The sequence below is a fragment of the Streptomyces piniterrae genome (assembly GCF_005048155.1).
GTDB lineage: Bacteria > Actinomycetota > Actinomycetes > Streptomycetales > Streptomycetaceae > Streptomyces > Streptomyces piniterrae.
In genome coordinates, this window is record NZ_SUMB01000004.1 from 114156 (window position 1) to 344841 (window position 230686).

Annotated in this window: 188 protein-coding genes and 12 pseudogenes (2 of these 200 only partly in view); 95 read left to right on the top strand and 105 right to left on the bottom strand. The window is 68.7% G+C overall.

What is annotated here, in order from left to right; translation table 11 throughout:
* From FCH28_RS13135 to FCH28_RS13160, 6 genes and pseudogenes are all read left to right on the top strand, one after another.
* Positions 1-501 carry the 3' portion of a LysR family transcriptional regulator gene (locus FCH28_RS13135; RefSeq protein ID WP_136740062.1) on the top strand. The gene continues 474 nt to the left of window position 1, outside the view, so only the last 501 of its 975 coding nucleotides appear in the window; its start codon lies off the left edge, out of view; the stop codon is at positions 499-501.
* Positions 501-698 (top strand): hypothetical protein, encoded by a 198-nt coding sequence (locus tag FCH28_RS13140; RefSeq protein WP_222852416.1) that lies wholly within the window; start codon positions 501-503, stop codon positions 696-698. Before FCH28_RS13135 ends, FCH28_RS13140 begins: the two co-directional genes overlap by 1 nt.
* Positions 699-755: 57 nt before the next feature.
* Positions 756-893 (top strand): annotated as a pseudogene (locus FCH28_RS13145) (alpha/beta fold hydrolase); the annotation flags it as partial.
* 598 nt (positions 894-1491) lie between these two features.
* Positions 1492-2889: a sulfatase family protein gene (locus tag FCH28_RS13150; protein ID WP_136740063.1), complete on the top strand. Its 1398-nt coding sequence runs from the start codon at positions 1492-1494 to the stop codon at positions 2887-2889.
* 137 nt (positions 2890-3026) lie between these two features.
* Positions 3027-3962 carry a formylglycine-generating enzyme family protein gene (locus tag FCH28_RS13155; protein WP_425471923.1) on the top strand — a complete coding sequence of 312 codons (936 nt, stop codon included), beginning with the start codon at positions 3027-3029 and terminating at the stop codon, positions 3960-3962.
* A gap of 66 nt (positions 3963-4028) precedes the next feature.
* Positions 4029-4697, top strand: coding sequence for an HAD family hydrolase (locus tag FCH28_RS13160; protein ID WP_136740064.1), 669 nt, complete (start codon positions 4029-4031; stop codon positions 4695-4697).
* A gap of 313 nt (positions 4698-5010) precedes the next feature.
* On the opposite strand, the gene FCH28_RS13165 is transcribed toward FCH28_RS13160, so the two are convergent.
* The 4 genes and pseudogenes from FCH28_RS13165 to FCH28_RS13180 form a co-directional block, all read right to left on the bottom strand.
* Positions 5011-5337, bottom strand: coding sequence for a DUF1048 domain-containing protein (locus FCH28_RS13165; RefSeq protein WP_136740065.1), 327 nt, complete (start codon positions 5335-5337; stop codon positions 5011-5013).
* A 1-nt stretch (position 5338) separates the two neighbouring features.
* Positions 5339-5696: pseudogene (locus FCH28_RS13170) on the bottom strand (DUF1048 domain-containing protein).
* Positions 5693-6020 (bottom strand): annotated as a pseudogene (locus FCH28_RS13175) (PadR family transcriptional regulator). The pseudogenes FCH28_RS13170 and FCH28_RS13175 overlap by 4 nt, the downstream one beginning before the upstream one ends.
* Before the next feature lie 286 nt (positions 6021-6306).
* Positions 6307-7236, bottom strand: coding sequence for a hypothetical protein (locus FCH28_RS13180; RefSeq protein WP_136740066.1), 930 nt, complete (start codon positions 7234-7236; stop codon positions 6307-6309).
* 340 nt (positions 7237-7576) lie between these two features.
* On the opposite strand from FCH28_RS13180, the gene FCH28_RS13185 reads away from it, so the two are divergent.
* Entirely contained in the window at positions 7577-8152 is a 576-nt protein-coding gene (locus tag FCH28_RS13185; protein WP_136740067.1) for a hypothetical protein, read from the top strand.
* An 18-nt stretch (positions 8153-8170) separates the two neighbouring features.
* A pseudogene (locus FCH28_RS39140) lies at positions 8171-8359 on the top strand (site-specific integrase); the annotation flags it as partial.
* Here the strand turns inward: FCH28_RS39140 and FCH28_RS13195 are convergent.
* Entirely contained in the window at positions 8353-9663 is a 1311-nt protein-coding gene (locus FCH28_RS13195) for an MFS transporter (protein WP_136740068.1), read from the bottom strand. The pseudogene FCH28_RS39140 and the gene FCH28_RS13195 sit on opposite strands and share 7 nt — an antisense overlap.
* A gap of 99 nt (positions 9664-9762) precedes the next feature.
* On the opposite strand from FCH28_RS13195, the gene FCH28_RS13200 reads away from it, so the two are divergent.
* Positions 9763-10848 carry a DUF5937 family protein gene (locus FCH28_RS13200; RefSeq protein ID WP_136740069.1) on the top strand — a complete coding sequence of 362 codons (1086 nt, stop codon included), beginning with the start codon at positions 9763-9765 and terminating at the stop codon, positions 10846-10848.
* 111 nt (positions 10849-10959) lie between these two features.
* Here FCH28_RS13200 and FCH28_RS13210 read toward each other — a convergent pair whose 3' ends face one another.
* The gene (locus FCH28_RS13210; protein WP_169314142.1) at positions 10960-12060 is read right to left on the bottom strand and encodes a cytochrome P450; all 1101 of its coding nucleotides are present in this window, start codon (positions 12058-12060) and stop codon (positions 10960-10962) included.
* The gene (locus FCH28_RS38090) at positions 12057-13580 is read right to left on the bottom strand and encodes a cytochrome P450 (protein ID WP_169314143.1); all 1524 of its coding nucleotides are present in this window, start codon (positions 13578-13580) and stop codon (positions 12057-12059) included. The genes FCH28_RS13210 and FCH28_RS38090 overlap by 4 nt, the downstream gene beginning before the upstream one ends.
* A 904-nt stretch (positions 13581-14484) precedes the next feature.
* Between FCH28_RS38090 and FCH28_RS39145 the strand changes: the two genes are divergently transcribed.
* Positions 14485-14889: a hypothetical protein gene (locus tag FCH28_RS39145; protein WP_246102762.1), complete on the top strand. Its 405-nt coding sequence runs from the start codon at positions 14485-14487 to the stop codon at positions 14887-14889.
* Positions 14890-14905: 16 nt separating this feature from the next.
* On the opposite strand, the gene uppS is transcribed toward FCH28_RS39145, so the two are convergent.
* Together uppS and FCH28_RS13225 are read right to left on the bottom strand one after the other, a co-directional pair.
* Positions 14906-16537, bottom strand: coding sequence for a polyprenyl diphosphate synthase (uppS, locus tag FCH28_RS13220; protein WP_136740072.1), 1632 nt, complete (start codon positions 16535-16537; stop codon positions 14906-14908).
* A gap of 379 nt (positions 16538-16916) precedes the next feature.
* On the bottom strand, positions 16917-17879 hold the full coding sequence (locus FCH28_RS13225) for a GlxA family transcriptional regulator (RefSeq protein WP_425471924.1): 963 nt from the start codon (positions 17877-17879) through the stop codon (positions 16917-16919).
* 202 nt (positions 17880-18081) lie between these two features.
* Between FCH28_RS13225 and FCH28_RS13230 the strand changes: the two genes are divergently transcribed.
* Together FCH28_RS13230 and FCH28_RS13235 are read left to right on the top strand one after the other, a co-directional pair.
* Positions 18082-19035, top strand: a complete 954-nt coding sequence (locus FCH28_RS13230) for an NADP-dependent oxidoreductase (protein ID WP_136740074.1) — start codon at positions 18082-18084, stop codon at positions 19033-19035.
* A 252-nt stretch (positions 19036-19287) separates the two neighbouring features.
* Complete coding sequence (locus tag FCH28_RS13235; protein ID WP_136740075.1) at positions 19288-19668, top strand: VOC family protein; 381 nt, start codon at positions 19288-19290, stop codon at positions 19666-19668.
* Between the two features lie 292 nt (positions 19669-19960).
* Here the strand turns inward: FCH28_RS13235 and FCH28_RS13240 are convergent, their stop codons facing one another.
* Positions 19961-20551: a dihydrofolate reductase family protein gene (locus tag FCH28_RS13240; protein WP_136740076.1), complete on the bottom strand. Its 591-nt coding sequence runs from the start codon at positions 20549-20551 to the stop codon at positions 19961-19963.
* Between the two features lie 301 nt (positions 20552-20852).
* Between FCH28_RS13240 and FCH28_RS13245 the strand changes: the two genes are divergently transcribed.
* The 4 genes and pseudogenes from FCH28_RS13245 to FCH28_RS13260 form a co-directional block, all read left to right on the top strand.
* On the top strand, positions 20853-21593 hold the full coding sequence (locus FCH28_RS13245; RefSeq protein ID WP_136740077.1) for a VOC family protein: 741 nt from the start codon (positions 20853-20855) through the stop codon (positions 21591-21593).
* 202 nt (positions 21594-21795) lie between these two features.
* Positions 21796-22497 carry a 2-phosphosulfolactate phosphatase gene (locus FCH28_RS13250; RefSeq protein ID WP_136740078.1) on the top strand — a complete coding sequence of 234 codons (702 nt, stop codon included), beginning with the start codon at positions 21796-21798 and terminating at the stop codon, positions 22495-22497.
* 76 nt (positions 22498-22573) lie between these two features.
* Positions 22574-22810 carry a hypothetical protein gene (locus tag FCH28_RS13255; protein WP_136740079.1) on the top strand — a complete coding sequence of 79 codons (237 nt, stop codon included), beginning with the start codon at positions 22574-22576 and terminating at the stop codon, positions 22808-22810.
* A 60-nt stretch (positions 22811-22870) separates the two neighbouring features.
* Positions 22871-23275, top strand: a pseudogene (locus tag FCH28_RS13260) (IS5/IS1182 family transposase); the annotation flags it as partial.
* Here FCH28_RS13260 and FCH28_RS13265 read toward each other — a convergent pair.
* Positions 23272-23577, bottom strand: coding sequence for a putative quinol monooxygenase (locus tag FCH28_RS13265; protein WP_136740080.1), 306 nt, complete (start codon positions 23575-23577; stop codon positions 23272-23274). The pseudogene FCH28_RS13260 and the gene FCH28_RS13265 overlap by 4 nt on opposite strands.
* A gap of 706 nt (positions 23578-24283) precedes the next feature.
* On the opposite strand from FCH28_RS13265, the gene FCH28_RS38095 reads away from it, so the two are divergent.
* The 3 genes from FCH28_RS38095 (at position 24284) to FCH28_RS13280 (ending at position 25812) form a co-directional block, all read left to right on the top strand.
* The gene (locus FCH28_RS38095) at positions 24284-24493 is read left to right on the top strand and encodes a hypothetical protein (protein WP_169314144.1); all 210 of its coding nucleotides are present in this window, start codon (positions 24284-24286) and stop codon (positions 24491-24493) included.
* Positions 24494-24704: 211 nt separating this feature from the next.
* Positions 24705-25430, top strand: coding sequence for an SDR family NAD(P)-dependent oxidoreductase (locus FCH28_RS13275; RefSeq protein ID WP_136740598.1), 726 nt, complete (start codon positions 24705-24707; stop codon positions 25428-25430).
* A gap of 22 nt (positions 25431-25452) precedes the next feature.
* Positions 25453-25812 carry a MerR family transcriptional regulator gene (locus FCH28_RS13280; protein WP_136740082.1) on the top strand — a complete coding sequence of 120 codons (360 nt, stop codon included), beginning with the start codon at positions 25453-25455 and terminating at the stop codon, positions 25810-25812.
* A gap of 314 nt (positions 25813-26126) precedes the next feature.
* Here the strand turns inward: FCH28_RS13280 and FCH28_RS13285 are convergent, their stop codons facing one another.
* Both FCH28_RS13285 and FCH28_RS13290 read right to left on the bottom strand, forming a co-directional pair.
* Complete coding sequence (locus FCH28_RS13285) at positions 26127-26729, bottom strand: hypothetical protein (RefSeq protein WP_136740083.1); 603 nt, start codon at positions 26727-26729, stop codon at positions 26127-26129.
* Positions 26730-26885: 156 nt separating this feature from the next.
* On the bottom strand, positions 26886-27584 hold the full coding sequence (locus FCH28_RS13290; protein WP_136740600.1) for an alpha/beta fold hydrolase: 699 nt from the start codon (positions 27582-27584) through the stop codon (positions 26886-26888).
* A gap of 243 nt (positions 27585-27827) precedes the next feature.
* On the opposite strand from FCH28_RS13290, the gene FCH28_RS13295 reads away from it, so the two are divergent.
* Entirely contained in the window at positions 27828-29903 is a 2076-nt protein-coding gene (locus tag FCH28_RS13295; RefSeq protein WP_136740084.1) for an APC family permease, read from the top strand.
* Positions 29900-30391: a carbonic anhydrase gene (locus tag FCH28_RS40065; protein ID WP_425471925.1), complete on the top strand. Its 492-nt coding sequence runs from the start codon at positions 29900-29902 to the stop codon at positions 30389-30391. Before FCH28_RS13295 ends, FCH28_RS40065 begins: the two co-directional genes overlap by 4 nt.
* Here FCH28_RS40065 and FCH28_RS13305 read toward each other — a convergent pair.
* Both FCH28_RS13305 and FCH28_RS13310 read right to left on the bottom strand, forming a co-directional pair.
* The gene (locus FCH28_RS13305; RefSeq protein WP_136740085.1) at positions 30295-31932 is read right to left on the bottom strand and encodes a flavin-containing monooxygenase; all 1638 of its coding nucleotides are present in this window, start codon (positions 31930-31932) and stop codon (positions 30295-30297) included. The genes FCH28_RS40065 and FCH28_RS13305 overlap by 97 nt on opposite strands.
* Positions 31933-32138: 206 nt before the next feature.
* Positions 32139-32519 (bottom strand): MerR family transcriptional regulator, encoded by a 381-nt coding sequence (locus FCH28_RS13310; RefSeq protein WP_136740086.1) that lies wholly within the window; start codon positions 32517-32519, stop codon positions 32139-32141.
* A gap of 66 nt (positions 32520-32585) precedes the next feature.
* Here FCH28_RS13310 and FCH28_RS13315 point away from each other — a divergent pair, with 66 nt between their 5' ends.
* The 3 genes from FCH28_RS13315 (at position 32586) to FCH28_RS13325 (ending at position 37102) form a co-directional block, all read left to right on the top strand.
* A complete protein-coding gene (locus FCH28_RS13315) occupies positions 32586-34247 on the top strand; it encodes an MFS transporter (protein WP_136740087.1) in 1662 nt (553 codons plus the stop codon).
* 727 nt (positions 34248-34974) lie between these two features.
* Complete coding sequence (locus FCH28_RS13320) at positions 34975-35571, top strand: carbonic anhydrase (protein WP_136740088.1); 597 nt, start codon at positions 34975-34977, stop codon at positions 35569-35571.
* 73 nt (positions 35572-35644) lie between these two features.
* Positions 35645-37102 (top strand): SulP family inorganic anion transporter, encoded by a 1458-nt coding sequence (locus tag FCH28_RS13325; protein WP_136740089.1) that lies wholly within the window; start codon positions 35645-35647, stop codon positions 37100-37102.
* 483 nt (positions 37103-37585) lie between these two features.
* On the opposite strand, the gene FCH28_RS13330 is transcribed toward FCH28_RS13325, so the two are convergent.
* Positions 37586-37858, bottom strand: a complete 273-nt coding sequence (locus tag FCH28_RS13330) for a hypothetical protein (protein ID WP_136740090.1) — start codon at positions 37856-37858, stop codon at positions 37586-37588.
* 209 nt (positions 37859-38067) lie between these two features.
* Between FCH28_RS13330 and FCH28_RS13335 the strand changes: the two genes are divergently transcribed.
* From FCH28_RS13335 to FCH28_RS13350, 4 genes are all read left to right on the top strand, one after another.
* The gene (locus tag FCH28_RS13335; protein ID WP_136740091.1) at positions 38068-39054 is read left to right on the top strand and encodes a helix-turn-helix domain-containing protein; all 987 of its coding nucleotides are present in this window, start codon (positions 38068-38070) and stop codon (positions 39052-39054) included.
* Positions 39055-39232: 178 nt separating this feature from the next.
* Positions 39233-39415: a hypothetical protein gene (locus FCH28_RS13340; RefSeq protein WP_136740092.1), complete on the top strand. Its 183-nt coding sequence runs from the start codon at positions 39233-39235 to the stop codon at positions 39413-39415.
* 166 nt (positions 39416-39581) lie between these two features.
* On the top strand, positions 39582-40451 hold the full coding sequence (locus tag FCH28_RS13345) for a DMT family transporter (RefSeq protein ID WP_246102764.1): 870 nt from the start codon (positions 39582-39584) through the stop codon (positions 40449-40451).
* A gap of 43 nt (positions 40452-40494) precedes the next feature.
* Entirely contained in the window at positions 40495-41682 is a 1188-nt protein-coding gene (locus tag FCH28_RS13350; protein ID WP_136740094.1) for a M20/M25/M40 family metallo-hydrolase, read from the top strand.
* A 208-nt stretch (positions 41683-41890) separates the two neighbouring features.
* Here FCH28_RS13350 and FCH28_RS13355 read toward each other — a convergent pair whose 3' ends face one another.
* Positions 41891-42346: a Clp protease N-terminal domain-containing protein gene (locus FCH28_RS13355; RefSeq protein ID WP_136740095.1), complete on the bottom strand. Its 456-nt coding sequence runs from the start codon at positions 42344-42346 to the stop codon at positions 41891-41893.
* A gap of 6 nt (positions 42347-42352) precedes the next feature.
* Complete coding sequence (locus FCH28_RS13360) at positions 42353-42556, bottom strand: helix-turn-helix domain-containing protein (RefSeq protein ID WP_136740096.1); 204 nt, start codon at positions 42554-42556, stop codon at positions 42353-42355.
* A 178-nt stretch (positions 42557-42734) separates the two neighbouring features.
* Here FCH28_RS13360 and FCH28_RS13365 point away from each other — a divergent pair, with 178 nt between their 5' ends.
* Complete coding sequence (locus FCH28_RS13365; protein ID WP_222852417.1) at positions 42735-43454, top strand: DUF998 domain-containing protein; 720 nt, start codon at positions 42735-42737, stop codon at positions 43452-43454.
* A 398-nt stretch (positions 43455-43852) separates the two neighbouring features.
* Positions 43853-44665, top strand: a complete 813-nt coding sequence (locus FCH28_RS13370; protein WP_136740097.1) for a phytanoyl-CoA dioxygenase family protein — start codon at positions 43853-43855, stop codon at positions 44663-44665.
* 304 nt (positions 44666-44969) lie between these two features.
* Here the strand turns inward: FCH28_RS13370 and FCH28_RS13375 are convergent, their stop codons facing one another.
* Positions 44970-45461, bottom strand: coding sequence for a MarR family winged helix-turn-helix transcriptional regulator (locus tag FCH28_RS13375; RefSeq protein WP_136740098.1), 492 nt, complete (start codon positions 45459-45461; stop codon positions 44970-44972).
* A gap of 75 nt (positions 45462-45536) precedes the next feature.
* Here FCH28_RS13375 and FCH28_RS13380 point away from each other — a divergent pair, with 75 nt between their 5' ends.
* Complete coding sequence (locus FCH28_RS13380; RefSeq protein ID WP_136740099.1) at positions 45537-46484, top strand: quinone oxidoreductase family protein; 948 nt, start codon at positions 45537-45539, stop codon at positions 46482-46484.
* A gap of 338 nt (positions 46485-46822) precedes the next feature.
* Here FCH28_RS13380 and FCH28_RS13385 read toward each other — a convergent pair whose 3' ends face one another.
* Positions 46823-47389, bottom strand: a complete 567-nt coding sequence (locus FCH28_RS13385) for a DM13 domain-containing protein (protein WP_246102766.1) — start codon at positions 47387-47389, stop codon at positions 46823-46825.
* A gap of 654 nt (positions 47390-48043) precedes the next feature.
* Between FCH28_RS13385 and FCH28_RS13390 the strand changes: the two genes are divergently transcribed.
* Positions 48044-48445 carry a hypothetical protein gene (locus tag FCH28_RS13390; RefSeq protein WP_136740100.1) on the top strand — a complete coding sequence of 134 codons (402 nt, stop codon included), beginning with the start codon at positions 48044-48046 and terminating at the stop codon, positions 48443-48445.
* Positions 48446-48463: 18 nt separating this feature from the next.
* Here FCH28_RS13390 and FCH28_RS13395 read toward each other — a convergent pair whose 3' ends face one another.
* The 8 genes from FCH28_RS13395 to sbnA are packed head-to-tail and all read right to left on the bottom strand — an operon-like array spanning position 48464 to position 59204.
* Positions 48464-49672, bottom strand: a complete 1209-nt coding sequence (locus FCH28_RS13395; RefSeq protein WP_136740101.1) for a type III PLP-dependent enzyme — start codon at positions 49670-49672, stop codon at positions 48464-48466.
* A complete protein-coding gene (locus FCH28_RS13400; protein WP_136740102.1) occupies positions 49669-50463 on the bottom strand; it encodes an HpcH/HpaI aldolase family protein in 795 nt (264 codons plus the stop codon). The genes FCH28_RS13395 and FCH28_RS13400 overlap by 4 nt, the downstream gene beginning before the upstream one ends.
* A complete protein-coding gene (locus FCH28_RS13405) occupies positions 50463-52295 on the bottom strand; it encodes an IucA/IucC family protein (protein ID WP_136740103.1) in 1833 nt (610 codons plus the stop codon). Before FCH28_RS13405 ends, FCH28_RS13400 begins: the two co-directional genes overlap by 1 nt.
* Positions 52292-54001 (bottom strand): IucA/IucC family protein, encoded by a 1710-nt coding sequence (locus FCH28_RS13410; protein WP_136740104.1) that lies wholly within the window; start codon positions 53999-54001, stop codon positions 52292-52294. Before FCH28_RS13410 ends, FCH28_RS13405 begins: the two co-directional genes overlap by 4 nt.
* Positions 53998-55272 (bottom strand): MFS transporter, encoded by a 1275-nt coding sequence (locus FCH28_RS13415; RefSeq protein WP_136740105.1) that lies wholly within the window; start codon positions 55270-55272, stop codon positions 53998-54000. The genes FCH28_RS13410 and FCH28_RS13415 overlap by 4 nt, the downstream gene beginning before the upstream one ends.
* The gene (locus FCH28_RS13420; protein ID WP_136740106.1) at positions 55272-57068 is read right to left on the bottom strand and encodes an IucA/IucC family protein; all 1797 of its coding nucleotides are present in this window, start codon (positions 57066-57068) and stop codon (positions 55272-55274) included. The genes FCH28_RS13415 and FCH28_RS13420 overlap by 1 nt, the downstream gene beginning before the upstream one ends.
* Positions 57069-57080: 12 nt before the next feature.
* Positions 57081-58121, bottom strand: coding sequence for a 2,3-diaminopropionate biosynthesis protein SbnB (gene sbnB, locus FCH28_RS13425; protein ID WP_136740107.1), 1041 nt, complete (start codon positions 58119-58121; stop codon positions 57081-57083).
* Positions 58122-58175: 54 nt separating this feature from the next.
* The gene (gene sbnA, locus FCH28_RS13430; RefSeq protein WP_246102768.1) at positions 58176-59204 is read right to left on the bottom strand and encodes a 2,3-diaminopropionate biosynthesis protein SbnA; all 1029 of its coding nucleotides are present in this window, start codon (positions 59202-59204) and stop codon (positions 58176-58178) included.
* Positions 59205-59380: 176 nt separating this feature from the next.
* Here sbnA and FCH28_RS13435 point away from each other — a divergent pair, with 176 nt between their 5' ends.
* The 5 genes from FCH28_RS13435 (at position 59381) to FCH28_RS13455 (ending at position 65665) form a co-directional block, all read left to right on the top strand.
* On the top strand, positions 59381-60403 hold the full coding sequence (locus FCH28_RS13435) for a FecCD family ABC transporter permease (protein ID WP_136740108.1): 1023 nt from the start codon (positions 59381-59383) through the stop codon (positions 60401-60403).
* Positions 60400-61521 (top strand): FecCD family ABC transporter permease, encoded by a 1122-nt coding sequence (locus tag FCH28_RS13440; RefSeq protein WP_136740109.1) that lies wholly within the window; start codon positions 60400-60402, stop codon positions 61519-61521. Before FCH28_RS13435 ends, FCH28_RS13440 begins: the two co-directional genes overlap by 4 nt.
* Positions 61518-62357, top strand: coding sequence for an ABC transporter ATP-binding protein (locus FCH28_RS13445; RefSeq protein ID WP_136740110.1), 840 nt, complete (start codon positions 61518-61520; stop codon positions 62355-62357). The genes FCH28_RS13440 and FCH28_RS13445 overlap by 4 nt, the downstream gene beginning before the upstream one ends.
* Positions 62358-62441: 84 nt before the next feature.
* Positions 62442-63437 carry an ABC transporter substrate-binding protein gene (locus FCH28_RS13450; RefSeq protein WP_136740111.1) on the top strand — a complete coding sequence of 332 codons (996 nt, stop codon included), beginning with the start codon at positions 62442-62444 and terminating at the stop codon, positions 63435-63437.
* 245 nt (positions 63438-63682) lie between these two features.
* A complete protein-coding gene (locus FCH28_RS13455; RefSeq protein WP_246102770.1) occupies positions 63683-65665 on the top strand; it encodes a CASTOR/POLLUX-related putative ion channel in 1983 nt (660 codons plus the stop codon).
* 42 nt (positions 65666-65707) lie between these two features.
* On the opposite strand, the gene FCH28_RS13460 is transcribed toward FCH28_RS13455, so the two are convergent.
* The 4 genes from FCH28_RS13460 to FCH28_RS13475 all read right to left on the bottom strand — a co-directional run bounded on the left by FCH28_RS13460 (position 65708) and on the right by FCH28_RS13475 (position 68960).
* Complete coding sequence (locus FCH28_RS13460; RefSeq protein ID WP_136740113.1) at positions 65708-66838, bottom strand: FAD-dependent oxidoreductase; 1131 nt, start codon at positions 66836-66838, stop codon at positions 65708-65710.
* Between the two features lie 134 nt (positions 66839-66972).
* Positions 66973-67620 (bottom strand): zinc-binding dehydrogenase, encoded by a 648-nt coding sequence (locus FCH28_RS13465; RefSeq protein ID WP_136740114.1) that lies wholly within the window; start codon positions 67618-67620, stop codon positions 66973-66975.
* Positions 67621-67767: 147 nt separating this feature from the next.
* Entirely contained in the window at positions 67768-68217 is a 450-nt protein-coding gene (locus FCH28_RS13470) for a phage tail protein (protein ID WP_136740115.1), read from the bottom strand.
* Between the two features lie 185 nt (positions 68218-68402).
* Positions 68403-68960, bottom strand: coding sequence for a TetR/AcrR family transcriptional regulator (locus tag FCH28_RS13475; protein ID WP_136740116.1), 558 nt, complete (start codon positions 68958-68960; stop codon positions 68403-68405).
* Positions 68961-69048: 88 nt separating this feature from the next.
* On the opposite strand from FCH28_RS13475, the gene FCH28_RS13480 reads away from it, so the two are divergent.
* The gene (locus FCH28_RS13480) at positions 69049-70206 is read left to right on the top strand and encodes an FAD-dependent monooxygenase (RefSeq protein WP_136740117.1); all 1158 of its coding nucleotides are present in this window, start codon (positions 69049-69051) and stop codon (positions 70204-70206) included.
* A 75-nt stretch (positions 70207-70281) separates the two neighbouring features.
* Positions 70282-71148 (top strand): GNAT family N-acetyltransferase, encoded by an 867-nt coding sequence (locus tag FCH28_RS13485; protein ID WP_136740118.1) that lies wholly within the window; start codon positions 70282-70284, stop codon positions 71146-71148.
* Between the two features lie 67 nt (positions 71149-71215).
* On the opposite strand, the gene FCH28_RS13490 is transcribed toward FCH28_RS13485, so the two are convergent.
* Entirely contained in the window at positions 71216-71722 is a 507-nt protein-coding gene (locus FCH28_RS13490) for a DUF6624 domain-containing protein (RefSeq protein WP_136740119.1), read from the bottom strand.
* 298 nt (positions 71723-72020) lie between these two features.
* Entirely contained in the window at positions 72021-72719 is a 699-nt protein-coding gene (locus FCH28_RS13495; RefSeq protein ID WP_136740120.1) for a TetR/AcrR family transcriptional regulator, read from the bottom strand.
* A 77-nt stretch (positions 72720-72796) separates the two neighbouring features.
* On the opposite strand from FCH28_RS13495, the gene FCH28_RS13500 reads away from it, so the two are divergent.
* Both FCH28_RS13500 and FCH28_RS13505 read left to right on the top strand, forming a co-directional pair.
* Entirely contained in the window at positions 72797-74038 is a 1242-nt protein-coding gene (locus FCH28_RS13500) for a choice-of-anchor Q domain-containing protein (protein ID WP_136740121.1), read from the top strand.
* Positions 74039-74251: 213 nt separating this feature from the next.
* The gene (locus FCH28_RS13505; protein WP_136740122.1) at positions 74252-75028 is read left to right on the top strand and encodes a class I SAM-dependent methyltransferase; all 777 of its coding nucleotides are present in this window, start codon (positions 74252-74254) and stop codon (positions 75026-75028) included.
* Between the two features lie 106 nt (positions 75029-75134).
* On the opposite strand, the gene FCH28_RS13510 is transcribed toward FCH28_RS13505, so the two are convergent.
* Positions 75135-75740, bottom strand: coding sequence for a TetR/AcrR family transcriptional regulator (locus FCH28_RS13510; RefSeq protein ID WP_136740123.1), 606 nt, complete (start codon positions 75738-75740; stop codon positions 75135-75137).
* A gap of 263 nt (positions 75741-76003) precedes the next feature.
* Here FCH28_RS13510 and FCH28_RS13515 point away from each other — a divergent pair, with 263 nt between their 5' ends.
* Positions 76004-77209, top strand: coding sequence for an FAD-dependent oxidoreductase (locus tag FCH28_RS13515; protein WP_136740124.1), 1206 nt, complete (start codon positions 76004-76006; stop codon positions 77207-77209).
* 420 nt (positions 77210-77629) lie between these two features.
* Here the strand turns inward: FCH28_RS13515 and FCH28_RS13520 are convergent, their stop codons facing one another.
* The 5 genes from FCH28_RS13520 to FCH28_RS13540 all read right to left on the bottom strand — a co-directional run bounded on the left by FCH28_RS13520 (position 77630) and on the right by FCH28_RS13540 (position 84048).
* A complete protein-coding gene (locus tag FCH28_RS13520; RefSeq protein ID WP_136740125.1) occupies positions 77630-78655 on the bottom strand; it encodes an RICIN domain-containing protein in 1026 nt (341 codons plus the stop codon).
* A 700-nt stretch (positions 78656-79355) separates the two neighbouring features.
* Positions 79356-80003, bottom strand: coding sequence for a hypothetical protein (locus FCH28_RS13525; protein WP_136740126.1), 648 nt, complete (start codon positions 80001-80003; stop codon positions 79356-79358).
* 375 nt (positions 80004-80378) lie between these two features.
* Complete coding sequence (locus tag FCH28_RS13530; RefSeq protein WP_136740127.1) at positions 80379-81503, bottom strand: ferritin-like domain-containing protein; 1125 nt, start codon at positions 81501-81503, stop codon at positions 80379-80381.
* Positions 81500-83485 (bottom strand): GMC oxidoreductase, encoded by a 1986-nt coding sequence (locus FCH28_RS13535; protein ID WP_136740128.1) that lies wholly within the window; start codon positions 83483-83485, stop codon positions 81500-81502. The genes FCH28_RS13530 and FCH28_RS13535 overlap by 4 nt, the downstream gene beginning before the upstream one ends.
* Positions 83485-84048 carry a hypothetical protein gene (locus tag FCH28_RS13540; RefSeq protein WP_222852418.1) on the bottom strand — a complete coding sequence of 188 codons (564 nt, stop codon included), beginning with the start codon at positions 84046-84048 and terminating at the stop codon, positions 83485-83487. Before FCH28_RS13540 ends, FCH28_RS13535 begins: the two co-directional genes overlap by 1 nt.
* Before the next feature lie 73 nt (positions 84049-84121).
* Here FCH28_RS13540 and FCH28_RS13545 point away from each other — a divergent pair, with 73 nt between their 5' ends.
* A complete protein-coding gene (locus FCH28_RS13545; protein WP_136740129.1) occupies positions 84122-85765 on the top strand; it encodes a Dyp-type peroxidase in 1644 nt (547 codons plus the stop codon).
* 98 nt (positions 85766-85863) lie between these two features.
* Here the strand turns inward: FCH28_RS13545 and FCH28_RS13550 are convergent, their stop codons facing one another.
* On the bottom strand, positions 85864-86292 hold the full coding sequence (locus FCH28_RS13550) for a VOC family protein (RefSeq protein ID WP_136740130.1): 429 nt from the start codon (positions 86290-86292) through the stop codon (positions 85864-85866).
* Between the two features lie 173 nt (positions 86293-86465).
* On the opposite strand from FCH28_RS13550, the gene FCH28_RS13555 reads away from it, so the two are divergent.
* The gene (locus tag FCH28_RS13555; protein ID WP_136740131.1) at positions 86466-87020 is read left to right on the top strand and encodes a GNAT family N-acetyltransferase; all 555 of its coding nucleotides are present in this window, start codon (positions 86466-86468) and stop codon (positions 87018-87020) included.
* A 67-nt stretch (positions 87021-87087) separates the two neighbouring features.
* Here FCH28_RS13555 and FCH28_RS13560 read toward each other — a convergent pair whose 3' ends face one another.
* The 3 genes from FCH28_RS13560 to FCH28_RS13570 form a co-directional block, all read right to left on the bottom strand.
* Positions 87088-88104, bottom strand: a complete 1017-nt coding sequence (locus FCH28_RS13560) for an NADPH:quinone oxidoreductase family protein (RefSeq protein ID WP_136740132.1) — start codon at positions 88102-88104, stop codon at positions 87088-87090.
* A gap of 46 nt (positions 88105-88150) precedes the next feature.
* On the bottom strand, positions 88151-88516 hold the full coding sequence (locus FCH28_RS13565) for a MerR family transcriptional regulator (protein ID WP_136740133.1): 366 nt from the start codon (positions 88514-88516) through the stop codon (positions 88151-88153).
* Between the two features lie 168 nt (positions 88517-88684).
* Positions 88685-89107: a MarR family winged helix-turn-helix transcriptional regulator gene (locus FCH28_RS13570; RefSeq protein ID WP_101386258.1), complete on the bottom strand. Its 423-nt coding sequence runs from the start codon at positions 89105-89107 to the stop codon at positions 88685-88687.
* 163 nt (positions 89108-89270) lie between these two features.
* On the opposite strand from FCH28_RS13570, the gene eno reads away from it, so the two are divergent.
* Positions 89271-90578, top strand: coding sequence for a phosphopyruvate hydratase (gene eno, locus FCH28_RS13575; protein WP_136740134.1), 1308 nt, complete (start codon positions 89271-89273; stop codon positions 90576-90578).
* Between the two features lie 308 nt (positions 90579-90886).
* On the opposite strand, the gene FCH28_RS13580 is transcribed toward eno, so the two are convergent.
* Positions 90887-91603: a TetR/AcrR family transcriptional regulator gene (locus FCH28_RS13580; RefSeq protein WP_246102774.1), complete on the bottom strand. Its 717-nt coding sequence runs from the start codon at positions 91601-91603 to the stop codon at positions 90887-90889.
* Positions 91604-91735: 132 nt separating this feature from the next.
* Between FCH28_RS13580 and FCH28_RS13585 the strand changes: the two genes are divergently transcribed.
* The 3 genes from FCH28_RS13585 (at position 91736) to FCH28_RS13595 (ending at position 96788) form a co-directional block, all read left to right on the top strand.
* Complete coding sequence (locus FCH28_RS13585; RefSeq protein ID WP_136740135.1) at positions 91736-92443, top strand: NAD(P)-dependent oxidoreductase; 708 nt, start codon at positions 91736-91738, stop codon at positions 92441-92443.
* Positions 92444-92700: 257 nt separating this feature from the next.
* Positions 92701-94011, top strand: a complete 1311-nt coding sequence (locus FCH28_RS13590) for a hypothetical protein (RefSeq protein ID WP_136740136.1) — start codon at positions 92701-92703, stop codon at positions 94009-94011.
* Positions 94012-94274: 263 nt separating this feature from the next.
* Positions 94275-96788: an SCO7613 C-terminal domain-containing membrane protein gene (locus FCH28_RS13595; protein ID WP_136740137.1), complete on the top strand. Its 2514-nt coding sequence runs from the start codon at positions 94275-94277 to the stop codon at positions 96786-96788.
* An 82-nt stretch (positions 96789-96870) separates the two neighbouring features.
* Here FCH28_RS13595 and FCH28_RS13600 read toward each other — a convergent pair whose 3' ends face one another.
* The 4 genes from FCH28_RS13600 to FCH28_RS13615 all read right to left on the bottom strand — a co-directional run bounded on the left by FCH28_RS13600 (position 96871) and on the right by FCH28_RS13615 (position 99661).
* Positions 96871-97488, bottom strand: a complete 618-nt coding sequence (locus FCH28_RS13600; protein WP_136740138.1) for a TOPRIM nucleotidyl transferase/hydrolase domain-containing protein — start codon at positions 97486-97488, stop codon at positions 96871-96873.
* A 315-nt stretch (positions 97489-97803) separates the two neighbouring features.
* Positions 97804-98241 (bottom strand): ATP-binding protein, encoded by a 438-nt coding sequence (locus tag FCH28_RS38520; protein WP_187363829.1) that lies wholly within the window; start codon positions 98239-98241, stop codon positions 97804-97806.
* 317 nt (positions 98242-98558) lie between these two features.
* The gene (locus tag FCH28_RS13610) at positions 98559-98828 is read right to left on the bottom strand and encodes a hypothetical protein (protein ID WP_136740139.1); all 270 of its coding nucleotides are present in this window, start codon (positions 98826-98828) and stop codon (positions 98559-98561) included.
* Complete coding sequence (locus FCH28_RS13615; protein WP_136740140.1) at positions 98825-99661, bottom strand: WD40 repeat domain-containing protein; 837 nt, start codon at positions 99659-99661, stop codon at positions 98825-98827. The genes FCH28_RS13610 and FCH28_RS13615 overlap by 4 nt, the downstream gene beginning before the upstream one ends.
* Positions 99662-99785: 124 nt before the next feature.
* Here FCH28_RS13615 and FCH28_RS13620 point away from each other — a divergent pair, with 124 nt between their 5' ends.
* Together FCH28_RS13620 and FCH28_RS13625 are read left to right on the top strand one after the other, a co-directional pair.
* Complete coding sequence (locus FCH28_RS13620; protein ID WP_136740141.1) at positions 99786-100514, top strand: maleylpyruvate isomerase family mycothiol-dependent enzyme; 729 nt, start codon at positions 99786-99788, stop codon at positions 100512-100514.
* A gap of 109 nt (positions 100515-100623) precedes the next feature.
* Positions 100624-101229 (top strand): hypothetical protein, encoded by a 606-nt coding sequence (locus tag FCH28_RS13625; RefSeq protein ID WP_136740142.1) that lies wholly within the window; start codon positions 100624-100626, stop codon positions 101227-101229.
* A 16-nt stretch (positions 101230-101245) separates the two neighbouring features.
* On the opposite strand, the gene FCH28_RS39160 is transcribed toward FCH28_RS13625, so the two are convergent.
* Positions 101246-101872, bottom strand: coding sequence for an MSCRAMM family protein (locus FCH28_RS39160; RefSeq protein ID WP_246102901.1), 627 nt, complete (start codon positions 101870-101872; stop codon positions 101246-101248).
* Positions 101858-103354 (bottom strand): annotated as a pseudogene (locus FCH28_RS13630) (MFS transporter); the annotation flags it as partial. The pseudogene FCH28_RS13630 and the gene FCH28_RS39160, both read right to left, overlap by 15 nt.
* A gap of 145 nt (positions 103355-103499) precedes the next feature.
* Between FCH28_RS13630 and FCH28_RS13635 the strand changes: the two are divergent.
* Positions 103500-103940 (top strand): MarR family winged helix-turn-helix transcriptional regulator, encoded by a 441-nt coding sequence (locus FCH28_RS13635; protein ID WP_136740144.1) that lies wholly within the window; start codon positions 103500-103502, stop codon positions 103938-103940.
* Positions 103941-104007: 67 nt separating this feature from the next.
* Here FCH28_RS13635 and FCH28_RS13640 read toward each other — a convergent pair.
* The 3 genes and pseudogenes from FCH28_RS13640 to FCH28_RS13650 form a co-directional block, all read right to left on the bottom strand.
* A pseudogene (locus tag FCH28_RS13640) lies at positions 104008-105255 on the bottom strand (MFS transporter); the annotation flags it as partial.
* On the bottom strand, positions 105252-107285 hold the full coding sequence (locus FCH28_RS13645; RefSeq protein ID WP_136740145.1) for a PEP/pyruvate-binding domain-containing protein: 2034 nt from the start codon (positions 107283-107285) through the stop codon (positions 105252-105254). The pseudogene FCH28_RS13640 and the gene FCH28_RS13645, both read right to left, overlap by 4 nt.
* Complete coding sequence (locus FCH28_RS13650) at positions 107282-108655, bottom strand: ATP-grasp domain-containing protein (protein WP_136740146.1); 1374 nt, start codon at positions 108653-108655, stop codon at positions 107282-107284. The genes FCH28_RS13645 and FCH28_RS13650 overlap by 4 nt, the downstream gene beginning before the upstream one ends.
* 370 nt (positions 108656-109025) lie before the next feature.
* Here FCH28_RS13650 and FCH28_RS13655 point away from each other — a divergent pair, with 370 nt between their 5' ends.
* Positions 109026-110291 (top strand): helix-turn-helix transcriptional regulator, encoded by a 1266-nt coding sequence (locus tag FCH28_RS13655; protein WP_136740147.1) that lies wholly within the window; start codon positions 109026-109028, stop codon positions 110289-110291.
* Positions 110292-110517: 226 nt separating this feature from the next.
* Positions 110518-111972: a polysaccharide deacetylase family protein gene (locus FCH28_RS13660; protein WP_169314145.1), complete on the top strand. Its 1455-nt coding sequence runs from the start codon at positions 110518-110520 to the stop codon at positions 111970-111972.
* Between the two features lie 82 nt (positions 111973-112054).
* Here the strand turns inward: FCH28_RS13660 and FCH28_RS13665 are convergent, their stop codons facing one another.
* Positions 112055-112768, bottom strand: coding sequence for a hypothetical protein (locus FCH28_RS13665; RefSeq protein WP_136740149.1), 714 nt, complete (start codon positions 112766-112768; stop codon positions 112055-112057).
* Positions 112769-112972: 204 nt separating this feature from the next.
* On the opposite strand from FCH28_RS13665, the gene FCH28_RS13670 reads away from it, so the two are divergent.
* The 3 genes from FCH28_RS13670 (at position 112973) to FCH28_RS13680 (ending at position 114812) form a co-directional block, all read left to right on the top strand.
* Positions 112973-113461, top strand: a complete 489-nt coding sequence (locus tag FCH28_RS13670) for a luciferase domain-containing protein (protein ID WP_136740150.1) — start codon at positions 112973-112975, stop codon at positions 113459-113461.
* Between the two features lie 217 nt (positions 113462-113678).
* Positions 113679-114317, top strand: coding sequence for an FMN-dependent NADH-azoreductase (locus tag FCH28_RS13675; RefSeq protein ID WP_136740151.1), 639 nt, complete (start codon positions 113679-113681; stop codon positions 114315-114317).
* 81 nt (positions 114318-114398) lie between these two features.
* Positions 114399-114812 carry a DUF6640 family protein gene (locus FCH28_RS13680; RefSeq protein ID WP_136740152.1) on the top strand — a complete coding sequence of 138 codons (414 nt, stop codon included), beginning with the start codon at positions 114399-114401 and terminating at the stop codon, positions 114810-114812.
* 164 nt (positions 114813-114976) lie between these two features.
* Here FCH28_RS13680 and FCH28_RS13685 read toward each other — a convergent pair whose 3' ends face one another.
* Complete coding sequence (locus FCH28_RS13685) at positions 114977-115894, bottom strand: LysR family transcriptional regulator (protein ID WP_136740153.1); 918 nt, start codon at positions 115892-115894, stop codon at positions 114977-114979.
* A 71-nt stretch (positions 115895-115965) separates the two neighbouring features.
* On the opposite strand from FCH28_RS13685, the gene FCH28_RS13690 reads away from it, so the two are divergent.
* From FCH28_RS13690 to FCH28_RS13705, 4 genes are all read left to right on the top strand, one after another.
* A complete protein-coding gene (locus tag FCH28_RS13690) occupies positions 115966-116628 on the top strand; it encodes a maleylpyruvate isomerase family mycothiol-dependent enzyme (protein ID WP_136740154.1) in 663 nt (220 codons plus the stop codon).
* 5 nt (positions 116629-116633) lie between these two features.
* Entirely contained in the window at positions 116634-117164 is a 531-nt protein-coding gene (locus FCH28_RS13695; protein ID WP_136740155.1) for an anthrone oxygenase family protein, read from the top strand.
* Positions 117165-117387: 223 nt separating this feature from the next.
* A complete protein-coding gene (locus FCH28_RS13700; RefSeq protein ID WP_136740156.1) occupies positions 117388-118035 on the top strand; it encodes a DsbA family protein in 648 nt (215 codons plus the stop codon).
* Between the two features lie 101 nt (positions 118036-118136).
* The gene (locus tag FCH28_RS13705; protein ID WP_136740157.1) at positions 118137-118946 is read left to right on the top strand and encodes an MBL fold metallo-hydrolase; all 810 of its coding nucleotides are present in this window, start codon (positions 118137-118139) and stop codon (positions 118944-118946) included.
* Positions 118947-118965: 19 nt separating this feature from the next.
* On the opposite strand, the gene FCH28_RS13710 is transcribed toward FCH28_RS13705, so the two are convergent.
* On the bottom strand, positions 118966-120762 hold the full coding sequence (locus FCH28_RS13710) for an acyl-CoA dehydrogenase (protein WP_136740158.1): 1797 nt from the start codon (positions 120760-120762) through the stop codon (positions 118966-118968).
* Positions 120763-120825: 63 nt separating this feature from the next.
* Entirely contained in the window at positions 120826-121596 is a 771-nt protein-coding gene (locus FCH28_RS13715; RefSeq protein ID WP_136740159.1) for an SDR family oxidoreductase, read from the bottom strand.
* A 202-nt stretch (positions 121597-121798) separates the two neighbouring features.
* On the opposite strand from FCH28_RS13715, the gene FCH28_RS39700 reads away from it, so the two are divergent.
* On the top strand, positions 121799-121933 hold the full coding sequence (locus tag FCH28_RS39700; RefSeq protein WP_281289706.1) for a hypothetical protein: 135 nt from the start codon (positions 121799-121801) through the stop codon (positions 121931-121933).
* Positions 121934-121979: 46 nt separating this feature from the next.
* On the opposite strand, the gene FCH28_RS13720 is transcribed toward FCH28_RS39700, so the two are convergent.
* A complete protein-coding gene (locus FCH28_RS13720; RefSeq protein ID WP_169314146.1) occupies positions 121980-122357 on the bottom strand; it encodes a MerR family transcriptional regulator in 378 nt (125 codons plus the stop codon).
* A 118-nt stretch (positions 122358-122475) separates the two neighbouring features.
* Between FCH28_RS13720 and FCH28_RS13725 the strand changes: the two genes are divergently transcribed.
* Positions 122476-123552 carry an alkene reductase gene (locus FCH28_RS13725; protein WP_136740161.1) on the top strand — a complete coding sequence of 359 codons (1077 nt, stop codon included), beginning with the start codon at positions 122476-122478 and terminating at the stop codon, positions 123550-123552.
* Positions 123553-123616: 64 nt separating this feature from the next.
* On the opposite strand, the gene FCH28_RS13730 is transcribed toward FCH28_RS13725, so the two are convergent.
* The gene (locus FCH28_RS13730) at positions 123617-123850 is read right to left on the bottom strand and encodes a hypothetical protein (protein ID WP_187363830.1); all 234 of its coding nucleotides are present in this window, start codon (positions 123848-123850) and stop codon (positions 123617-123619) included.
* Positions 123851-124182: 332 nt separating this feature from the next.
* On the bottom strand, positions 124183-124752 hold the full coding sequence (locus FCH28_RS13735) for an EF-hand domain-containing protein (protein ID WP_136740162.1): 570 nt from the start codon (positions 124750-124752) through the stop codon (positions 124183-124185).
* A gap of 186 nt (positions 124753-124938) precedes the next feature.
* Here FCH28_RS13735 and cqsA point away from each other — a divergent pair, with 186 nt between their 5' ends.
* Complete coding sequence (cqsA, locus tag FCH28_RS13740; protein ID WP_136740163.1) at positions 124939-126180, top strand: alpha-hydroxyketone-type quorum-sensing autoinducer synthase; 1242 nt, start codon at positions 124939-124941, stop codon at positions 126178-126180.
* A gap of 296 nt (positions 126181-126476) precedes the next feature.
* Here cqsA and FCH28_RS13745 read toward each other — a convergent pair whose 3' ends face one another.
* From FCH28_RS13745 to rph, 4 genes are all read right to left on the bottom strand, one after another.
* On the bottom strand, positions 126477-127643 hold the full coding sequence (locus tag FCH28_RS13745) for a hypothetical protein (RefSeq protein ID WP_136740164.1): 1167 nt from the start codon (positions 127641-127643) through the stop codon (positions 126477-126479).
* Positions 127644-127918: 275 nt separating this feature from the next.
* Positions 127919-129646, bottom strand: a complete 1728-nt coding sequence (locus FCH28_RS13750) for a mycolysin (protein WP_136740165.1) — start codon at positions 129644-129646, stop codon at positions 127919-127921.
* 309 nt (positions 129647-129955) lie between these two features.
* Positions 129956-130177, bottom strand: a complete 222-nt coding sequence (locus FCH28_RS13755) for a hypothetical protein (RefSeq protein WP_246102777.1) — start codon at positions 130175-130177, stop codon at positions 129956-129958.
* A gap of 382 nt (positions 130178-130559) precedes the next feature.
* Positions 130560-133157, bottom strand: coding sequence for a rifamycin-inactivating phosphotransferase (rph, locus tag FCH28_RS13760; RefSeq protein ID WP_136740166.1), 2598 nt, complete (start codon positions 133155-133157; stop codon positions 130560-130562).
* A gap of 676 nt (positions 133158-133833) precedes the next feature.
* Here rph and FCH28_RS13770 point away from each other — a divergent pair.
* A pseudogene (locus tag FCH28_RS13770) lies at positions 133834-134001 on the top strand (IS5/IS1182 family transposase); the annotation flags it as partial.
* A 4-nt stretch (positions 134002-134005) separates the two neighbouring features.
* Here the strand turns inward: FCH28_RS13770 and FCH28_RS13775 are convergent.
* Positions 134006-134521: a DinB family protein gene (locus FCH28_RS13775; RefSeq protein WP_136740168.1), complete on the bottom strand. Its 516-nt coding sequence runs from the start codon at positions 134519-134521 to the stop codon at positions 134006-134008.
* Positions 134522-134753: 232 nt separating this feature from the next.
* On the opposite strand from FCH28_RS13775, the gene FCH28_RS13780 reads away from it, so the two are divergent.
* Complete coding sequence (locus FCH28_RS13780) at positions 134754-136502, top strand: VanW family protein (RefSeq protein ID WP_425471936.1); 1749 nt, start codon at positions 134754-134756, stop codon at positions 136500-136502.
* A 312-nt stretch (positions 136503-136814) separates the two neighbouring features.
* On the opposite strand, the gene FCH28_RS13785 is transcribed toward FCH28_RS13780, so the two are convergent.
* Positions 136815-137684, bottom strand: a complete 870-nt coding sequence (locus FCH28_RS13785; RefSeq protein ID WP_136740169.1) for an endonuclease/exonuclease/phosphatase family protein — start codon at positions 137682-137684, stop codon at positions 136815-136817.
* 228 nt (positions 137685-137912) lie between these two features.
* Positions 137913-140036 carry a SpoIIE family protein phosphatase gene (locus FCH28_RS13790; protein ID WP_136740170.1) on the bottom strand — a complete coding sequence of 708 codons (2124 nt, stop codon included), beginning with the start codon at positions 140034-140036 and terminating at the stop codon, positions 137913-137915.
* Between the two features lie 144 nt (positions 140037-140180).
* On the opposite strand from FCH28_RS13790, the gene FCH28_RS38100 reads away from it, so the two are divergent.
* On the top strand, positions 140181-140345 hold the full coding sequence (locus tag FCH28_RS38100; RefSeq protein ID WP_169314147.1) for a hypothetical protein: 165 nt from the start codon (positions 140181-140183) through the stop codon (positions 140343-140345).
* Positions 140346-140489: 144 nt separating this feature from the next.
* On the opposite strand, the gene FCH28_RS13800 is transcribed toward FCH28_RS38100, so the two are convergent.
* Entirely contained in the window at positions 140490-141431 is a 942-nt protein-coding gene (locus FCH28_RS13800) for a DUF1353 domain-containing protein (RefSeq protein ID WP_136740171.1), read from the bottom strand.
* 442 nt (positions 141432-141873) lie between these two features.
* Here FCH28_RS13800 and FCH28_RS38670 point away from each other — a divergent pair, with 442 nt between their 5' ends.
* On the top strand, positions 141874-142203 hold the full coding sequence (locus tag FCH28_RS38670) for a DUF6207 family protein (protein WP_222852419.1): 330 nt from the start codon (positions 141874-141876) through the stop codon (positions 142201-142203).
* Here FCH28_RS38670 and FCH28_RS40190 read toward each other — a convergent pair.
* A pseudogene (locus tag FCH28_RS40190) lies at positions 142177-142317 on the bottom strand (hypothetical protein); the annotation flags it as partial. The gene FCH28_RS38670 and the pseudogene FCH28_RS40190 overlap by 27 nt on opposite strands.
* Positions 142318-143078: 761 nt before the next feature.
* On the opposite strand from FCH28_RS40190, the gene FCH28_RS39165 reads away from it, so the two are divergent.
* The 5 genes and pseudogenes from FCH28_RS39165 to FCH28_RS40070 all read left to right on the top strand — a co-directional run.
* Entirely contained in the window at positions 143079-143549 is a 471-nt protein-coding gene (locus FCH28_RS39165; RefSeq protein WP_246102902.1) for an effector-associated constant component EACC1, read from the top strand.
* Positions 143536-145746: a caspase, EACC1-associated type gene (locus FCH28_RS13815; protein ID WP_136740173.1), complete on the top strand. Its 2211-nt coding sequence runs from the start codon at positions 143536-143538 to the stop codon at positions 145744-145746. The genes FCH28_RS39165 and FCH28_RS13815 overlap by 14 nt, the downstream gene beginning before the upstream one ends.
* A gap of 494 nt (positions 145747-146240) precedes the next feature.
* Positions 146241-147893, top strand: a complete 1653-nt coding sequence (locus FCH28_RS13820) for a glycine/sarcosine N-methyltransferase (protein ID WP_136740174.1) — start codon at positions 146241-146243, stop codon at positions 147891-147893.
* Positions 147894-148427: 534 nt separating this feature from the next.
* A complete protein-coding gene (locus FCH28_RS13825; RefSeq protein ID WP_136740175.1) occupies positions 148428-149078 on the top strand; it encodes an HAD-IA family hydrolase in 651 nt (216 codons plus the stop codon).
* Positions 149079-149378: 300 nt separating this feature from the next.
* A pseudogene (locus FCH28_RS40070) lies at positions 149379-149513 on the top strand (tryptophan 2,3-dioxygenase); the annotation flags it as partial.
* A 147-nt stretch (positions 149514-149660) separates the two neighbouring features.
* Here the strand turns inward: FCH28_RS40070 and FCH28_RS13835 are convergent.
* The 3 genes from FCH28_RS13835 to FCH28_RS39170 all read right to left on the bottom strand — a co-directional run bounded on the left by FCH28_RS13835 (position 149661) and on the right by FCH28_RS39170 (position 151436).
* A complete protein-coding gene (locus FCH28_RS13835) occupies positions 149661-150170 on the bottom strand; it encodes a hypothetical protein (RefSeq protein WP_246102779.1) in 510 nt (169 codons plus the stop codon).
* A gap of 386 nt (positions 150171-150556) precedes the next feature.
* Positions 150557-150805: a peptidoglycan-binding domain-containing protein gene (locus FCH28_RS13840; protein WP_169314148.1), complete on the bottom strand. Its 249-nt coding sequence runs from the start codon at positions 150803-150805 to the stop codon at positions 150557-150559.
* 439 nt (positions 150806-151244) lie between these two features.
* Positions 151245-151436, bottom strand: a complete 192-nt coding sequence (locus FCH28_RS39170; RefSeq protein ID WP_246102782.1) for a hypothetical protein — start codon at positions 151434-151436, stop codon at positions 151245-151247.
* Positions 151437-152460: 1024 nt separating this feature from the next.
* Between FCH28_RS39170 and FCH28_RS13850 the strand changes: the two genes are divergently transcribed.
* Positions 152461-153201 (top strand): class I SAM-dependent DNA methyltransferase, encoded by a 741-nt coding sequence (locus FCH28_RS13850; RefSeq protein WP_136740178.1) that lies wholly within the window; start codon positions 152461-152463, stop codon positions 153199-153201.
* Between the two features lie 335 nt (positions 153202-153536).
* Here the strand turns inward: FCH28_RS13850 and FCH28_RS13855 are convergent, their stop codons facing one another.
* The 6 genes from FCH28_RS13855 to FCH28_RS13880 all read right to left on the bottom strand — a co-directional run bounded on the left by FCH28_RS13855 (position 153537) and on the right by FCH28_RS13880 (position 161382).
* Positions 153537-154679 carry a pyridoxal phosphate-dependent aminotransferase gene (locus FCH28_RS13855; RefSeq protein ID WP_136740179.1) on the bottom strand — a complete coding sequence of 381 codons (1143 nt, stop codon included), beginning with the start codon at positions 154677-154679 and terminating at the stop codon, positions 153537-153539.
* Between the two features lie 156 nt (positions 154680-154835).
* Positions 154836-156380, bottom strand: a complete 1545-nt coding sequence (locus FCH28_RS13860) for an FAD-binding oxidoreductase (protein WP_136740180.1) — start codon at positions 156378-156380, stop codon at positions 154836-154838.
* A gap of 285 nt (positions 156381-156665) precedes the next feature.
* Positions 156666-158444 (bottom strand): thiamine pyrophosphate-binding protein, encoded by a 1779-nt coding sequence (locus tag FCH28_RS13865; RefSeq protein WP_136740181.1) that lies wholly within the window; start codon positions 158442-158444, stop codon positions 156666-156668.
* A 130-nt stretch (positions 158445-158574) separates the two neighbouring features.
* A complete protein-coding gene (locus FCH28_RS13870; RefSeq protein WP_136740182.1) occupies positions 158575-159231 on the bottom strand; it encodes a hypothetical protein in 657 nt (218 codons plus the stop codon).
* A 16-nt stretch (positions 159232-159247) separates the two neighbouring features.
* Positions 159248-160273, bottom strand: coding sequence for a 3-oxoacyl-ACP synthase III family protein (locus FCH28_RS13875; RefSeq protein ID WP_136740183.1), 1026 nt, complete (start codon positions 160271-160273; stop codon positions 159248-159250).
* Between the two features lie 272 nt (positions 160274-160545).
* Entirely contained in the window at positions 160546-161382 is an 837-nt protein-coding gene (locus FCH28_RS13880; RefSeq protein WP_136740184.1) for an SDR family oxidoreductase, read from the bottom strand.
* Between the two features lie 56 nt (positions 161383-161438).
* On the opposite strand from FCH28_RS13880, the gene FCH28_RS13885 reads away from it, so the two are divergent.
* The 6 genes from FCH28_RS13885 (at position 161439) to FCH28_RS39175 (ending at position 169047) form a co-directional block, all read left to right on the top strand.
* Positions 161439-162536 carry an AraC family transcriptional regulator gene (locus FCH28_RS13885; protein WP_246102785.1) on the top strand — a complete coding sequence of 366 codons (1098 nt, stop codon included), beginning with the start codon at positions 161439-161441 and terminating at the stop codon, positions 162534-162536.
* Positions 162537-162879: 343 nt separating this feature from the next.
* Positions 162880-163008: a hypothetical protein gene (locus FCH28_RS39705; protein ID WP_281289708.1), complete on the top strand. Its 129-nt coding sequence runs from the start codon at positions 162880-162882 to the stop codon at positions 163006-163008.
* A gap of 59 nt (positions 163009-163067) precedes the next feature.
* Entirely contained in the window at positions 163068-163748 is a 681-nt protein-coding gene (locus FCH28_RS13890; protein WP_136740186.1) for a vWA domain-containing protein, read from the top strand.
* A gap of 5 nt (positions 163749-163753) precedes the next feature.
* Positions 163754-164710: a protein phosphatase 2C domain-containing protein gene (locus FCH28_RS13895; RefSeq protein WP_136740187.1), complete on the top strand. Its 957-nt coding sequence runs from the start codon at positions 163754-163756 to the stop codon at positions 164708-164710.
* Positions 164707-166638, top strand: coding sequence for an LppU/SCO3897 family protein (locus tag FCH28_RS13900; RefSeq protein WP_136740188.1), 1932 nt, complete (start codon positions 164707-164709; stop codon positions 166636-166638). Before FCH28_RS13895 ends, FCH28_RS13900 begins: the two co-directional genes overlap by 4 nt.
* 612 nt (positions 166639-167250) lie before the next feature.
* On the top strand, positions 167251-169047 hold the full coding sequence (locus FCH28_RS39175; protein WP_246102788.1) for a DNA/RNA non-specific endonuclease: 1797 nt from the start codon (positions 167251-167253) through the stop codon (positions 169045-169047).
* Positions 169048-169106: 59 nt separating this feature from the next.
* Here the strand turns inward: FCH28_RS39175 and FCH28_RS13910 are convergent, their stop codons facing one another.
* Entirely contained in the window at positions 169107-172151 is a 3045-nt protein-coding gene (locus FCH28_RS13910) for an AfsR/SARP family transcriptional regulator (protein WP_246102790.1), read from the bottom strand.
* Positions 172152-172291: 140 nt separating this feature from the next.
* On the opposite strand from FCH28_RS13910, the gene FCH28_RS13915 reads away from it, so the two are divergent.
* The gene (locus tag FCH28_RS13915; RefSeq protein WP_136740189.1) at positions 172292-172825 is read left to right on the top strand and encodes a hypothetical protein; all 534 of its coding nucleotides are present in this window, start codon (positions 172292-172294) and stop codon (positions 172823-172825) included.
* Positions 172826-172974: 149 nt separating this feature from the next.
* On the opposite strand, the gene FCH28_RS13920 is transcribed toward FCH28_RS13915, so the two are convergent.
* Positions 172975-173550 carry a MepB family protein gene (locus FCH28_RS13920; protein ID WP_136740619.1) on the bottom strand — a complete coding sequence of 192 codons (576 nt, stop codon included), beginning with the start codon at positions 173548-173550 and terminating at the stop codon, positions 172975-172977.
* A 226-nt stretch (positions 173551-173776) separates the two neighbouring features.
* Between FCH28_RS13920 and FCH28_RS13925 the strand changes: the two genes are divergently transcribed.
* The gene (locus tag FCH28_RS13925; protein ID WP_342781623.1) at positions 173777-176878 is read left to right on the top strand and encodes an NACHT domain-containing protein; all 3102 of its coding nucleotides are present in this window, start codon (positions 173777-173779) and stop codon (positions 176876-176878) included.
* Positions 176879-176989: 111 nt separating this feature from the next.
* Positions 176990-177284: pseudogene (locus tag FCH28_RS40195) on the top strand (tyrosine-type recombinase/integrase); the annotation flags it as partial.
* Between the two features lie 275 nt (positions 177285-177559).
* Here the strand turns inward: FCH28_RS40195 and FCH28_RS13930 are convergent.
* The 3 genes from FCH28_RS13930 to FCH28_RS39710 form a co-directional block, all read right to left on the bottom strand.
* A complete protein-coding gene (locus FCH28_RS13930; protein ID WP_136740190.1) occupies positions 177560-178450 on the bottom strand; it encodes a leishmanolysin-related zinc metalloendopeptidase in 891 nt (296 codons plus the stop codon).
* 206 nt (positions 178451-178656) lie between these two features.
* Positions 178657-179484: a hypothetical protein gene (locus FCH28_RS13935; RefSeq protein ID WP_136740191.1), complete on the bottom strand. Its 828-nt coding sequence runs from the start codon at positions 179482-179484 to the stop codon at positions 178657-178659.
* 121 nt (positions 179485-179605) lie between these two features.
* Entirely contained in the window at positions 179606-179728 is a 123-nt protein-coding gene (locus FCH28_RS39710; RefSeq protein WP_281289709.1) for a hypothetical protein, read from the bottom strand.
* Between the two features lie 1172 nt (positions 179729-180900).
* On the opposite strand from FCH28_RS39710, the gene FCH28_RS13945 reads away from it, so the two are divergent.
* Complete coding sequence (locus FCH28_RS13945) at positions 180901-182529, top strand: class I adenylate-forming enzyme family protein (protein WP_246102792.1); 1629 nt, start codon at positions 180901-180903, stop codon at positions 182527-182529.
* 858 nt (positions 182530-183387) lie between these two features.
* On the top strand, positions 183388-185277 hold the full coding sequence (locus FCH28_RS13950) for a DUF2075 domain-containing protein (RefSeq protein ID WP_169314152.1): 1890 nt from the start codon (positions 183388-183390) through the stop codon (positions 185275-185277).
* Positions 185278-186018: 741 nt separating this feature from the next.
* Here the strand turns inward: FCH28_RS13950 and FCH28_RS13955 are convergent.
* Positions 186019-187401, bottom strand: a complete 1383-nt coding sequence (locus tag FCH28_RS13955) for an MFS transporter (protein WP_136740195.1) — start codon at positions 187399-187401, stop codon at positions 186019-186021.
* Positions 187402-187458: 57 nt separating this feature from the next.
* Here FCH28_RS13955 and FCH28_RS13960 point away from each other — a divergent pair, with 57 nt between their 5' ends.
* Positions 187459-187989 carry a CGNR zinc finger domain-containing protein gene (locus FCH28_RS13960; protein WP_136740196.1) on the top strand — a complete coding sequence of 177 codons (531 nt, stop codon included), beginning with the start codon at positions 187459-187461 and terminating at the stop codon, positions 187987-187989.
* A 43-nt stretch (positions 187990-188032) separates the two neighbouring features.
* On the opposite strand, the gene FCH28_RS13965 is transcribed toward FCH28_RS13960, so the two are convergent.
* Positions 188033-189316: a multidrug effflux MFS transporter gene (locus FCH28_RS13965; RefSeq protein ID WP_136740197.1), complete on the bottom strand. Its 1284-nt coding sequence runs from the start codon at positions 189314-189316 to the stop codon at positions 188033-188035.
* Between the two features lie 490 nt (positions 189317-189806).
* Positions 189807-190820 (bottom strand): helix-turn-helix transcriptional regulator, encoded by a 1014-nt coding sequence (locus FCH28_RS13970; protein WP_136740198.1) that lies wholly within the window; start codon positions 190818-190820, stop codon positions 189807-189809.
* 204 nt (positions 190821-191024) lie between these two features.
* Between FCH28_RS13970 and FCH28_RS13975 the strand changes: the two genes are divergently transcribed.
* On the top strand, positions 191025-191630 hold the full coding sequence (locus FCH28_RS13975) for a response regulator transcription factor (RefSeq protein ID WP_136740199.1): 606 nt from the start codon (positions 191025-191027) through the stop codon (positions 191628-191630).
* Here the strand turns inward: FCH28_RS13975 and FCH28_RS13980 are convergent.
* The 4 genes from FCH28_RS13980 to lanKC form a co-directional block, all read right to left on the bottom strand.
* Positions 191608-193458, bottom strand: coding sequence for an ATP-binding cassette domain-containing protein (locus FCH28_RS13980; protein WP_136740200.1), 1851 nt, complete (start codon positions 193456-193458; stop codon positions 191608-191610). The genes FCH28_RS13975 and FCH28_RS13980 overlap by 23 nt on opposite strands.
* Positions 193455-195230, bottom strand: coding sequence for an ABC transporter ATP-binding protein (locus FCH28_RS13985; protein WP_136740201.1), 1776 nt, complete (start codon positions 195228-195230; stop codon positions 193455-193457). Before FCH28_RS13985 ends, FCH28_RS13980 begins: the two co-directional genes overlap by 4 nt.
* Before the next feature lie 150 nt (positions 195231-195380).
* On the bottom strand, positions 195381-195500 hold the full coding sequence (locus tag FCH28_RS13990) for a SapB/AmfS family lanthipeptide (protein WP_136740202.1): 120 nt from the start codon (positions 195498-195500) through the stop codon (positions 195381-195383).
* A 20-nt stretch (positions 195501-195520) separates the two neighbouring features.
* Positions 195521-198250 carry a class III lanthionine synthetase LanKC gene (gene lanKC, locus FCH28_RS13995; protein WP_136740203.1) on the bottom strand — a complete coding sequence of 910 codons (2730 nt, stop codon included), beginning with the start codon at positions 198248-198250 and terminating at the stop codon, positions 195521-195523.
* Positions 198251-198613: 363 nt separating this feature from the next.
* Between lanKC and FCH28_RS14000 the strand changes: the two genes are divergently transcribed.
* The gene (locus FCH28_RS14000) at positions 198614-199423 is read left to right on the top strand and encodes a thioesterase II family protein (RefSeq protein ID WP_136740204.1); all 810 of its coding nucleotides are present in this window, start codon (positions 198614-198616) and stop codon (positions 199421-199423) included.
* On the opposite strand, the gene FCH28_RS14005 is transcribed toward FCH28_RS14000, so the two are convergent.
* Positions 199418-200791 (bottom strand): class II 3-deoxy-7-phosphoheptulonate synthase, encoded by a 1374-nt coding sequence (locus FCH28_RS14005; protein WP_136740623.1) that lies wholly within the window; start codon positions 200789-200791, stop codon positions 199418-199420. The genes FCH28_RS14000 and FCH28_RS14005 overlap by 6 nt on opposite strands.
* 314 nt (positions 200792-201105) lie before the next feature.
* Here FCH28_RS14005 and FCH28_RS14010 point away from each other — a divergent pair, with 314 nt between their 5' ends.
* Positions 201106-202623 carry an anthranilate synthase component I family protein gene (locus FCH28_RS14010; RefSeq protein WP_136740205.1) on the top strand — a complete coding sequence of 506 codons (1518 nt, stop codon included), beginning with the start codon at positions 201106-201108 and terminating at the stop codon, positions 202621-202623.
* An 89-nt stretch (positions 202624-202712) separates the two neighbouring features.
* Positions 202713-203309, top strand: coding sequence for an anthranilate synthase component II (locus FCH28_RS14015; protein WP_136740625.1), 597 nt, complete (start codon positions 202713-202715; stop codon positions 203307-203309).
* A 3-nt stretch (positions 203310-203312) separates the two neighbouring features.
* Here FCH28_RS14015 and pdxR read toward each other — a convergent pair whose 3' ends face one another.
* Entirely contained in the window at positions 203313-204701 is a 1389-nt protein-coding gene (gene pdxR, locus FCH28_RS14020; protein ID WP_136740206.1) for a MocR-like pyridoxine biosynthesis transcription factor PdxR, read from the bottom strand.
* Between the two features lie 119 nt (positions 204702-204820).
* On the opposite strand from pdxR, the gene trpD reads away from it, so the two are divergent.
* A complete protein-coding gene (gene trpD / locus FCH28_RS14025; protein WP_136740207.1) occupies positions 204821-205879 on the top strand; it encodes an anthranilate phosphoribosyltransferase in 1059 nt (352 codons plus the stop codon).
* Here trpD and trpC read toward each other — a convergent pair.
* On the bottom strand, positions 205851-206666 hold the full coding sequence (gene trpC / locus FCH28_RS14030) for an indole-3-glycerol phosphate synthase TrpC (RefSeq protein WP_136740208.1): 816 nt from the start codon (positions 206664-206666) through the stop codon (positions 205851-205853). The genes trpD and trpC overlap by 29 nt on opposite strands.
* A gap of 305 nt (positions 206667-206971) precedes the next feature.
* Here trpC and FCH28_RS14035 point away from each other — a divergent pair, with 305 nt between their 5' ends.
* Together FCH28_RS14035 and FCH28_RS14040 are read left to right on the top strand one after the other, a co-directional pair.
* Positions 206972-207685, top strand: coding sequence for a bleomycin resistance protein (locus tag FCH28_RS14035; RefSeq protein ID WP_136740209.1), 714 nt, complete (start codon positions 206972-206974; stop codon positions 207683-207685).
* 255 nt (positions 207686-207940) lie between these two features.
* Positions 207941-208068: pseudogene (locus FCH28_RS14040) on the top strand (IS21-like element helper ATPase IstB); the annotation flags it as partial.
* Between the two features lie 122 nt (positions 208069-208190).
* Here the strand turns inward: FCH28_RS14040 and FCH28_RS14045 are convergent.
* Positions 208191-208604, bottom strand: a complete 414-nt coding sequence (locus FCH28_RS14045) for a VOC family protein (protein WP_136740210.1) — start codon at positions 208602-208604, stop codon at positions 208191-208193.
* 279 nt (positions 208605-208883) lie between these two features.
* Here FCH28_RS14045 and FCH28_RS14050 point away from each other — a divergent pair, with 279 nt between their 5' ends.
* Together FCH28_RS14050 and FCH28_RS14055 are read left to right on the top strand one after the other, a co-directional pair.
* Entirely contained in the window at positions 208884-213305 is a 4422-nt protein-coding gene (locus FCH28_RS14050) for a hypothetical protein (RefSeq protein ID WP_136740211.1), read from the top strand.
* A gap of 130 nt (positions 213306-213435) precedes the next feature.
* Entirely contained in the window at positions 213436-213879 is a 444-nt protein-coding gene (locus FCH28_RS14055; protein ID WP_246102798.1) for a hypothetical protein, read from the top strand.
* Between the two features lie 83 nt (positions 213880-213962).
* On the opposite strand, the gene FCH28_RS14060 is transcribed toward FCH28_RS14055, so the two are convergent.
* From FCH28_RS14060 to FCH28_RS14070, 3 genes are all read right to left on the bottom strand, one after another.
* A complete protein-coding gene (locus tag FCH28_RS14060; RefSeq protein ID WP_136740212.1) occupies positions 213963-214238 on the bottom strand; it encodes a hypothetical protein in 276 nt (91 codons plus the stop codon).
* Positions 214239-214247: 9 nt separating this feature from the next.
* Positions 214248-214496, bottom strand: a complete 249-nt coding sequence (locus FCH28_RS14065; RefSeq protein ID WP_030609187.1) for a hypothetical protein — start codon at positions 214494-214496, stop codon at positions 214248-214250.
* A gap of 387 nt (positions 214497-214883) precedes the next feature.
* Positions 214884-215633 carry a GntR family transcriptional regulator gene (locus FCH28_RS14070; RefSeq protein ID WP_136740213.1) on the bottom strand — a complete coding sequence of 250 codons (750 nt, stop codon included), beginning with the start codon at positions 215631-215633 and terminating at the stop codon, positions 214884-214886.
* Positions 215634-215900: 267 nt separating this feature from the next.
* Between FCH28_RS14070 and FCH28_RS14075 the strand changes: the two genes are divergently transcribed.
* Positions 215901-217055, top strand: coding sequence for an ABC transporter substrate-binding protein (locus FCH28_RS14075; RefSeq protein ID WP_136740214.1), 1155 nt, complete (start codon positions 215901-215903; stop codon positions 217053-217055).
* Between the two features lie 82 nt (positions 217056-217137).
* Here the strand turns inward: FCH28_RS14075 and FCH28_RS14080 are convergent, their stop codons facing one another.
* The 7 genes from FCH28_RS14080 to FCH28_RS14105 all read right to left on the bottom strand — a co-directional run.
* Positions 217138-217437, bottom strand: a complete 300-nt coding sequence (locus tag FCH28_RS14080) for an acyl carrier protein (RefSeq protein WP_136740215.1) — start codon at positions 217435-217437, stop codon at positions 217138-217140.
* Positions 217438-217460: 23 nt separating this feature from the next.
* The gene (locus tag FCH28_RS14085) at positions 217461-219287 is read right to left on the bottom strand and encodes a fatty acyl-AMP ligase (RefSeq protein ID WP_169314153.1); all 1827 of its coding nucleotides are present in this window, start codon (positions 219285-219287) and stop codon (positions 217461-217463) included.
* Positions 219288-219313: 26 nt separating this feature from the next.
* Positions 219314-219859, bottom strand: a complete 546-nt coding sequence (locus tag FCH28_RS38110) for a hypothetical protein (RefSeq protein WP_169314154.1) — start codon at positions 219857-219859, stop codon at positions 219314-219316.
* Positions 219856-220533: a hypothetical protein gene (locus FCH28_RS14090; protein WP_136740217.1), complete on the bottom strand. Its 678-nt coding sequence runs from the start codon at positions 220531-220533 to the stop codon at positions 219856-219858. The genes FCH28_RS38110 and FCH28_RS14090 overlap by 4 nt, the downstream gene beginning before the upstream one ends.
* 284 nt (positions 220534-220817) lie before the next feature.
* A complete protein-coding gene (locus FCH28_RS14095; protein WP_136740218.1) occupies positions 220818-222071 on the bottom strand; it encodes a cytochrome P450 in 1254 nt (417 codons plus the stop codon).
* Between the two features lie 33 nt (positions 222072-222104).
* On the bottom strand, positions 222105-222947 hold the full coding sequence (locus FCH28_RS14100) for an ABC transporter permease (protein ID WP_246102801.1): 843 nt from the start codon (positions 222945-222947) through the stop codon (positions 222105-222107).
* A protein-coding gene (locus FCH28_RS14105; protein WP_136740219.1) for an amino acid adenylation domain-containing protein crosses the window boundary here: on the bottom strand, positions 222944-230686 show its 3' portion. Its footprint extends 3576 nt past the window's final position; the window shows 7743 of its 11319 coding nt (coding positions 3577-11319); its start codon lies beyond the right edge, outside the window — the gene reads right to left on this strand; it ends in the stop codon at positions 222944-222946. Before FCH28_RS14105 ends, FCH28_RS14100 begins: the two co-directional genes overlap by 4 nt.

A 230686-nucleotide genomic window follows, 5' to 3' on the forward strand; every position in this document is an offset into this window, starting at 1 on the left:
CACGCATTCGACTCCCCGCTGGAACTCCTCGTCGGCCCGAGGCACCCGCTCGCCTCCGCACGAACACTGACTCCATCCCAGCTGCGCCGGCACCGGATCTGGGTGCCGGGTATCGCGCCGCGAAGCGAATGGGCCGAGTTCTACGATCAGCTCGCCACCGACTTCGACCTCCGGATCGACGCCGCGGGCCCGAACTTCGGCAACGAGGTACTCCTCGACATCCTCGCGGACTCCGCAGACGTGGCGACCCTCGTAGGCTCGCGCGACCGGTACATCTGGCCGACGAACCACGACCTGCGCCGCATCCCGATCGTGAATCCGACGCTCGCCTACCCGCTCTCGCTCATCTTCCCCCGAGCGAATCCACACCCAGGGCTTCGGGCAATCATCAACCACTTCGGAAGCCTGACGCCGCTCCCCGAGACCGTCTGGCGCCCGTCCTGGGGACCGAACACCCTCGCAGCACGGAACCGGTCCACAAGCTGGGGCCCGCCGCCCTGATGTACACCGTGCTGCCGGTATGGCGTCAGCACCGGCTCGCCCGGACCGACTGGCCCCTCGGCGAGCAGGCATACGCGTTGCAGGCACTCATGGCCGGCTTCCTGCAGACGGCGAACCGTAATCTGCGGCTGCTCCGCCAACGGCGGGAGCTTGTGCTCGCCTCGACCGCCACCGACCAACAAACCCATCCGAAATAGGAACGAGGAGAACCAGCCTTGCCCTAGCACCGCCACGTGACCGTCAACGGCATCACCATGCACATCAGCGAGCAGGGCGAGGGCCCGCTGGTTCTCCTCCTCCACGGCTGGCCGGAAACCAGGTATTCCTGACGCCACCAGATGCAGCCGCTCGCCGAAGCAGGCTTCCGCGTAGTCGCGCCCGACCAGCGCGGCTCACACCTGCGAGACCCTCGTCCTCGCTGATCAGCCTGGTCGCGGCGAGGCGCCATTCCAGCGCCCCACAGCGGGTGGTGGCGACATCAAAGGCGTCCACTGACGGACGGCTCCAGATTTCATACTCCGTACATAGAAGGCTACGCTCCGCTTCCAATATCCTCACGGCATGGCAGCAGAAGAAGTGCTCGCTGCTCGCCGCCATGTCGATTTCGGCAGGCTGGCGAGCGCACTGTGTACGGTCGCCTCGGCGTGACCGCAGAGGTCAGCCCTCTGCCGTCCGACCAGCGTTTCCGGCTCTCATCCGGCCTGGTCCCGGCAGTGATCCGCTTCTGACTCGGTTCCGACCCGATTCTGATCTCGGCTCTGATCCGGTTCTGATCCGGTTCTGACCCGGCTCGTTCACGCCGCATCGCCATCGACACGGGATCCCCACCCGGCGCCCCGCCACCCCCGCGCCCGACTCCCGTCTCTTCCTTGAATCCGGCAGAAAACGCCGACCCGCGCGGGCACGCGACGTCCCCGAACTCCGCGTACGCAGAACGCGGTTCCGCATGCCCGCGCCGCCACTTTGATGGACCACAGGAGGAAACGACCCATGAGTCAAGACAGACCGCAGGTGAGCCGGCGCCGCTTCGTCGCCGGTACGGCGGCGGCAGCCGCCGCGGCAGCCGCACCCGCGATAGCCCAGGTCGCGGCGGCAGGCCCGGCGCAGGCGGCGACCCGCCCCAACATCCTGTTGATCGTCACCGACGACCAGCCCAAGCACACCGACTGGGCGATCCAGAAGACCATCAACTGGATCGCCGGGCAGGGCGTGAAGTTCACCAACGGCCACGTCACCACGCCGCTGTGCGCACCCTCGCGCTCATCGGTCTTCTCGGGCCGCTACGCCCACAACCACGGCGTACGGGACAACGGCCACGCGCACAACCTCGACCAGAACACCACGGTGCAGCGCTACCTCAAGCAAGCCGGCTACCGCACCGGTCTGTTCGGCAAGTACCTCAACTCCTGGACCCTGGCCGACAACCCGCCGCACTTCGAGGACTTCGCCATCCTCCAGCCCGGCTATGTCGACGCCCAGTGGAACGTCAACGGCACCGTCCAGACGATCAACGGCTACACCACCAACATCGTCAAGAACAAGACGCTGAACTTCCTGGACAAGGCGGCCACCGACACCCGCCCGTGGTTCGCGTATGTCACCCCCTACGCGTCGCACGAGCCCAACACTCCCGCCGCCCTGTACGCCGACACGGTTGTGCCGGATTGGAACGGCCGCCCCTCCGTCCCGGAGAACGACCGCAGCGACAAGCCGCAGTATGTGAAGAACGCGACCAACACCCTGGCCGACGGTCAGGCGCAGCGGACGCGGCAGCTGCGGACCCTGCTGTCCGTCGACGACGCCGTCCAGGCGTTCAAGGACAAGCTGACGGCCCTGGGGCAGCTGAACAACACCCTGGTCATCTACATCGGCGACAACGGCTACCAGTGGGCCGACCACGGCCTCCTCGGGAAGGGGACGCCGTACTCCCCGGCCCACGAGGTTCCGTTCTACCTGTCCTGGCCGGCCGGTGGCCTGGGCGCCGGCACCACCGACAACCGGATCGTCGGCAACATCGACATCGCCCCGACCATCCTCGACGCGGCCGGGATCACCCCGACCACCCCGCAGGACGGCAAGTCGCTGCTCGGCTCCTTCAACCGTGACCACTTGCTGGTCGAGTGGTGGAAGCAGGGCAGCACAGGCGTCAAGGACACCTGGGCGTCCTACGTCGCCAAGGACAAGCAGTACGTCGAGTACTACGACCTGTGGACCGATGCCAACGGCAATGAGACCGGCACCGGGCAGGTGACGTTCCGGGAGTACTACGACCTCGTCAACGACCAGTACCAGCTGACGAACAAGCTCTACCAGGCCACGCCGACAGAGGAGCAGAACCTGGGCATTCCGGCGCTGGCCTCCCAGCTCGCCGCCGACCGCGCGAGCTAGCGGCAAGACCTCGCACAGCACCATCCGGCCGTTCCGGTCCCTCAGCCGGTCCGCTCCCCCGGCCGGTCCGCACCACCCGGACGGGCGCCCGCTTCCCAACGGGCACCCGTCCGGCTCCCCCAACTCCCGGAGATGCCATGCCCTCCACGTCCTCCTCCATGCCCTCCCCCGTGTCCTCCTCCGTGTCCTCCTCCTGCTGCACACCCGGCCGAGGCACCCTCACGATCGCGCCCGCCGCGTCCACCGCGCCGTCCCGACCACAGGCCGCACTGCGGATGGCCAAGCAGCTGATCGACCTCCCCGGCGGGCGGTTCCTGATGGGCGGCGACGACCCGGACGGTATCCCGGCCGACGGCGAGGGCCCGGTACGCGAGGTCGAGGTCGCCCCCTTCCGGATCGCCCCGACGACCGTGACCAACGCCCAGTTCGCGACCTTCGTCAAGGCGACCGGCTATGTCACCGAAGCCGAAAGCTTCGGCTTCTCCTTCGTCTTCTTCGACCTCCTCTCCCATGAACTCGCCGCCGACTCACCGCCGGTCGACGAAGTTCCCTGGTGGCGCGCGGTGCAGGGCGCGACCTGGCGCCACCCCGAGGGCCCCGGTTCTGCCTTCACAGCTCGGCAGAACCACCCCGTCGTCCACGTCACCTGGAACGACGCGCAGGCGTTCTGCGACTGGTCCGGAACGCGGCTGCCCACCGAGGCGGAGTGGGAGTACGCGGCCCGCGGCGGCCTCGTCCGCCGCCGCTTCCCCTGGGGCGACGAACTGTCCCCCGGCGGCCGGACGATGCTCAACATCTGGCAGGGCACTTTCCCCACCAACCACACCGGCCCAGCTGGACCCGGCACCGTACCCGCCAAGTCCCACCGCCCCAACGGCTACGGCCTCTACAACACCGTCGGGAACGTGTGGGAGTGGTGCACCGACTGGTTCACCCCAGACACCTCGCGCGTCATGCGCGGCGGCTCCTACCTGTGCCACGACTCCTACTGCAACCGCTACCGCGTCGCGGCCCGCAGCCGCAACACCCCCGACAGCTCCACGGGCAACATCGGCTTCCGGGTGGCGGCTTGAGGGGCCTGACAAGGCCTGAGGGCGGCCTGAGGGGTGTGGCTGCATGGTGCCTGGCATGATCAGTGTGTGACAAGCGAATCTGTGCAGTCCGGCCGCACGAGGTACGTGCTGTTCGATGTCGATGGCACGTTGATCGACGCAGTAGGCAACCAGCGCCGGGTGTGGCGAGCGTGGGCGGAGCGCTACGGGCTGGACCCGGACGAGGTCTACCGGGTGGCCCTGCGGACCAGGCCCACGGAAACCTTCGTACAGGTCGCCGCGACCCACGATCCGCACGAGTGCCTGGCCACGCTGCACGAGTTGGAGGACGAGGACGTCCGGTCCGGCGTCTACTCGGCCTTCGACGGTGCGGCAGAGGTGTTGCGCGGCCTGCCGTCGGGTTCCTGGGCTCTGGTGACCTCGAACTACGAACACCGGGTACGCGGCCGTTTCCTGCGGACGGGCTTGCCGGTGCCGGGCCTGATCGTGGACGCGGCCGCCGTTGAGGAGGGCAAGCCCTCTCCCGTTCCTTATCTGCGGGCCGCTGCACGACTGGGCGCCGATCCGGGAGACTGTCTGGTCATCGAGGATGCCCCGTCCGGAGTGCAATCCGGGCTGCGTGCCGGTATGACGGTGTGGGGCGTGAACGCTGCTGCCGCGGTGGAGGGCGTGCACCGCCACTTCGAGAGCCTGCGCGAAGCAGTCCCGCACATCCTGGCCTTCGCGTCGGGATCCTCCGCCGATGCCGTGGCCTGAGCCCGTCCGCCGGCTCAGGAATCACTGTGAAGACACCGGGCGCTGTTGGGGCTCTTTGAACTATCAGGCTGCACCAACAGCGCCTATGAGTGACGGCTTTGAACCACACGACCAGCCGCCGCCAGCAGATCAAAGCGCAGCCGAGGGTGAGCTGGGCTTCATAGATGTCGTTGCGCATCTCCCCCGGATGCTCCGACCGCACCATCAGACGTCGCGTCAAACAGTGAGCTGAACTGAGGAGGTCGGAGCGAGCTCTCGCTGGAACGGCCATCCCACCTCACACCGCCTCAAGTGATCCCGCTACCGGTCAGTCTTACTTCTCGGCCGCGCCGGCTTTCCCACTGAGGGAATCCTGATAGAGGTCCGCGTACGTTCGCGAGTCCTTGACCAGGTCGTCGCAGAAGGCAGCAACGTCGTTGCCAATGACTTCCAGGACTCCCTTGCCGGCCGCGACGCCCTCCTCGAAGAAATCGACAATCCCTGAGAGCAGAGTCCCGTCAGGCAAATCGATTGGTCCGACCTTGAAGAAGTATTTCTGAATCTCCTTGTAGACGATCTGATAGTCCGGCGGGAGCGCCTTGACCCGCGCCGTGTGCGCTCGCCACTGCTTCTTGCCCTCGATGATGTCTTGGATGCCCACGTCAGCCTCCCAGCTGGACCAATTTCCTTGCGACATTCCGGTTCAGCTGCTCGCGCCACCGATCGCGATAGCTCCGAGCCCCTTCTCCGCCGGCCAGCGCCGCGCAGAAGCCCCTAACGTCGTCGCCCAGCACCTCTTGAATACTCTGCCCGTCGGCCGCCGTTTCTTCGAGCAGCCCCAGGGCACCGTCGAGGATCGGCATCAGGTTGCGACCCGTGAAGTCCGAGTAGGGGGAGAGGTGAACCTTGATCTGTTCCCACGCCGTACGGTAATCGGCCGGCAATGCCTCGGCCCAGGGCTTCGAACGCCTTGCAATTCCTGGTGAGATCGCTTCCGGTAATGGTCTCCCAGAACTTCATCTCCCGCCCTCCTTGAGCTTGTCGATTCGTGATGAGAGGTACTCCCATTTCGCCCAGAACCTCCGGAGTTCTTCGCGCCCCGCGTCGTTGAGCGCATAGAACTTGCGCGGCGGACCCACACCGAATGCTCGTTTCGTCACCCGAACGAGGCCGTTCTTCTCCAGCCGCAGCAAGATGGTGTAGACCGTCCCCTCCACGACGTTCGGCGAAGCCGAGTTCATTCAGCCGACGCGTGATGGCGTACCCGTAGGTCTCCTCGCCGTCGATGATTTCAAGCACGCAGCCCTCAAGCGTGCCCTTCAACATCTCCGTCAGGTCATCCATCGCGGGGCTCCTCTTGCACCTCCCAGTACTACGTAGTACCGAGTACCACTACACGGCATCACGGAGTAGCCCGGCGAGCGGCGAGCGCGGGGCCACGGAAGCGATTCGAATCATCGGCGCCGTCGACCAGTGGGGAGGGCATCCGGGGCGCACGGTGAGGCGTACTACCGATGCCGGTTTCCCCCAACGAAGGGCGGCAGCGGGGAGCTTGCGGAGTGGGCCAGGCATCCAGATCGCACGAGTCCCGGCCTGATCGGGACCAGCTGATACTGCCGGCGTAATCCACCTATCCGGTGCCCGTGATGTCAACCTTGATAGGGAGGGCGTTGTCGGCTGGGTTGGTGTCCCCGTTGAACGGCTCCGGCACCGAGATCCGTCCCTCGGCGCCGTCGACCCGACGGTCGATCCGCACCCGCAGGACGTTCCAGTTGACGTTGGTGCAGTAGATGTTCCCGTCCCCGCCATCCAGCGAGCAGTAGTCCACTTCGGAAGGGTGCGATCCCCGCACCTCCTCCGTGAGCTTGGCCAGTGAGGTGCCCGGCGGGAGTTCGATACGCATTCGTATGGGGCCCGGCCCGGGTGTGGCCTGGGGCTGCGGGACGTCCACCTCGACCTCTTCACCGATCCTGCCGCGGATCGTGAGGGGGCTGACGGACCAGTCCGCCGGCCCCTCCAGCGCCTTCCAGCGGAAGCGCAGCTCACCGCCGCGTTTGCCGGCGCTCAGGGTCGTCGGCTTCAGGCCGAGCGCCTCACCCGTGCCCCGGTGGTAGTGCGCCTTGTAGTCCGGGGTGTGCGGTGAAGGGCTGTCCATCGGCCACACGGCGTATGTGTATGCCGCTCCGAGTTCGTGGAACCGGGCGTCGATGCGTTCCGCGATCGGCTCGGTCGTCTCGTACGCGGCTCCCACGGGCACGGCGTCCGGGAACTCGCAGAACGCCGTGCGGTAGTCGTCCGAGTAGTAGCAGTTGCGGTGTGACGGGCCGGTGCTGGCAATCTGTACGTTGGTGACCGACATCCGCAGAATGACGCCGCGGGAGGCCGGTTCGGGCCCGGTGTTCTTGAACGCGGGCGTCAGGAGCGGCTCTGGCGCATCGTAATCACCCACGACCACCTGCGGTTCATGGGAGCGGAGCGCGAACGACGCCTTCGGTCCGGATACGGGCCCCGCGGCACCGGGTCCGAGCAGCACGACCCCCGCGGCCGCGGCGATCGCCACCCCCCACCTGCCCTTGCGTAATCCCAAGCCCAAGCCCAAGCCCACTGTCGTCCGTCCCTTCGCCTGGCCCGTCGTGCCTGACCCGACGTTGGCACACCAAGGGTGTGTAATCCGTTCAGGTCAGGCATTTGATGACCGGTCCGATGCCGGTCCGTTCGGGAATTGAGATCAAGCGTGGTTGGCCCGCCCGGGGGCGTCGGGTGCGACTCGGCCACCTGGCTTGCCCCTCAACTCACCCCCGCATAAAGAGTCCAACAAGAACGCGACAAGGAAACTTCCGGCCAGCCTTCCGGTGATCGTCTCTCCTTAGGCTCAATCAGTACGACGGTTCCTCACCGCCATGCCGACACCTCGGCGGCGGCATGCCGTCGGCCGTTTCGCGAGCATTGAGGGGTGGCCCACCGAGTGGTCTCCAGCCCTGCGCCTTTCGTCCCCCGAAGGCAATCGCGACCTGTACGTCGACCGGTGCCTGGACCCGCAAGGTCTTGCCGCAGCCCTCGAAGGCGGGGCCGGGTGGCTCCACTGGGCGCCGAAGGCGGAGGATCCGCCGGACTGGTGCGTCGAGGCGCTGCTCGTCCTTGACGACGACCGGTACGTCTACGGAAAGACGCTCCCAGGCAGTACTGCGGACCTGCCTCAGGGCGAGGCGGTGGACCTGCCCCTCCCGGACGCCCGTCCGTTGCGCGCGGTGGGACCGTATGCGCTGTGGCAGCCGGCCGTGCACGGACCGGGGGTGTGCGGCTTCGGCCTCGGCTTTCTCGCCGTGTGCCTGATCGTGGCGGGGGTCGGCTACGACGGTGGGCCGCTGTTGGGCATGTGCTTCAGCGCCGCCGTGGGAGGTCCGGTGGCGGGGCTCCTGCTGATCCAGCGTCGGCGCACGGTCTACCTGCGGCGATTGGCAGGCGAGGCTGACTGAGACTTCCGCGACGTGGGCCGCGGCCCGGTGTTCGTCCCCCACCGGCGCCCCAGGGCCGGGGCGCCAGGGCCGCGGCGAAGTTGTCCGCCCGCGCGACGTATGCCCGGACACCGGGACGGCCCGGCCCCCTCTCCTACGGCCGGGCGCGCGCCCTGCTGGACGAGCGCACCGCCCTTCGGGCCGGGCACAGGCTGGGATCCTCACGAGCTCACGGAGCCTGCTCGCGCCTGGTGGCAGTGACCGCTGAGCTGCGTTCCTGGCTCCTTCTCGGTGGCAACGGCGGAGGCGGAGAGGAGTGTCGCAGCGGCGAGGCTGCCCCAGAGGGCGGTCGGACCGTGGGGTGCGAGGGCGGTGATGGCCGCCGGGGAGACGGCGAGGCCGAAGCCCGTGGAGAGCTCGAAGCGGGCGAGGGTGCGGCCCAGGACATGGGCGGGGGCGAGGACGGTGACGAGTGCGGTGGCGCTGCCGGCATAGACGATCTCGCCGATGGTGCAGATCACGGACACCGCGGCGACGGCCGGGGCACCCCAGCCGTGTCCCAGTGAGGTGGCCGCGAGGAAGCCGAGGTAGGACGCGGCGAGTACCACGCCGGCGAAAGCCAGCATGGTCCGCCGGGAGAAGCGGGACATCAGGACCGTGACCGGAACCTGCAGGGCGACCACCAGCACCGTGTTGGCCACGAAGATGGCTGCCGACCACACCGGGGATGCGTGCAACTGGGTCACCAGGACCAGAGGCAGCGCGATTTCGGGGACGTTGAGGCAGAAGACGTAGATCACGTTGGCGGCCAGCAGCGCGCGCATCCGGGGTGCGGGCCCGTCGCCCATGTCCGTGCCCGTGCCCGTGCCCGTGCCCGTGTCCGTGTCCTTGCCCGTCTCCTCGGCCGGGGTGGCGGCCGGGGCAGTGGTCGGATGCGCGTGTAGGTGGACCGACCACGCCAGGGCCGCCGCGGCGAGATAGGCGAGTCCGGTGACGGCTGCCAGTGCCTGCAATGCGGTGGTGCCGCCCGCCAGGCAGGCGGTGGCGAGGAGCGCACCGACGCCCAGGCCCGCATTGCGCAGGGCGCGGCCTCCCGCGAGAGCGGCGTCGCGTTCCCGGCCGTGGGAGACGGTGGCCACGAGAGCCGCGTGGGCGGCCGGCCAGGCCTGGTTGCCGATACCGAGGAAGAGCGCCGCCGTCGCGAACAGCCAGACGTGCCCCGCGGGGGTGGCCAGCAGCAGCGCCACACCCAGCACGCGTACCAGCATGGACGCCGCCACGACCGTGCTGCGTGCGCCCCGGTCGAGCCAGCGGCCCACCGCTGGCATGCACACCAGGCCCACGACGACGCCGACCGTCATGGCGATGCCGGTGGCCGGCGCGGACAGCCTCAGCACCGTCACCCCGTAGAGCAGCAGAAAGGGCCGCAGCAGGCCGGTGCCGAGCGCGTCCACGGTCAGGGCGACGGCATAGCGGGGGCCTCCGGAGGCACGGATGAGGGCGCGGGGGCGGATCTTGGTGGTGGTTGGCATGGAGCTCACCGTGTGTTCGGCCGTCCGGCGGGGCACGTCGCTTGACGGACACCGTCAACCGGCGACGGCGCCGGCCGTCCGGCCAGCGATGATGAAGGGATGACGTTGCGCATCGACATCAGCGGCCTGCCGTCCGAGCGGCTGCGGTTCGCCGCCTCCCCGCTGGCCGAGCTGACCGCGATGCTGCACGTGCTGGCCGAACCCGGCCATCATCCGCAGCTCGCCGGCTGGGCCGCGGACGTCCGGACCGGGCTGCGGCCGGAGCTGGCCGAGCGGTTGCAGGAGGCGGAGTTCCTCTGGCGTTCCTCACAGGCCGACTTCCTGCTCCCCGCCCGGCCACGGCCAACTCTCGCCGAGGAGTTGGACGACGTGGACCGGATCGACGACGAAACGTATGTGACCGCCGCGCTCGTCACCACATGCGGCAGCAACCGGCTCCCCTTCGCCGCACCGTCGCCGCTCACCGACGCGACTGCGCGCGAACGGGCCCTGGACCTGGCCCAGGCCCGCGGCACGCGGCAAGAGGCCTTCGCGGAACGGCTGCTCGCGGACCCGGTCGCCGTGCGGGCGCGGGTGCGCCACACTCTCGAACAGTGCGCCGAGGCCTTCTTCGACGCCGCCTGGACGGGCGTCGCCGTGCGGCTCGCCACCGACCTGCGCCTGAAGAACGACCTGATGCAGCGTCAGGGCGTCGGGGCGGCACTCACATCGGTCTCCGGCGCGGTCACCCTGGCACCGGACGGCGACTGCATCATCGTGGACAAGTTGCAGGACAAGGCGACCGCCGCGCACGGCACCGGGGTCACCTTCATCCCCAGTGTCTTCGGCAGCCCGCACCTGGTGGTGGTCCACGCGCCCGGGTGGCAGCCGGTGGTGCAGTACCCCGTGGCCGAGCCGAGTCCATCAGAGCCGCTATCGCTGGAAACGGTCACACTACGACTGGAGGCACTCGCCCACCCGGTACGGCTGCGGCTGCTGCGCACTCTGGCCCGCGGCCCGCACACCACCGGTGAGCTGGCCCACGCCTGGGAACTCTCGCTCCCGGAGGTGTCCCGCCACCTCGCTGTGCTGCGCCGCGCGGGCCTGCTCACGGCCCGGCGGAACGGTCGTTACGTCCGCCACTCCCTCAATCTGCCCGATCTGACGGCACTGGGGACCGACCTGCTGGCGGCCGTACTGCGCTGAGCAGCTCCGGTTGACGAGATCCCGGCGACCACGGTGAGCGAGGTGATCGAGGTGATCGAGGTGATCGAGGTGATCGAGGTGGTCGTCGGGATCTCGTCCTTTCCGACGCGGTTACCGCTCCCGAAGGTAGACAGGCACCCGCACAGGGGCGTTGCTGGAGAGTGATGTCACCCGCCCCACGGTGTCGAGCGGCTCGGCAGCCGTGACCGTGAACCTCTCGAAGAGGGCCCTGAGAGCGACCTGCGCTTCGAGGCGGGCCAGGGGGGCGCCGAGGCAGTGGTGCGGGCCGTGACCGAAGGAGCGGTGCCCGCGGGCGTCGGCCCGGTCTGCGATGAAGGCGTGCGGGTTGGGGAAGACGTCGTCATCGCGGCCGAGCGCCGCATTGTGGAGGAGTACGGGTTCGCCGGCGCGGATGGTCACTCCGGCGATCTGCACGTCCCGGGCCGCGTACAGGAACATGGTGCCGGCGGCCGGGGGGTCGTACCGCAGCCCCTCCTCGACCACACCCGGGAACGGATTCTCGCCAAGACTCCCGTCCAGGAGACGGGCCAGCTGTTCCGGGTGCTCAAGGAGCCTTGTGATGACGTTGGAGATCAGGTTCTGCGTGGTCTCGTGGCCGGCGACCAGCATGAGGAAGAGCGTGCCGGCCAGTTCCTCCTCGGACAGGGCGCCGTCCTCGAACTCGCCGATCAGGGCGGTGGTCAGGTCGGGGCCGGGCGTCGCGCGCCGGAGCCCGATCAGCCGGGACATGGTGCCGAAGATCGAGGCCTGGGCACCCATCCGCGCCTCAGGCGGCGTCGCGCTGCTGAGCAACAAGCCTGTGTCAACGGCCAGTTGCCTGCGCATCTCCGGGTCGTCGACGCCGTACAGCTCGCAGATCACCGTCAACGGCAGCTGGAACGCGTACGTCGCGCGCAGATCGATGACGGAACCGGGCTCGCTGAGGGCGAGCGTGTCGAGGAGGTCACGGGCGACCTCCTCGACACGCGAGCGCAGTGCCTCGACCCGACGGGCCGTGAAGGCCCGCTGGATGGGCTGGCGCAGCCGCGTGTGGTCGGCGCCGTCCATGATGAGCATGGTCGGCGTGGTGAGGAACTGCAGCAGCGGCCAATGCTCCGGTATGAGTCCGTCCTGGTATGCCTGCCAGTATTCGGGGGACTTGCGTACGTCGGGGTGGGTCTGCAGTGCGTCGGCGACAGAGCGCCGGGTCACTGCCCACGCCACCACGCGATCAGGGAACTCCACAGGGACGACCGGTCCGAGCGCCTGGAGGGCCTGTCCTTCCGCCGGGAAGTCGCGCCCGAGGGGATCGAGTCGGTAGAGGGGCCGGGCGAGTTCGAGCTCGTGCGCGGCGGGTACTCCGTCGGTGAGTCGGAACTCTGTGGTGAGCTCCATTCAGGACCTCCGAATGCAGATAGATCTGGAGCGCGGCGGCTGCCGGGCTCGGATGCGTCGAAGACGACGGGCAGTGCGGTCAGTGCCCGCATCACGAACGAGGGCCCCCAGGACAGCGGGGTGCCGGGCTCGGCCAGGCTCATGTTCGGGCACCGCTGCCACAGCCGCTCGACGGCCACCGAGGTGATCAGCTCGCCGAGGATCTGCCCGGGGGCCGGGCAGCGGTGCACGCCGGCACCGAAGGCGAGGTGACTGTCGTTGCTGGTGGTGTAGGAGGCGCGGGCGGTGCCGAGAATGGGGTCGTGGTTGGCGCCGCCGAGGCCGAGCACGAGCATGTCGCCGGTCTGGATCTGACGTCCTCCCAGGACCGTGTCCCGCCTGGCGAAGGCGCCCATGACGTTCTCGGCCGGCGGAGCGTTCCACAGGGTGGCGCGCAGCACGGCGTCCAGGGTGTGGCTGCCGTTGTTGAGACCGGTGCGCAGGCCGTGGTCCGTGGCGAGCTGCTGGAAGGCGTTCGCGATCCAGTACGTGGTGGCTCCCGCGCCGGCGTGGAGCAGGAGCCACAGCTCCTCGCGTATGGCCTGGTCGTCCTGACCGGGCGCGGCGGCGATGAGCCGGGACGCCAGGTCGTCCTGAGGAGTCAGACGCCGGTCCTCCACCAGGTTCTGGAGGACCTTCGTGATCTCGTGGTCCGCACGCTGCGCCTGCTTTCCGCCGGTCAGCATGCGGTGGATCGCATCGAGCAGGTTGGCCTGATCACCGGGGCTGCGCAGTCCGAAGAGCCGGGCGGTGACCAGGAGGGGAAGCGGCCGCGCGTACTCGGCGATCACCTCGGTCTCGCCCAACGCGCAGAACCGGTCGATGAGTTGGTCGGCATAGGTGGTGACGAGGCGGACGACGTGGGTCTGGTCCACCGACTTCAGCGCACGTATCAGGGCGTCCCGGCGGGGCTGGTGGTAAGGCGTGTCGGCGAAACGCGTGTTGTCGCGGTGGGCCACATGCGGCCGCAGCCACCAGTCTGCCGGGAGGCGTCCCTCCCGCAGTTCACGCCAGTGCCGCGAATCCCGGCTGAAGCGGTCCTCGTCGGAGCAGACTTCGAGGAGTTCGCTGTAGCCGATGACGAGCCAGGCCGGGGTGCCGTTCTCCGTGCCCTGCGGGTCGAGGTCGATCGGCACGACCGGGCCGTACTGTTCCCGCATCCTGTGGTAGAGCGTGGCGGGTCCGTCTCGCATGTCCTCGTTGGACAGGACCAGCCTGCCCTCGCGGTGGGGGCAGCCCTGTGGCGCGGGGCCGTGCGAGGTGTAGTCGTCCACCGACGTGCGGTCGGGGCGGCTCATTCGTGCTCTCCGTTCGTAGCGGACTGCGTCAGCTGTGCTTTGCTCGCCTACGGGAAACCTCACACCACGGGAGCCGGCCCCTGTCACGGAGCCCGCAAGGTGGGAAATCGCCGAGACGCCCCCGCTGTCGCCGTCCTGGCCCCCGCGCAAGGCTTTACCCCTCGAAGTGTGAGATCACCAGCTCAGCGATCTTATGCAGCGTCGCGCCGCCCCACCGCAGAATCGATCAACCAGCCGCCGACCTTGGGGAACGGTCACGCATTGGCGCGGCCTTCAGGCTTCAAAATCCGCAACTTCCGCCCAAACCAGCAGACATACGCTGGTGCTGGAAGGGGACGAAGCCCGCCCGCACCGACCACGAACCCGAGGATCACCTTCCGCTGCCAGGGCGCCGCCACGGCAGCGCCATCTGTTCCTTGCGCCTTGCCCGATCCGCCCGTGAGCCCGTGTCGGGCCGACGGTGCCGCTGTGCCCGCTGACCATTGGTCGTGAGTCATGTGAGCCATGTGTCAGCGGGTAACTCCTTTACCCACAAGGTCAGTTCTGCGTCCGTCCTCCTTTTGGGTGTTGCTCAGCTGTACGGCATGGCGTGGTCCCCGGGGCCGCTGGACAATCGCTGGGGGCCGCGTTCCGCGGCCGGGGAAGGGGTTGACGACACAAAATGAGTGCGACCCGGCGAGCGATCTTGAGTGGGGTGCTTACCGCTCCACTCCTGGCACACTTCACGACGAATGCATCCGCCGCCGCACAGGATGACATGTGGGGCACGGTCTCCGACGGATGGGTGGAGATCCGGTGGACCCCGAAGGCCCAAGCGCAACTCGACCAAAACAAGGCCACAGTTGAGGCGATTGCCCCGGCCACTCAGGTCAGGGGCCACGACGGAATCGGGATGCGGTTTCCGGTGCGATCGGCAACGGGCGACCCGGCGTTGGCCGACCTCCCGAAGGCGCAGGGCCGCGGCGTGCTCGACGGCGGGCTGCTGGTGCGGACACCGACCGGCGAGTTCCAGATCACCGAGCTGGAGCCCGCGCTGGGGGACGAACTGGCCTCCGGCACCTGCACGGTCAATGGCGTCAAGTCCGGCGGGCAGTCCCTACTCCGGTGCAGCATGAGTGAGGGGCGGCTGGTGGCCGAGCCCGCTCAGCCGGGCCGGCCGCTGAAGGTCCGGCTCACCGGTGTGCCGGTGCGCCCGACCGAGGAGTCGCTCAAGGCGTTCACGACGGCCCTGGGCGCTTCGCCCTTCACCGTCGACAGCGTCCTGGGGCACCTCACAGCCGAAGGCACCTACACTCCGCCCCGAAGCTGACCAGGGAGACCGGGGCTCACTCGGCCTCAGAATCAGCCTCGGTCATCTCCACTGAACCGGCATGGTCGCCGGCGTCGGCGCCGAAGCGGCGTTGCCGACCGGAGTACTCCATGACGGCGGCCAGCAGGTGCTGGTAGCTGAAGTCGGGCCAGTGCGCCGGCTCGAACACCAACTCGGCGTAGGCCAGGTGCCAGGGCAGGAAGTTGCTGATCCGCTGCTCACCGGACGTACGGATCAGCAGGTCGACCTCGGGCAGATCGGGCGCGCACAGGTTCCTGACGACATCCTCGGGTCCGATGTCCTCGGGGCGGATGGTCCCGGCGACCGCCTCGGCGGCCAGCGCGCGGGCGGCGGCCACCATCTCGTCCCGGCCCCCGTAATCCACGAAGACGTTCAGCGTCAGGGCCGTGTTGTTCGAGGTCAGACTCTCGACCAGGACCAGCGCGGAGGCCACCGACTGGTCCAACTGGTCACGCTGTCCGCACCAGCGCACCCGCACACCGCTGCGATGCATCCATTCAGCGGCCTTCGTGATCCCCTCGGCCATCACGTCGAACAGGCGGTCCACCTCCTCGCGGGGGCGGTTCCAGTTCTCCGTGGAGAACGCGAACACACTCAGGTGGCGGATGCCCAGCCGCAGTGCGGAATGGAGCAGCCTGACCGCGGCTCGCCCACCGGCGCTGTGGCCCTCGGTCGGTGACAGGCCGCGTTGGGCCGCCCACCTCCGATTGCCGTCCATGATGACCGCGACGTGTGCGGGCGCCGGCCCCGGCCGGTGGTCGGACCGCTCCGGCCATGGACGTGAAACGGTCAGCGTCTCCGGGGAAATGCCTTCGCGCAGCACTCGGGACCGCAGGCGCCCGGCCTCCTCCAACGAGCACTCCACGCCGAGGATCATGGCGTGCACGAAGGGCTGGCACGCAGCCTGCACCATGCCTGCCACCGGCACCGCCTGCTCCAGCAGGTCACGGGCACGAGCGACCTGAAGGCCGATCAGTTCGTCCAGCGCGTCGCGTGGCTCGCCGAGCGCAAGGTCGCCGACTTCCAGTCCGAGTCGCTGCAAGTCGTCGCCCGGCAGATAGCACCGGCCCCTGGCGAGGTCGATCGGAAAGTCCTGCAAGATGTCCGCCACCGTGCCTGCCTCGGCCAGTACCGACATCAGCAGCGCCGCCTCCGCATTACAGGGCTCAAGTAGCGGAGTCCACATCTCGCCCATGGATCCGCCGACTCCCCACAGGTGGCGCCGCTGGTCTGCAAACGTGGCAAACGCGGGCGGGGCCGCACTGTCGGCCTGGGTGGCCTCCAGAAACTGCTCAAGAAGTGCGACATCGAGATCCCACTGGCGCATGGTGTGGACGAACGCCCGTCGCAGCGGGTGTTCGCTGCGCCCTGCACGCACCTCGCCCAGCGTGTCCGCGCACCACTGCGCAAGCCTCCGTTCCCGATGGGCTCGCCCGCCTTCGTCGGCGAGACGATCGGTCCACAGCGCGAAGCCGACCACGGAGCTGATACGAGGCCGGACCTCGCTGGGCAGCGCCTGGCTCGGGCTCCAGAATGGCCCCAGAAGCCGCTGAGCGACGCGTTCACACAGCTCGTAGGACCTGTACAGCTCTGGGGTGGCGGCATCTGCCGTCTCGTTCCCCAACATCCCCACCGCGCCTTCGATCAGCCGACTACTGCCACCGGCCGCCGGCCCGCCGCGTCACCGCCATCCCGTACCGGATCGGATCGACAACGCGGAACGCCATACCACCTGCGCTTCGCCGCCCACTCCACCCCGCGGCTGAGATCGCCCACCCCACGGCCATCGGCGAAGTCGCCGCCTGCTGACCGTCGCCGCCAGCACCAGGCAGTTCAACGATCATCTGATCGCCTGGTCACGCCGATGGCGCCGCAGCCCAGCACAGGGCGCCGAGATCGCCGATGTGATGAGGGTGGAGACCTGACGGATCCAGGGGTGTCCGATGGGTGTCCGATCCGTCTCCGCGGCGTCGCGGCGTCCCGACGGGCACCGCCCGAAGCGCTTCTCACGGGCGGCTGGGGGTCGCCTGGAACGTACGACGGTACGCGACCGGTGAGACGCCCAGCAGGGAACGCATGTGCTGGCGCAGCGAGTTGGCGGTGCCGAACCCGGCGCGATGGGCCACCAGGTCGACGGGGAGATCGCTGGTCTCCAGGAGCTGGCGGGCCAGTTCGAGGCGCTGGGCCGTCAGCCAGCGGCCCGGGGTCTCGCCGACCTCGTCGCGGAATCGCCGGGTGAACGTGCGCAGGCTCATCCGGGCGTGGGCGGAGAGCTGACCGAGTGTCAGTGGCTCCTGCAGCCTTTCCAGTGCCCATGCACGGGTCGCGGCCGTGGTCGCCGACATCGGCTCGGGCACCGGCCGTTCGATGAACTGGGCCTGCCCGCCGTCGCGCCACGGCGGTACGACACAGCGGCGGGCCACCTGGTTGGCGACGGCGGCACCGTGGTCGCGGCGTAGGAGGTGCAGGCAGACGTCGACGCCCGCGGCGGCTCCGGCGGCGGTCAGGACGTCGCCGTCGTCCACGAAGAGCACGTCCTCGTCGACCTTGACGCGCGGAAAGGTGCGCTGGAAATCCCGGGCGACCTGCCAGTGTGTGGTCGCGGGTCGGCCGTCGAGCAGACCCACTGCGGCCAGGACGTACGAACCGGTGCAGATGGACACCATGCGGGTCCCGGGGCGGACCCGTGCCAGCGCGGCTGCGGTCTCCGGGGGAAGCGGATCGCCCTGTCCGAAGGGGCCGAGCCGGTTGGTGGGCGGAATGATCACGGTGTCCGCGGCGGCCAGCGCTTCTGGCCCGTGCTCGACCACCACCGAGAACCCGGCGTCGCTGCTCACCGATGAGCCGTCCGGGCTGCAGACGACCACCTCGTACAGCGACCTCCCCGCGGCGTCCTCCGCGTTGCCCAGAACCCGTGACGGAATGCTCAGTTCGAAGGGATAGACACCCTCCTGGGCAAGGACCACCACACTATGCCGGTCGCTGCCACTCCCCCTGCCCCTGGGACCGCAGCTGTCGCCATCACTGCCCCCGTCGCTGCCTCTGCCACTGCCACTGCCCCTGCCGTTGACTGCCATGGCCAGATCCTGTCGCATGATGACCAAACTGCCAACACCATGATCGGTTGTGCCGACGGACGCTGGTGTCCCACTCACCAGAGAGGACACATAGATGAGCGAGACGAAGACGATGCGCGCTGTCAGCCCCCGTGCATGGGGCGCCCCCGAGGTTCTGACCCCGATCGAGGTGGAACGCCCCGAGCCGGGTCTGACGGAGATCCTGGTCCGGGTCCATGCCGCCGGCGTGAACCCGGTCGACTGGAAGATCCGCGCGGGCGGCCCGTTCGTCCCCTTCGGCGACCCCCCGATCCTCGGCTACGACATCTCCGGCACCGTCGAGGCCGTCGGCCCCGGAGTGACCCTCTTCGCGCCCGGCGACGAGGTCTTCGGTATGCCGCACTTCCCGGAACAGGCGGGCGGCTACGCCGAGTTCGTCACGGCTCCCGCCCGGCGCTTCGTCCGCAAGCCGGCCGGGATCGACCATGTCCAGGCCGCCGCGCTGCCGCTGGCCGCGCTCACCGCCTGGCAGTCCCTGGTCGACACCGCCGGGCTACAGGCCGGTCAGCGGGTACTGATCCATGCGGCCGCGGGCGGCGTCGGCCACCTCGCCGTGCAGATCGCCAAGGCGCGGGGCGCGTACGTCATCGGAACGGCCCGTGCCGAGAAGCACGACTTCCTGCGCGGGCTCGGCGCCGACGACGTCATCGACTACACGCGCGTGGACTTCACCGAGGCGGTGCGGGGCGTGGACATCGTCCTGGATGCGTTCGGCGGCGACTACGGCACGCGGTCCCTCGACGTGCTGCGTCGCGGCGGCCACCTGGTGACGCTGCCGTCACCGGACGACCTGCCGGCGGCGGCCGCGGCCGAGGCAGCCGGCGTGCGCTCCGGCTGGACGGTGGTCGAGCCGGACTCGGCGGGGTTGCGGGCGATCGCCCGGCTGGTGGAGGAAGGGAAGTTGCGGGCCGAGGTCGACACCGTGCTTCCGTTGGCGGAGGCGGCCAAGGCACACGCGTACGGGGAGTTGGGCCGGACCCGGGGCAAGATCGTGCTCACTGTCGGCTGAGGGCTGCCGAGGGCTGTCCAGGGAAGGCCCCACGAGACCCGGCCCCGGACCTGGCCCAGGTCGTACGCAATGTCGGCTTCCCTGCTACATGGCCAACGGTCTTGCCCGACTGCCCAAACAGGGCCGTCCCTGAAAACACTTCTCCGTGCTCACCTCGTCCGGTACGGTCGCGGGATGTTTTCCACTGCTGGGAGCCCACGCGGTTCGCCTGTGGCCTCCCCGGCAGCCCCCACACCGAGAGCAGGTTTCGTAATGGCATGTCGTATCAGTGAGCTCGTGCTCGGTTGCCGCGACCCTGAGCTGCTGGCGCGGTTCTGGTGCGAGGTCCTGGACTTCGTCGTGCTCGATCGCGAGGACGACGGCACGCTGGAGATCGGGCCGCGCGAAGGGTTCGGTGGACCGCAGCCGACGATCATCCTCAGTTACCGGGACGAGCCGGAGAAGGGGAAATCCCGGCTGCACATCGACGTCAACGCCACCGACCGCGACCAGGACGCCGAGCTCGAACGCCTTCTGAAGCTCGGTGCGCGCCCGGCCGACATCGGCCAGACAGGGCAGGAGCAGTGGCATGTCCTGGTCGACCCCGAAGGCAATGAGTTCTGCCTGCTCAAGGCCCGCCTCAACCCGCTCTGACGCTCGTCGGTCACACCTCGGTCTCCGGTGTTCAGGTTCATCGACCAGGAAGAACAGGAAGAACCTGAACACCGGAGACCTCGTGACGTCGTCACCGCCCTGCGAAACCGGGCGGACGAGGCCGGACTGACCACCTGGGACGTCAGCCTGGGACTCAACGATCCCTATGTGTGCCAGGGCCCACTACAACCGCCGCAGAGAAGCCGGAGACCGTAAGTTCGCTACGCACCGCCGGAGTTATCTACCGGCTGGACTCCCCCGCTGGTAAGTGACGTCCCCCACCTTGATCACATTAGTCGCGGGTGTAGGTCAGGAAAGCCGCCCCGCTACCCAGGACGGTGTGGTCCGTGAGGTTCCAGATGCGCGGGTCGAAAGCGGCCTTGCGGCCGAAGAGGGGGATGCCGCCGCCTGTGGTCAACGGGCCCAGCTTGACGATCAGTTGGTCGATCTCGGCGTACAGGGTGCCGGCCAGTTCGCCGCCACCGATGAGCCAGATGTCCTTGCCGTCCTCCTGCTTCAGCTCCCGCACCTTCGCCACCGGGTCGCTCGTGACCAGCTCCACGGCCGGGTCGGGGCTCTCGGTCAGAGTGGTGGAGAACACCAAGTGCCGCAGATGCGGGTAGGCGTCGGTGATACCGGCTTCCAGGCCGATCTCGTACGACTTGCGCCCCTCGAGGACGGTGTCGAAGTGCGTGCCCTCCGCGGTGATGGACAGTGCTTCCCTTGCCGGGGCGGGCAGGGTCTCGGGGTACTCCTCGGCCATGTGTCGTACATAGTCATCGGAGATCGGCCAGAAGCCATCGGGTCCTGTGGGATCGGCGCCGTCGGGCCCGGCGATGAAACCGTCGAGAGTGGCGGCGACGTAGTACACGAGCTTGCGCACGGAGGGTCCCCCTGTGGATCGGTAGGTCGGTCGGCCCTCCAACCGGTCGGCCGAGGGGCGCCTCAATGATCACCGTGCATCTGACCTGGCACAATACCTTTCTGCCGGGGCGTCACACACGAGAGCCACCTCGCCGCTCGCCATCTGCGTGGCGCGTCAGGTGGCTCCGCAGCCTCCATCCCGCCCGATCACGACTGAAGACAGGCCCTAGTTGGCGAGCCGAGCATGGCGGCTGGTGATGTGATCTCTGTTTGGCGAAGGTACCTGCGGATGTCGTTGCAGCGTACATAGGATCGCCGGCATGGCACTGCGACCTGTTCTGGTGAACATCAAGGCTCTGGATGACTCGGTGGTCGGCCGGTTCTGGGGGGAGGCGCTCGGCTGGAGTGTTTCCAGCTCGGAACCGGGCGCGACCGCCGCCAAGCCCGTCGGCTTCGATTGGCTGGACCCGGTCGGCGTATGCATCGACGTCATCGCCGTCCCGGAACCCAAGACGGCAACAAAGAACCGTGTGCACCTCGATCTCGCCACCACCTCTGCGTCCCACCAGGCGGAGCTGGTCGCGCGTCTGAAGGCTCTCGGTGCGACGCCCGTAGACGTGGGTCAGGGCGACGTACCGTGGACGGTCCTCGCCGACCCGGAGGGCAACGAGTTCTGCGTGCTCGAACCTCGGGAGATTTACCAGGACACCGGGCCAATCGCCCGGGTGGTGGTCGACTGCGAGGACCCACGGGCCATGGCCCGGTTCTGGGACGAGGCGATGGACTGGACCCTGCACGAAGTGACCGACGAACATGCGGTGTTGCGCTCCGCCAAGGGTGTTAGCCCCTACCTCGAGTTCCTCCGCACGCCCGGCGTGAAGACCGTGCCTGACCGCGTCCATCTCGACCTGCTGCGGTACCCCAGTGACGATCACGAGGCGGAGGCAACACGGCTGCGGGCCCTCGGCGCCAGCGACCTCGACGTCGGCCAGGGCGACGTCCCGTGGAAGTGCCTGACCGACCCGGAGGGCCACGAGTTCTGCATCCTCGCCCGGTCCTGACACGAGCCGACGCAGCAGGAAGCGGACCGAGGCAGCCCTTGCGCCTGCGGCGACGTAGGAGAGTTCCGTGCGGACTCCATAGAACCTTGCGGACTACTTCGCGACGCCGCAGGCAGCCGGAGGTGTCGCATCCCGGGACCGTCGACATGATGCCTATCACTCTCTGGGTGCATCGGGTTGGGCACGCGCGATCATGACCGGCATGGACGCTCGTTTCCTTGGTATCTCTGACCTGACCGAAGTCCCGTCCGTGGCGGTCGTAGTCGACGTCATGCGTGCTTTCACCGTGGCTGCCTGGGCCTTTGCCCAGGGGGCGGAAAAGATCGTTCTTGCTGAGTCGCTGGACGAAGCGCTGGCGCTCAAGGCTCGCCACCCGGATTGGGTGGCGCTCAAAGACGGTCCGTCCGCGCCCGGGTTCGACACCGTCAACTCCCCGGGCCTACTGCGGTCCATCGACCTCGGCGGACGGACCGTTGTGCAGAAAACCACGGCGGGGACGGTCGGCGCCCTTGCGGTCAAGGAGGCGCCGCTGGTGCTGTGCGCCAGCTTCGTGGTGGCGGAGGCAACGGCGCAGCTGTTGCGGACGCACAAGAGCGACAGTGTCACGTTCGTGGTCACTGGCGAAGATGGGCAGGCCGATGAAGACCTGGCGTGTGCTCAATACATCGCTCGGACGGCCACCAAAGTTGGGACAGATGCTGCTGAGTTCCTCCGCCGTGCTGCCGCATCGCGCGCCGCCGCCGAACTGACGGAGGGGGTGCGTCAAGGAGTCCACCCTGATGACGTTGCGCTCTGTCTTGAGGTCGACCGATTCCCCTTTGCCATGGTGGCGACCTTGGAAGGCGCTCTCATGGTCCTGCGTCCGCACGCGATGCCTTCGCTGACTGACGAGGACCCGGCCTGATCTTATGATGTCCCCCGACTTCTCCATGCCGGGGGACATCAGCCGAAGAACAGAAGGAACCACCGTGCCCCCCACCGTGAGCGACACGAAGAAGAAGCAGGACATCCCGAACCTGCCCATCTGGCTCACCATCCCCATCGGCTTTGTTGTCGCACTCATCCTCGGCGAGCACTACGGCGCCCCGTGGTGGCTGCGCTCCATTGCCGTCATCGCTGTCAGCCTCGTCATCGAAGCGGTCAACCAGGCCGTACGGCGCATGGCAAGCAGGGGGAAGGATGGGGTGGATGGGGTGGAGCCAAGTGATGAGGGATGACGTCGCCGTGATGTGTTGATCGGAGACGGCACCCATCACACGCTCGATGCGCCCCGAATCAGGTCCGGCAGGGGGCTGGGTGCTGTCCGAGGGCGCTGGGTACTGTCCGGTGGGGCGTGTGCCAGGGCGTTCGTCATCGCACCAGACCAGTGGGGCGATGCCCCACAACTGATCCCGGTCCTCGAACGCATCCGTGTCCCGCGTCCGGCTCGCGGTCATCCGCGCACGCGCCCCGATCGCCTGGGCGGCGACAAAGCGCACTCGTCCCGCCGGAACCGGCGGTGTCTACGGCGTCGGCAGATTCAAGCGCACCATTCCCCAGCGCAAGGACCAGCGGGCCGACCGCCAGCGCCGCGGCAGCGCGGGCGGCCGATTCACCGGCTTCGTGGCGTACGGTTCCACAGCACAGTGACCGTTGCCGCCATCCGCCTCTGGCTCCGCTCATGCCCGCCAAACAGCCCTTAGAGCACGCCCTTCGTGGTGTCTCCGGTCGGGAAAGCGTCCATGACTGCGATATCGAGGGGCTCGGCGAGTGCATCGGTGATCGCGGTGGCAATCGCACCGAGAGCCTGGCCTTGGCTGTGGGCATCCAGGCTGGCCTGGTCGGCCCACTTCTCCACCACCACGACTCGGTCTGCTCCGGCGTGGACGGCATAGAGCTGGCAGCCATTCTCGGCGTGAACGGCCGGGGCGTGCTTCTCGAAGGCGTTCAGAACCTCATCGCGTCGGCCGGGCTTGGTCTTGATCGTCGCAATAACAACGGGCATACGGTTCCTCCTGGTATTGGGTAGTAATGGTTACCCTATCGATCTTCGACCCTGAGGCTCGAACGAGAGTCCCGACCGCTCGTCACGAGGGCGGGTGCTGGCGCGTCGACATGGCAGAACTACGCGACACGTCCTGGGTCTGGCCGAACGATTACGTGCGGAGCCAGATAACCAGGGCTGCTGTGGTGGCAGTGCTGAGGAAGATGTGGCCGCGTTTGTCATAGCGAGTGGCCACGGCCGGGATCCGGGATGGTGTGCCGGATGCCCCTCGCCGCAAGATCCCCACGGCAGCTTCCGTTGCCTGCCGTCCCACCTGCCTGGCGACGTACTGATGCGCTTGGCAGTCGGGTCGTAAGCTGACGCGATCGCAGGGCCACCGAGCACTGGACGAAGGTCGGCGCCGACTGGTCCGGGTACCGAATGAGGAAGATGCATGCAGGGCGAACCAATAGTCGGACGGCGGGCGAGGAACTACCGGTTGTGGCTTGTTATCCCGGCATCAGGGATGGCAGCCGTCTGGCTCGCTCTCTACGAGCGCTCGCCCGCTGCGGTTCCGTCACCCCAGTTCTACATCCTGTGTGGAACCCCAGGATCCCTGAAGGCGCTCACCTTGGCTTCGGTCCTGTTCATCGCCGGAGCCGCAGCCGTATCCGTGACCGGAACCGTCCGCGCCATCAGAAAACCCACACGCCGTCCCCTGCGTCCGATGCTTCACCTGGCCGTGGCACTCCTTCTCCTTGTGGGAGCGGACAGCGCGGACTACCTCGGAAGCGGCATCGCCTACCGCGCGGCGGTGCACAGCGGCGCGAACCTCGCCACCTGCGAAAGCTCCTACCAAGTCACGCCAGGTTGGTTCTTCTTCCTCACTCCGGAAGACCGCTCGCAGTGGCCCAGCCGCGCAGCCGAGCCCAGGTGATCCATTCGCCGATCGCTTTAAGCCCCGTCAAGCCCCGTCAATCCCCGTCAAGCCTCTTTAAGCCCCTGTCTGTTCTGGGTGCGTCGACCACGAACGTTCGCCGGGGTGGATGCCTGATGTCGTCTGCCAGTCCTTGACCTTGACCTTGACGCCAGGGTCAAGGCTTAGCGTCACGCGCATGGAAGAGACACCTACCCTTCGCGGCCGGGCAGTGCTGATCACCGGAGGAGGCACCGGGATCGGTCGTGTGGCCGCCCAGCAGTTCGCCGCCGAGGGGGCCGACGTTCTCATCGTCGGCCGGACTGGCGAACGCTTGGCGCAGACGGCCGGAGAACACCCGCGCATCCGAACGTTCGTGGCCGACGTCGCCGAGCCCAATGCCCCCGCCGACATCGTGGCCGCTGCGGTGGAAGCGTTCGGCCGCATCGATGTCCTGGTCAACAACGCCGCGATCACTCGTCCTGCTCCGCTCGGTGCGATCGACCGGAAAGTCGCCGAGGAACAGCTCGCCACGAACCTTCTCGCCCCGGTGTTCCTCACCCAGCACGCTCTGCCTCACCTGGGGGCCGGTGCCACCATCGTCAACATCTCCTCCAACCCGCCCCACTACGGCTGGCCGGACAACTCGATCTACGGATCAACGAAGGTGGCTCTGGACTTCCTGACCCACACGTGGGCAGTCGAGCTCGCGCAGCGCGGCATTCGCGTTCTGTCGGTGGCCCCAGGGATAACGGCGACACCGGTGCTGAGCCAATCCGGGCTCTCGGACGAGCAGATCGCCGTGGCAGGCAAGGAGTTTCGGGCCCGAATCCCGCTCGGGCGTATCGCTCAGCCCAAGGAGATCGCCTGGTGGATCGTGAACGCGACGCGCCCCGAGGCCGGTTACCTCACCGGTACGGTCATCCGTGTCGACGGGGGACTGAGCGCGGCTGGGTGAAGCTGGGTGAAGAGGGGGAACGATGCTGATCGGAGAGCTGGCGAACGAGGCCGGCACCACCATTCGGGCACTGCGCTATTACGAACAGCAGGGCCTGCTCCACCCCCGGCGAGCGCCGAACGGGTATCGGGAGTATGACGAGACAGCAGTCGGCCAGGTGGTCAACATCAAGCTGCTGCTCTCGATCGGCCTCACCGCCAATGACGTCCGTGCCTTGCTTCCCTGTCTCGGTCAAGACATCGCCGATGGTCCCGTCTGCCCCTCGAGTGCACGGGTCATCGCTCGGAGGCTCACGGACGTGGAGGAGAAGATCGCCGCGCTGGACGTTGTCCGTACACGTCTCACCGAAGTACTGGCCCAGGCCCAGCAGCTGGTGCGTTGACCACAAACGTCCGCCGGGATTGTTGCGCCACCGCAGGCGACCGGATCGACTTCACCGCGGCCTAGGAGTGGTCGCCGCCTGTGCGGCGCCGGGGTCGCGCGCCGGTACCGCACCGAACTGGTGCTGCCCCGGCGCACGATCTACTTCCACTTCTCCCCCCTGGTCGGCCAACCTGCGCACACAGACAGGCTCAGCCACCGCACCCCAGCAGTCGGAAAAGACATCACCGCCATCACCGCCATCACCGCCCACCCAATCGCCGGAATCGCCACCTCGGCGAACCTTCCCAGTCCGAGCACCAGACCTTGCCCGGCTCAGCCGAACCAGACCACCAAGCGGACGTTCTCATCCCCGTACACGGCCGCCAGTTCGCGCATCGCCGCCCATACCGGGCCCCAGCTGCGATCCGGCGGGGCGAACATACGGGGCGTGAGGACCACCGGGCGGTACACGGCGCCGTTCAGACGGATCTCGCTGCTCGGCGGCCATTCCGATGGCATCAGATCCTCGCCGAAGAGCTCCTCCGCCGCGTCGAGGACCTCGACCGGTGCCCAGATCACGTCGTCCAGGGCGAGCCCGCCGTCCGGGCCCGGCCGCCACACGCCGACGCGGGTGTAGTCGGGACCGTCGCACACAGGCCCGTCCCAGTCGACCGCCGCGACCTCGGCCCATGTGGCGTACGAGTGGCTGTGCTGCCAGTCCTCCGCCCCCGTGTCGGCGACCGGCGCCGAGACGTCGTCCGGAAGCCCCCGCCGGTCGAACAGTGGCCGTTCCACGCCGAGGCCCGAGCCGAAGCCGAAGAGGCACTCCCAGGCGTCACGCTGCCGCACGAGCCCGAAGTCCAGCAGATCCACCTCGGTCTTCCAGCCGCCGCCGGACTCGCGTGTCTCAATCGCACCATCGATGTCCGCCCCCATGGGCGAGGATCCTATGGCCTGTCCGGCGGGTCATGAGCGGAGACTTCGATGCGACGCTTCAGCTTTAGATCGCAACCGCAGGACGCGAGGATCCCGAAGCGGTCGACCTCCAGCATTCGGCCGGCAGCCGACCACCGCGAGCGCCAGGACCTGCAGTCACTCCCCTGCCCCGGCGAGGAAGAGCTGCGCCAGCTCGCGCGGCTGGGAGAACATCGGCCAGTGACCGGTGTCCAACTCGACCAGCCGCCAGTGATCGCTGGTCAGCAACTTGGCCACGTCGTCGCTCGGCTCGGCCCCCGCGAGCAGACACTTGATGTACGTCGATGGAAGGTCACCGAGCGGCCGTGCCAGCACAGCGGGCTCGGTCAGAGAGGCACCCGGATGCGGCGTCGAGCCACCCACGATCCGCGCGATCTGCTCATCGGTGAGACCCTGGCCGTCGTAGTGCGCTGCCGGCACGAGCGGCCAAAACCCCCCGTTCTCGGCGATCGATGCCTTCAGCTCCGCCCCACCGTCCGGCCAGGCGGAGGCGAATGACTCGCCATCGGTCGGAACGCTGGAGTCGACGAAGACCACGCGGGCCAGCCGGTCGCCGATCCGCTCGGCGGCCTGACCGACCGGGATGCCCGAGTAGCTGTGCCCGACCAAGACGACGTCGCGCAGATCCTTGCGTTCGACCTCGTCAACGATGTCCTGGACGTGGATCTGCTGTCCCGCCGGCACACCCCGTTTGTCGGCAAGACCGGACAGTGTCACCGGGTGAACGCCGTGGCCGGCCGCACGCAGATACGGCACCACCTCGTCCCACGCCCACGCCCCGAGCCGCGCACCTGCAACCAGCACGAAATTCACCATGCCCGCACCGTAACGGTCAGCTGGTGAGCCCGGGTTCGGCGCCGGGGAACGGGTCGGACAGAACTCCCACCGCGACACGGACACTGGCACTGACACCGACACCGACACCGACACCGACACCGACACCGACACCGACACCGACACCGACACCGACCAGCAACCGTGTACGCCCGTCCGGGTCACTCGCGATCTTCGGCGTTGTCATGGGGCTCGGGCGAAGGCTGCCGCGCATACGCTCGCGGCGTGCTCAACGTGACCGGTCTGCTGAAGCGCCTGGTGATCGGGCGGGCCAAGCGCAGTGAGGAGCTGGGCGAGACCCTGCTGCCGAAGCGGCTCGCGCTGCCCATTTTCGCGTCCGACCCGCTGTCGTCGGTGGCGTATGCCACGCAGGAGATCCTGCTGGTCCTGACCCTCGGCGGACTGGCCTACCTCCACTTCACGCCTTGGATTGCGGTCGCCGTGGTGTCGCTCATGACCGTGGTGGTGCTGTCGTACCGCCAGGTGGTGCACGCCTATCCGAGCGGTGGTGGTTCGTACGAGGTCGCTTCGACCAATCTCGGCCCGTCGGCCGGGCTGGTGGTCGCGTCGTCGTTGCTCGTCGACTACGTGATGACGGTCGCGGTCTCGGTCGCTTCGGGTGTGGACAACATCATCTCGGCGGTGCCGGAGCTGGCCGATTACCGGGTGCTGATGGCGGTCGGCTTCGTGGCGCTACTGGCCGCGATCAATCTGCGCGGGGTGCGGGAGTCCGGCCGTGCCTTCGCGACGCCGACGTATCTGTTCATCGGCGGTGTGCTGATCATGTGCGGTACAGGTCTCATCCGGTATTTGGTGGGCGACGCCCCCGTGGCCGAGAGTGCGCGGTACGGCATCGAGGCGGAGCCCGGTGACGTGGGCCTCGCGGGCTTCGCGCTGCTGATGCTGGTGCTGCGGGCGTTCTCCAGCGGCTGTACGGCGCTGACGGGTGTCGAGGCGATCTCGAACGGCGTACCGGCCTTCCGCAAGCCCAAGTCGGCCAACGCGGCGGCGACCATGCTGGCGATGGGAGCCATCGCGGTCACGATGTTCGTCGGGGTCACCACGCTGGCGATCGTGGCGAAGGTCCACATGGTCGAGGACCCATGCCGGCTGACCGGGCTGGCCGATTGCGGCACGCACACCCAGCGGACCGTCATCGCCCAGCTGGCGGCGTCCGTGTTCGGAGGGTCGGACAGCTTCGGCTTCTACTTCATCCAGGCCGCGACGGCGCTGATCCTGATCCTGGCCGCGAACACCGCGTTCAACGGCTTCCCCATGCTCGCGGACATCCTCGCCCAGCACCGGTATCTGCCGCGCCAGCTGCACAACCGCGGCGACCGGCTGGCCTTCTCCAACGGCATTCTGGCTCTCGCGATCGTCGCCGGGCTGCTGCTGTGGAGCTACAAGGCGAATGTCACCGACCTCATCCACCTCTACATCCTCGGAGTCTTCACCTCGTTCACGCTCTCCCAGTCAGGCATGGTCCGGCACTGGAACCGGGAGCTGCGCACCGAGACGGATTCGGCAGTGCGCCGCCGATACCAGGTGGCGCGGGTCGTCAACGGGGTGGGCGCCTGCGTCACGGGGCTGGTCCTGGTGATCGTGCTGGCGACCAAGTTCCTGCAGGGCGCCTGGCTGGCCGTGCTCGCGGGGATCGTGCTGTGGGTGATGATGCGGGGCATCCGCCGCCACTACGACACCGTCTCGGCCGAACTTCAGGTGACCGACCCCCGTACCGAGCTGACGCTGCCGTCCCGGGTCCTCTCGATCGTGCTGGTGTCCACCATCCACAAGCCGACCCTGCGGGCGCTGTCCTACGCCCGTGCCTTCAGGCCGGACCAGTTGGAGGCACTCACGGTCGCGGTGGACCGCGAGAGTGCCGCCGAACTCCAGCGGCAGTGGCGCGCGTACGACATCGAGGTCCCGCTGAAGATCATCGATTCGCCGTACCGGGAGGTCACCCGGCCGGTCGTGGAGTATGTGCGGAGCATCCGGCGGGAAAGCCCGCGCGATGTGGTCGGTGTCTTCATCCCCGAGTACGTCGTCGGGCACTGGTGGGAGCACCTGCTGCACAACCAGTCGGCGCTGTGGCTCAAGACCCGGCTGCTCTTCACCCCGGGTGTGATGGTCACCAGCGTGCCCTGGCAGCTGGCCTCCTCCGCCCGCGCCGACCACCCGGCCGCCCGCGCCGCCGGCTCCGTACGCAAGGGCGAGCCGGGGAGGGCGGGCGGCCCCGCGTACGAGGACGTCGACACCGGCGCAGGCACTGGCACTGGCACTGGCAGCACAGGCACCTCATGACCGCGCCTATCGGGCCCGCGAATTCCTCGGCCCTCGTCACCCGACGTTGGGATGACTTTCGGTCGTCACCTGGCGAGGGATCCTGGCTCAACCACGACGAACTCGCCGACCTCATCGGCGAGTTGCGCAGCGCGATCGCGTCCACATTTCGCAGCACCTCCCGCCGTCCAAGATGGGCGCGCCGCCGGGCCTCGCCGTCCCAAGCCTTCGACCTCCTGCCGGCCGGCGACGCGCGCTGGGTTGCGGGGCGCCGAGCACCGGTGCTGGGCGGCATCGAGTACGCGGTGAGCGTGCTGGACTGCCCGCTGGTCGTGGTGCTGGGTCACGACTCCTGCGGCGCGGTCGCGACCACCGGGGCCGCCCTGGCCGCCGGGCTCGCTGGGGACGCTGCCTATGAGAAGGACGTGGCGGAGAGGACGAAACCGGAGTATCCGCTCCGGGCCGCGGCGTCGCACTCCCCCCGGTACCGGTCCAGCCCGCCCGCGTAGACCAGGAACCCGCGAGGTTTGCCCGGTATGTTCGCTCCCGTGTACCAGGAGGCTGCGGCCGGGTAGAGCGTCCGGGCGGCGATTTCCGCCACTTGGGCGGTCCAGTCCGCCTCGGCCGCCGGAGCGGCATCGATCTCTGTGAGACCGTTTCTCCGCAGATGGGCGATGCAGTCAGTGATCCACTCCACCTGCTGTTCCAGGGACACCGCGATGTTGGTGAGCACGGACGGGCTGAGGGGTCCGAGGACGGTGAAGAGGTTGGGGAAGCCGGCCGAGACGAGTCCCAAGTGGTGCCGCGGGCCGTCCGCCCACTTCTCCCGGAGCGTCACTCCGCCCTTGCCCACGATGTCGATGGCGAGCTGGGAGCCGGTCAGGGCGTCGAAGCCGGTGGCGAAGACGATCGCGTCGAGGGCGTGTTCCCCCTCCGAGGTCCGGATGCCCCGGGGCGTGATCGTCTCGATCGGGGTTGTGCGCAGGTCCACCAGCGTCACATGCGGCTGGTTGTAGGTGGCGTAGTAGCCGGTGTCCAGGCAGGGACGCTTGGTCGCGAACGGGAACGTGCGCGGGGACAGCAGTTCGGCCGTCGCCGGGTCGGTGACGATCGACCGGATCTTGGAGCGGACGAACTCGGCCACGGTCTCGTTGGCCTTCTCGTCGGTCAGGATGTCGGTGTAGGTGCGCAGCAGTCCGCTCAGCAGCCCCGAGCCCCAGGCAGTCTCGTAGGTGGCCGTGCGCTCCGCCACGCCCACCTCCAGGGCCGACCTGGTCGGCGGCTCGAAAACGGTCCCGCCCCGAGACAGCCGCTGAGCCCGCCGGAACTCCGGGTACCGGGCCTTGAGTTCCGCTGTTTCCGTGCCCCGCAAAGGGCGGTTGTGGGCCGGCAGCGCGTAGGCCGGGGTGCGCTGGAAGACGGCGAGTGCGGCCGCCTCCTCGGCGATGACGGGGATGGCCTGGACACCGGAGCATCCGGTTCCGATCACGGCGACCCGCTTGCCGGTGAAAGAGACCTCCTCACGCGGCCAGCGGGCGGTGTAGTAGATGGCACCCGTGAAGCTGTCGGCCCCGGGGATCCCGGGATCCTTGGGGACCGACATGCAGCCCGACGCCATGACGATGAACCGGGCGGTGATGGTCCGTCCAGTGTCCGTGGAGACTTGCCAGACGTGACGGTCCTCGTCGTACGCGGCACGGGTGACCCGGGTGCTCAGCGTGACGTCCCTGCGCAGGTCGAACCGGTCGGCGACGTGGTGGATGTAGCGCAGGATCTCCGGCTGGGACGCGTAGCGCTCGCTCCACTCCCATTCCTGGTCCAGTTCCGGGGAGAAGGAGTAGGAGTACGACATGCTCTCGACGTCGCAGCGGGCACCGGGGTACCGGTTCCAGTACCAGGTCCCGCCAATGTCGTCACCGGCCTCGAAAACCGCCGTCGTTAAGCCGAGTTCACGCAGTTGGTGGAGCTGGTAAAGGCCGGAGAGCCCGGCCCCGACGATGACGGCGTCGACCGCGTGGGCGGCGGGAAGCGGGGCGGGGGTGGTGTCCATCGGGTTCTCCTGTCTCCCGGCGCGCGGGGCGGGGGCGTGCGGTGTGTGGGGTGGGCCCGGTCGTCGTGCGGAGGGCCGGGGCGAAGGCGTAGGGGCGACATCCTGGTGCACTCCTGGGCGTTACGGGAACATGCCCTGGTGGCTGAGGGCCGGTGATTCAGGACGACGGGGCTTGCGCTGCACCGACCTCGGCGGTGACGGCCTCGTCAGCAGTCAAGTGCCTGGGCCGCCTCAGGAGGGACGGGCGCGGCGATGATGGCGTCCAACATCTCGCGTGCGTCCCGTAGTTCTTCCATGGCGGCAGTGATCCGGTTCCGCTCCCTGGCCAGGTCGACCAGCAAGTCGGGGCAGGCGGCCGCGAGTTGCCCGCCCTCGTCGACCATGCAGGGAAGTACGTCGGCGATGGTTGCGGTGCCCAGACCGGCGGCGAGCAGCGTGCGGATGCTCCGCACCGTGTGGACGTGGTCATCGGTGTACTCGCGGTACCCGCTCGGCCGCCGCAGCGGACTCAGCAGCCCCTGCTCCTCGTAGTACCGCAGTGCCCGTTCGCTGACTCCCGTCAGACGTGACAACGCCCCGATACGCATGTGATGACGAGCTCCCCGAAAAGCGAGTTGACTCTGACGTCGACGTGAGGGTTTAGCTTACGCGGCATGTCAACGGAAACGCCCCACACATCCTTCCCCCGACAGCTGGCCGGGCCCCGAGAATGGCTCGGGCTGGCCGTGCTCGCGCTCCCCACCCTGCTGCTCGCCATGGACGCCACCGTGCTGTACCTGGCCGTCCCGCATCTGAGTGTCGCCCTCCAGCCAGGCGGCAGCGAGCTGCTCTGGATCGCCGACATCTACGGCTTTATGATCGCCGGCTTCCTGGTCACCATGGGCACTCTGGGCGACCGAATCGGCCGCAGGAAACTCCTGATGGTCGGCGCCGCCGCGTTCGGCGTCGCTTCGGCACTCGCCGCGTACTCCACCAGCCCCCAGATGCTGATCGCGGCTCGCGCGCTGCTCGGGATGGCCGGAGCGACTCTGATGCCGTCCACCCTCGCGCTGATCACCAACATGTTCCGTGACCCGAAGCAGCGCGGCACGGCCATCGGTGTCTGGGTGACCTGCTTCTCGGCCGGCGTCGCGCTGGGGCCTGTGCTGGGCGGACTGCTGCTCCAGGCGTTCTGGTGGGGCTCGGTCTTCCTGCTGGGCGTGCCGGTGATGATCCTGCTGCTGGTGACCGCGCCGGTGCTGCTTCCCGAGTACCGCGACAACCAGGCCGGTCGACTGGACCCGGCCAGCGTGGTGCTGTCCCTGGCCGCCATCCTGCCGATCATCTACGGCATCAAGGAGCTGGCCAAGGACGGCTTCGCGGCGCTGCCTGTGTCCACCCTGATCGGGGGTCTGATAGTCGGGGTGCTGTTCGTGCACCGGCAGTCCAGGCTGGCCAGTCCCCTGCTCGATGTCGCGCTGTTCAGGAACCGTTCGTTCAGCGCCGCCCTGGGAATCCAGTTGCTCAGCATCGCCGCCCTGGGCGGGGTCTACCTGTTCATCACCCAGTACACGCAACTGGTCGAGGGGCTCTCGCCACTCAAGGCGGGGCTATGGCTGCTGCCCGCCGCCGGTGCGCTCATCCTGGCGTCCGCCCTGACTCCGGCACTCGCCCGCAAGATGCCCGCCGCGTATGTCATCGGGGCCTCGCTGGCGATCTCGGCGAGCGGCTACCTGGTACTCACCCAGGTGGACAGCGTCTCCGGGCTGCCCGTCCTCGTGACCGGCTTCATCCTCGTCTACCTGGGCATCAGCCCCATGTTCGTGCTGGGCACCGACCTGATCGTCGGGGCCGCCCCTCCCGAGAAGGCGGGCTCCGCCGCCTCGATGTCCGAGACGAGTACCGAGTTCGGTGTCGCGCTGGGCGTCGCGATCCTCGGCACCGTGGGCACCGCCCTCTACCGCGATCGGATGACCGTCCCCGTCGGGGTCCCTGCGCCGCAAGCCGAGTCCGCTCGCGAAAGCCTGGCCGACGCCATGGCCACCGTGAACGGCCTCCCCGACCGGCTGCATGACATCTTACTCGACTCCGCCCGAGCCGCCTTCACCGATGGTCTGAACGTCGTCAGCGGAATCAGCGCCGCGCTCGTCGCCGCCATGGCTGTACTGGCCGTATCGCTGCTGCCGCGAACCCGCCCTGACCACGCCACTACGGAGCCCAGCGCCGTCACAGACCCCGAAACCACCGCAGTCAGCACTGGTACCACGGAGGCCGGAGCCACCAAAACCGCCGCAGGCATCACGAATATCGCAATCGCCGAGTCCCCGCCCCAGTAGCGGCCGACTCACCCCGCCAGGAGGCGCCTCGTCCGACGGGCCATGGTCCCCAGCTGGACTCGCACCTCCGCCGACGACATGCCGCTCGACGCGCCCTGCCGTGCCCGCTGAGCGCATATGGCGGTGGCGGGCAGGGCGCGCCGCTGTGGTGAAGGTGTGCGATCCGAAAGGGGCGGGCGCTCGCGGGAGCGCCGTTCCGCTTGCGTTCTATGGGCGTACGCCTGGGTGCGCAGCAGTGGGAAATGCGCCAACTGGCCACAGGAGCACAGCGCTTGACTGTTATTTGACCGTGACTTGACCCCCTGACATGAGGTAATCTCCACGCAAAGAGATGTTCGCGCGGTAGTCAAGCGAACTGCCTAACGTGCTGTGCTGACGCAATAGCACGCATGTGCTCTGGCAAATAGCTACGTTACTCGGGGGGAGATGTCTGATGGAGCGGCGGCGGATTCCATGCGATTCCGGCCACTGGTCGGCATGGTCGCTCCCGGAACACAGACGTTCCCGCTCCGGCCGCCTTGCGATGGCGAGGCGCTGCGCGCTGTAGGCGCGAGCGCCATCCCTTTCGGTTCACCTCTTCGCTTCACCTCTTCGCTTCACGTCGACGATGACGCACAAGCACCGGCGTGATGGCCTTCGGGCACGCCGACACCCACCCCCCCTTCCACTGATGACCTGAACACACCGCGCCGATCGAGCACGCTCACGGCGCAGGAGAAAGGCCACCATGAAGTCCCTGGTTGACAACGCACGATCCTTCACGACGATGCACGTGGCCGAACGTGCCGAGGAGTTCAGCGCCCTAGAGGCCGGGCAGAGCCCCGAGGTGCTGTTCATCACCTGCTCCGACTCGCGCGTGGTGCCGTCCCTGATCACCGGCGCACGGCCTGGTGAACTGTTCGAGCTGCGGACGGCGGGCAACATCGTGCCCGAGTACCGCAGCGACCACCCCGCCGCCGAGACGGCCACCATCGAGTACGCGGTACGGGTGCTCGGCGTCCGCGACATCGTCGTGTGCGGACACTCCCACTGCGGCGCGGTCAACGCGCTGGTCAGCGGAGGTGATCTCTCCGGGTTGCCCGCCGTACAAGGGTGGCTGGAGCATGCAGCCACCCAGCCCGAGACCACCGCACCCTTCGCCCCGGACGTTGCCGAGGCGGCCCAGCTCCACGCGGTCGCCCAGCTGGAGCGACTGCACACCCACCCCTGCATCGCGGAGCGGGTCGCGGAGGGCACCCTGAGAGTGCATGCCTGGTACTACGAGGTGCACACGGGCGCCGTGCAGCAGTACGGGCCGGACGACAAGTCTTTCCGGCCGCTGTGACTCGCCTCCGCCCGCCTCACGGGCCGCCGAGTACCTCTCTCCGTCCGCTTCCGCTGTGCGAGGAAGTCCACTGATGCTCTCCACCCTCAAAAAGTCCGCCCACCTGCGGCGTGATGTCCTGGCCTCCCTCGTTGTCTTCCTGGTCGCACTGCCCCTGTGTGTGGGTGTGGCCGTAGCCTCGGGAGTGCCCGCCGAACTCGGCCTGATCACCGGCATCGTCGGTGGCCTGGTGGTCGGTTTCCTGCCCGGCAGCAGCCTCCAGGTCAGCGGCCCGGCCGCCGGCCTGACCGTCCTGGTCTTCGAAGCGGTTCAGGAATTCGGCCTCGGTGCGCTGGGAGCCATCGTCCTGATAGCCGGCCTGGTCCAACTCGCCCTAGGCGCACTGCGGTTCGGTCGCTTCTTCCGCGCGATCACGGTCGCCGTCGTCCAGGGCATGCTCGCCGGCATCGGACTCGTTCTGATCTTCGGCCAGCTCTACACCATGGCCGATGTCAAGCAGCCCCGCTCCGGGATCGACAAGATAGCGGGGCTGCCGCGCCTGGTCGCCGAGATCGCCACCTCCAGCGCTGCCTTGACCGCGTTCGCGATTGGGGCGGCCACCATCGCTGTGCTCGTCCTGTGGAAGAAACTTCCGGCCCAGGCGCAGCTGGTCCCCGCGCCGCTTGCCGCAGTCGCCCTGGTCACAGCCGCCACAGCGGTGGCCGGCTGGTCCGTCCCCCGCGTCGAGGTCCAAGGAATCCTCTCGGCCATCCAGCCGCCGGGGATGTCGGACTTCGCCTCGCTGGGCAGCCTCGCCGCCCTCGGTACGGTCCTTGCCTTCGCTCTCATCGCCTCGGCCGAGAGCCTCTTCAGCGCCGCCGCCGTCGACCGTATGCACGACGGCCCGCGCACCGACTACGACAAGGAGTTGATGGCCCAGGGGGTGGGCAACGCCGTCTGCGGCGTACTGGGCGCCCTGCCGATGACCGCGGTCATCGTGCGCAGCTCCGCCAACGTCCAGGCCGGAGCCAAGACGAAGCTCTCCCGCATCCTGCATGGACTGTGGCTCGTGCTGTTCGCGGCCCTCTTGCCGGCCGCGATCGGCATCATCCCACTGGCCGCACTGGCCGGGGTCCTCGTCCACGCCGGCTGCAAGCTCATCCCGGTCAAGGACCTTCTGCCCCTGTGGCGCGAGCACCGCGGCGAGACCGTTGTCCTGGCCGTCACCGCGATCGCCATCATCACCACCAACATGTTCGAAGGCGTCCTCCTCGGCATCGTCCTCGCCGTGGTCAAGTGCGCCTGGGAGACCTCCCACATCCACCTCGACGTCCACGAGACCACCGACGGCCGGCTCCTGGTCACCCTCACCGGGTCCGCCACCTTCCTTCGACTGCCCCGCATGCTCGAAACCCTCGAAGCGCTCCCTCACGACAGGCCCGTCGAACTCGACCTCTCCGAGCTGCGCCACCTCGACCACGCCTGCCGCATCACACTGGAGAACTGGGCACAACAGCGGGGAACCACGATCGGGGTGCTCGCGAAGGCCTGACCGGCCACTCCTCTCGATCGCACGACCTGCGGACAGCTCGCCGCGCGCAGCAGACGCGCATGACTCATCCGCTGTCGCCCCTCGCCGATGTCAGGCGAGGGGCGGTACGCCCGACACCCCCGCTTCGTCCTCAGCACGGTAGAGCTCAAAGGAGGCAACGGTGTTCGATCGCAGGGCAGAAGCAGAAATGAGGCTGTACTCAGAAAAGCTGGCCAGAGAACTCGCCCTGAAGCGGCACCGCGAGGAGGGCAGCCGGCACAACGTCGACCCCCAAACCACGTCTCCGACTGATGAAGGGCATGTCGCCGCTGAAGCGACAGCCACCGCAGACGCGGAGCTCAGTGGCACGCCCGCGCGACCGTGACTTGCCGGGCTTTCGGCGCGTGCTGGCGCGCCAGGGTCTCAGTGGGCAGGGACGACGAACTGATCGACGTCTCGCCGCAAGCGCGCAGTCAGTCGACGGAACTGCGCCAAGCGGCAGCATCATCCATGGCCGATGCGCCAGCCTCGGAGTGTGGGTGCGGTCCCGATCGCACGTTGGGTGATGGCGTTCGCCGCAGTGGCGGCAGCGGCCGGGGTGGTTGCGCGGATGAAAAAGGTGAGGTCCGCGCGAAACTCGACGGGATGGAGATGGAGATGTTCGAGACCGTCGCCGGGTCGCGCTGAAAGCCAGAACAGGTCAACCGCGACTGCGGGCAGGATGGCGTGCTCAGGATGAGTTTCGTCGGTCGTGAGCGTGACAGTGACGATATGCATCGAATGCCCTCAAGAGAAAGGTAAGTGGGAGTGGGGGGATTCGGGCTCTCGTTCATCCTCTTTGCCGGTCGGCAGGGTTGGTAGAGGTGCGCGCTGGCATGAAGTGCTCGCGGCAAGAGGTTGCCTTAGGCGGTACGGAACTGCGAAGATCGTCAACGTTCCGTGGGCGGACAGGACAACCCGATAGGCGAACGCTGGGGGGATTTGTCTTGTTGTCCGCGCTGGGTATCGACGAGCACGCCGAGGCCGTCTACCGATTGATGCTCGACCAGCCCGACTGGGGCGTGGTCGAGATCGCCGAACATATGGGGCTGACCGAGACCGGGGTCCGCTCCGCCTTGGACCGGCTCGCCGAGCTCAACCTGCTGCGCACCTCCCTCCAGACCGAGGGGTCGCTGCGCCCCATCAACCCGGCGGTGGGTATCTCGCTCCTGCTCGCCGAGCAGGAGCGTCAACTGCGGTGCGCGCAACAGCAGTTCGTCGAGACGCAGGCGGCTGCACTGCGGCTGCTGGACGAGTACGCCGCCTGGGGAGCCGGCCGTCACGATGTGGAGCAGCTCATCGGCATCGACGCGATCCAGGACCGCCTGGAGCAGCTCGCTCACGACTGCACGACGCGGGTGCTCTCGTTCATGCCTGGCGGCGCACAGTCAGCGGCGAGCCTGGAGGCGAGTCGGCCGTTGGACCAGGCCGCACTGGGGCGAGGAGTCGCGCTCCTCACGCTGTACCAGGACAGCGTGCGCAATGACCCGGCAACACTCGCTTATGCCAGGTGGCTGACCCGGCTCGGCGGGCAGGTCCGCACCGTCCCGGTCCTGCCGATACGGATGGTGCTGTTCGATGACGCCACCGCGTTGCTGCCTGTCGATCCCGACAACACCCGTAAAGGCGCGGTCCAGTTGAGTGGCCCGGGTGTGATCACGGCACTCGTGGCGCTGTTCGATGCCGTCTGGCAGCGAGCTGCCCCTTTCGGCACGGATCGGGATCGGGAACTCAACGATGCCGGGTTGACGGGGCAGGAAGTGGAGCTGCTGCGCTTGTTGTCGCAGGGGCTCACCGATGAGATCGCCGCCCGCAGGCTGGGTATCGGGCTGCGCACGGTGCGGCGGATGATGTCCGACCTGATGGGCCGGCTGGGGGCCCGGTCACGGTTCGAGGCCGGGGTGCGGGCGGCCCAACGGGGCTGGCTCGACTGACCTGCGGGTTCGGTGGCATCAGCCTGCCTTGGGAGTTCATGCCACCCGGGAAACCTTCCGTCGGCTCGCGTGATCGGGAAATCTCTTCATCACCGGGGCAGCGCCGAACCGGAAATGCACGGTTCGGCGCTCCCCCGAAGTGAACTTCCGACCAAGGTTTTCGAGCTGGGGGACCGCCATGTCTACATCCCGTCGCATCATCGCCGTTTCCGCTGCCGCCGCACTCGCGCTTATCGGTTCCGCGGCCGGTGGTGTGGCCGGCGCCGACCGGGGCCCGGCCTCGCACCGGGCGGCTGGTAATGCCTTCGAGTCGCCCCAAGTCTGGGTGGCGTTGGATGAGAAGAGCATCGGCTGGGACTAGCCATGGCGACAGAAACAACATGACGACAACAGAGCTTTTCGACCGATGCAAACAAAGAAAGCAAGGACCTGTGGTTCAGCAACTCGACACTTCGCCCACCACCACAACCAGAACGACATCGACCGCTGTCGCCTCCGAGCCTGAACCCTCACGTGCCCGCCTGGGATTGTGGCTCGGCCCGCTCCTGGCCGGCGCCGCCACCCTGATCTGGTCCGGGAACTTCGTCATCGCCCGCGCTCTGCACGAGGACGTCGCCCCCATCCAGACGGCGTTCTGGCGCTGGGTCATCGCCCTGTTGGCCATCCTTCCGTTCGCGGCCCGCGGCCTGTGGCAACAGCGCGCAGCGGTCCGCCGGCACCTGGGCTACATCACCGTCGCCGCCCTCCTCGGCGTGACCCTGTTCAACACGTTGATCTACATCGCCGGCCAGTCGACGTCCGCGACCAACCTGGCGCTGATCGCCGCCGCGTCCCCCGTGCTGATCGCGGGATTCGCCCTCATCGGCGGTGAGCGACCGGACGCCCGCCGCACGGCCGGACTGCTGATCGCGCTGATCGGTGTCGTCGCCCTCGTTTCCAAGGGCTCCCCGGCCGTCCTGCTCGGCATGGACTTCGCGACCGGAGACCTCTGGATGCTGGCCGCAACCGCCACGTTCGCCGGCTACAGCGCACTGCTGCGCCGCAAGCCCGACACCATTTCCGGCCTGTCGTTCCTGCTGGCCACATTCATCGCCGGAACGGTCCTGCTGGCCCCCGTCTACGCGGTCAGCCTCGCGACACAAGGTGGCTTCACCCCGCACTCGGGAACGGTCGGAGCACTGCTGTACATCGGCATCGCGTCGTCGGCGATCGCCTTCTTCACCTGGAACAAGGCCGTCGCGCTGATCGGCGCGACACGGGCCGGAATCATCTACTACCTCCAGCCGATCTTCGTCGCCGCCGTGGCCTATCTCGCGATCGGTGAGGCCACCACTCCCGTCCAGTACGTGTGCATGGCCACGATCCTCACCGGCGTCGCCATCGGCGCCAAACGCTGAGCCGTCATCCAACCCATCTGAACCGCAAGGAACCACAACCAACATGAACGCCGTGCCCGTACCCGCCATCAACGCTCAGCGTCTCCTGACCGACATCACCCACCTCGCCCAAATCGGCGCAGGCCCCGACGGCTCCATCCACCGGATCGCCGGAAACAAGGCCGACTGGGCCGGCCGCGACTGGATCGACAAGACGATGCGCGTCGAGGGCCTGTACTCCTACTACGACGAGACCGGCAACGTCTTCGCCCGACGGCAGGCCACCAGCGGCCCCTGGCTTCTGATCGGCTCCCACGCCGACACCGTCCCCGGCGGCGGCCACCTCGACGGCGCCTACGGTGTCATCGCCGCGATGGAGGTCCTGCGCACTCTTCACGAGACCGACCACCCCGTTGCCGACCACGTAGAGACGGTCGCCTGGTTCGACGAGGACGGCGTCACCCCCACCAGCAACGGCGGGCTGGTCGGCTCCACCGCCCTCACCCAGCACCCGCACCTCGACGAACTCGTCGGCTACCTCGAACTGCACGTGGAACAGGGCCCACGTATGGAAGCCTCCGGACTTGAGCTGTCACCAGTAACGGGGATCGTCGGCGTACGTCGTTACACCCTCACCGTGCGCGGCCAGGAGAACCACGCCGGCACCACGCCCTTCTCACTGCGTGCCGACGCCGGCCGCGTCGCCTCCCGCACGGCCGCGAGCCTGCGCGACATCTGCACCGAGGTCGACCCGCTGTCCATCGGCAACGTCGGCGTCATCGAGTTCGGCCCCGGAGCCGCCAACGTCGTACCGGGATCGGCACGCGCCGAGATCGAGATCCGTGCCGGGCAGGAGGCCGCGCTCGACGACATCGAGGCCGAGCTCCACGAGAGTGTGGCCCGCATCGCGGAAGAAGAGTCGTGCACGGCGAGCCTGAACCGCACCAGCGCGAAGCCGGCGGCACAGTTCGACAAGCGCGTGGTGGACCTCGTGGAGGGGGTGTGCCGAGACCGTACGAAGGCATGCGAGCCCCTGCTGTCCTACGCCGGCCACGACGCGTCCGTGATCTCCACCAAGCTGCCGACCGCCATGCTCTTCGTGCCCTCGACCGGCGGATACTCCCACTCCAACCGCGAGCACACACCCGAGGAGCACCTGATCCTGGGCACTCAGGCCCTTCTGGAGTCAGTCATACGCGCGACAGGCATGCTGATGGACAGTAAGGACACGAGCCTGATCCTCGCTGCCTGACGTCCCCGGTCACGCGCAGGCCCCGGCCCCGTACCCGTACGGCCGGGGCCGCGGCGCGTTGCGAGGGGGTGCGGCGCACGGCCACCTTTCGAGGGCTTGCCGGAGCCAACTCGACGTGTCAGCCGTTGACTCGAAGCTCGTGCCCAACAAGACCGAGATGACGCGGCGGGGCCTCTGCCTGATGCGAGGGTTCCTGGGTTTCCAGCTGTCACATGCGGTCGCGTACGGCTGTGGGGTCGATGTGCAGGTGGTCCATCAGTTCCGCGGCGGGGTCGGGTCGCTTGCAGGTCAGGATCGCCAGCAGGACATGGCCCGATCCGATATGCCGACTGCCCGCCTTCCTCGCCTCGGCGACACTGCGTTTGAGGATCGAGCGGGCGCCGGAGGTGTAGGGGGTGCGCTTGCGCGAGGCTGGGATAGGCGCCTGCTCAACGCCCTCGACATCGATCCCCACGACGGCCAGCGCCATCCGGTCGAGGGCGTCGAGGGCCGCTCGGGCGGCCGCCAGGTCGACGCCGAGAGCTCGCGCCGCGCCGGAGTCCTGAACCCGCAGCACGCCAAGGAGGAGGTGCTCCGTGCTGATGCGGCGGTCGCCGCGCAGCCGGGCCTCCTCGTTCGCTGAGGCGACCACCGCGCGGGCATCCGATGTGAACTGTTCGAACACGGTTCCTCACTTCCCGTACTTGGCATGCACGGACTGGCGCGACACGCCCAGCGCATCGCCGATCTGCTCCCAGGACCATCCCTGCTGTCTGGCACGCGCCACTGCCACCGCCTCGACCTGTTCGGCCAGCCGGTGCAGCGCGCCCACCGCCCGCAGCCCGACGGCGGGGTCTTGCGACCGAAGGCTCTTCGCGAGATCTCCTGTTTCCATGACTGTCAGTCTGGATTGACAAGGGAACCGTGTCAACCCAGACTGACGGGCGTCCGGGCGGTGCCGTGCCGCCTTCCGCTCATCGACATGCCCGCTCTCCGCACCTCGCCGGTCCCATCCGCCGAATCCGCGCGGAGCGGACGCGCCGGACGCCGATCACCATCTCCCTGGAGGAACGATGCAGCCAACACCAACGCAGGGCATGTCTCGGCGGGGTGACCCGACACGAGCCGGCTACCTGCTTGCCTGCGGCGTGATCGCCGGCCCTCTGTTTGTTGTCACCTGCATCGTCGCCGGTGCCACCCGCGCCGACTACGACCCGTTGCGCCATCCGGTCAGCTCACTCGCCCTGGGTGACCTCGGCTGGATACAGGTGGTCAACTTCATCGTCACCGGCGCTCTCGGGCTTGCCTTCGCCTTCGGGCTGGGACCTGCACTTCGACCTCTGGGAGGCTCACCCTCGGGGGCGCTGCTGGTCGGCGCATGGGCAACAGGGCTCCTCGGTGCGGGGATCTTCGTCACCGATCCGGTCAGCGGATACCCTTCCGGGACTCCTGAGAGGCTCGCGCACTACGGCAGCACACACGCCGCCCTGCACGACGGGCTCTCGCTTATCGCCTTCCTGGCGCTCGCAGTCGCCTGCTTCGTCTTCGCTCGACGTTTCGTCGGATGGGGCAAGCGCGCCTGGGCGATCTACTCGGCGCTCACCGGCATCGCCTTCGTGGCGACGTTCGCCCTGTCCAGTCTGGGCTTCGACCAGACCGAAGGACTCGTCGGCATGGCAGGGTTGTTCCAACTTGCCGCGATCACTGTCGGCTGGTGCTGGCTGAGTCTGCTCGCCCTACACCTGCTCCAGCGTGACGTCCGCCAGCATCGGGCGGAAGCGCAAGGCCAATAACGTCTTCCTGCGCACTCGGGACGGCGCAAGCGCCCGGTACGGCGTCGGACGGCCGGGCGGATTCACAGGACCACCCGAAGGCATCCGTTGCCATGCCGCTCGCTTAACTGCCCAATCTCATGCGCGCTATGTGTCTCACTGCTCGTGTGGGCGAGCATGCAATGAGCCATGTTCCCGCAGCCGATGCGGCCGGGCCTGCCGATGCCTCATGCGGATCGTTGTTCCAGGCGTGATAGGCCGAGGGGTGACCGATAGCAGGTGGGCGGTGCTGGAACCGCTGCTGCCCAAGATAGTGGCCGAGGCTGCCGAGCTGGCAAGAAGGGGCTCGGTGAGCACCCGACAAAGGTGGTGCGGAGAATGTCGGGTGATCGGGAACGGTGTCGCCGCACGATGGGGGCATGGATGACACGACCTTGGTTTCCCGCTTCCTCCGCGACGGCTTCGTGAAGTTGGAGGGCGCCGTCGCACCGCGCGTGGCCGCTGACTGCGCCCGACTGCTGTGGCGAGAGACGGGCTGCGACCCGGACGATTCAGCAACGTGGACGCAGCCCGTGCACTGGGTGGCCGGCATGGCGCAGGGCCCGTTCGCCGCCGCGCCCAACTCCCCTTCCCTGCAACACGCGTACGACCTGCTCGTCGGCGCGGGACGCTGGGAACCGCGCTACTCACTGGGCACGTTCCCGCTGCGCTTCCCGCACGAGGACGAGCCGGACGACGCGGGCTGGCACATCGAGGGCAGCTACATGCCGGAGGGCGAGAGCTGGTACTTCACCAATCTGCGCTCCCGGGGCCGGGCGCTGCTGATGCTGTTCCTGTTCAGCGAGGTCGGTGAGGAGGACGCCCCGACCCGGATCCGGGTCGGCTCACACCTCGATGTGCCGAAGGTGCTGGAGAAGTACGGGGAGGACGGGGCGAGCGGGCTGACCCTTGCGCCCGACCTGGTGGCGGCCTCCGACCACCGCCCACTCGCCCTCGCCACCGGGTCCCCGGGCGACGTCTTCCTGTGCCATCCGTTCCTGGTGCACTCGGCGCAACCCCACCATGGGGTGCGGCCCCGTTTCATGGCCCAGCCGCCACTGATGCCGGCCGCGCCGTACGAACTGGAGCGGGCCGACGGCGCGTACTCACCCGTGGAGATCGCGATCCGTCGGGGCCTGGGACAAGACACCCCCGGTCCGGACGGGGACGGCACCGACTACAGCGCCCGGTAGACATGCTTCACCCATTCCAAGAACCGGGCGGAGAACCAGCGCCCGAGCAGCGGAACGTCCGGCAGCCCCGCGCCGGCCGTCGGGCGGAGAACTGCCAGCGGCAGCGGACCACCTGACAGGCACGGCCCCGCCGCTGCCCGCGAGGGGAGCGAACGGGGCCGATGTGGGGACACTGATCGGTGGGTCAGCAGTTCTTGGGCGGGTGGACCAGTGACATGAAGTACCCCGACCACACATACTCTCCGGGGGCGAGGTCCTGGATCGCGTACTTTATGGGGTTCCCCCGGGTACGACGGCCGCGGGCTCAGGTGGTGGGTGGGGTGGTCGCGCGGCGTGTCTGCTGGATCAGGACGGTGGTGGCGCGTTCCAGGAGTTCGCAGAGTGAGGCGTGTTCGGAGGGCGTGAACGCGTCGGCGAGCGCGCGCTCAAGGATGATCACCTCCTGGTAGGCGCGGTCCAGCAGCGTCTGGCCCTCATCGGTGAGGGTGGCGATCTGCACCTTGGCGTGCACCGGAGACGTCTCGCGGCGGATGAGTTCCTTGTTCTCCATGTTGGTCAGCACGCTGCTCATGCTCTGCTGCGTCACTCCGCAGGAGCGGGCCAGTTGGGCGCCGGACATGCCGCCTTCGCGCGAGAGGATCAACAGCACGAGGTACTGCGTCATGGTCAGCCCGTAGGCACGCAGTACTGCCTCGTGGTGTGCCATCAACGCCTGCTCCGACCGCCTGATCCGGGTGCAGAGGTCGTTATCGATCGGGGCTTCCACCGCGTACTCCCACTCCATTGACAGGTTCATGGGTTGACTCAGGAACCTTATATGCCTACCGTTCTCGACTGTAAGGATACTGAGACAACACAGGGGGCTGTAACCATGAAGGCTGTCGTTCTCGACGCCGATGACCACTACCGAGTCACCGAACTCGATGAGCCCACCCCCGGCCCCGGCCAAGTGGCGATCCGTGTGGCCTACGCCGGGGTCCAGTGGGGCGACGCCATGGTCAGGGACGGCCTCTTCGCCGTACCCCGTCCCTTCGTCCCGGGGTTCGAGGCATCCGGGCACATCGTCGCGGTCGGCGCGGGCGTCGAAGCACGCCGTGTCGGTGAGGCCGTCACCGCGCTGACCACCTCAGGCGCCTACGCCGAGGTGGTCCTGGCACCCGCCACGCTCACGTTCGGCATCGGCAGCATGCCGCTGCGGACAGCCGCAGGTCTCGGGTGGGGCGCACCGACCGCCTACGACCTGATCAACACCGTCGGGCATGTGCGGCCCGGCGAAAGCGTGCTGATCCACGCCGCCGCCGGCTCGGTCGGCACGCTCGCCGCCCAGTTCGCCCGACTGGCCGGAGCAGGCCGGATCATCGGTGTGGTCGGCACTGCCGAAAGGGCCGACTACGCAGCGCAGTTCGGCTACGACCAGCTCCTGCTCCGCGAGGAGTACCCGGCCAAGCTCGGCGACGAGAAGCTCGACGTCATCCTCGACCCGGTCGGCGGCTCGACCCGCACCGCCGGCCTCGAGCAGCTCGCCACACACGGCCGACTGGTGGCATACGGCAACCTCGCCACGTACGAACCCGTCCTCGCCGACGTCAACGACCTCCTCATGCACGGCAAGTCACTCCTGACCTACAGCAGCATCCTGCTCAGCCAGACCCACCCCGAGCGGCTCGCCGACAGTGCCCGCCGCGCGCTCGCCCTCGTCGCCGACGGCAAGGTCCGCATGGACATCACCACCGAGTACGCCCTCGGGGACCTGGCCCTCGCCGTGCAGCGCCTCGTCGAGGGCACAACCCATGGCAAGAGCATCCTCCGCGTCGCCTGACAACACGCAGAACGTGCCACCACGAGGCGGCTCCCGCGACGAACCCCGCCAGGAGGGCAAGGGATCACCTTGGAGGCGGGAGGGAGCCCATTCATGGACGGCGAAGCGCGGAGCGGGGTGGGCCGATCTCCTGCGGCGGGCTCGCCTCAGGGTTTGGTGGTCGAGGTATGCAGCACCATCTGGCACGGGTGCTCGTCACCGCACGCGGCGAGCATCACCACAGTTCGCAGGGCTGCGGCCAGCTCCCTCCAGGGCGGTGGGGCCGTCGGCCGCGTGCTCGGCTTCGCAGCCGGTGCGGTGACGCAGCCGGTAACCGGGGCGAAACGAGTGTTCAGAGATCAGCCCTTCTCGGGGGCGAGGTCGGCGGCGCCGAAGGAGACGGAGAACCGCTCGCACCAGATCACGGCGCTGCGGAACTTGGACAGATCAGTACCGGCCGGAACGGTGTAGTTCTGGTTGCCCAGGTTGCCCTTGAGCTTGCCGAGCTGCACCGCTCCGTCCCCGAGCCCCGTCTTCACCGCGTTGATGTCCCTGGGGGAAAGGTAGACCCGGACATCCGGCCCCTCGGAGGTTTTGAGGTTCTCCAGCCGGAGCAACTGGCCGCCGTCCGCGAGCCGGATGGTCCGGGCGATGCCGCTGGTGCCATGTTCGTGGGTGACGAAACTGCCCTCGGCAAGGTCCTTCGGCTCCGCACTCGTCTTCGACGGTTCCCCGTCCTTCATACCGGCGTTGTCCTTCATCTGCGTCCCGTCCTTCGCTCCTGGGGCGGAGGCGGCGGGCAGGGCCTCGTTCACTGCGGTGTCGGTGAACGCCTTCCAGGGCTGGAAGAGATAGAGCCCGATACCGGCGGCGACCACCAGTGCGAGAAGGAGTGGCACGACGGTACGGCGGGACAGACGGGACACCGAGACCTCCTGAAGGGACGAACGGGCCGACCGAGATCGGTCGGCCTCAACATGCGTCCAGCAAACCCGCACCCGCCCCGTCGGGGAACCCGGGAGGACGCCCCGTAAGACACCGGTAACGAACCAGGCCCGCAGCCCCGCCCCGGCGGCAATGGGAGCAGCCAGTCGCATTCGCCGTCGCAGTTCGGCTCGCGGGCGGCTCAGGCCGGCGGACTGCCATACCACCACGCAACGCAATCGTGCTCGCCTGCCCTGTCTTCGGTCCGCCGAGCATCTGCCCAGAAGGGCTCATCTGCCGTATTTTAAGTACGAGTTGACATAACCGGACACGGCGGATCGGGGAAGCGGGGAAGCGGGGGGACACGAGTGACGACACCTGTCGCGGAGCCGAGAAGCTCGTGAGTGTTGAGCCTGGACTTCAAGACGTTGCGGCTGCGTTACCGTCATCCCCTCGCCCGGTTGAAGCGTCGCCCGGTGTCATGCCGCCCAGGCAAATGGAGAGACCAGTGCGCACAATCCGATGGGCCACCTGATATGGCCGCACCACACTCCGACTCCCGTCCTGGTATTGACTTTGCGGGGCAGGACCTTCCCTCTCGGGAGGAGGGGGTAGTTCAGCGGCGGGCCGAAGTGCTGCGTGGTGTGGCGACGGGCATGACCCTCGCCGATGCCGCGCATGCGGCAGGCGTCCCCAGCGGCACACTTTATTCCTGGAGGGCCAGGGACGAGCTCTTCAGAGCCGCGCTTGATGCCGTGCGGACCATGGCCGAGGCCCAGGCCCAGGCCGAACGACCTCGGCCGGGTATCACCGAGGCCCAGGCAGAAGTGTTCCTGGAGGCTCTGCGCGAGGGCCGGACCGTTGAACAGGCCGCGGCCCGAGCCGGTGCGTCCAATGTGACCTTCTATCGGTACAGAGATCAGAAGCCTTCATTCGCCCAACAGATGAAGCAGGCGCAGAAGACCGGGATGCAAGCTCGGGCCAGCCGTCGGGAGCGCAAGCGAGCGCCCTTCCGGTCAATGCGTTACCGGCTGGTCCGAAGAGACCAAGACGGCTGAGCCGACCCTGGCGGCGACTCAGCCGCGCTCCCCACCGTCCGCCACGAACACATGCTCCGGGTGCGGGTGCGAGAGGAAGTCGTGGTGCGAGATCTCCCAGCCGTAGGCGCCCGCGTGGCTGAAGACCAGCACGTCCCCCACCCGTACCCGGGACACGTGCACATCGCGGGCGAGCACGTCCTTGGGAGTGCAGAGCTCACCCACCACGGTCACCGGTTCGTCGCGCAGCTCGGGGCGGGGCGTCGCCGAGCGCCATGTGTCGATCGGCAGGACGGTGAACGGATGGCTGTGTTGCCACGACGACGGCAGCCGGAAGTGGTGGTTCCCGCCGCGCACCAGGATGTACGGCACGCCGTGGTTCCGTTTCACGTCGAGCACCTCGACGGCGTAGCTGCCGCAGGCGGCGACGAGGAAGCGGCCGCACTCGAAGTCGATCTCCCGCCAGTGCGGTGGGAAGTCCTCCACCAGCCGGGCGAGCCCGCGGGTGAAGTGCGTCCAGTCGAACTGGGCCGCCAGGTCGGCGTAGTTGATGCCGATGCCGCCGCCGACGTTGAGCACCTCGCACCGGATGCCGAACCGGCGCTCCCAGCCCAGCACCTTGTCCCGGTACAGGCGGAGCATGTCCAGATGCGCCTCCGAGGAGAGGTTGTTCGACAGGGAGTGCAGGTGAAAGCCGGTGAGTCGCAGGCCGGGCAGGGTCGTGGCGGCGCCGACCGCGTCGGCGAGGATGCTTTCGTCGATGCCGAACTGGGTGGGCCGTCCGGCCATCGCCAGCGTCGCGGAGGGGAACGGGCCGGCCAGGTTCACTCGCAGCAGTACGTCAGCCGTGGCACCGGCCTCGACCGCGGCCTGGGAGAGCCGGTGCAGTTCGAGGACGCTCTCGGCATGGAACCGGGTGACCCGGTGCCGCAGGGCAGCGGCGATCTCCTGGGGGGTCTTCGCCGGGCCACCGAGGAGCAGGGGGAGGTCGGCGTCCACGGCTCGCGCTTTGGCCAGCTCACCGCCGGATGCCGCCTCGAATCCGGCCACCAGGGGGGCGAGCGCCCGCAGGACCGGCACCGCGCTGTTGGCCTTCATCGCGTAGAACATCCGGCATCGGCTGGGTAGTTGTGCGACCGCCTTCTCCACGTGGTCGGTCAGCGCGTCGAGGTCATAGGCGTACAGACAGAGTGGTTCGTCACGGCCCGAGCGGTCGATGATGACTTTGGTCAGCCCACCGTCGGTCATCGCGTCCCTCCGTCCGGCTCACCGTCATACGGCCGGTGGTCGTCCAGGTGCCTGCGGAGTGCACGGGCCGCCAGTCCCCGCTCCTCCCCCAGCACGAATGCGGTGACACCCGCCTTCTGCCACGCTTCGTGGTCCTCCCGGGCGCGCGGAATCGCGCAGAACGGCACGCCGGACTCGGCGCACGCCGTGTGCGTCCTCCGCAGGGCCTCCGTCACCTTGGGATGACGGGTCTGCCAGGGCACCCCGTAGGACTGGGAGAGATCGGCGGCGCCTTCGAGAACGAGATCGATCCCTCCGCCGGCCAGGATCTCCGGCAGCGCCTCGACCCCTTCGGCGTCCTCGATCATCGCGACGACCATGACTTCCTCGTTGGCCAGCCGGATGTACTCGGTGAGGTCGATCAGCCCGAAGCCGGGGACCCGCCCGCCGTTGAGGCTGCGCATCCCCTCCGGGGCGTACCGGGCGGCCCGGACCGCCGCGTCCACATCGGCCCGCGACCGGATGTGCGGCACGACGACCCCCATCGCGCCCGCGTCCAGCGCACGCAGGATGGCACCCGGATCCGACTCGGGGACCCTGACGAACGGGGTCAGTGCGACCGCTTCGGCCGCCCGGATCAGGTTCTCCAGGCACTGGGGGTCGACCAGTGTGTGCTCGCTGTCCAGGATGACGAAGTCGTACCCGGCGCAACCGATCATCTCGACCAGGGCGGGCGCGGGGATCGAGCAGAACAGGCCGTAGACCTCCCGCCCTTCCCGGACTTTGCGCTTGACCGCATTGGCTTTCAGCATCAGTGGCCCCCCGCGATATGCGGCCGGCACCGCGTGGCCGGTTCCGCCAGCGGGTTCGGCACCGTGTGGACCCGGAGCTCGGTGTCCGGCAGCAGTCGGCGGGTGGTCAGCTTCTCCACCTCGATGGTCGGCTTGAACACGTCGAACAGCTCGAAGCGGTCGCCGAGTTCGGGAAAGCGCTTCTGGTAGGCGCGGATCTCGTCCCGTACGGTCGACCAGAAGTCCCGTTCGTCGAGCTGGTAGGCGTCGTCGAGGAACAGCGCGAGTTCGCCGAAGTTGATGAAGAAAAAGGCGTCGAGCAGGAAGTCGGCCACCTGGTCTAGGTCATCGGTTTCGAGGAACGAGTTGGCGTTGACATGGTGGGACGGCGGGTCCACCAGCGTCGGGCAGGCGTCCGGCTCCGCGAGGTGCGCGCGGGAGAATCGGACGCCGTCGTGGAAGTCCCTCAGCGCCACGCGCTGGGGCACTCCGTCGGTGTGCACCAGCACCATGTTCTGGGCGTGCGACTCGCAGGCGATGCCGTGCCGGAAGAGCAGATGCAGCAACGGGACGACGCTCGCGCGTACCAGGTGGCGCAGCCAGCCGCGTACGCCGAGCGCGTTGATCCACGGGGCGATCGCCGGGGTACCGTCCAGTTCCCGTGCCGTCAGGCCGGTGAAGGGCATCGCCCGTTCGCCCGGCCGGAGGAAGGGGTGCAGGCTCTCCCGCCAGATGCAGGCAAGGGTGCCGTAGGTGTCGGACCGCACCAGGTCGGCGGCGGGCGCGGGGTCGACGGCGGTCCCCATGACCTCCCCGAGCACGATCACCTGGCACTCGTCCCGCAGGAACGCGTCGCGCGCCACCACGTCACGCAGCCAGTCCGAAACCGCGGGGGCGTTGCGCACGGTGTACGGGGCGAGCACTCTGCTCGTCGAGGTGTTGACGATGGAGAGCGCGAGCTTGAGGTAGGCGCGTTCGGGCGCGTCCCGGCAGCTCAGCGTGCGGATGGACTGCTGCGCGGCGAAGGTGTGCGGGTCGTCGCCGAGCGGGATGATCTCGCGGCGGCGCAGTTGGTCCACCCACGTCGGTGCTATCTGTTCGCGCCACTGCCAGGGGTGTACGGGCAGGAAGGCGTAGTCCTCGGGGTCGCGGCCGACTTCTCGTATCAGGAGCTGGAACGCCTTGAGGGTGTGGTGGCCGAGTTGGGCGGCCAGGAAGTCGTCCTCGGTCAGCGCGTCGGAGATCGCCACCCGGGAGATGTCGCGCTGGGCGGCGATCCACAGGGGCCGGATCGGGTGGCGGAACTCCGGCCCGTACGCCACGTGGTCGTCGAGGTCGAAGCCGATACGGGACTTGTAGGTGGGGTGGTACCGGTGCCCGTCGGTGACCGTTCCTTCCAGGGTGTCGTAGTCGTGTTCGGCGAGCACATCGCCTCGCCGGGTGCGGATGTGCTGGGCCAGCGCATCCTTGACCAGGGTGGCCTCCAGTTCCCGGCAGAACCGGGAGAGGCACTCGGGGTCGGCGGTCAGCACCTGCCGCGCCTCCCCGAGGAACCGGGTCACCGAGTCCGCCTCCGCGCTGGTGCCGTCCGCCGCCACCCGCCGCACCGCTTCGGGCCCGAGGGCCACACGGTCGAAGCCATGTCTGCGGCGGGCGGTGAACACATAGCGGACCGCGCGCCCTTGGTCGTCGCTGCCGTCCACGACGCTCGAACCGTCCTCGGCGGTGGTCGCGCGGATCGCGTCCTCGTAGACCAGCGACTCCAGCAGCTGGCGGAACAGCCTGCGCCGGACGGTGACGTAGGTCGGTGCACGCAGCGCCTCGACCAGGAGTTGGCGGTTCGGGATCGTCATGGGCTCACCTCGAAGAGAAGGTTGGGGACGTCCACGTACACAGGGCTCTCGCCGCGCCCGGCGAACCGACTGATCAGGTTCGCCTTGGCGGGCAGCACCGGTCGCTCCAGCAGGTCGGCTGCCGTGTCGGCGCGGCTCGTCGCGAGGCTCTGGCGTGCCACGCGCCAGAGAAGGGGCTCGTCGGCGTCGGTGTACCGGCCCACCACGCTGATCAGGTGGCCGAGGTGATTGGTCACCGCGTTGTACCTGAGCCGCAGCCATGCTTCGTCGTGGTCGTAGAGCAACGGGCTGTCCGGGGGTACGACGGTCCCTGGACGGAGCCGTTGCCTGCTCACGCTGGTGCCCTCCATGTCCCTGACCCAGTACCGGACGGGCCATCCGCCGTCGGTGTGCAGCAACGAGTTCTGCACATGGGCTTCGAAGCTGACGCCGTCGCGGTCGAAGATCTCCAGCAGCGGAAGCAGGGAGATGGAGAGGTAGCGGCGCAGCCATTTCGCCACGTGGTCGGCGCCGGAGACCGCGTCGGGGTACGGGGCGCAGCGGCGGATCTCGTGGATCAGGTCCGGTACATCGCCGTCCCGGTTCTCCAGCAGGCCGGCGAGCACGCGCGGGGCGGCCGCGCCGTCGGTGAACGGGTTTTCCCGATACAGCACGGAGAATTCCGCGGCGAGGTCGTCACCGATCACAGCGGGGTCCACGGTACGGAATCCGGTTTCGACCAGCACGGAGAATCCAGGGTGGTCCCAGCCGGGTGCGAGATCGGTGACCAGGACGCCGGCGTCGGTCGCGCGCAGGACATGGGGAACCGGGTTGTTGCGGATGAAGTTGGTGATCCGCACATGCAACGGGAGCTTGAAGAACGTCGGGAAGGCCGGGTCGCAGACCGTGCGCACCGAGGAGGTCGGGTAGACCTCCGGGCCGAGCGCGCCGAGGGCCACGAGCAGTCCGTCCCCGACGAGTTGTGCCACCCGGGGCTTGCTCAGCAGGTACTCCGCCTGCCACGGGTGCGCCGGGAGCAGCGCGTGGTCCTGCTCGGCGCCGAGCATCTGCCTGGCCGCCGCGGTGACCGGAGCGGGAGTCCATGAGCCGGGCGCCACCCTGCGTTCCAGCAGGATCCGCCGGTTCACCGCGAACCAGTGCGGGACGAAGGCCGCGCCGAGCTCGGGTGCGTAGCGCTCCAGGTCGTCACCGAATCCCTGTGTGCTCTTCGGCGTCGGATGGAAGGGGTGGCCGAACACCAGGGACTGCTCGGCGTGCCGGCTCATTCCGTACGGGTCGGCCGGGCATGGTCGCCTGTGCCGCAGGTACCGCGAGGTGGCCGCGACGCTGCTCTCGATCCGCTCGGCGAGCTCGCGCTTGCGGTCGGCGCCGTCGGACGCCTGCGCGAACTCCTTGGCGGCGAGGGCTTGCACCTCGTCGAGCAGCAGCCGCACCACGTCGTCGTGGTCCACGGGGACACGTCGTCGGTCCGGTTGCTCGAGCCACACCTGATTGCCGTACTCGTGGTGGCCGAACACGGATCGGTGGCGCACGGCGATGACGACGGCGGAGCCGGTGGCGGGCAGTTGGATACGACCGAGGTCGTCGCAGGTGGTGCCCAGAGTCGTGCCGGATTCTCGGAGGTAGGTGTTGAGCAGTCGTGTTCGCGCCGCCTGTTCGGCGCAGGACCGCGCGGCGGTGGTGGTCACGGACTCGGGTGACGTCATGGCTTCACCTCGGGGAGGGCCGGGACGACGGGAGTCGCCGGGGGACGAGAGTGGGCCCGCCGTGGGCGCGCGCCGAGTAGGGCGAGGCCCGACGCTGCGACCAGCAGCGTGCCGATGGCGACGAAGGTTCCGGAGAGGGGCAGCAGTCCGGTGACGAGCGCTCCGAACAGTGGGCCGCACACCTGGCCGATGTCGAGCAGACCGGTGGTGGTGCCGAGCGCGGTTCCGCGGGCCTGTTCGGGCATGATCTGGCAGACCACGTACAGCACGGACTGGGCGAGCGCGGCGAAACAGAATCCCTGCACGATCCGCAGCGGCACCAGGAACTCGGGCACCGTGGGGAGTCCTTGCAGGGCGACGGCGAGTGCGCAGCAGGCGGCGGCGATCGCGAAGCTCACCGGGGCCCCACCGCGGTCGTTGCGCCTGCCCCACCACGGGCCACCGATCAGGCACGCGGCCCACATGGTTGCCTGGAGCACGCCCACCCAGACGGTCGCCGAGGACACCGACACCGTGATGCGTTCCACCTGCGGTGCGAAGACGATGACCAGTGCGAAGACCGCGGCTTGGCCCAGCATTCCGGCCAGTACGAGCGTGCGGCCGAGTGGATGGGCCGCGATACGGCGGAGCACCTCCCGCAGGGTGGGCCGCTCGCCGGCTTCCGGCCGGTGCCTTGGGACGGTCCTGCGGTGGGGCAGCATGCTCAGGGCGAGGAGGGCGGCGACGAGCAGCAGGCCCGCCACGCAGGCGAACAGCGCGCCGTACCCGAAGCGGCCGGCGAGCATGCTGCCGACCAGGGGTCCCAGGAGACATCCGGCGCCGGTGGCCCCGAAGAGGCTGCCCAGAACGCGCCCACGGCGGTGCGGCGCGGCCAGTGTGCTCGCGTAGGTCGCGGTGGGCCCGACGACCCCTCCGCAGGCGCCTTGCAGGAGTCGGCAGACGAGGAATTCGCCCGGTGTGTCGGCCAGTGCCATCAGGCCGACTGCCACGGCGAGGCCCGCGTGCGCCCGCACCACCATGGCCTTGTGGCCGTAACGGTCGCCGACCATGCCCCACAGCGGTGCGCTGATCAGGTTGGTGACCGCGGGCGCGGCGAGCGAGACGCCGGCCCACCACGCCACCTCGCCTGCGGGCAGTCCCAGGCCGGCGAGGTAGAACGGCAGCAGCGGAACCACGACGGTGAGCCCCGCGATGGCCGCGAACTGACCGAACCACAGGATCTGGAAGGCCCGCCGGTCGGCAGCCCGCGATGTGGCAGCGGTGCCCGGCATCAGCGCACCACCACGGGGGCCGGGGCCAACGGGTTCGGTACCCGCCCGACGCCTGCCGGCATGCTGACGCCCGAGGAACGCCCCTGGCGGAGCAGCGGTGCCAGGACCTGCCGGCTGGGCCATTCCTCGGCACTCAGCACCGCGTCGTCGACGAGCGTGGCGACATGCGCGGGCAGCCGGAGCCGGTTCAGGCAGGCGGTGACACCCGCGCGGAGTTCGGACCAGTAGATCCGCTCGTCGACCCGGTGGTGCCGGGCGAGAGCATCGGCGATGCCGTACAGGTTCACCTGAAACCCCAGCGTCTGCAGATAGGCGAGCAGGGCCCGGGGGTCGGACAGCGTCAGGGACTGCGGAGCTCCGGGTTTGATGCGGTATCCGGGGTCCTTGGTACCCGCCGCGTCCATCCACTCCGGGCAGATCCGCAGTGTGTCGTGGTCCCGGAGGACGAACTGCCGCACCGCGCCTTCGGCCAGGACGACGACGACGTTCTGCCCGTGCAGTTCCGGCAGGACCCCGTGGCGCAGGAATCCGAGCCCCATCACGCAGAACGCCTCCGCGACGGCGCGGAACAGGCCGGCCGGCTCGGCGACGTCGAATCCTGCCTCGGTCAGCGCCGGGCCGAGGACGTCCCAGGCGTGCGCCGCCAGGGCGGCCATGGGCAGTACGACTGCATCCGGATCGTCGAACAGGTCCGCGGGGCAGCGGCGGATCTGCGCGGCGAGGTGGCCGGGCCGGTCGGCGAACTCGTCGTCAGCGCCCGGACCGCCGCGCCAGCCACACCATGTCCGCTCGTCGCAGATCCGCACCAGGGAGCCGAGGTCGGGATCGGACCGCAGAAGGGACGCCATGCACTCCTGCGCCCGCTCGCCGTTGTCCAGGTAGCGGGGTGGCAGGAGCCGGGCAGCGCCCAGGGTGGCGACGCCGAGCGGCAGCTTCAGATGCAGACCCGACTCCGGGGACGTGGTGAGGGTGCGCAGCGAGGACGTCGGATGGAAACGGCCGAGTCCTCGGCTCAGCGGTACGACCTCCCGGTCCGCCAGCTCCTGCGCGAACTCCCGCGGCAGTACGTGCTCGAACTGCCATGGATGGACCGGCAGCGGCTGGTACTCCTCCCCGAGGACGCCCGCACGGCGCGCGTCCTCGGCCAGCAGGTCGAGTTCCCGCTCGTTCAGCAGCAGCTGGGACAGTCCATCCGAGGCGTCGCCGGTGCCGAGCCTGAGGTGGTCGCGCCGCACTGCCACCCAGTCCATGCCCAGCGGTGCCCGGCGCATCGGTCCGTATCGCCGCAGTTCGGCAGCCGACCAGCCCGACGCCGCCCGTGCCGTCGGATGGAACGGCCGGTTCCTGGTTGCCGCGATCCGCTCGCCCGCCAGCATGCTGCCGGGCCGGGGCGCAGGGTCGGGCAGTGCGGCCCAACCGCTCAGCGTCACCGCCGTGTGGTCGACGGCGGCGCGAAGGTCCGCGGCGGCCTCCGCGGTCCGTACACCGGTCCCTCCGTGCTCGGCGTGGAGGGCGGTGAGGATTTCGCTCGGGGTGAGGGACCTTGGCCTGCCATCCGTACCGATATGCCAGACCGGCCCGCGGGAGAGGCGATGGAGCTGCAGCGCGCCACCGGGGCGGCCGCGGAAGACGAACGCCCCCATGCGGCACCAGTGTTCGCCGTCACCGAGATCCGCCCCGTGCACCGGAGGCCGATCGGCGACCGTGATCGTGTCGGCGATCCCGGCCACGTTCTCCTGCAGCAGCGTGTCGACGAGATCGCGCAGTATCAGTTCGGTCGGGTCCGGGTGAGTCATCGGCCGCGCACCTCAGTAGAGGTCCAGCCAGGTACCCACCCCTTCGCCGAGTGCTCGCCGGTACACCTCGGCGGCGCAGGCGATGTCCTCGACGGCCATGCCCATGGGGTTGAGCACGATGACCTCGTCGTCGGTCTCGCGCCCCGGACGCGATCCCGCCAGGATCTCGCCGAGCTCGGCGTGCAGCCGCTCGCGCGAGAACTTTCCTTCGAGCACCAGTTGGTTGATGATCTTCTTCTCGCGGTTGCTCTGCTCCCAGTCGTCGACGACCACCTTGTCCGCCGTGAGGAAGACGTCCTTGTGGACGTCCATGATGGACACGTTGGACAGGAAGGCCCCACGTTTGAGCCAGCCGGCCTCGATGTAGGGCTGGTCCGTCACGGTGCAGGGGACGATGAGGTCGGCTGCGCGCACCGCCTGCTCGGCGCTGTCGGCCACCGTCACGGTGATCTTCGGGTACTCCGCAGTGATACGAGCCACCAGTGCGTCGGCGGCTTCCCGCCGCCAGTCGTAAAGGTGCACCGTGGAGACGTGGCCGAACTGCTGCAGCAGGGCGGTGATCTGGGCGGTGCCGATCACACCGCAGCCGATCAGCGCGACATCGGTGAAACCGTTCCGCGCCAGATGCCGGGCCGCGAGAATCGTCACCGCGGCGGTCCGCCACGCGCTGATCAGTCCCCCTTCGAGGATGGCGATCGGGTAGTTCGTGGCGGGGTCGTTCAGCACGGTCACCGCGCTGGCGCGCTCCAGACCCACGCGCTCCGGGTTGTCGTGCTTGCTGCCGACCCACTTGAGGCCGGATATCCCCGGCCCCTCCCCCACATGGGCGGGCATCGCGATGATCCGGTCGGCGATGTGCCCCTCCTTGCCGTGCACCCTCAGGTACGGCTTGAGCGGCTGAATCGTCCTGCCCTCGGCGTGCAGCACCAAAGCGTTTGCCAGGGCCTGGAGATAGAGGTCGCAGCGGTCGCCACCGACCGCGGAGATGTCGCTGCGGCTCAGGTAGAGGATGCGCGGCTTGCCTGCGTCAGCCGGCGTCGTGGAGGCGGGCATGAAGCTCCTTCGATGCGGTGTTGGTGGCGCGTTCGGCGTCGTGCTGACAGGTCGTCAGTGGGCTGCTGCCGTCGCCCTTGTCCGGCCGGCACGCATCCGCTCCAGCCAGTCGTCGTCGTAGACGAGGTCGAGGTAGCGGTCACCGCGGTCGGGGAAGATCGCCAGCACTCGGCTGGGCGAGGCCAGTCGGGAGCGGGTTCGCCGGATCGCCGCGACCACCGCGCCGCTCGATCCACCGGCGAAGATTCCTTCCGCGGCGAGCAGGTCGCGACAGCATTCGGCGGCCTCCACGTCGTCGACACGGACGACGTGGTCGATCTCGTCGGGCCGGAGCAGCTCCGGGACGCGGCTCGACCCGATGCCCGGTATCTCCCGGCGAGCGGGCGGGCCGCCGAAGATCACCGAGCCGACCGCGTCGACCGCGATGACGCGGAGGGCGGGGAAGCGTTCCCGGAGCCGGCGGGAGCAGCCCAGGATGCTGCCGGTGGTGCTCACCGGGGCGAACAGGTACGACGGCGGCCGGACCAGCTGTTCGACGAGTTCGGCTCCGGTGCCGTGGTAGAAGGCTTGCCAGTTACGGTCGTTGGCGTACTGGTTGATCCAGATCGCGCCGGGCAGCTCGGCCAGCAGTTCCTTGACGCGGCGGATCCTGGTGTGCAGGTAGCCGCCCGCCGCGTCCGGTTCGGAGGCGATCTCGACGGTCGCGCCGAGGTGGCGCAGCAGCGTGAGGTTGGCGCTGGTCGTCTTGGGGTCGACGACACAGATGAACCGCAACCCGTGGACGCGGGCGGCCATCGCCAGAGCGATGCCGAAGTTGCCGGAGCTGCTCTCCACCACCGTGCTGCCCGGACTGATGGATCCCTCGGCCAGCCCCGCTTCGACGATGTGGCGTGCCGACCGGTCCTTCATACTGCCGCCGGGGTTCATCAACTCCAGTTTGGCCAGCACCTCTAAGCCGGGTTCGGGGAAGAGCCGTCGCAGGGCGACGACCGGAGTGTTGCCCACGCAGTCGAACACGGACTCACGAACCGACTCACGCACGGGAGATGGGCGGGCGGTATCGATGGCTGCTTCGGCAGGCACGGTGCTCCCTCGAGTCACTGCCCCGGATCGGAGCGGAAGTCGATGCACGAACAAGTTGACGAGCCCGCAAGCAAGGTAAGGCTGACCTTAACTACTGTCAACACGATCCGCATCGAACTGATTACTCTGTGGTAGGGGGTTACGGGCGAACTTAGGGATGCCTTACATTCGCCCGCATGCCTACGCCGAGCAATTCGCCGCAAATTCGGCTTGCCGTCGGTGCGTTAGCCGTTCTTACCCTGCTCGCCGTCACCATCGCTTTCGGTCTCTCCGTGGGCAGCCGCGCCCTGTCTCTCTCCGAGGTGCTCGATGCCCTGGCCGTGCACCGCGAGACGGACGCGTCGATCATCGTGTGGGAGCAACGGATGCCCCGCACTCTTCTCGGCGTGCTCGTCGGCGCCGCACTGGGTGTCGGCGGAGCACTGGCCCAGGGGATCACCCGCAACCCGCTGGCCGATCCTGCCCTCATCGGCGTCTCGTCCGGCGCGGCCCTGGCCATCGTCCTCGGGTCGTTCGTCTTCGGGGTGAGTTCACTCGCGCCCCAGATCGCGCTCGCGGCGGTCGGCGCCGCTGTGGTGGGAGGAGCCGTGCTGTCCCTTGCCGGGTACGGGCGCGGCGGGATGGCGCCGACGTCGCTGGCTCTCGTCGGTCTGTCCATGTCGGCGCTGATCGTCGCGGTCATCTCCGTGCTGGTCCTGCTGGACGCGCAGACCCTCGACGAGTACCGGTACTGGCTCGTCGGTGCGCTGGCGGGCAAGGGGACTCCCACGCTGGCCGTCGTCGCCCCGGTGATCCTCGCGGGGCTGTCGACGACCCTGCTTGCCGTACGCGGCCTGGACGCCCTCGCGTTGGGCGAGGACGTGGCGCGCGGCCTCGGCGTCAGCGTCAGCCGGGCACGACTGCTCGCCGGGTTCGGCGTCGTCCTGCTGACCTCCACCGCAGTGGCCGCCGCGGGCCCCATCAGCTTCGTCGGACTGGTCGTTCCGCATGTCGCACGCGCCATCACGGGCCCCCGGCACGGATGGCTGCTGCCCTACGCGGCCCTGCTCGGCGCGAGCCTCCTGGTGACGGCCGACGTGGTCGGCCGGGTGGTGGTCCGTCCGGCCGAGCTCCAGGTGGGCGTGGTCACCGCATTGGTCGGCGCGCCTCTCGTCCTCCTCCTGCTGAGGAAGTCCAAGGTGACGGGGGCGGGAGCATGAGCACGCGCGAGGTCGTACTCACCCGCTCCGGCCCGTCATGGGTGGCCCGGGTCCGCCGGGGCTCGGCGAGCGTGCTGTTCCGTCCCCGCGCAGTTGGCGTCTCGCTCGCGTTGTTCGCGTTGGTGCTGGTCCTGTTCTGCGCCGGCGTCGCCGCCGGCACCCGAGTGATCCCGCTCGACGATGTGCTGTCGGGCCTGGCCGGCCGCGCCGATCACACCACCGTCCTGACGGTGCAACAGTTCCGTCTGCCGCGCGTGATGGTGGCGGTGATGGTCGGTGCCGCTCTGGGCCTGTCCGGAGCCGTGGTGCAAGCGGTCACACGTAATCCGATCGCGGCACCGGACGTGCTCGGCGTGACCGCGGGAGCCAGTTTCGGCGGCGTGCTGGTGCTGCTCGCCCTCGGCGGAACCACCTTCGGGTACGGCGGCGCGGCGGCCGAACTGTCGCAGATCGCCGTGCCGTTGGGGGCGATCGCCGGCGCGTTTGTCGCCGCGGCGATCGTCCTCGTGGTCGGTGGGTCCCACGGTGGCGTCGGCACCCACCGGACGTTCAGCACGCAGCGGGTCGTGCTGGTCGGGATCATCTGCCACGCCGCGTTCATCGGCCTGGTCCACTGGGGACTGGCCACCGGCGACGTCGACCAGGCGGCCAAAGCGGCGGTCTGGCTGGTGGGCAGCCTGCATGGTCGCGGTTGGGAGCATGTGACCGGGGTCGCGACAGCGCTGCTCGTGCTGCTCCCGATCGCCCTGCTGCTGGGCAGGCGGCTGAACGCGCTGGCTCTCGGCGAGCCGTCCGCGGCGACCCTCGGCGTACCGGTCGCGCGCACCCAAGTCGGGCTGTTCGTCGTCGCGTTCGCGCTCACGGGAACGGCTGCCGCGGCCGCCGGCCCGGTCGACTTCGTGGCCCTGCTCGCCCCGCAGATCGCCAAGCGACTGGTGCGTACGCCCGGCGTGCCTCTGGTCGCATCCGCGCTGACCGGTTCGGCCATGGTGCTCGCCGCCGATCTGCTGGCACGCCTGGCCATCCCCGGCGTCGAACTCCCCGTCGGCGCGGTGACCGCCCTCGTAGGAGCGCCGTATCTGCTGTGGCTCGTCATACGTTCAGGAGGCACGCGATGACTTCGACGCCCTCGACGCTCCGGGAAACGGTCACGGGCACAACCTCGGTGCCGAGTCTGCGCGCCGCAGGGCTGCGTCTCGCCTACGGACCGGACCGGGTGGTGGTCCAGGACCTTGACCTGGAATTGCCCCACGGTGCCGTGACCGCGGTGATCGGGGCGAACGGCTCGGGCAAGTCGACCGTCCTGCGTGCCCTGGCCCGCCTGCTGCGCCCCTCGTCGGGACACGTACTGCTGGACGGACACGACGTGCACCACTTGCGCACCCGCGAGGTGGCCAAACGCCTTGGGTTGCTGCCGCAGTCACCGGTCTCACCGGAGGGTCTCACCGTCCGCGACCTCGTCCGCCGCGGCCGGACCCCCCACACTTCGCTCCTGCGCCAGTGGTCGGAGAAGGACGAAGCCGCCTTGTCAGCGGCCCTGGAGGCGACCGATCTGGTCGACCTCGCCGACGAGGCGGTGGATGCGCTGTCGGGGGGCCAACGACAGCGAGCCTGGCTCGCCCTGGTGATCGCCCAGGGCACCCCATGGCTCCTGCTGGACGAGCCCACCACCTTCCTGGACATCGCCCACCAGATCGACGTGCTCCAGCTCGTTCAACGGCTCAACCGCGAAGACGGGCGGTCCGTGGTGATGGTGCTGCACGACCTCAACCAGGCGTGCCGGTACGCCGATCACCTCGTCGCCCTCCGAGCGGGCGCCGTGGTCGCCTCGGGCCCGCCCGCCGAGGTCGTCACCGAAGACCTGGTCGCGACGGTGTTCGACCTGCGCTCGCGCATCGTGCCCGACCCCGTCACGGGGACGCCGCTGGTGGTCCCGATCGGTCGCGCGGTGTAAGCGAAACGTCTATCCACCGTCACTGAAGCGGAGTACAGTCCTCCGAAAGTGAGGATTGCCTTACCTAATTTAAGGAGGCATTTCGTGCGTTCACCCTCCAGGCGGCCCGGCGTCCGCGTGGCTGCCGCTGTGGCCGCGCTGGCCCTGGCGACGGGTCTCGCCGCGTGTGGCAACGACTCGGCGACGAAGAAGGATTCGGGCTCGAAGCCGGCAGCAGAAGCGGACTCCGGCTTCCCGCGCAGCGTCAAGCACCACAAGGGCACAACGAAGCTCGAAGCACGCCCCGAGCGCATCGTCGCCCTCGACCCCAGCCTCGTCGAGGCCGCCCTGGCACTCGATGGCAAGCTGGTGGGCGGCGTCGGCAGCTACGGCGACAAGAAGACCTTCCCGCCGTATCTCGGCGACAGCGTCAAGAACGTCAAGCAGGTCGGTCCCCTTGAGTCGCCCGACCTTGAGTCGATCGCGGCCCTCGAACCGGATCTGATCGTCTCGGCGAGCGTCCGCCACGACGCGCTCTACGACGAACTCTCCGAGATCGCACCGACGGTGTTCGTCGAGACCACCGGCCCGACCTGGAAGGACAACATCACCAAACTCGGCGAGGCGCTCGGCGCCGAGCAGAAGGCAAAGGACGCGCTGGCCGCCTACGAAAAGCGGGCCGCCGCCATCGGCAAGGCCATCAACAAGAAGGCGGACAACCCCGAGATCTCGGTCGTACGGTTCATGGACGGCCCCACCCGGCTGACCGGCAACGCCTCCTTCACCGGCATCGTCCTCTCCGACATGGGCCTGGCCCGGCCGAAGGCCCAGGACGTCGACGAGTTCGCGGTGGAGGTCGGCGAGGAGCAGATCCGCAAGGCGGACGGCGACCACATCTTCGTGTCCACCTACGAGGGCGGCGACGAGTCCAAAGAACGCTTCCTTCGCAACCCCCTGTGGCGTCAGCTCGACGCCGTGAAGAACAAGCAGGTCCACCAGGTCAACGACGCCACGTGGATGCTTTCGGTGAGCCTGCAGGGCGCCAACCTCGTACTGGATGACATGGCCAAGACCTTTGGCGTAGACCCTCAGCGCGGCTGAGTTCGCCTGAGAGAACTCGCCCAAGAGAAGGGGGTGGTTCCGGCCGGAACCACCCCTCTCCGCAAGCGAGTCCTGTTGGCGGGCTGAACCCGGCGTCACTACACACTGATCAGCGACTCCGGCACCCCCCGCGCACCTCTGCGCCCCCTGCGCCCCTGTGTCACCGGGATTGAATGATCTTGTCGGCGGTAGGAATGACGGTGCTCAGGGGAGGGCCATCGGCGGCGGAGGGAAGGTCTTCGGTAGTGCGCGCGAGACTGCAGGAGCGGTTGCGGTACTGGTTCGACGCGACGATGGACCGGGGGACGCCGGCGCTGATCGGCTGGCTGGCCCTGGCCTCCGTCGTGTTGATCCTCGTGGTGGCGTCGCTGGTGGTAGCGCTCACCGACGAGGACACCGAGAGGAACGGCGGCTGGCTGGGCGTGGCCTGGATGAGCCTGCTGCGTACGCTCGATCCCGGCACGATGGGCGGGGACACCGGAGGTCCACTGTTCCTCGGCCTCATGCTGGCCGCGACCGTCGGCGGGATCTTCATCGTCAGCGCACTCATCGGTGTGCTGAGCACCGGCCTGGAGGCCCGGATCCACAAATTGCGACGGGGCAAGTCCCGGCTGATCGAGCGCGGGCACACCGTCGTGCTCGGCTGGTCGGAACAAGTCTTCACGGTGATCGCGGAGTTGGTGGAGGCCAACCAGAGTGAGCGGCGCTCGTGTGTCGTGATCCTCACCGAGCGCGACAAGGTAGAGATGGAGGACGAGATCCGCAGAAGGATCCCGGACACCGGCCGCACGCGGGTGATCTGCCGCTGTGGCAGCCCACTCCAGCGGGCGGACCTGGAACTGGTGAGCCTGGACGCGGCCAAGTCCATCATGGTGCTGCCGCCCGTCGGGGACGACGGGGACACCGATGTCATCAAGATTCTGCTGCTCCTGAACAACTGGTCGTGGATCGGCCCGCGCCCGAACATCGTCGCGGCCGTGCAGAGTTCGCCCAATCTGGCGGCGGCCCGCCTCGCCGGCGGCGAGGACGCTCTGGTGATCGACGCCGACGACATCGCCGTGCGCCTCATCGTGCAGTCGCACCGGCAGACCGGCCTGTCCACCGTATTCAACGAAATGCTCAGCTTCGTCGGCAACGAGTTGTACCCGTACCCCGTAACCGAGCTGACCGGCACCACGTACGGGGAGGCGCTCAACAGATTCGACCTCGGCGTCCCGGTCGGCCTGCGCAGGAAGGACGGTGAGTCCCTGGTCAACCCGCCGATGGACACGGTCATCGCCGCCGATGACGAGGTGCTCGTCCTGGCCGAGGACGACCTGCTCATCCGGCTGGCAGATGCCCGGCCCACTATCGTCCGCTCGGCGATCACCTCCGCCCCCGGCCGGCCTCCGACACCCGATCGCACGCTCATGATCGGCTGGAACTCCCGCGCGGCAAAGATCATCACGTTGCTGAACTGCCTGGTCGAGCCCGGCTCACTGATCGATATCGCGGCAACTCGACGCCCAGAGAACGACCTCCAGGAGCACTGGGAGAACCTCACGGTGGGCTACAAACGCTGCGAACCCACCCTCCGCCCCTCGTTGGAATCCCTGCGGCTGGACGGCTACCGCCACATCATCGTCCTCACCGATGACGAGATCGACCCCGAATGGGCCGATGACCGGACCTTGGTGACGCTGCTTCACCTACGCGATATCGCCATCCGGTCCGGCAGTCCCTACTCGATCGTCACCGAGATGAACAACGACGCCAACCGCGAGATCGCCCAGGTCACCAAGGCGGACGACTTCATCGTCAGCACCAAGGTAATCAGCCTCCTGCTGAGCCAACTCGTCGAGGACCGCCACCTCTACGACGTGTTCACCGACCTCTTCGACCCGGCGGGATCGGAGATCTACCTCAAGCCGGCCACCAATTACCTCTTCCCGGAAACGCCGGCGAACTTCGCGACGGTCATCGAAGCGGCCCGCCAACAGGGAGAGACAGCCATCGGCTACCGCATCGCGCGGCACAGCGATGAACCTCCGACCTACGGCATCTTCCTCAATCCCTCCAAGACCGCACCGCTGTCCCTGAGCGAGGACGACGCCGTCGTGGTACTCGCCGAGGACGGCCGCCCATCCGTGAACATGCCCGCGGCCAGAGACGGACACGGCACGGGCGACGCGGAGGTGGTAGCGCCGTTCAGCTCCGGCCCGGGGCTGTCTGCATCGGGTCCCTCTTGAACTCACCGATTTCGGACCGGGGCCGGTCGGGGCTCAAGTGCCTTATTGTCCGTGCTCGGTGAGCATCCTGAGCATGGCCTGGGGTGTGTTGTTTTCGGAGTCGATCCCGTGGACCTCGGTGCCTTCAAGAGTGACGGGCTCGGAGCTGCGGGCGAACATGGCTTGTTCGTACTCGGTGAGCGCGGCCTCGATGTCGTCGGGGTACGCGGCGAGGGTCCTGCCGAGTTCGGCGCCGTCGAGCATGGCCAGGTTGGCGCCTTCGCCGTTCGGGGCTGCGAGGTGGGCGGCGTCACCGAGCAGGGTCGCCCCCGGCACCCGGTCCCAGCGGTGCTCGGCCGGCAAAGCGTAGTGGGGGCGCAGAACAGGCGTGATGTCGGCGTCCGTGATCAGCGCGGTGAGCTCCGGCGCCCAGCCGTCGAACTCCCGGGCGATCCGCGCGGCCGCGGCGGAGGCATCGGTGAAATCGATGGCCGCAAACCAGTCCTGCGGCCTGGACAATGCCACGTAGGCGTGCAGGGTGTCACCGCTTTCCCGGTGAGCGAAGATCTCCTTGCCCGGCGAGGGAGCGACCATCGACCCACCGCCAACCACCTTCGCGGAGCCGGTGTGCCGGGTGTCGGCGTCGAACAGGTAGGTCTCGACGAACGACGTGCCGACGTACTCGGGTGTGGCGTCGGAGAGCAGCGGCCGGACCCGCGACCACGCGCCGTCCGCGCCGACCAGCAGGCTGGTGACGACGGTGCTGCCGTCGGCGAACGTCACCTCATGGCGGCCCTCGCCGAGGGTGCGGGTGCTGCCGACCTTGTGTCCCCACCGGACGGTGTCTGCCGGGAGCGAGTCGAGCAGGATCCGTCGCAGCTCGCCGCGCTGTACCTCGGGGCGTCCGCCCGTGCCGTCGTCGGCCATCTCGTGCAGGACGGTCCCGTCCTGCTCGACGAGCCGCATCGTCTGGCGGCCCTCGATGACGATGGCGTGGAACTCGTCCATCAGGTCGGCCGCCTTGAGGGCGAGCTGCCCGTTGTAGTCGTGGATGTCGAGCATCCCGCCCTGTGCGCGTGCCGTCGGGGAGGACTCGGCCTCGTAGACCGTGACCGGGATTCCGTGGACGTGCAGGACGCGGGCCAGCGTGAGTCCGCCGAGTCCGGCGCCGATGATCGTGACGGGCGTGTGCATGGTGGCTCCTCGGGGTCGGGACCGCCCAGTGACTCCGGCGGCCGTCTCTGGAAAGGTGCCGGGCCCCGCCGACAAGCCGCGGACATCGGACCGACAGCCCCCGACAGATGCCCGACGCCTGCCCGGAACGGCGTTCAGCTCGGCGTCCGGATCGACATCCGGATCGATCGTTCCAGGGCGGGTATCTCACCGGATCCCACCTCCAGGACCGCTTTTCCGGAGATCCGACGTCCGCGAAGCGCCTCGGCCGCCTCGTCGAAGCGGTCCCGTGATCCTTGCCAGCCGATTTCGACGGTCAGGGCCCCCTCGGCGGCCAGCTCGGTGAGCAGGGCCAGGTCCGCGCCGGTGTCGCCCTCGATGACGAAGGAGGTCAGCGACTTGGCCGGGCCGACGGTCGCGTACGGCGGAAAGACCGCTGGTTCCCCGGATGTCCAGCCGACGCTCTGCACGCTGCCCCCGGGAGCGAGCAGGTTCCATGCCGCGACCAGTTGGGGCCCGCCGACGCTGTCGATGACCACGTCGACCGGTCGCCGGATTCCCTCCAGCCCGATGAGCACCTCGTCGGCGCCGGTCTCGGCCAGCCCCTCCGCGCGGGCTGCCGAGCCCACGGACGCGATCACGTGGGCACCGGCCCGCGCCGCCAGCTGGACGGCGAACCGGCCGACTCCCCCGGAGGCACCGGTGACCAACACCCTCTTGTCCGGTCCGAGCCCGGCGGCCCGCAGCGAGCGCAGTGCGGCCACTCCGGCGACCGGCAGGGCCACCGCCTGCGCCAGGTCCAAGCCCTTCGGCCATCGGCGTCACGAGACCTGCGTGGTCATCTCCGCGTCATTGCCCTGCCACCGACCAACCACACCTTCCCTGCAGACCCTTGGGTACTGTCCGATGGGTCGTGTGACCAAGGGCTCGACAGGTGCCACCGGCGGTGCTCACTGGATTGCTTCGATTTTGGCTTCCTCGTAGCTGATGGTGACGCTTTCCGTCGCCGAACCCGCCCCCCCTGCTTCAAGCGTCGGGCCTTTCCAGGTACTGGCCCACGCGTTCGTGAGGTGGTACCGGACCATCGGCTTGTTGTCCCCGTCGTGCTGAGTGATCGTGATATCGGGGGCGTCTTGAACGGGCCCCTGCTGTTCAGAGGTCCTGTGGACCCAGTCGGTGAACGGGCCTTCGGCATCCGCACCGCGCGTGATCGTGACTTCGCCAGGGCCATCATCTGCGGACGGCACAGAAGTCACGCCGCTGCGTGGTGTGGGGTTGCGGACTTGCTCGCCGTTCTCCTGGCCGTATCCAAGCCCGCTCACCGACTCCACCGTCGCCACCTGGAACTTTCCCAGATCAACGGAGAAACGGTTGGCAGAGACGGAGTCGCCGAGAGCCATGATGTGCTCCTTTCGCAGAAACGGTGGCCAACCAGTGCCTCCCCTCTCGGCTGCCAAACCAGGCCGAGGTTCACCCTCGCGAGTCACGCCAGAGCGAGCCGCGGAGCCTGCCGACCCATCGGAGACTCCCGACACCCCACCGGCCGATCGGAAACCGGGTGCGGACGTCGGTGCGGTGGTGTGGGTTATCGCAGGGCCGCCGCCACCAGTCCGCCGATGTCCTCGGACGACACGGTTCCGCCCCCCACCAGGCGGTCGAAGACCAGCCCGTCCACGCAGGTCAGCAGCGTGACGGTACGGTCCTCGGCGTCCGTAACGCCGTGCGCGGCCAGGAAGTCGCGTACGACCTGACGCCCTGCGTTCTCGCGCGGCACGAGGATCTCCCGCAGCTCGGGGTGGTGCACGCTCTCGATGGCGCACGCATAGCGCGCGAGGGAGCGCCGGCGGCCGTCTCCCGTGAGCCGTTGCTCGATGAAGGCGGCGATTCCGGCTGCCAGTTCCTCGGCGTCCCGCGGCACGGGTGTCTGCTCTCCGGTCGCCTGGAGTTCTGCCTGGTCGAGGGCGACCAGGCGCCGGACCAGTGCGGTGAGCAGTGCCTGGCGGGTGCGGTAGTAGGCGGACGTGGTGCCGGGTGGCAGATGTGCTGCCCGGTCCACCGCGCGATGGGTCAGTCCTCGGATTCCGGCCTCGGCGAGCACGTCGATGGCCGCGTCGGCGAGGACGGTACGTCGGTCTGTGGGCATCCCCCCTTTCTACACCCGTAGAGGAGCGGAGTACTCTTCTTCTACATCTGTAGAAGGTGTGTGGCGGGGCGGGCAAAGGAGGGCCGATATGGGTGGCAGTGCGGTGGTGGTGGGCGGAGGCATCGGTGGGTTGGCGGCCGCGATCGGTCTGCGTCTGATCGGCTGGGAGGTGACGGTCGTCGAACGCGCCCCTGTCCTGGCCGATGCGGGTGCGGGCATCTCCCTGCACGCCAACGGCGTCCGCGCCCTGGACGTCCTCGGGGTGGGCGAGGCGGTGCGCGCGGCCGCGCGGCCCCAGTACACCGGGGGCACCCGTGTCCCTGGGGGCGGCTGGCTGGCCCGGATGGACGGGACCACGCTGGAACGCGAGTTGGGCACACCGATCGTCGGTATCCCCCGGGCCGTGCTGCACCGGCTGCTGCGCGCGGCGCTGCCATCCGAGTGCCTGGTGGTCGGGGCCGAGGTGACATCCGTCGGCCGTTCCGATCCCAGCCGGGTGCAGGTTCCGCTCAACCACACTGTCCTGGAGACGGATCTGGTCGTGGCCGCCGATGGAGTGGGCAGTCGGCTGCGGGCCCAGCTGTTCCCCGAACACCCCGGCCCGGTCTACAGCGGGTCGACCGTTTTGCGCGCCATCACCGAGCGTCCGGTCGAGATGGACGGCGACTTCGAGCTGACCTGGGGCAGGGGCGCCGAGTTCGGCCACATCGCGTTCGCCGACGGACGGATCGAGTGGCATGCGGTGCTCAACTCGCCGCCCGGCGTGCGGCATGCGGACGCCCTCGCCGCGATGCGCCGCCGCTTCGGCGACTGGCACGCTCCGATCCCCGCGCTGTTGGACGCGACCCGGCCCGACGCCGTCCTGCACCACGACATCCACGAACTTGCCACCCCCTTGCCCGCCTTCGTCGCAGGCCGAATCGCCCTGCTCGGTGACGCGGCCCACGCCATGACCCCCAACCTCGGCCAGGGCGCCTGCCAGGCCCTGGAGGATGCCGCCGTGCTGGCCGCCGCACTCGCCACCGAGCCCACCGTCGAATCGGCGCTGGCCCGTTACGACGCCGAGCGCCGCCCGCGCAGCCAGTCCGTAGCACGCGCCGCCCGCCAGGCCGGCCGGATGGGCCAGCAACTCACCCACCCCCTGGCCGTCGCCCTGCGCAACACCGCCCTCCGGATTGCCCCCTCCCGCGCGACTGTCCAGGCCATCCTGCGACATGCCGACTGGACACCGCCGGGCCTGGGGTGACGGCCCCGGGCCGCACCACGCCGGCCGGTCGGAAACCGGGTGCGGACCGTCGGTGCGGTGGTGTGTGATCGGGATATGGCGATTGCGTTGGGCGAGCCGGGAGTCGACGGGCTGAGCGAGGCTGTGGGCGCGCTGCGGGAGTGGCAGTACGACGGGGCGCCGATGCAACTGCATCCGGGGGACCTGGGCTGGTTCTGGCGGTTGGGTGCGGAAGCGACCGCCGCGGCGGTCAGGACGTGGAGCCGGGGCGGAAGGATTCTCGCCGTCGGGCTGCTGGACGGTCCCGGGCTGCTGCGGCTGACGATCGCGCCAGACTCCCAGCGGGACGAGGAACTGGCGCAGCAGTTGGTCGACGACGTCACCGATCCGCAGCGCGGGGTGCTGCCCGAGGGGAAGGTGAACATCGAGGCGCCGAAGGGTGCACTGGTCCAAGATCTGCTGTCCGAGGACGGCTGGAACGCCGACGAGCCGTGGACGCCGCTGCGCCGCGACCTCACGAAGCCGGTGAAGGACCCAGGCGTGCGGATCGAGGTGGTCGGGCCCGAGCAGGCGCATGTGTTTGCCGCCGTACATCGGGCAGCGTTCGACGGGTCGAGGTTCACGGACGAGCGCTGGCACGCGATGGCGGCCGGATTGCCGTACGCCGACGCCCGGTGTCTGGTCGCGTACGACGACCGGGGCAGCGCGGTGGCGGCGGTGACGGTGTGGTCGGCCGGTCCGGGTAGGCCCGGGTTGCTCGAACCGATGGGCGTGCACCGGGAACATCGCCGTCGCGGCTACGGCGAGGCGATCACCGTAGCCGCGGCGGCCGCACTCCAGGAGCTGGGCTCGTCGAGTGCGCTCGTCTGCACCCCGAGTTCCAATGTCGGCGCCGTCACCACCTACAAGTCAGCCGGCTTCCAGCAACGCCCCGAGGTCCGGGATCACTACCGCGACGCCTAGAGCCTGTCCGACGGATCTTCCCACGGCAGATGAGCCTCAGGGCATGACCCGTCGGACGCGGCCGGCGTCAGGCCATTGAGAACTTGGCAACGTACTCGTCGAAGGGCTCGATGCCGACTTCGACGCGGAGTTCGTCCATGCGCTCGGGCTCTTCGCAGGGCCACGGAACCGGTGCCCCGTCCTTCACGCCGGCGATCTGTGTGCCGTAGGTCTGTTTGCGGCCCTCATTGACCCGCGTGCGGTCATGCAGAAAGGCCAGCTCCCGCGCGCTGGCCGCGCCTGCCGACACCGCCTGCTGCATCAGTTGGAGAGCGCGTCGCTGAACGTCAAGCTGCCGGTCGGCGTGCTGGGCGATCAGCCACGCTGCGCGGGCGGCCTCCTTGCCGACCTTTTCCGCCGTCGGCCAGCCGTACTCATCCATGATCTCGCCGAGTCGGTCACCATGCCGCGCGGTAAGCCGGCGCCACGCCAACTGCTCGGCGGCATCATCGCTGTTGGCGTGGACTGAGGACTGGTGATCGGCCGCAGCCATGGCGGTGAGTTCCTTCGCCAGCGCGGCAATGTCGTGCGCCACTCTCGACTCCCAAATCAGGTCGGTACGTCGTGCTCGGTCCCCGTAACCCTATGAGTGCATAACGGGCGTAAAGATCATTCCGGAGAACGGTGACAAGCACCTCCGCGGACCGCGATAATGGATCTACCCCCGAAGCCAGAGCCGGATCGCCGCGACGGTCACGGTGCCCTGGAAGACGTAGGCACGCTTGTCGTATCGCGTGGCCACCGCACGGAAGCCCTTGAGGGCCATACGGGTTCCACTGCCCGGTCTCCCTGTAACACCAGGGGACCCGATGCGACCCGGCGGAACCCGGCGCTCACACCTCTCCCGGCTCACCCTCTCCGGCGTCCTCCGCCGGATTGGCCACGCCCAGCAGGGCGAGACAGATGTGCAGCACGGCGTCCTCCAGGGCGGGGACCTCGCCGATGCGCCCCTGGCGCAGACAGCGGCAGACGGCTTCGTGTGTGGCGTCGGCCGCGGCCATGTAGGTCTCAGGGGGTACACGGCGCTGACCGGGAATCTTGGCGTGCCAGGCGCGCATCGACTCGGCGAACCAGGAGCGGCAGGCGTCCTGGTGCTCCTGCGCCCGGCCGCCGGCCGCCGCCGTCTCCAGGAAGAACGCCCTGGCGAATTCGGGTTCTTCGGCGATCAGCCCGAGAAAGGCACGGATGGAGGCACGAAGCGTCTCCACGCGGGAGAGGGACTGCGCCGACGAGCGGGCAAACGACGCCTCAAGCCGCTTGACCATCAGCTCACGACCCGTCTCCGCAGCGGCGATGAAGCACTCCTCTTTGTCCGCGAACAGTTCGTAGAACGTCTTGCGGGACACGCCCGCCCGTGCCGTCACATCGGTCACGGTCACGACGCTGTAGCCCTTTTCGGCCACCACAACCGTCATCGCGTAGAGCAGTCGCTGACGCTGAGAACCCGTCACACGCTCCCGCGCGAGCCCGTGCGGCCCGCGCGGAAGGTCGGTCAGGCTCGGCTGCAGCAGCGGCCGGATTGGCTGTCTCATGAGTGAGAAACAGTCTGGTACACGTTATAGACGCAAGCGTTTCTCACCATCTCCCCCATGAGTAGGAGCGCACCCCCATGAGACGTTCGACCGCCCTTTCGGCGCTGACCGCCTCGCTGGCGGCCTTCGCAGGGATCGTGGCCACCGCCCCGACCTCTGCGCAAGCAGCCTCCGCGTCGGCGACCTTCACGGTCGACTCCACCGAAGATGCCGTGGATGCGGATGCGTCCGACGGCGTCTGCCGCACCGCCGGAGGCACCTGCACCCTGCGCGCGGCCGTCATGGCCGCGAACGCCCGGCCCGGCAGCACGATCGAGTTACCCGCCGCCCACTACCTGATGACCATTCCCCCCGACCCCGACCAGCTCAACGGGCGCACCGCCGACCCGACCAAAGGCGACCTGAACATCCTCGAGCCGACCACCATCCGGGGAGCCGGGGCGCGGGAGACCATCATCGACGCCGACCACATCGACCGGGTCTTCCGCATGGGCGCCGACACGCAGCTGTCCGACCTCACCGTCACCGGAGGAGACGCCAAGCAGCGGGAGGTGCCCATCACCGACCCCGGTGGGGGCGGCATCGCCAACGGCAAGAACATGACGCTGCGCCGGGTAACGGTGACGGGGAACCGCGCCGGCTACGGAGGCGGCATCTTCAACATCCCCAACTCCCACCTGTCGCTGATCGACAGCACCGTCAGCCGCAACACATCGGGCGAGGCCGGAGGCATCCGATTCGACGACACCGGCACCGTGGTCAATTCGACGATCGCGGACAACCGCGTGACCGACGACTGGGACCGGCCGGGCAGCCTCTCCGGATTTGGCGGCGGCATCGACATACGCGGCACCGGCCTGGTGGACATCCGCAACTCCACGATCACCGGCAACACCGCCACCGACGGGGGCGGCGGGATCAACATCGCCCCCGCCTACCTGGACAGCCTGCCGGGACCCATTACCGACCCCATCAACCTGCCGCTGGGTCACCTCGCCCTGAAGAACACCATCATCGCCGAGAACACCATCGGCCAAGCCGCAAGCGACTGCAAGAACGTCTTCGCCACCATCGAGTCACGGGGCAACAACCTCGACAGCGGAAACAACTGCCACCTCACGGCCGAGGGCGATCTCCCCAGCCGTGATCCCCACCTCGGACCCCTCGGCGAAAACGGCGGGCCGACGGACACCGTGCCATTGCTGTCCGGCAGCCCCGCCATCGACGGCGGCGCCGACTGCCCGTCCGCCGACCAGCGCGGCGTGCTACGGCCTCAAGGCCCGGCGTGCGACATCGGAGCCTTCGAATACGAACGCTGACTCCCGCCTGTTCCTTCCCCTCCCCCCTCAACGACTCACTCCTCAAGGACTCACCCCACGAGGACTCATACCTCAAGGACTCCACGACCGCGTGGAGTCCTTGAGGCTTGCTGAGCGCCACCGCCACATCCACAGATCAAAGGCGAAGAACCGCTCGACGATCCACCGCATCGCGTCCAACTCGCAGCACAGACAGACGGATAGGGTGACCGCGTGGAACAGGATGACCCGCTACGTCTCAGCTCGTCGTTCGGAGCGGCGGCGGCTGCCTACGCCGAGCACCGCCCGGACTACGCGCACGCCGCGGTGCGCTGGGCGCTCGAGCCCGCACCCGGTCTGCGAGTGCTCGACCTCGGCGCCGGAACCGGAAAGCTGACCGCCGCGCTGGTCGCGTTGGGCGCCGACGTCATCGCAGTCGAGCCCGACCCGGCGATGCTGACCGAGCTGCGCCGCACGCTGCCGGCTGTCCGTGCACTGGCGGGGGGTGCCGAGGCGATTCCGCTGCCGGACGCGTCTGTTGACGCCGTGCTGGCCGGCAACGCCATGCACTGGTTCGACATGTCCGTCGCCGGGCCCGAGATCGCCAGGGTCCTGACACCCGGCGGCATTCTGGCCGGCCTGTGGAACGTCATCGACGACCGGGTCGAGTGGACCGCCGGACTTGAGCAGGTCAGCGGGAGCGCGGCCATCGGCCCGCGGGACACGCTCAGCAGCTGGCGCACGGCGACAGCGGACATGCATCTTCCGAAGAGCGGCGTCGCCCGGTTCGGCTCGCCGGAGCAGGCCGAGTTTCCGCACGGGCAGCGGCGCACCGCCGACTCCCTGGTGGCGACACTCGCGACGCGCGCGGGGATGCTCGTCATGCCGGAGCAGGAACAACAGGCCACGCTCAGCCAGATCCGCGCGTTCCTCGCAGACAGGCCGGAAACCTCCGACGGCGAGTTCACCCTCCCGATGCTGACCGGTGTGCTGCGCGCCCGGCGGCTGTGAAAGCCGAGCCGATGCCTGGCTGTGGGTGAAGAACCGCTCGACGATCCATCGCTGCGGCAGGGCCATGGGGAGGGGGTCGCGCGGCTGATGCGGCATCTGGCCGCGGTTACCCGTCCCGACCAGGTCCGTCTTCCTGTCGTGCCAGGGCGGTGGTGCCCCAGCCGTGTTCCAGCAGGGTGAACAAGTCGCGCATGGTCCGGGCCGGGTGCCGGCTTGCGCGGGCGATGCTGGGGGCTTCCAGGGCGAAGCGTGCCAGACCGGTGACGGCGGGGTCTTCCGGGGCGAGTCCGGTGGCGTCGGCGAGGGTGGCGGCCAGAGACTTCTCGTGGCGTGACCACATGCGTCGGGCGTAGTCGCGTAGCGCGGGAGTGGATTCGACGAGGACGAACGTGGGGTCGTCGGTCCGCACGGCGGTACGGGTGTGCACCATGTGGTCGCGCAGGGCGTGCAGCACGGGCTGACCGGGGGCTCGGTCACGAATGGCGGCGACCAGGGCACTCTCGACGTCCGCGTCCAGGTCGAAGACGAGGGCTTCCTTGCTGGGGAAGTGTTTGAAGAGCGTGCTCAGCGAGACGTCGGCCGCCTCCGCCACCTCGCGTACACCGACGTTGTCGAAGCCGCGCTCGGTGAACAGCCGCAGTGCGGCATCCGCCAGGGCCTGCCTGGTCTGAGCCTTCTTGCGTTCGCGACGTCCTGCCGTTGTCCCTGCCATGGGCCCACCCTACCCCCTTGAGGAGATTCGATCACAAAGGCGATCGACTGGAAAGTCGGAGCAGTTGTACTTTTGGAGCGGCTGTGCTTCTGTGGGCGAGTACTCCTGACAAGTACTCAGTTGCCGTCCCTCAGAGCGTGTTTCCACACTGGAACGACTGATCTGCCATGCCCGAAACAGGGCGTCACCACAAGAGACCAGTTCTCACAGACCAGCTCTCAGAGACAGCACTCTCCTCAACCGTCGAACGGAGCGTGACCCGCATGTCCACCATCTCCACCACCTCCACCACCTCCACCACCCCGCGCATCGCGATCGCCGGCGCCGGCCTTGGTGGCCTCGTCTGCGCGCGCGTCCTGCAGCAGCACGGCTTACCGGTCACTGTCTTCGAGCGTGAGGCCGACCCCAACTCCCGCTCGCAGGGCGGCACTCTCGACATCGAGGAGGACACCGGCCAGGCGGCTCTGCGCGCGGCCGGACTGTTCGACCAGTTCCTCGCCCTGTCCCGGCCCGAAGGCCAGGAGTGGCGCCTGTACGACCGCCACGCGACCCTGATACGCCACGACCAGGCCGGCGAGGGCGATCTGAGCAGGCCCGAGATCGACCGCGGCCAGCTGCGGGCGCTCCTGCTGGACTCCCTCACCCCTGGCACGGTCCGCTGGGGCCACTCCGTAGAAGCCGTCACCCCGCGACCCCACGGCACCGCCCGCCTGCACCACCACGACCACACCGGCGCGCACTTCGACGACTTCGACCTGGTGATCGGCGCCGACGGAGCCTGGTCCCGGGTACGTCCCGCACTCTCCGACGCCCAACCCTCCTACGCCGGCGTCACATTGGTCGAAGCCCACTTCAACGACGTCGACCACCGTCACCCCGGCATCGCCCACCTGGTCGGCCGCGGCACCATGGCGGCCAAGGCGGGCCGCCGCAGCCTGGTGCTGCAGCGCAACAGCAACGGACACGTCCGCGCCTACATCAACTTCCGCGGCCCCCAGGACTGGCATGCCGGCCTCGACCTCGCCGACACCGAAGCCGTACGCGCCCGTCTCCTCGCCCAGTACCAGGGCTGGCACGAGAGCCTGCTGGATATCCTGCGCCACAACGAGGGTGGTTTCATCAACCGCCCCATGTTCGTCCTTCCCGTCCCCCACTCCTGGCAGCGCGTCCCCGGCATCACCCTGCTCGGCGACGCCGCCCATCTGATGCCGCCCGTCGGCGTCGGCGCCAACCTCGCCCTGCTCGACGGCGCCGAACTCGCCCAAGCCGTCATCGACCACCCCACCATCGACGAGGCCCTCGGCGCCTACGAAAACGTCATGCTGCCGCGCGCCACCGACAACGCGAAGACCGCCCAGCAGATGCTCACCACCCTCATGCCCGACACCGACTCCGACGAGGCCCGCTTCCCCGACACCCTCTGGCCGGCCAGCCCCCTCTCTGACCCACACCCCGCTCACACCAGCTGATCCCATCCCAGCCCAGCCCAGTTCGGCCGACAACGCACCGCCCCCAACGCCCGCCGCACACGCGCCAGCCCACCGGATGACACCCCGTAGCGACTTCAGGTACGGCTGCCGGGTCGCGGCGCGGGGCGTGTGCGGGGGGCCGCGCGCTCTCCCGGGCAGGGCGGGATCTCCCTACACTGCGGCCGTCGATCAGATGCATCGGTGCATGGCGACGCCAGTACGGGGGTACGGCCGGATGGGCAGACACAGGGGGCAAGGGTCTTGGAACCGGTCCGCTCCGGCGCCTGGAGCGCGGTCCCATCGCCCTGGCCATCACCTGCCGCCCCCGCCACGCCGACGCGTCCGCAGGCATGTTCCGCTGGTCCGCACGCTGACCCAAACGAAACTGCCTAGTCGGTTGTTGTCATCAGGCGGCTCTTGCTAGACGTGCCCGCGTCGGCTTACGCGTCCCTCTCCAGATCGAGACCAGCGGCTCGTGGCAACCCATGCGACCAGAGCCCCGGCGACGAGCAGTCCGGTGGCGGCGATCCCCAGCGGGAGTAGGGCGTTGCCAGCGCCCGTTTCGGCCAGGGCGGTGTCCTTCTTCGGCGCGTTGTCCTCGGGGACGCCGTTCTTGGAGGGGCCGTTCTTGGAGGGGCCGTTCTTGGAGTTGCCCTCCGTGGGGATGCCGGAACGACCGGCGGCAGGGGGTTGCGCCCCCAACGAGTGCGGGGAGTTCCCCTTGGGCTTTCCCGCGGGCCGGAGGTCCCGGGTCGGTGCTGACTCCGGTGTCTTCGACGGCGTGCCTGCACCGCAGGTTGAAGGAATCGTCCATTTCTGCGCCGAGCTGCCACCGCATGTGGCGGTGGTCAGTCTGCCGTCGGCCGCCGCGGCGAGGCAGCGTCCGGACTGGGCGTTCTTGAGGGTCTTCGAGGACTTGTCGTAGGTCCAGCGCTTGGCATCGTCGGAGACCTTGCCGAACGTTCCGAGCTCACGGGAGCCCTTGCAGTCGCGGACGTGGATGGCGTCGCCGTCCTGTGTCAGGCAGCCGCTGTACGCCAGACGCAGGGTCCGGTCGGCGGCGTACGCCCAGCCCCGGTCGACGGCCGCCGTACAGTCGGACAGCCTGGCCGGCATGCCGTCGGTGCGTTTGCCCGGGGCGCTGAGGCACATCTCGCCGTGCTGGACCAGCCCGAGCGCACTGTTGCCGATGGCATTGCGCTGCTCGCTGCCCTGCCGGGTGACCTCGACCTCGGCCTGCCCCGAGGCTACGGCGGCACCGCCACCACCTCCGTCGCTTCGACCGGGGTTGGTGCTACCCCTGGGGAAGCTGTACAAGGAGTTCTCGGAGCCGGGGTGGCCGCCCGCAGCGACGGCCGACGATGCGGCGGTGAGGCCAACGCCGGACGCCAGGCCGAGCGAGAAGAGAGCTCCGAGGACGCGGCGTCCGCTACGAGCATTCATCATGGTGAGTCCATTTCCGTAAGGCTTTGGGCGAGCGGAGCTCCAGGAGAGGGAACTGCTGAAGGGGGCCAGAAATGGGCGTACTCGGTCCGCTGGGACCTGTCTGAGGGAGTCCCTGGGGGAATTCTCTGGGGGAATCTCTGCGGGAACCCCTGTGCTGGGACTGTGCCTGCCGACACGCACCCGGTCTCTGGACTGCGGACAGTCAATGCAACGTCCAGGCCAACGGGAAGAGCGTCGGTCTATCCCTTCGGATAAATCTCGGGTCGGAATCCCGAATCACTACGGGGCCGCGCAGTCCGGACAGTGACTCAGCGGCCGGGCGAATTTGATCACGGCTTGATGTGACGCGGAAATGTGAGATCCGCCGACGCATCGCTCCGTAGGTATTGGCGACCGCGTCCGCAGAGGTTTGCCGCGCTGTGACGGGTCTTCTCCGTAGGGAGAGACGAGTGCCCTTCCGGTCAGGGCGATGACGCGCGTTGACTCGTCACTGTCACTGTCACTGTCCCGGCCACGGCCCGGAGCGCCTGCGGTCTTCGGCCGTGCCGCCTCCGTCGCCACGGCCTTTTGCTCACACGAACAGGAGTCCCGCCATGTCCAAACGCGAACGTGGCAAGCATCGCGCACCCAGTCAGAGCCGGAGCCGACGTATGGCGGCCCGGGGGACCGCCGTGACGGCTCTGGCCGCCGGCCTGGCCGGCTACGGCCTCACCGCGGCGTCGACTGCATCCGCCGCCGACGGCAGCACGGCGTCCGCCCCCACGAAGGACTGCGTCAAGGCCGGTGCGGCAGTCCGCTTCAGCACGAAGCCGATCTGCCCGGCGCAGCCTCCCAGCGCCACGGAGAAAACCGTTGAGCGAGTGTTCGACGGCGTCACGAGCTTCGGCGTCTCCGAGCTCATGAGAGCTTCAGACACAGTGATCGACGGCAGGGGGCAGGAGGGCTGCACCAGCGCTGCCGCAGCCCGCTTCAGCACCAAGCCGCTGTGCAAGCCCAGGCCGCTGACATCAACGGAGAAGACCGTTCGGGGGGTGGCCATGAGCTTGCTGCCCACGGCTTTGGGCAAGCTGCCCGGGTCCATGTTCGGCACACTGCCCAGGTCGCCGGCAAGTTTCGCTCCAACCGAACTACAGATGGTCAACAAGTTCCAGAAGGCCGGCTCCTCGGGGGCCGACGCGGCGAAAAGGCTCGACTCGGCGTTGCATGACCAGGACGCGGCGCCGGCCGGCAGCGCGCAGAAGTCCGACGACAAGTCGCCGCAGGAGCCGAACGGGGCGTCCTCCTCAACGCACGTCAGCGGGCCCTGCTGGGGATCATCCCTTGAGGGCACGAACTCCAGCCGGGCCATGTTCAAGCTGCCCCCGATCAGTAGCTGCTCCGACGGTTAGGACGACGGGGCTCCCGGAGGGGCGGGGCCCGGACCCGGGATCTCAGGCGGCTCAACATGCCGCATCCCGTCAGAAGCGCGCCCTGTCCGATGCCGAATACTCGGTGACACCGCTGGACGTGCCGGGCGTGTGCAGGTGGTCCCTGCTCCATGCGGGGCAGGGACCACACCGTGGGCGACTCCCCCGTCAGTGGGGAGCCCGTTGGCGAGCCTCCCCCATCAATACCCTTTGGACTTGGCCCGGAAAGTCTGGTGGCCCTGTTCCTGAGGGCACTCTCGCGGCGCGAGCACCGGGGAGAGGCCGGGCAGTCTCCTGACCTATCAGAGGGGCCATCCCTATGTGTGATGGGACGGATCGAGCTCCGGGCAACTCTTGCGGACCCATGCGATGAGCTCCGGGGTGACGTTGAACGAGGGGTGCAGGTGGAGCCCCTCGGCGTCCGCGCGCGGGATGCGGAAGATCTCCTCGGCCTGGTAGTGCAGGTCGAGCATGGTGGGAATGGCGTCCTTCATGGAATCCGGCGCCCCGTTGACCGCTTTGTGGATCTGTAGCAGCAGCTTCGTGTAGGTGCGGTCGAAGGTCAGCAGACGAGAAGCGGCCTCCGGGCTCACCTTGGACCGATCGACGGGCTTGAATCCGTCGATGGGATAGGCGCTCTTCCAGTCGACGTCGACCACCGCTCCGCTGGGAATGTCGCGGACCTTGTCGTACGGGCCGTAGCGGTGCTCGTGCAGGATCTCCATGAAGCGGAAGTAGTGGGCTTCCTGCCGCTCTTCGTTGAAGAACTTGTCGTCGCTGGTGAAGAAGCTGCCGTCGAGTCCTTCGCCTTCCTCGACGACGACCTCGATCGCCGTGCAAGCGCTCCGGTAGTCATGAACTTCTACGACCTCGCCGCCCGAGTTGTAGAAGTGCTCCGTGCCCACCTGGTGTTCGCGTTTGCCGTTGAAGAGTTCTCCGGTCGTGTCGGCGTCGTGCAGTTCTTCCAGCCACGTGCTGATGATTCCGTAGAACTGCCCGATGGTGCGCCAGCCCGCCTTGCTCACGGCCGGCTTGTCCCAGGGAGGGCTCTCGATGTTGACAAACAGTTGCAGCGCGTCCTTCGAGTAGCCGAGGAGCCCGGTCTGTCCGCTGTTCTTCGCTTTTTCGTCGAAGTACCCGTATGGCATCAGCCCCGGGTAGCTGGGCAGATATCGCGCGTCGTCGAGGATCGGCTTTCCGCCGAGCGCGTTGATCAGATTCGCGACCAGCGTCATGTGCAGCATCTCTTCCACCACGACGGAGCGCATCGTGAGGAACGCTTCCCGGTTCGTTCCGGGCTTGATGGTGTACATGCCGGTCAGATACAGCGGGACAGTGGTGAGTTCCAGCTTCAGGGCAGCCTGCAGGAACTTCAGCAGCTGACCCTTGTCAGCCTTCTTCTGCATGAGTTCCGCGCGGTCGTAATTCCAGTCGTCGGTCATTGTCCGGCCTTCTCGAACAGTGTCACGGAGAGGGTGTTGTGCAGGTCCATCAGGTCACTGTGGATCTGGTCGGCGCTGCGCAGCGCCATCGCGGCGCCGGTCAGCGTCGGGTTCGAGGTGCCGATGGCGGGCATGGAGCCGCAGCCGACCGCGTAGAGGTTGGGGTGGTTGTGGCTGCGCTGGAATTCGTCCACGACTGAGTCGTCGGCGCTCAGGCCCATGATGTGGGTGCCCGCGCCGTGCCGTGCACCGACGATGTCGTAGTGGAAACCGCCGTCCTCGAAGCGTGCAATTACTGCCTCGTCGCCGGGCTTGCGGACCGGTGCCACCTTGCTGCCGTACTCTTTCGCGCCCAGCCTCGTGAACAGCTCCCGCGCCACGGCCACGGCGTGGCGTGCGCCGTCGACCACGTAGTCGCTGTCGCTGCCGAATGCGTACTTGATGACGGGGCGGAAGTTTCCCAGGTTGTCGCGGAAATCGGGACTGATCGTCACCGTGTTGTTCTCGTTGGCCGGTTGTTCCAGCAAGAGTTCCATCTGGAACTGACGTGGCAGGTGCCCGGCCAGCTTCCTCCGTAGGGCGCGCCCGCTCAGATGCTTGGCGGCCTTCGGCTTCTCATCGACGTGGGGCAGATACCCCTCGTCCACCAAGGCCCGTACCTCATGGGAGAAGGCATCGGCCATGCCTCCCCAGCCCCAGTTGGAGACCGCTGCACGGAAGGGCGAGAATCCGACGCGCCATGCGCCGTCACGGAAACCATCGAGGAATGAGGTGGCGGGCGGTCCGCGATGCGGACCAATATTTCCCCCGACACCCCTGGTATCGGGCATCAGGGCCTTGGCGTACACCAAGGGATGGTCCATCAGATTCCGTCCGATGTGCTTGTTGTCGACTCCCGAGGCGAGCAACAGCTTGGCGTTCTCGATCGCGTGCGCAGCGAGGACGACGATGTCCGCCTCGGCGTAATGCGTGGTGAAGGCGCGGGACCGGGGGTCCTCGTAGACCTTGTACTCCACCCCGGTCGCCCGCCCGTTGCGGGGCCGCGACTTTTCGAGCGGGTCGTGGAAGAGGACGCGGGAGACCACGCTGCGGGTGGCGACCGTGACCAGGTCGTCCTTGAACTGCGACTGGGTGCGCAGCGGCGTGTACTTCGCCTGCACCGGGCAGATCGGAATGCAGCTGGAATTACCCTGACACCGCTCCCCGTAATTGGGAATCCCGATCGCACCGACGGGCCGGAATCCCTCGCCCTTGCGGTAGTCGGGATTGGGGCTGCTGTTACGGGCTTGCGGCGCCGGGACCATATTGGGTTCGACGCTGGCGGTGCCGTGCGGTCCATAGCCGATCTTCTCGGGCAACACCTCGGCGATCTTCCGGTCGAGGTAGCTCTGAGGGATGTTCTTCATCGGGTAGGTGTACTTGGGCACCATCACCCCGCTCTTGCCCAACGCTTTGGCGTCGCCGGCCACCCCGAGCTCGAACTCGGCCTCGGAATAGTACTTGTGGAGCATGGCCAGCGTGGTGGGGCTGAGAGCGCTCGGATCCTTGTCATGCACCTTCAGCGGCCAGTTCTTGCCCACCCCGTATCTGGTCTGAGTGAGGAAGTCCCCCTCGTGCATACGCGGGACCACGCCCTCCCAGTGCAGAGTGGTCCCGCCCAGCGTGCGCAGATAGTCACTGGCGTACAGCGGGCCGTCGAGCTGCTGGACGAAGTAGCCGGAGGGGTCGGTGTTGTCCGGGGAGGGGGCGGCGGGGTTCGGCAGGTAGGGCGAGTTGGGGGACTTGTGGAGCGCGGCGCGGTAGTCGTCGACCGCGGCGCTGTAGCCCTCCCAGGTGGCGACGGAGCCGGTGCCGGCCTCCAGGATCAGGACCTTCCACCCGTTCTCGGAGAGGCGCTTGGCGACGAGGCTGCCGTAGATTCCGCCCCCGACGATCACGGCGTGGTAGCGGACGCGATTGTGGGCGTATCGGTCGGCGGTCATCAGGAGAGTTCCTCGTACGATCCGGTGGCGGGGGCGGGGATCGGCACGGGGGGTGACTGCCAGCTGCCGTATCCCGGGGGCTTGCCGCCGGGCGGGTGACCGCCGGAGACCTTCCACACCAGGCCGTTGAGGTAGGCCTCGGGGGACACCATGAACGCCTCGTTGGGCGCGACCCCTTGGGGCTTGGTCTTCTCGGCCTCGCGGAGCTTGGCCTCCGCGGCCGGGCTCAGGCCGTACCAGGCGCCGACGTACCACATTTTGACGACGGCCCGTGCCGCGTCGGCCAGGATGGGGTCGTCCGTCGCCGTCGGCCAGGGCAGCTCGTCCGGCACCGGCGACTTGGCGTTGGCTTCCTGCTTCTTCTTCCGGTAATGGCGGTAGAGGTCGGCGGCGCGCTGGGCGCCGATCCGCGCGATGAGCGTGCGCTGATACTCCTCGACCATGCCCGTCGCGTAGAGATCCTCGGGTGAAAAGCCCGTCAGTGGGACGGACATGTCGACGAAGTACCGCTCGTCGGCGGCGAACTGCTCTCCGGTCGGGTCGGGCTTCAGTGGGGCGGTCACAGACCATCACTCCTTTGACGGTACGCAACAGGTGAGTGACGCAGAGTGGCTATTTTGCGGATATGCCGCCGACATGTCCCGGAAGCAGGGCGGTGACGCAGCGTCGATATGCGTCATATGCCATGGCCATATGGGTGAATCGCACGAACGTACGGATGATCCGGGTGCCCCAACCGTGGTGAGCGGCCCTCGGCAGGGAACACGGAAAGCGCGGCTCTGCCGCCTTCTCACCCCCAACCGAAAGGAGCCATCGATGGCCATCGACTTCGACGCGGAAAGCGGAATCGGACCCAAGGACCCGAAGAAGGGAGAACTCACCACCGAGGAGAAGGCCCTGCTCGGCGACATTCAGGGAAACATCCTGAAGAGCCACGGCCGGGACCACAGCCAGCATCTCTTCCTCAAGTTCGACACGACGAAGGCGAACGAGGCCAGGGCATGGCTTGTCCAGTTGGCCACCAAAAAGGTGACGTCCGCACTCAAGCAGTGGGATGAATCGCTCACCCGCGCCGAAATCTTCGAGAAATCGATGAAAAAGCAAGACCCCGAGGCGTATCGCAGCGACGAACTGGCCAAGAAGGGCAGCAGCATCTTCATCAATGTCATGCTGTCGGCCAAGGGGTACGACGCCCTCGGACTCAGCAGCAAGAAACCTAAGGACGCCACGTTCTGCGGCGGAGCCGCCGGTGCGGTGTCCAGACTTGCCGACCCTGCCCGCAAGGATTGGGAAGCACCGTACGACACAGCGGACCTGCACGCGCTGGTCATCGTCGCGGACGACGATCCCGGGAGGGTCGACGCAGAAGCCAAGGCGATCGCGGCCTCCCTCAAGGGCGGCACGGTCGTGAGCACCGAGGTCGGAAAGGCCCTGCGGCGCGGGAAGAACGGTCCCGTCCACGAACACTTCGGCTTTGTCGACGGTGTGAGCAATCCCCTGTTCTTCGCCAAGGACATCCCGCAGAAGAGCGATGACATCAAGCGGTGGAATCCCGGTGCGGGGCTGAACCTCGCCCTGGCGAAGGACCCCGGCGGGAAGGCGACCACCGGCTATGGGTCGTTCTTGGTGTACCGCAAACTCGAACAGGACATCAATCAGTTCAATAAGGACCGGCACGAGTTGGCCAAGGCCCTCGCGAAGGAGGACCAGCGGACCGAACCCAACCACGCCGACTGGCAACTGGCCGGCGCCTACATGGTGGGACGCTTCCCGGATGGATTCCCGGTCTCGGAGAAAGCGACACCCGAAGGCGCCAACAACGACATCCCCAACAACTTCAACTTCGACGCCGACACCAAGGGCCTGAAGTGCCCGTTCCAGTCGCATATCCGCAAGACGAACCCGCGCGGGGACACCACGAAGCTCGGCGAGACGCTCAAGAAGGAACGCACTCACCGCATCTCCCGCCGGGCCATCAGCTATGAGAAAAAGGGCAAGGTCGGGCTGCTGTTCCTGTGCGTCCAGAAGAACATCGAGACGCAGTTCGAGTTCATGCAGAAGCTCTGGGTCAACAACCCCACATTCGTCCAGCAGAACCCGCGCACCGGACTTGACCCCCTGATCGGCCAGGGCACACCGGAGTCCCAGCAGTGGCCCGCGAAGTACGGCTCCGAAAAGAAGATCCCGTTGAGCCTGCAACAGTCTGTGCACATGAGGGGAGGCGAATACTTCTTCCTGCCCAGCATGAGCTGTCTCATGAGCATGGCCACAACCAGCTGACCTGCATGGTGCAGGCCCATCCACAGGTGCGGCCCCGGGTAGTGCCGGGGCCGCATGCGGTCAGGTGCGAGTGTTGGTCAGGGCAGCTCGGGGAATGGTCAGTCGATGCAGAACTCGTTGCCCTCGATGTCCAGCATCGGAATGCACGAATCATTGCCGTCATACAGCGTTCGCACGTGTACCGCGCCGAGTGGGACCAGTCGTGCGCATTCGGCCTCCAGCGCGGCGAGACGCTCTTTGCCCACGAGTCCGGTGCCGACCCGCACATCAAGATGCACCCGGTTCTTGGCGGCCTTCCCTTCGGGGACGCGCTGGAAGTACAGTCGCGGGCCCACACCCGAGGGATCGCTACAGGCGAACCATGAATCCCGCTCCTCAGGCGGCTGCGAGGACTTGAAATCGTCCCAAGTGGCAAACCCCGCCGGTGGCGGCGGTACGACGTACCCCAACACCTCGCACCAGAAGCGAGCGAGGCGCTCAGGTTCTGCGCAGTCGAAGGTGACTTGGAACTGCTTGACCGATGGCATCGGCGCACCATAGCAGGGGGATCGACGCACCATGGCAGGGGACTCTGTTGCTCATTTCCCGGTGTGGATCCTCGTGTTGTCGGGAGGACGGTCCCTATTAGGGCGTGATTAGGGCCTGTTGAAGGTACCTGGGGAGGATGGCGGAGAACCCATTCGTGATCCAGAATGCATGGATGGTCACGCTTGAGACTCCCCGTCTGATCCTGCGTCGCTGGCGCGAGGAAGACGTTGCGCCCATGGCCGCCGTCAATGCCGACCCCAAGGTCATGCGGTGGATCCGTGACGGCAGCGTCCGCGACGAACAGCAGACTCGCAGCGGGGTCCAGGCATGGGAGAGCGAGTGGGAATCACAGGGCTTCGGCCTGTTCGCTGTGGAGATCCGGTCCACCGGCGAACTGGCCGGGTTCACCGGCCTTTCGGTGCCCAACTTCCTGCCGGAGGTACTGCCGGCGGTTGAGGTCGGCTGGCGGCTGGGACGTTCCCACTGGGGGCACGGCTTCGCCACCGAGGCCGCCGAGGCCGCTGTACGCTTCGCGTTCGAAATACGAGGGCTGGAGCGGATCGTCAGCATCGCCCAAGTGGGCAACGACGCCTCCGAACGGGTCATGACCAAACTGGGGATGCATCCCGTCCGTGAGACCGTCCATCCCACCCACGGTCGGCGACTACGGGTGTTCGAGTTGTCGTCGGACCAGTACGTCACAAAGTACGTCACAACCACTCGTTGATGCCCGCTGTCGCCGAGGCGCAGCCGCCCCTCGGCGACAGCGGGCATTGCGGGAGCCACAGGCGTTCCTAGCGCCAGGGATCGAGGGCGTGCTTGCCGCGGGTCCGGCCGGCTTCGAGTCGCTGCAACACCGCCGGCCCCTCGGCCAGGGGGTGAACCTGGGGGGTGCCGGGCGGGTACACGCCTTGGGCGATGAGTGCCTCGATCTCGACGAGCAACGACTGGTAGAGGGACGGTGCCGCGGTCGCCAGCGCACCGATGTGCAGGCCCTTGACTTGGACCTGGTGGGTGAAGACGAGGTCATGCGTGGTCAAGGTGGCGTCGCCGGAAGCGGCACCGAACACGACGATGCGTCCGGTGAAGGGTTTGGTGACGGACAGACTGATCTCGAACGTGGCCTGTCCCACCGATTCCAGGACCAGGTCGACACCGCCGGTCAGGCGGGTGATCTCCGCGGCCAGATCAGGGCGTCGGCTGTCCAGGACTTCGTCGGCACCGAGTGCTTTGACGGTGTCGTGCTTGGCCTGTGACGCCGTGGCGATCACGCGCGCACCGTAGTGGCGCGCGAGGCGGACGGCGGCCTGCCCCACGCCTCCGGCCGCGGCATGGACGAGCACCACGTCACCCGTCTTGATCTCGCCCAAGGGCTTCAGTGCCGCCAATGCGGTTGCCCAGTTGAGCACCAAGCCGAGGGCCTCGGCGTCGCTCCAGCCGGAAGGCACGGGGAGTACGCCCGCGGCCGGCATCGTCATGTACTGCGCGAAGGCCCCCGGGCCGGCTCCGACGACATGGGTGCCGAGCTGAAGCGGGCTCTCGACGTCCGGGCCGACACCCACGATCTCGCCTGCGGCTTCGAAGCCCGCCACATAAGGGAACTGCGGGCCTCCTCCGTAAGTCCCATGGGTCTGCATGACGTCAGCGAAGTTGACCCCGGCAGCGCCCACACGGATCAGGTACTCGCCGGGCCCCGGGGTGGGGCGGCGCCGATCGGTCGTCAGGGTCAGACCCCTCGGTCCCTGATGTGACCGCTGGACCAGTGCTCGAACCGTCTGCTCAGCGCTGTGCTGCTGCTCGTTGATCTCCATGCACCGAACGTAGGAGTCTCACACTTACGTCAAGGTCAAGTGGCGGTCATAGAACGGTGCGGCGGGCCTCCCGCAGGTAGGCGTCGAGTGCCGCCTGCTGATCGCTGAGAACGGCGATACGTGCGGCGAGTCGATCGCGATAGCACTGGACCTCGTGCAGGAACTCCGCGCACACCACATCCGCGCCGACATCAGAGCCGTCCGTGAGGCTGGGCAGAACTTCCCTGATCAACCGCACGGGCAGCCCGGACTCCAGCAGCGAGCGGATGACGAGCACCCGATCGATGGTGGACTGGCAGTAGTCGCGGAACCCATTGCTGCAACGACCGGGGACGATCAAGCCCTCGTCCTCGTAGTGCCGCAACGATCGCGCACTCACGCCGCTGACTCTGGCAGCTTCACTGATCTTCACACTCGGAAGCAACGTCCAGGAACACCACGATCTTCCAGCACCAGCGCTACGACGAAGTGCAGACCTGCCCAGGCGTCAGCGACCTCATGTCCCGCAACAACTGGTTCCCCGCCGGGCAACGTCTGCCCTCGAAGGGGGGCGACGGGGCGCACGTCGCCTGTCGGGGCACTAGCGTGTGGCGAGCCGCTCCAGCAGGGCGGCGCTCCGTGCCAGCAACGCCCGTTCCTCATCCGTGAGTTCGGCCTCGATGGCCTGCGCGAGCCAACCGGCTCTGCGGCCGCGCTCCGCTTCGAGTGCGGCCCGGCCCGCGTCCGACAGCTCGACCAGCGACTTGCGGCCGTCCGTGGGGTGCGCCCGGCGCGTGATCAGGTTCTGTTCCATGAGCAGCCCCACCGACCGGGCCATCGACTGGGGCCGTACGCGCTGATCGGCGGCGAGGTCGCTGGTGGTCATGGCGCCGTTGCGGTCGAGTGCACCGAGCACGGCGGCCTGGCCCAGCGGGATGCGGTCCTCGTCCTTGACGCGCCGAGTGAGCTTGCCCATCGCGGTGCGCAGTTCAACGGCGATGGCGGCGGCTTCCGAGGTGGGCATAGGGCACTTTACCCCGTTGGCCAGCAAAGCTGTGCACCTGACCTGCACAGCAATGCTGTACAGCAAAACTGAGCAGCATTGCTGTAGGGTTTTGCGTTGTCGGGCCCAGCGCCAGCGCTGTCGCAGCCGGGGCCACGGCATACGACCACGGGAAGGAACTCCCATGTCCGCAAAGGCAGTCGGAACCGTCAACGCTGCCATCGAGACCGTCACCGCCCGCCGGATCATCGACAGCCGGGGCAACCCCACGGTCGAGGTCGACGTCGTCCTGGCGGACGGATCCCTGGGGCGCGCGGCTGTCCCCTCCGGTGCCTCCACCGGTGCCCGGGAAGCCGTGGAACTGCGCGACGGAGACTCCGCGCGCTGGCACGGCAAGGGCGTCGACCGCGCGGTGGCCCACGTCAACGGGGAGATCGCGGCGTCCGTGCGCGGCCGGGACGCGGCGGACCAGGCGGGGCTCGACGCCGCGCTGGTCGCCCTCGACGGCACCGCCACGAAGTCCCGGCTCGGCGCCAACGCGATCCTCGGCGTCTCCCTCGCCGCCGCCAGGGCCGCCGCGACGGCCCATCGCCAGCCCCTCTACCGCTACCTCGGCGGCGCCGAGGCCCACCTCCTGCCGCTGCCGATGATGAACATCGTCAACGGCGGCGCCCACGCCGACAATCCGCTGGATTTCCAGGAGTTCATGATCGCGCCCGTGGGCGCGGACACCTTCGCCGAGGCCGTCCGCATGGGCAGCGAGGTCTTCCACACCCTCCGCCGCGATCTGCTGGCCGCCGGGCACTCCACGGGCGTCGGCGACGAGGGCGGCTTCGCACCCGCGTTGCGTACCGCTGAGGAGGCGCTCGACTTCGTGATGGCCGCCATCGAGCGCACCGGCTACCGCCCCGGCACGGACATCGGCCTGGTCATGGACCCGGCGTCGTCGGAGTTCTTCCGCGACGGGGTGTACGACTACGCGGGCGAGGGGGTGCGCCGCACCCCCTCCGAGAACGCCGACTACCTGGCCAAGCTCATCGACGCGTACCCGGTCGTCTCCATCGAGGACCCGATGGCGGAGAACGACCTGGACGGCTGGCGCGAGCTGACCGCCCGCGTCGGCGACCGCTGCCAGCTCACCGGCGACGACGTGTTCTGCACCAACGAGACGCTGCTGCGCGAGGGCATCCGCACCGGCGTCGGCAACTCGATCCTGGTCAAGGTCAACCAGATCGGGACCCTGACCGAGGCCCTGGCCGCGGTGGCCACGGCCCACCAGGCGGGCTGGACGGCTGTCATGTCGCACCGCTCGGGCGAGACGGAGGACACCACCATCGCGGATCTGGCGGTGGCCACCGGCTGCGGTCAGATCAAGACCGGCTCACTCTCCCGCTCCGACCGCACGGCAAAATACAACCAACTGATCCGTATCGAGGAGGAGTTGGGCGACTCGGCACGCTTCGCGGGCCGCTCCGCACTGCGCCGGGCGTGAACAGCAGGCAGACATAGAGACCACGCGGGCCCCCAGATCGATCTGGGGGCCCGCTCGCGTGGGGCACCCCGGCCGCACGGGAAGACAAGTCCTCCTGGGCTGTCCCTCCCCCGTGTGTGACCTGCGCCTTCCTCCCGCGCCGATCGGCACGGCCGGTCGAATGGAACCAGCCAGTGCCGGATCACGCTGCGGTGTCGTGCAGTCGCAGGGGAACCGATGTCTGCGGCGGTGGCGTCCCGGCAATCGCCCGAGCCTGCAACCTCGCCCGGCCTACACCCATCTCGTCCGTCACCTGGCGCTGCGGATGTTCAACGCCCGCGCGGAATGCCCAGCGTCTGTGTGAGCTGGGCGAGTTCCTCCTGGAAAAGCTTCTCCGGGCTGGCCGTCTGGGTGCGCAGGTGGCCGTAGACCTCCAGTGACACGAGGCCGTGCAGGTGTCCCCAGAGGCGCAAGGCGAGGGCGACGGCTGCGGGCGGCAGGTCGGGAAAGGCGGGGCGTACCTTGTCGAGGAGCCCGGGGTCGAAGTCGGACCAGTCGAAGGTGCTGCCCTGGTACAGGCGCTGGGCGTGGGGCCATGCGGCTGCCGCGAGGGCGGTGAGTCCGGTGCAGACCCGGCGTGCCGCGTCCGGGGCGGGGCCGCCTTCGGGCGCCTGGTAGCCGGGGACGGGGTCGCCGTAGATGAGCCGGAAGCCCTGCGGATTCACCAGGGCCCAGGTCCGGAAGGCGTTGGCCCATGCCTCGATCCGGACGGCGGGATCCGTGGCGGGGGCGGCTTCCCAGGCAGCGTCCACGGCGTCGGCCAAGGCGGTGTACACATCATTGATGAGCGTGGTGACCAGGTCGTCCCGGGTCGCGAAGTAGCCGTAGATGGCGTTGGCCGTCATGCCCATCTCGCGCGCGATGGCCCGCAGTGTGATGGCGTCCGGCCCGCCGGACGCCATCAAGTCCAGTGCCACCTTCTTGATTTCGGCTGTGGTCTCGGCCCGTAGCCGCTCGCGCCGTCCCCTGCTGCCCGTGACTGTCACAACTGGCACTCTACAGCGTCCATTTAATGAGCGCGGTACCGAAACTTCACGGCGTATAGTTTCTGCACGGCGTCACCTCTGTGGCGTCCACATTCTGCATGCACACGGGGACAAGGGGACAAGGGGAGAGACATGCACATAGGAGTCATCGGAGCCACGGGCACCATCGGCAGGCGGGTCGTCACCGAGGCACTCGACCGCCATCACCACGTCAGGGCCTTCAGTCGTGACGCCACACAGCCGCAGCGTGACGAGCATCGGGACAACATCACATGGGCGAGCGTCGACGCCCTGGACCCGAAGAGCATCGCCGGCGCGCTGCCCGGCCTCGACGTCCTGATCAGCGGGTTCCAGCCGGGCAACGCCGCCAAGGACTTCACGGACACCGTGCAGCGCTCGATCGCCGATCCGACCGTCTACGCGACGGCGGCGCGGGCCCTGCTGAAGGCTTTGGAGAGCCACCCGCGTACCCGGCTCATCGTGATCGGCGGCGCAGGCAGTCTGGAGATCGACCCGGGCGTGGTGCGCGCCGACTCCGACGAGCTGCTGCACACAGCCCTCGACCAGCTCGGGCTGCCCCGCGAATACGCCGCAGCGGTACGCGGACACCGCGACGCCCTCGACGTCCTGCGCGTCTCGAACCGGCTGTGGACCTACTTCAGCCCCGCGGAGGAAATCGCCCCCGGCGAGCGCACTGGGCGTTTCAGGGTCGGAGGTGACCAGCCTGTTTTGGATGCTGAGGGCCGCAGCCGAATCTCGGTGGAAGATGCGGCGGTGGCCTTGATCGACGAGGCGGAGCTACCCCGCTTCGTCCAGCGTCGCTTCACCATCGGCTACTGAAAGCCCGCAGCAAGATCCCCAGATCCCCGTGGGGGAGTTCGCGCACTCCCCCACGGGCCAGGGCGGGCCAGGAATGCCAGCCGTGCCATACAGCCAAGTGACCCTGCTGTGACAAGTGCCCGTGGTCAGCTGGAGCGAACGCCCACACACTCGCGTATGCCCCGTAGTTGATAGCTTGTCACCGATCGCACAAGTGGCTGCGAGGGGGCGTGACGGCTGTGCCACATCCGCTGGAGAAGGCTGGAGAAGGGGGACAGTTGAACCTGCGGATTGCGAAGGCCGCGCCGGCGGTGCTCATGGCCTGCGTACTGACGGCCTGCAGCAGCGACTCCGGCGATGGACCAAGCCACACAAGTGAGAGCCCGTCTCCCAACAAGGTCGCGGGGATCAGCGTTCCCACCACATACGACAACTCCCAGGGCTGGCAGGAACGAGTCACACCCGGTGGCCTGGACGGTGCCGTGCCACTGACCACAGCACCCCGCAATCACCTCGTGACGTACCTCGACAGCACGGGGGACGGATACGTCATCAAGGCACGGGACGAGAAGACCGGGAAACTGCGCTGGCGCAGCAGGCCATGGACACCGCCTGTCCCGGAGGAGAGCCAGACGGAGACCGGGGACGCCCCACCGCCGCACCTGGCGGTCGTCACCAGTGGCGACGCCGAGTATGTCGTGGCATACGCCTACGGGGAGAAGCAGGCGGACGAGCTGAGTCCGGCACGTGAGGTCGTCGAGGTCGTCTCCTACCGCGCCGACTCCTCAGGACAAGCCGTGGCCCCGCTGAAGACCACGGCCGTATCCGTATCCGGTGAGCCGGACCGCATCAATGCTGATGGGTCCGGAGTGGTGATCGCGGAGTTCGACCGGGTATCCACCGTCGACGTTGCCACCGGGCGGACCCGCGAGTACGAATCCTGCGACACCTGTGAGAAAGCGGGCGACGCGTTCGCAATGGTGGACAAGGGGCTGGTCGTCAGCTCTCCCGCATCCGGATACGAAGTGCTCGGCGCCTGGGATGGTGAGGACACCGTTCCGGACGGCTACCGGGACGGATACGGGAACGCCATTGCCGTCACCGAGGACTACGTGATCGGCACGTGGGACCACCTCGACGTCGGCCACCCCGCACGATGGGTCGTCCACGACGCGCGTTCAGGCGCCGTCGTAGCCGATATGCCGTGCTCTCCTCCCGAAGGCACGGGAACGGCCAACCCCACCTTCTACACCCCGTCGGTCTCCGCGAACGGGCGATATCTCGTCGTCGGTACGGGCGCCTTCGACCTCAAGAGCAAGAAGGGGTACTGCTTCGAAGGCACAGACGAGCGCAACCCCATCGAGCTCTTGACGGTCGACGACAACGGCGTCGCCTACGGCGTGTCCGTTCCCACCGACGACAGCGAGCCGAGGCCGCAGGTCCAGGTGCCGCTGAAGACGGCGGTGCCCAGGCTCGCCCCCGACGGTGCGACCATGCCGGCCGCAAACTCCGCGGAGTACGGATACTTCATCGCGCCGACCGGCAGCGGCAAGCTCGCCCTTGGACTCATCGCGTATCCCCACCGCTGAATCGAGGTGGAAGGCGAGCCTCCCTCCCAGACACCCGGAGTCGAACGATCGGGTAAGTCAGTTCGGGCCTCAGGGAGACTCTGAGTAGGGGTACTCATGCCACGGCCGACAGGACTACGCATACTCGCGCCATGCACATGGAATCGCCGGGTTGCCCCGACTGCGGAATGCCTCTTGGGTCACCTCCGCCCGCTTGGTGCACTCATTGCCGACTGCCGCTGACCGGGCCGGATGCCCTGGCGTTGTGGCAGGTCGCAGGAGAGTTGCACGCGCTGGACGCACGCAGGCAGTGGCTGGCGCGGCGGCACGACGAGTTGCTGGCCGCGCTGCGGGTACGCCGGGACGCACCCGCGAGGTTGCAGGTGATTCCGACCGTGGTCGAGGGCGGTGGTACGGCCAGTGGTGCGGGGCGGGAGGTCTCCGCGCCGTCCGCCCGGACCGCGCTGCTGATAGTCGGCGGAGTGCTGGTGGTCGTGGCCGCGTTGGTGTTCACCGTGGTGAGCTGGGGACGGCTGGGCATCGGCGGGCGGGCCGCCATACTGCTCGCGGTGACCGTGTGCGCGCTCGCATTGCCTGGTCTGCTGCGGCGGCGGCAGCTCACGGCCACCGCCGAGGCTTCGGCCGCCGTGGGACTCGCCCTGGTGTTCCTGGACGCCTACGCCGCCCGGGAGGCCGGACTGGGCGGTCTGGATCGCGTGGGGACAGCGGGCTACTGGGCGGTGCTCACCACGCTGATGGCGGTGGGGGCGGCGGTCTACGGCTGGTGGCAACGGCTCCGGCTCCCGCTGCCCGTGGGATTCCTGATAGCACGGCTGCCGGGCCTCCTGGGCACTGCGGCCTTGGGCGGAGCGGCCGAGAACTACGCGACCGCGATGATCGCCACGGCGGCGGTGGACTTCGCGGCCCTGTACGTGCTCACTGCACGCGCCGCCACCGGGCCTGCCGGGTTCCGCGACCGGGTGGGCGGTGAGCAGGCTGCCACCATCCTGGTCACGGGGGCCCGGGTGGTCGGCGGCGGATGGGCGCTGCTGGGTGGGGCGCTCGCGGTGTGGCACGCGGTGGGCGCCTCGTCGCCGGCCGAGGTGATGCGGGCCTGGGTGCCGCTGAGTCTGCTCGCGCTGCTGGGTACGGGGCTGTGCCGCGGCTTCCGCGCTTTGCCACCGGCGCTGCGCTCCGCCGCTGAGGGTGTGGCCGTCGTGGCGTTGATCGTGGCCGTCGGAGCCGGCTTGCGGTGCGTCACACCCTCGGGATGGGCCGTTGCTGGATACGCGGCACCGGCTGCGCTCATCGCGGCGTGGGCGGCGGTGTCCTGTGCGCGGAGCGGCCGGTGGACGAAGCCTGCTAGGGGTGGCTCGTACGCACCGCCGCCCGAAGCCGCGGCTGCAATGGGAGAGCTGGTCGCCGCCTCAACCATGCTGCTGCTGACCGGTGTTGTGGTGCTGCCGGAACTCGCGCATGCCCTCACCCGGCCCGTCGTCCCCGGCATGGAGCTCTGGCTTGACGGACATCCGCAGCGGTGGAGCTGGCAGCTCGCGACCGCGCCGCTGGTCGTACTCTGGTTGGTCGTCTCCGTCCTGGCCACCATGGCCGTACTGCGTGCCCGCACCGTCGACGACCGTCACACGGACCAACTCGCGAAGGTGCTACACAACACCACAGCACTGGCCGCCGTCCCGCCGCTGCTCCTGCTGCCGGTGGCACTGGGGCTGCCGTACGGGTGGGTGCTGGCGGCCGCCGTTATGGCGTCCGTCGCCGTAGCGGTGGACGTCGTGCGCCGGCAGGGGGCCGCACTCGTACCGCGGCTTCTGGGGCTGGCCGCGAGCGGCGTTGTCGCCCTGCTGTGGTCGTCGGCCGACCGGGCTGCCGTTCTCGCGCTATGGGGAACCTTCGCCGTGTCAGCCGCCGTACTCGCCCACGTCCTTTCGGCGCCGACTGCCCGGCCTCCCGTGCGCACGACGGCATGTGTCGCGGGTGCCTTCGCCATCCTCGCCCTGGGCGTCGAGGCGGTCGCGTCCGGAATCACCGCCGGCCTACCCGGGCACGTCACCGCGTTCGCGGTACTCGCGGTCGCCGTCATCGCCGCCTGCGCCGCAGCGGCGTGGCACCGGACCCCAGGCCGCGATCAGGTCTCCACGGCCGTCGAAGGCGCCGGGTATGTCCTTGCCGCAACCGCCCTCGCCCTGACGGCCCGCCATCCCGGTGCGCTGAGTCTCGCCCTCGCCGTGACAGGGGTCGCGGGCCTGGCCATCGCGCTGCGCCCGGACCGCCGCCGCGCCGCACTCATGGGAACCGCCCTGCTCATCGCCTCCTCCTGGGTGCGCCTCGCCCTGGCGGACGTCACCGTCCCCGAGGCGTACACGCTCCCGGTCACGGCAGTGGCACTGGTCATCGGTCACCGCCGCCGTACGAGCACTCCGGGGACGAGTTCCTGGCCCGCCTACGGGGCGGGGCTGAGCGCGACCATGTTCCCCAGCCTCATCGCCACGTGGAGCGACGGGAACTGGGTACGCCCGCTGCTCCTCGGCGCGGCTGCCCTGCTCGCCACCGTCGTCGGGGTACGCACCCACCTCCAGGCACCGCTGATCGTCGGCAGCGGCGTACTCGTACTGGTCGGGCTGCACGAACTCGCCCCGACCGTGGTCCAGGTGTTTGGCCTCCTCCCCCGCTGGGTGCCGCTGGCCGCTGCCGGCCTGCTCCTGCTGCTGCTCGGGGCCACCTACGAGAAGCGGATCGGCCAAGCCCGGCGCCTGCGTGACACGGTCCGCAACATGAGGTGAGCCTCCGACACGGCCCCCTGCTGACGTCGCCGGTCCCCCGCCCCGCACTTCTGTTGCCGCCGGCCCCGAACACCACATCCGGTCAGAGGCTGGTGAGGAGGTCGCCAAGTGGGGTGGGTACGTACTCGGGGTCGAGGGCCTCGACGAGGAGGTGGCCGTAGCGGATCTTGCGGCCCTTTTTCGTGCCGAGGAAGCGCCGCAACTGCTGCTGCCGGGGTCGGCCGTGGTGTGCGGGCTGGTGCAGGAAGGTCTGCCAGGCGCGGAGGTCGCCCTCGGCGCGGATGATCTCCTCGACGCTTGCTGTGCCCAGCGCGCGGATGAGTTCATCCTCCAGGTCCGTCACGCACACGAAGAAGCCCTGCTGAGGAGCCCTGGCCCGTTTCAGGCCGCGGTCGTAGAAGGGCTGCTCCCTCTCATCGCACAGTCCTGTCAGGCGCAGGCCGAGACCGGGAGGCCCGAGGCGGTCGGCGTAACGGCCGATGTTCATCGCCCCGCCCATCGACAGCACACACACCCCCTCGGCGGCCAGGTCTTGGCCTTGCCGCGCGGCCAGAGTCTCAACGGCCGCGAGGTCGCTCAGCCCTTCGAGCAACACCGCCGTCCGTATCCCCAGTCGTACAGCCAGATCACTCGCCGGCCCGGCGGGACCGCCGGCTGCCCAGCCGCTGACCTCGTCCCGGAATGCGCGCATGTCCGCCATGGGGTGAGTCTGCACCTCCACCGACGGCACGGCACGGAATTCTTCCGACGGCCCGGTCGATGTGCCCGGCGCTCTCCCCGGGTACGCCTGCGTACCCGGGGAGGGGGCAGCTTCGGGGGCTTGAGTTCCCAGCCTGGAGTGGCCAAATGTGTGGCCCGGAGCGCTTGTGACTGAGGGGGTGGTTGGCGGTCTACGCCAACCACCCCCTCAATTGCGCTGGCCCCGTGCCGGATCAATTGGCCGTTGGCGCTGATCGTTGACCGCTGTGGATGTGGAGGCGGCTGCAGCGGCCCTGGCGCACTTCACTGTTTTCCATCAACCACCGACAGGCAGTCCCCCAGGGAGACCGCCCGGCGCGGCGCCCGTGATGGCACCCGTGACGACACCCGTGACAGTGTCGGTGGGAAGTCCGCCCTTGGCGGCATCTCCCGCCACAGGCAGTCCTCCGAGAAGATCTCCACCCGGAAGACCGCCCCCCTCTCCCCCACCGGCCACCGCCGGAAGGGCCTGGTCGGCTGTCATCGACAGTGTGGCGGCGCCGGAGGCCAGGGCGTTCTGGCCCGCAGCCAGAGATTCGGCAGTGCCGGCGGGCAAGGTCTTGGCCACCTCTTCCATGGGGAGGCCCGTCACGGCCCCGGTCACGGCGCTCGTCGCACCGTCGGCCGGCGATGCTGCTGTGGCCGCCCCGGCGGAGCCCAGTACGGCAGTTCCTGCCAGCAGCGGGACGGCAATGGTCATGATCTTGGCGTGCATAAGCCTGGCTCCAAAAAGGATTGTTCGGGAATTGCGCGGCACAGCCGAGAGAGTCCGTGGTCCGTGGTCCGCGATTCACGGGACTACGTCGGTTTCAGCTCTCAGAAGTCCCGAGACGGACGGACGCCGCCGACGTGAGTGCCGTAGACGCGAACCGCCAACTCCCGCACCATCGCGTTGACTTCGGTCGCGTCGGAGAATGGCGCGGTGGTCACATCTCCGTCGGATGTGGCGGGTGAGCTAAACGAGAATGTCGACGAGCCTGGACGTGGATCGGCGCCCCTGTGGCAGGGCGCCGATGTCTCACCAGCCGACGGTCAGAGCGCGCTGCCGGCGCCAAGGGCGTTCGTCTTGGAGGCGAGGTCGTTGTTCGTCTTCAGCTTGTCGGCGACCTTGCCCACCGCGCCGATGAGCACGTCGGCGTTGACGCCATCGAGCGGGTTCTTCACGTCCTGCTTGCTGACCGTGTTGCTGTCCAGCAGCGCCGTCTCACCATCGAGCGGCCCAGGAGCCGCGAGTGCCGGCGTCGCGGCCCCCAGAACCAGAGCGACACCGACAACACCCGCAGCAGCCTTGGCGATCTTCACGATCTGTATCCCTTCCAGCAAGTGCGCTCAACGGTGCGGCACGACCCTCGTGCCTCCGGAGGGTCCGTCCTCGGACCCTCGTAACGCACTGCCACAGCCCTAACCACTGCACTCATATCAAAGTGTCGAAGTATCACCCGTCCGAGGAATATTTTCATCAGAGCGTTCTGGAGGGCTTGTCCGACGACCTTGGCAACGACAGGCCCTCGATAACCTTGCATTCGGAGGGGTGAGGTCGCCTGTAGATGACCCCGGAGGGGCGCCGGACACAAGCCCGCCCGGTCCATGGCCTGCGCCGTCTCCTCGATGCTTTTGTCGAGTACCTGGACGGGGTTCCAGGTGGTGGTGGACCAGACCTGGACCGCCCCACCCTTCTCGCCGCGGGCCAGCGACTTCCCATCCGGGCTCAACACCAAGGCATTGAAGGGTTCTTGAGTGAAGGTCAGGTTCTCGCTCTCTGTACGAGTGCCGGCGCGCCACACCTTGACCTCGTTTTCAGAGGTGGTCGCGAGAACCTTGCCGTCCGGCCTGGCCGCGATGTCGATCAGGCTTTTCCCGGCCTTCCGGACCGTGGCGGTGAGCTGTCGCTGCCGGATGTCCCAGAAGCGCAGCTGATCGGTCCAGGTGGAGGCGATGAGGGTGCGGCTGTCCCCGGCGAACGTCATGGACAACACTGCACCGTCGACCACACGCGCCGTGGGGCCTACGGGGTCGACGAGGGTGGCGACCAGGTCGCGAGAGGCGACATCCCACAGCGTGATCGTGGTGTTGGCACCGTACGCCAGGGTCTTCAAAGACTTCCGCCTCGCAGCCCGCAGCGTCATCGGCAACACGAACTGACACTGCGAAGCCTGGCCGGCATGGCCGTCGGAAGCACCGAGTAACTGTTCACCTTGGGAGGTTAATCGTCGAGCTTCGGGCGTGTATCGGAAGTGGGTCAACGGCTAGGCTGCGACAGTGGTCAACTTGCCTATAGCCCCTGACGAACTGGTGCTCCGAGTCTCCCAAGCGCACACTCGGGTGCTGGAACTGGTCGATCGACTCGATGACCGGCAGAAGGAGGCAGCCTCTGCCCTGCCGGGGTGGAGCCGCGGGCATGTCATCAAGCATCTCGCCGACAACGCCCGCGCCTTCGAGCGGCAGGCGCTGGCCGCCCTGCGGGGCGAGATCATCGACATGTACGACGGCGGCCAGGGAGAGCGTGACCAGTCCATCGACCGCGGCGCCGCCCGGCCCTTGGCGGGGCTGCGCGAGGAACTGAAACTGGCCCAACGGTCCCTGGAAGATGCCTGGAGCGGGTTGACGGCAACGGACTGGAGTCGCGCGGTCCGCTTCCGTCACGCCACGGTGTTGGATACCGCGCTGGCACGGTGGCGAGAGGCGGAGATCCATGCCGTAGACCTCGCGGTCGGCTACCACCCCCGCGACTGGTCGCTGGACTTCGCCCTGCACGCCCTGGACTTCCTGTCGGATCGCGCCCCCGTCGGTACTCGGCTGGTCTTGCAGGCCACCGACCATGATTTCGCCCGAACCTTGGGCACGGGCACGGGCACGACAGTCGAGGTCTCGGGAGCAGTGCGTGACCTTGCGGCCTGGATGGCCGGCCGGAGCGCCGACGGCCCCTTGAGCACGACCGGCCTCCACTTGCCGGAACTGGGTCCATGGCCGCCTGATCCCGCAGACTGACGGGTTCACAGGCGAGGGCCTGGAACGATCTTGCGCATGGCGCGTGGAGGCCTGACGGACGACCAGTGGGCGGTCCTGGAACCGCTGTTGTGAATCAAGGAGCGGACTCGTGACTCGGACAACCCGGAAGCTGGTCGTCGGGGCCGCTCTTTTTCTTTCGTGTATCGCCTGTACGGCGAATAGCGGGGGTAACACCGGGCCCTCCGCAACCGCTTCTTCAGCGGACCAGTTCACTCCAATCAACCAACTGAAGTCGATCAGCCTCGATGGAGACCCGCTGTCCGAAACGGAAACTTCTGACACGCGTGAAGCCCCCCGAGCGGTAGGGGAAGTTCACGCGGGCCATTACCGCATGATTGCGTACACTCAAGGAAGTTCCTGCGGGCTCCTAGTAGTCGATGCGAAGCGCTCAAAGCGATCATTGATCAACCTTGTTTCCGCCTGGCCGAAGGATCGTTCAGAAGGCAGTCAACGCTACGCTGCCGGCCCTTACGGACTTGCTTCGGGCGCAGGTTCAGACGCTTCTCACTCGCAAGCATCGCTGTACTGTAGCGAGAAGGCGATGGTCGTCGAATTCACGTCCAGGGAAGACACGTCGACGGCTGGACAGCAAGGCCAGGTTTCACTCAAGGAGCGCCAATCCGAGCCCGCCGCATTGGTAATGGTCGTCGGTTCGGATGATGCGCGCAAGAAGATCACAGACCATTTCAAATGAGCTCGGATACCGCCGCCTACTGTGCTGCGGGGTGTGCCATCGCCAAGTCGAAGTCGTCCGTACCGCGGCCCTCGACGGACAGCGTCGACGCCACGGGCGGGTAGCCGCTGGCGATGAGCGAGTACTCGCCCGCGGTCAGATCGGTGAAGGCGTACGCGCCGTCGGTGTCCGTGATGGTGGTGCGCACCACGTTGCCGGCGGAGTCCACCAGCGTGAGCCGGGCATCGGGCAGCGGACGGCTGCCCTCGCCGCCGCGTACGGTGCCCCGCACCTGCAGACCGGCCGATCCTGTGGCGCGGGCGAGCTTGACGCCGTATGCGACCGGGGTGGCCGCCGTCATGACCGTGGCGGCCTGCGGCTCGTGGCCATCGGCGGAGGCGATCAGGAGGTACGAGCCACCGGTCGGGGCGTGCAGCGTGTACCGGCCGTCGGGTTGGGAGACCGTGCGGCCCACCTGCCGTCCGTCCGGCGAGACGAGGGCGAGTGCGACACCGCCCAGCACCTCGCCGTCGGCGTCCCGGACCAGGCCGTGGAACCCGGCCCCGGCCGGGACAGCATCGGCTTGCACCGCAGGCTCGGTGGCCGGATCAGCTTCGGCCTGGAGCGCAGGCTCCGTGGCCGGGTCAGCAACGGCCTGCTCCACGACCGGAGTTGACGAGGTGTTCGCGCTTGCCTTGCCGGCCTTGACGGCCCGGGGGCCGTGCTGTCCGCGCAGGCCGAGCCAGCCGATCACCGCGACCAGTGCGAAGGCGGCGGCCCCGATGCCGAAGGTGAGGGTGAACCCGGATTCGGCGGGCAGCGGCGGAACGCCCGCCGGCAGGTGCTCGATGGTCTTGGACGCCAGGATCGTAGTGACGATGGCGCTGCCGATCGCGCTGCCGGTGGAGCGGGAGATCGAGTTGATGCCGTTGGCGATGCCGCTCTGGTGGTGCGGGACGCTCGCCATGATGACGGCGGGCATGGCGGCGTAGCCGAAGCTGACGGCGGCGCCGGTCATGAGGCCGGCTCCGATCACCGAGGCGGTGTGGGCGTGGTCGAGGGCCAGCCAGCCGAAGCCGACGGCTCCGAATACCGCGGCCAGGCCGAGCACGTACCGGGGGCCGCGGTGGCGGACGAGCCGGCCGCCGATGGGCGAGGCGAGCAGGGAGACGATCGCGCCGGGCAGCAGGAACTGGACGGATGCACGCAGGATGGAGGCGTCGAAGCCGAAGCCGGTGAGCGCCTCGGGCATCTGGACGAGGTAGGAGACGCCGAGGAAGTTCGCGAACATGCCGAAGCCCACGAGGATGCCGGCGAGGTTGGCCATGAGGACCGGTCGGTGGATGAACATCCGCATGTCGACGAGGGGCTCGCGGACCTTGACCTCGACCAGGACCCAGACCGCGATCATGACGGCCGCGCCGGCGAAGGTGCCCAGCGTGCGGGCGGAGGTCCAGCCCCACTCGTGGCCCTGGGAGATCGGCAGCAGGAGCAGCAGAAGGGCGATGCCGAGGGTGAGGGCGCCGAGGAAGTCGGTGCGTCCGCCGGTCTTGTGCCGGGTCGCGGGGACCAGGAAGGCGACGGCGAGCAGGGCGAGGGCCGCGAAGCCGGTCGCCATCCAGAAGGCGTTGCGGTAGTCGGCGTCGGTGCCGGAGGTGAGCAGGCCCGTGGCGACGAGGGCGAGCCCGCTGCCGAATGCGAGGGTGCCGCTGACCAGAGCCATGGCGCCGGGCAGTTTCTGCGGCCGTATCTCTTCGCGCAGGACGGAGAGGGCCAGCGGGAAGATCGCGGTGGCGGCGCCCTGGAACACCCGGCCCAGGATCAGCAGCGGCAGCGAGCTGGCCATCGCGGCGATGACTGAGCCCGCGACCATGACGACGAGCACGGCCACCAGGGTGGGCTTCTTTCCGTGCTGGTCGCCGAAGCGGCCGAGCAGCGGGGTGAAGACGGCGGCGGACAGCAGGGTGGCGGTGGTCACCCAGCTGACGTTGGCGGTCGAGGTGCCGAGGTCGGCCTGGATCAGGCCCAGGATCGGGACGGGCAGGGTCTGCATCATCGATACGACCATGGCGGCGAGGCTCAGGGCGAAGACGATGACCGTCTCGTTCCGTTGCCCGGGGGCGGGGGCGGATGCGGCGTGACTCATGGCTGGCGGGACCTTCTCAGTGCTTCAGTGCTTCAGATCATAGATGTTTGATGACATCAAGTACTTCCGCAGACGGTAGACGCCAATACTTAAGACCGTCAAGTAAACAATTGATGATGTGAAGCATCTTGAGTAGGCTCCAACCATGAGCACCACCGCCCCGCAGGCCCCCACCAAGCTCCAGCTCTTGGAGCTGCTCGCCGCCATCGGCACCGCCCAGTGGCGCGATTTCGCGGCCGCCGCCGCCCACCACGGCCTCACCTCCACCCAGGCCAAGGTCCTCGCCCAGCTCGACCGCCCGCTGCCGATGCGCGGCCTCGCCGCCCTGCTGGTGTGCGACGCGTCCAACGTCACCGGGATCGTGGACCGCCTGGAGGCCCGCGAGCTGGTCCGCCGTGAAGCCGACCCCGCAGACCGCCGCGTGAAGAACGTCGTCGCCACCGACGCGGGCCGCGAGATCATCCGCCGCGTGCGCGAGGAGATGCAGGAGACGCACGGCGCCCTCGACGCCCTGGGCGAAGCCGAGAGCGCGACGCTCTACGCCCTGCTGGAACGCTTGCGACCGACGATGGAGAAGGACGCCTGACAGCCCGCGTTATGACCACCGACCGGGGCGCGAGCCGGGGTGACAGGCGGGCGGCGGGTGGTTCCGCGCGTGACCGGGCAGAGCGTCGCAGCACCAGGTGGCAGACGGCCATCAGGGCGCCGGTCAGTAGCGCGCTGTGCCACAGCAGGGTGTCCAGCCGGTCTGCCGCGAGGTAGGCCCCCGCGGCCACGGCCGCCAGGGCGCACACGGCGCGGTCGACGATGCTCTCGACGGAGAGCAGGGTGGCGCGTGGTGTGCCAGGGTGAATGGCGTCGTTCACCAGCTTGCGCTGGAGCGGGTAGGCGAAGCCGCAGACGGTGGCGAACAGGCAGAGCAGGGCTATGACGGTCCACGGGCCGCCGAGGGCGAGACCTGCCAGCGTCGCAGCCATCGCGAGGCTGAGCACTGTCACCCAGGTCGCCGGCCGCAGCCGTGCGGTCAGCCATTGCGGGCGGGCCGAGGCCACCGCCTCGGCGACGGTCATGGCGGCCAGTACCGCGCCGTGTGAGCCTTCGCCGATGCCGTGGTCCAGCAGAACCGGCTGGAAGAGGTTGACCTGGCAGATGCGGGAGAGGGTGAAGACCGCCACGCCTTGCACCATGACCAGGGTGAGCCACGGGGTGGCGAGCAGGGTGCGCAGTGCCGCGGTGGCGTCGTGCAGGACTGCGGGCCGCCGGCGGTCCGGGCCAGCCGGGCGTGGGGAGGGGGCGGCTTGGGCCGGCAGGACCAGGGCGCAGAGCAGGGAGCCGGCGGCGCTGACGGCGCTCAGTGCGTACGGCGCGCCGTGTACGAGGTGCATGAGTGGGCCGACCAGCGGCCAGCACAGCACCTTCGCGCCCAGGCCCCACGCCCTCGCCTGTCCTTCGGCTTTCAGGTAGTGCTCGTCTGCGCCCTGGGCGCGCAGGCTGTCGTAGAGATACGCGCTGGCGGCGCCGGAGGTCAGCGAGCGACCGGCGGCGATCGCCAGGAAGTGCGCCAGGAAGCCGGTGTAGGTGGGGGCGAGGAGGGGGGCCAGGTTCGCCGCGGTCATCACCACGGCGCCGGCGCGCAGGCAGTTGCGGGCCCCGATGCGGTCGGCCACCAGCCCGGTCGGGATCTCGAACAGGCAGAAGGCGATGTAGTAGATGCTCTGGATGCCGAAGATCTGTCCGTCGGAGAGGCCCGCCTGCCGTTGGTAGGCGTAGAAGACCGGCATCCACCACAGGAGGTTGAACAGCAGCTGGAAGGCGTTGTTCAGGCGGATGATCCGGCGGGCTCGGGGGGCCAAAGGCTGGGGCTTACCGGTGGTGCCCGGGTGGGCGCTGCGGCGGTTCATCGCGCGTAGGGGCGGATCTGGACCAGGTGGAACGCGCCCTGATCGGTGCCGTCCTGATCGGCCATCAGCCACTCGATGTCGAGCGGACGGTCCACGTCCGATGCACTGAAGTGTGACTGGAGCAGCCGGCCGGCCAGGGCCAGGTGTGCCAGCCTCTCCCGGGTGGCGGCGGGCAGGTCCGTCTCGGACGAACCGAGCGCGACCGTGCGGCCGCCGCCCTCGACCGTGTTGTAGAGGTAGTGGAGGGGAAGCGCGCTGCCGTCGACGACGGTCTCGGGCGATCCGGGCGAGCAGTTGAGGCAGACGTTACGGAAGTCCGAGCGCTTGGTCGGGTTGCAGGTCACCAGCACTCCGCCGAGGGTGGCGGGCAGATACGGCTGGACGATCACGCCCATGTAGGTGTCGTCGAGGGAGATGCCCGCCTGGTGGCGGAGTCGGACGCTGCGCGGCGACAGCAGGGAGGCCCACACCTCGCGTACGGCGTCGAGGAGTTGGTCCGCGTTGTACACGGAGGTGACCGAGGTGTAGACGCCCGCCGCGGAGAAGCCGGGCAGGTCCTCGGCGTTGGCGGACGAGCGGACCACGAGACGGCGTCCGGCAGCCGGCCCGGTGGGCAGCGCCCGGAGGGTTTCGCGGGCCACCACGTCAGGCAGGGCGGTGGTGCGGACGAGTTGCTGCAACCGCAGGCAGAGCGGTTCCACGGTTTCGGCGGCGTCGCGGGCGAGGGCCGCCTTGAGCTGGACGATGCCATCGCGCAGGGCCGGGGAGGAGAGCAGGAAGCGGTGCTGCAGGCCGAACGGGAGGGCGATGCCGTCCGGTGCGCTGACGGTGCCGGCCACGAAGTCGGCCGCCGCGGTGCGGAGTTCGCCGGGGGCCGCCGGGTACGTGGTGCCGAGGCGGGCGGCCAGATGCCGGTAGAGGTCGGGGCGCGGCGGTCGCGGCCGCCCGTGGAAGGCGGTGAGGTCGGCGGTGCGGGCGTGCAGGACGTGGTGGAGCTCCCCGAGGTGGGCCGCCTTGGTGCCGTAGCGGTTCTGATCCGTGAGGCGCAGTCGGTGCAACGGCCGCGCGGAGAGGTCGTCCAGCAGCGGCGTCCGCAGCCGGATCCGCGGGCGGTGCGGGGCCGGTGCGGTCGGCACCGTCGCCGGGGCGAGCGGGACGAGGCTGATGTCGTCCTCGGTCACCCGGTAGCGGACCCAGCCGCCATCCAGGCTGTCGGATTCGAGGAGCCGGTCCAGGTCGCGGACGATGGCGTTGGGGATGCCCCAGCCGGCGGCGAGGACGTTGGTGTGCGAGAGCGGGGTGGTCGCCGCGGTGTTGATGAAGCCCGCGACGCGCGGCACATCGTCCGGCAGGCACGGCATGGCCACGATGTCGGAGCCGCCGAGTGGACCGGCCGCGGCTGCGTACTCCTCGGTGGTACGGAAGTGGCGGAGCCGACCGACGGCTTCGCCGGGGTTGAGGGGTGTGCGGGTGCGATGGCCGAAGAGCTCGTGGCTGAGGATCCGCGGCACCCGGACGTCGCTGATGGCGGCGAGAGCGTGCTCCTGACCGTGGTTCGCCGGCTTCAGCAGCAGCGACAGCCGGCCGTCGAGCCGGTGGCGCACGAAGGTGTAGAACTCCTCCAGCAAGGGGCCGTCCATCGTGTCGGCCTCGGTCGTCTCCAGGACGAGGAAGGGCCGGGGGCTGCCCTCGGTGTCCTGGTCGGTGTGTAAGGACAGCACGCCCAACAGGAAGCGGCGGTCGGGGGCCATGTAGACGGAGGCGTTGAAGGCGTCCAGGCAGGAGTCCAGTTCCGCCGGTTCCATGCCGAGGACTCGGGTGGCGATGTAGTCGACATGGAAGGGGTGGACGGCGGTGTCGAGCAGGTGCCAGGTGTCCTCGGCGCGGTCCACCACGACCTTGAGGTACGGGTGGCCGGCGAGGGAGCCGGCGAGGGTCCGGAACAGCGGCAGTGCGAGGTGTTCGCCGACGGCCGTGCGGTCGGTGACGGGACGTGGAGCGGCGGCCGGCGGGGCGATGGTGGTGTTCATGAGCGGGCCTCCGTGGCGTCGGCGAGGGGCAGGATCTTCGGCAGGGCGTGCACGAGGGCCTGGAAGTCGTGGAGCACGGTCCCGGGGTCGGTGGCGGACAGCAGGCAGAGCGCCGCCATCGTGTTGGCGCCCGCGGTCGGGTCGTACACCGGCACCGGAGCACCGTCGGGGAGCGAGTTGTCGGCCACCACGGACAGCCGGCTGCCGGCACTGAGCGGCAGCGCGTCCCGTACCGCCGGGAAATCCCAGACACGACGGTCCGGCCAGGCGTCACCAGCGGCGTCGACGGCGAGGACGACGAGCGAGCCGGCCGCACCACGCGCCTCCTGGAAGGTGAGGGTCCGGGCGGGCCATACGACCGGCCGCCCCAGCAGCTGGTCGACGAGCATGCCGATGAGATCCAGTCCGAAGACCTCCTCGATCTGGGGAACGGTCATCGCGCCGCCGAACCGTGCGGCGGTCTCGATCACCCACATCCGGCCGTCCGCCCCGAGCTTGATCTCCGTGTGGGTACCGCAGTTCTCCAGGCCCAGCGCGTCGACGGCGTCGCGCGCGAGAGCCACGATGCGCCGCTGGGCGTCGTCCGGCAGCGGCACGGGGGTGATGCCGGCGCGCTCGGTGAACGGCGCCACGGTCGGCATCCGGCCACTGAGACACACCGGACGGAACTCCCCGTCGGCGACGACGCCCTCGACGCTGACGTAGTCGCCCCAGCCGCTCTGGTCGAACCAGCCGTCGGCGGTGCCGGGGACGATCTCCTCGACGAGGAAGTCCCCGCCGGCTCCGGCCACGTGGAGTTCGGCGTAGCCCAGCTCGGCGGATTCGGCCATGACGGCGTTCGCCCGGTCCCAGGCCGCCGGTATCTCGTCGGTGGAGCGGATGATCTGGTGTGCGGTGGAGCCCGCGCTCCAGGCGGACTTCAGCAAGAGGGGGAGGCGGAGGGTGGCGGCGGCGTCGCGGAGTTCCTGTTCGTCGGCCACCGGGCGGAACCGCGGCTGGGCGATGCCCTGCTGCATCCAGGTGCGGCGCATCAGCCGCTTGTCGCGCGCGAGCGCGCTGGAGTCGCCGGCTCCGGCGAGGCCGAGTTTCGCGCAGGCCTCGGCGACCGCGACGACCGCGTACTCGGAGAAGGTGACGACCGCGTCCGCGCCGACGGCCTCGGCCCGGGAGACGATCAAGGACACCAGATCGTCCCCTTCACTCCCGGCGGGGCTCAGCACCGAGGCGCACAGCCGCTCGGCGACCGGAGCCGCGCTGGTGGGGAGCGTGCTGAGCGCCAGCAGGTGCACTGCGGACCTCGCGGCGACCCGTGACAGGGCATACCCCAGGGGCGGACCGCCCTTGGCATACACGAACAGCACCGTGCTCACTGGAATTCGACTCCTCTACAGGTGGGTTGGGGCCGTGCCCACTGGTAAACCGGGGCGGCCGACGGGCCCGGATCCGCTGTCCGTGCGCCGTACCTCAAGAGAAGCAGCCGAACGCCGCCCGATACGCCGCTGTGGGCTTCACGCACTCAGGCAAACGCCAGAGTTGTGGAGTTCGCCGTCAGCTGGTGAAGGTTCCGTGATGCTGTATGGCGTGGGGAGACGGGAAGATTCGGGCCGGCCGCCGGGGCTCATGCGTCCAGATAGGCCGAGAAGCGGGCATGTGGCCGGGCAGCTCCGGATACGCATGGCGGTGGCGCACCGTACGCGCCGCCATCGAACTCGTTGAACTCTTCTCCAAAGAGGGGCCGTTGTGGACGAGACCGGTCTGAAGTCGCTGCTCGAAGGCCTTCCGGTGTCCTGGTGGGAGGCCGACGGTGAACTGCGGGTGATCGACAGCGGAGGTGGCGCCTTCGGCGACACGAGGACCGCGCAGCGCTTCCTGGACACCGTGCGCCAGGGGCTGTCCGGCCCGTCCGCCTCCGGACTCAGCCACGGGCAGGCACAGTTCGACGGCCGGCTGTTCGACGTGAACTGGTGTCTTGGCGTACCGCGGCAGGGCCGGTCCCGCGGGCTCGCCGTAGAGGTGGGCACCAGCTCGACCGCCGACCGTCGATACGACGCCTTCGCCGACCTCGCCCCCGCCGCCGCCTTCATCCGGGACGCCGGCGGTCGCCACCTGTGGGCGAACCACGCCTACGCGCATCTGTACGGCACCACACCGGAGCACATCATCGGCAAACACATCGAGGAGGTCGACTCCCCCGTCGACGCGGCGCGCGTCCTCGCCCTCGACAAGGACGTCCTCACTCGCGGGAAGCCGGTGCGGCACACCCTCACCTACCACCGCCCGGACGGCAGCAGCGGGCAGGCGGCCGGCCATCGATTCCCTGTACAGGAGGGCACCGAGACCTGTGTGGCCGGCATCTATATCGACATCAGCGACTACACCCGCGCGCTCCACCAGCGTCGGGAGGCCGAGGAGAGCCTGTGCGCGCTGCGCGATCACAGTGGGCTGCCCTGCGTGCTCGTCTCCGCGGGCGGTCGGATCCAGCAGGCGAGCGCGGCAGCCGCCGAACTCCTCCAGATCCGACTGTCCGACCTGATCGGCCGCCGGGCCGACAGCATGCTGGCGCCCGCCTCGGAATCAGCTGGTCTGTGGCGCGGCTGGCGCGATCTGATAGCCCGCCGCAGCCGACGGATCCAGGCCTCCGCCGTACTCGTCGACGCCCACGGCCGGCAGCGCAGGGCCCGACTGCATCTGACGACGGTGGGTCGGGGCGCGGCCCGCGCCACCAGCGTGTGGGCGGTCGCCACCCCTCAGGGCATCGCGCACGAACCCCACCCCGCCCTGACGGCCAGTCAGGAACGCATCCTGTCGCTCCTGGCGGTCGGCCGCAGCAACGCGGAGATCGCCACCTCGCTGCATCTCTCCCGTCAGACCGTCGACTACCACCTCAGCCGTCTCCGGGACCTCCTGGACGCTCCCACCAGGTGCGCGCTGGTCGCCCGGGCCTACGCCCTCGGCATCCTCCTGCCGCAGTCCTGGCCCCCGCGTTCGGCGACTCGGCAGCAGTAGCAGCAGTGGCAGGCGGCAGTGGCAGTGGCACTAGCAAACCCTGCAGGTTTTCGCGACCGTAGGTTTTCGCGACCGCCTCCGCAGGATTTACCCCGGGAACTGGCGAACCCGCTTCCGGCCGTGCCGGATTTTCCCTTCAATGCTCTTGTTCCACGGCCGAGTGCCTTCTGGCGACCGGTCTCCCAAGCAGGCCGAGCGAGCCGAGCAAGAAGACACGGGGCGTCCCATGCACATACTCCGTTGGGCGGCAGCCACCGCCGTACTGGCCCTCGCACTGTCGGGGTGCGCGGAACCGAGGACGTCGCAGTCCGGCAAGGGGAAGGACGACGGAGGTGCGTCCGCGGCACAGGCACCGCATCCCGCCTACGCCCCCGCAGCCCTGCTCGGAAGAGTGCCGGGCATGCGGACTCAGGTGGTGAAGGACGAAACGCATCACGTTTATGCGGTCTGGCCCCAGCTTCCGGGCGCTACAGAGCTCAACGGCGCCATCAGCAAGGCGAGCCGTGCGGCCATCGCCACGTACACCTCGGACTACGGGACGCCGGCGACGGGCAACGGCCCTCACCCGGAGCTCAACAGATCGTGGCGCCTGGTCGCTTCCTCCGGCGAGGCACTGGGCCTGATCACTGAGGAGTACATCTTCGCAGGTGCCAGCGGCGCCGAGTCCTGGCGCACATGGTGGTACGACCTCGGCACCCACAAGCTCCGCCCCAACGCGGCACTCGTGAAGGACAGGAAAGCGCTGCGCGATGCGGTGCGGAAAGCCCTCCACGATCAAGGAACAGCCGTCATGGCGGAGGAATTCAAAAACGCCCTGCGCACCGACAGCATCCCCATGATGGCGTTCACGCGGGACGGCAGGCTCTTCGTGGCCTTCCAGGAAGGCCAGGTGGCCGCGTACGCCGAGGGGCGGGTGTCGGTGGCACTGCCGAAGGAGCAGACGGACGGGCTGCTCTCCACCTTCGGGAACACAGCGCGTGAGGCGGCCCTCACACCCAGTACACCACCGCTCGGCGACTCGACATCCGGGCCCCAGGATCCCGTGCCGAGCGCACCTCCCGCGCAGAATGTGGACTGCACGGTCAAGAAGTGCGTGGCGCTCACCTACGACGACGGGCCGGGCGCCCCCACCCGCGGGCTCCTCGACACCTTCGCACGTCAGAAGGCCGTAGCGACCTTCTTCGTCCTCGGCCAGCAGGTCAACACCTACCCCCAGACCCTCAAGGCCATCGTCGCCGGCGGCCATGAGATCGGCGTGCACACCTGGGACCACAAGGACCTGACCTCGCCCGGAATGTCCGCGTCGCTGGTTGGGGACGAGATCTCCCGCACCCTGGACGCGATCAAGCAGGCGGGCGTGCCGAAACCCGACCTCATGCGGCCCCCGTACGGAGCGACCAACTCGACGGTGCTCCAGCAGGCCCGCCGCCAGGGCCTGTCGCAGATCCTCTGGGACGTCGACACCAACGACTGGAAGGACCGCAACACCTCGATCGTGAGCCAGCGAGCCGTCTCCCAAGCCAGGTCCGGCTCGATCATCCTGATGCACGACATCCACCTGACCAGCGCAAACGCGGCCACCCACGTCATCAAGGGCCTCCGCGCCCGAGGCTTCACCCTGGTCACCGTGAGCCAACTGCTCGGCCAGACCAACCCGGGCCAGAGCTACTCCCGACGCTGAGCTTCGCCCGTGGCAGCCACCCTGTGTCGGCGTGGGCGCCATTTCGGGTGACCCGACGCATGCGCCGAGCCGCGTGGTGACATCAGTCGAATCGGGCGGCGAAGCGCCGCCGCAGGTCGGTGTAGTCCCAGGTGGGGAAGAGGCCGGGAAAGTGGTCCAGCATCGCCCCGAGGCCGGTGCGGATGTCCTTGAAGTACGGATCGGTGAAGGGGACCTCATCAGTGAACAGGTACTGCCACCCGTATGTTCCCTTGGTCAGCACCAACCGCTCCAGGTACCCGGTGTAGGTGAGGTCCAGCCGCACCAACTGCCGGCCCCACCCCTCGACCTCGTTCATGTCCATGTCGTAGTACCAAATTTCCAGCGGGTCGGTGTGCCGCTGGATCCGGATCGCCGCGAGCTGCCCTGCCGCCGTGAGCGGGGTGTTGTCGATGACACGCAACTCGGAGCAGAGTTCGGCGCCTGGCCAGCCGGAGGGGATCAGATCGGGCGGATGCTTGATCACTGCGCTGAACAGATCGGTGATGCGGAACTCGCCGCCCAGCTCCGGCAGATCCGCGCCGGGTGCGCTCCACCAGTGGTTGGCGAGCTCGGAGATGCGTGGGCTGTTCACGCACAGCTCCGAGCTGAGCACCACGCCGTCCCACTCAGGTAGGTAGCCGAACAGCGCCGGTGTCTTCTCGAAAATCTGGCCCAGCTCGCCGGTCAGCGACCGGTTCACCGTCAGGTGTGGGCAATCCTGCAACTCCTGCTGGGTCTTGAGCAGCCGTTGCTCGATCGGGGTGGGAGTACGCATGGGCCGACCCTAGCCAGGTGGCGTCATCCTCGCCCGCACTCCCCGTACTCAGCGCCGAGGCACTTTCCCATAGGAAACCACTATCTGGAAGATACTAGGTTTGTGGTGTCAGCGAGCGGGCCGGCAGTGAGCCGGACCGCTCGGCGATCAGCTGGCTGCCCGTCCTGCCGACGGGCCGTCCGCACCACCGAAAGAGGCACCACCATGGCGTTCCCCGCGCTGCCCGAGCGTGCTGGTGACCGGCCCGAGACCGGGCCCGAGGTCCCGCACCTGCAGCTCACCCAGCTCAGCCCGCCGCAGATCAAGGAGGCACTGCGGCGCTGGATGGCCACCGCACTCCCCGGCACCGTCTCAGGCCGCAGCGAGATCTCCGTCCCCAGCACCTGGGCCATCTTCCTCAACGATGTCGCCCCGGCCGGCGGTGCCCGGCTGTTCCTGCCGCGCGGGGACGCGGAGTTCGTGCACCTGCACGCCGACGGCAGCCTGCACCTGGCCCTGGACCCGGCCGACCACGCCGCGTTCCTGGCCTCCGGATGGGGCGAGAAACACCCGCTCTACCACCGCGGCGCCAATGTCGTCATGTTCTACGCCCCGCGCGACGAGGCCGAGGTGGAGGTGGCCAAGAAGGTCATCGACGCTTCCTACCGTTACGCCACCGGTCACGCGCCGACCGCCGGGCCCGCTGCGGCCTGACCGCTTTCCCCCACCGTCGCCAGGCCCGCGGTGCGAGTGACCGGCACGGTCAACGCGCCCCCTGCCGAGGGTTCCCGTGAAGGAATGTCGGCCCCTGTATGGCATCGACGCCGTCACCTCACCCTCACCGCACGAGCCCGGCCTGCGGATCCGCCCCGCCCATTTCCCATTCTCCATCCCCATCCCCATCCCCATCCCCATCAGCAAAGGCTTCTCCATGTCCTACCTGCTTCACATCGACTCGTCCTCGATCGGCGCCGATTCGGTGTCGTCCCAGGTCGCCCAGTCCTTCCGGGGCACCTGGGATGGGTCGGTCGTCCACCGTGACCTGGCCGCCTCGCCCGTACCCCACCTGGACGCAGCGGGCATCGCCTCCTGGGGCACCGACCCCGCCCGGCACACTCCGGAACAAGCCGCGGCCGCGGCCGTCCAGGACGAACTCATCGAGGAGTTCCTCGGCGCGAGCGGCTACCTGTTCACCGTGCCGATGTACAACCTCACGATGCCTTCGGTGTTCAAGGCATGGCTGGACCAGGTCATCGTCAAGGGCCGCACTTTCGGCTTCGCCGACGGTCCCGCGGCGTCCGGCCGTCCGGCCCTGGTGATCTCGGCACGCGGCGGCGGTTACGGCCCCGGCACCCCCAACCACGGCAAGGACTTCGTCGTGCCCGCGCTGGAGACGATCCTGCACGATCTGCTCGGCCTCGAAGTCACCTCGCTGACGCCCGAGTTGACCATGGCGCCCGTCGTCCCGGCACTGACCCACCTGGTCCCGCTCCACGAGGCATCCCTGACCGACGCGCACCAGGAAGCCCGCCAGCAGGGTGAGAAGTTCCGCGGCCAGGTCGCCGCCTGACCGGTTCCGGTGCCTCTCGCCCGCTGCCACTCCCCCTCACGCACTACTCACACGCCACACTCACACCCACGGAGAATTCCCATGCCCAAGATCACCGCTGGAAAGGTCCTGCTGACTCTCACCTCACTGGTCACCATGACCGGTGCCTATATCGCGGACTGGAACGAGACCCACATCTACAACCCCAACTGGCCACCGCACGCCAAGTTCCACAACGCCCAGACCATGAGCATGGGCGCCGCACTCGGATTGCTGGGCCTGTACCTACTGTGGGTGCACCGCGGCGTATGGACGCGCTCCCTCGTCCAGGTCATCGTCGTGACCGAGTCGCTGTACTGGATCACCCAGCTGTCGGCGATCCTCTACCCCGGCACCGCCCTCGTCGACGGCGACTGGGTTCCGCCCATCCAGCCGGCCCTCGCCACAACCATGCTGGCCCTCAACGCACTTGCGTACTTCCTTGAGCACCGACGGCTGGAACAGCGCATCGCCTAGATGTACGGATCGATGTGTTGATCACGGGCGTTGTCAACGCCGGCGGCAGACGGCTGCTGGTTCAACGTGTCCGCTCGGGACGCGCCCCATCGCCCACCACGCCTCACTCCATCTCGCCGCCATCCTCATCGGGACACGACGATGACCATGGAGCGAGGCAGAAATCAGGCCTTACGCGGCTTCGGGAGGGCTTCGCGCAGGCGGTCCAGGAGTACCCGGGCCGCGGGGCTGGAGGGACCGGTGGCCTGCCAGGCGAGCGCGATGCAGGCGCGCATCTCGGGCTGGACGATCCGCAGGGTGCGGAGCTGTCCGTGGAGGGCGGACTCGTCCTCGCCGGCTGGTAGCACGGCAATGCCGAGGCCCCGCGCGGCGAGCTGTACGAGCACGTGTGGGGCTGCCGCCTCGAACGTGACGCGGGGCCGGAATCCTGCCTGCGCACAACCGCGTTCGAGCGCCGCGCGCACCCCGGTGCCGCGCGGCAGGCAGATCAGCGGTCGATCCCGCAGATCGGCAAGCGGGACGCTCGTGCCGTCGACGCAGTCGAGAAGCGGATCGCCGGGGGCAACAGCGGCAACGAGCGGGACATCGATCACCGTCTGGAAGGCCGCTCCGGGTGGTGGCACCTCCTCTGCCGTTCCGAGGAGGGCGATGTCGAGCTCGCCGGCCAGGAGCGCGGCCTGCATCCGCTCCGTTGTGTCCTCGGTGAGTGCCACCTCCACCGAGGGGTGGTCCTCGTGGAAGTCCGCGAGGAAGGCGGCGATGTCGAAGGCGTGGCCGGTGGCGCCGGAGACCAGACCGAGGGTGACCCGGCCGCGTAGCAGGCCCGTGTACGCATCCACCGTCTGCTGCACCGCGTCCGCGGCGGCCAGTGCGGCGCGGGCGTAGGGAAGGACCGCCCGGCCCACCTCGGTCGGGGTGACCGATCGGCCGGAGCGGTCGAGCAGGGGCTGGCCCAGCTCGTTCTCCAGCTGGCGGATCTGGGCGCTGAGGCCGGGCTGGGCCAGATGCAGCCGGGCGGCGGCTCGGGTGAAACTGCCCTCCTCGACGATGCAGACGAGGTAGCGCAGCTGACGAAGCTCCATAACTAATGATTCTAGGGTGGAGAAGAACTATCTATTGGAGTTATCGCTCGACAGGCCGCAGGCTTGATCACATGGGGAACGCGAGAGCCCGCAAGGGTAGGAAAACCGAGGTCAGGGCCGCGATCGCGGCGGAACGGCAAGAACTGGCCGACCTGTTCGACACTCTGCGAATCGAGCAGTGGAACGAGCAGAGCCTCTGCGCGGGATGGCGAGTGCGTGAAGTCGCGGCGCATATGTCGATGGGGTTCCGGCTCTCCTTGCCTGCGACGCTCGGCGAGTTGGTCAAGGCGCGCGGGAACCTTCACCGCATGACCGATCGGGTCGCGCGCAGGGATGCAGCCGTCCATTCCACCACCGCACTCGGCGCCTTCCTGCGGGACAACGCCCACCACCCCTGGACGCCACCGGTTGGCGGGTTCGCGGCGGCGCTCGGCCACGACGTGGTGCACGGGCTGGACATCACCGTCGCCCTCGGCCTCGACCGACGCGTCCCCGAGGACCGGTTGCACATCCTTCTCGACGAGATCCGGCCCAGCAGCCTGAAGTTCTTCGGCGCCGACCTCGACGGAGTGCGGCTGTGCGCCGAGGACCTCGACTGGTCGTACGGCACCGGTTCGCCCGTGTACGGCGCCGCCCAGGATCTCCTGTTGCTGGCCTACGGCCGCAGACTTCCGGCCGGTCGGCTCCGAGGAGAACCGAGCCACCGTTTCAACCGACCCGCCCACGGAGCATGAACCGCATGCGCACCCGGCTCATCCTGGGCATAGCCCTGCTGTCCACTGGTCTGCTCGCCGGAGCCTTCGGCTACGGGGCCGCCAATCTCGTCCCGACCTTCAACTCCGTGCCGATCGACATGAGACTCGACTTCCACACCGAGCTGATGAAGATGAACGGGATCACTATGCAGGGGGCGATGGCGGTCTCGGCTCTCAGCGCCCTCGCCCTGGCTGCCCTGACACGCGAACGGGCCCGCGTACTCGCAGCCACGGCAGGGCTCCTGACCGTCGCGTCCTTCCTGATCACCCGGTTCGGGAACGTCCCGATCAACGGTCGTATCAAGGAGTGGGCCGCCACAGCGCCGCCGGCCGACTATGCGGAGATCCTGCGCCGCTGGGAGCTGTTCAACGATGCCCGCACCTGCACCGCCATAGTTGCGTTCGCCATCCTGATCTCTCTTGCCCTGCGCCGGACAAGCGAACGGCCAAACATCGCCGAACCCGCCATGGCCGTCTCGAACCCTGGTGCGTCGACGTCCGGCCCGCCCGTATAAGTCGGCGTCCGGCCCGCCTGTGTGTGTAGAGGGGGGCGCGATCCGTCCCCGATCGCCAGGACAGCCCCGATGAGCTGCATTCGACACCTCATCGGGGCTGTCACTTTTTGACCATAAGCCGTCGTCGACGGACCCGGACACGATTCCGCCCTGACCATAGCGTTGAGCTCATCGCCCCGACCCCGGCATCGAGCCCGGTGACGGAAAATGGAAAGGACGCGTGATGAGCTCCGCGAAGCGCACCCAACTCACCTACGTCTTCGACGCCTACTGCGGCTGGTGCTACGGCTTCGGCCCGGCCCTGCACGAATTCGCCGCGGCCAACGCCGAGCGGAGCGACCTGCGAGTGCTGTCGGGCGGGCTGTTCACCGGCCCGCGCGCCCTGCCGGTGTCGGCCTACCCGCACATCCCCGGTGCCAACGCCCGCATCAGCGAGCTGACCGGCGTGACCTTCGGCCCGGCCTACGGGCGGGTCCTTGCCGAGGGCACCCTGGTGATGGACTCGGCCGACGCGGCCACCGGCCTGGTCGCACTGCGCAACCAGCCGGGTACGAGCGCGCTGGCCGCGGCCGCGGCCATGCAGCGCGCCTGGTACATCGACGGCCGCAGTCTCTCCGACGCGCAGGTGTACCGGGACATCGCCGCCGAGCTGGGGCTGGACGCCGAAGCGGTGGTCGCCGCGTACGAATCTCCCACCACCCGCGCTCAGGCCGAGGCCGACTTCCGCGAGGTGCGCCGCCTGGGTGTCGAGGGCTATCCGACGCTGTTGCTGCACACCGCGCACGGGACCGATCGCCTGGGCGGCCCGCTCTCCACCTCCGACGCCCTGACCCGCGCCCTCGACCAGCACAGCGCCGTCATGGCCACCTGAACCACCCCGCACCTCAACCCAGTTCGTCGCGCGAAGGTCGTCACACGAAAGTCGTCACGCGAACTGCCCGCCCCTCCCCCTTTCACGAAAGGCAGGACCCCATGTCCGCACTGAGCTACACCGTGCACACGGCCGGCGCCACAGGCCTGCACAAGTCATCCGTACTGATCAGCGGTGATCGTGAGGCGCTGTTGGTCGACGGCCAGTTCACGCTCGCCGAGCAGCACCGGGTCCTCGCGGACATCATCGACAGCGGTAAGGATCTGACCGCGGTCGTCGTCACCGCCTCCGACCCGGACTACTACTTCGGCCTTGAGGTGATCAGGCGGGCGTTCCCCAAGGTCAGGATCGTCGCCACGGCCACCACCATGGAAAGGATCAAGGCAAGCTGGGAATCCAAGCTCCGCACCTGGGCCCATCTGGGCAAGAACCTCCCCGGCGAGGTCATCATCCCCGAGGTGCTGAAGGAGGACCGCGTCAGCATCGAGGGACACGACTTCGAGATCCGCGGCGGTCACCCGGACCTGGTCTGGCGCACCGAGTACCTGTGGCAGCCCGAGGACCGAGCGGTCGTCGGCGGTGTCCTGCTCTTCGCCGGACTGCATGTGTGGACCGCGGACACCGCCACGGCGCGCGAACGCCTCGCCTGGGCCGAGACACTGGCCGAACTGGAGCGGCTGGAACCGCGCTACGTCGTCGCCGGCCACCGCTCCGCGGATTCCGCCACCGACGCCTCCGTCATTGCCTTCACCCGTGCCTACCTGGCCGAGTTCGAGGAGGAGCTGGCCAAGAGCGGCAACAGTGCCAAGGCGTTGGAGGCCGCGATGCTCCGACGCCACCCGGACCTGGGCCTCCAGGTCGCGGCGGAGCTGGGCTCCAAGGTCGCCACCGGCGAGATGACCTGGGGCTGACCATGCGGAGGGGCATAGCTCAGAAGCAGTCCGCTGGCATGTCGAGGGTGGTGCGGTCGAGGCTTTCCAGCAGCGCGAACTGCGCCTCCGTCCTGGGCAGTTCGTACCGGAAGAAGTACTGACCCGCCCGGCGCTTGCCCTCGTAGAAGGAGCCGCTGCGTCCGGCGGCGGCCAACATCTGCTCCAGCCACATCCAGGCAACCACGACGTGTCCCACGGCCTCCAGATAGACCGAGGCGTTGGCGAGGGCGGTCTCGGCGTCCCCGGCCTTCCACAGACGCCGCGTCACGGCGGCGACGCGGGCGACGGAGGCGTCCAACTGCCGTCCGAAGCCGGCGACCTGGTCGTCCGCGGCCGCCGCACGGGCGGTGGTCATGGAGACGGTGTCGATGAGCAGGCGGAGTCCCGCGCCGCCGTCCATGACGACCTTTCGGCCCAGCAGGTCGAGGCCGTGGACGCCGTGCGTCCCCTCGTGGATGGGGTTGAGGCGGTTGTCCCGGTAGAACTGCTCGACGTTGTACTCGCGGGTGTAGCCGTAACCGCCGTGGACCTGGATGGCAAGGTTGTTGGCCTCCAGGCACCACTGCGAGGGCCAGCTCTTGGCGATCGGGGTGAGCATGTCCAGCAGAAGCCCTGCCCTGGCCCGCTCGTCGTCCGTCGGGGCGGTGCGCTCGTCGTCCAGCAGCCGCCCGCAGTACAGGATGAGAGCCAGTGCGCCTTCGACGTACGACTTCTGGGCGAGGAGCATGCGCCGGACATCGGGATGCCCGACGATCGGGATCTGGGGGGTGGTGGCGTCCTTGGCCATGAGCGGGCGCCCCTGGGGCCGGGTGCGCGCGTAGTCCAGGGCGTGCAGATAGCCGGTGTAGCCGAGCGCTGTGGCACCGAGTCCGACACCGATGCGGGCCTCGTTCATCATGTGGAACATGTAGGACAGTCCGCGGTGGGGCTCCCCGACCACGAAGCCGACGGCACCGGGTGCCCCACCGGGCCGGAAGGCGCCCTCACCGAAGTTCAGCAGCGTGTTGGTCGTCCCTCGATACCCCATCTTGTGATTGAGGCCGGCCAGGACGACGTCGTTGCGCTCGCCGAGCGTCCCGTCGGCCCCCACCAGGACCTTGGGGACGATGAAGAGCGAGAGTCCCTTCACCCCGGGCGGGCCGCCGGGGATCCTGGCCAGGACCAGGTGGACGATGTTCTCCGTCAGTTCGTGGTCGCCACCCGAGATCCACATCTTGTTGCCGAACAGGCGGTAGGTGCCGTCATCGGCCGGTTCCGCGCGGGTGCGCACATCAGCCAGCGAGGAGCCCGCCTGTGGCTCCGACAGGCACATGGTCCCGGAGAAGCGGCCCTCGACCATCGGGCGGACATAGGTGTCGATCTGCTCGGGAGTGCCGTGGGCCTGCAGCAGGTTGGCGTTGCCGATGGTGAGGAAGGGGTAGGCGGCCGTTCCCACGTTGGCTGCCTGGAACCAGGCGAAGCAGGCGTTGGCCACCACGCTGGGCAACTGCATGCCGCCCACCTCGTGGTCCATGCCTCCGCCGATCAGCCCGGCGCCGGCGAAGACCTTCAGGGCCTCTTCGACTTCCGGGATGATGTGCACCCGCTCGCCGTCGAAGCGCGGCTCCTGGGCGTCGTTCTTCTTGTTGTGCGGGGCGAAGTGCCGGGCGGCGATCGTCTCGCTGAGGTCCAGTACCGCGTCGAAGGTTTCGCGCGAGTGGTCGGCGAAGCGGGGGCGCGCGGTCAGGGATTCAACGTCGAGCCACTCGTGCAGCAGGAAGTCGAGGTCTCGACGGGAGAGCAGGAGGGAGGCCATGGTCCTCTTCTTCTCGGGTTCGGGTTGCTTGCGTGAGGGGGGTGTGGAGCTGTCGCCGGCCGGTCAGACCGTGGTGCCGATGCCGCCGTCGACCGGGATGACGGCGCCTGTGACGTAGGCGCCCGCACGGCTGGCCAGATAGACGGCGACGCCCGCCATGTCGTCCGGTCGCCCGATCCGGCGCAGCGGAGCCGCCTCCGCGATCGCCTCGCCCACGGCGTCCAGGGTCGCGGCCATCATCTTCGACTCGAAGGGGCCGGGCGCGATGGCGTTCACGGTGATGCCCTGTGGCCCGAGCTCCTTGGCCAGCACGCGGGTGAGGTGGTGCAGGCCCGCCTTGCTGGCCGCGTAGGAGTAGGCCGAGACCGGGCTGACGTGCAGGCCGTCGATGGATCCGACGTTGATGATCCGCGCAGGGTCCTCCGCCGACCCGCCGGCGCGCAGCTTCGGCAGGAGGGCCTGGGTGAGCAGGAAGGGGCTGCGCAGGTTGAGGTCCATCACCTTGTCCCAGCCGCTGACCGGGAACTCGTCCAGGGGCGCACCCCAGGTGGCGCCGGCGTTGTTCACCAGGATGTGCAGCTGCTCCTCCCGCTCGCCGATGTCTGCGGCGAGTCGGTGGCACTCCTCCTCGCGCGACAGGTCGGCGGGCAGCGCGACCGCCTGGCCGGGACCGGAGAGCTCGCGCACGGCCTCCTCGCAGGCTTCCGCCTTGCGCGAGCTGATGTAGACCTTGGCTCCCGCTTCGACCAGGCCCCGGGCGATCATCAGGCCGATGCCGCGGGAGCCGCCGGTCACGAGGGCGGTTTTGCCGGAGAGGGAGAACAGTGAGGTCATGGTGGACTCCTCAGGGGGAGGGGCGGCACGGGCAGGCTGTTCCCGCCTCAGCTGGATACTAAGCAGTCGCTTAGCCGCTGTCCAAGCTTTGCGTCCACGGAACCCGTGACGGCGAGGACGGCGAACGAGGAGGAGTGGGAGGAGTCCGCGACCCCGTACGTGCCACAGACCTGAGGCCTCCACGTCAGATCGCCGGCCCCGGATGAGCGCCCTCGGCATCGTCGTCACCGACATGGGTGCCGGCCGCGCCTTCTACGCTCGGCTCGGCCTCACCCTCCAGATCGACGAACTCACGCCCACCCACGCCGCGTACACCTGGCCGCACAACGGCCGCTAACTCATGCTCGACACCGAGGACTTCGCTGCCGCTCGCGCCTCGGACATCAGTCGGCGACCGCCGACCGCAGGCGCTCCCGATGTGCCTGCGCCATGGCCATCAGCCCGGCGAGAGCGTCCCGGGTGCGTACGAGCTCGGCGATGTGCCCGGACAGCCGGTCGAGCTCCTGCGCCATGCGGTCCAGCGCCGCGTCGGAGTTCTCCTCGCTGGGAGAATCGACGCACGGCAGCAGTTCGGCGATGGTGCGGCTGGACAGTCCCGCGGCGAACAGCCGCTGGATGAACACGACCCGCTCGACCTCGTGCTCCGTGTAGTGCCGCTGCCCGCTGGCACTGCGAGTGCTGGTGAGCAGCCCCTGCTCCTCGTAGTAGCGCAGGGACCGGACGCTGACTCCGGCCCGTGATGCCAGCTCCCCGATGCGCACACCGTCTCCCTCTGTGCTGTGAGCTGAGGCACAACCCTTGCCCCTGACGTCAGTGTCAGGTTCTAGCGTAGCCGCCGCGCCCGGTCGTCCGGCGCCCCGATCACGAAGGAGCCATGACATGACGAGCTTGTTCACCACGTACCGGCTAGGGGACCTGTCGCTGCCCAACCGGGTGGTGATGGCCCCGATGACACGGGTCCGTGCCGCCGCCGGCGGTCTGGCGACGCCGTCGATGGCGACCTACTACGCTCAGCGGGCCACGGCCGGACTGATCGTGAGCGAGGGAGTGCAGCCGAACGTGGTCGGGCAGTCCAACCCCGGCACACCGGGACTGCACACCGACGAGCAGGTCTCCTCGTGGCGCCCGGTCACCGATGCGGTGCACGCCAACGGCGGACGGATCTTCGCCCAGATCATGCACGGCGGACGGGTTTCGCACCCAGACACCATCGGGATGCAGCCGGTCGGTCCCTCGGCGGTCGCGGCCGAAGGGTGGAAGGTGTTCACCCCGACCGGGCTTCAGCCGGCGCCGACCCCGCGCGCTCTGGAAACCGCCGAGGTGCCCGAGCAGGCCGAGTCGTACGCCCAGGCCGCCCGCCGCGCCATCGACGCCGGCTTCGACGGCGTGGAGCTGCACGGCGCCAACGGCTATCTCATCTCGCAGTTCCTCTCGTCCAATGCCAACCTGCGCACCGACCGCTACGGAGGCTCGGTGAGCAACCGGATCCGCTTCGCCGTCGAGGCGGTGTCCGCAACCGCCGAGGCCGTCGGCGCGGCCAGGACCGGAATCCGCCTGTCCCCCGGCGTGACCTTCTGGGGAGTCGAGGAGACCGACATCCCCGAGCTCTACACCGCGCTACTGACCGAACTGTCCGGCCTCGGACTGGCCTACATCCATCTCGAAGCCACCGCCGAGGAGGAGTTGCTGGCCGGCCTGCGCCGCGCATGGCAGGGCACCCTGATCATGAACCCCGTGCTCCCGATGGGACCGAAGCACACCGGCCGGGACGAGGCCGACCACTGGCTCGACCTGGGGGCCGAGCTCATCAGCTTCGGCCGCGCCTTCATCTCCAACCCCGACCTGGTCGAGAGGCTGCGCACCGGAGTGCCGCTCGCTCCCGTCGACGAGGCCACGTACTACCAGGGCGGCGACGCGGGGTACCTGACCTACCCGGCATACCAGTACACGGCCTGACACCGCCCTTCGGCGTCCGGCCCCGACGCATCCGGCGCCCCAGCGCACACCCCGCTTCACCGCTTCACCACTCCACCGCTTCACCACTCCACCGCTTCACCGCTTCAGAGGGCATCCAGGTCCACGGCGGAGCGGCAGGATGGCAACACCGACGGCCTTGACGCCGCGCGCGGGCCGCGCGGATCGGCTTCTTGTGGGCCTCGATGAGCTGACGTGCAGTCACGTGGCTTGCTACTTCCATGCGGGTGTCGCCCATCTCGGAGGCGCCGATGTCGTTCGCGCTGGTGTGGATGATCACCGTGCATACGCAGATCGGGGGACGTCTGCGTCGAACGGAGGTCCTGGTCAGGTGATCTTCCGGCTGACGCGCATGAAGGCAGGGCCTCTCGGTAGCTCGGGGATGCGAATCGAACCGAGCGATGCCGGGAGGCCCTGTCGTCGTTGTTGTGGGCGTCTGCGCCCGTTGATTTCAACTCGGCTGCCGTGTCGTGCAATTGTCTTGCGCACGCGTCCGGGAATGCGGCCGATCATCCCAGCTGGGTACGCCGGTATCCGCCATGTATGACCGACACGAAGTGACCGGTCGTGCGGCCGTTGCCGCCGGTGCCGGCCTGGCTTCGGGGCAGAGGCTCAGAGCGGCCCGAAGAGCCAGTTTCCGGGTGAGTCAGGGTTGCTGCTCGTGTAGTACTCCTCGGTGGCCTGCCGGAGCTCCTGCTCGTCCAGCTCTCCGCTGTCGTCGCGGTCCAGCTGCCGGAAGCCGTACTCCAGGTCCTCGGGCGTAATCCCGAAGGCCGACTCGTACATGAGCCGATACTCGTCAACGTCGATCTGTCCGTTGCCGTTGACGTCGACGAGATCCATCCAAGCGGCGACGACCTCGCTCACATTGGCAAGGAACTTCCCCCGGTTGTCACTCGCGGCCGCCCGGAAGCCGCGGGTGAACTCGGCTACGTCCACATAGCCGTTGCCGTCATCGTCCATGCCTGCAAGATGGTCCTGCCAGATCCGGTGCAATGCGTTGCGCAGCCGTTCCTTGCGGGCAGGGTCTTCCCCTCGCTCGAAGGCCGCCGCCAGCCGGTCGGCGAGGACCAGCAGATCGCCCTCGACCAGCTCGCCGTTGGCGTCCGAATCCATCAGCTCGAAGGCCCGTTCCAGCTTGCGGTCGAGGATGTCGATGGTCTCCGTGGTTGCTTCCGGCATGCGCCCTCCTCAGAACCCGGGACTGGTCGGATTCCCGCCCGGCCGGAGGAAGGCATGCCCTGCGCAAGCGTCCGAACGCGCCCCGTGCGGGTGGTTTGCCGGCACGCGGTGTGCCTGTGTACGCCCCATTGGGGTGGCCTGCTCCCCATCCGGAATGCCTGACCCTGGGATGGGCACCCCCTCGGCATGGTCATCCCCATTCCGCCCCAGTCGCGCCACCGCGTAGACCGTTTCACCCGCATCCGGGTCCCCAAGGACTGGGGCGGAGACCACCTCTTCTGGGGTCGTCCCCCCGGGCCGGACGCCGTGATCGTCGACAACAACGACTATCTGCACCTGGCTCGCGACCGCCGCATCATCGAGGCCATGACCCAACGGCTCGACGCCGCGGGCACCAGCACCCTGATGTCCGGCATCCTCCTCTTCGGCGACCATCCGCAGCTGTCCTTGGAGCAGGAGCTGGCCGCACACATGGGTGCCCCGGCCGGCATCCTCTGCCAGTCCGGCTGGGCCGCCAACACCGGCCTCCTGCAGGCCATCGCCGACCCGTCGACACCGATCTACATCGATGTCCTCGCGCACATGTCCCTGTGGGAGGGAGCCCACGCAGCCCGGGCCAAGACCCGGCTGTTCCGCCACAACGACCTCGCCCATCTGCGCCGGCGCATCGCCGACCACGGTCCCGGCATCATCGCCGTCGACGGGGTGTACTCGTCGGACGGCAACCTCGCCCCGCTGGCGGAGATCGCCGCCATCGCCGCGGAGAACCGCTGCGTGCTGGTCGTCGACGAATCGCACTCGCTGGGTGTGCACGGGGAGCGGGGCGAGGGCATCGTCGCGGCGCTCGGCCTGCAGGACGCGGTGCACTTCCGCACCGTCAGCCTGTCGAAGGCGTTCGCCGGCCGGGCCGGACTCATCACCTGCTGCGACCCCGACTTCGTCGACTACTTCAAGCACGAGTCCTATCCAGCGGTATTCAGCTCCACCCTGCTGCCACACGATCTGGCCGGCCTGCAGGCCGCGCTGCACGCCGTTCGGGAGGACGGGTGGCGGCGCGAGCGGCTGCACCATCTCACCGAGTGGGTACGGCGGGAGCTGACTGCCGGCGGGATCGATCTGCACGGCTCGCAGACACAGATCATCCCGCTGGAGGCCGGAACTGAGCTGCAGGCCATCAAACTGCGCGACGCGATGATGTCCCGCGGGGTGTTCCCGTCGCCGTTCGGACCGCCGGCCACCTCACGGCGACGAGCGACGATGCGGGTATCACTGCATGCCGGTCTCACCGACGCACAGGTGGAGCGGCTGGTCGAGGTCTGCCTGGCCGTACGCCCGCTCCTCAGCACGGCTCGCGCCCGGCGGACAGCAGCAGCCCCGAGCGATCGCAGATCGCGCCGTCCAGAGCCTGTCGCCCACGGGAACCCGTAGGTCACGGCCAGGTGGGCCTTGCCGAGACCGGCCTGCCTCCATGGCCGGCGGACCATGGAGGCAGCCGGAAACGACGCACCGGGCCCCAATGTGGTGAGCTACATCTCGGCGCTCTGAAGGCGACGTTGAGGACCAGGCGGACGGTCTGGCCGACCCGCTCTGGCGGCCTTCAGTTCTGCTTCCCGTCACACACGACGGTTCCGTCCACGGTCCGCGGGATACGCGACCCGCAGGCGACCATTTTTCAGCACGGGGAGCAGCCACCCGCGCTCAACGCGATCGCGGCCATACGCTGCTCAATACGGGCAACGGCCGGCCTCTGCCGCACTGTCGCCGCCCTTCTGCCGGAGCTTGGCCGCCGTGGCGACGAGATGGTCTCCGAACCGGACGAGCGACGCGATCTTCGCCGCCCGCGCATGACGCATGACGCGCAGCACGGAAACGGCGTTGTCCATGGTCGCCGGTGGCTGGACCAGTGACCGCTCGCTTCCCACCACCGGCTCCACGAGGCATACATGGCGTTCTGCCTCGATGAGGTCGGCTTCGAGGAGGGCCTCCCGGGCAAAGGCGAGTCCCGGCTCGCGCAGAGCGAGGTCTTCGATCGGGTCGGGCAGGACCGCGAGCAGATCGTCGATGGTGTTGCGGTACTCGCGGTATTCCATGTGCATGCTTCCGCTGAGGGGTACCGGTACCACCGTCGGGACCATCGTGGGGCGAATGGTCGTGTTGTAGAAGTCTGCTGGGAGGGCGGCGGCATGTGCTCGGGCGGCGGCGAACCCCTGGACGTAGACGGTCGTCCGCTCGATCTGGGCGGTGGCCTCGCGTACGGCACCTTCACGTAGTCGCTCCACGGCCTCTCTCAGCGCGATCGTCGCGTAGACGTTGAACAGGACGTGCACATGATGGCCGGTGATCCAGCGGGAGAGCCACATCTCCTCCTGCCGCCCTTGTCCCGTGCCGGGGCTGGTGTCAGACGCTTCGCTGCCTCCGTCCTCAGGGGTCTTTGGGCTATCCTCGCTTCCCGCGAGGTCCACGACCAACTGCCTCATCGCTGTGGTCTCCCGGGCGATGTCGCTTCCCGAGAGCGGCGCGTCACACAGGTCCGCGAGACCGCGGTGGATGACCAGAGCGGCTTGCTGGGCAGCCTGAGCTGCGGTGAGTACGGCTGTGCGCACTCGGAAGTAGCTCTGCACGGGAGACCTGGCCGGCAGTCCGTCCGCCTTGGTGGAGGAGTTTGCCGTCGGCAGTGCCCGGACGAGTCTGGCAGCCGCGAGGGTGGCGGCCCGCAGCCCTGAGGCGCGCTCCGCGGCCGTCCCGAACGCCGGGACGACGGCGAGCACGGCGGCGAGTCGCGTGGCCTCGTCGCGCGCTTCGGCTTCCAGACAGGGCATGGGGTGCGGCAGCGTGGCGTCGGGGAATATGGCGATCGGGGGCAGGGTGTACGCGGATCCCTGTTCTGCCATCCGGATGACCTCCTGGTCCCCGATCCCCTGTGCCCGAGCGGCCGCCTGAACACGATGGTGGGGCCGTGCAGTTGGCGCAACACGCTGACTCTTGGAGGGGGCCTTTCCCGCCACTCACGCCGGTTGTTGGGTCGCCGGGGGTACGACTCCCCCGGCGACCCGACCTAAGCCTCCGTACCGGAACACGCGCATGGACCGGGCCGACAGTCGGCCCGGTCCATGGGTCTCTCCAGCTGACAGCAGTCACACTGTCGGTGTCGGTGTCGGTGTCGGTGTCAGTACTGGATGGTGTGGTTGTAGAGGATGTTCTGGGCCGTCGAGCCGCTGTCCAGGCCGTAATCGGGCCGGTCGTCGACGAAGTACTCGCGGAAGCTGGACTGCCAGGTCCGGGACATCATGGTGTTGCTCTTCGTCCAGCCGCCGTCGACCTGGGACCACAGGTCGACCAGCGAGGTGGCAACGCGGGCCTCGCAGGCGTCGCCCGGGTCGATGCCGTTCGTGGAGCGGTCATTGGCGAGGTTCAGGGAGCTGCCATTGCCCCAGTAGTACGTGGTGTCGTTGAAGGTGTGGAACGCCACCGCGTTGGCGAAGCCCTCGGTCCAGCCGCAGCTGGTGGAGGAGGTGCGGTTGACGTAGTGGGGCGAGCAGTTGCTCACGTTCGGCCACCAGCCCTTGTAGAGCTTGCCCATGAGGGCGTGGCCCGCTTCGTGGACGGTGGTGTGCTCGGAGTCGGGGTCGTTGTCCGCGAGATGGATCTTGTCGTCGTTGGTGGTCCAGTACGTGCCGTCGGTGGAGCCGGGGTACCACTGGACGGTGATCGGGGTGCAGTGGCCGTCCTGCTGGCTGCTTGACCAGCAGTTGGTCGTGGAACCGCGGTTCCACCACAGTTTGTTGAGGGTGTCGAGGGCGTGCCAGGCGCGGCTCTGTCCCTCGTTGGCGTAAACGTTGCCGAGGCTGGTGTTGCCCGAGATGTTGTTCAGCGAGTACGTGGCTGTGGCGTAGGTGCGGCCGTTGCCGTCGACCACCGACCACATCTGGCCGGCCCGTGTCTGGAACTCCACCCAGGCCTGGGAGGTGATGGAGGTGCTCGGGGTGTAGCAGAGGTTGAACTTGCCGTCGCCGTTGCCGGTCATTCCCGTGGCGAGCTTCTGCGTACCGCTGTTGGCGGTCGGCTTGCCCCACAAGGTGATGTTGGCGTTGCTGACCGGCTCGTCCCGGTTGGCCTTGCGGTTCCAACTGCCGCCCTCGGCGGACTGGAAGCGGTTGCGGAAGGTGCCGCTGACACAGACCTGGGAGGAAGCCCTCGCCGAGACGGTGGGGCGCGGGGAGGCCGGGGCTGAGGCAGCCGAGGCACGGGTGGAGACGGGAGCTGGAGCGGCCTTGGGGGTGACCGGGCGTGCCTTGCGGGCGCCGGGCCCTGGGCTGTGGGCCGGGGCCGCGTCGGCCTTGGTGACCGAGACGCCCTTGTCGGAGGAGCCTTTGGAGGTGCCGACGGTGAGTTCCACCGAGTCGTGCCCGGCGCGGCGCGGGTCGGGACGGTCGATGTCGCTGATGTCCGCCTGGATCTGGGCGGGTCCGGCGGCGACGGCCTTGACCTTGAGCTCGACGGTGTGGGTGCCGGGGGTGAGGGCGAGCGTCTTGCTGGTGCGCTGACCGAAGGTGTCCGTTGTGGGTGCGGCGAGGCCGGATTCCTCGCCGGACATCCGGAGCGTGGGCGGCAGTTGGACGGACAGTCCGGCGCGCTTGACGTCGGCCTGTGCCTGGACGTCCACGGTGAGGGTGGCCTGCTCGCCGACAGCAGGCAGATGGTCGAGGGAAGCGGTGACGCCGAGACAGCTGAGTGGCGCCTCGGAGTTTTTCGCCGCGGGGCGGATCGTGCAGGTGCCGCCGGTCGGGGTGGTCGTGCCCGCGAACGCGGACGGGACGACGACGATTGCCAGACAGGCTCCTACGCCTGCCAGGGCGGTCAGAGCGGCGGGTTTGGTGACCCGTATTCGAGACATGGGCATGCCTTTCTGCGGCGTGCACCGGCCCCGGTCTGGCACGACCGGGTCCGGTGCACGCGGGCAGAGCTGTGAGGGGGGTAGGTCACTGCACCCCGGGCGCTGCAACGACCAACCACCGGATCAACCGTTGGCCAGAACAACACCCTGAGTAACAGTGGCCGAAACCATATACCTATGGCCCGCGCCTGTCATCGCTCAATGCGGTTCCCACCGGACAGCCCTGTGCCGTGTCCCACCGAAAAGCCCTGTGCGGTGTCCCATCGAAAAGCCCTTAGCCAGCGGCCCTCTGACACGCCGTCGGCATACTCATCGGACGAAGCTCACCTCTGGGTAGGACGACTGCTCGCGGGTCTCTGCCGGGATGTCCAGGCGCTCGTCCAGAGCAGGCACAAACGACTGGGCATCCGTGTAACTGAAGTGGCTGCCACGCTCCAGGCCCAGGTCGCGTTTCCAGCCGGTCGAGTGGTCCCAGAAGGCCTGCCAGGACGGCTTGTTGAGGTGTGTCCCACTCTCCTTGCCCATGAGCATGAACGGACGGTCCAGCCCTTCCCGAGCCACGGGAAGGAACTCAGCTGCCGACCACTCGTCAGGGTCCGTCCGGGGCGCCGGATCACCACCATCAAGGAGTAGTCCTGATTCGGTGGCCGGCAGCGGTACGTCCGCACCGGGACCGAGAACGCAGAAAGTGCCTCTGAGCTGCAACGACAGGACGTGCTGAGGGTCCTGTACGTGGTAGCGGCAGAGGCACTTCCCAGGTGAGGAACAGTTACGGGTCGAGTCCGCATGTGCGCGTTGCGGGCGGCGGACGTGGGACGGTCATCAACTGCTCGGTGTTGTTCAGTCGGAAGCTACGGATGGGGCTTCCCGGTGTGGTCGCTTCCCGGTCTGGTCGCTTCCCGGGTGTGGTAGGTCAGGGCAGGATCTCGACGTACCCGTCGGTGCCGTGCACGCGGATCCGCTGTCCGTCCCGGATCAGCCGGGTGGCCCGCTCCACGCCCACGACGGCCGGCAAGCCGTACTCCCGGGCGATCACCGCGCCATGGGTCATCAGGCCGCCCACCTCCGTCACCAGACCCGCGATTCCGACGAACAGCGGCGACCAGCTGGGGTCCGTGAAGGGCGTGACCAGGATGTCACCCGCTTCGAGATCGGCCTCCGACATGTCAAGGATGACGCGAGCCCGCCCCTCGATGGTCCCGGCGGAAACCGCCAGGCCGACCAGGGCGCCGGCCGGCACGTCGTCGCGCCGGTACGCCCCGGTGAGGGCCTCACCATCCGAGGTGAGCACCCGGGGCGGTGTGAGCGCGTGGTACGACCGGAACGCGTCCTTGCGCTGCTGGATGAGCTGGTCATCCACCTGGTGCGAGCGCACGACGTCGCGGAGTTCCTGGAACGTGAGGTAGAAGATGTCCTCCTTCTCAGGAAGCACGCCTGCCTGCGCGAGGCGCTCGGCCTCCCCCAGCAGGGCCTGCTTGTAGAGGAAATAGCGGCTGACGATGCCGTACTTCGGATACTCCCGGTACCCGATGAAGGTTCTGACCCGGTCGATCATCCGCTTGGCCTCGTCGGCTTTCCGGTCCCCGTCCGGCAGGGCCCGCAAGCGTGACAGCACGTCGTGTTCCTTCGTCTGCGCCTTCTGCCGCCCTTGCTCGAAGCGCCGCTCGGCGGCGCCCGGCTCGAAGTTCCTGACGTTGTCGAGGATCACGGGCACGAGCGTGGTGGGGCTCTCGCGCCAACGCGGCCTGGTGATGTCGATCTCGCCGACGCAGCGCATGCCGTACCGGTCGAGGTAGGCCTCGATGGCGTCCCGCGCTTCGGTCCCGCCCGCGAGCTTCGCCAGCTCGTCCAGGAAACCCTCGTCCTCGACGCCCTGGAGGAATTCCACCACCTCCGCATGCGGGCGGATCACATCCGCGACGTCGAGCAGCGCCAGTCCCATCTCCGACGTGACGTTGTCGGGGGCGGACAGCGTGAGCGTGTCAGCCGCGTTCTTCTCGCCCAGCCACTCCCACAGCTGGTCGTTGAGCCACCACGTGGCCTCCATCCCCGCCATGATCGCCTGCATGCTCAGCGGATCGCTGAGGACCCGCTTGTGCTCCTCGAAGGCCTCCAGCAGGAAGTCGAACAGCGCCGGTCCGCTCTTCGTCCGGATATCGCGCTCCAGCGCGGCGATGGACGCCCGGCTGCGCTCGATCAGCTCGGTGACGATCGCCGGATCGGTCTCGATCGGGTCGGACGCGCCGCCGACCGGCGGCCCGCCGGGACCCGCGTCCGGGAGCGACGGGACGAAATCGTCGCGGTCGAGGACGGTCTCCAGAGCGTCCCTGATCAGCGGATCGCCTCTGCCCAAGACGTCCAGGAGGCCGGCGCGGCTCGCGGGCGAGGCCAGGCGCCGGGTGACGTCGACGAACAGCCTCCCGCCGGCTTCGTGCATCGGCACCATCGCCGTCAGCTGCCACATGGAGAACCCCAGGGGCTTCATGGGGTCGGTCATCATCTGCCCATGACCAACGGAGACATAGACGTGATTCTCCTGGTCGCCGGCCTCGGGGATGGGGAACAGCGTCGTGATCGGCCGGCTCTGAACGATCCGGAAGCCCTCATCGGCCAGGCACCATTCGATGTCCTGCGGACGGCCGAAGTGCGCTTCGATCCGCCGCCCGAGCTCCACGAGCTCCACGACCTGCGCATCCGTCAGCGCCGGCTGCTCCTGTCGCTGCGCATCGATCGCCACTTCCTCCGTGCCGCCGGCCGGCAGGGCCTCAATGGCACGCTGTTTGGCAGCGATCGCCTTGTCGACGACTTCGCCGTCCCGCACCTTGAAGACGTCCGGGTTCACCAGCCCGGAGACCAGTGCCTCGCCGAGGCCGAAGCCGGCGTCCACGGTGGCAACCTTCCGGTTGCCCGTGACGGGGTCGGCCGTGAACAGGATGCCGGCCGCATGCGGCAAGACCATCCGCTGCACGACCACGGCCATGTGGACCGTACGGTGGTCGATGCCGTTCCGCAGGCGGTAGGTCACGGCCCGCTCGGTGAACAGCGAGGCCCAGCACCGGCTTACGTGCTGGAGGATCGCCATCGGCCCCACTACGTTCAGGTACGTGTCCTGCTGACCGGCAAAGGAGGCCGTCGGCAGGTCCTCTGCCGTCGCGCTGGATCGGACGGCGTAGGCGGCCTGCTCGCCGAGCTGGGCGAGCGCGCCGGTGATCGCCGCCGCGAGATCACCCGGGATGGCAATCCCCTCGATGGTCCGACGAATCTGCGCGCTCAGCGTGCGGATGGCCTCCCGGTCGTCCGCGTTCAGGCGCGACAGCTCATCGAGCCGATCGTCGATCGACGGCGCTTCCGCCATGATCCGCCGGAAGGCGTCCGTCGTCACGCAGAAGCCGGCCGGCACGCTGATGCCTTCGATCCGCGACAGCCCGCCCAGGTGCGCGCCCTTGCCGCCGACGACCGCGACCTGCGTCTCGTCAACCTCTTGAAGATCCCACACGTACTGCTCGATCACTGCGATACCTCCGAGGCAGCCGTGCTCCGCCGCACTGCACTGGCCGATCGAAGCACCGGCGCCTCCAACTCTCTCGAACCTCTTGTCCAACACGTCCTCATCCGTGGTCGCCTTCCCTCTGACGAGTCGGCAGGCCGCTCCGCCCAGCCGGGCGGCGGGCACCCCAGCACCTCCGCGCCGAGCACCCGAAACTGCAACTGCAACTGCAACTGCAACTGCACTGCCGGTCCCATCACTGGTTCGACGTCACCCCGTCCCCGATACGTCGACAACAACACACGCACGTCGTGCCCCCGTTTCCGCAGCTTGTGGCTTCGGCCGACGATTCTGCGCTGTGACCCGGGGCTTGCGGCAAGCCCCCCAGCGCGCTATAAGTTGAGAGTGGCAAGGAGAGGGCTCTCCTTGCCTTTACCTTTTGCCGTCCAACGGAACCGAACTGACCAGCTTCTCGCGAAGCAGTGGCGCGCCGCGTATGAGCGCGCGTCATTGACCCAGGCGGATATCCCATCGGCCTGATGTCTCATCGACCTGATGTCTCATCGCCTACGGATGCAGCCGCGGAGCCAGCACTTCTTTTCCTTGTCGGCAAGGCCCGAACGTCGAGCGCGCGCCGCTCGGGTGCTACCCGCGTGTCCACGTCGAGGTTGGCCCGGTCCCCTGGTGGTCAACCTGGGCGAGAGCCCGGCCTGACCGTCTCGGCGGCGATAAGGCGTACGCCTCCCGTCGCAACCGCCGCTACCTGCGCAGCCGTCAGATCAAGCGCACCATCCCCGAGCCGAAGAACCAGCGGGCCAACCGCCGAGCTCGCGGCAGCAAGGGCGGCCGGCCCACCGGCTTCGACAGGACGACTAGTAGTACCCCTTCACCTCGTCGAGCAGCTCCCGCACGATGTCCGCGTGTCCCGCATGTCGCCCGGTCTCCTCGACGAGGTGGATGAGCATCCAACGGAGGTTGGCGCTGCCGGCGCGGAAGTCGGGGTGACGGCCAACGTCGTCCAGGGAGGCCGCGGCCACGATCTCGTTGCTTCGGGCGCACTGGGCCTCGTACTGCACGAGCAGCTGCTTCAGCGGAACGCCATCGGTTCGCCAGTCGGCGCCCTCGTCCGTCTCGTCAAAGGACGGGTTCTGCGTCTTGTCGCCGCCGAGGAAAACCACCTCCAGCCAGGTGTGCTCGACCCACCGCATGTGGCTGATAAGCCCGGCCATCGTCATCGCCGGCGAGGTCGGGATCACGGAACGGTGCGCGTCGGCCTCGCTCAGGCCATCGCACTTCCATCGCAGGATCTTCCGCTGGAGGTCCAGCCAGCCGATGAGCGCGGTGCGCTCATCGGCCTGCAAAGGGGGACGCTCAAATGAAGGTGTCATGCCAGCACGTTAGGACGCTCGGTCTCCGACTACCGCCTGATTTTTTTCGCCCCAAGATCCGCCGGACAGGCCCTAGTGGCGCCCGGCTACTGGCGCCGGCTGGTAGCGCCCGCAGATGTGGATCTTATCGAGCCTTTATATGCCCCCTCACTACGGTCACTAAGTCCGATTTACGACCTCATATATCTCTGTGTGACGCAACAGTCACTTATAGGGAGATTCAGTGCATCTGTTGCCCAGCCCTGACCTGCCCGCCGACGCCACGGGGCCCGCCCGTCGCCGCATCCGCCCGATCGTGCTCCTGGCAGGGGCCGCAGCCACCGGTTTCGGGGCCCTCTACGTGACGGGCCTGCTGGCTTCCGGTGATGATGCGGTGCTGGCGGGCACGCGGGTGCACGGGGTGGACATCGGGGGCCTGAGCCGCTCACAGGCCCAGGAGAGGCTGGACCAGCAGCTAGGCAAGACCTGGCCGGAACCGGTGAAGGTGCGTATCGGCGACCGTACCGCCACCATCGACGCGCGTGCCGCCGGCTTCTCCCTGGACAGTGCGCAGACCGTCGCCCATGCCACGCGAGCGGGCGCCGACCCGCTCACCGTGATCGGCCGACTGTTCACCGGTGGTGACCGCGACATCGAACCGGTGATCCGGGCCGACGAGGCGAAGGCCCGCGCGGTGCTGACCAAGACAGCCACGCAGTACGACAGCACGCCCCGGAATGGCACGGTCACCTTCGAGCAGGGCAAGCCGGTGCCCGTGGAGCCACGCGACCGGCACTCCCTCGACGTACGCGGCGCTGCCGAAGCACTGAACTCGGCAGTCCTCAGCCGGCAGGCGGGACCGGTCGCGCTGCCGGTCGTCCGGCGGAGCGAATCCCCCGTCGACGCGGCAGAAGTGAACCGCGCCATGACGCAGTTCGCCAGGCCCGCGATGTCGGCCCCGGTCACGGTGACCGTAGCCGGACGGCAGATACCCATCAGCCCCGTGACGGTCGGCAAACACCTCACGATGAAACCGGACAAGAACAACCGGCTCATCCCTGAACTCGACGGCAAGGCGCTCCTGCAGGATCCCGCGGTGGCCCGCCCCCTGGCACCGGTCACCGGCAAGGTGGCCGAGGCGAAACTGCGCCCGGTCGGCGACCGGGTGGTGGTCTCGGACGGCAAGACCGGCCGGGAGGTCACCGCCAAGGGGATCGAACAAGCCGTGCTACCCCTGCTGACCAGGACCGGGGCGGCCCGTACCGCAGCGCTGGCCGCCAAGGAGACACAGCCGAAGGTCACCGGTGACAGGCTCCGCGCACTGGGCATCAAGGAGAAGATGTCCACCTTCACGGTCAACTTCGAGCGTGCCCCGTACCGCACGACGAACGTCGGCCGTGCCGCGGAACTGATCAACGGGTCGGTCGTGCTTCCCGGCGAGACCTGGAGTCTGAACCGCACGGTTGGCGAGCGGACCAAGGCCAACGGATTCGTGGACGGCATCATCATCCAGAACGACCAGTACACCAAGGCGTCCGGGGGCGGCGTCTCCACTGTCGCCACCACCGTCTTCAACGCCCTGTTCTTCGCGGGCGTCAAACCGCTGGAGCACGGGGCGCACTCGTTCTACATCGAGCGCTACCCGGAAGGCCGGGAGGCAACGGTCGTCTGGGGCAGTCTCGACCTCAAGTTCAACAACGACTCCGGAAACGCCATCTACATCCAGGCCAGTGCCACGGACACCTCCGTCACGGTCAGTTTCTTCGGCACCAAGAAGTACGACTCCGTCGAAGCGGTCACAGGCCCTCGCACCAACGTGAAACAGCCGGGAAGCCGCCCGGGCGCCGCGAAGAACTGCCTGCCGCAGACGCCGCTCGAAGGCTTCGACGTCAACGTCGACCGGGTCTTCCGGTCCGGCGGCAAGGAAGCCAAGCGAGAGACGTTCAAGACCCACTACGTGCCCCGCGACGAAGTCACCTGCGGGCCGAAAACCTCGGACTGACCGGTCAACGACAGCCGCTCGGCACAAAGTCAGATGGCCTCTGGTCAGGTTCCGGGCTGAACGGCACGACCGCGGCTACAAACCGCCCAAGGACGGCGGTTACCGGATTCTGCACGGAACGAAGGACGGACCGTCGACGACGGACCGCCGCTTCGTCAGGGCCGAGGATTTCCGCGAGGGCTGACGAGGTCGGGGACCGCACTGAAGGTTGCTGACGCCCCGGACACGGCGCGGGCCGGTCCACCCGGCGATGAGTGCCCGTGGACCGGCCCGCCCTTGTCGGCAGGCACCGTCAGAGTTTGACGCGTACCGTCAGAGTTTGAACTGGGTGATCACGGCCCGGTGGTCGGACGGCCAGTTCTCCTTGTCGCCGCCGTAGACCTTCGAGCTGGTTGCATCCAGCGAGCCGCCCTTGTACAGGATGAAGTCGATGCGGTCCTGGGGCTCGGGCTTGTTGCCGTAGTCGCTGTTGGTGGCGACCTTCGGGCTCCAGGTATCGCCGGGGGAAGCCGCCTCGTCCGGGTTGACCTCACGGTAGGAGTCCCAGTAACCCCCGTTGGCGAACGCCTTTGTTGCGGGCCACTCCACGACCGAGTCACAGTGCTTGGCCTTGGTCTTCTCGGTCCAGTCCATGTGGGACGGGGAGTTGAGATCACCGGCGACGATCGCCGGTGAGGAACCGGCCCACTTGACGATCGCCTCGGCCTGCTGCTTGCGCTCGGCCTCGTCCGCGTAGATCGCCTCGTAGCCGTCCTTGTCGAAACAGGCGTTGTACGGCCCGTACTTCGTGTAGCCCAGGTGGATCGAGTACACCCAGACTCCCTTGATCTTCGCGGCCACGGCCACATCCGACAGCGAGTCGACCTTCTCGATGGGCTGACTGCTGATGATGTCGACGTCGGTACCGCTCTGTGTGTAGTGCTCCCATCCCAGCTTCTCGGCGATCTGCTTGGTGACGGCCTTGTCGGTCTCCTGAAGGGCCACCACCTCAGTGCCGGAAGCGTTGATCTCCTGGACGGTCGTGTTGAGCCCGTCCGTGACCTGGGAGCCGCCATGCCAGGTGTTGAGGCTCATCACGGTCAGCGTCTCGTCGTCCGCCTCGGCGGTGCTCACCGTGGCGACGGAGACTGCCGCACTCAGGGCGAGCGCGGCAGCAAGTGTCGGTATGACGCGTCGGGTCATCGTGTGGACTCCTTTGTGGGGGGACGTCAAGTTGTCAGATGAGAATGGAGCGTCCACCAACAGAGATTGAACGAATGAGAAGCTGTTGCTCAACCAGCCACAACCAGCCACAACCAGTCACGGCGCCTGGTCGGCTGGATCGCTTTGATGACTGATCGCTGCCCGCTGCCCGCTGCCCGCTGCCCGCTGCCCGCTGCCCGCTGCCGAACATCGTGTGGGGGCCGGGAATCACCGCTGCGGAGGCTGAGAGTCGAGCGTGAAGGGTTGCGTGCGGCAGACGAGCAGGGCGACGTCATCTGGGTCGTCGGGACGCCGGAGTTCGCGAAGGAGCCGGTCGCAGGTCTCTTCCAGGGAGGGGTCCGTCGAGGGGCCGGTCGAGGGGCCAGTGACATCGAGCAGATGGAGGAGGGTTTCGAGTCGCTCGTCGATGGGGTGGTGGCGGGTTTCGACCAACCCGTCGGTGTAGAGGACCAGTTGGTCGCCGAAGCCGATCTCGAAGGTGGTGGTCTCGAACGGGACGCCGCCGACTCCGAGCGGGGTGCCGGTGGGCAGGTCGATGAGTTCGGGACGGTTGCCGCTACGTACGAGCGCGGGCGGGAGGTGGCCGGCGTTGGCGATGTGGCATTCGGCGCGGCGCGGATCGTAGACGGCGAAGATGCAGGTGGCGATGTAGTGCTCCAGCCCTGAGGTGATCTTGTCGAGGTGCTGGAGGACCTGGTCGGGCGCGAGGTCGAGGTCGGCGAACGCACTGGTGGCGGTGCGCAGGCGACCCATGGTGGCGGCGGCATCGATGCCGCTGCCCATGACGTCGCCCACCACGAGAGCGGTCTTGTCGCCGTCGAGGGGGAGGACGTCGTACCAGTCGCCGCCGATCTCGTAGGTGGCTTGCGCGGGCCGGTACCGGGAGGCGATCTGCAGGCCGGGAAGGTGCTGCGGGTGGCTGGGGAGCAGGCTGCGCTGCAGGGTCTCGGCGGCGTTGCGCACGCTCTGGTGCGAGCGGGCGTTGTCGATGCACACGGCGGCGCGGGAAGCCAGCTCACCGGCGAGGGCGAGATCGTCCTCGGCGAAGGACACCGGGTTGCGGGTCCGCATGAGACCCAGGAAGCCGAGGATGTGGCCGCGGGCGGTGAGCGGGACCGACATGTAGGAGTGCACGCCGGCGCGCGCCAGCAGGGTGGCGGCGTGGTCGTCGCGGGCGATGCGGGCCAGGTCGTTGTCGTCCGCGTGGGCGATCAGGAGTGGCCGGCCGGTGCGTACGGTCTCGGTGGCCACGCGGTCGGCGGCGTAGGCGGCGATCTGGCCGGGTGGATCGGCGGCCTGGACTGCTTCGGTGGGGTAGGCGGACTTCAGCGCGAGGGCGCGGAAGAGCGCAGGGCCGTCCGCGGGGGCTGGGCGGTGCTCGTCCAGGATGGAGTCGAGTACGTCCACCGCGACCACGTCGGCGAGCTCGGGAACGACGACCTCGGCCAGTTCCCGGGCGGTCTGTGCCACCTCCAAGGTGGTGCCGATCCGAGCGGTGCCGTCGGCGATCAGGGCAAGCCGCCTCCGGGCCTCGGCAGCTTCCGTGGCCGCCTGGTATCGGTCGGTGACATCCACCACCACCTCGGCAACGCCGAGAACCCGACCCTGGGTGTCCTCCAGCCGGTACAGCGAGACCGACCAGGCGTGCTCGTCCAGGTCAGCGGGAGAGTGGCCGACGATAGTGGCCTGGTCGACCATGGGGACCCCGGTCGTCAGGACCTGCCGCATCCCGGCCTCGGGCACCTCGAACTTCGTGGCGGTCATGATCTCGCGGTAGTGCCGGCCGAGGTGATCCTTCGCGGGTTTGCCGTGCATCCGCTCCAGGGCGGCGTTGACTGCCACGTAGCGCAGATCGGTGTCGAGGATCGCCACCCCGATGGGGGACTGGGAGATCAACCGGGTGGACAGTGCGACGTCCCACTCGACCTCGCGAAGCGTCGGTGAGTCGGTGGCGAGCCCGAGAGCGTAGAAGTCGCCTCGGTCGTCCAGTAGCCGCATGTTGCGCAGCTCCACCAGCCGCGAGGTGCCGTCCTTGTGCCGTACGGGGAACGCCCCGGCCCAGCTCTGGCCGGTCTCCATGACCTCGGCGAACTTCTTGATCACCAGATCCCGATGCTGTTCGTGGACGAGCAGTGGCGCCGCGTGCTGCCCGAGCGCCTCCTCGGAGGTGTAGCCGTACAGGTCCTCGGCCTGCGGGCTCCACAGGACGATCCGCCCCTCTGCGTCCAGCAGCACCGCGGCGACACCGAGGAGGTCCATCAGCCCGCTCGGCTGCAGCGACCTTCGCCCGGGCCGACCGGCGTCCGCCCGAGGCCCCTCGGCTGCGCTCATCGCAGGCTCTCCTTCCGCCTGCCGGCATCACACGGGCCGTCTGCTGGCACCAGCCCCTGGCCTGCCACCTGCCCCGGTAGGCGCTTCGGCTTCCATGGTCCCCCTGGATCGGTCGACCGCACCACCCAGGGGCGCTGGCGTGCCTTGATCTCGACGTGGGACGTCGAGGTGGTCATGAGCGCGGACGGCGAGGTGGTCATGAACGCGGACGCCGAGGTGGTCGTGAACGAGGACGTCGAGGTGGTCATGAACGAGGCTTCGACTGCCGCCCTCTGGTCCGATCTCCGACTCTCGACTCCCGACTCCTGACTCCTGACTCCTGACTCCGACAAGCCGGAGTTCTTCTGGGATGAGACGGGCTCCTGGACTTACTAGTTCGGGGCGAACGCCCTCCCCTACCGGCGTGAGGCCGACCCCGTACCGCTGCTCGTCAGCCAGAGGACAAGCCGAGCATCATCGGAAGAGCACCGAGCCGGAAAATACGAGCAACACCGCCAGCGCCCCCACCACCAGCACGCCTGCCAGCACGAGTGCCACCTTCGGCGCCTTCGCCATGCGCTCCAGCACCTGGTAGATCACGGTGGGGACGAGCAGCGCGACCGTGACGGGCAGCAATACCGCCAGGCTCACCCCCACGACCGCGCCGGCGATCCGGAAGGGTCCCCAGAACAGCGCCAGCACCAGAGGGATCACGACGGCGCCCGACAGCCCGCCGACGAGTTCGACGAACCACGGCCGGTCGCCCATCCAGGGCAGCGTCGGGGTGCCAGTGATCACGTCGAAGAGGTCGAAGAACGCGTAGCTGCCGAGCGCAAGGATCAGCAGGACGGTCAGGGCCGCAGTCGCCCGGTAGTACCACCTGAGCCCTTTCGACCAATCCGTTCCCCCGCCGTCGAGCATCGTCGCCGTCGCCACCGCCGACCAGATCAGCCACCGCCGGATCAGCGCGGTGCCGGCGTCCGCCATCGCGTCGCGCAATACGCGGTCGGCCTCCACACGCAGCACTTTGCGGTCCTGGCTGGAGGTGTACGTCTCCTCCCCCGGTGGGTGGATCAGTCCGTCGTGCAGCAACGTGGCCGGAAGATGCTCCCCGGTCTTCGGCACGAGCCAGGTGAAGAGCGCGGGCACCGAGGTCAGATCGCTGCGGAACGTGCGGGTCTCCCGGGGCACCAGGAGCTCGCCGAAGTGCCGGTCGTCGTACGCGATGCGGCGCTGCATCGCGAACTGCTCACCGCCGCCATCGGCGTACCGGACCAGCTCGATCCGGGCCTTGGAACCGGGGACGGGTGAGATTTCCTTCTGCCCTTTGCCAGCGTCGACGCCACCGTCGTAGAACCGGGACGGCTGCGGGGTGAACGGTTTCTCGGCCGCCGCCGGGCCCTCATCCCGGCTCATCGCGCGGCCTCGCAGGCCCCGGTGTCCTCGATGCTCCGGTTGGGCCTGGGCAGCCGGCCGATCACGCAGAAGCCGTCGAACGCGGACATGCGTACCTCCCTCTCACCACACGGGTTCACACCCCGTCTCTTCCGGTTCTCTTCCGGCGATCGGCTGCCGCTATCCATCATTCTGATGCTCTGTCACCCATACGCCGCACCGCCGCCCTCCACCCGTTGACGCGGCGAGCCCAAATCGGTCCGTTCGGTCCAGGACGCACACCGCGTCTGGCTCTGCATCCGTTGTCTTCGCGTGCCTTCGCGCGTCTTCGCGGCGGGTGGGACGGCCCCCGCCGTATGGCGGCGTCTGTCCCACGTCAAGATCCGTTGCCCTCGGTCACCCACAGGGGTGGTGCTGCAGGCGACGGCGAACTACGGCCGGCCTCCGCGTCGTGGGTGGAGGCATGGACGAACGAATCGACGAGCAGCACCTTGGCGAACCCGGCCTACTGGTGCTCGAAATCACCGCCGCTGATGAGGCAACCGCCCAGGCCGCGATGGCGGACCTGGATGCGCTGTGGATGATCTCCGGAGTGCCCCGCGTGCGGCGCGTGCCCGGAGAGCCGGGCGTCCGGGCTCGCGTATACGCCACGCTGCGTCGTCCGGTCGGCCTTGGCTACACCGCCGAGGCTGGTACAAGGTCCAAGGCCGAGTTCGGTCTCCGGGCAGCGGATGTAGCACGCCTCCACGCCGGCCATGAGCGCCTCCACGGCCTGTTCCCGGGAAATCGCTGAACGAGCAGAGGCGGCGTCACATCTGGTGGATGTGACTCTTACCGGGATGGCGCGTGGTTGGTCTCCGTTCTCAGTGAAGCCAGTCGGCTGGGAGCTGATGACCAGGCGGACCACATCCGTTGAGACGGCCGTTTCATCGAGCGGTCCGCTGGCTCCGGACCGCCGCTTACCGAGTTGGGTGCGGCTTTCCTGAAGTCGCTTGTTGACCTGCGTAGTTGTGGGTCAGCCTGCCGTGATGGCGTGGCGGGCCTCTATCGTTTCGGGTGGGAGCGAGGCGGCTGTCGGATGCGTTCGGTCTCCGCCGCGAAATGGACCCGTTGAATGAGCATCTATCGGAGGCCGCGGAGCGGTTGGCTCAGTTGGAGATCGCCCGGGACGTGGTCATCGAGATCCTCGGCGAGACGGGCCCGGATCACGTGAAGGCCGGTTCGGCCACGGCTCGCCCGCCAGGTCGCCGAGACCGTCACGAACCCAGCGGACAACGCTGGGTTGGAAGGCGGCCGGCTCCGCGGCGCCGATGCATGTGTCCACGTTTTCCCGGCAAGGCCGAGTGCCTGCGCTACGACCAGGCACTCGCAGCCGGCCGGCCGATCGCGACCGGCGTGATCGAAGGCGCATGCCAGCATCTGATCGCCGACCGGCTCGGCCTCTCCGGCGCCTGCTGGGGCCTGCTGGGGCCCGCTGCGGCCTCGGTGGTGGTGCCGAAGCCGTCCGATGTCATCTCGCGTGAGGCGGCTCTTTCGCACAGATACCGGGACATGACATCACGCTTCGCCCTACGCTTGGGGCTGCCGCGGAGCGCTTGCGCCGCGCAGTGGGCGGGCGTCTGCACTCTGGTTCAGCGCGACGCCGAGAAGACCAGGGGGCCACGTCACATGGAATTGCGGGTCAAGGCGGCGCATGCCGAAGTCTCGGGCGACGCTTCTGGCTGGACAGGGGCCTTCGCTGACTGGCTTGTCGAGGACCGTCGGCTCGGTCGGCACACCGACATCCGTCGGGGCCGCTCGTCTTCGAGTGACGGGGGGATGTCGGGAGACCTCGTGAGCTGGATCAGCCTGGCTGTCGCCTCCGGCTCGTTCGCCACCGATTTGATCCTGGCGTACGGTCACTTCCGCGCATCGCTGCCCCGTCGGGTGCGGTCAGCCGCGCGACTGATCGTGGAGCACGGCGAGAGCCGCGTCATCATCGAGGAGGGCACGCCGGAGGACGCCGCCCGGGTCGTGCGGATGTTGAACGCCGCGCAAGCAGAAGACGAGGACACCTCGCACACTCCGTCAGCACCACCGGTCATACCACCAGCAGCAAACCCACCCCGGGGAGGGGAACCAGGCGGTGGCGCTGCCTGATCCGCGAGCCAGCCGCGCCGTACTCATCGGCGTGCACGACTATCGGCAGCTGGATCCCCTGCCGGGTGTGCAACTCGGGGCCCGCAGGCTGGCGAAGCTGTTACGCGACCCCCAGGTCTGGGGCCTGCCTCGCCATAACGTCACCCTTCTACACGCGCAGGCATCCGCCCACGAGGTGCTCGAAGCAGTCCGGAATGCCGGCGAGACCGCGACCGACACCCTCATCGTGTACTTCGCCGGTCACGGACTGCGTGACCGAGGCGGCGAACAGCTGTACCTGGCGTTGGCAGACGCCGACGAGGAGCACCTTGAGATCGGGACCCTGGCGTATCCGACGCTGCGCCGCGTGATCACCGGAGCTGGACGCCATGCCAGCCACCACATCACGGTGCTGGACTGCTGCTACAGCGGTCTTGCGGTCAGCATGGGGGGCGACGTCCCCGTCGTGGACCGTCCCAGTCTGGCGCGACTACTGGACGAGCAAGAAGAGGAAGAAGAGGAAGAAGACGGCACAGGCAAAGAGGGCGACTACGGCAGCTGTGTGCTGACCTCCGCGGCCCGGACGGAACGCTCGTTCACGCCGCGCGGCAGGTACCCGGACTTCACGGGCGAGCTGATCCACGTTCTGGAACACGGCATCTCCGAAGCGGGGCCTACGCTCAGCATCGACGACATCTGGCGGCGCGTACGCCTCCGGCTCCAGCGGCGCGACCTGGCCCTACCTCAGCAGTTCGGCCACAACGCGGCGGCTAGACGGCCATGGGTCCACAACCGCGCCCATCACGCGCCGCGCCCTGAACCGACTACGAAGCCCGCCGCCCCACCCGCGGCCACACGTTCGGTCACGCCGTCAGCCACGCCGTCAGTCACGCCTGCGGCTCTGTCAGCGGCCGAGCGCCCCAGCCAGGCCCCGGCCAGTTCCGGGACGCCAGACCTGCGGCGCCCGGAGAGCCCCGGCCAGGCAGAGTCGCGGGAAGCCACCCAACCCACTGCCGGCCGCGGGAACCCGAAACAGCCCGCCTCGACAACCGCTTGGCCACGCCCGGACCGGAGTTCCAGCAATGCGAGTCCCCGGCCGATGCTCCGACGACGCACCTTCGTCATGGTCGGCGCCGTCATAACCGCCCTGGGCGGCATGTCCGCTGGAATCCTGGCCACCCGGGACAAGTCCAACGGCGACGAGGATCCTACGGACATCGGTGGTCCCGAATTCACCGGCCAGAAACCAACCAGCCCTCAGCCCACGCCGACGCCAACGCCAAACACCCGCTCCGCCCCCGAAGTCCAAGCTCTCGATGCGCTCACGGGCCATCCCGATAAAGTCTCGTCGGTGGCGTTCAGCCCGGATGGCAAACTCCTCGCCACCAGTAGCAGTGACACACTCCGACTCTGGCATGTGGGCACTCGCAAGCAGTTCGGCAAACCACTCACCGACCCCACCGGCGTGATCAGTTCACTGGCATTCAGCCCGGACGGCAAGTTGCTTGCCAGTAGCAGCTTCGGGCAAGTAGTGCAGTTGTGGGATGTAAACACCCGCACACAGGGCAAGCCACTCACCGGCTATGCGGAAGCCGTCCTATCGGTGGCTTTCAGCCCGGACGGCAAACTCCTCGCCGCCAGCGACGCGAGGGGCGATGCAAGCGCATCCGCGTACGCAGCGTCCTTGTGGGATGTGGCCACACGCAAGCAACTGGGCAAGCCGCTCATCGGCCACACCGTCCCCGTCTGGTCCGTGGCTTTCAGCCCGGACGGCAAACTCCTCGCCACGGGCAGCAACGATGAAACAGTGCTGCTGTGGGACGTGACCACCCACAATCAGCAGGGCAAACCCCTCACCGGCCACACCGGCTCCGTCTCGTCGGTGGCTTTCAGCCCGGATGGCAAACTCCTCGCCACCGGCAGCTGGGATGGAACAGCCCGGCTGTGGGATGTAACCACCCATAAACAGCTGGGCAAACCCCTCACCGGCCACACCGGCTCCGTCTCGTCGGTGGCCTTCAGCCCAGACGGCAAACTCCTCGCCACGGGCAGCAAGGATCAAACGGTGCTGCTGTGGGATGTGACCAGTCATAGGCGGCTGGGCAAACCCGTCACCGGCCACACCGGCTCGGTCTTGTCGGTGACTTTCAGCCCGGATGGCAAACTCCTCGCCACCGGCAGCGCGGATCGCACGGTACGACTGTGGCAGCTGAAATAGCGCTCGTCTCGAATCGCCGAGCTTCACCGACTCGATATTCTTCGTCGATCCGTTGGCCATGAGCACCCTGGTGCCGGCCAGGAAGCACTTGAAGCACTTGAAGCACTTGGCTTTCTTGGCGATTCGTGGGCCTTCGGTGATGTCTTCGATGCCCTCGCCGAGCTTCTTGAGGAGCTTGATCTTTCCGACGGAAAGGATCACCGGCTTTCGGTCGTGGCCGACTGTCGCCAACGAGGTGATTCGCCCGCGGCTACCCGATATATGAGGTGGCCCCAGTCTCCACCACCCCAAGGAATCTTGAAACAGGAAAGGCGCTGGCCAGGTCCGCGATTCGCGTCAAATCTGCCTCTGTATACGAACTTTGGGGGCATGAGACCTCGCCGTCTTGGATAGCGATGCGCTAGACCGCGCGGCTCCCAAGATCTGGAGTCCGTGCCGTCCTGGGTCGCAGCGCCAGGGCATCAGTCCCCATAGCTGAAAGGTTCCCCATCATCGTGCAACCGGCTCAAGAGTTCGGCGACAACCCTGTCGAAGTACGTGAAACCGGGCACTACACGGAGGAGTATGTCCCCAGCTTTGTCGAGAAATGGGACGCGCTCATAGATTGGGAGAAGAGGGCGGAGAGCGAAGGTAATTTCTTCATCGACCTGCTACGCAAGTGGGGGGTGAGGAGTGTGCTCGACGTCGCGACGGGCACAGGATTTCACTCCGTACGGCTGCTGGCTGCCGGTTTTGAAACCGTCAGTGCGGACGGCAGCGCGGAAATGCTGGCGAGGGCGTTCGAGAACGGAACGAAGCAAGGAGGGCACATCCTGCGAGTCGTGCAGGCGGACTGGCGGTGGCTCAACAGAGACGTCCACGGGGAATACGATGCCATCGTGTGCCTCGGCAATTCCTTCACGCATCTCTTCTCGGAACGTGCACGGCGCAAGGCGCTGGCTGAGTTCTACGCGATGCTCAAGCACGACGGAATTCTCGTACTGGATCAGCGCAACTACGATGCGATCCTGGATGACGGGTTCACGAGCAAGCACAGGTACTACTACTGTGGCGAAGATGTCATCGTGGAGCCGGAGTATGTCGACGAGGGCCTGTGCCGTATGCGGTACAGCTTCCCGGACAATTCCACGTACCACCTCAACATGTTCCCGCTGCGGAAGGACTACACCCGGCGGCTGATGTCCGAAGTGGGTTTCCAGCGCATCGAGACCTACGGCGACTTCCAGCACACCTACAGGGGTGAGCAGCCGGACTTCTTCGTGCATGTTGCGGAGAAGGAGTACCGGATGGAGGGCGAGGAGCAGTACAAGGGCGCGGTCGGCACCGCCCGTAGCTACTACAACTCGCCGGACGCCGACACCTTCTACGCCACGGTGTGGGGCGGCGAGGACATTCATATCGGCCTCTACGAAAGCCCCGTGGAGTCCATCGCGGACGCCAGCCGGCGCACCGTCGAGCGGATGGCGTCGAAACTGGATCTGACCCGGGATTCCGTGGTGCTCGATCTCGGTTCCGGGTTCGGCGGCTCGGCGCGGTATCTGGCAGAGACGTACGGTTGCCGGGTCCTCGCACTCAATCTCAGCGAGGTGGAGAACCAGCGCCACAAGGAGCTGAACTCGGCCCGCGGGCTCACCGACAGGATCGAGGTCGTGGACGGGTCCTTCGAAGACATCCCGTACCCGGACGACCAGGTCGATGTCATCTGGTCCCAGGACGCCTTCCTGCACAGCGGGAACCGGGTCCAGGTCCTCGAGGAGATCGCGCGGGTGCTGCGGCCCGGCGGCCATCTCATCTTCACCGACCCGATGGCGACGGCGGACGGCGGCTCCACCGACGTGCTGCAGCCGATTCTCGACCGAATCCATCTGGACGACATGGGCTCGCCGGGCTTCTACACACGCGAGCTGAACCGGCTCGGATTCACCGCCGTCGAGGAGGGCTTCGAAGAGCACCGCGAGCAGCTGGTGAACCACTACACGCGGGTCCTTGAGGAGACCAAGCACCAAGAGACCGAAGGGCTGGCCAGAAAGATCAGTCACGACTACCTCGCCCAGATGAAGAAGGGGCTCGGCCACTGGATCGACGGAGGTCGCGAGAAGCACCTCACCTGGGGCATCTTCCACTTCAGGCTCGACACCGACGGTTGAGCAGCGTCAGTCGCTCAAGCGGTGGGCATGGGGCCCGATACTGGCCGCGGTTGGGGCGATAAAGATCTGGATGTGGGTTCCGGCAGTGCGTGAGGGCCCAACGCTGTTGCGTTATGGATATGGGGCCGGCGATGTGTGGATGACGACAGCTTCGGTGAGTGTCTTGGCCGACTGAGGCCAGTCCCGGCTTTTCGCCATCCCCACGCACGCGCCCGCAGGCGCCACACCACGGGAGCTCGGCCTCCCCGCCTTGGTCATCATGCTGCCCATCGTGGAGGTTCGCCGGGCTCCCGTCCGGGTGCCGGTGCCGGCTGGCGGCACCGGGAGGGCGGCGGCGGCGAACGCTGATGCCGAACCGGACCACTTCATCACCGCAGCGTTATGGGCTCCTGTCACCTTCTATTGACTTCTATTGACCTGAGCTCATCGCCCACCTGGAGGAACGCACATCGCGACTCTCTGCCCCCTGCTCCGCTGGCGCGGGGACGGGTACCTTCGCGGTGATGCGGGTGGAGCGGGAAGGCTGGTGGAAGCGTGGCACAGGACACTGAGAGTCGCACGCCCTACCGGGGGCTGATCCTGGATTTCGTGGGGGTGCTGACCGAGGGGGTACGGACCGCACACCACTCCTGGTGCGTATCTGAAGGGTTCGCGCCGAACGCGTGGTGGGTCACGCTCGAGCACCACCCTGAGGGGCGGGAACTGTACGCGGCGCTGGAGTCAGGCCGGCTGTCGCAAGCCGAGTGGAACCGTCGTACGGCCACGCTGCTGGGGGTGGACGATCACCACAATCTGATGGGTCGAGTGTGGTCGGGTGTGCGCCCGGCGGTGGGCATGGTCGCCCTCGCGCAGGCGGCCCGGCGGGCCGGGTACACGGTGGCGTTGTTGTCGAACTCCTTCGGTGTGGACCCGTACAACCCGTATGAGACGTTGGGCGTGTGGGAACTATTCGACGAGCGGGTGATCTCCGAGCAGGAGGGCATCGCCAAGCCTGATCCGGCGATCTACCAGCGCACTCTGGACCGCATGCAGTTGCCTGGGGAAGCGTGCGTGTTCGTGGATGACAACCCGGTGAACCTTCCTCCGGCGGCTGCGCTCGGCATCACCACGATCCACGCGAACGGCCAGGCCGACACGGTGAAACGGCTGTCGAAGCTTCTGGGGACTCTCCCGACCGTCGCATGAACCGCCACCGGAGGTGCGGATCCAACCTGGCGTCGACCTGACCGACAGGGAAGACCTGTTCTGGCCCTGCTGCCTGCCCAATTCCGTACGACGGCACCCTCGCGCTCTCAGCCATGCCGGCGGCCCGTCAGCGGCTCGCGGGTTGGAGAGGATCGAGGAGCTTCCCGGCCCGGTCGATGTCCTTGTCAACAACGCGGCGGTCGGCTCGAAGACGGTCGACCGGTACGTGGACGGCCAGGGCCCGGTCCGCTGCGCGGGTATCCCGACTACGACCAGGCGTGGTCGTAGTGGCGGGCCCGTCATGTCCTGGTGGTAAAGCGACAGATCGGCAGCATGCCGGGTACAGGGGGCACTACCGGTGCCTCCCGCCTCAAGGTGAGGGCCCACATCCGGTTCTTTCCGGAGCTGTGGCAGTTCCGCAGCCTGCCCATGTAGCAGGACATCGCTTCCACCATTGAGGCGAAGAGGGTGGTGTCCGACTACAGCCGGAAGACAGCGGCGGTAGCACACGCAGCACAGTGTCACGGCACCCCGCAGGCAGGAGGAGCCGACGGGGTGCAGGGGTACTGCTGTGGCCGTCGCTCAACGCCTCTCTTCGAGCTTGTAGTCGTAGTAGTCGGTCGGGCCGGTGAGAACTGCCTGGAAGTACAGCGGCTCGCCATCCGTATCGAGCGGCACCTCATGGCCTGCCGTACGCGTGAAACCGAGGGAGAGCCTGGGCACCGCCCAGTAGCTGGGCTCGTCGTGCAGGACGGTGTGGCCCATTTCTTCAATTTGCCGGATCAGTTGGAGAGCGGGGGTACGGAACACGTCGATCCCACGGAAGCGGACCGTGATGTGCTCAGGGCCGGGGCGCGGGATCCACAGTTCGGCATATTCGAGGGTCTTGGCGTCTTCCATGACGAAGTTGATCTCGAACTGGGGGTGGAGGGTGAGGATCCGCATCGGGTGGAAGAAGTCCGGGGCATCCTCGTCCCGTACCCTGATTTCACCCAGTTCCGCAGCTGCCGCTTTGACGGCCTCGGCAGGCATGCCCAGAGGGAAGCCTGTGATGCCGTTCGGCGGGTCCAGTTCGATTTCCATGGCGGTCATCGTAGGAGGCCGGCTCTGACCTTCCAGCCGGTGTCTGCCAAGGCTTGTGAAACTTGCGGTTGAGCGGCAGGGAGTTCGACCATCTCTCTGCTGGCGACGTCGCACTTGCTGCCGTGCTTCCCTCAGGTCTCGTCGATGTCCATCTTCAGTGCCCCATCGAACCTCTGGAGGCTTCGGCGACCCCATAACTGCACGCTCATTCTGGAGCCGGTTGGCTTCAACTTCACTGCCTAGGCCGGTGTGGATGTGACCGACCGAAGTGGACACGATGTGACACCAGCAGGTCTGGCCTGCCGCGGCCAGCGTTGGCGAATCCTGGGGAAAAGGAATTGCCCTCCTCGGTCCCAACAGGGAGAGGAGGGCGGTGTTGCATCGGACAATGGCAGTCAGACCCCGCGCAGGGCGTTCCAGGTCTCCGGACCGACGATGCCGTCAACCCCGAGGCCGTTCACGTCCTGGAAGTACACGACCCAGCTCTCCGTCCGGGGGCCGAAGTCCCCATCAACTTGGAGCGGAGTACCTCCGTTCCAGAGGTTGATGAGGCACTGAACTTCCCTGACCCGGTCGCCGCGGTCGCCGCGCCCGGTCGTCGCGTTGCCGTCGTAGTAGCCGCAGTACGCGGCTGCATCCTTCACAGTGGGGCTTGCGGGTACGGCAGTTGGCGTCGCGGAGTGGGCGCCGGCTGGTGCAGCCGTCAGCAACACCCCAGCCAGTACGGTCGCGGCAGCTACTGCAATGCGTCGACGCGAGAGCATGAACAGTTCCCTCCCTTGAGCCGCGTGTTAGATACACGCGGTGAAGCGATCGTGTGCCGGATCGCCACAGGGAGACTGGCGCCCGGAACGGGCCGTCATGCATGCGCCGCCTGATTTCACTCCTGTGTGTGATACCGCCTCGGGTACGCAGGCACACGTGCCTACGGGCGGCCTCGCCACCGCCCCGACCGTCCTTGAACAGCCGCTGACGCTGGTGCCAGTAGAGAGCGTCATTCCTCTCACGCCACACTCGCTGCGCGGTGTGGCACTGCCTCGTCGCACCCGGCCGAGAAGGAACCGTCGTGGTCCAGCTGCTCGTTCACGAACAGTCGAAGCGGTCCTTGTACGGGCGGCCTGGACAGGTGCGGCACTCGAAGAGATAGACCCCACCCATGTCGCCCAGCATCAGAGCGGCGTCTTCGTACTCAACGTCCTGATCCTCGATCGGAGTCCAGGTCAGCCGGGACACCGCATCCGCCTCGGTGCTCTCCACCGTCAGCAAGTGATCCATTGGTTTCCCGCATTCTGAGCAGTCCGGCCACTGCGGATCCTGACACCAGCCGGGGTGCCCGCCCAGTTTGGTCCCCGGAGCGGTGGACAAGTGGTACTGGTAGTCCCACCCGGTCTCGGCTTCCACGTGCACGAAACGCGGCTCCAACGTGTCCCAGAGCCCGTCGTCCAGATCCCAACTCGGGTACTCGATGACCAGCTCTGGATGGACGACGCAGGGCTTTGGTATCCGTCCGAATCGGATCTGGGTAGGTGCCGGGGGTGTCTCGCACGTGCTTCCAATCGCCGCTGCGTCCCGCCAGTGCACTTCAGGGATGACCCATCGGCCGTCGTGGTCCCGCGGGCACCAGAGCACCTGGAGGAGGTCGCATCCGGGTGGAAACGGTACGAGGTCCAGGGCATCGGCGGCGTAGAGCTGGAGCACTGGCACCATCGGCGACCCGGGGTGCTCCGGACACGCGGACCAGGGGTCCTGCTCGGGCCACAACAGCGGGCCGCCCACTGAACTGTCCCGCGACGTCGGGCTGCCCGCGCGGGGGTGCAGCCGCACCGTCTGCCTCTGGAGTGAGGCAAGCTCGGGGAAGAGCTGCTCGACGTCCAAGGGGCGGGGAGGCGTATGACGGGGCACAGGCGACAGCGTAGGTGTGCCATGACAGCTGGTGCGTGGCGGTATTCGTGCCGCGCAGCATGTGGCGTGCATGCAGCTCGGCAGAGTCGCCCTTGGGCGTCGTGAAGTGGTGTGCGACCAGGCGTGGTTCGAGGTAAGCGGTCCCGGTGATGGCGGTGCGGTGTCGCCATTGACCGGCTGGTGATCGGGCGCAGGCCAGGTGCGGGTCCGAGGACGGCCGAAGGCAGGTCCTCAGCCAGGCCGGCGAGGGCGCCACTACCGCATCCCCCCCCCGTAGCCCCCGAGCCAGACCGGTGGCGTTGAAGATCTGCACCTGCCGCCAGGACCGTGTGCTCGGGGCCGGTGGAAGATAAATGCGTTGGACGGCGCCCACCACACCTCGGCAAAGTGGCTGCCCGTGACGAGCAGTGAGCTGTGGACCCGTGCGACCGCCGACCGCTACGACACCGAGGAACACGAGATGTCATCGGCTGCTGTCCTTGGACCGACTGTCAGTTTTCTCACCGAACTCGCCGGAGATGGCCGGGCCTTGGAGTTCGCCATCGGAACCGGACGCGTGGGCATCCCGCTCCGTGAACGTGGCGTGCCAGTGGTGGGCATCGAACTGTCCGAGCACATGGCAGCAGCCCTGCGACGCAAGGTCGACGAGAACACGCTCCCGGTCGCCATCGGAGACATGGCCACGACCGTCGTCCCGGGCGAGTTCTCCCTGGTCTATCTCGTCTACAACACCATCACGAACCTGCTCACGCAGGACGAGCAGATCGAGTGCTTCCGCAACGCCGCACGCCACCTGGCGCCCGGCGGCCGATTCGTCATCGAGTTGGGTGTGCCGCCGTTGCGGTTCCTGCCGCCCGGACAGGTCGCGGTGCCGTTCGACGTCTCCGAGCGCCACCTCGGCTTCGACACCTTCGACCTGGTCGAGCAGATTCTCGTCTCACACCACCTCACCCGCGATGGCGACGACGGCCGCTACCGGCGCGGCAGTTCCCGGCACCGGTACGCCTGGCCCTCGGAGCTCGACCTGATGGCCCGGATCGCGGGGCTGGAGCTGGAACGGCGCGTCGCGGACTGGGACGGGGCTCCGTTCACCCAGGACTCCGCCAAGCACATCTCCGTGTGGCGCAAGCCGGCGTGAGGCCAGCGTTCGTGGGCGGACTGCCGGGTGGCGCCGGCGGCGTAAGAGAGGGCTGCTCCCAGGTGGCGCCACGCTCGCGCTCGGCGGCGACGATGTCTTGAACGAGGCTCTGGGTCAGCCGTACCAGTTCAAGTGCCTGGCGCAGGATGTCAGCACGGCACTTGCATGGCACTTGAGGGAGCGGTTCTCCGGCGAGGGGTGAGACGCCCCCCGGCGGCCCCCGGCACCATCGCGCCGCGCGTTCGTGGTGCCGATGGGTTGCCTGGGTTGCCCGTGCCGGTTTGATGAATGCCCGGCACGGGGGCCAGCGGGCGTTACAGGTTGGGCTCCCGTGCCTACCGACGGCCGGTGGTTCGGGTGAAGGACGTGCGTGGCAGGGCCGCGATGAGGTGATCGAGTTCGGGGCGGGTGCCGATGGTGATGCGTACGCTGTCGGGGGCGCCCCAGGTGGTCAGGGAGCGTACGAGGACCCCGTGGTGTTCCAGTTCGGCGGCGACGGTGTCGGCGTTGCCGACGCGGGCCTGGAGGAAGTTGCCGGCCGAGGGCAGATAGGGGATGCCGAGGCCGGTGAGGGCGTCGGCGAGCAGTTTGCGGTGGGTGATGGTCTCGTGCCGGCGGTGCGCGATCTCGTGAGCGGGGGCGGCCAGGGAGGCCTCGGCCGCCGCCAGGCCGAGGGTGTTGACCTCGAAGGGGACCTGGGCCGACATGGCCGCCTGGACGAGGTCGGGCGGCATGACGGCGTAGCCGACGCGGAGGCCGGCCAGGCCGTAGATCTTGGAGAAGGTGCGCAGGACCACCAGGCGGTGGGCGTGCCGGCCGGTTGCCGAGGCGGCGAATTCGTGGATGCCGTCGGGGTAGTCCGGGTCGTCGACGTACTCGAAGTAGGCCTCGTCCAGGACGGGAACGACATGGGCGGGCAGCCGGTCGAGGAAGTCGGAGACCTCGGCGCGGGTGAGCAGGCCGCCTGACGGGTTGTTGGGGTTGGCCAGGTAGGCGATCTTCGTCCGCGGGGTGATGGCGCGGAGGATGGCGTCGGTGTCGAAGGAGCCCTCGGCGGTGAGCGGGACCCCCACCGGGGTGGCCCCCATTTTCAGCGTCTCCAGGTGGTACGCGAGGAAGCTCGGGCGGCCGAACACCGCCTCGTCACCCGGTTCCAGGAGGCAGAGGGAGAGGTAGTGCATGATCGCGGTGGTGCCACCGGCGACGAAGACGCGTTCCTCAGGGATGCCGTGGTGGGCGGCGATGGCCCGGCGGAGGGTGGAGTAGTCGCCTTCGGGGTAGCGGTTTCCGGCGGCGATGGCCGCGCGCACGGCCTGTTGTGCCGACGGGAGAGGGCCGTAGCTGCCCTCGTTCTGGGCGAGTTGGACGAGCGGGCCCGGGGCGCTCTCCGGGGTGGTGCGGCGGAGTACCGCCACGCCACCGGTTCGGTAGCGCGACAGCTGCGCGAGCGCGGGCCTGATGTGGAACGTTGTGGTCATGCGATCCCCCGTGGATTGATGACGTAGAACGTGTGGTGTGTTGCGTGTTGCGGGTGGTGTGTTGCGTCTCTTGGGCGTCGGACGCGGGCGGGCGCCTGGGACGCCACAGGCGCCTCGGCCCCGTCGGACGCCTCGGGCGCCCCGAGCGCGTCCCCGTCAGTCCGGCAGGGCGATGGACATCTCGTGGCCGAAGACGCCCAGCGGGTTCCAGCGGGCCCGGATGCGCTGGAGCCTGGGGTAGTTGTCCTTGTAGTAGAGGTCGTGCCAGGGGACCTTGGCGGAGTTGTCGAGCAGGTCGAGGTCCGGGTAGTTGATGTAGCTGCCGTCCGTCTGCTCGTTGACCACCGGCACGCCGTCGGTCGCGGCGAACAGGTCGTGGAAGAAGTTCCGGACCCAGGAGACGTGCTGCTCGTCCTGGCCGGCGTCGGTCCACATGCTGACCAGGTGCGCCAGCATCACCGAGTCGCGGTGCGGGTACGCCGTGGCGTGCGGGTCGACGGCGTTGATCCGGCCGCCGAAGGAGATGAACATGATCCGGGCGCCGGGGTTCTGGTAGTTGACCTGCGTGAGGTGGTGGTACATGGCCGCGATCTGTTCGTCGGTCCAACCCCTGCGCATCTGCGCCACCTTGGCCTTGAAGCGCATCGTCGGCTGTTCCGGCCCGTTGAAGCCGTTCCACTGGGTGGAGTGCAGCCAGCCCAGCTCCTGGCGCTCCTCGCGGAACGGGACGCCCACGCCTTCGTTGACCGCCCTGACGAACCGGTCGAGGCGGGCTACGGCATCCGGCGCGGTCGCGTCGACCTGGGTGTGCATGGTGACCGTGCCCGCCGCCAGCGGCGCCGGCTCCAGCTGGCTGAACAGGTCCGCGTTCGGCGAGCCGTCGGCGTCGTTCGCCTCGTGCCAGGCACCGAAGTTCCGTACCAGCCCGGCGAACGCGGCCGGCGGCAGGTCCTGCCACGCCCAGGTGACGGTGCTGATCAGCACCCTGCTCGGCGGGTGCGGGAGCTGCTCCGACGGGTCGTGACCGGTCGCCTTGGGCGAACGGAACCAGTAGCGGACCACGCAGCCGAAGTTGCCGCCCCCGCCCCCGGTGTGTGCCCAGAACAGGTCCCGGTTCGGATCGGAGGCCTCGCGGGTGGCGAAGACGGTACGGACCCGCCGGTGCCGGTCGACGACCACGACCTCGATGGCGTAGAGGTGGTCGATCACCAGACCGTGCCGGCGCGAGAGCAGGCCGTACCCGCCGCCCAGCGCATGCCCGCCGACGCCGACGCTCGGGCACGACCCGCCGGGCAGCGTCACGCCCCACCCCTTGTAGAGCGTGGCGTAGACATCGCCGAGGAGGGCGCCCGGCTCCACGACGAACGCCCGGTGGCGGGAGTCGTAATACACCTGCTTCATCAGCGACATGTCGATGATGACCTGGCCATCGACCAGGCCCTCGTAGCAGTGACCGCCGCTGCGGACGGATACCGGGACATCGGCCCGGACTGCGTCCTCGACCGCGTCGACGACCTGACGGGCGGACGAGACGAGCCGGACGTACTCGGGCCGGCTGGTCCAGCGCTGGTTGGCGCCGGTGGCCAGATCGTCGAAGCGGGGGTCCTTGGGCCCGACGGTGATCGCGCCGCCGTGACCACCGTGACCGCCATGAGCGCCGTGACCGTCGTGACCACTGTGATCGTTGGAGACCTGCTGCATTGGGGACGTACCTCCTTGGACGAGCGAGCGCACCCGCGCAGGGGTGGCTGCGATCGGTGAGTTGGTGTGCTGGGTGAGCGCCCCGGGGCGGTGTGGTGTGCCCCCCGGGGCGGGACGGTGCCGACGTGTGCCCTATAGGGCCGGCGTGTGCTCTGCGGGACTGGTGTGTCCCTTACGGGAGCTGGGGCGTGCCCTACGGGAGCTGGTGCGTGCCCTACGGGGCTGGTGCCGTGCCCTACGGGGCTGGTGTGCGCCCTGTAGGGCCGAGGGCCCGTCTCGCCGTGCCTACGACGAGACGGCAGCGCAGCTCAGCGCGCGGGCCGGGCTCGGCACCGGCACGGTCGGCTCGTCCGGCGGCAGGAGCGTGGTGAACGGCGGCATCTCCTCGGCGGGGATGCGCAGTTCGAGGACGCCGGGGAGGTCCGGGTGCCGCTCGTGGTAGTCGGCGAGATGGGCGCGCAGCTCCGCGGCCGTGCCCGCGCTGCCGACCCAGAGCCGGTCGGACGGGCCCAGACCGCGGGCCACCTGGGCGACGTCCACCGGTGCGTACTGGACGCACTCGATCCGCGCGTCGAAGAACGTCTGCTGGCGGGTGGCGCACATGCCGTGCATGTTGTTGTTGAAGATCACGAAGAGCACCGGGAGCTGCAGATCGACGGCCGTGTGCAGTTCCAGCCCGTTCATCAGGAAGGCGCCGTCACCGCACAGCACGGTGGTGCGGGTGCCGGCCGGCGAGCCCAGCTGGGCTCCGACCGCCGCGGCCAGGCTGTAGCCCATCCCGCCCATGCCGAGCGCGATCGTCGAGGTGCCGCCGGCCGGCACATCGGAGAGGTGGATCGCCGCCGAGGCGCAGTTGCCGGCGTCCAGCACCACATGCCCGTCACGGGGCAGGTACGCCGTCAGCAGCGAGATCGCCTCGCTCTGCCGCAGATCGTCGCCGTCGGCGCCGTGCCCGGAGGGCCGGGACGGGACCGGGGGCGCGAGCCGGGGCAGGAAGCGGCGCAGCTCGTACGCGGCCGGCGCCGGCACCTCGAAGGGCTCGTCGTCCCACAGCCGCAGCAGATGCTCGAAGGTGAGACCGGCGTCGCCCCGTACGACGAGCCGCGGCGCCACGGCCCGGATGGCCTCCCCCGGGTCGGGGTTGACCACCGCCACCGCGGCGCCGTTCAGGCCCGGGACCGGGCCGCGGGTCATCATGTTGAGCCCGGTTCCTACGGCGACCACCAGGTCCGCGTCGAGCACCGTGTCCACCACGGAGGTGTGGCCGGCCACCCCGAGCACACCGAGGTAGAGCGGGTCATCGTTGGGGAACTCGCCCCGCGCGCCCATCGTGGTCGCCACGCGAACCCCCGTCCGCTGGGCGAACCGCACCACCGCCGACGGGTCGCCGCTCCTGCGCACCCCGTGGCCCAGCACAAAGACCGGCCGCTTCGCCCGGCGTATCGCGTCGAAGAGCGTGTGCGCCGCCTCACGGTCGAACGCCGGGCGCTCCGCCACGTCCGCGAGCGTCGCGGGGAAGCCGTCGGGACGGTCCCCGACCTCCACCTCGTACACATCACGGGGCACCAGGACCGCGACCGGCCCGGGGCGCCCACTGAGCGCGGTCCGTGCGGCATCGAGCACATCGCGCCAGAAAGTCTCCGGCGGGCCGAGCTTGACGACCTTCTTGGTGATCGCGCCCAGCATGGCCTCGGCGTCGACCGTCCGGCCGATACCCGACGAGTCCTGGAATGCTCCCCGGCCCTCCAGAGTGGTGGGCGGTTGGCCGATAAGGGCCAGTACCGGAACGGACTCGGCGTACGACTCGGCGAGCCCGACGGCGAGGTTCATCATTCCCCCGCCCGATGTCGCACAGCAGACGCCCAGGGTGCGGTGCACCCTCGCCCGTGCATCGGCCATGAATGCCGCGCCGTCCTCCCGGCGGGCCATCACCGACTGGAGCCGGCCCTCCCCCAGGCGGTGCACGGCATCGTGAAGATGTTCAATATTCGCTCCGCTGACCCCGAACACATACCGCGTGTCCCAGTCGCGGAGAAGTGTGACCAGCGCATCGGAAACGCGCATCTTTGATCCCCCGTTTGATCCCCCGTTGAATCCGCCGCGGGGTCATGCATCTGTCCTCGGTCGTGCGCTACCCCTGTTTCGCTTTCCCGTTCCCGCGGCGGATGTGTTCCTTGGCGTGTCGTGCTCTCCGTTACGTACCGGAGCCGAACCGGCTTTCCAAAATGGTCTTGAGGTTCTTTGTCTCAATCTTGTGGATCGCGTCGAAGTTCGGCCAGATGTCGCCCACCCAGTAGCGGTCGGTCCTGGCCCGGCCCGCCCGGATGTACTCAGGGACATCCGTCACGGCGCGGTCGTAATACGGGTGCTTGCAGTTCGTCCACAGCACCACTGTCCCGGGCCGGTTCAGCGTACGAGTGGCGTCGATGACGGTGAAGTAGTAACGCATCCACAGCTCATGGCCCTGGTCCCAGGCGCACGGGTAGTTGATGAGACCGTGCTCGGGGCCCTTGAGCGGTTCCGCGCGGACGAAGATCTCGGTGTTCGGCTGGATCGCCTCCCGCCCGCGGTACATGCCGCCGCCGACGTACGACAGATCGCGGATGCTGAACGTCCACTCCTCAAGGGAGTGCACATTCGCGCAGTACTCGAAGACCACGTCGTACGGTACGTCGATGTACTCGGCGAGCGAGCAGTACTGACCGAAGATCTCCTCGTGCGAGTAGGTCTCCTTGGTCATGTCGCGCATGAGCTTTTCGATGTCACCGCTGCTGGTGTTCTCACAGCGCACCAGATCCAGCGCCGGCAGATCCGCGCCGGCGAGTGGATGGTTGTGGTCCGTTGATTTCATGAGTGATTCTCCCCCGTCATTTCGCGTCTGCGGCAGCGCCGGTTTGGCCGTTCCACCGCACGGTCATCGCACTCACCATGTCGCCCCCATTGGAGAACGTGCCGAATGCGAGCAGATCGCCCTGCCGGACAAGACCCTGGTCCAAGGCGTCCGCGAGGGTCACCGGAAGTGACCCGTGAAAGAGATTGCCGTATTTGGCGAGAGTGTCGTGAGCGCGCGGTTTGTCGATACCGCACCGCCGGCGCCACTCCGCGATGTACTCGTCGTTGGGCTGATGGGTGATGAGCAGCGAGACGTCCTCGGCCGTCACCCCGGCCTGCTTCAGCGCATGCGCCACGGCCTCCGGAACCAGCGTCAGCGCGTTCTCCCGCAGCAACTCCAGCCGCTCACGGGTGAAATTGACCGTGATGGGGCCGCAGCCCCGCTCCCAGTAATTCCGGAACACGCCGTCCACGAAGTCGGGTTCGAAGCGCAGCAGCCCGTAATGCGCGCCGTGCGAGCGCTCGAAGCCGGAGAGAATGGACGGGTCACCGGGCGTCAGCAGAGTCGCCGTGGCTCCGTCACCGAGCACCCGCGAGCGCGTGGAACGCTGGAACTCCGGAAGCCGCGAGACGAAGTTGGTCACGGTCAGCACCACGATGTTCCGGTGCCGGCCTGACTCGATGAACGCCTGCGCCGTACGCAGCCCCGAAAGCCACGAACAGCAGCTCGTGTCGACCTGCAGGATCGTCGCCCCATCCGCGCCGATCCGCCCCTGGACGTCCGACCCGATACCGGGCCAGAACGTATCGTTGAACTGGCAGCTGTAGATGATGAGATCCAGCTCGCCCGCGGACATTCCCGTCCGATCGAGCAACTTCTGTACGGCGTGCACCCCGAGATCCGCCGAGGAGTACTCCGGCGAGGCGAAGCGACGCTCCGCGACGCCCCGGAAAAACGCGTGCTCCGCCAATTCGTCGTCACCGGCCGAGTGGTCGGCATTCGAGACCACCCGGTCCGGCATGAAACTGACAACATCGACTATCCGTGCGGACAGCGACATCTCAACCCTCCCCCAGGTCAAGAAAGTGTGCTGCGTGCTGTTGGCTCCCCCCGGCCTCCCGCGCCGGAATTACCGAATTTACGCATCCCCGCGTTTGATCGTCCCGATTCCCCCATTCCTTCCTTGAGCGCCGCTTGAGCGCCGCTTGAGCACCCCTTGAATTCCCCTCGAATGCCCTTTGGTTGCTCCGTGGGCTGAGGGTCCTGGCGGGGCCCTACCGAGGGCCCCGCCTGGGCCCGCCAAGAACCCCTACCGGGGCCCTACCGAAGGTCCTACTGGGGTTCCCCCCACTTGCCCTCCGCGGCCGAACGGTTGACGTACGACTTGAAATCGGCGGGCTGCCGTCCGAGCGCCTGCTGAACCCCCTCGCTCAGCCGCTCGTCCCAGCCGTTCCGGATCACCCCGAACAGGCCCGCGAGCAGCCCCGCGTGCTCCTCCGGCAGACCGGCCGAGGTGGCACCGCGGACGAACTCCTCCGGCGGGATGTCGACGAACTGGACCGGACGGTTCAGCGCCTCACCGATCAACGCGGCGGCCTGTCCGAACGACAGCGCCTCGGGCCCGCTCAGCTCGTAGATCTGCCCGGCGTGCCGCTCGTCGGTGAGCGCCGCGGCGGCGACCTCGGCGATGTCCTCGGCGTCCACGAACGGGACCTTCCCGTCGCCCGCCGGCGCCGCGATCACGCCCTGCATCACCTGCGGCTGGAAGAACTCCTCACTGAAGTTCTGCGCGAACCACGCCGGACGCACCACGGTCCACGCCACTCCGGAGTCGCGCACCGCGCGTTCACAGGTGAGCGCATCCGGATTCTCCGCGCGGTCGATACCCCGGGCGGAGAGCAGCACCAGCCGCCGCACGCCCAGGTCGACGGCGCGCCGTACGAAGCCCGGCACCAGCGTCACCTGCTGGCTCGGCAGCGCCGGCGGTACCAGATACACAGCATCCGCGCCGGTCAGGGCGCCCTGCCAGGTGGAGTCGTCCAGCCAGTCGAAAGGAATCTCGGTGGAACGCGATGCGGGCCGGACGGTGTGCCCTCCGGCGCGCAGCTTGCTGACCACGCGTCGCCCGGTTTTGCCAGTCCCCCCGAGGACGGTCACGATTTGAGTCATGCCTGAGATCCAACCGGACGCCGTGACGCGACGGCATGGCCGAACGTCCACCGTTCATGTGCATTCGTCCACGGCGCGCACGTCCGTTCGTCTACCGTGAGCCCGTGGATGTGCTCGCGGACTTACTTCGGCATTCCAGGGCGCGCGGCGCCGCCGTCGCACGGTCGATCGTTCAACCACCGTGGTCTGTCTGTTACTCGGACGCGGCACCGATGTCAATACAAGCCGTCATACGAGGAAGCGCCTGGCTACTCAGGGACGGCGAACCGGCGAGGCGGCTGCGGGCCGGCGATATCGCCATAGTCCGAGGTCCCGAGCCACACACCCTCGCCGACGACCCCGCCACCCCGGCACACATCGTCGTCTACGGTCCGAACAGCTGCGCCCTGGCCGACGAACCCCCCGACCGGGCGGGCGACCGCTGGCGAGTCTCGGCGGGTAAGACTTACGGCGAGCAGCGCAACGGGCAACACGCCGGCCAACGCGACGGGGACCCCAACGGGGACCACAACAGGACCCGTGGCCGGAACCATGACCGGAACCATGACCGGAATGACGGATACCACGACGGGGACACCGCCATCATCCGAGGCGCGTACCAATTCGCCGGCGACGTCTCACCGTGGCTCCTGGAATCGCTGCCTCCGGTCCTTCTCCTCTCCGGAGCGACCGGCGCCGAGGGGATTCTCGAACTCGTCGCCACGGAGGTCGACCGCCCCGAGGCCGTCCAGCCCGTGGTCCTGGACCGCCTCCTCGACCTCCTCTTCATGGTCTCGCTGCGTACCTGGACGGAGCGGCAGGACGGCGAGCCGCCGCCCTGGCACCGGGCCATGGCCGACCCCGCCATCGGCCGCGCACTGCAACTGCTGCACCAGCACCCGGCCCGCCCCTGGACCGTCGGCAAACTGGCCGACGCCGTCGGACTCTCCCGCTCCGGTTTCGCCCACCGGTTCCACGCCCTGGTCGGCAGGCCCCCGATGAGCTACCTGACCCAGTGGCGCATCACCCTCGCCGCCGGCCTCCTGACCGAGCCCGGCCACACCCTGGACAGCATCGCCCGCACCGTCGGCTACGCGGACGCGTTCTCCCTCAGCAGCACCTTCAAGCGGGTGCGGGGGGTCAGCCCCAACGAGTACCGGGACGGGGTCGGTTGAGGCATTTGCCTCTGCCGGCTCCCACGCCTGCTGCTTGAGCGCCATACGGCGAGCCAGTGGAGCAGCGTACGAGCGCACTGAAACGCACGGCATGAGCTCCGGGGCCCAAGTTACGGCCTTTCGCCGTGCGGGTCCTACGTCCAGCAGGTGTGCACCGCGCGATGCCGAAACCGGCCCGAGCGCCTCGATGCGAAGCCGCGCCGAGGATCGGTACTCCCCTGCTCCCAGCTCGCGGACCATCGAAATTTCACCTCCATTTCAGTGTCCGGGCCCATGGTTGGCGAGACCTCGCAGAGCCGGAGAGGCAGGCACGAACGCCCGGAACGGAGGTGGGCGTTGCGGCATGGCATGCATCGACAAGTTGGTGCGGGAGTTGGCGGACCGGATCGGTTCCAGGACAGAGAAGGAACTCGGCACGTTCGCCGCCCGCGACGGCGTGACCAGAGCCTTGATGCTCAACAACGAATGGTGAGCCCGACGGGCGCGCGCCGCCCGGACGAGGTGTGAGACGGAAACGGGGAACGGATCCGCATGGCGGAAACCAAGGGCGTACTGCTGCCGGCCTACGTACTCGCCGACGAGTCGGGCTCGATGGGCCCGTACAAGGAGGAGCTGTCCAACGGCCTGATCTCGCTCTGCGAGGGGCTGCGGGCCGAGCCGATGGTCGCGGCCAAGCTGCGGCTGGCGGTGCTGGGTTTCTCCGACGACGTGGAGGTGCGTCTCGCGGTGGCCGACATGCGCCACGAGACCAGCCTGCCGCAGGTCGAGATCCGGGGCCTGACCAACTACAAGGCGGTCTTCGACGACCTGCTGGACCGGATCCCGTCCGACATCCAGTGGCTGCGCGGCGAGGGCTACAAGGTGCACCGGCCGGTGGTGTTCTTCCTCAGCGACGGACAGCCGACCGACCGGGGGGCCTGGCGGAAGCCGCACGGCCGGCTCACCGACCGGGCGCAGACGCCGACCGCCCCCAACATCGTGGCCTGCGGAATCGGTGACGCCCAGGCCCGCACCATGGTGGAGGTGGCGACGCGGCCGGAGTTCGCCTTCGTGGCCAAGCCCGGGACCGACATCGGGCGGGCGGTCGCAGAGTTCTTCCATGCGCTCACCGCGAGCCTCGTCGCCTCCGGCCAGGCACTGAACTCGGGCAGCCCGCAGCTGGTGGTGAACCGCCCGGAACAGTTCAGCATGGCGATCGACGAGGTCGGATAGTGGGCATGGACCGCCGCCGCCTCCACAGCGCCGACGACGGCCGGGCCGCGGCACCGGCGCCGCCCGTCGCGCCGTGGGCCGTACCGTGGCAGCGCATCACGGTGGGAACACCCGGCCCCGAGTTCGAGGCCCGGCCGCCGGGCCAGTATGCCTTCGACTTCCCCGACACCGAGTGCGACGGCTGGTCGACGTCATCCCTCTGCCTGCGCTTCGCCTCGGTGCGCGGCGCCAAGCACCGCTACTACCGGCAGCCCCGCCAGGACGCGGCGCGGGCCGCCGTCCACGAGGAGAGCGGCAGCATCGTGTTCGCGGTCGCCGACGGCGTGTCCAGCGCCTCCAGTTCGGAGCTCGGCGCCGTCGAAGCCTGCCGGTCGTCGGTGGAGCGGATGCTGTACCTGCTGTCGTCCGGCGAAGGCGAGCTGGACTTCCGGGACGTGGTGCTGCACGCCGCCGAGCGGCTGCGGCAGCTGGCCATGTGGCGCTTGGGCGGCAGGGAGCCCGAGGCGGGCGAGGTTGCGGGGCTGTACGCGACGACCCTGGTGGCCGGCGTGGTGCGGCCCGACCCGGCAGGGCCCACGGCCGAGCTGTGCCGCATCGCCGACTCGGTGGCCTGGGTGCTGGATCGGTCCAATGGCCGCTACCAGCCGCTCTTCAGCTCCAAGACCGGCTCCGACACCCTGCTGGTGTCGAACGAGGTCACCCCGCTCCCCCACGTGCCCGAGGTGCTCGAACACGCCAGTGTGCGGCTGGAGTCCGGGCACGCCCTGCTGGTCGGCACCGACGGCTTCGCGGACCCACTCGGCGACGGGGACGGCCAGGTGGGCGCCCTCTTCGCCCACCACCTGGCCGCGCCGACCTCCCCGGCATGGCTCGCGCACCTCCTCGACTTCTCCCGGGAGACCTTCGACGACGACCGCACGCTGCTGGTGATCTGGCGGCAGATGGGAGCAGCGGCAGAGTGAACCACACACCCCCGTCCACACCTGTTGTCGAACGCGGCATGCTCACCCTGGGGCGCCAACTCGGCCAAGGCGGGCAGGGCACGGTGCACCAGGTCGCCAACAAGAAGATCAACAAGGCGGTGGACGGCGGCTGGGACGTTGCCTACAAGGAGTACTCCCCTGCCGTACTGCCTGAGTTGGACGCCGCCGCGCTGGCCGCGCAGGTGGATCTGCCCGGCAGACTGACCGCCGCGGAAGGCCGCTGGCTGTGCGACAAGACGGCCTGGCCGGCGGCCGTGGTTCGGCACAACGGCCACACCTGCGGGCTGCTCATGCGCCTGGTGCCCGACCGCTTCCAGTTCACCTTCAGGAGCCTGACCAGCACGTCCGCCGGCACCCGGCGACTGGCCAACCTGGAGTATCTGCTCAACACCGACACCTACGTCGCCGGGATCGGCCTCAGCATCAGCGACCGCGACCGGGTCCTCCTCCTGGCCGACCTGGCGGCCACCCTCAACCGGCTCCACCGCATCGGTATCACCGTCGGCGACCTCTCGCCCAAGAACCTGCTGTTCACCACCGATCCGGAGCCCGAGTGCTTCCTCATCGACTGCGACGCCATGCGCCTGCGGGGCGCCACCACGCTGCCCCAGGCCGAGACACCTGACTGGCAGATCCCCGCCGGCGAGGAGAAGGCAACCCGCTCCAGCGACGTCTACAAGTTCGCCCTGCTCGCCGTCCGGCTCTTCGCCCGCGACCAGACGGCCACCGACCCGGCCGCGCTGACCGCGATCGACCCGAAGCTCGCCGACCTCGCCCGCAGCAGTCTCAGCCAGGACCCGGCCCGGCGGCCGACACCGGCGGCCTGGGCGGAGCAGCTCGCCGCCACCGCACGCACGGCATCCGCCGCCCCCGCCACGCCGTCGACCGCTCCTCGGCGGAGAACGGGGCCGCCCACCACGCCGTCAGCGCGCGGCCCTCGTACGGTGCCGTCACCGGGAAACGCGGCCCCAGCGGGGCCACTGCGCGGAAACACCTCCGCGGGCAAGATCGGTGCTGGACTTGTCGCCGCCTTCATCGCCCTGTTGGTCCTCATCGGCGTGACCGTCTCGGACAACGACGGTTCGTCCGCCGCGGACTCCTCCTCCCCGTCGACCTACCAACCGGCCGAGCCATCCTCCGACGACTCCTACCTACCGGAGGACACATCCACCACACCGGAGGCGACACCGTCCGAGGAGGAGGAAACGGAGACCCCGTCGGCCACGCCCGACCCCGTCGGGGACGCCGAGATCGGTTCCTGCTTCGACGACGAAGGAACGACCGACGACCCGGACCTGAGCGCCACGGCCTGCACGACCGGGGCCTTCAAGGTAGTGGACCTCTACCACGACACCACCGACCTGGACAGGTGCGACAACGTCACCGACAGGGACCGGAGCGTCTCCTCGACCGCCCACGACCTGGTGCTGTGCCTGAGCTACCTCAGCCCCGGCGGCGACGCCTACCACGCCGAGCAGGGCGACTGTGTCTACGGCTCGAATGCCACGGGGCCCTGGGACAAGGAGTCCTGCGAGACCGGCAACTTCAAGGTCCTCGCCGTCTACCGCGGCGGTGACAAGTCGAAGTGTGACGGCTGGCCGCGCTACAACCGCTGGCAGCGGATCAGCGGTCCCGACACCTCCAACCTGGACGTCCTGCTGTGCCTGTCGATGAACTACCCGGATGACATCGGCTACGCGACAGTGCGCCAGTGCCTCCTCAAGCGCGGCAGCGACGACAACGCGACGTTCACCAACACCGGCTCATGCGGCACCTCCAACGTCGTCGTCACCGGACGCACCAGCCGCTACAGCGACGCTGCCTTCTGCGGCAACAACGGGTGGTCGAGCTGGCGGAACCGGAACTATCCGGACCTCGCCTACACCGTGTGCTACCGGTCGCGGTGATGCCCCGGCTCCGGCACCACACGCGCGTTTCAGGTCCCAGGAAAACCTGAGAAGGGAGCTTCGGTGGGCGACCACTACTGGCAGAAAAAACCTGACGGCGCGAATGACGGCCCGAATGGCGATCCGAAGCTGCCGACCTGGTTGGGGACGCCGCGTGCCGTGCCACCACCCCTCCGGCAGCCCACCGCGTCGCCCACCGCTCGGCCGACACCGCCAAAGCGGTCGAAGGGCGGCTCGACAGCGTCGACGGGCGGCCCGACAGCGTCGACGGGCGGGGCGAACTCCACCTGGGCGCAACCGCGCGGGAGGGCCCAAACCGGCCCGAGTGGCGCGCCGGGACCAGGGCCAGGACCGGGACCAGGGCCAGGACCGGGACCAGGGCCTGCGCCGCAGTCCTCAACATGGAGTCCGCCCCGGCAACCCGGACCACCACCACAGCAGCCGCACGGAAGCCCACCGGCCGCCCGGAGCACGGGCCGCCGCCGCACCGGGCGCCGGGCCGCCCTGCTGGCCGGGGGCCTGGCCGCCGCGGTCACGGCGGCACTGCTGCTCCGGCCCGACGCCGTCCACTCGCCGCCACCGGATCGCCGCGCCCCGATCGCGGCAGCGCTGGTGGACCTGGCGCTGCAACCCGCCGTCCGCTACCGCCCCACGATGGACGGCTCCTCCTGGACCGAGATACGCGCCACCGCCTCCGGCACCGCACTCGGCACGGCCGAGTACGACGGGGCACAGGTCACGACCATGTCCGTCGGCGGCATCGACTACGTCAAGATGCCCGACAGCACGCCGGGCACGCCGGGTACTCCCGACGGCCCCGACGGCTCCGACGGCGCCCCGGGCGTCGCAGGCCAGTGGGTCGCCGGCGCAACCAAGGCCCACGACAAGGGCGCCGGTGACATCCCTGAGGCCGGGCAGAGCCCCATCACCTTCGCCAACCGGCTGCTCAAGGCACTCAACAGCAAGGAGACGAGGCTGCCGGACCAGGACGCCCCACCCGTCACGGTCAACGGTGTTCCGGCGCTGCAGGCGACCACGCCACAAGGCACCCTGTACGTGTCGAAAGCGCGCCCTCACCGGCTGCTGGAATTCAAGCCCCGTACGGCACCCAGTACGGCACTTGGTCTTGGTACGACCCCCCGAAGCACGCCGGCGAGCCATGCGGGATCATCCGTGGTGCAGCAGGCTGTGTTGCGAAAGCCGGGAGCCGGGGACGTACTCACCGCCGTCCGCGCCCGCGCGGCCGCCCCCGCGGCAGGTTCCTTCACCGTCGCCCCGCTCTCCAAGTCCGAGACGCGAGCCCTGATGGGTGAGTTCCGCGACAACATCCCGGAACTGGAAACGGCGCTCGATGCCAAAATCACCGCCAAGGTGGAGACGGAACCGGCTCTGCAATGCGGCACCAGCGGCTGCGAGGTGACCACGCGGATCACCGAAATCACCCCGAGCCCGGAAGCCAGAAAACGCATCTCCGACGGCCAGGTCACGGTCCGGCTCACGGCGACCGTACAGATCGAGGGCCGCCCCGCCGGCACCTGCACCGCCACCGAGAAACTACCGCTGGACAGCGCCGGCGACATCGCCTGCACGGACACCGAGGCCGCGCCGCTCTACACGGCAGAGCACGCCGCGAAGCGGCGGGAGGCCGAAGCCCGTGCCCGGATCAGCGGCGTACCGGAGCCCTACCAGGTCCGCTCCACCGCCGACACCACGGTCCGTGTCCTGGCCGCGGTGGACACCACCGAACTGCAGCAGGCACAACGGCAGGACGAGCAGCTGCTCGTCGACGCGCCCTCACCCGCGGACCTGGCGGAACGGGCCGCCCTCGCAGCCATCGACGACGAGGACCGGCCACTGGACTGCGCCCAGCAGATGCCGAGTGATGCGAAGCCGAACGGTGAAGGCTGGATCCTCAATTCACTCGGGTCCGAGCCCAACCCCCGCACCGAGACCGGTGAAGCCTGCTTGAAGAAGCCTCCCAACAACAGCAACCCAGAGGAACAGAAGCCGGATCCGTTTGGCTATGCGGAAGCGCGCGTCACCGTGCGGCGACTCGGCCTGGAACCGGCGGAGGACCTGGCGCGCTGCCACATCATCGCCGCACGGTTCGGGGGCTCCAACAAGCTGAAGAAGAACCTCAGCCCCTGCGGACAACTGCTCACCAACAACAATCCGCTCGGCATGTCACGCATCGAGAATTACGTCGCCCAGTCGATAGCGAAGAACCCCGAGGGCAGCGTCTGGTATCTGGTGGAACCGTTCTTCAGGAACTCGCAGAGCAGCGTTCCCAAGGGGTACGTGATGATGGCAATCCTCTACTCCCCGTCCGGCTTGCCGTACGGGATCGATTCCCAATCGGTTCTGAACGTGGTGGAGACGCCCCACGGGCTGACCAACATCGGAAACTGAGCAGAGAACTGAGGAGAGAACTGAGGAGAGAGCTGAGCAGGCCGGCGACTGCCGCGGGCTCACTCCCCGTCCACTTCCGCCAGCGAAGCCCTCAACTGCTCCCGCAGCTCCGGGTGTTCCGCTGCTCGCTCCAAAGCCAGCGCCGCACAGAACTGCCGTCGTGCCCGCACCCGTGCTCCTGCCTGCGCGTACGACTGGCCCAGGCGGCGCCGGATCTCCATTTCCAGTCGGGTGCGGTGCGGCTCCGAACGCCGCGAGATACCTGCGTGCAGCTCCAATGCCTGGCGATGGCGGCGTTCCGCCTCCCCAAGGTCCTCCGCGATCGACCCCAGCCGTGTCAACGTCAACGCCAGCAGCAGCGGGTCCCCGGCCTCCCGCAGCAGTGCCTCACTGCGCAGCAGCACCGCCCGCGCCTCCGCCCGTTCGCCGAGCGCCTCATGCCCGTCGGCAAGGCCGATCAGGCGCTGACTGATGGGTATCGGGCGGCCGTTGCGCTCCGCCGCGGCGAGCCCCGCCCGCGCGTCGGCGAATGCCGTACGCACCTCGCCCTGCGTGAACCGGCTCATCGACCGAAGCGCCAATGCCAGAGACTCTCCCCACGCGTCGTTTGCCCGCTTCAGGGCCGGCAGCACCTCATCCATAGTGGCCGTCACCGTGTCGTACTGCCCCTGCAAGAAGTCCTGGGTGGCCAGACCGGTCAGCGCCAGCGCCACCAACGTCTCGTCGCCGATCTCCCGGGCGGACTTCAGCGCCTGCCGGAACCAGTCGCCACCCTCCGCGAGTCGGCCCTGCTGGTAGTCCAGCAGACCGAGCGACGCCGCCACCTGGGCCCGCAGCGCCGGATCCCCGCTGCGCTCGGCGGCGCGCAGCGCCGACTTCAGCGCCGTGCGGCCCTCGTCGTAACGATCGTGGTGAAGGAAGTAGTCCCGCAGCGCCACACCCAGTTCCGCCGCCAGGACGTCCTCGCCGTGCGCCGCCGCATACCTCGGTACGTCCGCCAGGTCCGCCCCCACCGCGTCCAGCCAGCGCGCCGCGTCCCGCGCGGAGTCGAACCGCTGCGGATCCCCGTCCGATGCCCGGCCGTCGTCACTGGTGAGCCGACCCGCCTGGACGTACAGCTCCAGTGCCCGTCGGCGGGCCTGCGCCGCCTCCTCCGGCCGGACGTCTGCCAGCTTCCGGGCGTGGACCCGCACCAGGTCGTGGAGCCGGTACCGTCCCGGGCCCGGCTGCAGCACCAGGCTCGCGTCGTACAACTCCTCCAGGACGATCTCCGCCTCGTCGACGCCCACCCCGAGCATCACCGCCGGCGTCCACGCGTCGAACTCCGGCGTCGGTGCATGGCCCAGCAGCCGGAACGCCCGCTGCCGGGCCTGGTTCAACTGCTCGTAGGACATGTGGAACGCGGCCTCCACGCTGCGGTCCCCGGCGCTCAGCTCGCCCAGTCGCCGCTCCTCCCGCGCCATCCGCGCCGCCAGGTGGGCCGGCGTCCACGACGGACGGTGCTGCAGCCGCGCGCCGGCGATCCGCAGGGCCAGCGGCAGGCCCCCACACAGCCGCGCCAGGTCCTTGACGGCCTCCGGGTCGGCGTCGCTGCGCGCCCCGCCGATCAGGCGGCGCAGCAGCCAGATCGAGTCGTTGGTCGGCAGTGGCTCCAGGGTCACGCACCGGTCCGCGTCCAGCCCGGTCAGCCGATGCCGTCCGGCCACCAGCACGCGGCTGCCCGGACCGGCGGGCAGCAGGGGGCGCACCTGCGCGGCGCTTCCCACATCGTCGAGTACGAGCAGCAGCCGCCGCCCGCTGGTGACGTCGCGCCAGGCGGCGATCAGACCGTCGCGGTCCTGGGGAATGTCCGCGTCGGCCGTACCGAGCGTGCGCAGCAACCGCTGGAGCAGTCGCTTCGTCATGGGGCGGTCACCCGCCGGTGAGTGGTGCGTGAGCAGATCGAGGAAGAGGACGCCGTCCGGGTGCTGGGGGCGAAGCGTCCACGCCGCATGCACCAGCAGCGAGGTCTTTCCGACCCCGGCAGGGCCATCCACCGTCGCCACCATGACGCCATCGTCGGGGGCGGGCGCGGTCAGCGTGGCGACCTCCGCGCCGCGCCCCATCAACTTGCCTGCGTTTCCCGGGAGTTCGTTCACTGTGCGGGGCGACCGTGCCTGCGCCGACACTGAAACCGACACCGACGGCGGCGCAGCCCGAGGACGCCACGCGGCATCCACCGTGGACGCCTTCGACGCAGTCCCCGCGCCCGGGGAGGCGGACCCGCCACTGGTGCCCGAGCCGCCATTGGTGCCCGATCCGCCGATGACGGCCTTGTCATCGTGCCGGAGCACCGCCGCGTGCAGCTCCCGCAGGGCCGCGGACGGCGCGGCCCCCAACTCCTCCCGCAGCCGCCGCCGCAGCCCCTCGTACGCGGCGAGCGCCTCGCCCTGCCGACCCATGCCGTACAGCGCCCGGATCTTCAGCGCCTGCACCGGCTCGTCCAGCGGAGGGGCGGCCTCCGGCGAGGCCAGGTCCGCGAGCACCTCGCTTCCGCGGCCGAGCCGCAGCAGACACTCCAGCCGCTGTTTCTGCAGGGACCGGCGCTCGACCAGCAGCCGCTGCCGTTCCCCGGACGCGTACGGGCCGGGCAGCCCCGCCAGCGGCTCCCCGCGGAACAGCCGCAGGCCCTGCTCAGCATCGGCCAGCGCCCCCGAGGTGTCACCGGCATCCAACAGCCTTCCCGTCCCCACGGAGAGTTCGGTGAGGCGTGCCGTGTCGAGGCGGACCGGCGCGGCGAAGCGGTAGCCGCCCGACCCACCACGGATCACCGATCCGTCCTGCCCCACACTGGGCACGTCCAGGGCCCGCCGCAGCGCGTATACGTAGCTGGGCAGGACGCGCCGACCCGTCGGCGGCGGCTTGTCGCCCCACACCCCGTCGATCAGCTGCTCATAACTAACCAACCGGCTGCCGCGCAGCACCAGCGCCGCCAACACCGCCTGCCGGCGGACCGGGCCGATTGCCGCCTCCCGGTCGCCCCGCCACACCTGCACGGGTCCGAGTATCGCGACGTGCAGCTCCCCCGACTCCCCCATTGCCACCCCCACGTCGTCACGGATCATCAGTTTTTCATCACAAGTTCAGTGGTGTGCACCACAGTTGGCAAGTCAGAGTCGGAATCGCGGCTGTCGCCGCGCCGTACGGGGGCAGCACCGCTGCCACCTGCAACCCGGCGCCGGGCGCACCCGCACCGGGAGGTGCCATGACCCCTGAGGTTGCACTGCTCCTGGGCCGTTGCGGCCTCGTTCTGTACGGCTTGGACGACGGCAGCTGCCGAATCTGTACTGCCGGCGGCTCGGCCGTCGGTCGGGTCGAAGGCGGCGCGGGCGCCTGGAACGCCTGGGCGCGGCGAGACGACGGACGTCATGCCCTGGTCGCCACCGACCTGCCCAGCCGGAACGCGGCGGTGTGCGCGGTCGCCGATCACGCCGAGTGGGAGGACCTGGCACGGGTCCGGCCCGACGAGACGACACGGAGGTACCCCATGACGAGCATGAAGCGGCGCCACCTGTGGAGCCTGGCCCGAGAGGCCCGCAGGGCGAGGGAAGCGGGAGAGGTGACGCACACGGTCCAGCTCTACCTCAATCGACCGGTGTACGGAAAACGGGCCGTCAGGCGGGCGGACCGCGGAGTCGACGAAGCCGTCCGGGCCATCGAGGCCGAAGGCTGGCAGTGCTGCGGAGTCGAGCCGTGGCTCGGCAGCGGTGTGCTGCTCAGCTTCGTACGGGCCGGCTGATGGTGTCGGGCGGGGTGGGTGGGTGGATGTTGTCGCCCCGTCGTTCAGGCTGGTAAGGCTTGCCAGGACGGCTGCCCAGGGCGGCCATCGGTCCCCACCAGATCGCCATTCTCAGCCCCGTCATCCATCCGCTGACTGCAAATACAAGGTCACCTACGGACACCGGAGTGATAGAGCGCACGGGCGCGCGCCGTGTCGATGGGCCCGGCCTCAGGCAGATGCAGGAAGTGGTTCAACTGCCACGCCTGCGTGCTGCGGGCTTGGCGGTTGGTGGTCGTCACCCACGGCGGGTAGACACGGAATGCCCTTTTCCCGCCGGAGCCGTTCCTGGACACGATGTCCCGTTCACAGAGCACGTCCCGCGGAAATACGAACTGCCCGAACCGCTGGCCTTCGCGAGTGCTGATGACGAACAGATCAACGGGATCTTCAGCATCGAAGGGCTGGATCGGCCCGCCCGGAGACCTCTTCCACACCGTGACGAACTGACCGACCTTCGTCGGGGTCGTCTTGGCCACACGAAACCTGACCGAGAGGCCATCCAGCGTGAACTCACATGCCCCGTACTCGACGCTCTCCGCTTCAGGCACGGGCCGCGAACACGTAAACCCACTCGGGTCATACACCAGCCCCTTCGCCGCAAGCAGGTCGCTGGGGATCCCTGCCTCGCCCGACCAAGGCCCAGGATCACGGGCATCGAGGCCGGAGGGGACGTCACGTTCCATTGCCATTCTCGCATCCTGCCACCGCCGACTATCGAACACATAATCGATAGCGGCCCTGCCAGGTCAGCCTCGTCACGGACGACGACAGTGTCGCCACGAGAACCAGCCCACGCACGAGAACGACGCACCGCATCTCATGCCAGCACCGTTTTCGCAACGTCCGCCAAGGCGGGCGCCGTATGATCCCCAACAGGTATCGCCGGGGGGAGTAACTGCCATGCAGGGCATGGAACTTGTAGTCACCCGTCTCGCGGCCGCCGTGCTGGGCACGGTCGCCAAGTCACTGATCGCCCCGCGGTCTGGTGCCGGCCTGGTGAACTCTCCCGTTCGTTCCTTGTCTCGCGCGGCAAACCCGGAACGATTGGCGAAGCTCCTGTCCAAACGCCTTGCCGAGTCGCACAGCTCGCTGCCAGAACACGAACGGCTGGCGGCCGTCGACGCCGTGCGGGACAACTTCGCCGCTGTGGGCGACATCGACGCGGACCTGCTCTTCCGACTGGACCTGGATCCCGAGCGGCTGCGCGACGAACTTCGCTCCCCGGCCGCCGGGCTGAGCGCGCGGGCACTCGATCTGTACGGGGAACTCCTGGCCCTGTGCTGCACGCACGTGGTGGAGCAACTGACCACACACCCCTCCTTTCCTGCGCGGGCGGCCGTCGAACAGACCCGCGCGGCGGGTCGCACCCAGGCTTTGGTGGAGGACCTGGCCGGAAGCCGTCGCCGCCCCGAGGCGGTGGCACTGGACTTCGAGCAGCGCTACGCGGACTACATGGCTGCCACGCATGGGCGGCTGGAGCTGTTCGGGCTGACGCTCGGGCGCTCGGCAAGCGAGTGGCCGCTGGACACGGCGTACATCAGCCTGGCAGTGAGCGGCGAGGGCGCCCACCACGAGGGCTTTGGTTCGCCTGGTACGGGCCAGGTCGCTGTCAAAGCCGAGCAGGCACTGGCCGAAGGCGACCGGATCCTGTTGCGCGGTCCTGCGGGATCGGGCAAGAGCACCTTAGTGCAGTGGCTCGCGCTGAACGCCGCCCACCGCAGGTTCGGCCGAGAGCTGGACGACTGGAACCGCTGCGTCCCCTTCGTCCTACGATTGCGCACCTTCGCCTCGTCCGGTGCCCTGCCCGCTCCCGAAGACTTCCTGCAGGCGGCCGGCGTGCCGCTGCACGGCTCAGCACCGGTCGGCTGGGTGGAGAACCTGATGACCGAAGGCAGGGCACTGGTCCTCGTCGACGGCGTCGACGAAGTGCCGACGCGGCTGCGCAAGCGCACCCAGGACTGGCTGAGAAGCCTGATCGCGGCCTTCCCGCACGCGCGGTACGTGGTGACGACCCGGCCGTCCGCGGTACCGGAGGGCTGGCTTGGCCAGCATGGTTTCGCTGCCCACTCACTGCTCCCGATGGAACGGGATGACATCCGCGCGTTCATCGAGCACTGGCATGACGCGGCGCGGCACGAGTGCGGCGGAGATGCCGAACGGGTCCGGCTCGACACATACGAGAGATCACTGCTTCAAGCGGTCAGCACACGCCGGGCGTTGGGCCGCTTGGCCACGAACCCGCTGATGTGCGCACTGCTCTGCGCCCTCAACCGGGACCGCCGGATGCAGCTGCCCCGCGCGCGCAAGGAGCTGTACGACGCTGCCCTGGACATGCTCCTGGTGCGCAGGGACACCGAACGCGAAGTCATCGGAGTCGAGGGCGTCGACCTCACACGCGAGGAACAGATGGCGCTGCTCCAGCGGTTCTCGTACTGGCTCATCCGCAATGGGCGAGCTGAGGCGGGCCGGACGGACACCGTGGAGATGATGGGGCAGTGGCTCGACGCCATGCCTCAGGTACAGGGAACGGCGGAACAGGTGTTCTCCCACCTGCTGATCAGAAGCGGTCTGCTGCGAGAGCCACAGCCGGGGGCCGTGAACTTCGTGCACCGCACCTTCCAGGACTACCTGGGTGCGAAGGCCGCCGTCGAGTCCCGCGACTTCGGCGTGCTCGTGCGGCATGCACACGATGACCAGTGGGACGATGTCGTCCAGATGGCGGTCGGGCACGCGCGCGTGGACGAGCGGGCCCGGCTGTTGACCGAGCTGTTGCAGCGGGCCGACGACGAGAAGTGCCACCGGCACCGGCTCGTGCTGCTGGCGGCGGCGTGCCTGGAACACGCCCCGGAGCTGGACCCGGCGGTCCGGGCGACGGTGCAGGCAAGGACGCAGGAGCTGTTGCCGCCGCGCAGTCAGAGCGACGCGGAGGAGCTCGCGAAGGTCGGCGAGCTGGTGCTGGAGCTGTTGCCGGGTCCCGATGACGGACTCGACAGCTACAGTGCCGCGGCTGTGGTGCGGACCGCGGCACTGGTCAAAGGGGATTCCGCCCTGCAGACAATCTGCCGATTCCGGGACGATGTACGCCCGCCCGTCCCCTTCCAGTTGTCACAGGCATGGAGCTCATTCGACACGGAGACATACCTGCGGGAAGTCCTCGCTGTCCGGGCATGGGATGAGGACTACCTGCATGTGAAGACGCCTGAGCAGCTCGACGCCCTGCGGTATATCCCGACGGTCCGGGCTGTGCATCTGGAGGGCAACCACAGCGACCTCACGCCGCTGCTCGCCCTGGATGACCTGCGCCGTGTCTACCTGTACGACAACGCGACGCTCAGCGACCTTTCCCCGCTCAGAAACTTTCCGAGGCTCAGCCAGGTTGGACTGAGCCGGTGTTCGGCGCTGCAAGATCTGACACCCCTGGCCGGGACGGTCCTGGAGCAGCTCTCACTGTCCGAAGGCCCCGCCGAGGTCTTTGCCGAGCAGTTGCGGGACATGCCAAACCTCAAGATCCTGCATCTGGCCCACCCCATGCTGATCGAGAGCCTCGGAGAATTGCCGATCGGACCGCAGCTGACGAGCCTGTCGCTGCAGCGCCAGGTCCGGTACGTGAGCCTTGAGGGAATTGAACTGTGGCCGTCGCTCACCTCGCTCGCTCTTGCCAGCGCAACGCAACTGCGCCAGTGGGCCCGGATGCCGACGCCGCCGCACCTCAGCTCTCTGATACTCAACGAGCTCATTCCCCTCGACCTCAGCCTGCTCAGCGGCTGCGCCCAGCTGGAAAAGCTCGTCCTCTGGCGATGCGACCTGTCGGAAGGGCTGGGGCCACTGCGAGACCTGGCAACCTTGACCTCTCTCACCCTCTGGCAGTGCAGCGAAGGCGACGGTCCCCTAGACCTCAGTCCCCTGGTCGGCACAGAGCAACTCACGATCACACTCTCCGATGACACGCCATGCATCGGTAGCGAATCGTTCGCCCCCTCCCGCCTCGTCGTGCAGCGGGCGCACAGCTGACCCTCAGACCCCGCCGTCACAGCAGCGACCCAGCCCGTACGCCACCGCGAGCGCTCCACCAGCCGACGAGAGCCAGGGGGCGGCGATGGTTGGTGGCACGGCCGCGTCACGATGGGCATCAAGGACGACGAGCCCCGACCGCCGGCGCCCCGCCGCGCCAAGACAGAACCCGCGTACGGCGCAAGGTACGAGACTTGGAACAGCTACGCGACAAGGGGCGCACCCCAAAGCCAGCCCTAAGTCAACCGTCGCTCAGTGGATGGACAAGTACCTCACCGAGATTACGAGCCTGAACGTCAAGCCCCGGTCTCTGAACTACTACTGGTCGAAGCCCCACCACGACATCATTCCGGGAGTCGGCCAGTGCCGCATTGACAAGCTCGGTCCCGAGCACCCGGACCGGATTGATTATTGCGGGCTCTGAAGATTGCCCACCGCCCCGGAGGATCCTCGGCGTCACACCGAGCGCCGCGGCTGGGACCTGACCGACGGGTCGCGGTACGGCGACCAGGACGACACCCTGCGCCCGCGCATCATCCTGATCTGGGTGGTCTACGGCGACCGCATCAACGCCCCGTCCGCGTGCCGCCGACTCGCCTGTGGTCAACGGCGCGCAGAGCGATGTCTTGGGCGTTCGTCGAGTAGCCGAACCGTCAGGTCTCCCCTCAGTAGTGAGGTCCGTCAGGGCCTCTCCGCCGGGATGCGGGTCGGAATCGTCGGGTGCACCACATACCGCGGCACCGAGGACGGGACGCGGTCCGAGCGCGCGATAGCGAGAAGATCTGGAAGCTCGAAGTCCTGTGCGGCCTCGAGATCGACCGTGTACCCGAGGTCTCCCAGGCTCGCCACCGTCAGCCTGCTCATGGGGTTGTCGTTCACGGGGGTGCCAGGGCGGCCGCCGATGTTCGGCGACATCAGCTCGTTGGCGAACACGCTCTCGCGCCAGTGGCCACCCGCGCTTCCTTCGTCGCCGACATTCGCAACAGGTACCGGGGTGGGGCTTTCTCCGATGAGCTTGCCGAACTCCTCCATGGCGTCGGGGCCGATGAAGGTCGGGTTGTGGCCGGGGAAGTCCTTCAGGAATCCGAAGTCGGTCCAGACGGTTCCTATTCCCAGCACGTGCCCCATCTCATGCGTGATGACGTCGAGGAGCATGCCCTCCTCTTCCATCTGGGCCAGGTCGGCGCTGTCGAACCTCATGTGCCCCTTCACGGGGAGTCCTGCACCGCTGGCCGCATCCTCCCCCCGGAACCGCGTCGGACCGGCGGATCCGAGGGTATTGGGGTCCTGGTCGACGCCGTCTATCGGCACGCCTTCGGCGTCGATCAAGAGGTCGTCGACCACGACCTGACCGCTGAAGTCATGAATGACCGCTGTCTCCAGGTCTCCCACGATGACGTGCGCCCAGCGGTTCGCGGCCTTGGCGAAGACTTGCTTCTGGCTGTTCGTCAGGCCTCCCAGGAACCGCACCTCGATCTGGAACGGAGACGTGGTCGCGGCCAGCTTCGCGGCGCGGTCAGCGTCGGCGACAGCCCTGTGCGTTTCGAATGCGTATTGGCCCTGTCCGGCCATGGCTACTCCCCTCCTGTCGCGAGTAGCTGGATTTATCCGTCAGAACTAGGCTAAACGCGTTTCTGGTAGTAGGCGATGCAACCAATATGGTTGAACGTTCGTCGGGTCGGGCGTCGGGGTGGAACGCGCCTAGGGGGCATGACAGCGCCCCGACGTCCGGGGACGCCGGGGCGTGCCAGGGGCAAGGGATCCTGGCCGCGACCGCGTCAGATCCCGAGGGTGCGGGCGAGGGCGGTCAGCACGGCCTTGGTCTTGGTCTCGCCGAATCGCGGCGGTTCGACGTCACGCTCACGCAGGGTCCGTACGAGCAGTTCCTCGGCCTCAGCCGCTTCGGCCGTGCTTGTACGCACCGACACCTCAAGGAAGCGCAGGGCCCCGGTGATCCACTCCTCGATCGCCACGGGACGGGGTAGCCCGTCCCACTCCTGCTTCCACTTGACGGCGTGCACCGGTCCGAGCGCCCTGAGATCCGCGAGGTCGCCCTTCTTCACGCCGACGGCGGATTTCAGGAGGTCGCGATGCGGCTTGATGAGGAGGTGGTCCAGCACTCCACCCTCGGGCCCGAGTACCGACTCGGCAATCTCCGCCTCAACCTTCCGGTCGGCCTGCAGTGAGGCGGACAGCACGGGCGTGAAGGCGGGGCCGGTGCGGTCCTCCTCGATCGTGAACTCCCAGCCCTCATCCTCATCCTTGAGGTCCTTCTGCCAGTCGGACGGCAGAGAAGGGCACGGTCGCAGCTTGACGGTCATGTCCCCCTTGCGTTTGGCCCCGCGATCCTCGTCGTCCAAACGCAGACGGATGATGACCCCGCGACCGAGGAAGGGCAGCGAGACGCCCTCGCTGCCCTTCTCCGGGCTGTCCCAGAAGTGAATGGTACGACTGCGGCCCTCGTTGCTCTTGAGTTCGAGCGCACGCGCTGCCTTCCGAGCCTCGTCCCCGGAAAAACTAATCTTAATTTCCGCAGCCGCGGCCAATGGAATCTGTGTCATGGTGCCGTTATTGCACAACGCACAGCGCCATTCATTCTGCGTCACCTGCCCGGCCGAAGGGGGCGTGTTTCTCCTTGCCTAAAACCCGTCACGCAACGGCATTGGCGATAGACGCTATGCAAGTTGAAGCAGGGGCGCCCACGCGAGGAGGCGCCCCCGCGTGTCGCTAGCTCTCCTGCTTCTTGATGTAGGAGACCGCGCTCATGCCGAGCCCGAAGCAGCCCGCGATGGTCGCCCCTCCGGCGCCCACGGCGGCCAGCGGCGACATGCCGAACGCGGCCAAGAGCACGCCAGCAGTGAGCCCCGCAATCACAGATACCAAGAAAACGATCAAGACTTCATAGATCCGGTGGTTGCACACCGGCACCTGAGCTGACAACGAAGATCCTTCCGAGTTCGGTCAGAACATCGGCGTCCAGATCCCGTGGGGTTCCACGCACACGCCATCCGGACGACCAATGCCTACGCACTGAGGTCGTAGCCAATGAGCGCCGCCTGTGAAGCGAGCCCATGGCTGCCACGCGGTCGAACCCACGCGGCCTAAGCGGTGCATCCTGTGGTCCCCCTGCTTGTTGTCTTCGTCCCGCCGCAATCGCTAGCGGGTCGGATACTTTACCTCCGCCGCGCCCAAGGAGGCGTTTTAGCAAGGGAGTTGATGACTGGATGGGAACTATCGATGACACAGCCCCCCTCCTCCGACGCCGCCCTCCGAGGATGAGAAGCATCGCGTTGACGCCGTCCCGAGCGATGCTGTTGTGCTCATTGAGCGCTACTGCGGCCGACGCTTCGAGCGCCGCGAGGTTCAACAAATCTGGCTCAAACCTGCCGCAGGCGCACATCTCATGATCCCCACTAGCGTCCCGCATAGCCACCGCCCGCACTGGCCACACGCCGGCGCCTCCAGTGAGCTTCCCCCCTATCAATCCCTCCTGGCTCGATCAGGCCGAGCGGTGGTTCGCCCTGCTCACCGACAACCCCGGTGGAGATCTCCCGCGCCTCGGCCTGTTCGTACCCCTCCCAGGGGCGATGAGGACCCGAGACGTTCGCGGCGACGCGTGCGGGGCTTCGATGAAACCGTGGATGAAGATTCGGCTGCTGAAGGGCGCGTGAGGATGGGCTGTGGCGCCCCGTAGGGCCAGGCAGGTCGTCTGCGGAAGTTCTGGTCATGGGCCGGAAGGTTCCACACCCCCGCAGGGCAGCGGCCTGTGGTTCGCGCGGGGCGTCGGGCCGATCCTTGCTGTCGGCCCGACGGTCTCCGTGCACGGGCCCGCTGGGGCCACACCAAGGGGAGCCCCCCTGCCATGATGACGGGCGTTCCCTGCGCTCCCTCAAGCGCTCAACTGACCTGCGAATACCGAATCTTCATCAAGGCATGGGCATGGGCATGGTACTTCGCCAGCTGATGGCCGAAGGTGGCCCCCGTGGAGCCGCGGCTTCTGAGCAGCATGTTTGGATGTGTCAGTGATTGTTAACGCACTGGAAACATCCGAGCCGCGGACGTACTTGGACCGCATTCTGGAGCACTGGTACAAGGACGAGGACGCCGAGGCGCTCGTCCAGGGGGCGCAGCGGCTGACTAGGGGGGAGGCTCGGCGGCGACTGTTCAGGTTGGGGCATGCACTGCGCGGGCAGGGGCTCGCGCCCGGCGATGGAGTGGGGCTGTTCCTGGCCAACCGCGTGGACTCCGTCCTGGTGCAGCTTGCCGTCCATCTCATAGGCTGCCGCGTCGTGTTCCTGCCGCCCGAGCCAGGGCCCGGCGAGCTCGCCGCGCTGGTCGAGCAGTCCAGGGCGCGCGCCGTGGTCACCGACCCGCTCTTCGCGGGGCGGGCCGCCGACGCGGCCGGCCGCAGCGTCCACGCCCCCGTGCTGCTCAGCCTCGGGCCCTGTGAGCAGCGGTGCTCGGACTTGCTGGCGTTGGCAGCCGAGTGCCCGGACGTGCGCCCCGACGGCGTGCCCTCCCCGGGAGCGGACGAGGCCGTCACCGTCCTCTACACCGGCGGGACCCTGGGCCGCCCCAAGCTCGCCGCGCACAGCCACCGGCTCTACGACGCACTGGTGAACCTGGTGGAAGACGACCCGCAGAACTCCCGCCCCGCGGTCTTCCCGACCATGGACCAGGGCACGGACAGGGTGCTCGTCTCCACGCTGCTCACGCACGGCAGCGGCCATCTCACCTCGGTCCAGGCTCTGGTGACGGGGTCCGTCCTCGTCGTGCTGCCCGAGTTCGAAGCGGGCGCGGCGCTGACGGTACTGCGCGAGGAGCGGATCACCGCCACCATGTTCGTACCGCCCATGCTGTACGCGGTTCTCGACCACCCGGAGTGCGAGCCGGGCGCCCTGCCCGCGCTACGGTGGATAGTCGTCGGCGGCGCAGCCACGTCGCCCAGTCGGCTGCAGCAGGCGGTCGAGGTGTTCGGGCCCGTGCTCAGCCAGGGCTACGGGCAGTCGGAAGCGCTCGGTATCGCCGCGTTCGGTGCGGAGGATCTCGCCTCGGAGGGAGCCCGGCGGCCTGAGCTCTGGCGCAGCTGTGGTCGCGCGATGTCCGACGTCGAGATCGAGATCCGTGGTGAAGACAGCACGGCGGCACTGCCCGGCGGGCAGGTCGGCGAGGTGTGCGTCCGTGGCGAGACGGTGATGCTCGGCTACTACGAGGACCCGGAGCGCACCGCGGAGGCGCTGCACGACGGCTGGCTGCGCACCGGCGACATGGGCTATCTCGACGCCGAGGGGTACCTCTATCTCGTCGACCGGGCCAAGGACATCATCGTCACCGGCCGCACCAGCGACAACGTCTACTCCCGGGTCCTGGAGGATTTCCTGCTCACGCTGCCCGGTGTGCGCAACGCGGCGGCGCTGGGTGTGCCGGACGAGGAGTACGGGGAGGCCGTACAGATCTTCCTGGCCACGGCCGAGGGCGGCCCTGACGTCGACCCGGAGGCGGTCGGTGCGGCGGTGACCGCCGAGTTGGGAGAGTTGTACACGCCCCGGAAGACGGTGCTGCTGGACCAGCTGCCGACGACCAAGGTCGGCAAGGTGGACAAGAAGGCGCTGCGCGCCGCGTGGACGAGCGGGGCCTTGGGCACGCCGTAGGTCCGTTGTTGTGGATCGCCCGACCGATGCGGGGTCAAGTGCGCCGGGAAGACGGGGGCTTGGTGGCGCGCCTCGCGCCTGTACCGGCCGCCCTTCCCCCTGTGAAAGGGGGGAAGCGCGGCGCCGCTGTCCTCTAGGTGCCCTGCCGGGAGGGCGCAGGGGCTGTGTCCGCGCCGGAGCTTGCCGGCATCGATCTCTTCACCGAGGGGCACGTTGCCGGCTGGATCGGGCGGGTGGATCACTCTCGATGAAAAGTGTGCTGACCTGGGGAAACCCATCAGGCGTTCCCGGAATACGTGAAGGGCGTTTCAGGGACCTCAAGCGCAGGGGCCCTGACCTTGAGGTTCTCAATTTTCATCAAGGCCCACGCGTGCGTTGTCCATCTTTTGGTACCCCTCCCAGGGGCGATGAGGGCTCCGTGCCCGGTATGCGGTTCAGGCAACGTGGTCGGCGGCGGCCAGGTCGGTGGCCGCCTGCTGGAGCTGGCACCTGGCTTGGCGAACGGCGGCCTGAGCACCGTCGGGTTGGGCCTGCTTCCGGGCGGCGAACAAACCGCTCGGCACCCCGACTTTCGCGATCATTGCCTCTTGGACAAACATCGCGGAGCATGCCGCGCTGTGCACCTCTGCGTGTGCCGCCCGAGCCCTCCTCCCATCAGTGTGGTTCTGCTGCGCCGGGACGAGGTCCGTGCGCATCCCTCCACCTTGTCAATATCCAAACCCTGAGACCGTGACCCACCCCTGTTCTAGGATGGCGGGATCATCTCAGCGGCCCGACGGGCTTCCGCTCCGCTTCCGCGGAACAGAAGGACATGCCCCCACCCGCACGAGTCACTTCGTGCTGCCTGGGGGCATTTTCTTGCTGTTCCGTGAGTCCGCGGCATCGTTGGCCGATCGCACCCACCTCGAAGGACGGCTGGCGGAACTCCTGAAAGAGAACTTCCTGCACAAGCACCACCATCGGCCCCAGCCGGCGGAAGTTCGTTCCTGGGAGCGGAGTATCCCGGCGCTGATCAACGCGTTGGTGGAGGCTGGCCTCGGCGAGGTCGAGATGCTGCTGGAGTACGGGCTGCCGCTGACCAGCAAGCGTGCGGACGTGATACTCGCCGGCGTGCATCCGGCCACGGGTGCACCATCGTACGTGGTGGTCGAACTCAAGCAGTGGAGTGAGGCTTACCCGGAGGACGACGACCCGCTGCGCTGCCGCATCCCCGCTTACCCGGCGCCGGTCCTGAACCCGATAGAGCAAGTACGCGGATACTGCGACTACCTGGTGTCGTTCAACGGAGCATTGGAGCGGATCCCGGAGTCGGTCGCGGGAGTGGCCTACCTGCACAACGCGACCGAGTTCGGGGTAGCAGGGTTGCGCGCCGTCGCCGAGGACCATAGAGGCCGGATGTTCACGGGCGATCAGCGCGGCGCCTTCCTGAGCTACCTGCGTTCGAGGCTGGCGGCAAAGCCGGGCGCAGGCGCGGCCGACGCTCTGCTCCAAGGCAAGGTCCGCCCGTCTAAGCAGCTTATGGCCGTTGCTGCCGAAGAGGTGCGCAGTCGGGAGCAGTTCGTGCTGCTGGATGAGCAGCGACTCGCCTACGAGACGGTGATGTCCGCGGTGCGGCAGGCACGGCGCTCCAACCACAAGCGGGTCGTAGTAGTGGCCGGCGGTCCGGGCTCCGGTAAGAGCGTGATCGCCCTGTCCCTGCTGGGCGATCTCTATCGGCGCGGGGTTCCGGCCCTGCACGCCACCGGGTCACAGTCGTTCACCAAGACGATGCGCAAGGTCGCGGGCGCCCGGAAGCCCGAGGTCCAGCGGCTCTTCCGCTATTTCAACAGCTTCATGGAGGCCGAGCCCAACGATCTTGATGTCCTGGTCTGCGACGAGGCGCATCGTCTCCGCAAGACTTCCGCCAATCGCTACACCAAGGCTGCGCTGCGCACCGGCCGCCCGCAGGTGGCGGAGCTGATCGACGCGGCTCGTGTGCCGGTGTTCCTGCTGGATCAGCACCAGGTGGTGCGTCCGGGCGAGATGGGGACGGTGGAACAGATCCGGCAGGCGGCGGCTGAGCAGGGGCTGGGGTGCACGGTGGTGGAACTGGACAGTCAGTTCCGGTGTGGTGGCAGTGACGCATACCTGCGGTGGGTGACCAGCTTGCTGGGACTGGAAGGCGACGGGCCCGTTGTGTGGGAGCCGGACTCCAAGGTGCAACTGCTGACCGCTGACACTCCACAGGAGTTGGAAGACTTCCTGGCCGCGCGACGGGCGGAGGACTTCGGCGCTCGCATGTCCGCGGGCTACTGCTGGAAGTGGACAACAAAGATCACTTCCAGCATGTCCGCACTACCCGCCGACGTAACCATCGGTGAATGGGCGAGGCCGTGGAACCTCTACGGCGACCGTGCGCTCGTTGGTGCGCCTCCAGCACCGCTCTGGGCCACCGACCCTGCGGGGTTCGGCCAGATCGGGTGTGTGTACACGGCGCAGGGCTTCGAGTACGACTGGTCGGGCGTGATCATGGGACCGGACCTCGTGTGGCGGACCGATCGCTGGGTCGTGGACCGCACCGCGTCCAAGGACCCTTCCTTCACCAAGTCCACCCCGGACGACGACGTCGACCGGCTCGTCCGCAACACCTACAAGGTGCTGCTGACACGAGGCATGATCGGGACCATTATCTACTCGACGGACCCGGAGACCCGCGACAAGCTACGCTCTCTGATCCCACCGGCTGGCGAGAAATCGGTCCGGGGGTGAGGGCTGATCGACGGAACGGCACACTTCTCGTGGTCCCGCCCCTGAATCGCCAACATCCTTCAGCAACAACATGAAAGCAGCCGCGCTAACCAGCGCACCAGTGCTGCCACATCATGACCTGCAGCCGGGCCACCAAATTCCAGTGACCCACCGGGGTGATCCCTTCCGCCAGCCTGGCCCAGAAGCCTCCTGTACGCGGTCGCCGCACCGGCCGGAAGTTGTAAGAATCCATGAGGGAGGCGCATGCCACAGCAGTGAAGTGCCCCAGGGAAGGCGGGTGTTCGCCTCCGTACCCGACCACTCGCTCGACGGTCGCGGGGCACCCGACATACGGCCGCCGTCGCCCCCACACTGCTCACCCCGGCCGCCCCGGATACTGGGCCAGCGCGATGGGCTCGTCGACTGCCGCATCCATCCAGCGGCTCGGTTACGGAGAAATCGATCTGAAGCCGTTGTGTCGCCATCGGACTTCACGGTCCCTTCGCCAATTCGCGGCTTGCGCGGCCAGTTCCGCGCTGCCTTCGCGCGATGCGCGCGCAAATGTTCGGCCGACTAGATCGTCAGCGAGCCCGTGAGAGGTGTCAACGAAACCCGGGTGTTCAAGCAGACGGCCACAACGACCGTACGGAGAAGGCGGATCGGTGCCCGGATCTCCCGTCCTGGGGCCGAGTGACGAGAGTCCGCACGGCCCCTGAGTGAGTCCTGTCTCCCTTCGCCGGAGGGGAGACAGGACTCACTCACCTAGGCCGGCTGGACCGCCGGGCGCCGCGCCTTGAGCAGCCACAGGGCCAGCAGCCCGCTCCCCAGCCCGACAACGGCAGCCACCACGAACACCGCGGACAGCCCGTTGGCGTACGACGCGCGCAGGTCGGCTCCCCCCTTGCCGGATGAGAACTGGTGGAATACGGAGCCGAGTACGGCGATACCCAGTGCCAGGCCGAGCTGGCGCGCGCAGTTGGCCGCGGCGGCGGCGACCCCGCTCTGTGACTCGGGCGCGGCGGACATGGCGATGGCGGGCAGCACGGGCGAGACGATGCCCGCGCCGATACCGGTGAGGATCAGCCCCGGTACCAGTGCCGCCCAGGAGGAGCCGGCGTCGACCGTCAGCATGAGGACATTGCCCACGCCCACGGCCACCGTGCCGCCGCCGAGCGTCCAGTACGAGGGGAGCCGGTGCAGTTTGCTGCCGACCACGGCGGAGGTGGCGAAGAACGCCACCGGCTGCACCGTGATGACCAGGGCTGTGGGCAGTGAGGTGAGTCCCACGCTGTCCTGAAGCCAGATCGACATGACCGGCAGTGCCCCGAACCCGGCAAGGTAGTAGCCCATGGCCGCGACCAGCGTTCCGTTGAACTCCCGCTTGCGGAAAAGGGCCGGCGCGATCATCGGCTTGCTGCCGGTCCGCTCGACGAGGATGAAAGCGATCAGCATCACCAGGCCGAAGGCGAGGCCGAGCACGGCCGAGGTGGCCCCCCAGCCCTGCTCGCCACCACGGATGACGCCGAAGGTGATACCGATCGCCGCCAGGGTGAAGGTGATGATGCCCAGGTAGTCGATGCGGGTCGCGGTGCTGGTGTCGTCGATCAGCACCACGGCGGACAACGCCACCGTGAGCACGCAGAGCGGCACCCCGCCGAGGAAGATCCACTGCCAGGACAGGAACTGCGTCAGGATCCCACCCGCGACGTTGCCGATACCGGCGGCCGCACCGGCGACCGCGCCCCAGACCGCGAAGGCAACGCCCTTGTCGCGTCCGGTGTAGGTGAGCCCGATCAGAGGCAGCAGGGTTGAGAACATCGCGGCACCGGACAGGCCCTGTACCGCTCGCGCGGCGATCAGCACGCCGACGTTTCCGGCCAGCCCGCAGACGAGCGTGGAGACGCCGAAGACCCCGAGGCCGGCCAGGTAGAGGCGTTTGCGCCCCAGGTTGTCGCCCAGTGATCCCATACCGAGCAACAACCCTGCGAGGGCGAGTGTGTAGACGTCGACGATCCACTGCAAGGAGCCGAAGCTCGCGTGCAGGTCGTGAGCCATGCTGGGGAGTGCCACCGTCACGATCGTCGAGTAGACGAGCAGCATGAACGTTCCCAAGCAGGTGGCGACTAACGGCAGCCATTTGCGCATGGAGGTGCTTCCTTCCGGGCCTGGAGTCTTCCGTGATCATGCTGCTGTAATACCCTTATGCAGCAGAACCCTTACGGAGAAGATCCCGTCCGGCTCATGCTGGACCTCGCGGCCAAGCCACCGCGTTCCCCTGGGGAATTCACCGAACGCTGTGTCGCCGCAGGCATGGCGATCGACCGCCCGGTAGACGACCAGGACCTCGCGGAGATCCTGGAATTCATCCCGCGCTGGCTCGCGGTCGTCGACGCCGACACCCCCGAACGGCGAGCCGCCCTGCTCAACGAGCTGCTGACGACCTCGTCCACACACCCCCGGCTGACCGACCACGCCGACGGCGGCTGGCATATCCACTACCGCGCCGACGGCCTGGGCCTGGCCGGTGTGGTGCGGGCAGTGGTCAGTGTGGGCACCGCCCTGCACCTGACGAGCCGCGGCATGGACCGCCTCGGCCGCTGTGCCCTGACCGAGTGCGGCCGGGCGTACGGCGACTTCACACGGGGCGGTCGGCAGCGCTACTGCTCCCACGCCTGCGCGAACCGCGACGCCGTGCGCCGTTTCCGCGCCCGGCAGACGGAGCGGAACTCGTGAGGCCGACGGCGAGGGGGGACGGGAGCACGGGCCTCACCGTCCATCAGAGTGGCAGCTGCGGCGACCCGGCCGCTCCGACCGAGTCGCCATGGACCGGTCGGACAGTCGGCTCGCCGTGGCCCTGCCACGGCCGGGCGAGCGTGATCAGAGCCACCGCGGAGAGGAGAACGCATCCCAGTACCACGGCGGCGGTCGACATGGCGGTGGTGTTGCCCAGAACGCCGGGCAGAGGTGCGGCCGCGGCGCCGAGCACGAACTGGGCGCCACCGAGCAAGCCGGAAGCGGCTCCGGGGGCCTCGTTGCCGACCGCCAGGATGATGGCTATCGACGCGGGCAGCAGTATTCCGAACCCGAAGGTAAAGCCGAACAGGCAGGCCCATGTGGTGGGGAACGTGCTGACGCCGATGGCCAGCAGGGTCGCCAGCGTGATCAGCGAGGCGACGGTGATGGCCACGCCTATGACGAGCAGGGAGTTGAGACGTACGCGCCCGGCCAGCCATCCGAATATCGTCCCGGCCGCTACCGTTCCGACGGCATTCGTGGCGAAGACGAGGCTGTAACCGATGGGCGACAAGCCGTAGATGCCTTGGAAAACGAACGGCGAGCCGCTGATGTAGGCGAACAGGGCGGCTAATCCGCAACCCATGACGAAGAGATAGCCGACCATTTCACGGCGCCGAAGCAAACCGCCCATCGCGTCGAGTGCGGCCCGCAGACCGCCGGTCCGGCGCCGCTCGACGGGGAGCGATTCGGGAACCCACGCCCAGATTGCGGTCGACAACAACAGCCCGGTGACGGCCAGCGCAACGAAAACCAGACGCCACGAGCCGACACCGAGGATGGCTCCTCCGACCACCGGGGCCAGGACCGGCGCGGTCGACCCGATCACGCTCAGCGTGGTGAGTTGGCGGGCTGCGTGGGGTCCGGTGGACCGGTCGCTGATGACCGCCCGTCCGATGACGATCCCCGCGCTGCCGGCGATCCCTTGCAGCAGTCGGGCGACGTCGAAGACTGCTATGGACGGGGCCAGCGCGCAGACCAAGGAGAACACGGTGAACATGCCGGAACCGGCCAGGAGCAAGCGTCGCCGCCCCATCGCGTCGCTGACCGGGCCGAGCACGATCTGGCCGACGGCGAGCCCGACGAGGCAGGCCGTCAGGGAGAGTTGGACGGCCGTTCTCGACGTTGCCAACGAGGTGACGATCTCAGGAAAGCCGGGCGCGTACATGTCGATGGCGAACGGCGATACCGCCGAGAGTCCGCCAAGGACGATGACGAGTCGCCCCGTTCCGGTCCGAGGGGGCGCGGAATCGATGCTGACGGTCATCGGTCTCCATCCGAGGATGTCTGTCTACGGTGCGGGACCTGAAAGGCAAGACAGGTCCCCTTTACTCATGTTGTCGAGATGGCCACGCCCGCGATCACCGTCCCGAGCGGGTTCCGCCCGACCATGACGGCTCAGGTCGGCGAGGCGTGGAACATGTGGAGGACGGGCGCGCGGGCGTCGGCGTCGTCGCGCGTCAGCACTGTCCGTCCCGGGCGTCACCAGCCGGGTCCCCGTCAGGTGCGGTGTGGCCTACTGCCCGAGCCGCACCCCACGGACACGGCGAGCAGCAGGGGCATCAGCAGCACGAGCGCCTGACGGTGCCGACGGACGAGGGCGGACGGGTCCGGTCCGTATGGGGCATCGGGCGCCTTCCTGACGACGACGTGACGGCCGGTGCGGCCGCTGCTCCACATCCTCGGCGTCGGGGCCGCGCCGCAGTGTGGAGCGACGGGCCCGAGGATGTGGAGCGCGATGCTTCCCCCGACGGGCGTCAGGAGTGCGTTCGCCGGAACCGGGCGGGGGTCGTGCCCCGGTCGCGTCGGAAGGCATAGCCGAAATTGCTGGCCGAGGCATAGCCGACCTCATGCCCGATCCGGGCCACCGGCCAGTCGGTCTCGACGAGCAGAGCCGCGGCCCGGTCGAGGCAGCGGCGTCGGTGATACTCCGTCACCGATGCCCCGTACAAGGCTCGGAATCCGGTGGTGAGGCGTCGGACCGACATCGACGATGCGCGGGCCAGATCGGCCAGCGTCGGTGGTGCGTGACGTTCCCGCCAGAGCAGCTCGGGGACGCGGCGCAAGGCGGCCACCTCGTGGTCGTCCAGGGCGAGGTCCCGGGCGTCTGCGGGCGGCGCGGTGACCGTGAGCCCGTCGACAAGTGCGGCCAGCGCCGCCACGAGCCGCGACTCCATGAACAGCAGGCGCCCCGGGGACGAGCGCCGGTGCAGGAAGATCTCCTCCAGCGGACCGGCCACCGGGCGCAACACGGCGGACCGGCCCAAATACCGCTCGCGCGCGACGTTCTCCGGTCCGATGGCCGGCAGGGCGCCCGCACCGAGACCGCCGAGGTAGGACTCCAGCCTCGACCAGGTCCCGGTGATCGACACCGCTCGGTACCGCTCGCCGTCGCCGTGTGCGACTACGCCCTCGGTGGCGCACCGGGGGCTCAGCGACACGGAGCGGGCGTGCAGGTCGCCGGCGCCGGTGTTGGCCTCGCTGATGTGCATGCGCCCGTCGACGCAGTGCTCCAACTCGAAGTGGTCGCCCGGGAAAGTGAACCCGACCTGGTGCCCTCCGGCGAACGCGACGTCGTAGCGCACGATGTGGAACCCGCTCCGCAACGGCGTCACCTCGATCGTGCCGTCGCCGACCTCCGGACGAAGCCGGTGCCGGACGGTGCCGTCGCGGCTCTCGTCGGCCTGAGCGATCGACGCGTAGTACTCCGCGTACGCCGCGTCCAAGGTGGCGGTACCGGCCGCGCCGGTGAGCTGGTGAACCCGGGTCACAAGTTCGTAGGGTAGACACCGCGTCAAGACGCCGCGACGCACCCAAGACTTACCGGCCACGCCCCGTCGGTGCTCTTCGAGGCCTTCGGCCTGCCGGCCGCTCCCAGGCTTGCCGGCCACTCCCCCACCGGCCCGGATAACCGGCATTTCAGGGCAGAAGCGGGATACTGCCTCGGGAGGCAGGTTCGACAGCAGGGAGCGCCAGTGATCCGTGTTCTTCTCGTCGAGGAAAACGGGCTTCTGCGCGGAGCGCTTGCTGCTCTCCTGACGCGCGAGGATGACATAGAGGTGGTCGCGGAGGCCGGGGCGGACGGTGAGATTCTCGCGCGGGCGCTCTCGTACCGCCCCGATGTCGTCGTCATCGACGTCGACACCCATCAGGACCGGGCGCTCGCCACGGCGGGCGAGTTGTGCGAGCGGCTTCCCGAGTGCCGGACGCTGCTGGTGGCCGGGACGCCGACGCTGGAGAGGCTCCGCAGGGTGCTGGCCCTGCGGCCGCCCGGACTCATCGGGAAGGACGCGCCGTCGGACCGGTTGATCGAGGGCATCCGCAAGGTGGTCGGCGGGCAGCGCTATATCGATCCGGAGCTGGCGTTGCTCGTGCTCGACGCGATGGAGAACCCCCTGACGCCGCGTGAGCGGGAGGTCCTGCGGCTCGCCGCCGACGGTACCCCGGGAACGGAGATCGCCGACCGGTTGTCGCTGTCCGTGGGAACCGTCCGCAACCACCTTTCGGCGATCACTCGGAAGATGGGAGCCCGGAACCGGATCGATGCGATCCGGATCGCTAGGGAGTCGGGCTGGCTGTGACCTCCCAGTGCCCGACGAGGTCCCGGTAGAGCGCGGAGCCCGCCATCAGCTCCTCGTGCGTACCGAGATCGGCGCGGGCGCCGTCCAGCACCAGAATGCGGTCGGCGCGCAGGGCCGAGCTGATCCGGTGGGCGCACACGATGAGGGTGCCCGGGCGGCGCGCGAACGCGTCCTCCGCGCCGGCCTCGGTCTCCGGGTCGAGGTGGCAGGTCGCCTCGTCGAGCAGGATCAGTCCCGCGGGCGGGAGGTAGGAGCGGACGAGGGCTATGAGCTGGCGTTCGCCGGCCGACAGCTCCTGATGGTCGACGGGCGCGTCGTAGCCGCCCAGCCGTTCCACGAGAGGCCGGGCGCCGACGGTGTCCACTGCGGCGTCCACAGCTGTCGTCGTGGCGCCCGGTTCCAGGTAGGTGAGGTTCTCCCAGAGCGTCCCGGCGAACACGTACGCCTCCTGGGGGATCAGCACCCGGTGACGGGCGAGTCCGTCGGTGTCGAGGCTTCGGACCGGTACGCCGTCCAGCCGGATCTGGCCGGCCCGCGGTTCCAGCACCCCGGCCACGAGCGCCGCGAAGGTCGATTTGCCCGCCCCGCTCGGTCCCACGACGGCCAGGTGCTCGCCCGGCCGCAGGACGAGGTCGAGGCCGCTGATCACCGGCTCCGCGGACCTGGCGTAGCGGAAGGTGACGCCGCGCAGTTCCACCCTTGAGGCTCGCGATGTCCCCGAGGCCCCTGAGGCCCCCGAGGCGAGTGCACTCCCCCGAGCGGCTGTGCTTGCGCGGTGGGAAGTCTCGCCGGCCGCCGCGAGCCCTGCCCCCGCCCCCGTCAGGCTGCCCTTCGCCTGCCCCATCCCCCGCCCCCGCACCGCGGCCTCCGCCGGTGTCCCTTCCGCCGCCTCCGCGATCCGGCCGAGGGTGACCAGCAGCCACAGACCGCTTCCGCCCACCCCCTGGACGAGGCCCTGCAGCGCCGGCTGGAGGCCCTGCGACACATACGTCACCGCGCCCAGCACCGCTCCCGCCGTCACCCCGCCCTTCACCAGCCACGGCGCTCCGGCCAGGATCAGTACAAGCGGCAGCCAGCCGCCGATGCCCAGGGCCGCCGTCCGCAGGGCGGTCGTCCGTGCCAGCGCGCGGGTGGCCCGCGCGGTCGTGTCGATCGGGTCGCCCGTCTGCTTTCGTATGACGTCCTCGGCGCCGCACGCCACCACGTCGCGCAGCCCGCCGGTCAGCGCGCTCACGCTCTCGGCCATGCGCTCGTCGGCCAGCACCACGCTCCGCTGGCGCGCGGCCAGGGCCCGCAGTGACCCGACGAACAGGCCGAGACCGAGGAGCAGGGGCGGCAGTACGAACAGCAGCAGAACCGGGTCGAGCGTGGCCAGGCCGAGCAGTACGCCCGTCGATGTGACCACGAAGCCCTGAACGAACATGACGACCGCGCCGTACGCCTCCCGGGCGATCTCGACGTGTTCGGTGAGGCGTGCGACGCCGGCCGTGTCGGCCGGGGTGCCCACCTGGGCGGACCGGTGCAGCGTGCCGGACGTCACGAGCGTGACGAGTTCGTCCCGGAGCGGTTCGACGAGGGCCGACAGCCCGAGCGTGGCGTGGTGCGTCGCCCAGGCGCCGATCACGATCGCGCCCGCAAGCACTCCGAGCCAGGCGAAGCCCGCCCCGGTACGGCCCGCCAGGAAGCCGTCGTCGACGGCTCGGGCGACCGCCCAGCCGGAGAAGAAGGCGGGCACGGCCTGCAGCAGCGACCACCCGGTGAACCGCGTGAACTCCTTGCGCCGCCGGCGTAGCGAGGAGCGCAGCAGCCCACCGGCCCGCCCGGTCATGCCGGGCTCCTGGCTGCCGCGTCGGCCCCCTCGGGGAGCCCCGTGCCGGCCCCGCCCGGCCCCTCTCCCCCGGCGCCCGTGACCGGCTGGAACGCGGCCCGGTAGCTCGGCTCCGACCACAGTTCGCGATGGGTCCCCTGCCCCCGTACGCCGCCCCCGTCCAGCCAGATGACGATGTCCGCGCGCGCGGCGGTGGAGGCTCTGTGCGTCACCACCAGACGCGTGCGGTCCGCCAGGGCGCCGGCACCGGTGAGTACCTGGCTGATGTGGTGCTCGGTGACGGTGTCGAGGCTCGCGGCGACGTCGTCCAGTACCAGCAGCCGCCCCGCCTGGACGAACGCCCGTGCCAGGCCGACCCGCTGTGCCTCGCCACCGGAGAGCGGAGCGTCGGCGAGCCGGGTTCCGTACCCCTCCGGCATGCGCCGGATGAACGCGTCGGCCCGCGCCGCCGCGGCCTGTCGCGACACCTCGTCCGCGTCCACGCTCCTCGGCCCGAAGGCGATCGCGTCGGCGAAGGTCTCACCCAGCAGCACCGGACGTTCGAAGCCGTAGGCCACCGCCTTGCGCAGGGCGGAGCGGTCGAGGCGGGGCAGCGGCACTCCGTCCAGCAGCACCTCGCCCTCGTCCGGGTCGAGGAGGCGCCCGGCCAGGGCCGCCAGCACCGACTTTCCCGAGCCGGAGCGGCCGGCGACAGCGACCAGGGCGCCTCCGGGAACGGTCAGCCACAGGTTCTCCAGTACGGCCCCGCTCCCGGACGCCCCTACGGTGACGCCCCGGAACTCCAGCCGTCCGGGCCCGTCGGGAAGCTTTTCGTCGCCGTACCGAACCGTGGGCTCCGCGAGCACCTCGGAGACGCGGCCCGCCGTCGCGCGGGCCAGGGCAAGCCGGCTCGCGGACGACACCACGGAGCTGATGCCGGTGGCCACCACCACGTACTCGCCGGCCGCCAGGACCTGCCCCGGGGTGATCCGGCCCTGCGCGAGTTCCAGACCGGCGACCGCCAGCACGGCGACCTCCAGCAGGGGGACGGTCAGCGCCTCCCGCGACGAGACGCGCGCGAGGGCCCGCCACATCCCGGACCCGTGCCGGCGCAGCTCCGGCAGCGGGCCCAGGACACGGCGCACCTCACGGTCCACCGTCCCGGCGGCGGTGATGGTCCGGATACCGGTCAGGGCGTCGACGAGCCGGGCGGCCAGGCGCCCTTGGGCGTCGAAATAGTGCTCGTTGATGTCGGACGCGTCGCGGACGAACGTGCGGACCAGGAGCAGTACGACGGGCAGGCCCACCAGGAAGGTGAGGCACAGCCAGGGGTCGATGAGGGCCAGCGCGACGATCGCGCCGAGCGGGGGCACCAGGTCCATGACGGCCCAGACCAGCGTCGACGCCACCTGCCCGGTCCTGGCGGAGTTGCCCACCAGCCGGCTCACCAGATCGCCGGACGTGAAGCGGCGCGTGGCACGGGTGCCCAGCCCCAGTACGTGCCGGAGCAGGGTATGGCGGACCCAGGCGACGGAACGCGCCTCGGCCAGCTTGCCCACGAGGTCGTCGAGCGTGTCGCAGACCATCAGCACGAAGATCGCCGCGATGCTCAGCGACAGCCACCCGGCCGTGTCGCCGCCGCTGAGGACGGCGTCGACCGTGCGGCCCATAAGGGCGGGCAACACCGTGTAGACACCTGCGAGGAGCAGCGAGGTGGCCATCATGACGGCCACCCAGGGCCCGCCCCGCCGCGCTGCCGTCAGCAGCAGCCGGTCCGCGGCGCGTCGGTCCATGGGCGTCTCCCGATACTGCGTACGCGCGAGCGCGACGTACGCGGAGGGGGTACGGCGTACGACAGAGGGGGCGAGAGGGGCTGTGTCAGGAGGGGGCTGTGTCAGTCAACGGGAGGCGGGAACGCGTCGAGCGTTCCCGCCCCGGTGGGTTCAGCAGAGCAACAGGCTCAGACCGCTGAAGCCGCCACCTCCGCACTGCTTGCTGGCTCCACTCCTCTTCGGCTTGTTGCTGTAACCCAGCTCCATGCCCTGAAGGTCGAGGATCGTCATGACGTTTCACCTCCGTTCTGCTACTCCGTGGGGACGGGGAGGGAATGGCTCGGGGTGCGTTCTCTCGGCGCCGGGCGGGCCGGCGTGGCGACCCGCGGCGCGGCGAGGAACGGCAGATGTACGGGAGAGTCGTGGAGCGCGGCGCCGAGAGCCAGGAGCACCCCGGCGCTGCCGGTTGCCAGGTCCGTGGAGAGCCGCAGCAACTCTTCGCCGGGGAAGGCGAGGTGGCCCTTGTGCACCACCGCGTACCGCGCCAGTCGGCGGATCTGGTCGGCGACGACCGGATCCCGTTCGGCGGCGGTGCCGGGCGGGTGGGTGCGGCTGAGGTGGAGGATCATTCCGGCCAGGCCGTCGAAGAGCCCGGGCTCTATGTAGAACCGTCCCTCGGCGGCCATGCGGATCGCGGCAGCGGCCGTCCTGAACCGGTCGTCCTCGCGATGCGCGAGGTAGTCGTCGATGACGAGGCCTATGCCCACGCTGCCGTCGGCGAGGTACGGCATCGTCCGCCAGCCCTCGTTGACGCCCATGTCCCCCTCTTCGCGGAGGAGGCACCGGCGCAGGTCCTGCCGGACGGCCGCCGCGGCGAGATCCAGCAACTGCGGCTCGCCGGTGCGCTCGTACCACCGCAGGAAGAGCAGCGCGGGGCCCGCCGAGCCGCGCAGCAGACCGGCGTACGGGTGGGCGCCGCCGCTGATCTCGGGCACGGCGTCGGCCGGTCCCAGCCGGGAGGCCACGGCGTCCACGGCTTTCACGGCCGCGTCGTGGAGGGCGGGATCGCCGGTGGCCGAGGCGAAGTGCAGGAGGTTCAGGCCGATGCCGGACAGCCCGCCCCTCAGGTCGAGGCCGAGTTCCTGCCAACGCCGCTCCCCCAAGCACTGGTCGAGGACCTTCAACGCCTCATGCCGGTGGCCGAGGTGGTCGAGCACGTACGCGATGCCGTGCAGGCCGTCGTAGAGGCCCAGGCGGGTGCCCGGTTCGGGGCGCATGGCCCGGCGGATCAGCCACTCCTCGTGGTCGGGTCGGCGGCCCGCGCCGGTCACGTCGAGTGCGTACAGCACCCCGGCCGCGCCGTACGCCAGGCCGAGGCCGCCGCCCGGCGTGTCGAACTGCTCGATGTCGCCCGGGAAGAGCCGGTCGTCCCGCTCGGGCGTGGCCTCCGCGAGAATGGCGGCGGCCATCGAGTCACGGGCCTCCAGCCAGCCGTCGCGGTCCGGTCGAAGGCGCGGTTCGGGGGCCGCTGCGGCCGGTGCCCGGCGGCCGTCCGTGGGGGCGCTGTCGCCCGTGGGGGCACCGTCCGTGGAGGCACCGTCGCCCGTGGAGGCGCCGCCGCCCGTGGAGGCGCCGTCGCCCGTCAGGATCCGTACCGCCCCGTCGAAGAAGGCACGCGGGACGGGGAACATCCGCACCGCTTCCCGGGCGAGCTGCCCCGCCTTGCCCGCGTCCAGGGGCAGCAGGCCGGTCAGTGGCATGAAGAGGGACAGCTTGAGGCAGGCGAGGGCGTAGTCGTCGACGGCGAAGCCGCGCCGCTCCTTCGGTGCGGTGAAGCCCTGGGTGCCGAGCACCTGGCGCCGCCCCTCCGTCACATCCGTCGCGCCCTCGAAGTCGATCAGCACAACACGGCCGTCGGGGCCGACGATGATGTTCGACGGCTGCACATCACCGATGACCACGCCCCGCTCATGGACATCGGCCACCGCCCGCTCCACCCGCTCGTACACCCCCACGGCCCAGGAGGTGTAGCCGGCCATCACCGCCTCGTCGGCGTTCGGCAGGACGAGCGGGTACCGGTCGACGAAGAGATGGCTCAGCTCCGTCCCCTCGACGAACTCCTCGGCGAGGAAGTGGTGTTCCCCCACCACGAAGTGATCGTGCAGTGCGGGTACACAGTCGAGGCCACGCAGGCGCTCCAGCGTCTCCCTCTCACGCTGCAGCCTGGCGACCGCGTCCCGGCCGTCGGCCGTCAATCCCGCGTGCGGCCGTGCCTCCTTCAGCACCACACGATCCCCGGTACGTAGGTCCTCACCTGCATAGATGCCACCGCCGTTGGAGAAGTGCAGGGCTTTTTCGAAGCGATAGGGCAGGTCGGCGAGCGCGGCCCCACCGCGCGCGGCCAGATGGGGTTCGAGGAAACCGGGCAGCTCCACCCAGTCCGGTACCCGGAAAACCGGCGCCCGGACGTCCGGCACCAGCCGGCCCTCGCCGTCCTCGATCGCGAGCTCCACCTCTCCGTCCGGGGAGACGCAGTACCGCTCGCCGAACGCCCCGTACCGGACGTACAGCGGGCCCTCACCCCAGCGGAGATCGCTGAGAATGTAGGGCCCGGAACGCCCGTGGAGTACGGGACCCAGCTCGGTGAGCACCCGCTCCAGCGCGTCCTCGTCGACCGGATAGATCGTCACGAACTTGCCGCTCGATCCCCGGTGCGCGTACTTGGCGTTGGCGAGCAGCAGCACGTCTTTACTGGGGAGGAACTTGAAGGAGATCCGCCGCGGGACGCAGTAGTCCCAGACCTCGTCGAGGATCTGCGCGGCGCTGTCGAGACTCGCCGAAACATGGATCTTCCAGCCCTGGAGCGGGAGCGCCACATCGTCGGGGCGGAATACGACCCAGTCGTCGAGCTCCGAGCGCTTCCAGCCGTCGGGAGCCGGACATCGGGCCTGCTCGAACGCGGTCTCTCCCCCGTGGGCACGGGCCGGCGCGTCATAGAAGAAGGCGTCCATGAGGCAGTACGCCTCGTAACGCTTGTCCACTGAGTACCTCCCGGAACGGATGGCGGTGGTAAGGGCCGTTCCAGATGTGCTGTGGCACCCTCTATCTGTGACGATCGCAGAGCTGCCCGGCCAGGAACACCACCGACTGTCACGCGATATCCGTGAAAATCGCATGGTTGGGCCGTGACGGGCGCAGTCCGCGCTGGCCCTGGTCACCGGCGCAGTGCCACCGTCACAGGCGCAGGAAGACCTGCCCCGGCCGGCCGCCCCCTGTCAGGCCACTGTCAGCAAGGACCTGGACCCTGGGTGCGGTACTTGTGCGGTACTCCTGCAGTGCGTGTGCGGCGCTTGCAGGACGGGATAGCGCACTGACAGGACGGGGATATGGACCTTGGGGGCAGGATGGTCTGGACGCAGTGCACCGAGCCGCGGCCGTTTGCGGCGCAGCGGGTGGTCTGTTTTCCGCATGCCGGGGGGTCGCCGTATTTCTTTCGGGGATGGGGCAAAGCACTTACGGACTTCGAGGTGCACGCGGTGTGCTATCCCGGGCGCGCGGAGAGGATAACCGAATCCCCGGCCACAGATATTTTGAGCATGGCGCGCCATATCACGGGCGCTGTAAAGGAATTGATGAGTGACGGGCGTCCCACGGCTCTCTTCGGGCACAGCATGGGAGCGATCGTCGCCTATGAGGTGGCTGCCGCATTGGAGGGCGAGGGGTTTGAACTCAGCCATTTCTTCGCCTCGGGCGCGCGGGCGCCGCATTTGATGCGGCCCGATCTTGCCGCGGACACCACCTGGGACGACAAGGCGGTTGCCGCGACACTGGTCGAGCTGGGTGGGACGGATGCCGAGCTTTTGCAGAACCCGACCTTCGTCGATCTGGTGATGCCCTACATCAGGGCGGACTTCCGGATGCTCGCGTCGTACGCTCCGCCGGAGCGAGCGCAGCTGTCGAGCGCCGTCACCGCTGTCCTCGGGGACGCGGACCCTCGGGTGACCGCCCAACAGGCGTCCGCCTGGCGGGAGTCGACCCGGGGCCCGTTCCGGATGCGGACGGTCCCCGGCGGCGATCACTTCTATCTCGCCGAGCACCCGCCCTTCGATGTCATCGAGGAGTGTGTGAGTGGTGCGGGCGGTTCGAGGGGTTCGAGCCGTTCGAGGGGTTCGAGCGGTGCGAGTCATGTGAGGGGTTCGAACGGTTCCTCATGAGCGCGTGGGGTGTTCGCGGTACCTCTCGGCCAGCAGAAAGGCCAGGTCCAGCGACTGCGTGTGGTTGAGGCGGGGGTCGCAGGCCGTTTCGTAGCGCTGGTGCAGATCCTCGGGAAGAATCGCGTTGCCGCCGCCGACGCACTCGGTGACGTCGTCCCCGGTGAGTTCCACGTGGATGCCACCGGGGTGGGTGCCCAGTGCCTGGTGGACCTCGACGAAGCCGCGCACCTCGTCCAGGATCGCGTCGAACCTGCGGGTCTTGTGGCCGCTCGCCGCGGTGATGGTGTTGCCGTGCATCGGGTCGCTGACCCAGCAGACCAGCGCGCCCTCCGCGTTGACCTTCTCCACCAGGGTGGGCAACAGGTCGCGGATCCGGTCGGCGCCCGCCCTGACCACAAAGGTCAGCCGGCCGGGCTCGCGGTTCGGGTCGAGCCGGTCGAGCAGGCGCATGACGTCATCGGGGGCGGCGGTGGGGCCGAGCTTCACCGCGATGGGGTTGGCCACGCGGGAGAAATACTCGATGTGCGCCCCGTCCAGGTCTCGTGTCCGCTCCCCGATCCAGAGCAGATGGCCGCTGGTGGCGTATGACCGGCCGTTTTCGGGGTCGGTGCGGGTGAGGGCCGCCTCGTAGTCGAGCAGCAGGCCCTCGTGGCTGACGAAGAATTCGGCGGTGCCGAGCTCCCGGGTGTCGACACCGCAGGCGTGCATGAAAGCCAGGCTGCGGTCGATCTCCTGGGCCAGCCGCTCGTAGCGCTCACCGGCCTGTGAATCCGCCACGAAGCCCTGGTTCCAGGCGTGCACCTGGCGCAGGTCGGCGAATCCGCCGGTGGTCAGGGCCCGGATGAGGTTGAGCGTGGTGGCCGACGACTCATACATCTTCCGCAGGCGCTTCGGATCGGGCCGCCTGGCCTCGGCGGTGAACTCCGTACCGTTCACGGCGTCGCCCCGGTGGGAGGGCAGTACGAGTTCGCCCCGCCGCTCCTCGGGGCTGGAGCGCGGCTTGGCGTACTGGCCGGCCATCCGGCCGACCTTGACGACCGGCAGGGCGGTGGCGTGGGTGAGTACGACGGCCATCTGTAAGAGGGTCTTGAGCTTTCCGCGGATGGCATCGGCCGTGGTCCGCGCGAAGGTCTCGGCGCAGTCGCCGCCCTGGAGGAGAACGGCCTCGCCGCGCGCCACCGCTGCCATCCGGCGACGTAGGAGGTCGCATTCGGCGGAAAAGACGAGGGGCGGCGCGGTGGTCAACTCCCCTGCCACTGCGCGCAGCTCGGCCTCGTCGGGCCAGTCCGGCTGCTGTGCCGCGGGAAAATCGCGCCAGGACTCGGCTGCGGAATTCTTCGCTTCGGGTTCCCTCTTGCTGATTTTCATCGCTGCCTTGCTGGTTCTCATTGCTGCCTTCCATGCGGGCGGCGGACAGGGACAGGGACGGGGAGGAAGAGCTCGTAAGGGCGGAGAACATGGGCAACGCCCAGCCTTTGTTGCCGGGTTGGATTGGAGGTGAGGTGATGTGCATCAGCTCAATCCAAGGAGCCGGTTCGGGTCAAGCGCAATCGGGAGTGGTCCGTATCCGAGGACGGGGATTGGTCTGGCACCACCGACATGCCCGCTGATTTGCTTGCCACGGCTGAATGGGCTGAATCGGCCGATGTTGTAAACGGAAGCGAATTCATGAGGAGTTCACCATGCGGGGAACGGGCACGATCGGTGTCAGAGTCACCGATACGGAACTGCCGCGCCACGATCCTCTCGACCTGTACGTACAGCTACGGGAGCTACTCCCGGCGCAGGACGTGTTTCTCTTCGAAAGCGTGGATGGCGCCGACCAGGACCGCCGCTCGGCCGTCGTCGGTTTCGGCCGGCTGGCCGAGATCAGGGTGTTCGACGGGCGCGTCGAGATCGACGGCGTGGGGGCGGTTGCCCTGGCCCTGGAGCAGGCGGCCGGTGCGCTCGGGATGACGGCGGGCGAGTCGGCCGGCCCCGGTGTGCACAGTCTGCGCTTCGCCGGCACCGACCAGATGTGGGGCCTGTTGTCCCGCGCGCAGGGGCTGTTCGCCGTGGACACCCGCGTCCCGTCGACGTCGTACGCCTTCGGCTTCCTGACCACGCTCGCGTACGAGTCCGCCTGGCACATGGAGGAGTTGCCGGACCGTACCAAGGAGCCACGCGGTCCGGACATCACCCTTACGCTCTTCCGGGACACGGTTTGGTACGACCTGACGTCGGGTCAAGTGCGTCAACTCAGCGCGGAAGGTGCGGCGTTCGGGGATGCGGCGGTTCCGGTGGGCGTCGCCGACCTGGCGCGGCAGGCAGCCTCCGTCACCCCGGCTCAAGGGTCCACTCCCGCTGTTCCCGAAGCGCCCGCGCCCCTCTCGGTGCACGACAGTGTGAGTCGCGAGACCTTCCTGGACTGGGCCGACCGATGCCTGGAGCACATCAGGGTCGGCGACATCTATCAGATCCAGATAGGCCACCGCATCGACGTGCGTTCCACACTGACACCCGTCGAGGTCTACCGGCGCCTGCGGGGCCGCAATCCGTCGCCGTACATGTACTTGATGCCGCGCGCGGGCAGCACGCTGATCGGCGCCAGCCCCGAGCTGTTCTTCCGTATCGAGGGCGACACGATCGAGATGCGTCCCATCGCGGGCACCGCACGCCGCGGCCCGGACGAGGAGGAGAACCAACGGCGCATCAAGGAGATGCGGGAGAGCACCAAGGAGCAGGCCGAGCACATCATGCTGGTCGATCTGTGCCGCAATGACATCGGGCGGGTGACCCGCCCCAGCACCCAGCCGGTCGACCGGCTGATGGCGGTGGAGAGCTTCTCGCATGTCTTCCATCTCGTCTCCACCGTCGCGGGCCGGCTCCAGGACGGGGTGGACACCTGGCAGGCGGTGCGCGCGACGTTCCCCGCCGGGACGATGACCGGGGCGCCCAAGGTGCGTGCCATGGAGATCATCGACGGTCTTGAGGAGCAGCGGCGCGGGAGTTACGCGGGGGCTGTGGGGCTGGTCGACGTACGTGGCTGGAGCGAACTGGCGCTGTGCATCCGCACGATTGAGTACGACGGGAGCACCTACTCCACCCAGAGCTCGGCGGGCATGGTGGCGCAGTCTGAACCCGCTGCCGAGTGGCGGGAGACCCTGGCCAAGATGGGGGCCGCCTACTGGGCGCTCACCGGAGAGGAGCTGCTGTCGTGAACGCTGTCGTGCGGGCTTCCGTGAGAACCACCGAGCCGAACAGCGCACCGGGCATGAAGGGCGTGCATGACATGAAGGACGGGCATGACATGAAGGTCCTGCTGATCGACGCGTACGACAGTTTTGTGCACATCATCGACCAGTACCTGCGCACCCTGGGGGCGCGTACCGAGGTCGTACGGTCCCTGTCCCGCTCCCCCGACGAGTTGGCCGCCTCGCGCCCCGATGCGGTGGTGCTCGGCCCAGGCCCAGGGCACCCCGCCGAGTCCGGCCACGTCGAGCTGGTGCATCGGTTCGCCGGGCAGGTACCGCTGCTCGGTGTCTGTCTTGGTCACCAGGCCATCGCGCTGGCCTACGGCGGGAGGATCGAGGTGGCGGACCAGGTGATGCACGGGCGGACGAGCATGGTGCGGCACGATGGGGAGGGTCTGTTCCAGGGGCTCGGCAACTCTCTTGAAGTCACCCGCTACCACTCGCTGATCGTCGCCGAGCCGCTGCCCGAGCAGCTGATCACGACCGCGGTCGCCATTGACCACGGCTATGTGATGGGGCTGCGGCACCGCACGCTGCCCATCGAGTCGGTGCAGTTCCACCCCGAGAGCATCACCACGACGGGCGGGCTCGCCATGATGCGCAACTTCCTTGCCTCGGCGGCGGGTTCCAGGTCCCGATTGACCAATGCCTGACACTCACCAACGCCTGACCGCGCCCACGGCACGGATGGCCTCGGCCACCCCGGAACGCGGCAGATGCGCATGGCCCACCACTAGGGCCGGGGCGTCCCGGCGCGGCCGGGCGTGGAACGCGGCGGCGCCACGTACCAGGACGGAGTGGCGCAGCGCCCCGGCCACCAGCGCCCCCTCATCGGCTCGGGGCGGCAACTGGATGTAGGCGTGCAGCCCGGCACCAGGGCCGAGCACCTCCGCACCGGGCAGATGCTTGCGCACCGCTTCGTCCAGGGCGTCCCTGCGGCTGCGACCCAGGGAGTTGAGCCGTCGCAGATGACGGTCGAACAGGCCTGTGCGCAGGAGTTCGGCGAAGGCGAGCTGGGTGAGGGTCTCGGTGCCCAGGTCGTGCCGGGCGCGGGTCCGAAGGAGTTGTTCGAGCATCGGTTCCGGGGCGGTGAGCCAGCCCAGGCGGAGTCCCGGGGACAGCGATTTGCTGGCGGTGCCGGCGTAGATGACCCGGTCGGGCATGGTGCGCTGCAACGCGAGCGGCCGGGCGCCTCGTTCGTACCACAGGCCGCCGTCGTAGTCGTCCTCGATCACCCAGCCGTCGACGTCCCGGGCCCAGCGGGCCAGGGCCTCGCGGCGCTCCGCGGACAGGGTGACGCCGGTGGGGAACTGGTGGGCGGGGGTGACGAGGACGGCGCGCGCTCCGGACGCGGTGAGTGCGGCGACGTCGAGGCCCTCGTCGTCGACCGGAATGGGCACGGTCGGCAGCCCGCTCTCGCGGAGGAACTGGCGCTGGCCGGGGTGGCCCGGGTCCTCGATCGCGAGGGTGTCGATGCCGAGGCGTGGCAGCACCGGGCAGAGCAGGCCGAGTGCCTGGGCGAATCCGCCGACGACCATGATGCGCTCGGGAGAGGTGCGCACGCCTCTCAACCGGCCCAAGTAGGAGGTGAGTTCGCGGCGGAGGGTGGGCTCGCCGGCCAGCGGCGGGTAGTTGTGGTGCGACAGGTCGGCCGTTTGCAGGACCTGCTGGTAGCAGCGCAGCCACTCGCGCCGCGGGAAGGCCGGGGTGTTGCTGCCGCCGGGACGCAGGTCCCAGCGGACCTGCGGCACCTGCCCTTCGTCCAGCAGGGCAGGCACTACGGACGCGCTGTCGAGATGGCCCACCACCCTGGTGCCGGCACCCTGGGCCGCCTCCAGGTATCCCTCGGCGACGAGCTGTCCGTACGCCTCCACCACCACGCTGCGCGAAACGTCGAGGTCACCCGCGAGCCGGCGGCTGGACGGCAGCCGGGTACCCGGGCGGAGAATCCCCTCGGATATCTCCTTCTTGATGAATTCCTGGATCTGCGAGGTCAGGGAATCCGCGGAATCCCTGACCACCTCAACCGCCATATGTAAGGCCACCGGCCTATCCCTTCTGAAGTGGTCCGTACCGGTCACCGGACAGTGGTCTGGAAGGAACGTGTCGCCATTTACAGACTGGACGGCGAAACGTCCGCTGGCGCCTTTCAAGGAGAGTCCCCGTGACTGCCGAGCCGCAGGGTCGTACCTGGCCGGAACTGCTCAACGCACTGCTGGAACGCAGGGATCTGACCGCTCACGACACGGCCTGGGCCATGGACCAGGTGATGACGGGCAGCGCCGGGGCGGCCCAGCTGGCCGGTCTGCTGGTGGCACTGCGCGCCAAGGGAGAGACCGTCGACGAGATCGAGGGCATGGTGCGCGCCATGTACCGGCACGCCGTACCGCTCGATGTTCCGGGCCCGGCGGTGGACATCGTCGGGACCGGGGGCGACGGCTCGAACAGCGTGAACGTCTCCACCATGTCGGCGATCGTGGCGGCCGCGGCAGGCGCCCGGGTGATCAAACACGGCAATCGCTCGGCGTCCTCGGCCTGCGGATCGGCCGATGTGCTGGAGGAGCTGGGTGTGGCCTTGACCCTGGCGCCGGAAGACGTCGCGGCGGTCGCCGAGGAGACCGGCATCACCTTCTGCTTCGCCCCCGCCTTCCACCCGGCGATGAGGCACGCGGCCGGGCCACGCCGCGAGCTCGGCATCCGCACCGCCTTCAATCTGCTGGGCCCGCTGGCCAACCCGGCTTCACCCACCGCCCAGGCGGTGGGCGTAGCGGATCCACGCCATGCGCCACTGATCGCCGGAGTGCTGGCCCGCCGCGGGGTGTCGGCGCTGGTCTTCCGCGGCGACGACGGAATGGACGAACTGACGGTCACCACTACCTCCACGGTCTGGTCGGTCGTCGGAACCGAGGTGCGCATCGAGTCCTTCGACCCGCGGGCCATCGGCATCGACTACGCGCCGGCCGCAGCCCTGCGCGGCGGCGACCGCGCTCACAACGCCCGGGTCGCCCACGAAGTGTTCGCCGGGGCCCGGGGACCGATACGGGACGCCGTACTGCTGTCGGCCGCGGCCGGCCTCGCGGCCCTGGAGCCCAGCCGGCGCCCCGTCACCGAGCGGCTTGCGGCCGGCGTGGAGCAGGCCGCCTCGGCCATCGACTCGGGTGCCGCAGCGGCCCTACTGGAACGCTGGGCGGCGGTCACCGCCAAGCACGCTCAGGGCGGCTGATCCGGCCGGCCGCGACCAAGGCGGCGACCGCCTCCCTGGGGCTGCCGCCGGTGACCACCGACTCGCCCACCAGCACCGCGTCCGCCCCATGAGCCGCGTACTCCACCACGTCCTGGGGCCCGCGGACGCCGGACTCGGCGATCCGCACCACATCGTCCGGGAGCACCGGGGCGACCCGGGCGAACGTCGCGCGGTCCACTTCCAAGGTCCGCAGATTCCGGGCGTTGACCCCGACGAGACGGGCACCGGCCGCCACCGCCCGTTCGGCCTCCGCCTCGTCGTGCACCTCCACCAGCGGCGTCAGCCCGATCTCCACTGCCTGGGCGAGCAGTTCGGCCAGCTGTGGCTGCTCCAGCGCCGCGACAATCAGCAACGCCAGACTCGCTCCGTGCGCCCGCGCCTCCCACAGCTGGTAGGGGTCGACGATGAAGTCCTTGCGCAGCAGCGGGACTTCAACCCTGGCCCGAACCGCATCCAGGTCCGCCAACGAGCCGCCGAACCTGCGCCGCTCGGTGAGTACGCTCACCGCACTGGCACCGCCGGCCTGGTAGTCGGCGGCCAGCGCCGCCGGATCGGCGATCTCGGCCAGCGCCCCCTTGGACGGGCTGGCCCGCTTCACCTCGGCGATCACCTTCACGCCGTCCGTGCCGCGCAGCAGCGCGACGCAGTCCGGACCGCCCGGTCCGAAGTCGGCCGCCCGGTCGGCCAACTCGGCCTGGGAAATGTCGCGTCGGCGGTCCGCCATATCGGCGCGAGCCCCCTCGACGAGCTCGTCGAGTGCGTTCATGGCCGTGTCCTTCCCCGTTCGGGGCGCCGGACCGATTCGAGCCGATCCGCGACCGGCAGGTGGCGCCACCGCAGAAGAAACACTAGGAACGACCAAAATCGAAAACCACCACCTTAAGCATTGAATGAAACTCGCAGGTGGGGATGGCGGATATCTCTGATCCGTTCGAATATCGAATGTCGGGGGAACGTCAGCGGAGCGGCTCTGGCACGGCAAGCGTGAACCGGTGACCGACCATGGTCGCGTGACGCCATGCGGCCACACGATCAACGCACGCTCTAGTCAACTTTGACTAGAATGGGTGCATGACTGAGAAGACCATCCCGATCCTGCCCTGCCATGAGATCCAGCCGGTGGTCGACTTCTACACCGCGCTGGGCTTCGAGACGACCTTCCGACAGAAGAGCCCCTATCCCTACGCCGTTGTCGAACGTGGCCCCGTCCAGCTGCAGTTCAGCGGCATCAAGGGGTACGACCCGGCGGGGTCCTACTCCGCCTGCTACATCGTCACGGACCACGTGGACGGGCTGTACGCGACGTTCCGTGAGGGGCTCAAGGCGGCATACGGGAAGATCCCCACCCGCGGGCTGCCGCGCATCGGGCCGCTGAAGAACATGTCCTACGGAATGCGGCAGTTCCTGATGACCGACCCCGGCGGCAACAGCATCCGCGTCGGCCAGCAGATCAGCGAGGACCAGAGCCTCCGGCCGGTACCCAAGGAAACCTTCGCACGGGCAGTGCACATGGCCGATCTGTTCGTCGACTCCAAGCAGGATCTACCGGGCGCCGCGAAGATCATCGACCACGCACTGAGATTGGAGGGCGAGCACCCCACCCCTGCACAGCATCTGCGCCTGCTGGTGTTGCGGGGGGACATCGCGCAGCGGCTCGGCGACGACGCCCTGGCCGCGCGGCTGCTGACGCAGGCCGCTGAGCTCCAGCTCTCCGAGGAGGAACGCGCGTCGGCCTCCGAGGCTTTGGCGCGACTCGCCGAGCTACGGTCCTCGACTTACAGGTGATCCTCGGGCAGGAGGCATCCAGGTCGACATCGACGCCCAGAAGTAGGGCACAGTCGCGGCCTCTGCCGCCGGGTTCCCCCATCCGGCGGCGGGTGCCGGCTTCCCCGGAGGGCCCTTGTTCGTACCGCGTTCCTCCTGGGCAGCGCGGAGTATCCCCCGGCACCGACAACCCTCGGCGCACGCAGCCCGAGGCTGATCGCCGAAGGCGCTGTCCGCCTGGATGTCGACCTGGATGTCGATCCACAAGGAGTTCCCGACATCGCCAAGCGGGCACTGAAGGAGCGATGAGCTACCGGGGTTTCCTCGCCGAACTGATGATGGCCGAGTGCGATGACCGGGCTCGCCGCCGCTCGGAGCGGCGGATCAAGGCGGCGAACTTCCCACCCGGCACGGGCTGAGGAGCCCGCCAAGGCCGGCTGACCTGCCGCTATCTGTCTCGCCGCAGCCACCCTGGGGGTGATGACGGCCAGTTGGTGGGGACCTATCCGGGCCGCCGGTGGTCCTTCTACGCCGGCGAGCTACGAGCCTGCTCGCGTAGCACCAGCCACTCCTGAAGCTCGATCAGATTCCCTTCGGGGTCCTCCAGGTATGCAACCCGCATCCGGTCGCCCATCGGGCTCGGGCCTCGGGTGAACTCCGCACCCCTCGAGGTGAGTTCAGCGTGGGCTGCGTTCAGGTCGTCCACCCGCAGCACCACCAGCGCGCGATATCCCTCAGGCTCTGTCCTTAACCGCCCCAGCACGTCAGCCATCTGCGTGCGGTCTTGCAGCGCGATTGCGGCTTGTCCAGTGTCGGGGCTGAGCTTGGCGTACGGGCCACTCTCGGCCTCGAACTGCGGCTTGAGCCCGAGCACGTCCCGGTAGAAGCGGTAGACGACGGTGAAGTCGGACACCAACAAGCGTATCTGGGTGAGTTCCATACCCACCTTTCTAGCCCAGTTCCGGCTCCGGTTCTGACTCGACCGCGTTCCCTGAGATATCCCCGGCGGAGTTCAGCGACGCCCTAGCCAGGCCAGAGCGTTCAACTCTTCTGGGGGAAGGGGAATTTCGGGCGCCCCTTACGAACCCTCCGGGAGAGCGGTTCATGCGGGTGTGATGGGGTGTTCCCGTCGGACCACCGTGCGAAGACAACGCACGGCAGACGACACACCAGGAATGACGCACCGCAGACGACACACCACAGAAGCAAGGACCGATCGGTGACATCAGGCTCAGTGCCCCGCTACGACCGGAAGGGCGCCCAACTGCTCGCGCTGCTGCTCGCCGGGGGCGCTCCCGGCGACGCCGGGCGGATACGTCGGCGGCTGGGCGAAGCGGAGCCCCGTTTCCTCACGTGGGTGCCCCTCACCACAGAGGCCCGCGCGAAGGCGGCCGGCGACCCCGACGTGCGCGTACGGCGGGCCCTGGCCCGGGCCGAGGGTCTCACCGTCGACGACCTGGTCGCGCTGCTCGAACGCCCCGACCCGGTCGTCGATCAATGCGTGTACGAGCATGCCGAGGCCCGTCCCTGGATGCGCCGTCTCATCCTCTCCCCGGGGCGGCACCCCGAGCCCACCGCTCTCGCCGCCCTACAGACCCGTATCCGCGCGACCACCCAGGAAGCGCCGGCACTGCCACACTTCGTGGGTGCGGCAGTGGTCAGCGAAGTACCCGAGCTGGTCGAGCACGCCCTGCGTGCCTGCGGCCGCGCGCTGACCACGGCCGAGCAGCTGCGTGCCGTACTCCAGCTGTTCTCGTATCCCGAGCGGTTGCGCGCGCTGCTCGCCCCGGCAACCGGCCAGGCAACCGGCCCGGCCGCCGGCCTGCACCCCGCCGTTGCCGACATCGCACGCAGCGCACTCGACACCGACAGCGAGACCGACGGCAAGACCGGCGGTGACCGGCTGCGCGCCGCAGTGGCCACCGCCGAGGGACCCGAGGGCATGGTGGCCGGACTCCGCGCGGGCGAAGCCGAACCGGCCTGGCGCCGTACGGTCGCCTGGGACGCCATTGTGACGGCCCATCAGTCCGCGCCGCTGCCGGAACCGGTCGTACGCGTCCTCGCCGCGCACCCCGGCTGTTCCGAGCAGTTGCTCGCCGACCTGTACCGCACCCACCCCGTGGTCGTCGCCGAGGCCGCGCCGTCCTCTCCAGCCCTGCTGCGCGTCGCCGCCCGCACGCCCGGCCACCCCGAGCTTCTGACGATCGCCGCCGGCCTTGGCCCGTCCGACGACCACGCAGGCCTCACCACACTCGTCCTCGACACCGTTGCCCCCGCACGCACAGCGGCCCAGGCTCTGCGCGAACTCGGTCCCACCGCACCCCTGCGCACCCTCGTCCACCGCCGACTCGGCGCCGATCCGCGACGCTGGGCCACTCTGCGCACCTCCCTATCCCGGTACAAGGGCACCCTCGCCGACCTCTTGTCCGGTATCGCCGACGGCACGGTGCCCGAGCCCGCGCCCTCGGTCACACCTCCCGCGCTGACCAAGCCGTACCGGTTCCTGCTGTACGCCACCGAACCCGACGATCTGCGCGAGCTGCTCCCGCACCTGCCCGACGAGCTGCTGCACGCCCTGCTCGGCAAGGGCTCGCTGCCGGCGCACGCCCTCGACACCGCGCTCGCGGCGTCCGACCCCCGCGCGCGGGCCACCATCGGTGGCAACATCACCCTCGGCATACGCGATCTGCGTCGGCTGACCGAGTGCGACGAACCGACGGTCAACGCCGCCGTGTACCGCAACCAGAAGGCCACCCTCTCGCTGCGCCGTGCGATCGCCTCCGGCGTCCCGCGCACCCCGGGCCGCACCGAGCTCGTCCCCCTCGACGCCGAGCTGCGCACCGAACTCCTCGCCACCGAGGACCGGTTCCGTCGCAGCCCGCTGATCACGAGCGGCGACCCCGAACTGGTCCTGCACTCCTGGGGCTCCGGGGATTGGCGAGCGAGCGACCGCGCGTGCCGCTTCTCCGTGGTCCGGGTATGGGAACGCGGCGGCCCTGACGCCGTGCGCCGGCTCCTCGATCTGCCCGCCGACGCCCACCCTTCCTCGGTCCTCTCCAAGGCGGCCGCCGCGCTGGAGCACCCCGACGGCCTGGAACGGCTCCGGGACGGCCTCGAACTCCACGGAGACCCCGACGCGCTGCCCTACGAAGACCCCGACGCGCTGCCTGCGGTCTTCGCCGCCCCGCGCGGACGCAACGCCACCCGCCGGCTGATGCGGGAGATCGTGCACGAGCCCTATGTGTACGACTTCCCGCGCCTGATCGCCGCCCACCACGAGCACACCTTCGAGCCCGAGCCCATCGAGGAACTCCTCCGTCACGAGGACGTCGACGAGGCGATCCGCCAGGCACTCACCACCCGCGCGAGCACCCTCGAATCCGAGCCGATCGACCATCTGCGTGCCGAGCCCTACGACGTCAACCTGCACGGTTGGTTCGTCGAAACCGTCGAGCGGGGCGTGCTCGGCCCCGAGCGGCTCGTCGACACCGCCCAGCCGGCCGCGGTGGCCCTCATGTACCTCGGCCACGACGCCGTCGGTGTCCGGGCACACCGGCACGCCGTCGACCTCGTACGCGAGCACCTGGCAGGCCACCCGGAAGCGTGGGTCATCGCGCTCAACCTGGTCGGAACCTTCGTCGGGTCGCTCGCCGAACTGATCACCACGGCCGCGAATGTGGCCGGCCCCCGACCCGGCGCCGAGGAGCTGGCCCGCCTCGACGCGAACGCCCGGACCACCGACGCCCCGGCCCCGGCCAGGACACCCGCACCCGCACTCACCCACGCCGAGCAACGGGAGCGGGAGAGGATCCTCGACCCGCACGCGGCCCTCGCCTCGGCACACCTGCTCCGCACGCTCGTCGCGGGCGCACCGCTGCCCACCGACCCCGCTGTGCTCGACGTCCTCGCCGCCACGCTCACGTCCGACGTCCCCGGGCTCTCCCATCCCGACTGGCTCGTGGAGGCGTGTGACCGGCACGCCTCGCCCGACACCCGTCGGCGCCTCGCCGAGACGATGACCGAACGGTCCGGGAAGCCCGACCTGTTGGCCTGTCGGCAGGGGATCGTCGCACCCAGCGAGATGGTCGCCCGTACGCCCGTACGCGAGATGTCACCGCTGCCGGGAGACTGGTTCACCCGTCAGGTGCCGGCCGAGGCAGCGGTGCGTGCCGCGCGCCGGCTGGTCGCCGACCGGCTCGGCACCGATCCCGAGCGGTGGCTGCGCGCCCTCGCCGCCATGGACACCGCCGACTGGGCCGAGCGGCCTTTCACCGACCTGCTCGACCACGGCAGCGCGGACGCCGTCCCCACCGTGCCCACGGTGCTCACCCCGGCAGGCGCCGGACTCCTGCTCCACGCGGGCACCGACGCTCTCGCGGCCGTACTGCCGCGGCTGGACGCGCAGGCCACGCTCACCCTCACCGAGCGCGCCCGTGCGACCCACTATCTGCCCGACCCCTTCCTGGACCATCTGTTCACCCACGACGACCGCGCCGCGCTGCTCGTCCTGGCGCGAAGCTCCCGCCGCCGGGACCTGAACCTGCGGCTCCTGACCGTCGACGACCCCACGATCAACGCGACGCTGTACGGGGACCGCTACAACAGCAGCTCGACCGTCGAGATCCGCCGGATCGTCCTCTCCCGCCGGCCCCAGGGCCGTACCGCCGACGGGCCGGACGACCTCCTCCCGCTCGCCCCGGAGCTCCGCGAACGGCTCCTCAAAACGGCCTACTTCGACAAGCGGTCGGCGAAGTACCACCGCGTTCAGGTCGAAGCAGCCGACCTCGAACTCGTGGAGCACGCCCTCACCTCGTGGGGCAAGCGTGTCCCCCTCCCGGACCACCTCCTGGCCGCGCGCAACACGCTTCGCCACGGTGGCCCCGACCGTCTCCGCTCGCTGATCGACCGGGGCCTGCTCAGCGTGGGCGCCGCCAAGGTCGCCACGAAGGCGCTGTCCGCGCCCGACCCGGACGCGGTCCTCACCGCCCGCCTCGACAAGGAACTGAGCACGGAGCGCCTCGTCGCCAAGCTCCGCACCTGCGGGGAGTACGAACACGAGGAGATCCTGGACCTCCCCTACACCCGCGACTGGGACGTCCTGATCCAGGCCCACGGACAGGAGCCGTTCCGCTCGCGGGTATGGGCCACCATCGCCCGGCTGCCGGACGCGCCGGACGAGCTCGCGCCGGCGGCCTTCGAGTACTGGTCCAACTTCATCGACCGCACCCTGACCGACCGCGGCCCCAGCTGGGCCCGTGCGGCCATCGGGAACATCCCGAACCTGTCGCTCCAGCGCGAGGAGTGGGCCGCCGTCCTCGACGCCCTTCTCGAACGGGGTCTGCTCTCCGGCAAGGAGTTCGTCCATGGTGGCGCCATGGCCAACCGGATGCTCCACTACCTCGCCGAAGCCTCCGTCCGCCAGGAAGTCCCCACCACCCTCCAGACCGCCGTCCAGGACGCCACGAGCGAACTGGCCGCCCTGGCCGGCAAGCTCCTGGGCACGGACGACGAAGCCTGGCAACGCCTCTTCGCCGCCCTGACCGGCAAGGACCCCTACTGGCCCATGCCCGACTCCCGCACCACCCCCGCCGCCCTCCTCCACCACGCATCCCGAACGCCCCTCGTCGACCCCTGCCCCTGACGTCCCCGGCTTTTTATGGTCGTCCTATGGCTGTGTGATGACCGTGCGATGAAGGTCGAGGCCTCTCCATCGGGGCGGCACCCGCGCCCCCTCATACTGGCTGAACGCCTAACCCGAAGGGGGACACAAGATGCCCATGAACTCCATGGGGCCCGGACACGCGCCTGATTCGTCGGGGCCGACCGCCCGGAAGTCGGTTACGCGCCGGATCGGGCGGATTGCCCTCGTGCCGGCGCTGCTGGCCGGCCTGCTCGCCGTTGGTGCCGCGCCGGCTGCGGCGGCGGGCCACGCTACGGCCGAGAGCTCCAGGGTGACGGCCATCGCACCCGTCTCTCCCGCGCAGCAGGCCGGGTACCGCCACGACCGACAGCTCTCGGCCCCCTCCAAGACCGTCTACGCGGGTAAGAAGTCCTCGGGGTCGAAGTGGTCGAAAAAGAGCAGCCCGAAAGGCCTCAGTGGCCTGGTCGGATTTCTGCTCCTGCTGGGCTTCATCGCCCTGCTCTTTGTGGTCCTGCTGATCTGGGTGGTCTTCCGCGTCAAGCGTCGCGCGGCGGCTGCGCAGCAACACGGCTGAAGCGCGTTGCAGGGGGAGGTACGAGTGGGCCCCTGCCCGACTCCGGGCAGGGGCGCGAGGCCTCGTATTGGGCTCAAGACCTGTTACGTATGGCCGGCGAGTTGGAGCATCTCCACCCTTCCGTTGCCTCCTCCGTCGTCCAGCACCAGGAATGTGGCGCGTGAGCTCTGGCTCAGGCGGATCTGGAACTGGTCGCCCAGCAACCTCTTGTAGTTCGTGTCTCCGGCCCTCGCGGCTGCCTGGGCGGGGTGGAGTCCGTCGCTCTGGATCGCGTTCTGGAATATGTCGAACGTCTCTTGCTCGGAATTGGTGAGCTGACCGACGACTTCCATCCGGCTCTTGTCGAACGTCCAAGGCATGGCGCGCGCCTATTCCGTCGTCACGGTGATGTCCTCAAGGGTCAGGTTTTTGACGGCTAACTCGACGCCACCGAACGAGCGCTCGAACTCATTGCGTCCCACCCTGAGTGCGTTGACCTCAGTCGCGGACCCGCCGGCCGTCATCTCGAAGTTTCCATCGGCCTTGCAGTCGACGATCACCTTGGTCTGCCTGCCGAAGGCCCAGGTGGGGATGTGCGCCTGCACTTCCTGCGGGGCGAGGCGAAAAGGACCGGCCATGGTAAATCCTCCGTGATTCTCGGTTATTGCTTCTCCCCTAAATGGCTACCTGTCCTCGCTGTTTCCCGTCAAGATCTCGAAGATTCAACAGAGTGGATTCGGACGCCCTGAAGATCCCGAATAAGTCCGCTACGAGAAGTCGTCGGGCGCACCCTTAAGTTGTCCGGAATGTGCCCACAAATTTGTGGAGGGCTCGTCGTTACGGGTCCATGGGGCGCGGAATATCGGGGCGGTGCGGTGCGGAGGCGGTTGCAGTGCCGGTGAACTCGTCCGATGTCATATGGGGAGCGATCGCGCCGCGGAGTGCGGGGAGCGGGGCCGGATCCGGCGGGCGCGGCGAAGAGGCGGTGAGCGAGTCCTATGACGTGTGGACCGACGTGAGACCGCTCAGCTCATGGCGGGGCCCGTTTTGCGAGCCAGCGCGTTGTTCCCCGTCGAGTTGTGGACGCTGAAGCTCACGGCGTCCGAGCGATAGCGGTCCTCCGACCACTCCACGGGGCGCCCTGCGCGCGTGGTGGTCACCCGCCGGACGCGCAGCAGCGGGCTGGTACGGCGCACGCCGAGGAGCTCGGCGTCCTGGGCGCCCGCCGCCACGGCGTCGATCAGATACTCGCCGTACGCGAAGACCAGGCCCTCGTCCTCGTACAGCCGCTGCGTCACGGACGGGCACTCGGGCTCGATGCGCTCGACGGCGGGGGCGATCCAGTCCGCGTACACGGTTCGCTCCAGCAGCACCCGCCGGCCGCCCAGACCGCGCACCCGTAGGATATGCAACACCCGTGTGCCGAGCGGGAGTTGGAGTCGTTCGGAGTCCTCCGGCGTCGCGGGGTGGTAGGCGGACGACACCACGTGCCCGGTCGCCTCTCGGCCCATCGCGTGCGCCCACTGCGCGAAACTGCACAGCTCGGTGAAGCTCTGGCTGCGGCGGCCGGCCAGGACCACACGGCGGGCGCCCTGGCGTGACCCGATGAGCCCCTCGGTGGTCAGGGCGGCGATGGCCTGGCGGACCGTGCCGCGCGAGACGCCGTAGTGGGCCGCGAGCTCGGTCTCCGCGGGGAGCAGACTGCCCACGGTGTAGTCCTCGCGGTCGATCGCCCGCCTGAGCTCTTCGGCGATCTCCTCGTGTCGTGCCGCCATGCTTCCTCTCTCGCGCGGGGTTGTGCGCAAATTGTGATGCGCGGCCAGCCTAGACGAGCTGCCGTGATCATCGCGTGAGCTGGGATTGTGAGGGAATCGGGGTCATTCGTTTAGCCAATGTTTACCGACTGGACACCATTCTTGGGCCTACTGAGGCCCAACTTGTTCAGACAAGTTCATCGGACAGGCTTTCACCCCCCACGTGCATCCCCTGTGTGGCCCCGCATGACACCCCTCAACCCCTCTGTGCGTACCCCTGGAGAGATCGTGACCGTGTTCCAGCCGAGGACCGCCGTCCTCACCGGCGTCCTCGCCGTCGCTACCGCACTCCCCCTCAGCGCCTGCAGCGCGTCCTCCGACGCGTCGACCGGCTCCGACGGCAAGAGCGCGGCCACCGCGACCACGGCCAAGGACTTCGGCGGCATCGGCGCTCTGGCCAAGGCGGCCAAGAAGGAGGGCACGCTGCATGCGATAGCGCTGCCCCGGAACTGGGCCAACTACGGCGCCCTGATCGACGGCTTCGAGAAGAAGTACGGCATCAAGGTCGAGGTCGAGAAGCCGACCGGCGCCAGCCAGGACGAGATCAACGCGGTCACCTCGCGCAAGGGCAAGGACAACGCGCCCGACGTCCTCGACCTCGGCACCTCCTTCGCGCAGAGCGCCGCCCAGGAGGGGCTGCTCGCGACGTACATGGTCGAAGGATTCGCTGACATCCCCGATGCCCAGAGGGACTCGATCGCCCGCTGGGCGAACGACTACGGCGGCTATATCTCCTTCGGCTGCGACGCCAGCCGTGTGCAGACCTGCCCGACCAGCTTCAAGGATCTGCTCAAGCCGCAGTACAGGGGGAAGGTCGCGCTCAACGGCAACCCCACCAAGTCGGGTTCGGCCTTCGGCGCCGTGTACGCGGCCGCCCTCGCCAACGGCGGCTCCTTCGACGACATCCTGCCCGGCATAGATTTCTTCGCCAAGCTGAAGAAGAACGGCAACTACACGCGGGTCGAGACCACCCCGGCCACCATCGCCAAGGGCCAGACGCCGATCAGCATCGACTGGGACTACCTCAACGCCGGGTACACCGACGCGTTCAAGTCCAAGGGCCTCGACTGGAGGGTCGTGGTCCCCTCGGACGGCGAGTTCTCCCAGTACTACTCGCAGGCCATCAACATCGACGCGCCGCACCCGGCGGCCGCGCGCCTGTGGCAGGAGTACCTCTACAGCCCCGAGGGCCAGAACCTCAGACTCAAGGGATACGCCCGCCCGGCTCTGATGGCCGCCATGAAGAAGGCCGGCACGATCAACAAGACCGCGGCGGCGAAGCTGCCGAAGGTCTCCGGCACACCGAGCTTCCCGACCGAGTCCCAGCAGAACAGCGCCAAGTCCTTCATCGAGCAGAGCTGGGGCGACGCCGTCTCCGAATGACCGCGACGCGCATCAGGGCCGACGTGGTGCCCGCCGCTTTCTCTCAGCGGCGGGCACCACGCGGCTCAGCGGCGGCACCGTTTCACAGGCTTCGGGCCTCGGCATCCGGCTGCGCGCGCAGGAACGCCACCACGTCCTCCGCGGCCTCGACGATGCTCGGCCGACCGAGCAACAGCTTCCGGTCCAACGGGAAGCCGCACCACCGTTCCAGCTCGCCCGCGAGCCATGTGCTGGTCGCCGAGTCGATCCCGAAGGCGCTGAGCGGTAGATCGGGGTCGATGGCGTCCGGCGCCAGCTCCAGCAGGTCCGCGAGCACCTGGACGAGGTGATCGGAGACCTCCTGCTCGGTGATCTCCTGCGGGGCTGTCCGGTGAGCATTCATCGTTGTGGCTCTCCTCTTCGACTTCAACGGCTTGACCACTGGGCGAGCGGCCGCAGCTGCCCCGCCGCCATCTGTTGGGCGCAGGCCCGGCGGCGGATCTTGCCGCTGGTGGTGCGGGACACCTTGTTCCTGCCCACCGCGAAGACGCTCACCGGGGCGGGCAGCGCCTTGGCCACCGCGATACCGGCGGCTCGGACGGCCTCGGCCAGCACCTCCGGGTCGCGCTCGCCGGTCTCGATGACGACAGCGACCCCGTCGCGCTCCTCGGCCGGCGGCCAGGCCGCGGCGCGCTGGTGCGCGAAGGCCTCGTGGGCGGAGCAAGCCACCGCCTCCAGGTCCTGCGGGAAGTAGTTCTCACCGCCGATGATCAGCAGGTCCTTGAGCCGCCCGGTGACGAACAGCTCGCCACCGTCGAGGAAGCCCAGGTCGCCGGTGCGGACGTAGCTTGCTTCACGGCTTGCTTCACGGCTTGCTTCACGGCTTCCTTCCCGGGTGCCTCCATCGCTTCCTTCGTAGCTCTCTTCCGTTCCCGGGATGCCTCCCTCGATCCGCGCGCCGAAGACCTTGGCCGTCTCGGCCTCGTTGCCCCAGTACCCGCCGCAGTTTCCGGGCGCGTCCACCCAGATCTCGCCGACCACCCGCTCGGCCAGCGGATGGCGGGTCTCCGGGTCGACGACGCACACCTGGGTTCCGGGGATCGCGGTGCCGCAGCCGACCAGCTCGACGCTGTCGGGGGACGGCGCGGCCGGCGCGGCCTTGCCCTCCGCGAGCGCGGTCCGGTCGTAGTGGCGCACCGGGGTCGGAAAGAGCGGCTGCCCCAAGGTGACGCTGAGCGTGCACTCGGCGAGCCCGTACCCCGGCGAGAAGACTTCCTCGCGGAAGAAGCTGCGCCGGAACGCCTCGGCGAAGCGCCGCAGCGTCGCCGCCCGTACCGGCTCCGCGCCGTTGGCGGCCACCCGCCAGGTCGCCAGGTCGATCCGGGCCCGCTCGGCCTCCGGAATCCGCTGTACGCACAGGTCGTACGCGAAGTCCGGAGCGGCCGCGAACACATCGTCCTCCGCTTCGATGGCGCGCAGCCAGACACGTGGGTCGGACACAAAGGTGGCGGGCTCCATCGAGACGGCGGCCGCCCCCGACACGAGGGGCAGGACGACTCCGGTGCACAGCCCCATGTCGTGGAAGAACGGCAGCCAGGTGACCACGGTGGTCTCGGAGTCGATCTCGCAGCGGTCGCGCAGCGCCCGCTGGTTGGCGACCAGGTTGGCGTGGCTGACGATCACCCCACGGGGGTCGCCCGTCGAGCCCGAGGTGTACTGGAGCAGGGCGGTGGCGGTGGGGTCGGATGCCGCGGCGGCGGGGGGCACCGCTTCCACGCCGGCGGGCTGCTGTACGGGTATCCAGGCCAGCGCCGGCTCAGGACCGGCGTCGGCATGCCGCGCGTCCTCGGCGTCCTCGGCCGTGGAGACCAGCGCCGCGACAGGTGCGCAGTCACGACGGATCGACATGAGCCGATCGGAGCGGACGGTTGCGCGGTGTTGTGCGCGGGTGTGCAGGGCCGGTACGGGCACCGCGATCAATCCCGCGTGGAGAGAGGCGAGGAAGGCCACGTGGAAGTCGAGCCCCGGTAGGGCGGGCACGATGACGCGCTCCCCGGGCGCGGCGACCGCCCGCAGCGCGCCGGTCACGGCGCGGACGCGTTCCAGCAGCCCGGCCGCGGTCAGCTGCCCGATCTGCTCGCCGTCCGCGCCCAGCGCGGTGAAGAGCGGCAGGTCGGCAGCGCTCCCCCGGGCGCGTTCCAGGAGCGCGTCGACGAGGGTCTCGGCTTGGGGCTGTGCGGTCGGACGGTCCACGGCTTCACTCTCCTTCAGAACTGTCTTCAGACGATGTGGTGTTGAGCTGCCTCGCGGTCGAGCCACTGGGTGAAGGCGGGCAGGTCCGGGAGGATCACCGTCGAGCAGGCGAGCACGGCGAGGTTCTGCCGCATGGCGGTGATCGCAACGACGGTGCGGCCGGCCCGGTAGGCGGAGAGCATCTCGGCGGCCGTGCCCATGCTGGGTTCGTGCCCCGGGAGCCAGGCCACGCAGATGTCGCTCCGCGCGGCCAGCAGGGTGAGCTCGTGGAACATGTCGGTGAGGTCGAGGAGTTCGGGTGCGAGCTCGTTTCGGTGGACGGACCGCACTGCTGCCAGTTTGGCGTGGGCGGCGCGTATGTCGGCCGGATGCGCGGCTTCCCACTCCGCCATCAGCACACCCGGGTCGTGGATAACGGCGCCGGGCCGGCGGGCGCGGATGCTGGAGGTCAGTGCCGCCCGGTACGACTGGTCGACGAGGTTCGAACCGGTCCTGGCGCCTTGCATGGTCCCGGCCAGGAAGAACGACTGTGCTCGGTCCGGCTCTGGCGACTGGTGGTCCGTGGCGGTCACTCGTCCTCCAGGGAGTAGTCGGCCAACTCAAGACCGGCCGGGGCCGCGATGCGATGCAGCGCCGCGGCCTTGAGCAGGACGCCTGCCACGTCCTGGGGCGGCACACCCACCGCGTCCGCGACCATCTCGCGATCCCGGTCGAACTCCCGGGACCCCTGCCGGGCCACGGCACCCTGGTTGTCCTTGGTGATCATTGATCGGGTGTCGATCCGCAGCTGCCGCCCCGCCAACGGCAGGATCAGCTCCGCCAGTTGCTGGGTGCCGGGGTGGACCACGCGTACCGAGACACTGTGCTGCTCGGAATGGAGCAGCTGCGGCCGGATGGCATGGGCGGCCGGCGGGGCCTGCGTGAGCACCTGGTCCGGCCGCAGCAGGAACGAGCGCGAGATCACGTTGTGGCCTCGGCGCGGGCTGAAGCGCAGATAGGTCAGGCCTATCGAGTCGTCGTCGAGTTGCCAGCGCACCCGCACACTGCTCGGCGCGGGCGAGCCGTCGGCGCGCGACCTGAGCGGATAGGCCGCGGCCGTCAGCGACACCGCGCCGTCCACCGCGTCGGCCCGCTCCAGCCGCAGCGGGACGCGGTGCAGCAGGTAGGGGTCGAGGACGGTGATCCCGTCCGCGTCGCGGTAGACGGCGGCCACATGCCGACCATCGATCCGGTACTCGGCTCCCACTCCCGAGTGTTCGGCGACGAGCCGGCCGGCCTCGAAGGACTGCCAGGCGCAGGAACCCCCGTAGGACCACGGCAGTGGACCGTCACCGAAGTACTCGTGCAGCTGGGACGCGCTGTTGTACGGGTAGGACGTGAGGAGGTCGGCGAGTACGGAACTCTGGACCGCGCGCAGGGATGCGGCGGCCTCAGCCGTGGAGGTCGGGGTTGAACCGATTGAACCGATTGAACGGGTTGAACGGGTTGCACGGTTCGAATCAGCCAACCCTGCTGACCTGTCGGTACTGATCAACCGGCCGCCTCCGCGGTGAGTGTGACGGGCAGACCGCTGTATCCGTGGACGAAGTTGGAGTAGAGCCGCTGTGGAGGGCCATCGAGCCGGATTTCGGCCACCCGCTCCCGCAGCGCCTCTACCATGGCGTTCACATGCACCCGGCCCAGGAAGGCACCGAGGCAGAAGTGCGGGCCGTGCCCGAAGGCCACATGCTTGTTGGGGTTGCGGGCGATGTCGAAGACGTACGGGTCGGTGAAGACGTCCTCGTCGAAGTTGGCGGAGCTGTTCCACAAGGTGACGACATCACCGGCCTTGATCACCCGGTCTCGCAGCGGGACGTCCTCCAGCGCCCGGCGCCCGAAGTGCATGGCGGGGGTGGTCCAGCGCATCACCTCCTCGGTGGCGCTGTCCGCTCCCACCTCGCCGGTCTTCAACTTCCGCCACTGCTCGGGGTTTTCACTGAACGCGATGAGACCGCCGATGGAGGACATCCGGCTGGACTCGTCGCCGCCGAGGATGAGGCTGTAGCAGTTGAAGACGATCTCGTCCTCGGCCAGCGGCGCGCCGCCCACCGTGGCCGTGGCCAGGGTGCTGATGACGTCCTCGCCCGGGTTCTTGCGCCGCTCGGCGGCCAGCTCGGAGAAGTAGAGCAGGATCTCGTTGCGGGCCATCACCTCGTCCAGCGCACTGTCCTCGGAACTGTGCCGGGACAGTGTCTGCGTGTTCCACTCGACGAGGCGCTCACGGTCGGCGGCGGGGATGTCCATCAGGTCGCCGATCGTGTTGATCGGAATGTGGTCGGCGACATCGGTGACAAAGTCCAACTGCCCGTGTTCCAGGGCCTGTTCGACCAGATCCCGGGTGCGGCGGTGCACGCCCTCCACCACCGGCTGGAGCACCCGGGGCGAGAACGACTTGAGCATCAGATTGCGGATCTCGCGGTGCCGCGCCCCGTCGGTGACCGCCAGCATCTTCCGGGAGGCCGAGTCCTCGCCCTGGAGGAGGGTCGCCAGGACGTTGCCGCGTTCCGAGGTGAACCGCTTGTTGTCCCGGTAGATGTCGACCACGTCGGCGTACTTGGAGATCGCCCAGAATCCGGGCATCCGGGTGCCGCTGACCGACTGCCAGTGGACCGGGCTCTGTTCCCGGAATTGGCGCCACATGGCGTGCGGGTCGACGTCGAGGAAGGTCTGGGGGTCGGTGAGATCCAGCTGGGCCGGATCGATGTCGGTCACATCAGGTTCGGTGGTCTGTGTGTGCGTTGTCATGGGTCGGTTCTCTCTCCACCAGGCTTCGGGAGGTCAGGAGCCGGCGGTGCGGTAGCGCCGCAGGCTTACGGTGAAGCAGAGCGTGAACAGCACGCCCAGCGTCACCGCGATCACCACTCCGGGGTGCTCGGAGGGGAAGCTGCCGCTGGTCGTGGCCGGGTTTCCCCACAGGTCGCGGCAGGACGAGATGACGGCGGTGATCGGATTCCACTCCGCGATCGGGCGGACCAGTGCCGGCATGGAGTCCGGGGAGAGGAAGGCGCTGGACACGAAGGGCAGCACGATCACGATGAACGGCGTGACCACGCTGATCGTCTCCACATTGCCGAGCGTCATCGCGAAGAGCACACCGAGCCAGAGCATCACGTAGGTCAGGAGCACGATCAGCCCGAACCCGGCCAGCACCGGCAGCACCCCGGCGTGCGGCCGCCAGCCGAGCAGCAGCCCGGCCCCCGTGACGACGGCCAGTCCGAGCAGGCCCACGAGGAGGTCCGCGAAGGTGTGCGCGAAGAGCACGGCGGACCGGCTGATGGGCATCGATCTGAACCGGTCGACCAGGCCGCCCTGGAGGTCCATCGCCACCGACACCGCGGTCGGTCCGACGCAGGCGAGCGCCACCTGGACCGCGCCGCCGGCGAAGACGTATTCGGCGTAACTCCCGCCCGCGGGCAGCATGATGGCGTCACGGAAGAGGTAGCCGACCATGACCATCGACACCAGCGGGCTCATCGCCACCCCGAGCACCCGGCCCGGGGCCCTGCGCAGATGCAGCAGTCGCCGGCCGGTGACCGCGGCCATCTCGGTGAACATCGAGCGCAGACCGCCGGGGCCGCTCGGCAGCCCCTTGTCGAGTGCGGTGGGGTTGGCTGTCGTCATCGCCCGTCACCTCCGTTCCGCTCCTGGTGCAGACGGTCCAGCTCGGCGGCGATGGCCGGGCCGACCTCCGCGAGGGCCTCGGGGTTGAGCAGGTCGTCGTGGTTGCAGTCGATCCGGTGGACGTCGAGGGTGCCGCTGAAGTACGGCTTCCAGCGCTGCTCCAGGTCCGGCGTCGGCTCACCCGAGTCGGTGCGCCCGGCGAGGAAGAGCTGCATGGTCCCGTCGTAGTCCCGTGGTGTCCAACGGGCGTGCAGAACCGGGTGGTTGGACATCAGGCCCACCATGCGGGCCATGCGCTCCTCCCCCATCTGCGCCATCGGGCTGTCGTCGCGCCGCAGGGCGTCGATGATGTCCCCGACGGTCAGCGGCCGGTCGCCGAACTCCGCCGGGTCGTGCCCGATACCCTCCAACAGCCAGGCGAGCTTGGCCTGTTCGTCCTGTTCCTCCAGGTCCTCGGGCCGCTCGTCGGTCCGCGGGTAGGAGTCGAGATTGACGACGAGGCCGACCTCGTCCCCCGCCTCGCGCAGCTGTACGGCGATCTCGTAGGCGAGGAGTCCGCCGAGCGACCAGCCGAGCAGGTGGTAGGGGCCCTCGGGCCGCACCCCCTTGATCATCCGGATGTACTCGGCCGCGGTCTCCTCGATGCTCGTGGGCAGCTCCGCGCCGTCCACGACGTACGGCGCCTGAATGCCGTACACGGGGTGCTCGGCGCCGAAGTACCGGGTGAGCGGCATGTACGACAGGGCGAACCCGACCCCGCTGTGCAGGCAGAACACCGGAGGGCGGCTGCCCGTCGGCTTCATGCACAGCATCGTGCTGAACGGGTCGGCGAAGTCCAGGCCGTCGGCCTCGTCGATCGCGTCGGCCATGATCTGCGTGGACCGGCGGGCGGCCGGGGCGGGCCCGGACGCGGGCCGCTCCGATGCGCCTTCAGCGCCGCCGGCCCCCTCCGCGCCGCCGGACCCGACGGTCGCCGCCACCAGCGCGCGGACCGTCTGGTGCGCGAAGACGTCGGCGCTGGTGATCTCCAGGCCCGCCTTGCGCGCGAGGGCCACCAGGCGCAGCGACTTCATGCTGTTCAGCGACGTCTCGAAGAAGTTCTCCTCGACGCCGAAGTCATCGACCCCGAGGACGCCCGCGACGATCGCGCACAGCGTCGCCTCGGCCGGGCTCAGCCCGCCGGGCCCCCCGGCGGACCCCGCCGCCTCCTCGGCCGCGGACTCCTCGGTCACCGGTGCCGCGTCAGGCGCGAGGAGGTGACCCGCCGCGTCCCACTTGGCCGACTCGCCGGTCCGGTACAGGCGGGATCCGGGCGGACCGTACGGGTTCGCCACGAACCGCTCGGCGGTCGGGCCCGGCAGGCCCGCGTAGCCGCGGCCGAGGCCGTCGCCGCCGAGGTACAACTCGCCCACCGCGCCCGGCGGAAGCGGCGCGAGCCACTCGTCCAGGACGTAGACCCGGGTGTTCCACACCGCCTTGCCGTGTACGTACGTCTCCGGCGTCGCCCAGTCCTGCGGCAGGGGCTCGGCGGTGCGCACCCCGGCCCCGGAGAGCAGCGGCACGAAGAGTCCTTCGCCGAGGACGTCGGCACCCTCGCCGGACTCCAGCGCCCAGGCCAACAGGTTCGCGGCCGCCCGGTGCTCGACGACCGTGCCGCGAGGCCGGCCCGCCGCATCGTCCGCGCGGATCACATACGCGGCGTGTCCGGGCTTCAGCGGCGCCGTACGGTCCGCGTCGGTCACCGGATCGGTGGCACCGCGGCGCACCTCCGGGCCGTCGAGGACCACCGCGGTGACGCCGGTGCTCCGCAGCCTGCTCGCCAGACCCGCGGTCGTCAGCACACACAGCGGCTGGGTCTCGGCGAAGAGTGTCTTGATCCGCCCGATCGGCTCGTCCGCGGCGACCGGCACATAGGCCGCACCGGACTTGAGCACCGCGAGCGCCGCGATGGTGTGGTCCACGGCGCGCGGCACCGCGAGCGCCACGATCCGGTCGGGACCGGCTCCGATCGCCAACAGGCGACGCGCCAACTGGCTGGCTCGGGCGTCCAGTTGGGCGTACGTAAGCCCCTTGGCCCCACCACCGACCGCGATCGCGTCCGGAGTGCTCGCCACCCGTTCGGCGAACAGCTCGGGCAGGGTCGCCGCCGGCAGCTCGTGCGCGGTGTCGTTCCACTCGGACAGCACCCGCTCGCGCTCGTCACCGGTGAGCAGCTCCAGGCCGCTCAGCCGGATCTCGGGATCGGCGGCCACCGACCGCAGCACCTCCTGGAACTGCTCCGCGAGGCGCTCGGCGGTGGCCCGTGTGAACAGGTCCGTGCTGAAGGTGAGCAGACCGCGGATGCCGCCCCCGCCGGGCCACGGCAGCAGCTCCAGCATCAGGTCCAGCTTGGCCCGGTCGGACGCGGCGTACTCGGGCACGACCGTGAGACCGGGCAGATCCAGCGGCATGTTCCCCTGGTTCTGGACGCTCAGCATCACCTGGAACAGCGGGTGCCTGCCCCTCGCGCGGGCCGGCTTGAGCGCGTCGACCACCTGGTCGAACGGAATGTCCTGGTGCGAGTACGCCGCCAGGTTGGTCTCCCGGATCCGGTCGAGCAGTTCGCGGAAGGTCGGGTCGCCGCTGGTGTCGCCGCGCAGCGTCCGGGAGTTGATGAACATCCCGACCAGGTCGTTGAGCGCCTCGTCGGTACGTCCCGCGATCGGGGAACCCACCGGGATGTCGGTGCCCGCGCCCAACCTGGTGAGCAGGGCGGAGAGCGCCGCCTGGTAGACGATGAACTCGGTGGTCCCGGTCTGCCGGGCCAGCTCGACCAGAGTGCCGTGCAGTCCGGACTCCAGCTCGAACATCACCATCTCGCCGTCGGACGTGCTCTCCTCCGGGCGCGGGAAGTCGGTGGGCAGCCGCAGCTCCTCCGGCAGGCCCGCGAGCGCGTCCCGCCAGAACGACAGCTGCTGGGAGGCCACACTGTCCGGGTCGTCCGCCGAGCCGAGCAGATCCCGCTGCCAGGCGGCGAAGTCCGCGTACTGCACCGGCAGCGGGGCCCGCCGCGGAACCCGCCCGTCGCACCGGGCCCGGTAGGAGGCCGCCAGGTCGGTCAGCATGGGTGCGATCGACCAGCCGTCGAAGGCGATGTGGTGGAAGACCAGCATCAGCACCCACTCGTCCACACCGAGCGCGAACAGCCGTACGCGCAGGGGCGGTTCGGTCCGCAGATCGAAGCCCAGGTCGGCCTCGGCGGCCAGCGCATCCGCCAGCTTCGCCTCCGTGACCGTCCGGGTCCGCAGCACGGGGGCGCCCGTCGCGGCATCCAGCACCCGCAGCGACGGCACCCCGTCGGTCTCCGGGATGACCGTCCGCAGCACCTCGTGCCGCTCGGCCAGGTCGTTCAACGCCCCTTGCAGGGCTGCCTCGTTCAGCTGTCCGGAGAGCCGGAAGGCCATCGGCGTGTTGTACGTGCCGTCGACCTCCTCCTGGCTCCGGTTGATGAACCACTGCTGCTCCTGCGCGAAGGACAGTGGCCGCTCCGTGCCCTGTGGTGCCGGGGTCAGCGGCGGCCGTGCCTGGTCCGCCGATTCGACATGACCGGCCAGCGCGACCACCGTCCGTGCCTCGAACAGCGCACGGATCGGCAGTTCCACGGCGAGCACGCTGCGGACCCGGCTGACCAGGCGGGTCGCGAGCAGCGAATGCCCGCCGATCTCGAAGAAGTCGTCGTCGATGGAGACCTGGGACACCCCGAGGATGTCCGCGAACAGGCCGCAGAGGATCTCCTCGATCGGCGTGCGCGGCGCGCGGCCCCGGAGGGTGTCGCCGAGATCCGGCGCGGGCAGCGCCTTGCGGTCGAGCTTGCCCTGCGCGGTCAGCGGCAGGGCGTCCAGCGCGACCACCGCGGAGGGCACCATGTACTCCGGCAGCGACCGGGCGAGCTGATCACGCAGACCCTCGGCGACCCCGGGCGCCCCGGCCACGACATACGCCACCAGGCGCCGGTCACCGTCGTCGCTCTCGGACACGATCACGACGGCCTGCTCGACACCGGGCTGGGCGAGCAACGCGGCCGAGATCTCGCCGAGTTCGATACGGAAACCCCGCAACTGCACCTGGTCGTCGGCGCGCCCGACATAGTCGAGCTGGCCGTCCGGCAGCCACCGCACCAGGTCCCCGGTGCGGTACATCCGGGCACCCGCCGGGCCGAACGGGTCGGCCACGAAACGCTGCGCGGTCAGCTCAGGGCGGCCCAGATAGCCGCGCGCCAGACCGCCGCTCACATACAGCTCTCCGACGACACCGCGCGGCGCGAGCCGCAGATGGTGGTCGAGGACGTACACCCGGTGCGCGTTGGTCGGCCGACCGATCGGCGGGCGGGTCGAACCCGCCAGCGGACCGCCCACGGTGGAGCTCACCACGGCCTCGGTCGGACCGTAGCCGTTGTAGAGCCTGACCTGCGAGGACCAGCGCTCGACGACGCTCGCCGGGACGGCCTCGCCGGCCACCGCAAGACGCAGGTCGGCGGGGAGCGTGCTGCCCTCCGGCAGGCCGCCGACCACGACGGGCGGGAGTCCGGCCAGGTTGACCCGGGCGTTGTTGATCAGATCGACCAGCGGCTGTCCCGGTGCCCGGCACTCCTCGTCCGCGATCACCAGCGTGCCGCCGTTGAGCAGCGCGAGCATCATCTCCCAGACGGAGGCGTCGAAGCTGATGGACGCGAACTGCAGCACCCGGGTCTCCTCGTCGAGACCGAAGCGTTCGACGAGACTGTCGACCATCGAGAGCAGCCCGGTGTGGGCCACCACCACGCCCTTGGGCCGACCTGTGGACCCTGAGGTGTAGATGATGTACGCCGCGTTCTCCGGCCGCGGCACGGCTGTCCGCTCGGCGTCCGTGAGATCGGTGCCGGGCAGCGCGGCCAGCCGCTCCGCGGTCCCGGGCGCGTCCAGGACCAGCGGTTCCGTCGCCAGGTCCGGCAGCTCGGTCAGCCGTTCCCGGGTGGCCTCGTCGGTGAGCAGCACCGCGGGACGGGCGTCCGCCAGCATGTAGGAGATGCGGTCGACGGGATATCCGGAGTCCACCGGCAGATACGCGGCACCGGTCTTCAGCACCGCGAGCACCGCGACCACCACCTCCGGGGAGCGCGGCAGCATCAGCGCGACCGTCTGCTCGGGGCCGATGCCACGCTCGACGAGCAGCCTCGCCAACTGGTTGGCCCGGACGTTGAGTTCCGCGTAGGACACCTCCTCCGCACCGGACAGGACGGCCGTCTTGTCCGGCGTGCGGGCGGCGCGTGCCTCGAAGACCTCGGTGGTCAGCTCGCCGGACGACGCCCGCACACTGCCGATGCCGGACCAGTCCTCCGCCAGCTGACTGCGCTCGTCGTCACCGAGCGCGTCCAGCCTGCCGAGCAGCGCGCCCGGCGCCGCGGCCAGCTGCTCCAGCACGCGGACGAAGCGCCGCAGGATCTCGTCGACCTCGTCCGGGCCGAAGATGTCCGGCCGGTACTGCGCCTCCAGACGCATCCGGCTGCCCGGGAACACATTGAGCGCGAAGGGGTATTCGGCGATGACCCGGGCTTCCCAGTCGAGCATGCTCAGGCCGGGGATGTGCTCGCCGATGCGGTCGAGAACACCGGTCGGGTAGTTGTGGAAGGACACCACGGTGTCGAAGAGCTCACCGATCCCGGTGCCCTGCTGCACCTCCGCGAGACCCAGGTGCTGGTGCGGCTCCAGGTCGAGCTGACGCTCCTGGAGGCTGGCCAGCATCGTCTCGAAGGTCAGCGAGGGTTCGAGACCGACCCGTACCGGCAGCGTGCTGAGGAACGAGCCGACCGTCCGCTCGATGCCGGGCACCTCTTCGGCCCGCCCGGAGACCACCGCGCCGAACGTCACATCCTGCCGGCCGGTCAGCCGGCCGAGTGCGACCGCCCAGCAGCCCTGCATGACCGTGCTCATCGTCAGGCCGCGCGAGGTCGCCCAGGCCGTCACCGCCGACGTCAGCGCCTCGGGCAGCTCCATGTCCAGGGACCCGGGCAGCACCGAGGCACGCGGCCGGTCGGCCGGGCCGAGCCTGGTGGGCTCGTCGATGCCGGCCAGCTCCTTCTGCCAGGCCTCGCGCGCCGCCGCCTTGTCCTGGGCGGCCGACCACTCCAGATAGCCGCTCAGCGGGACGACCGGCGGCAGCGCCGAGGTGTCCGCGCCATTGGCCCACAGCGTGACCAGCTCTTCGGCGAGGACCGCGGACAGCGACCAGCCGTCCACCAGCATGTGGTGCGCGGTCCACACCACGCGATGCCGGTCCGCACCGAGCCGGTAGACGGTGAACCGGGTCAGCGGCGCCTGGGTGACGTCGAAGCGGTCCAGCCACTCCTCCTCGGTCCGCCGCCGCACCTCCGCATCGAGATCCGGACCGTCGAACTCCGTGAGGTCCACCTCGGTCCAGGACAGCTCCACACCCGACGAGACCAGCTGGACCGGGTCGCCCGTGTCACGCTCACGGAAGCAGGCCCGCAGACTCGGATTGCGCTCAAGCAGCGCCTCCGCGGCCGCGCGCAGCTCGGCGCGGTCCAGCGGACCGCCCACGTCCATGGTCACCTGCAACGTGTACGCGTCCATGCCCTGCCGGTCGAATTCCGCCTGGAACAGCAGCCCGCGCTGGAGCGGGGAGAGCGGCAGGATGTCGTCGAGCTGCGGAATGTCGCGCTCGTACGCCTCGATCTCCGACTGGGTGAGGACCACCAGCGGGAAGTCGGACGGGGTCCGCCCACCCGCCTCGGGCCGTTCGGCATGCGCGGCCAGCGCCTCCAGCGCACGGAACCAGTCCTCGGCCAGCCGCCGGACGTCGTCCTCCGCGAGCAGCTCGCCCGCCCAGGTCCAGTCGGCGACCAGCACCGGGCCGTCCGCGCGGTCCTCGGTCATCGCGACCAGTTCCAGCGCATGCCGCAGCGGGGTCTCCGGGGCGGCGGTGAGGCCGGAGGCACCGGCCTCCATCGACCAGTCGCCGCTGCCGCCGTCGGTGGCGAACCGACCCAGGTAGTTGAAGCCGATCCGGGGAGCGGCGGAACGCACGAGCACAGCGGCGGTCTGCGGGTTGAGATGACGCAGCAGGCCATGGCCGATGCCGTGGTCCGGCAGGGCCCGCAGGCTCTCCTTGACGCGCTTGAGCGCATCGCCGCAGGACGCTCCGCCGTTCCACACCTCGGCCCAGTCCGGCTCGCCGACATCGAGGCCGACGGGGAAGACACTGGTGAACCAGCCGACGGTACGGGACAGGTCGAGGCCGTCGGCGATCTGCTCGCGGCCATGGCCCTCCAGCTCCACCAGGGCGCGGGAGCCCGTGCCCCGGTTGGCGAGGGCGAGCGCGAAACCGGTCAGCAGCACCTCGTTGACCTCGGCGTGGAATGCGGCGGGCACCCGGCCCAGCACCGCGGCCGTCTGAGCGGCGGGCAGCTCCAGCCGCAGCCGGCCCGCGCTGCCGTACACATCCCGGGCCGGGTCGAGGGGACGGTCGGCGAGTTCGATCGTTCCACCGCCCAACACCTCGGTCCACAACGGGAGTTCAGACGTACGGCGGGTGGTGCGGGCCTGCTCGGACAGCACCTTCGCCCAGCGCCGGTACGAGGTGCCGACCGGGCTCGGGGGCACACCGTTCCAGGCCGCCTGGAGGTCGGGCAGCAGGATCCGCCAGGAGACGCCGTCCACGGCGAGGTGGTGGATCACGAGGAGGAGTCGGGCCGCGGCCTCGCC

Bases quoted from the DNA above. Each gene is read 5' to 3' on its own strand.
- FCH28_RS13140 (WP_222852416.1), top strand. From the start codon at position 501: ATGTACACCGTGCTGCCGGTATGGCGTCAGCACCGGCTCGCCCGGACC.
- FCH28_RS13150 (WP_136740063.1), top strand. From the start codon at position 1,492: ATGAGTCAAGACAGACCGCAGGTGAGCCGGCGCCGCTTCGTCGCCGGT.
- FCH28_RS13155 (WP_425471923.1), top strand. From the start codon at position 3,027: ATGCCCTCCACGTCCTCCTCCATGCCCTCCCCCGTGTCCTCCTCCGTG.
- FCH28_RS13185 (WP_136740067.1), top strand. From the start codon at position 7,577: ATGCCGACACCTCGGCGGCGGCATGCCGTCGGCCGTTTCGCGAGCATT.
- FCH28_RS13195 (WP_136740068.1), bottom strand. From the start codon at position 9,663: ATGCCAACCACCACCAAGATCCGCCCCCGCGCCCTCATCCGTGCCTCC.
- FCH28_RS13200 (WP_136740069.1), top strand. From the start codon at position 9,763: ATGACGTTGCGCATCGACATCAGCGGCCTGCCGTCCGAGCGGCTGCGG.
- FCH28_RS38090 (WP_169314143.1), bottom strand. From the start codon at position 13,580: ATGAGCCGCCCCGACCGCACGTCGGTGGACGACTACACCTCGCACGGC.
- uppS (WP_136740072.1), bottom strand. From the start codon at position 16,537: ATGTTGGGGAACGAGACGGCAGATGCCGCCACCCCAGAGCTGTACAGG.
- FCH28_RS13230 (WP_136740074.1), top strand. From the start codon at position 18,082: ATGAGCGAGACGAAGACGATGCGCGCTGTCAGCCCCCGTGCATGGGGC.
- FCH28_RS13235 (WP_136740075.1), top strand. From the start codon at position 19,288: ATGGCATGTCGTATCAGTGAGCTCGTGCTCGGTTGCCGCGACCCTGAG.
- FCH28_RS13245 (WP_136740077.1), top strand. From the start codon at position 20,853: ATGGCACTGCGACCTGTTCTGGTGAACATCAAGGCTCTGGATGACTCG.
- FCH28_RS13250 (WP_136740078.1), top strand. From the start codon at position 21,796: ATGGACGCTCGTTTCCTTGGTATCTCTGACCTGACCGAAGTCCCGTCC.
- FCH28_RS13265 (WP_136740080.1), bottom strand. From the start codon at position 23,577: ATGCCCGTTGTTATTGCGACGATCAAGACCAAGCCCGGCCGACGCGAT.
- FCH28_RS38095 (WP_169314144.1), top strand. From the start codon at position 24,284: ATGCTTCACCTGGCCGTGGCACTCCTTCTCCTTGTGGGAGCGGACAGC.
- FCH28_RS13280 (WP_136740082.1), top strand. From the start codon at position 25,453: ATGCTGATCGGAGAGCTGGCGAACGAGGCCGGCACCACCATTCGGGCA.
- FCH28_RS13285 (WP_136740083.1), bottom strand. From the start codon at position 26,729: ATGGGGGCGGACATCGATGGTGCGATTGAGACACGCGAGTCCGGCGGC.
- FCH28_RS13290 (WP_136740600.1), bottom strand. From the start codon at position 27,584: ATGGTGAATTTCGTGCTGGTTGCAGGTGCGCGGCTCGGGGCGTGGGCG.
- FCH28_RS40065 (WP_425471925.1), top strand. From the start codon at position 29,900: ATGACCGCGCCTATCGGGCCCGCGAATTCCTCGGCCCTCGTCACCCGA.
- FCH28_RS13305 (WP_136740085.1), bottom strand. From the start codon at position 31,932: ATGGACACCACCCCCGCCCCGCTTCCCGCCGCCCACGCGGTCGACGCC.
- FCH28_RS13310 (WP_136740086.1), bottom strand. From the start codon at position 32,519: ATGCGTATCGGGGCGTTGTCACGTCTGACGGGAGTCAGCGAACGGGCA.
- FCH28_RS13315 (WP_136740087.1), top strand. From the start codon at position 32,586: ATGTCAACGGAAACGCCCCACACATCCTTCCCCCGACAGCTGGCCGGG.
- FCH28_RS13320 (WP_136740088.1), top strand. From the start codon at position 34,975: ATGAAGTCCCTGGTTGACAACGCACGATCCTTCACGACGATGCACGTG.
- FCH28_RS13325 (WP_136740089.1), top strand. From the start codon at position 35,645: ATGCTCTCCACCCTCAAAAAGTCCGCCCACCTGCGGCGTGATGTCCTG.
- FCH28_RS13330 (WP_136740090.1), bottom strand. From the start codon at position 37,858: ATGCATATCGTCACTGTCACGCTCACGACCGACGAAACTCATCCTGAG.
- FCH28_RS13340 (WP_136740092.1), top strand. From the start codon at position 39,233: ATGTCTACATCCCGTCGCATCATCGCCGTTTCCGCTGCCGCCGCACTC.
- FCH28_RS13350 (WP_136740094.1), top strand. From the start codon at position 40,495: ATGAACGCCGTGCCCGTACCCGCCATCAACGCTCAGCGTCTCCTGACC.
- FCH28_RS13360 (WP_136740096.1), bottom strand. From the start codon at position 42,556: ATGGAAACAGGAGATCTCGCGAAGAGCCTTCGGTCGCAAGACCCCGCC.
- FCH28_RS13365 (WP_222852417.1), top strand. From the start codon at position 42,735: ATGCAGCCAACACCAACGCAGGGCATGTCTCGGCGGGGTGACCCGACA.
- FCH28_RS13370 (WP_136740097.1), top strand. From the start codon at position 43,853: ATGGATGACACGACCTTGGTTTCCCGCTTCCTCCGCGACGGCTTCGTG.
- FCH28_RS13375 (WP_136740098.1), bottom strand. From the start codon at position 45,461: ATGAACCTGTCAATGGAGTGGGAGTACGCGGTGGAAGCCCCGATCGAT.
- FCH28_RS13380 (WP_136740099.1), top strand. From the start codon at position 45,537: ATGAAGGCTGTCGTTCTCGACGCCGATGACCACTACCGAGTCACCGAA.
- FCH28_RS13390 (WP_136740100.1), top strand. From the start codon at position 48,044: ATGACCCTCGCCGATGCCGCGCATGCGGCAGGCGTCCCCAGCGGCACA.
- FCH28_RS13395 (WP_136740101.1), bottom strand. From the start codon at position 49,672: ATGACCGACGGTGGGCTGACCAAAGTCATCATCGACCGCTCGGGCCGT.
- FCH28_RS13400 (WP_136740102.1), bottom strand. From the start codon at position 50,463: ATGCTGAAAGCCAATGCGGTCAAGCGCAAAGTCCGGGAAGGGCGGGAG.
- FCH28_RS13405 (WP_136740103.1), bottom strand. From the start codon at position 52,295: ATGACGATCCCGAACCGCCAACTCCTGGTCGAGGCGCTGCGTGCACCG.
- FCH28_RS13410 (WP_136740104.1), bottom strand. From the start codon at position 54,001: ATGACGTCACCCGAGTCCGTGACCACCACCGCCGCGCGGTCCTGCGCC.
- FCH28_RS13415 (WP_136740105.1), bottom strand. From the start codon at position 55,272: ATGCCGGGCACCGCTGCCACATCGCGGGCTGCCGACCGGCGGGCCTTC.
- FCH28_RS13420 (WP_136740106.1), bottom strand. From the start codon at position 57,068: ATGACTCACCCGGACCCGACCGAACTGATACTGCGCGATCTCGTCGAC.
- sbnB (WP_136740107.1), bottom strand. From the start codon at position 58,121: ATGCCCGCCTCCACGACGCCGGCTGACGCAGGCAAGCCGCGCATCCTC.
- FCH28_RS13435 (WP_136740108.1), top strand. From the start codon at position 59,381: ATGCCTACGCCGAGCAATTCGCCGCAAATTCGGCTTGCCGTCGGTGCG.
- FCH28_RS13440 (WP_136740109.1), top strand. From the start codon at position 60,400: ATGAGCACGCGCGAGGTCGTACTCACCCGCTCCGGCCCGTCATGGGTG.
- FCH28_RS13445 (WP_136740110.1), top strand. From the start codon at position 61,518: ATGACTTCGACGCCCTCGACGCTCCGGGAAACGGTCACGGGCACAACC.
- FCH28_RS13460 (WP_136740113.1), bottom strand. From the start codon at position 66,838: ATGCACACGCCCGTCACGATCATCGGCGCCGGACTCGGCGGACTCACG.
- FCH28_RS13470 (WP_136740115.1), bottom strand. From the start codon at position 68,217: ATGGCTCTCGGCGACTCCGTCTCTGCCAACCGTTTCTCCGTTGATCTG.
- FCH28_RS13475 (WP_136740116.1), bottom strand. From the start codon at position 68,960: ATGCCCACAGACCGACGTACCGTCCTCGCCGACGCGGCCATCGACGTG.
- FCH28_RS13480 (WP_136740117.1), top strand. From the start codon at position 69,049: ATGGGTGGCAGTGCGGTGGTGGTGGGCGGAGGCATCGGTGGGTTGGCG.
- FCH28_RS13485 (WP_136740118.1), top strand. From the start codon at position 70,282: ATGGCGATTGCGTTGGGCGAGCCGGGAGTCGACGGGCTGAGCGAGGCT.
- FCH28_RS13495 (WP_136740120.1), bottom strand. From the start codon at position 72,719: ATGAGACAGCCAATCCGGCCGCTGCTGCAGCCGAGCCTGACCGACCTT.
- FCH28_RS13500 (WP_136740121.1), top strand. From the start codon at position 72,797: ATGAGACGTTCGACCGCCCTTTCGGCGCTGACCGCCTCGCTGGCGGCC.
- FCH28_RS13510 (WP_136740123.1), bottom strand. From the start codon at position 75,740: ATGGCAGGGACAACGGCAGGACGTCGCGAACGCAAGAAGGCTCAGACC.
- FCH28_RS13515 (WP_136740124.1), top strand. From the start codon at position 76,004: ATGTCCACCATCTCCACCACCTCCACCACCTCCACCACCCCGCGCATC.
- FCH28_RS13520 (WP_136740125.1), bottom strand. From the start codon at position 78,655: ATGATGAATGCTCGTAGCGGACGCCGCGTCCTCGGAGCTCTCTTCTCG.
- FCH28_RS13525 (WP_136740126.1), bottom strand. From the start codon at position 80,003: ATGGCCCGGCTGGAGTTCGTGCCCTCAAGGGATGATCCCCAGCAGGGC.
- FCH28_RS13530 (WP_136740127.1), bottom strand. From the start codon at position 81,503: ATGACCGACGACTGGAATTACGACCGCGCGGAACTCATGCAGAAGAAG.
- FCH28_RS13535 (WP_136740128.1), bottom strand. From the start codon at position 83,485: ATGACCGCCGACCGATACGCCCACAATCGCGTCCGCTACCACGCCGTG.
- FCH28_RS13545 (WP_136740129.1), top strand. From the start codon at position 84,122: ATGTCCCGGAAGCAGGGCGGTGACGCAGCGTCGATATGCGTCATATGC.
- FCH28_RS13550 (WP_136740130.1), bottom strand. From the start codon at position 86,292: ATGCCATCGGTCAAGCAGTTCCAAGTCACCTTCGACTGCGCAGAACCT.
- FCH28_RS13555 (WP_136740131.1), top strand. From the start codon at position 86,466: ATGGTCACGCTTGAGACTCCCCGTCTGATCCTGCGTCGCTGGCGCGAG.
- FCH28_RS13560 (WP_136740132.1), bottom strand. From the start codon at position 88,104: ATGGAGATCAACGAGCAGCAGCACAGCGCTGAGCAGACGGTTCGAGCA.
- FCH28_RS13570 (WP_101386258.1), bottom strand. From the start codon at position 89,107: ATGCCCACCTCGGAAGCCGCCGCCATCGCCGTTGAACTGCGCACCGCG.
- eno (WP_136740134.1), top strand. From the start codon at position 89,271: ATGTCCGCAAAGGCAGTCGGAACCGTCAACGCTGCCATCGAGACCGTC.
- FCH28_RS13585 (WP_136740135.1), top strand. From the start codon at position 91,736: ATGCACATAGGAGTCATCGGAGCCACGGGCACCATCGGCAGGCGGGTC.
- FCH28_RS13600 (WP_136740138.1), bottom strand. From the start codon at position 97,488: ATGGCGGACATGCGCGCATTCCGGGACGAGGTCAGCGGCTGGGCAGCC.
- FCH28_RS38520 (WP_187363829.1), bottom strand. From the start codon at position 98,241: ATGCACGCCAAGATCATGACCATTGCCGTCCCGCTGCTGGCAGGAACT.
- FCH28_RS13635 (WP_136740144.1), top strand. From the start codon at position 103,500: ATGAGCACCACCGCCCCGCAGGCCCCCACCAAGCTCCAGCTCTTGGAG.
- FCH28_RS13645 (WP_136740145.1), bottom strand. From the start codon at position 107,285: ATGAACACCACCATCGCCCCGCCGGCCGCCGCTCCACGTCCCGTCACC.
- FCH28_RS13660 (WP_169314145.1), top strand. From the start codon at position 110,518: ATGCACATACTCCGTTGGGCGGCAGCCACCGCCGTACTGGCCCTCGCA.
- FCH28_RS13665 (WP_136740149.1), bottom strand. From the start codon at position 112,768: ATGCGTACTCCCACCCCGATCGAGCAACGGCTGCTCAAGACCCAGCAG.
- FCH28_RS13670 (WP_136740150.1), top strand. From the start codon at position 112,973: ATGGCGTTCCCCGCGCTGCCCGAGCGTGCTGGTGACCGGCCCGAGACC.
- FCH28_RS13675 (WP_136740151.1), top strand. From the start codon at position 113,679: ATGTCCTACCTGCTTCACATCGACTCGTCCTCGATCGGCGCCGATTCG.
- FCH28_RS13680 (WP_136740152.1), top strand. From the start codon at position 114,399: ATGCCCAAGATCACCGCTGGAAAGGTCCTGCTGACTCTCACCTCACTG.
- FCH28_RS13685 (WP_136740153.1), bottom strand. From the start codon at position 115,894: ATGGAGCTTCGTCAGCTGCGCTACCTCGTCTGCATCGTCGAGGAGGGC.
- FCH28_RS13690 (WP_136740154.1), top strand. From the start codon at position 115,966: ATGGGGAACGCGAGAGCCCGCAAGGGTAGGAAAACCGAGGTCAGGGCC.
- FCH28_RS13695 (WP_136740155.1), top strand. From the start codon at position 116,634: ATGCGCACCCGGCTCATCCTGGGCATAGCCCTGCTGTCCACTGGTCTG.
- FCH28_RS13700 (WP_136740156.1), top strand. From the start codon at position 117,388: ATGAGCTCCGCGAAGCGCACCCAACTCACCTACGTCTTCGACGCCTAC.
- FCH28_RS13705 (WP_136740157.1), top strand. From the start codon at position 118,137: ATGTCCGCACTGAGCTACACCGTGCACACGGCCGGCGCCACAGGCCTG.
- FCH28_RS13710 (WP_136740158.1), bottom strand. From the start codon at position 120,762: ATGGCCTCCCTCCTGCTCTCCCGTCGAGACCTCGACTTCCTGCTGCAC.
- FCH28_RS13715 (WP_136740159.1), bottom strand. From the start codon at position 121,596: ATGACCTCACTGTTCTCCCTCTCCGGCAAAACCGCCCTCGTGACCGGC.
- FCH28_RS39700 (WP_281289706.1), top strand. From the start codon at position 121,799: ATGAGCGCCCTCGGCATCGTCGTCACCGACATGGGTGCCGGCCGCGCC.
- FCH28_RS13725 (WP_136740161.1), top strand. From the start codon at position 122,476: ATGACGAGCTTGTTCACCACGTACCGGCTAGGGGACCTGTCGCTGCCC.
- FCH28_RS13735 (WP_136740162.1), bottom strand. From the start codon at position 124,752: ATGCCGGAAGCAACCACGGAGACCATCGACATCCTCGACCGCAAGCTG.
- cqsA (WP_136740163.1), top strand. From the start codon at position 124,939: ATGGTCATCCCCATTCCGCCCCAGTCGCGCCACCGCGTAGACCGTTTC.
- FCH28_RS13745 (WP_136740164.1), bottom strand. From the start codon at position 127,643: ATGGCAGAACAGGGATCCGCGTACACCCTGCCCCCGATCGCCATATTC.
- FCH28_RS13750 (WP_136740165.1), bottom strand. From the start codon at position 129,646: ATGTCTCGAATACGGGTCACCAAACCCGCCGCTCTGACCGCCCTGGCA.
- FCH28_RS13755 (WP_246102777.1), bottom strand. From the start codon at position 130,177: ATGCTCATGGGCAAGGAGAGTGGGACACACCTCAACAAGCCGTCCTGG.
- FCH28_RS13775 (WP_136740168.1), bottom strand. From the start codon at position 134,521: ATGACACCTTCATTTGAGCGTCCCCCTTTGCAGGCCGATGAGCGCACC.
- FCH28_RS13785 (WP_136740169.1), bottom strand. From the start codon at position 137,684: ATGACCCGACGCGTCATACCGACACTTGCTGCCGCGCTCGCCCTGAGT.
- FCH28_RS13790 (WP_136740170.1), bottom strand. From the start codon at position 140,036: ATGAGCGCAGCCGAGGGGCCTCGGGCGGACGCCGGTCGGCCCGGGCGA.
- FCH28_RS13800 (WP_136740171.1), bottom strand. From the start codon at position 141,431: ATGAGCCGGGATGAGGGCCCGGCGGCGGCCGAGAAACCGTTCACCCCG.
- FCH28_RS38670 (WP_222852419.1), top strand. From the start codon at position 141,874: ATGGACGAACGAATCGACGAGCAGCACCTTGGCGAACCCGGCCTACTG.
- FCH28_RS39165 (WP_246102902.1), top strand. From the start codon at position 143,079: ATGGAATTGCGGGTCAAGGCGGCGCATGCCGAAGTCTCGGGCGACGCT.
- FCH28_RS13835 (WP_246102779.1), bottom strand. From the start codon at position 150,170: ATGACCGCCATGGAAATCGAACTGGACCCGCCGAACGGCATCACAGGC.
- FCH28_RS39170 (WP_246102782.1), bottom strand. From the start codon at position 151,436: ATGGATCACTTGCTGACGGTGGAGAGCACCGAGGCGGATGCGGTGTCC.
- FCH28_RS13855 (WP_136740179.1), bottom strand. From the start codon at position 154,679: ATGACCACAACGTTCCACATCAGGCCCGCGCTCGCGCAGCTGTCGCGC.
- FCH28_RS13860 (WP_136740180.1), bottom strand. From the start codon at position 156,380: ATGCAGCAGGTCTCCAACGATCACAGTGGTCACGACGGTCACGGCGCT.
- FCH28_RS13865 (WP_136740181.1), bottom strand. From the start codon at position 158,444: ATGCGCGTTTCCGATGCGCTGGTCACACTTCTCCGCGACTGGGACACG.
- FCH28_RS13870 (WP_136740182.1), bottom strand. From the start codon at position 159,231: ATGAAATCAACGGACCACAACCATCCACTCGCCGGCGCGGATCTGCCG.
- FCH28_RS13875 (WP_136740183.1), bottom strand. From the start codon at position 160,273: ATGTCGCTGTCCGCACGGATAGTCGATGTTGTCAGTTTCATGCCGGAC.
- FCH28_RS13880 (WP_136740184.1), bottom strand. From the start codon at position 161,382: ATGACTCAAATCGTGACCGTCCTCGGGGGGACTGGCAAAACCGGGCGA.
- FCH28_RS13885 (WP_246102785.1), top strand. From the start codon at position 161,439: ATGTGCATTCGTCCACGGCGCGCACGTCCGTTCGTCTACCGTGAGCCC.
- FCH28_RS39705 (WP_281289708.1), top strand. From the start codon at position 162,880: ATGGCATGCATCGACAAGTTGGTGCGGGAGTTGGCGGACCGGATCGGT.
- FCH28_RS13890 (WP_136740186.1), top strand. From the start codon at position 163,068: ATGGCGGAAACCAAGGGCGTACTGCTGCCGGCCTACGTACTCGCCGAC.
- FCH28_RS13895 (WP_136740187.1), top strand. From the start codon at position 163,754: ATGGACCGCCGCCGCCTCCACAGCGCCGACGACGGCCGGGCCGCGGCA.
- FCH28_RS13910 (WP_246102790.1), bottom strand. From the start codon at position 172,151: ATGATCCGTGACGACGTGGGGGTGGCAATGGGGGAGTCGGGGGAGCTG.
- FCH28_RS13915 (WP_136740189.1), top strand. From the start codon at position 172,292: ATGACCCCTGAGGTTGCACTGCTCCTGGGCCGTTGCGGCCTCGTTCTG.
- FCH28_RS13920 (WP_136740619.1), bottom strand. From the start codon at position 173,550: ATGGAACGTGACGTCCCCTCCGGCCTCGATGCCCGTGATCCTGGGCCT.
- FCH28_RS13925 (WP_342781623.1), top strand. From the start codon at position 173,777: ATGGAACTTGTAGTCACCCGTCTCGCGGCCGCCGTGCTGGGCACGGTC.
- FCH28_RS13930 (WP_136740190.1), bottom strand. From the start codon at position 178,450: ATGGCCGGACAGGGCCAATACGCATTCGAAACGCACAGGGCTGTCGCC.
- FCH28_RS13955 (WP_136740195.1), bottom strand. From the start codon at position 187,401: ATGCGCAAATGGCTGCCGTTAGTCGCCACCTGCTTGGGAACGTTCATG.
- FCH28_RS13960 (WP_136740196.1), top strand. From the start codon at position 187,459: ATGCAGCAGAACCCTTACGGAGAAGATCCCGTCCGGCTCATGCTGGAC.
- FCH28_RS13965 (WP_136740197.1), bottom strand. From the start codon at position 189,316: ATGACCGTCAGCATCGATTCCGCGCCCCCTCGGACCGGAACGGGGCGA.
- FCH28_RS13980 (WP_136740200.1), bottom strand. From the start codon at position 193,458: ATGACCGGGCGGGCCGGTGGGCTGCTGCGCTCCTCGCTACGCCGGCGG.
- FCH28_RS13985 (WP_136740201.1), bottom strand. From the start codon at position 195,230: ATGGACCGACGCGCCGCGGACCGGCTGCTGCTGACGGCAGCGCGGCGG.
- FCH28_RS13990 (WP_136740202.1), bottom strand. From the start codon at position 195,500: ATGACGATCCTCGACCTTCAGGGCATGGAGCTGGGTTACAGCAACAAG.
- FCH28_RS14000 (WP_136740204.1), top strand. From the start codon at position 198,614: ATGGTCTGGACGCAGTGCACCGAGCCGCGGCCGTTTGCGGCGCAGCGG.
- FCH28_RS14005 (WP_136740623.1), bottom strand. From the start codon at position 200,791: ATGAAAATCAGCAAGAGGGAACCCGAAGCGAAGAATTCCGCAGCCGAG.
- FCH28_RS14010 (WP_136740205.1), top strand. From the start codon at position 201,106: ATGCGGGGAACGGGCACGATCGGTGTCAGAGTCACCGATACGGAACTG.
- FCH28_RS14015 (WP_136740625.1), top strand. From the start codon at position 202,713: ATGAAGGTCCTGCTGATCGACGCGTACGACAGTTTTGTGCACATCATC.
- trpC (WP_136740208.1), bottom strand. From the start codon at position 206,666: ATGAACGCACTCGACGAGCTCGTCGAGGGGGCTCGCGCCGATATGGCG.
- FCH28_RS14035 (WP_136740209.1), top strand. From the start codon at position 206,972: ATGACTGAGAAGACCATCCCGATCCTGCCCTGCCATGAGATCCAGCCG.
- FCH28_RS14045 (WP_136740210.1), bottom strand. From the start codon at position 208,604: ATGGAACTCACCCAGATACGCTTGTTGGTGTCCGACTTCACCGTCGTC.
- FCH28_RS14055 (WP_246102798.1), top strand. From the start codon at position 213,436: ATGCCCATGAACTCCATGGGGCCCGGACACGCGCCTGATTCGTCGGGG.
- FCH28_RS14060 (WP_136740212.1), bottom strand. From the start codon at position 214,238: ATGCCTTGGACGTTCGACAAGAGCCGGATGGAAGTCGTCGGTCAGCTC.
- FCH28_RS14065 (WP_030609187.1), bottom strand. From the start codon at position 214,496: ATGGCCGGTCCTTTTCGCCTCGCCCCGCAGGAAGTGCAGGCGCACATC.
- FCH28_RS14070 (WP_136740213.1), bottom strand. From the start codon at position 215,633: ATGGCGGCACGACACGAGGAGATCGCCGAAGAGCTCAGGCGGGCGATC.
- FCH28_RS14080 (WP_136740215.1), bottom strand. From the start codon at position 217,437: ATGAATGCTCACCGGACAGCCCCGCAGGAGATCACCGAGCAGGAGGTC.
- FCH28_RS14095 (WP_136740218.1), bottom strand. From the start codon at position 222,071: ATGACAACGCACACACAGACCACCGAACCTGATGTGACCGACATCGAT.
- FCH28_RS14100 (WP_246102801.1), bottom strand. From the start codon at position 222,947: ATGACGACAGCCAACCCCACCGCACTCGACAAGGGGCTGCCGAGCGGC.